Genomic DNA, 230,686 nt, shown 5'->3' with positions numbered 1-230,686 from the left:
CCTCTGGCAGCACGAGCTTCTAGGCGACGAACACGACCCCGCCAGCCGGGCCGCCCGCCAACTCGCCTACTGGCGAACCGAACTCGCCGGTCTGTCCGATGAGCTCGCGCTGCCCTACGACAGCCCGCGTCCACGCCACCCCAGTCACCGGGGCGGCAGCGTGGCGTGGGAGCTCCCCGCCGCCGTACGCCAAGAGCTGGAGGCGCTCGCACTGGAGACCGGGGCCAGCCTCTTCCTGCTCGTCCATGCCATGCTCGCCGGCCTCCTCACCCGGCTCGGGGCAGGCCACGACATCCCGCTCGGCGCACCCATCGCCGGACGCACCGACGAAGCCCTTCACCACCAGATCGGGTTCTTCGTCAACACCCTCGTCCTGCGCACCGACACCAGCGGCAATCCCACCTTCCGCACCCTCCTCCACCGCACCCGGGAAACGGGGCTTCACGCCTACAGCCACCAGGACATCCCCTTCGAGCGAATCGTCGAAGAGCTCAACCCGGTGCGCTCGGCTGGTCGGCACCCTCTGTTCCAGGTCATGCTGAACCTCGAGGACGACCTGGCGGCCTCCCCCTTCGAACTGCCCGGCATCGAGGTGAGCGCCGAGGCAGTCGCGGTGGACGCGGCCAAGTTCGACCTCATGTTCAACGTGGTCACCGCTGCCGACGGCTCCCTACGTGGCAGCGTCGACTTCGCGACCGACCTGTTCGATCACGCAACCGTGCAGGGCATGGCCGAGCGATTCGTCAGGCTCTGCGAGGCTGTCGCCGCCGACCCTGACCGTCCGCTGGCCGACTACGGACTCCTCACTCGCGATGAGCGGCGTCGGATGCTGGGGGAGTGGAACGACACGGCTGTCGAGGTCGACGGCCCCGGCACTCTGCACGAGCGCTTCGAGGAGCGGGTTGCTGCGACGCCGGACGCTTGTGCGCTGGTCTTTGGTGAGGAGCAGGTCAGCTATGGGGAGTTGAACGCGTTCGCCAACCGTGTTGCTCATGGGCTGCTGGGGCGGGGTGTGGGGCCGGAGTCGGTGGTGGCGGTGGCGTTGCCTCGGTCGGTCGGGATGGTTGCTGCGCTGCTTGGTGTGCTGAAGGCGGGGGCTGCGTATCTGCCGATTGATGTGGGTTATCCCGCTGAGCGGCGTCGGTACATGCTCGACAACGCCCGTGCGGCTTATGTCATCGACGAGATGACGCTTGCGGACCTGGTCGACCAGCAGCCGGACCGTGATCCTCGTATCGCGGTCGACTCGGCTTGTGCGGCGTATGTGATCTATACGTCTGGTTCCACCGGTCGTCCCAAGGGCGTGGTGGTTCCTCATGCGGGTGTGGTGAACCGGTTGGCGTGGATGCAGCACGAGTACCGGCTGGGGGACCGCGACCGCGTTCTGCACAAGACGCCGATCGGGTTCGACGTTTCGGTGTGGGAGTTGTTCTGGCCTCTTGTTCAGGGTGCCACGATGGTGATCGCGGAGCCTGAGGGGCATAAGGACCCGCTGTATCTGGCCCGGTTGATCGACCGGCAGCGGGTGACTACGGCCCACTTCGTGCCGTCGATGCTGCAGGTGTTCCTCGGTGAGGCTGAGGGGGGTGCGTGCGGTTCTCTGCGCCGGGTGATCTGTTCCGGTGAGGCGCTGCCTCCCGCGACCCGCGACGCCTTCTTCCAGGCTTTGCCGCACGCTGAGCTGCACAACCTCTACGGCCCCACCGAGGCTTCCATCGATGTCACGTATACGCCGTGCCGTCCCAGCGATGCGATGGTCACTATTGGCCGGCCTGTGTGGAACACCCGCGTCTACGTGCTCGATGACCGTCTCCGGCCTGTTCCCACGGGTACTCCCGGTGATCTTTACCTCGCTGGTGTGCAGCTGGCTCGCGGCTACGTTCAGCGTCCCGACCTGACGGCCGAGGCTTTCCTGCCCGACCCGCACGGTGATTCCGGTACGCGGATGTATCGCACCGGCGATATCGCCACTTGGACCGTCGACGGGCAGCTGCGGTATCTGGGTCGTGCCGATGACCAGGTCAAGATCCGTGGTCAGCGTGTTGAGCTCGGTGAGATCCAGACCCACCTCGCCGAGCTGCCCGGTGTCACTCATGCCGCGGTCGTGATCCGCGATGATCGCCTCATCGCCTACTACGTCGCCGAACCCGGCAGCACGCCGGACTTCCTCCTCCTCCGTACGCACCTGCCCGACCACATGGTCCCCTCCGCCTATGTCGAGCTGGAGGCGCTTCCGCTCACGCCGAACGGCAAACTCGACCGCAAAGCCCTCCCCACACCCGACCCAGCCCCGGGCTCCGGCACTTATCGCGCCCCACGCAATCCCCGCGAAGAACTCCTCTGCACGCTCTTCGGCCAGGTCCTCGGCATCGACACCCCCATCGGTATCGACGACAACTTCTTCGCACTCGGCGGGCACTCCCTGCTGGGCGTCACCCTGGTGGAGCGTCTCCGTGAACGCGGCGTGTCGATCGACGTACGGACCCTGTTCTCCGCCCCGACCGTGGCCAGTCTGGCTGCGGCGGCCGGGCGCGCCACGGTGGCGGTGCCCCCCAACCTCATCCCGACGAACGCGGTGGCGATCACTCCCGACATGCTGCCCTTGGTCGAGCTGAGCGCGCAGGAGGTGGAGTCGGTCCTCACCCAGATTCCGGGCGGCGCGTCCAACGTCGCGGACGTGTACCCGCTGGCTCCTCTGCAGGAAGGCATCCTTTTCCACCACCTCATGACCGCCGGCGGTGGCGACGACGTCTACGTATTGCCGGTGGTGCTTCGCTTCGACTCCCGGGAACGGTTCGACCGTTTCCGTTCGGCGTTGCAGAAAGTGGTCGACCGGCACGACATCCTGCGCACCGCCGTCCTCTGGGAAGGAATCGCAGAGCCCGTCCAGGTCGTGCTGCGTCACGCCGAGATCCCCGTCATCACCCTCCGGCCGGAGACTGGCGGAACCGTGGTGGAGCGGTTGCTGGCGGCCTGTCCCTCCGTGATGGACCTGCGTACGGCGCCTCTGGTGCGCCTGCACGTCACCGAACCGGACCAAGGACAGCAGCTGCATGCCGTTCTTCAGTTCCACCACATGATCCAGGACCACACCGCACTCTCCGTCGTACTGGAGGAAGTGCGCGCGATACTCGACGGCAGGGAGAACGAGCTTCCCCCACCGCTGCCGTTCCGCGAAGTGGTCGCCCAGGCGCATCTGGGCGTGCCGCAGGAGGAACACGAGGCCTACTTCGCCTCACTCTTGGGCGACGTGACCGAGCCCTCCGCTCCGTACGGCGTCCTCGAAGTCCATGGCGACGGCTCCGGCGTCGCCCAGGCGTCGCTGCCGCTGGACTCCGCACTCTCCGGCCGCCTGCGGGAACAGGCTCGGCGCCACGGCACCAGCCCGGCCACGCTGTTCCACGTCATATGGAGCCGTGTGACGGCTGCGACGTCCGGACGGGACGACGTCGTCTTCGGCACCGTCCTGTTCGGCCGTATGCACGCCGGAGCCGGAGCAGACCGCATACCCGGCCTGTTCATCAACACCTTGCCGGTACGGGTGCGCGGTGGTTCGGCCACCGTGGCCGAAGCCGTCTCCGGCGTGCGGGAGCAGTTGGCCGACCTCGTCGTCCACGAACACGCCCCGCTCTCCCTGGCCCAGCAGCTCAGTGGTGTGCCGGCTCGCACACCTCTGTTCACCTCACTGCTGAACTACCGGCACAGTCAGGACTTCGACGAGGCTTCCAGCACGGGTACGGTGCTGGAAGGCATCGAGCTGGTGCACGCCCATGAGCGCACCAACTACCCGGTCACCGTCTCGGTGGACGACACCGGCGGCGCGTTCACGATCACCGCCCAGACCGCGGCCTCGATCGATCCACAGGCGATGTGCGAACTCGTGAGCGTGACAGCCGAGCACATGGTCGCAGCCCTCGAATCAGCCCCCGGCACCCTGCTCCACCGGGTGGAGGTCCTGGACGAGACCGAGCGGCGTCGGTTGCTGGGGGAGTGGAACGACACGGCTGTCGGGGTCGACGGTCCTGGCACTGTGCATGAGCGCTTCGAGGAGCGGGTTGCTGCGACGCCGGATGCTTGTGCGCTGGTTTTTGGTGAGGAGCAGGTCAGCTATGGGGAGTTGAACGGGTTCGCCAATCGGGTTGCTCATGGGTTGCTGGGGCGGGGTGTGGGGCCGGAGTCGGTGGTGGCGGTGGCGTTGCCTCGGTCGGTCGGGATGGTTGCTGCGCTGCTTGGTGTGCTGAAGGCGGGGGCTGCGTATCTGCCTATTGATCTGGGTTATCCCGCTGAGCGGCGTCGGTACATGCTCGACAACGCCCGTGCGGCTTATGTCATCGACGAGAGCACTCTGGCCGAGTTCCGGGGTGGGCGGGAGGACGATCCGGGCGTCTTCGTCGATCCGGCTTGTGCGGCGTATGTGATCTATACGTCTGGTTCCACCGGCCGTCCTAAGGGCGTGGTGGTTCCCCATGCTGGTGTGGTGAACCGGTTGGCGTGGATGCAGCACGAGTACCGGCTGGGGAGCCACGACCGGGTCCTGCACAAGACGCCGATCGGGTTCGACGTTTCGGTGTGGGAGTTGTTCTGGCCTCTTCTTCAGGGTGCCACGATGGTGATCGCGGAGCCTGAGGGGCATAAGGACCCGCTGTATCTGGCCCGGTTGATCGACCGGCAGCGGGTGACTACGGCTCACTTCGTGCCGTCGATGCTGCAGGTGTTCCTCGCTGAGGCTGAGGCTGGTGCGTGCGGTTCTCTGCGCCGGGTGATCTGTTCCGGTGAGGCTCTGCCTGCCGCGACCCGCGACGCCTTCTTCCAGGCTTTGCCGCACGCTGAGCTGCACAACCTCTATGGCCCTACTGAGGCTTCCATCGATGTCACTCACGCGCCGTGCCGTCCCGGCGATGCGATGGTCACTATCGGCCGGCCGGTGTGGAACACCCGCGTCTACGTGCTAGATGACCGTCTCCGCCCTGTTCCCACGGGTACTCCCGGTGATCTTTACCTCGCCGGTGTGCAGCTGGCTCGCGGTTATGTTCAGCGTCCCGATCTGACGGCTGAGGCTTTCCTGCCTGACCCGTATGGTGTTTCGGGTGCGCGGATGTATCGCACCGGCGATATCGCTTCCTGGACTGCCGACGGGCAGCTGCGGTATCTGGGTCGTGCCGATGACCAGGTCAAGATCCGTGGTCAGCGTGTCGAGCTCGGTGAGATCCAGACCCACCTCGCCGAGCTGCCCGGTGTCACTCATGCCGCGGTCCTGATCCGCGACGACCGCCTCATCGCCTACTACGTCGCCGAACCCGGCAGCACGCCGGACTTCGCCACTTTGCGAGACCGCCTGCCCGACCACATGGTCCCCTCCGCCTATGTCGAGCTGGAGGCGCTTCCGCTCACCCCGAACGGCAAACTCGACCGCAAGGCCCTGCCTGCCCCGGACGTCACTCCCGCCACCACCCGCCCGCCACGCAACCCCCGCGAAGAACTCCTCTGCACGCTCTTCGGCCAGGTCCTCGGGATCGACACCCCCATCGGCATAGACGACAACTTCTTCGCCCTCGGCGGGCACTCCCTGCTTGCCACCCGCCTGGCCAGTCGCATCCGTACCGCCCTGGGCGCCGAACTGCCCCTGCGCACGATCTTCGAAGCCCCCACGGTGGCCCTGCTGGCCCAGCACATGGAGGACAGCGGCGACCGTCGTCCGCCCCTCATGGCCCGCGTCCCTCGGCCCGAGCGCACTCCGCTGTCACATGCCCAACAGCGTCTGTGGTTCCTCGACAAGATGGAGGGCGGCAGCCCCGCCTACCACATGCCCCTCGCCGTTCGTCTGCACGGCGACCTCGATGCCGATGCACTGCAGCAGGCCCTCACCGATGTCGTGCACCGGCACGAAAGTCTGCGTACCGTCTTCGAGGAGCACGACGGTGAACCCGTACAGAAGGTGTTGTCCTGTGCCGAGGCCAAGCCCGAACTCGACCGGGTGGTGGCATCCGAGGAGCAGTTGACGAACCTGCTGGCGTCCGCCGTCGCGCGGCCCTTCGACCTGGCTGCCGAACTCCCGGTACGCGCAGTGCTCTTCGCTGTGGGGACCGAGCACGTGCTGCTTCTCCTCGTGCACCACATCGCGGCCGACGGCTGGTCTTTCGCGCCCTTCGCCCGCGACCTGTCCACCGCCTACCGCAGCCGCGTCCACGGCTCGGCGCCGGACTGGCAGCCGCTGCCCGTTCAGTACGCCGACTACATGCTGTGGCAGCGGGAGTTGCTCGGGGACGAACACGACCCCGCCAGCCGTGCCGCCCGCCAGCTCGCCCACTGGCGTACCGAACTCGACGGGCTGCCCGCCGAGCTCAGCCTGCTCACTGACCGGCCGAGGCCCGCCGTGGCCGGCCATCGGGGCGGATTCGCGTACTGGAACATCGACGCCGAACTGCTCGGAAGGCTTCAGGCGCTCGCCCGGGAGTCCGGCGCGAGCCTGTTCATGCTGGTGCAGGCCGCCCTCGCCGGACTGCTCACCCGGCTCGGCGCGGGCGAGGACATCCCCATCGGTGCGCCCATCGCCGGACGTACCGACGAGGCACTCCACGACCTCGTCGGGTTCTTCGTCAACACTCTGGTCCTGCGCACCGACACCAGCGGCAATCCCACCTTCCGCACCCTCCTCCACCGCACCCGGGAGACGGACCTCCACGCCTACACCCACCAGGACACCCCCTTCGAGCGCCTCGTCGAGGTCCTGAACCCCGAACGCTCCCTCGCCCGCCACCCCCTCTTCCAGGTCGCCCTGAACTTCCAGAACAACAGCGAAGGCGTCCTGGACCTCGGGGACGACATCACGGTGAACGAGCTCGAAGTGCAGCGCGGGCAGGCCAAGTTCGATCTCTCCTTCACCGTGCGCGATGCGCCGGACGGCGGGCTGCACGGTGCGATCGAGTACGCGGCCGACCTGTTCGACCAGGAGACCGTCGACCTGCTCGGCCAGCGGCTCGTACGCTTCCTCCGAGCCGTCGTCGAACGCCCCGACGAACCGCTCTCGCACTACGAACTCCTCACCCCCGAGGAACACCATCGACTCCTGGAGGAGTGGAACTGCCCCCCGGACGGCACTCCCTCCGCGACGACCCCCGACACCCTGCACCACCTCTTCGAGGTGCAGGTCTCCGCCACCCCCGACCGGATCGCTCTGGTCCACGGCGCCGAACAGCTCACCTACGCCGAGCTCAACGCACGGGCCAACCGACTCGCCCACCGGCTCGTCGCGGACGGTGCGGGGCCCGGCAGGGTCGTAGCCGTATCGCTTCCGCGTTCCATGGAACTGATCGTCGCGCTGCTCGGTGTCCTGAAGTCGGGGGCCGCCTATCTGCCGGTCGATCCCACGTATCCGGCGGAGCGGATCGCGTTCATGCTGGAGGATGTCGAGTCGGTCGCTCTCCTGGACGACCCTGAGCAGGTGCGGGAGCCGGGCGAGTGGGCCACGACCGACCCGCTCGCCCCGGCGGACGCGGGCGCGGCCGCCCGGATGCCCGCGTACGTCATCTATACCTCCGGCTCGACCGGGCGTCCCAAGGGCGTGGTCATCCGCCATGACGCGGCGGTGCATTACCTCGCGTACCTGCACGATCTGACCGGACTCGGGGCCGACGACACGGTGCTGAACCTCGCCTCGGTGTCCTTCGACCCGTCCGTGCGGGACATCTTCGGGCCCTTGACGGCCGGCGCGCGGCTCGTCGTGACCGAGCCGGCGGAAGCGAAGAATCCGGCGGCGCTGTTGGGGCTGCTGCGGCGGCACCGGGTGACCGTGCTGCCGGCGCTGGTGCCGACCATGCTGGACGCGCTCGCGGACGCGGCGCGGGACGCGGCCGACGAGGACGACGTACCCTCGCCGTGGCTGCGGATGGGGCTGGTCAGCGGCGAGGAGCTGACGGCCGCGCAGGTACGGCGGGCCGCGGCGGTCGGGGCGGACTGGCAGTTGGTGAACCAGTACGGGCCCACCGAGTCGACGATGACGGCGACCTTCCATCCGGTGACGGAGGAGGAGGCCCGGGACGGTGCCAGGCTGCCGATCGGGCGGCCGATCAGGGGCGCCCGCTGCTATGTGCTCGACCGGTGGCTGCGGCCGGTGCCTGTGGGATCCACGGGTGAGCTGTATCTCGCCGGTGACGATCTGGCGGACGGGTACGTGAACCGTCCGGGGCTGACCGCGGAGCGGTTCGTGGCGGATCCGTACGGGTCGCGTCCGGGTGCCCGGATGTACCGGACCGGCGACATCGCGCGGTGGCGGGCCGACGGCACGCTGGAGTTCCACGGGCGCGTCGACGACCAGGTCAAACTGAGGGGCGTCCGCGTCGAACTGGGGGAGATCCAGGCGGTGCTGGCGGCCGTGGACGGAGTCGCGCGGGCCGGTGTCGCGGTGCGGGAGGACGTGCCGGGGCGGCAGCTGCTGACCGGATATGTCGTGCCCGAGGCCGGGGCCGAGCCGACAGCGGACGCCCTGCGGCGGGCATTGGAGAAGCGGCTGCCCGCGCAGCTGGTGCCGGGGGCGTTCGTGGTGTTGGACGCGCTGCCGCTCAGTCCGAACGGAAAGCTGGACCGCTCGTCGCTGCCCGCGCCGGAGCAGGACCGGGGCGAGGTCCGGGACGCTGCCACACCGGTCGAGAAGACGCTGGTGGAGCTGTTCTGCGATGTTCTCGGGCTGGACCGGGTCGGGGTGGACGACAACTTCTTCACCCTGGGCGGGCATTCACTGCTGGCTGCCCGGCTGGTGAGCCGGGTGCAAGCGGTGCTCGGGGTGGAGCTGCATCTCCGCAGCCTGTTCCAGGCGCCGACCGTGGCCTCGCTGGCCGCGCTCCTGGAGCAGGACGGCGGGCCCGACAACTCGCTCGACGTCCTGCTGCCGCTCCGGGCGCAGGGCACCGGCACCCCATTGTTCTGCATGCACCCGGTGGGCGGTCTGAGCTGGTGCTACGGACGGCTGGTGCCGTACCTCGGTGCGGAGTTCCCGGTGTACGGGCTCCAGGCCCGGGGCATCGCCGGCGACGGGCAGCGCTGGGCGCGGACGATCGAGGAGATGGCCGACGACTACGTCGAGCAGATCCGCCGGGTTCAGCCGCACGGGCCGTACCAGCTGCTGGGCTGGTCGGTGGGCGGCAACGTGGCGCACGCGGTCGCGGTGCGGCTGCGCCGGCTCGGCGAGCCGGTCACGCTTGTCGCGCTGCTCGACTCCTGCCCCAGTGACCTGATGGACAAGCCCACGCCCGCGATGGAGCGCGAGCGGCTCCACAAGGTGGTCGCCGACTTCGACGTGGACGCGGCGGACTTCGAGTGGCTCGAGCGGGACGACTCCGAGCTCGGACGCACCCTGCGCAAGGAACTCGGCGTGATGAAGGGGCTGTCCCGGGAGCAGATCGGCGCCATGTGGGACACCTCGGTGAACACCAGCCTGATCCTGCGGGACTACGTGCCCGAGCCGCTGGATGTGCCACTGGTGTACTTCACGGCGCTGTTGGAGCGGCCCCCGGGCAGCCCGGATGTCACCGCCTGGGAGCCGTACTCGGCGGGTCCGATCGAGGAGTACGGCATCGAGTCCAGCCACGCCGGCATGATGGACGCCGCTCCGGTGGCTGCCATCGGCCGGATTCTCGGTGATGTGCTGCGCCGGATCGGCGGTGCGCGATGAGCACCGTGACCGATGGGGACGCGGTCGACGAGACACCGCGGTTGAGCCGTAACCGGGACTTCTGGCTGTTGTGGAGCGGCAGCGGGCTGTCCGTGCTCGGGTCGCGGGCCGGCGCCGCGGGGTACGCGCTGCTGGCCCTCTGGCACACGGGGTCAGGGCAGGCCGCCGGTCTGGTGGCGTTCGCCGCGCTGCTGCCGAATCTGGTGGTGCAGTTGCCGGCCGGTGCGCTGGTGGACCGGTGGGACCGGAAGCGGCTGATGGTGGCCTGCGAGGTGGGCAGGGCGGTGGCGCTGCTGAGCGTGGCCGTCACGGCTGCCGCCGGATGGTTCTGGTTGCCGCATCTGATGGCGGTGGCCCTGGTGGAGACGAGCCTGGGCCTGGTCCACCAGCTGGCCGAGCAGGGTGCGGTGCGCCATGTGGTCGCCCCGCACCAGCTGGGGGCCGCCCTCTCCCGCAACGAGACGCGCTTCAGGGCCGCCGGGCTGATCGGCGGGCCGCTGGGGACCGCGCTGTTCGCCCTGACCCGCTGGCTGCCGTTCGCCTTCGCCGCCCTCGGTCAGCTGTTGTCGCTGCTCACCTTGCTGCTGATCCGACGGGACTTCCAGGACCGCAGGAAGCGCGACGCCGACCGGTCGCTGGTCCGGGAGATGCGCGAGGGGGTGAAGTGGCTTCTCGGGCAGCGGTTCCTGCGGGCCGCGGTGTCCCTGGTGGCCGCCACGAACGTGCTGTTCCAAGTGGTCATGCTGGCCGTTCCGTTCGCGCTGGTCGAGGAGGAGGGACGGTCCCCGGTGGCGGTCGGCGTCGTGCTGGCGGCCGGCGGGGTCGGCGGAATGCTGGGCGCGCTGAGCGCCCAGTGGTGGATCCCGCGCCTGTACCTGCGGACCGTGCTGATCGGCGGGCTCGGAGTGTGGGCGGTGCTCGTGCCGCTGGTGGCGGTCGTACGTCAGCCGCTGCTGATGGGGTTGGCGTGCGGGGCGATGAGCTATGTCAGCGGGCTGTTCAACGTGGTGGCCGCCGTCTACCAGCTGAGGATCACCCCGGACGAGATCCTGGGCCGTACGGCTGGGGCGGCGGGCATGGTCGCGTACGGCGCCAGCGCGCTCGGGGCGCTCGCGGGCGGTTTCATGCTGGACGGCTGGGGCAGCCGCCACACCGTCCTCGCGGTCGCCGTGCTGATGGCGGTGACCGCCCTGGCGGCGGCCGCGGTGCCCGCCGTCCGGGCCGCCGCCCACCCGGCCTCGGGCGGCCCCGACCCGGACCTGCCCGAGCGCGGGGAGGACCGCATACCGGCCGTATAGGTCCTTGATAGGAGCCCCCCGCAGGATCGATGCGCTGGGGGACCGTCGTACCCAGTGATCCATGTGCCGGTGCTCGTGGAACCCCGGCCCGGCTGCCGCCACCACCCGGGCCGCGCGGCGGTGATCGCGCACTCGACCTCGACACGATCCGTTCCGACGTGCCGGCGCCCGGTTGGGCCCGGGCCGCCGCGCGCACCTGTGGAAGGACTGAATCCCGTCATGCTCATCCTGCGGCACTCCGAGGTCGCGCAGATCCTCGACGGCCGTGAACTCGACAACATCCGGACCGTGGGCGACGCCTACCGCGTGCACGCGCAGGGCGACACCGCGGTACCGCACTCCGTGTTCCTCCGTTTCCCCGGGCAGCCGCGCAACCGCATCATCGGCCTGCCCGCCTACCGGGGCGGGCAGCGGCCGGTCGCGGGCATGAAATGGATCGCTTCCTTCCCGGCCAACATCGAGCGGGGCATCGAGCGGGCCAGCGCGTCGATCATCCTCAACTCGCTGGAGACCGGCCGGCCCGAGGCCCTGATCGAGGGCTCGCTGATCTCCGCCGCGCGCACCGCCGCCAGCGCCGCGCTCGCCGCGGAGCTGCTCACCCGCGACCGCCGCCCGGACGGCCTGGCGCTGATCGGCTGTGGCGTCATCAACCTGGAGATCCTGCGCCATGTGCGGTCAGTCGTCCCCGGGCTGAAGACGCTGTCCCTGTACGACAGTTCCCCGCAGCGGGCCGCCGAGTTCGCCGCCCGGGCCGCCGCGGTGCTCCCGGATGCCGAGGTCGTCACGCTCGACAGCGCGGAGCAGGCGCTCGCGGCGCACGGCCTGGTCTCCATCGCCACGTCCGCCATCGAGCCGCATCTGGACCTGAAGGCAGCCGTGCCGGGCACGGTCGTACTGCACATCTCGCTGCGTGACCTGCTGCCCGAGTCACTGATCGACGCGCACAACATCGTCGACGACGTCGATCACGCGGTGCGCGAGCGGACTTCACTCGACCTGGCCGTGCAGGCCGCGGGGCACCGGGACTTCATCGACCCGACGATCGGCCGGCTCCTCCTGGAGGAGGGCTCGAAGGACGGGTTCGCGCCGGAGCCGGACCGCACGGTCGTCTACGCGCCGTTCGGGCTGGGCGTGCTGGACATGGCCCTCGCCGACGACGTCCTCGCCTCCGCCCGGGCCAGAGGGCTCGGTGTGCTGGTGGAGGGCTTCCTGCCGTGAGGCGGCACGTCACGGCCGTACGCACCCCGACCAACCACGACATGGGAGCACACATGACCAAGAGCACCTCCCGCGGACGGCACACCGCCGCGGTCCTCGCCGCGGCCGCGGCCGCGACCGTCGGCGTCGGGCTCGTCGCGTCGCCCGCGAGCGCCGCGACCTCCTGGGAGTCGCTGACGGTGCCCACCACCTACGCGAACATCTCCGTCCTGCCGTTCGACAGCCAGAACGCCTACGCCAAGAGCGTGCCGTTCTGCTTCGACGAGTGCACGTCCTCGCCCAAGCTGTGGCAGAAGACGGGCACCGCCTGGAAGCAGGTGACCCCGCCCTCGGACGCCGAGGTCGGCGTCCTCGCCGGCACCGGCGTGAACGACCTGTGGGTCTTCGGAAGCAGGTACGCGACGACCGGCAGCTACCGGTTCAACCACTACGACGGCACCAAGTGGACGTCGAACCTCAACCCGGAGCCGAAGAACGCCGAGGTCCTCGACGCCCAGGCGATCAGCCGCAACGACGTGGTGGCGGTCGGCAACTACCGCGCCGACGACAACGGCTGGCACCCGATGGTGACCCGGTGGAACGGCACCAGCTGGAAGACGACCAAGCTCACCGGGATCGACGGCGAGTTCGAGGCCGTCGACGTCAACTCCCCCAACGACATCTGGGCCGTCGGCTACCGCAACAAGGGCGGTGGCACCGGCGGTTACCAGCCGCTCGCCATGCATTACGACGGCACCACGTGGAGTGAGGTGCCCGTGCCCGAGACGCCGGGCACGATGTACATCCTGCGCGAGGTGATCAGCAACGGACCGAACGACACATGGGTCGCCGCCGGGAACAAGGTGAGCCACTGGAACGGCAAGACCTGGACCCGCCATGACACTCCCGCCTCCTGGCCGAGCTTCGCCTACCACGGGGGGCAGCTCTACGCCGGTCTCGCCGGGTCCCCGAAGCTGGTCCGCTGGAGCGGCAGCGCGTGGGTGACGGACAGCTCCCTCACCCAGGGCGCCCAGGTCGACCAGCTGACCACGGCCCCCGACGGCTCGCTGTACGCCGTCCACAGCGAGGGCAACTCGGTGTTCTGGTACAACGCCTTCCTGTCCCGGCTCGCCCCGCCGGCCGCTCGCTGACCCGCACCGCCCCACAGGAAAGGAAACGCTTCATGAGCGACCGCAACGGCTGGGCTCCCGCGGAGGTCGGTCCGGGCGACATCGGCACCGACGCCACGCCCGAGGCGCTCGTCGCCCACCTGGACGCCATCGACCTGGACGCGCTGCTCCTCCGGGAGAAGGCCGTGGTCTTCCGCGGGTTCAAGGTGCCCGCCGACGGCCTCGACCCGGTGCTCGACCGCCTGCTGCCGCGCCGCCTCGCCTATGTGCACGGCAACTCGCCCCGCACCAAGGTGGGCTCGAACGTCTACACCTCCACGGAGTACCCGCAGGAGTACACCATCTCGATGCACAACGAGATGTCGTACGCCCACGCGTGGCCCACCCGCCTCACCTTCTACTGTGCGGTCGCACCCGCGACCGGCGGCGCCACCCCGGTCGTCGACGCGGCGCTGTGGCTGGAGTCCCTGGACGACGAGGTGCGCGAGGCCTTCCGGAACGGGGTGCGCTACACGCAGAACCTGCACGGCGGCAGGGGGCTCGGCAAGAGCTGGCAGGACACCTTCGAGACGGAGGACCGGGACGAGGTCGACGCCTTCCTCAAGGAGGCCGGTGCCGACTGGAGCTGGGGACCGGGCAATAGCCTGATGATCAGCCAGGTGCGTCACTCCACGGTCCGCCACCCGGACACCGGGACAGAGGTCTGGTTCAACCAGTCCGACCAGTGGCACCCGGCCTCGCTCGGCGACGAGACGGCCAAGGCCCTGGCCCAGATCATGCCGGCGAGCGAGTTGCCGCAGTACGTCACCTTCGCCGACGGCAGCCCGATCCCGGACGCGTATGTGCTCCAGGTGCGTGACCGGGGTCTGGAGAACGCGGTCGACGTCGACTGGCACGAGGGCGATCTGCTGGTCATCGACAACCTGCTCGTCGGCCATGGCCGCCGCCCGTTCACCGGCCCGCGGCGGGTTCTCGTCGCCATGTCGGACTGAGCACTCTCCGATTCCGGCCCGCAGCGGGGCCAGGGCCGGTTCGTCACCGGCCCTGGCCCCGTTCTCCTGTCCTGCCCCGGCCGCACCGTGATGTGCACGAGTGTGACCGCCTTCCTTTCCGACCTCCCGCCGGGCGGGCCCGTCCGGCCCTCGCAGAGAGGCGAGTCCCCGTGACCCGTCACCCCGTCGTTCTGATCGCCGAGGAGCTGTCCCCGGCCACAGTCGACGCCCTCGGCCCCGATGTGGACGTGCGCCACGTCGACGGTTCCGATCGCGCCGCCCTGCTGCCCGCCCTCGCCGACGCCGATGCCGTACTGGTGCGCAGCGCCACCCGGGTGGACCGGGAGGCGATCGCCGCCGGCCCTCGGCTGAAGGTCGTGGCCCGGGCCGGGGTGGGCCTGGACAACGTCGACATCCCGGCCGCCACCGAGGCCGGTGTCCTGGTGGCCAACGCCCCGGTCTCCAACGTCACCAGCGCCGCCGAGCTGACCGTCGGCCTGCTGCTGGCGGTCGCCCGCAACATCCCGCAGGCCGACGCCGCGCTGAAGAACGGTTCCTGGCAGCGCAGCCGCTGGTCCGGCGTGGAACTGAGCGGCAAGGTGCTCGGCGTCGTCGGCCTCGGCCGCATCGGCGGCCTCGTCGCCCGGCGCATGGCCGCCTTCGGGATGGACGTGGTGGCCTACGACCCCTATGTGACCGCCGCCCACGCGGCCGCCACAGGCGTGCGGCTGTTGCCCCTCGACGAACTCCTCGCCCGGTGCGACTTCCTCACCGTCCATCTGCCCCGGACTCCCGAGACGACGGGCCTGATCGGCTTCGACGCGCTGAGCAAGGTGAAGCAGACCGTGCGCATCGTCAACGCGGCGCGCGGCGGCATCGTGGACGAGAACGAGTTGTACGCGGCGCTGAAGGAGGGCCGCGTCGCGGGCGCCGCACTCGATGTGTACGCCGGCGAGCCGTGCACCGACTCGCCCCTGTTCGCGCTCGACAACGTGGTGGTCACCCCCCACCTGGGCGCCTCCACCGCCGAGGCCCAGGAGAAGGCCGGCGTCGCCGCGGCCCGCTCGGTGCGGCTCGCGCTCGCGGGGGAGCACGTGCCCGACGCCGTCAACGTACGGGGCGGCCCGGTCCCGGAGCCGGTACGTCCGTGGCTCCCGCTGACCGAGCGGCTCGGCCGGGTCTTCACCCGGGCCGCGGGCGGTGTCCCCGTGCAGCTCGAGGTCCTGCTGCGGGGCGAGATCGCGGAGGCGGCCCCGGAGGTGCTCGAACTCGCCGCGCTCAAAGGGGTGCTGGACGGGACCGCCGCGGGCGCGGTGAGTCATGTGAACGCCCCGCTGGTCGCCAGGGAGCGCGGTCTGACCTCGCGGCTGTCCACAAGCCGGGACGCCGTCGGCCACCGTTCCGCCCTCACCCTGCGCGGCGTCCTCTCCGACGGCCGCGTCATCACCGTCACCGGCACGCTCGCCGAAATCCGCCTCCAGGAGCGGCTGGTCGAGGCGCTCGGCCACGAGCTGGATCTGCCGCTCTGCGGCGACCTCTGCTTTCTGCGCTACCCGCACCGGCCCGGAGCGATCGGCCTGATCGGCGGGGAGTTCGCCGCGGAGGGCGTCGACATCACGGCGATGCAGGTCGCGACGGACGCCGGCCGGACCGCCCTGGCCGGTCTCTGTGTAGACACCCCTGTTCCCGCGAGCGCGCTCGGTCGGGCCGCCGCCGCCGTGGACGCCGACCTGACCTGGCATGTTCCCGCAGCAGGATGACGCTGAAAGCACATTGATCAGGAAATTTACGGAATTCTGAAGTTGTGAAATTCAACGCCACAGGATCGAACCAACTGTTTTACAATCCGTAGGAGATCTACGACCATCACCCGACATACAGCCCACACGTGAGGGAATGTGCTGGACGAAGTGCACCCCCTTCCAATTCCCTCCGGTGGGCGACCCGGCCCAGAACGCAGGGGAACTTTGGAGCCGCCGGTGTTGACCAGCAGTCTCGGCTTGCATCCGGACGAGGAGTCGGCATACCGGGCCATGCTGACGAACTCCCACATGAGCGTGACCGAACTCGCAACCCACCTCGGCTGGCCCACGGGCAGAGTCTCGGCCGCCATCAACCGCCTGGCCCGGCGCTCACTGGTCCAGCTGCCCCCGGACAGCACCGGCAGACCCGTACTCGTCCGGCCCGAACTGGCCCTGGCGGCGTTGCTCCTCGACGAGGAGGCGACTCTGCTCGACCACCGCAGGCGCGTGGCCGCCAGCAGCACCGCGGTCACCCAGGTGATAGCCGCGTACAACGCCCCGGAGGACCGGCCGGACGTCGTGCGACTGCCGGATCCGGAGGCGGTGCAGGAGAGAATCGACGAGTTCGCGGCGGCCTGCCAGGTGGAGATCGCGGCGCTGGAGGTCGGCAGCTCCCCCTCCGCGGAGCGTCTCGGGGCCGCCGAGCGGCTCGACTCGGCGATGCTGGACCGCGGCGTCGACCTCCGCCGCGTCTATCCCGACAGCGTGCTCACCGACACGGCCACCGTCCAGTACGCCGACCGGCTGACCGCCCGGGGCGGGCAGGTGCGGACGGCACGGCGTCTGCCGCCCCAAATGATCATCTTCGACCGCTACTCGGCCATCGTGCCCATCGACCCCGCGCAACCGAACGCCGAAGCCGTGGCGATCCAGGGCACGGGCGCCGTCAGGGCTCTGCTCACCCTCTTCGACCACGTGTGGGAGCAGGCCACGCCACTGGGCTCGATGGCGGACAGCGGAGCAGACGAGTTCACCGACCAGGAACGCACTCTGCTCGAACTGTTGTGCGCCGGCGACACCGACGAGGTGATCGCGCGCAGACTGGGTGTGTCCGTGCGCACCGGCCGGCGCCTCACCTCGGGGCTCATGAGCCGCCTCGGTGCCCGCAGCCGCTTCCAGGCGGGCGTGCTGGCGGCGACTCGTGGCTGGGTACTGCCACCCGAGCCCCAGGAGGACACAGCGCGCACGGCGACTGAGCCGAAGGCCGACAGGTGACGTTGATTCTGTCATTACGATGCCGGGGCGAAACAGCCAGCCGACGCGCGGTGGTGACGAGAAACGCGGGGGAACACCATGCCGGAAAACTTGGAAATAAATCGCGATGAAGAATCTGTTTACCAGGTGCTGCTGGAGCAACCGAATCTCAGCGTGGTCGACCTTTCCGAAGTTCTCGGTTGGTCTCCGGAAAGAGTGACCGCGGCCTTCAATAAATTGATCCACCTGTCCTCGCTGAGTCCCGGAAGCGAGGACGCGAAACGCAGAATCACCCGGATCAGGCGCAGCCTCATCTCTTTCCTGGACCGGCAGGAAGAGGAGCTGATCCGGCGCCAGAAGGAGATCGCCGCCAGCCGTCAGGTGGTCTTCCAACTGCTCGCCGAGCACGCTGAGGCCGCCACGGCCGATCAGCACAGGGGAGCCCGGCGGCTGGAGGGCAGGGAGGCGATCCAGTCCTTCATCCGGACCATGGCCGAGACCTGCACCTCCGAGGTCGCCGTCTTCGCCACCGGGGGTGGCCAGCCGGCGGAGAGTCTGGATGCGGCCAAGCCGCTCGACTCCGCCGTTCTGAAGCGGGGGGTGAGCCTGCGCTACATCTACCTCGACAGCGTCCGCAACGACGGAGCCACCACGGCGTACGCACAGTGGCTGACCCAGCAGGGCGGGCAGGTGCGGACGGTGCCGCACCTGCCGACACGACTGCTCATCTACGACCGCTCACTGGCGATCGTTCCTGTGAACCCGCAGGTCGCGGATGCCGCCGTACTCGCTCTGGAGGACGTGGGCGTGGTCAGTGCGCTGCAAGCCCTCTTCGAACGGACTTGGGACCACTCCTCCCCACTCGGCGAGGATCGCACCCGTGACTCACACGGGCTCACCGCCCAGGACCGTGCCGTACTGGAGCTTCTCGCCCGGGGGCTCACCGACGAGATGATCGCCCGCAAGCTGGCGGTTTCCGTGCGTACCGTGCGTCGTATGACAGCCGGCCTGATGAATCGCCTGAACGCGAGCAGTCGCTTCCAGGCCGGCGTGCTGGCTGTGGCGCGGGGCTGGGTACGCGGTTGACGTCCGGCTGTGGATCACGGTCCCCAGGTGTTGTCCAGGAGGACCGCTGCATCCTCCTGGCCGGACGCGGACACCTGCCCGACGGGGTCACCGGTCGCCGGGGACGCGCCGACAGCCGCCGTCGCGGTCAGAACGGCGACGATGGGCACCAGCAGTGCGAGCTTCAGTCGTCCCAAGCCCTTCACGACACACCTTTCTTGTTGGCTTTTCTACTTTTTCGACCGCACCGGTTCTTGCGCCTTCGGCTCGCGAACTTCATGGTGTGGCCCGTGTTTCGATTCTTTCAGCGCAATTCCACGGGTCGCCAGCACATTTCATGTCCGCTTCTGCCGGTGGCAGGAGCCTGCCACCGCAAAGGTCAGTATCCGCCCCACTCCACGAGGAGTTGGTGACGCTCCTCCTCCGTGAGGATGTCGATGCCGCTCACCGGGCGCTCCGGGTTCTCGGCCAGGGTCTCCAGCAGGTACAAAACCCGGTCGAGCAGCTGCTGGGCCTCGTCGCGCGTGTAGAGGTCCGGCAGGTATCCCAGCCGCAGACCGAGGCTGTCGCCGTCCGGCACGACGGCCATGCGGAGCGGGTAGTGAGTGGCGTCCTCGTTGTCGATGTCGAGCACTTCGAGGTCGCTGAGGACCGTGTCGAGAACCGACGGGTCCAGGGGGTAGTTCGTCAGCACCGTGGTGGTGTCGAAGAGGGTGCCGAAGCCGGTGTGGCGCTGGATGTCGGACAGGCCGTAGTGGTGGTGCGGGATCAGTTGTGCCTGCTCCTCCTGCAGCCGGGTGAGCAGGCCGATCACCGGCTCCTCGGGGCGCAGCCGCACGCGTACCGGCAGGGTGTTGATGAACAGGCCGAGCATCCGCTCGACTCCCTCGATCTCCGGCGGCCGTCCCGAGACCGTGGCGCCGAAGACCACGTCCTCCCGGCCCGTCTGCCGCGCCAGCAGCAGACCCCACACACCCTGGATGACGGTGTTCAGCGTCACCCCGTGCCGGCGCCCGGTCGCGGCCAGGGCCTCGGCGAGTTCCTTGGGCATCTCCGTACGGACCATGTCCTGCACGGGGCTCTTGTCGTGGGTGGTGTCGGGGGCGACGAGGGTCGGTTCGGGCAGTCCTTCCAGTGCTGTGGCCCACGCCTGTTCCGCGGCCGGGCGGTCCTGCCGTGCGAGCCACGCCAGATATTCGCGGTACGGCGTCACCGGCGGCAGTCCCGCGTCGTCACCTCCGGCCGCGTACAGCCGGAACAACTCTTCCACCAGCACCGGCACCGACCAGCCGTCCCACAGAATGTGGTGGCCTGTCAGCAGGATGCGGTAGCGGCGCTCGCCCAGCTTCAGCAGCGACAGCCGCACCAGCGGAGGACGGCCCAGGTCGAAGGGACGCAGCCGGTCCTCGGACGCCAGCTCCGCCGCTCGCGCTTCCGGGTCCGCCACGCCTGAGAGATCCACCTCGGCCCATGGCAGGCGCACTCGCCGGTACACCACCTGCACCGGTCGGCTCACGCCCTCGTGCCGGAAGCCCGCCCGCAGATTCGCATGCCGTGCCAGCAGCCGCTCACCCGCACGCCGCAACGCCGCAGCATCCACCTCACCGGCCAGATCGAACCGCACCTGCGAGGTGTACACATCCACCGAACCGTCCGCCACCAGCGAATGGAACAGAAGCCCCTCCTGCAAGGACTGCAGCGGAAGGATGTCCTCGACCCCAGCCGCGCTGTCCTCCAGCAGTTCGATCTCGTCCTGGCCGAGCTGGACGAGGTCCAGGTCGGAAGGGGTCAGACCGCCCGAGCCGGGTGCGTCGGCGTGCCGGGCCAGACCCTCCAGGGCCTCGAACCACAGCTGCGCCAGCTCCCGCACCTCCGCCTCGGACAGCACCCCGTCGGCCCATGCCCAGCTCGCGTGCAGACACGGCCCCTCGGCCAGGTCGTACGTGACCGCGTTCAGCTCCAGCGCGTGCGCCAACGGCAGCCCCGCATCGGCACCTCCACCGACCATGCCGGCGCGGGCACTCAACTCCCATGCGCCGTCACCGCCGTTGGTGAACCGGCCGAGGTAGTTGAAGCCCACCTCGGCCTGGCCGCACGTGGCGAGTTCGGCCCCGGCGGCCGGGTCGAGGTGGCGCAGGACGCCGTAGCCGATGCCGTCGTCGGGGACGGCCCGCATCTGCTCCTTGACCCGCTTCACGACCTGCCCGGCAGCCGCACCACCGGCACACACCTCGTCCCAGGACACCTCGCCCGCGTCGAGACGCACCGGATGGATGGACGTGAACCACCCCACCGTCCGCGACAGATCGATCCCCGCGCCTTCCACACGGCCATGGCCCTCAAGGTCCAGCAGTACACCCGCGTCCGACTTCCGGCCACGCCGCCGCTGCCACTCCTGTACCGCCGGCGCCAGACCCGCCAGCAGCACATCGTTCATCCCGCCACGGAACAACGCCGGAACCCGCGTCAGCAGCGCCTCCGTCAGCTCCACCGGGAGAGACAGGTCCAGCACCCGGCGGGTGACCACTGTGTCCTTCGCCGCGTCCAGGGCCCGCGAGCCCAGCGGTTGCGCAGGCTCGCCGGCGATGCGACGCCAGAGGTCCAACTGGGCGGCGTACGTACCCTGGTCGGCCTGCTCGTGCAACCGTCGTGCCCAGCTCCGGAACGACGACGGCACGGGCTCCGGCTCACGGCCCTCCCAGGCCGCCTTCAGATCCTCCAGCAGGATCCGCCACGACACACCGTCCACCACCAGGTGATGCGCCACCAGCAACAGCCGGCCCGGCTCGAACCACACGGCGCGCAGGACGACACCGGCGTCGGGATCGAGCCGTCGGCGTTCGGCCTCGGCCCGATCGTCGATGGCGGTCAGCGCGGCCGCTTCGTCGAGGTCGCCGACCGTGGCGTGCTCCAGCAGACCGTCCGCGTCCACAGCCCCCGGCGCTGCCACCTCCAACGACCACGCACTGCCCTCACGCACCAGACGCGAACGCAGCATGTCGTGCCGATCGACCACTGCCTGCAACGCCCTGACCAGGCCGGCACGGTTCACCGCATCCGGCAGGGACACCACCACGTGCTGGTGGAACCCCTCCACAGGCCCGCCCAGCCCGCGCAGCCAACCCATGACCGGAGTCAGCGGCACCGTACCGAGCCCGGCACCGGCAGGCTCCCTCACCGCACTGTCGGCGCCCACCGGTACTGCGGCCTGGGCCAGCCGTTCGACCGAAGGGTGCTGGAACACATCCCGCGCCGAGAGCACCCAGCCCGCCCGGCGCGCACGCGACACCAGCTGAATCGCCATGATGCTGTCGCCACCACAATCGAAGAAGGAGTCCTCAACGCCCACTTCGTCCAAGCCCAGCACCTCGGCGAACAAGGAGCACAACACCCGCTCCGCACCCGGGCGTGGCTCACGGCCGGCACCGGAGGTGAACTCCGGCGCCGGCAACGCCCGCCGATCCACCTTCCCGTTCACGGTCAACGGCAGCCGCTCCAACACCACGAACGCGGCAGGAACCATGTATTCAGGCAAGGTCTTACCCACGAACGCGCGCAGGTCGGCCGTCGAGGGCAGCTCGCCGTCCGGGACGAGGTAGGCGACCAGTCGTTCGTCGCGGACGATCACCACGGCGTCGCGGACCGCGGGGTGGGCACTGAGACGGGCGCTGATTTCGCCGGGTTCGATGCGGTAGCCGCGTACCTTGACCTGGTCGTCGGCGCGTCCGAGGAATTCCAGGCTGCCGTCGGGGCGTCGGCGGGCGAGGTCGCCGCTGCGGTAGAGGCGTGAGCCGGCGGGGCCGAAGGGGTCGGGAACGAACCGTTCGGCGGTGAGTTCGGGTCGGTTGAGGTAGCCGCGGGCCACGCCGGGGCCGCCGACGTAGATTTCACCGGGGACACCGACCGGCACCAGTTCGCCGCGTTGGTCGAGCAGGTGGAGGCTCAGGTCGTTCAGCGGACGGCCGATCGGGCTGGCCGATCCACCGGTGGCGATGTCTTTCTGGCCGATCGGGTAGTACGTGACGTGCACCGTCGTCTCGGTGATGCCGTACATGTTCACCAGCTGCGGCATTTCCAGACCATGACGCGCCACCCAGCCCTGAAGAGCCCCACAGTCGAGGGCCGCACCACCGAAGACGACTGTGCGCAGGGCGAGTCGGCCGCCTTCGCCGCGGGTGCGGTCCTCTTCGATGAGCTGGGTGAAGGCCGACGGTGTCTGGTTCAGCACGGTCACGCCCTCGCGTACGAGGAGCTCGTGGAAGCGGCTCGGTTCACGTGCCGTCATCTCCGGCACCACTACCAGCCGGCCACCGTGCAGCAGTGCCCCGAAGATCTCCCAGACGGAGAAGTCGAACGCGTAGGAGTGGAACAACGTCCACACGTCGGACGGGCCGAAGCCGAACTGCGCCTGTGCCGTCTCGAACAGCCGCACCACATTGGCGTGTCCGAGCACGACGCCCTTCGGGCGTCCCGTCGAGCCGGAGGTGTAGATCACGTATACGACGCTGTCGGGCTGCACCGACACCGCCGGCGCGGTCGTCGGGCGGGACGCGATCACTTCTGTGTCCCGGTCCAGGACGACGAGTTCGCCGTCGAAGGCCTCGTCCAGGACCGTGACCAGTCCGCCGGAGGTGACCACGACGCGGGCGCCGGCGTCCGCCAGTACGTAGCCCAGCCGGTCGGCGGGGGAGGCCGGGTCCAGGGGCAGGTAGCCCGCGCCCGCCTTCAGCACGCCCAGCAGCGACGGCACCAGATCCAGGCCACGCTCCAGGCAGACGCCCACCAGCGAACCCTCGGCCACACCCAGCGAACGCAGGTGATGGGCCAGTCGGTTCGCACGCGCGTCGACCTCGGCATACGTCAGCGACGCCTCACCGAAGACCACCGCCACCGCGTCCGGAGAGGCCGCGGCGCGCTCCTCGAAGATCTGGTGCACACACCGTTCCACCGGAGCCGACGGCACCACCGGACCCGCGGCGGCGAGGAGGAACTCACGTTCCTCAGGGGGGAGTACGTCTACCGCATCCGTCCGCTTCTCCGGGTCTTCCACGAGGGACTCGAGCAGATGGACAAGGCGGCCGCTGATCCGCTGGGCCTCGTCGTGGGCGTAGACGTCCGGACGGTAGCTCACCTTGAGGGTGAGACCGGCTCCGTGGAGGGGTATGGCGGCGAGGGACAGGGGGTAGTGGGTGGCGTCGTCGAAGCCGATGCCCACGAGTTCGAGGTCGCCGAGGACGGCGGTGAAGACGGACGGGTCCAGGGGGTAGTTCTCGACGACCATGCTGGTGTCGAAGAGGGTGCCGAAGCCGGTGTGGCGCTGGATGTCGGACAGGCCGTAGTGGTGGTGCGGGATCAGTTGTGCCTGCTCCTCCTGCAGCCGGGTGAGCAGGCCGATCACCGGCTCCTCGGGGCGCAGTCGCACGCGTACCGGCAGGGTGTTGATGAACAGGCCGAGCATCCGCTCGACTCCCTCGAGCTCCGGCGGCCGTCCCGAGACCGTGGCGCCGAAGACCACGTCCTCCCGGCCCGTCTGCCGCGCCAGCAGCAGTCCCCACACACCCTGGATGACGGTGTTGAGCGTCATCCCGTGCCGGCGGGCCAGTGCGGTGACCCGGTCGAGCAGGTCACGGGGGAGGTCGGTGGAGACGTACTCCTGGAGTGCGGTCTTGTCGTGGGTGGTGTCGGGGGCGACGAGGGTCGGTTCGGGCAGTCCTTCCAGTGCTGTGGCCCACGCCTGTTCCGCGGCCGGGCGGTCCTGTCGTGCGAGCCACGCCAGATACTCGCGGTACGGCGTCACCGGCGGCAGTCCCGCGTCGTCACCTCCGGCCGCGTACAGGCGGAACAGCTCTTCCACCAGCACCGGCACCGACCAGCCGTCCCACAGGATGTGGTGGCCTGTCAGCAGGATGCGGTAGCGGCGCTCGCCCAGTTTCAGCAGCGACAGCCGCAACAGCGGGGGACGGCCCAGGTCGAAGGGACGCAGCCGGTCCTCGGACGCCAGCTCGGCGGCCCGCGCTTCCGCGTCCGTCACGCCTGAGAGATCCAGCTCGGCCCATGGCAGGCGCACTCGCCGGTACACCACCTGCACCGGTCGGCTCACGCCCTCGTGCCGGAAGCCCGCCCGCAGATTCGCATGCCGGGCCAGCAGCCGCTCACCCGCACGCCGCAACGCCGCAGCATCCACCTCACCGGCGATGTCGAAGCGGAGCTGCGAGGTGTACACATCCACCGAACCGTCCGCCACCAGCGAATGGAACAGAAAGCCTTCCTGCAGCGGCTGCAGCGGAAGGATGTCTTCGATGCGCGACCTGGTCACTTTGAGAACTCCCAGTCGAGGTCGTAGTCGTCGTCGTTCTCGAAGCCCTCGATCGCTTCGATCTCGTCCTGGCTGAGCTGGACGAGGTCCAGGTCGGAAGGGGTCAGACCGCCCGAGCCGGGTGCGTCGGCGTGCCGGGCCAGACCCTCCAGGGCCTCGAACCACAGCTGCGCCAGCTCCCGCACCTCCGCCTCGGACAGCACCCCGTCGGCCCAAGCCCAGCTCGCGTGCAGACACGGCCCCTCGGCCAGGTCATAGGTCACCGCGTTGAGCTCCAGCGCGTGCGCCAACGGCAGCCCCGCATCGGCGCCGGCGCCCACCATGCCCGGACGAGAGCTCATCTCCCAGGCGCCGGCTTCGCCGGTGAACCGGCCCAGGTAGTTGAACGCCAGCTCGGCCCGTGCCCCGGCGGCCAGTTCCGCGCCCGCCGCGGGGTCGAGGTAGCGCAGGACGCCGTAGCCGATGCCGTCGTCGGGGACGGCCCGCATCTGCTCCTTGACCCGCTTCAGCACCCGCCCGGCAGCCGCACCACCGGCACACACCTCGTCCCAGGACTCCCCGCCCGCGTCCAGACGCACCGGATGGATCGACGTGAACCACCCCACCGTGCGCGACAGGTCGACCCCCGGTTCCTCGACGCGGCCATGCCCCTCCAGATCGAGCAGCACCCCCGCGTCCGACTCCCGGCCACGCCGCCGCTGCCACTCCTGCACCGCCGGTGTCAGACCCGCCAGCAGCACATCGTTCACACCACCGTGGAACAACGCCGGGACCCGCGTCAGCAGCGCCTCCGTCAGCTCCGCCGGGAGGGGCAGGGTGATCTCGCGCTGGGTGGCGGCAGTGTCCTCGGCGGGGGTCAGAGTCCTGGAGCCGAGCGGCGGGTTCGGCCGTCCGACCATGTCCCGCCAGAAGTCCAGGCGGCCGGCGTAGGTGCCCTGTGCGGCGTGCTCGTGCAGGCGTCGCGCCCAGCTGCGGAACGACAGCGGCACGGGCTCCAGCTCGCGGCCCTCCCAGGCCGCCTTCAGATCCTCCAGCAGGATCCGCCACGACACACCGTCCACCACCAGGTGATGCGCCACCAGCAGCAGCCGGCCCGGCTCCAGCCAGACGGCCCGCAGCATGCTCCCGGCGTCCGGGGCGAGCAGGCCGCCGGCGTGGCGTACGTGCTGCTTCACGGTCGCTTCGTCGAGGTCGGGGACGGTGACCTGCTCCAGCAGGCCGCCCGCGTCCACCTCACCCGGCGCCGCGACCTCCAGCGACCACCCACCGTCCTCACGGACCAGACGCGAACGCAACATGTCATGCCGGTCCACCACGGCCTGCAACGCGCCCACCAGCGCGCCACGACTCACCGAACCCGGCAACGACACCACCACGTGCTGGTGGAACCCCTCCACCGGCCCTGACAAGTCCCGCAACCACTCCATCACCGGAGTCGACGGCACCACACCCACTCCGGCACCCGCCGACTCCGCCACCGCACCACTGGCACCCACCGGCGCCGCGATCCGCGCCAGGCCCTCCACCGAAGGGTGCTGGAACACATCCCGCGCTGAGAGCACCCAGCCCGCCCGACGCGCACGCGACACCAGCTGAATCGCCATGATGCTGTCGCCACCACAATCGAAGAAGGAGTCCTCCACCCCCACTTCGTCCAGGCCCAGCACCTCGGCGAACAGGGAACACAACACCTCCTCCACACCCGAACCGGGCGCACGCCCCGCACCCGAGACGAACTCCGGCGCGGGCAGAACCCCCCGGTCCACCTTGCCGTTCACCGTCAACGGCAGCCGCTCCAACACCACGAACGCGGCAGGAACCATGTACTCCGGCAGTTCCCGGGCGACATGGGTGCGCAGGTCGGCAGGATCGGCGGGCTCGCCCTCCGGTACGACGTAGGCGACCAGGCGGCGGTCCCCGGGGCGGTCCTCCCGCGCGACGACGACGACCTGGGCGACCGACGGATGGGTGGCCAGAGCCGCCTCCACCTCGCCCAGTTCGATGCGGAAGCCGCGCACCTTCACCTGGAAGTCGGCCCGCCCCACGTACTCCAGCTGTCCGTCGGCGCGCCAGCGGACGAGATCGCCGGTGCGGTACATGCGCTCCCCGGGAGCACCGAACGGGCAGGCCACGAAGCGCTCGGCCGTCAGGCCCGGGCGGTTGTGGTAGCCGCGGGCCAGGCCGGAGCCCGCGACGAAGAGTTCGCCCACCACACCGACCGGCGCCGGCCGCAGACCCGCGTCCAGGACGTAGCAGCGCATGTTGTCCAGCGGCGTACCGATGGGTGGAACCGTGCCGATGTCGTCGGCCGTCCGCGCGAGGGAGGTCACGGCGAACGTCGTGGTCTCCGTGGGGCCGTAGCCGTTGCCGACGGTGATTCCCGGGCAGGCTTCGAGGACCCGGCGCATGGCTGCCGCGGAGCCGGCGTCGCCGCCGGTCCAGACGGTGCGCATCCCGGCGAAGGCCTTGGGGTGCTCGTCGGCGATCAGGTTGAACAGGGCCGTCGTCAGGAAGGCGGCGGTCACGCCGTGTTCGGCGACCATCCGCTCCACCACCGCGCCGTCGACCTGGCCCGGCGGTGCCACCACGACCCGGCCGCCGTTCAGCAGCGGCACCCAGAGCTCGTACGTGGAGGCGTCGAAGGACTGGGGGGCGTGCATGAGGACGCGGTCGTGGTCCCCGCCGACCCAGCGCCGGTCGAAGGCGAAGTCCACGACATCGCGGTGGCGCACCCCGACGCCCTTGGGCACCCCGGTCGAACCCGACGTGTACATCACGTACGCCAGCCGGTCGGGGTGCACGCTGATGTCGGGAGCCCCGGGGTTGTCCTGGTCGTCCCCGGCCTGCTCGCCCGACCACGGTGTGCGCTCGAGCGTCACCACGCGCGTCGGCAGTTCCGGCACCTCGCGGTCGGTGAGCAGCACCGTGGCGCCGACGTCACGCAGCACCCACGCCAGCCGCTCGGGCGGCAGGCCCGAGTGCAGCGGCACATACGTGCCGCCGGCCCGCACCACGGCCAGCGTCGCCACCACGGCGTCGACGGAGCGCTCCAGCAGCAGCGCCACCGGGGACTCCACCGTCACGCCCAGCGTCATCAGCCGTCGCGCCAGCCGGTTCGCCCTCGCGTCCAGTGCGGCATAGGTCAGCTCCACCCCGTCGGCCGCCACGGCGACCCGGTCAGGGGTCGCCGTGGCCTGCGCGGCGAACAGCTCGCCGAGCGCCCCGGCGGGCACGTCCCGGCCGGTCGCGTTCCACTCCGTCAGCAGCAGTCGCCGCTCCTCGGGGGACAGCACCTCCACCTCGGCCGTCGGGCGCTCCGGCTCGGCGATCAGACCCCTCAGGAACCGCAGGAAACGGTCCTGGTGGGCGGCGAGCCGGTCGGTGTCGTAGAAGGCCGGGTTCGCGTCGAAGGCGAGGGTCAGCCCCTCCCCGTCGGCGCGGTGGTAGGCCGCGATGGACAGCTCGTCCACCGGGCCGTTGGACAGGTTGTGGGCGGTGGTGCGCAGCCCCGCGAAGTCCAGGTCGTAGTCGAAGTCCATCATGTTGACGACGGGGCCGACCAGGCTCTGGCCGTCACCGAGGAGCTTGAGGTCGCGCCGCATGTCCTCGTAGCGGTAGCGCTGGTGCTTCAGTGCGGCGCGCGTGGCCCGGGTGACCTGGGCGACGAGCTGCGCGAGGGAGTCGCCCGGGGCCACCCGCACCCGCAGGGGCACCACGTTGGAACGCAGTACGGGAGTGCGGCGGTCGGCCGGTGTGGTCCGGGCGGTGACCGGAAGCCCGAGGACGACGTCCTGTCTGCCGGTCGTCCGCGCCAGATAGGCGGCCGTGGCGGTGATGGTCAGGACGGGCCACATCGAGCGCAGCCGCCGGGCCACGACCCGCAGCTGCTCGAAGTCGTCGGCGGGCAGCCGGACGTTGCGCCGCAGGAACAGGACCTGCCCGTCCGGGGGCGCGAGTTCCTGGGTGTCCACCAGCCGGGGCGGTTCCGGGGCGTCGGCGAGAAGCCCGGACCAGTACTCACGGTCCGCCGCGCGGGCCGGCGAGCGACGGTAGTCGGCGTCCTCCTCCAGCAGCTGGGACAGCGGGGCGAACCCGCTCGGGCCGAACTCCTCGCCGCGTGCCAGAGCGGAGTACACCTCCGCCATCCGGCCGCTGATCAACGGGCCGCCGGAGGCGTCGATGAGGATGTGGTGGATGCGCTCGTAGAAGTGGAAGCGCTCCTCCGCCACCTTCAGCAGGGCAAAGGTGGTCAGACCGCCCTCGGCGAGGTCGACGGGCCGGTGCCGGTCGCGGTGCATCCACTCCTGGGCGGCGGCCTCGGGGTCGTCCTCCCCGGTGAGATCGATCAACGGCAGCCCGGGGCTCAGCTCCGGGACGACCAGCTGGCGCAGCTCCTCGCCTTCCCTGACGATGGCGCGCACCCGGAGCGTCTCCGCGTCCCGGAGGAGCTGGTGCCAGGCGGCCTCCAGCAGACGGTGGTCGACGTCACCGTGGAAGGTGATGTACTCGGAGATGTTGTACTTCGCACCGGTCGGGTCGAGTTCATGCCCTGCCCAGACACCCGCTTGCGCTGCCGACAGAGGGAGACTCACGGTTTGTGCTGTTTCGGGTATGGGCATGGCTTTCCACCACCAGGGTCCGGGTATCGAAGAAGATCGGGTGACGGCGTGACGGCGCTAGGACGTCGGCCGGAAGCGGTACGGGCAGGGCGCGGCTACGGCGGCGTCACGCCACGTGCCGGCCGAGGCTCCCGGGCCGCATGTCCGTCCAGTGGGTGTTGACGTAGTCGACGCACGCCTCGCGTCCCGCCTGGCGCAGGACGACGGTCCAGCCGGCCGGGACCTCGGCGAAGGCGGGCCACAGCGAGTGCTGTCCCTCCTCGTTGACCAGGACGTGGTACGCGGCGTCCGGGTCCTCGAACGGGTGGGTGCTCATGGGGTGGTCAGCTCCTCTTCGCCACGTCGCTCAGTGTGTCGGCCACCAGGGCCACGAGCCGGTCGGTGGCCGTCTCGGTGTAGAAGTGACCTCCGGGCAGGGTGTGCAGGTCGAACGGCCGCACGGTGTGCCGGGACCACTGCCGGGCCTCGTCCTCGTTCACGGAACCGTCCTGGTCGCCGATGACGGCGGTCACCGGGCAGTCGAGCGGGGATCCGGGGACGTAGCGGTACGAGGCGACGAGCCCGAAGTCGTTGCGCAGCATGGGCAGCATCAGCTCCAGCAGGTCGTCGCCCTGCTCCAGCAGAGCCGCGCCGGATCCGCCCAGGTTCCGGATGTACGCCATGATCTGCTCCTCGGTGCCGAACCGGACGGTGTCCGGGCGGGGAACCGAGGGCGCCTTGCGCGCGGAGACGAACAGCCGGGTCAGCGCCGGTGCCCCGGAGGCCCGCAGGGCGCGGGCGACCTCGTAGGCCACGGTCGCGCCGAGGCTGTGGCCGAAGAACGCCACGGGCCGGTCGAAACAGTGCAGGACGGCCCGCGCGGCCTCGGACACCAGGACCGGGAAGTCCCCGATCAGCGGCTCGCCGTACCGGTCCTGCCGGCCGGGGTACTGGATGGCGATCAGCTCGATGTCGGGCGGCAGCAGCTCCGGCCAGTCCCGGAAGGCGCTCGCGCTGCCGCCGGCGTGCGGAAAGCAGACCAGCCGCAGCCGGGCGTCGGCGCGCGGCACATAGCGGCGCAGCCACGCGCTCCCGGGCGTGGAGTGGTGCACGGTCATGGCGTGGTCACTCCCCGCCGCGCTCGGACCGCGCGTTCGGCGCGTACGGCTCCGCCATGGCGACCGCGATCCGGCGGGCTCCGGTGAACGGTTCCCGGCCGTGCGCGGCCAGCATGTTGTCCACGACGAGCACGTCGTCCTGCTGATAGTCGAAGCGCACCGTCTGCGCCCGGTAGCAGGCCCGCAGATGGTCCGTGACCTCATCGGGAATGCGGCCGCCGTCGCCGTAGTAGGTGTTGGTCGGCAGGTCCTCCTCGCCGAACAGGCCGAGCAGCCCCTCACGCACCTCGGCCGGCAGCGTGGTGTGGTGGAAGAACACGATGTGGTTGAACCACACCGTCTCCCCCGTCTCGGGGTGGGTGTGGATCGCTTTGCGGCGCGCCCGGGTGCGCAGCGCGTCGCCGCCCAGCCACTCGAACTCGATGTCCTTGGAGCGGCAGTACGCCTCCACCTCGGCCCGCTCGTCGGTGTTGAACAGCTCCCGCCAGGCCACGCCGAAGTGGTCGTGGAAGTTGCGTACGACCATCCAGCCACGCCGGGCGAACTCCTCGCGGACCGCCGGGTCGATGGAGGCGTACACCTTCCGGATGTCGGTCAGCGGGGTGGCGCCCTGCGTCTCGGGCGGCCGGTCGCAGTAGAAGTAGAGCGTCCGGGGCCAACTCGCCTGGTAGGAGTTCTCGTTGTGGACGAAGATCTCCTCCTCCGGCGGATAGTCGGTGGAGGTGTAGACGTTCCCCTTGATGGTGCTGCGCGGGGAGGACCGCTCGGAGTAGGTGAGCGGGTCACCGGACAGCTCCCTGACCACCTGGTCGAACCCGTCGATCCCGCCGATGTCGAAGCCGCGCAGCAGCAGCGCACCGTGGGTCCTCAGTGACGCCCGCAGCCGTTCTCGGTCCGACTTGATCAGGCGGATGACGTCCCGGTCCGCGGACTCGGCCTCGACCAGGAGCGGCAGCGGCTGTCCCGCTGGTGCTGTGCGATGGGCGGACATCGTGGTGGCATGCCTTCCTGAAGGGGTGTTGGGTGCCGGAAGCGTGCGTGTGTCCGCGTTCGGCCCCGGTCGCGTGGGTACGGGCGCTCGTGCGCGAGCGGCCCGTCCGCCTCCCCACTGTGCGGGGGAGGCCTATATTTCTTCGGTCATTTCTCCGGTGTACGCCCCGCTGTACGCCCCGCGGTCCTGATGACCGGGCTCAGTACGGCGACCAGCGCCATGGCGGCCATCGCGGCCGCGACCGCCGTGACGGTGGGCGTGGTGCCGAAGGCCGCGAGCAGCAGGCCGCCGACGAGCGCCCCGGCGGAGTTCATGCCGGAGCCGATGAGAGCGAAGACGCTGGTCACCCGGCCCTGCATCTCGTCCGGGGTGATCTGCACCTGGTACACGCCTGCCGCCACGTTCAGCAGGGCGCCGGCGAAGGACATCCCTGCGAACAGCGCGCCGATGAGCACCGGTTGGTCGACCAGGGCGACGGGCGTCATCAGCAGCGCCCACACCGCCAGCGTGCCGGTGACGATGGCGCCGGGCGACAGCCGCTTCAGGAACCACGAGCCGGTCAGGGCTCCGAGGATGCCGCCCACACCCGACACGGTCCCGATGAGGCCGATGGTGGCCGGGGAGCCGCCGTTCTCCTTGACGATCAGCACGAGAGCCAGGGACAGCACCTGGAAGAGGATGTTGCTGCCCGCGATCAGCCCCACGGCGGCCCGCATGAACCGCTGCCGCCACACCCAGGTGAGCCCCTCGCCCACCTCCCGGCGCAGATCGCGGGGCGCCTGCGGGCGCTCCGACTGGAACTTCTTCCGGATCAGCAGCAGCGTGACCAGCGCGGTCAGATGGGACACCGCGGTGAGCAGGAACGGCAGCCATCGGGCCACCGCGTACAGGGAGCTGCCGCCGAGCTGCCCGAGCAGCCCGGCGCCCTGACCGCGTGCCTCGTTGCGGGTGAGCGCGACGGTCAGGTGGTCCGGGTGGACGAGGTTGCGCACCGCGGCCCGCTCGGCGAGCCGGTAGAAGATGGCCGCCGAGCCCTCCACGAACGCGGCGGCCATCAGGTGCGGCAGCCACAGGTGCCCGCCGATCAGCGCGGCCGCGACACTGCCCATGGCGGTCAGCCCGGCGAGGTCGCACAGGATCATCAGCCGGCGCCGGTCCAGGCGGTCCACCAGGGCACCGGCGGGCAGTTGCAGGAGCAGCTGGGGCAGCAGCGCGGCGAACCCGACGAGTCCGGCGCCGGTGGGGGAGCCGCCGTACCAGACCATCAGCAGGGGGTAGGCCACGGTGCTCGCCCGGGTGCCGAACAGCGAGAGCCCGGCGCCGGTCCACAGCAGCAGGAAGTCCCTGTTCTTCCGCAGCGGGGGTGGAGGCGCAGTGCCGGGCTGTGCGCCCCCTCCTTCGCGGTGCTCCTCCGTCACGCTCATTCGGACGTGCCGGGCGTACCGACGGTGCCGAGGCGGCACCATTCGAGGACTGCCATGGCGCTGTGCATCTTGTTCTCGGCCTGGTCGAAGGCGATGCTCGCCGGGCCGTCGAGCACCTCGGCGGTGACCTCCTCACCCCGGTGGGCGGGCAGGTCGTGCATGAAAAGGGCGTCGGCGTTGTGCGTCCACAGGTCCCGGGTTACCTGGAAGGGCGCGAACAGGGAGCGCCAGTCGGGGTCGGGCTTGCTGGTTCCGGTCGTCTGCCAGCGGGTCGTGTAGATGACGTGGACGTCCTTGGGCAGGTCGTCCATCGTGTGCCGCTCGGTCACGGTGGCACCGGAGCGCTCCGCGTGAGCGCGCGCCCGGACCAGGATGTCCTCGGGCAGCCCGTAGCCGGGCGGGGTGCGCAGCTCGAGCTCGGTGCCGGGGAAGCGGGTCAGGCCCAGCGCCAGGGCGGCAGCGGTGTTGTTGCCCTCCCCCACGTACAGCAGCCGCAGCCCCTCGACGCGGCCGAAGCGGCACATGAGCGTGCTCAGGTCGGTCAGGCCCTGGGTGGGGTGCTCGTCGGCGCTCATGGCGTTGATCACGGACATCCGGGGCTGGGCCGCCCAGCCCCGCATCTCCGCCGGGTCGTCGGCCGTCCGGGCGACCAGCACGTCGAGCATCCGGGAGAAGACCTGCCCCGTGTCCTCGCTGGTCTCCCCGGTGTTGGTCTGCAGGTCGCCGCCGTTGTACGCGATGATTTGCGCCCCGAGCCGCAGCGCCCCCGCCGAGAAGGCGGTACGGGTGCGGGTCGAGGTGCGCCGGAAGTAGATGCCGGCGATCGTGCCGTCGAGCACGCGGCCCGGAGCGGCCGTGCCGCTCGAGAAGGCGGCTCCCCGCTCCACGACGTGGCGCAGGTCGGCGTCGGCGAGGTCGTCGAGGGATATCAGGTGTCGTGCGGTCATGCGGAGCTCCTCGGCATGGGGCGTACGAGTGGTCGGACGGCGACGGAGGTCTCGGAGGACGCGTTCCGTCTGGTGGACGGCGTCGGCGGACCGGGGGGGATCGGTCCGCCGACGCCTGCGGGTCGGCCCTGCCCGGCGGGCCCGCTGGTGGTCAGCCCCGGCCGTGCAGGCCCAGCGAGGACCGCCGGGCACCATGGCCCAGCGCTTCGGCGATGTCGGCCACGACGTCCTTGCCGGCTGCGCCGTTGGTGAGGGCGACGAAGCCGTCACCGCTGCGCAGATGGCAGAGGGACACCGCCTGGTAGCCGACCGGAGAGCCGGCGTGGCCGAACTGCACCTCGTCGTTCGTGGCGTCCACGACCGTGCCCAGGCCGTAGAAGCTGTCGCTGCTCGGCGCGAGCATGAGCTGCGCCGTCTCCCTCGACAGCAGGCTGAGCGGGCGGCCCAGCGCGGAGCGGCGGATCTCCAGCGCGACCTTCGCCAGGTCGGCGGCGGTCGTCCACAGACCGGCCGCCGCCTGGTCCGGCCGGATCAGCCAACCGCCGTCGACGGGGCGTCCCTCCTCGTCGTGCCCCAGAGCCACCGGGCGGCCGGACCGCTCGGGGAAGGCCTGGTCGAAGCTGGTGGCCCGCATGCCCAGCGGTTCGAGGACGAGGTCCCGCATCAGCTCGTCGAACGGGCGCCCGGTGACGTCGGTCATGAGCTGCTGGAGCACCGAGTAGTGGACGTTCGCCTTGCGGAACTCCCTGCCGGGAACACCCTCACGCCCGACCGGAGGCGTCGTCGCCGGTGCCCTGCCGTGCAGCAGGTCCAGCAGCGACGGCACCGGGCCGGCGCCGCGCCGGAAGCCCTTGCCCGGGGTCGGGGTGAGCCCGGACAGGTGCCCCAGCAGGTGCCGGGCGGTCACCGGCACCGCGTCGGCGTCCTGCGGCACCCGCCAGCCGACGAGGTACTCGTTGACGTCCGCGTCCAGGTCCAGCCGCCCCTCGTCCACGAGCTTGAGCACGCCGAGCGCGGTGATGTGCTTGCTCAGCGAGCCGACGTGGAAGACGGTCTCCTGGGTGACCGGCTCGCCCCCGCCCGCGGTCAGGGAGCCGAAGCCCTCGACGGCGACGAGTTCACCGCCCTCGACCACGGCGACGAGGGCTCCGGGAACCTTGTGCCGGTCCAGCGCGGCGGGCAGAGCGGCGGACAACGCCGTTCCGGCCGGCGGCGCCGAAGGCTCCGCCTGCTGCGCGGTACCGGCCGCCTCCGTCTCGGGCACGGCGGCCGCGTCGACCAGTGCGGCGAGCTCCGCCAGGTCCTGAGCCTGGTAGTGCATGAACAGCGACAGCGGGAGTCCTTCCCGGCGGGCGGCCGCGATGACCTGGATGACCAGGATCGAGTGTCCGCCCAGCTCGAAGAAGCTGTCCGTCGCGCCGATCCGCTCCTTGCCGAGGACCTCGCGCCAGATCTCCGCGAGCTTGCGCTCGGTGGGCGTGCCGGGTGCCACGTGCTGTGTCTGGTCGGTGTGGTGGGTGGGGGTGGGCAGTGCCTTGCGGTCGACCTTGCCGTTGGCGTTCAACGGCATCGTGTCGAGTTCGACGAAGACGGTCGGCACCATGTATTCCGGCAGCAGTTCGGCCAGGTAGGTGCTGAGTTCGTCGCCGGGTGCGGTGCCGGGGCCGTCGGCCGGTACCACGTAGCCGACCAGGCGGGTTTCGCCGTCGTCGGTGCGGGCGGTCACGACGGCTTCGCTCACCAGCGGGCTTCCCGCCAGCACCGCGGCCACTTCGGCGGGTTCCACTCGGTAGCCGCGGATCTTGACCTGGTCGTCGGCGCGTCCGAGGAATTCCACCGCGCCGGTGGCGTTCCACCGCACCACGTCGCCGGTGCGGTAGAGGCGTGCGCCTGCCCCGCCGAAGGGGTCGGGGACGAAGCGTTGCGCGGTCAGTTCCGGGCGGCCCACGTAGCCGCGGGCCACACCGATACCGCCGACATACAGCTCTCCCAGTGCACCGACGGGTACGGGCTGCATCGCTTCGTCCAGGACGTGCACGCGCATGCCGGGCAGGGGGTGGCCGATGGGGACGACGCCTTCGGCGTCGGCCGGGACGGGGTGGATGGTGGTGCCGACGGAGGCTTCGGTCGGCCCGTACTCGTTGATCAGGCGGCCTTCGCCGAGCCAGCCCGCCCAGCGTGCGCCGAGTGTGCCGGCCAGTGCTTCACCGGCCACGACGACCACGCCGGCGAGCTGGGCGGCCTGTTCGGGTGTGACCTGGTGGGAGAGGACCTCCAGGTGTCCGGGGGTGAGCTTGAGGAAGCTGAAGGGGCCGTGCTTGAGCAGCCATCCGCCCAGCTCGTCCAGGTCCGAGGTGGAGGGCATCAGGGCGACGCGCTGGCCCGCGCACAGTGGTGCCCACAGGTTGGGCACGACCAGGTCGAAGGCCACGGAGGAGAACACCGCGCCGCCGCCCTGACCGCACGAGGCCAGCTCACGCACCGCCCAGCCGACGTGGTTGCCCAGGTTGCGGTGGGAGACCAGCACGCCCTTGGGGCGGCCCGTCGAGCCGGAGGTGAACACCACATAGGCCGCACCGTCGGCATCGACGTGGCCCTCGGGCCGCGAGGACGGGTACGCCGCGATCACTTCCGCGTCCGCGTCCACGTCCACGAGCGTGTCCTCGAAGCCGGTCACCGGCCCGCCCCGGGTGATCAGCACCCGGGCCCCGGCGTCGGTCAGCATGCCCGACACCCGCGCTCCGGGCAGTGCCGGGTCCAGCGGCACGTAGCCGGCTCCGGCCTTCCACACCGCCAGCAGCGCCACCATCAGGTCGATGTCCCGCTCCAGCAGCACACCGACCAGCGACTGGGCACCCACACCCGAAGCCCGCAGATGATGCGCCAGACGATTCGCCCGGCCATCCAGCTCCGCGTACGACAGCGACACCCCGTCACAGGCCACCGCCACCGCGTCCGGCACCCGCGCAGCCTGCTCCTCGAACACCTCCACCACCGGCCGCTCCACCACCGGCCCCGCACCCACCGACCAGTCGGCGAGCGTCTTCGCCTCCTCCTCCGGCAGGAGGACGAGCCGGGCGTCGCCGTTCGGGTCGGCGGCCATCGCCTCCAGGACGGCGCGGTACATGCCGGCCAGCCGGGCCGCGTGCGCACGGCTGAGGGTGCGCGAATCGGCCCGCAGGTTGATCCGGCCGGGGGACGTCGACACCGAGAAGCCGAACTCGTTGGTGCTGTTCCCGGTACTGGCGGAGGCGTCGATCATGCTGGTGTCGCTACCGCTGAAGTCCTGGTAGCTGAAGTACACGTCGACGAGCCTGCTGCCGTTGCCGAACTCCTGCTGGACGGCGGGCATCGGGAAGTTGCGGTGCTCCCACATGCCGAGTTCCTGCCGGAACACGTCCTGCACCATCTCCTGCCACGTTCCGGCCGTGCGAGCGACCGCGAACGGGAGGATGTTGAGGTACATCCCGTACACCCGCTCGGCGCCCACCGCCTCGGGCCGGACGTGCGCGACCAGGCCGGTGAAGAACTCCGCCTCACGGGTGAGCTGGCTCATCACCTTCAGGTGCGCGGTGTGCAGCACGCTCTTCAGTGACACCTTCGCCGCCGCCGCGAGACGCTGGAGCCCGTCCGTCAGGTCGTCGAAGGCCACCTCCAGCTTGTACTTCTCCGGATCGACATCGCCGGTGTCGCCCCAGCCCTCGGGCATGGTGAACTTCTCCCGGCCGACGACGACGTCACGCCAGTGGTCGCGGTGCCGGTCCGACGCCAGTGCGGAGAGTTCCGCGGCGACGGTGTCGGCGAACCGGATGGCCGGGGCGGGCAGCAGCTCCGGGTCACGGCCGTCGGCGTGGGCACGGTAGATGTCCAGCAGTTCGGTCAGCAGTCCGCTGAAGCTCCAGCCTTCGAGAATCACATGGGACTGCGCGATGGTGAACTGCCAGCTTCCGTCGGCGCACTGGTGGATCGCGATGCGCACGAGGGGTGCGGCCGTGTGGTCGAACGCCGTCGAGTTCTCCTCGGCGACGAACTCCCGCAGCGCGTGTTCCTGTTCCTCCTCGCTGCGGTCGCTCAGGTCGAAGAACCGCACGGGTGTGGGCACATCGGCGTGCACCAGCTGCATGGGCACCGAGTAGCGGTCCAGCTCCAGTGAGGTGCGCAACACGTCGTGCCTGCGCAGCAGTTCCGCCACCGCGGACCGCATGGACTCCTCCACCACCGGCCGTCCGTCCCGGACCCGCAGGGACGTCACGAGGTGGTAGTTGAGCCGGTCACCGGCGCCCAGCATCTCCACCAGCATGCCGATCTGGTTCTGCATCATCGGGTAGGCGTCGGTCAGGCCCTCGGGCAGCAGTGCCCGGTCGGCGTCCCCGACCAGCGCGAACGGCTTGACCGCCGCCGAGGTGAGGGGGCCGCCGTCGGCCGGTCGGCCCGAGAGCCGCTCGCACAGCGCTCCGAGCGTCTGCGCCTCCAGGGTCTCGCGGACGGTGACGTCGTATCCGGCCTCCCGCAGGGCACCCACCAGCATCACGGCGCGAATGGAGTCGCCGCCCAGCTCGTAGAAGCCGTCCTCGACACCGACCCGCTCCACGCCCAGGGTCGCCTGCCAGATCGCGGCGACTCGTTCCTCCAGCGGGGTGCGCGGGGCGACATGGCCGCGACCGGTGCTGATCGCGGAGGCATCGGGGGCGGGCAGGGCACGACGGTCGAGCTTGCCGTTGACCGTGAGCGGGATACGCTCGACGGTCACAAAGGCCGCCGGGACCATGTACTCGGGCAGTTCCAGGGCGACGAACGCCCGCAGCTCGGCGGTGGCGGGCAGCTCGCCGTCCGGGACGACGTAGGCGACCAGCCGCTCGTCACCGACGATCACCACCGCTTCGCGGATCGCCGGGTGCGCGGCCAGCCGGGCGCTGATCTCACCCGGCTCGATCCGGTACCCGTGCAGCTTGACCTGGTCGTCGGTCCGTCCGATGAACTCAAGGCTGCCGTCCTGCCGGCGGCGGGCGAGGTCACCGGTGCGGTAGAGGCGGGCGCCGGGCGGGCCGAACGGGTCCGGCACGAAGCGTTCCGCCGTCAGCTCCGGCCGGCCGAGGTAGCCACGGGCCACGCCCGGGCCGCCCACGTGGATCTCGCCCGGTGTGCCCATCGGTACCAGCTCGCCGAACCGGTCCAGCAGGTGCATCGTCATGTCGCTGAGCGGACGTCCGATCGGCGCGGCCGCACCCGGCACGACATCGCGCGGGGTGAGCCGGTGGTAGGTGCAGTAGACCGTCGTCTCCGTCGGCCCGTACATGTTCACCAGCGCGGTACGGCCGAGGCCGAGGCGTTCGGTCCACGGGCGCACGTCGGCCATCTCCAGCTTCTCGCCGGCCAGGACCACCGCGCGCAGCGACAGCTGCTTGAGCCGCTTCTCGCCCGGCGCGGTCGCCGTGGCGATCAGCGAGCGGAACGCGGTCGGGGTCTGAGCCAGCACCGTGACCTCGTGCTCGACGAGCAGCTCCAGGAACTCCTCCGGCGAACGCGTCACTTCCCGCTCGACCACGACCAGGGTCCCGCCGTGCAGCAGCGCCCCCCACATCTCGAACACCGACACGTCGAAGGCGTACGAGTGGAACAACGCCCACACGTCGTGCTCGTCGAAGCCGTAGTGCTCCTGCACCGTGTCGAGCAGCCGCACCACCTGCGCATGCGCCAGCGTGACGCCCTTGGGGCGGCCGGTGGAGCCGGAGGTGTAGATGACGTAGACGATGTTGTCCGGGGCCACCGGTGTCTCGGGTGCGGTCTGCGGGCGGGAGGCGATCGTCTCCGCGTCCCGGTCCAGCACGACGAGTTCACCGTCGTACACGTCCTCCAGCACCGGCCCGAGGCCCCCGGAGGTCACCACGACCCGCGCACTCGCGTCCGCGAGGACGAACCCGAGCCGTTCCGCCGGGTTCGCCGGGTCCAGCGGCAGATATCCGGCACCCGCCTTCAGCACGCCCAGCAGGGTCGGCATCAGGTCGGGGCCGCGCTCCAGACACACACCCACCAGGGACTCCGGGCCCACGCCCAGGTCCCGCAGGTGGTGCGCCAGCCGGTTGGCACGCGCGTCGAGCTCCGCGTACGTCAGGGACACCCCGCCTGCGATCACCGCGACCGCGTCGGGCGCCGCCGCGGCACGCTCCGCGAAGATCTCGTGGACACACTGCTCCACCGAGGCGCTCTGCACGGACGACACCGCACCGAGCAGCGCCTCCCGTTCACCGGCGGGCAGGTACACCGCGCGCGCGTCACCGTCGGCGTCCGCCGCCATCGACTCCAGAACCGCCCGGTACATCCCCGCCAGCCGGTCGCCGTTGGCACGGCTGACGGCGTGCGTGTGGGTGGCCAGGGTCAGGTGGTGCGTGCCGTGACTGTGCACGGACAGCTCGAACTCGTTGGGGGCGTCGCTGATGCCGGTGCCGGTGTCGACGACGTCCGTGTCCACCTGGTGGAAGTCGACGTAGTTGAAGTAGGCGTCGACCAGGCGGCGGCCACCGCCCCACTGGCGCTGTATCTCCGGCATCGGGTAACGCCGGTGACGCCAGCCCGCCAGCTCCGTGGCGAGCACCTCACGCACCGTCTCCCGCCAGGTCCGGGCGGACCGGCCGGCCGGGAACGGCAGGGTGTTGAGGTGCATGCCGAGCACCCGGTCGGCGCCCGGGGCCTCCGGACGGGTGTGGAAGACCACGCCCGTGTGGAAGGTGTCGTCCTCGGTGAGCTGGCTCATCACCTTCAGGTGTGCCGCCAGCAGCACGCTCTTCACCGGTACCTGTGCCTCGGCTGCCAGGGCCCTCAGCCGGTCGGCGAGGTCGTCGACCGGGACGCGGACGCTGTACACCTCCTGCGGGCGGCCCGAGGTGTCGGCCCAGTCGTCCGGCAGCGCGAACGGCCGGTGGTCGAGGGCCACCCGCTCCCAGTACGCGCGGTCCTCGGCCGAGGCCAGGGATTCCAGTTCACCGGCGACGCAGTCCGCGAAACGCACGGCGGGCGCCTGGTAGGGCTCCGGTTCGCCGCCGTCCCGGAGCAGCCGGTAGCAGTCCAGCAGCTCCGTCTGCAGGGAGTGGTGGCTCCACCCCTCCAGGATGACGTGTGACTGGGTGAGCGTCAGCCACCACGCGTCGTCGCTCTCCAGGTGGGCGAAGACCCGCAGCAACGGCGGCCGGGACAGGTCGAACAGCGTGGCGCGTTCGTGGGCCGCGTGGTCGACGAGCCGCTGCTCGCCGGCCTTGCGGTCCGTCGTCCCGCGCAGGTCCGCCCAGCCGACCGGCACCTCGGCCGTGCGGTGGACGATCTGCAGCGGCACCGAGTGGCCCGACAGGTGCACCGACGTCCGCAGCACCTCGTGCCTGTCCACCAGCAGCGCCACGGCGGAGCGCAGCGCCTCGGCGGAGAACGGGCCGTCGTCCCGGACCCGGACCATCGTGACGTTGTGATAGTTGTTCCGGCCGTCCCCGGAGAGCAGTTCGGCTGCCATGCCCAGCTGCGCCTGCGTCAGCGGGTAGGCGTCGACCGCGTCCTCGGGCAGCCGCGCCCGGTCCGTCTCCGGCAGCAGCGCGAACGGCTGTACGGCGTTCTCGTCCGCGACCGGTCCGCCGGCCGGGGCACGGCCCGCCAGCATCACGGCCAGCTGCGCGACCGTGCGGTGCTCGAAGACCTCCTGTACGCCGACCTCGAAGCCGGCACCGCGCAGTGCGCCCGCCAGGGCGACGGCCCGGATGGAGTCGCCGCCCAGCTCGAAGAAGCCGTCCTCGACACCCACCCGTTCGAGATCCAGCACCTCGCTCCAGACGGCGGCCACGCGGGCCTCCAGCCAGGAGCGCGGCGCCACGTACTCGCCGGCCGCGAAAGCGTCCGCGCCGGGAGCCGGAAGGGCACGCCGGTCGGCCTTGCCGTTCGCGCCCAGCGGCATGGCGTCCAGCCGTACGTAGGCCGACGGCAGCAGCGCCTCGGGCAGCTCGTTCGAGAGCTGGGCACGCAGCTCGGCCGGGTCGGCCGACCGTCCCGGGGCCGGGACGACATAGGCGACCAGCCGCGGCAGGCCCGCGCTGTCCTCGCGGACCACGACGACGGCGCTCGACACCTCGGGCAGAGCGCTCAGCGCCGCCTCGGTCTCGCCGGGTTCGACGCGGGCGCCGCGGATCTTGACCTGGTCGTCGGTGCGGCCCAGGAACTCGACGGTGCCGTCGGCCCGCCACCGCGCCCGGTCGCCGGTCCGGTAGAGCCGGGCGCCCGCCGGGCCGAACGGGTCCGGCACGAAGGAACGCGCGGTCAGGTCGGGCCGGTTCAGATAACCGAAGGCCAGGTTGACCCCGCCGATGTACAGCTCGCCGGGGGCGCCGACCGGGACCGGGTGCATACGGGCGTCCAGGACGTGGACCGTGACGTTCTGCATCGGTGAGCCGAGCGGCACACGGTGCAGCCCGTCCAGCCTGTCGGGCGCGCAGTGCCAGGCCGTCACGTCGACCGCGGCCTCGCACGGACCGTACTGGTTGTGCAGCTCCGCCCACGTCAGACGGGTGGTGAACTCCTTCGCCAGGGCGACGGGGAGGTCCTCGCCACCGGACACCACGATCCGCAGGGACCGCAGCTCGGACAGGTCGTCCACGGCGATGACGGCGGCCAGCATCGACGGCACGAAGTGCAGGTTCGTGACGCCGTACCGGGCGATCGCCGCCCGCAGATAGCCGGGGTCACGGTGACCGCCGGGCCGGGCCACCGCGATCCGGGCGCCGGCCATGAGCGGGCCGAAGATCTCCGCGAGGGACGGGTCGAAGCCGATCGGGATCTTCTGCAGCACCACATCGGCGGCGGTCAGCCGCAGGTAGGTGCGCTGCGTCCAGTCGAGCCGGTTGACCAGGCCGCGGTGGTCGCAGAGCACGCCCTTGGGACGGCCGGTCGAGCCCGATGTGTAGATGAGGTAGGCGGCGTCGTCCGGGCCGGTGACGGGCTCCGGGTTCCGTTCGCTGCGACCGCTCCAGCGGTCCTCGTCGTCCAGCAGCACCTCGGTGGCGCCGCTGCCCTCGACCAGCTCAAGCAGTTCGTTCCGGGTGACCAGGACGGCGACCTTGGCGTCGCGGACCATGTGGGAGATCCGCTCGGCGGGGTAGTCCGGGTCCAACGGTACGTACACACCGCCCGACTTGAACACCGCGAGCACGGTGACGAGCAGCTCGACCGACCGCTCCACGCAGACGCCGACGAGGGTGCCCGGAAGCACACCCGTGCCGCGCAGGTGGTGGGCGAGCCGGTTGGCCCGCGCGTTGAGCTCGGCGTAGGTGAGCTCGGCCTCCTCGAAGACCACGGCCACGGCGTCGGGCGTCGCCTCGACCTGCTGCTCGAAGAGCTCGTGCAGACAGGCGTCGACCTGCTCGGCACCTGTGTCGTTCCAGGTACCGAGGATCCGTTCCAGCTCCCCGGAGGGCAGCCTCGGCACGACCGCGTCGGCCTCGTCGTCCGCGGCCATCGACTCCAGCACCGCCCGGTACATCGCGGCGAGCCGCTCGCCGTCGGCCCGGCTGAAGTGCTGGGTGCCGGTCTTCAGGACCAGGCCCTCGGCCGCCGTGGTCACGGCGAGCGAGAACTCCATCGAGCCGGCGCCCAGACCCGCGTCGACGTCGACGACCTCGGTGTCGACGGCGCCCATGAAGTTCAGGTAGTTGAACATCACGTCCAGGAGCCGCCCGCCCCCGGCCTGCCGCTGGATCTCGGGCAACGGGTGGCGTCGGTGCGGCCAGAGCTCGACCTCGCGGGCGAAGACCTGCTGGACCAGCTCGCGCCAGGTGCGTGCGCTGCGGTCCACGGCGAACGGGAGGGTGTTGAGGTACATGCCCGGCACCCGGTCGGCGCCCAGCGCCTCGGGGCGTGCGTCGCAGACCAGTCCGGTGTGGAAGGCGTCCTCGTCGGTGAGCTGGCTCATCACCTTCAGGTGTGCGGCGAGCAGCACGCTCTTCAGCGACACCTTGGACCGGGTGGCGAACGCGCGCAGCTGCGCCTCCAGGTCCCGCAGCGGGACGACGACCGTGTAGTCCGTGTCCGGTTCGCCGGCCGGGGACAGGGTGCCCGGAAGCGACAGCGGCGTGTACTCCTCGCAGATGCCCCGCCAGTAGGCGCGGTCCTCGGTGGAGGCCAGGGACTCCAGCTCGCCGGCCACGAAGTCGGCGAAGCGCACGGCGGGGGCCTCGTACGGCTCCGGCTCCAGGCCGTCCCGCAGCCGCCGGTAGCAGGAGACCACCTCGGTCAGCAGCGAGTGCTGGCTCCATCCCTCGGTGATGGCGTGGGTCTGGGTGAAGGACAGCCGCCAGCCGGCGTCGTCCTCCACGTGTACGGCGGCCCGCAGCAGGGGCGCTGCGCTCAGGTCGAACACCGTGTCCCGCTCGGTCACCACGAAGTCCCGCAGCACCTGTCGGCGCGCGTCCTCGTCCAGCTGCCGTATGTCGTGCACGGCCAGCGGAACATCGGCCTCGGCGTACACGACCTGCATCGGAACGGCATAGGTGTGCATGTCGAACGCCGTACGCAGGATGTCGTGCCGTCCGGCGACCAGGTGCAGGGCCTTCCACAGCGCGTCAGCGTCGAAGGGCTGGTCGTCCCGGATCCGGAAGCCGCTGACGTTGTGGTAGTTGTTCCGGCTGTCGTCGACGAGCATTTCGACGACCATGCCGAGCTGGACCTGGGACAGCGGGTAGGCGTCGACGACGCCGTTGGGGAGCTTGGCCCGGTCCTCTTCACTGATCAGTGCGAACGGCTGGACCTGCCGGTCGGCGTCCGTGACCGCGGGACGTCCCGTGATCAGCTCGGTCAGGCCGGCGACCGTGCGGTGTTCGAAGACATCTCGTACGGCCACGTCGAACCTGGCTGCTCGCAGGGCGCCGACCAGGGCGACGGCGCGGATCGAGTCACCGCCGAGTTCGAAGAACCCGTCCTCGACACCGACGCGTTCGACGCCGAGTACCTCTTGCCAGACCTCGGCCACCCGCTCCTCCGTGGGAGTGCGAGGAGCGACGAAGGTGTGACCGGTTTCTACGGAGGCGTCAGGCTCGGGCAGGGCGCGGCGGTCGAGTTTGCCGTTCACGGTGAGCGGGATCCGCTCCAGTTCGACGAAGGCCGCCGGCACCATGTACTCCGGCAGCGCGCCCGCGACGAAAGCGCGCAGGTCGGCCGTGGAGGGAAGCTCGCCGTCGACGACGAGATAGGCCACGAGGCGTTCGTCGCGGACGATCACGACTGCTTCGCGCACGGCCGGGTGTTCCGACAGGCGGGTGCTGATTTCGCCGGGTTCGATGCGGTAGCCGCGGACCTTGACCTGGTCGTCGGCGCGTCCGAGGAATTCCAGGCTGCCGTCGGCGCGCCGGCGGGCGAGGTCGCCGCTGCGGTAGAGGCGTGAGCCGGCGGGGCCGAAGGGGTCGGGAACGAACCGTTCGGCGGTGAGTTCGGGCCGGTTGAGGTAGCCGCGGGCCACGCCGGGGCCGCCCACGTAGATCTCTCCGGGGACACCGACGGGCACCAGCTCGCCGAAGCGGTCGAGCAGGTAGACCCGCAGGTCGCTGAGGGGGTAGCCGACGCGGTTGGCGGCAGCCGGGTCGAAGTCCTCGTCGCTGATGCGGTAGTAGGTGGTGTGGACGGTGGTTTCGGTGATGCCGTACATGTTCACCAGGTGCGGGGTCTCAAGGCCCAGCCGGTCCGTCCATGGACGCAGCTCACCGACCTCGAGTTTCTCGCCCGCGAAGATGACCGCGCGCAGGGACAACTGCCCGATGCGGGGGTCGTCCTGGCCTGCGGCCGCCACCAGCGAGCGGAAGGCGGTCGGGGTCTGGGACAGGACCGTGACCTTGCGCTGCACTAGGAGGTCCAGGAAGTCCTCCGGTGAGCGGGTCACTTCCCGGGGCACGACGACGAGGGTCCCGCCGTGGAAGAGGGCCCCCCACATCTCGAACACCGACACGTCGAAGGCGTAGGAGTGGAACATCGTCCACACGTCGTGCTCGTCGAAGCCGTAGTGCTCCTGCGCGGTCTGCAGCAGTCGCACGACCTGGGTGTGCGCCAGCGTGACGCCCTTGGGGCGGCCGGTGGAGCCGGAGGTGTAGATGACGTAGACGATGTTGTCCGGGGCCACCGAGGTCTCGGGTGCGGTCTGCGGGCGGGAGGCGATCGTCTTCGCGTCCCGGTCCAGGACGACGAGTTCACCGTCGAAGACGTCCTCCAGGACTGTGACCAGTTCGCCGGAGGTGACCACGACCTGTGCACCGGCGTCGGCGAGGACGAACCCGAACCGGTCCGCCGGGTTCGCCGGGTCCAGCGGCAGATATCCGGCACCCGCTTTCAGCACGCCCAGCAGGGTCGGCATCAGGTCGGGGCCGCGCTCCAGGCACACGCCCACCAGCGACTCCGGGCCCACGCCCAGGTCCCGCAGGTGGTGTGCCAGCTGGTTGGCCCGCGCGTCGAGCTCCGCGTAGGTCAGTTCCACGTCGCCGGCGATCACCGCGACCGCATCCGGCGACAACACCGCACGCTCCGCGAAGATCTCATGCACACACCGCTCCACCGCAGCCGACGGAACCGACGGAACCGCGCCGAGCACCGTCTCCCGCTCACCGGCGGGCAGATACACGGCACGCGCGTCGCCCTCGGAATCCGCGGCCATCGACTCCAGGACGGCCCGGTACATCGCGACCAGGCGCTCGACGTTGGCGTGGCTGATGACGTGGGAGTCGCCGCGCACGCCGAGCACGCCGCTGATCGCCGTCACGGCCAGGGAGAACTCGTTCGGGTTCTCGCCCATCTCCGCTGATCCGTCGACCAGTTCACCGTCGACCTGGTGGAAGTCGAGGTAGTTGAAGAAGACGTCGACGAGTCGGCTGCCGCTGCCGGCCTCCCGCTGGATCGCCGGCATCGGGAAATGGCGGTGGGACCAGTTGGCCATCTCCCGTGCGAAGACCTGCTGGACCAGCTCGCGCCAGGTGCGGGCGGACCGGTCGGCCGGGAACGGCAGGGTGTTGAGGTGCATACCGAGCACTCGATCGGCGCCCGGGGCTTCGGGACGGGTGTGGTGGACGACACCGGTGTGGAAGGCGTCCTCGTCGGTGAGCTGGCTCATCACCTTCAGGTGCGCCGCCAGCAGCACACTCTTCATCGAGGCCTGGGCCGCCGAAGCCAGCGCGCGCAGACCCGGTTCGAGGTCGTTCAGGCGGAATGCCGTACCCACGGGTTCGGCCGGGGCGGACAGGTCGCCGTGCCAGCCCGCCGGGAGGACGAACTTGGTGTGCTCGGTGACCATGTCACGCCAGTACGCGCGGTCCTCCTTCGACTCCAGCGCCCGCAGTTCCGCGGCGATGGCGTCGGCGAACCGTACAGGGGGCGCCTGGTGGGGTTCCGGGCGGGCGCCGTCGCGCAGCGAGCCGTAGACCTCCAGCAGTTCGCTGTAGAGGGAGTTCACGCTCCAGCCCTCGAGGAGGACATGGGACTCCGTGAGGCCGAGCCACCAGGCCTCGTCGCTCTCCAGGTGCGCGGAGACGCGCAGCAGCGGGGCCGCCGTCAGGTCGAACACCTGCCGGCGCTCCGTGGCGACGAAGCTCCGCAGCGCGTGCTCGCGCGCGTCGGCGTCCTCCACCGTGCGCAGGTCGTGCACGGACACCGGGGCCTGCGCGGCCCGGTGGACGATCTGCAGCGGTACCGCGAACCCGTCGACGTGCACGGAGGTACGCAGCACCTCGTGCCGCTGCACGAGGATGCCGACAGCCTCACGCAATGCCTCGGCGTCGAAGGGGCGACCGTCGCGGACTCTGAAGAGGCTGACGTTGTGGTAGTTGTTCCGGCGGTCGTCGGCGAACTGCTCGGCGATCATGCCGAGCTGGACCTGGGACAGCGGGTAGGCGTCCACGACGTCCTGCGGGAGCTGCGTCCGGTCCTCCTCGCCGATGAGGGAGAAGGGCTCGACGGACAACTGCTCCGGTTGCGGAGCGGGCAGACCGGTGATCAGTTCACCGAGGCCGGCGACCGTGCGGTGTTCGAAGACGTCTCGTACGGCTACGTCGAACCCGGCTGCTCGCAGGGCGCCGACCAGGGCGACGGCGCGGATCGAGTCACCGCCGAGTTCGAAGAACCCGTCTTCGACACCGACGCGTTCGATGCCGAGTACCTCTTGCCAGACCTCGGCCACCCGCTCCTCGGTGGGGGTGCGAGGAGCGACGAAGGTGTGACCGGTTTCGACGGAGGCGTCGGGCTCGGGCAGGGCGCGGCGGTCGAGTTTGCCGTTCACGGTGAGCGGGATCCGCTCGAGTTCGACGAAGGCCGCCGGCACCATGTACTCCGGCAGCGCGCCCGCGACGAAAGCGCGCAGGTCGGCCGTGGAGGGAAGCTCGCCGTCGACGACGAGATAGGCCACGAGGCGTTCGTCGCGGACGATCACGACTGCTTCGCGCACGGCCGGGTGTTCCGACAGGCGGGTGCTGATTTCGCCGGGTTCGATGCGGTAGCCGCGGACCTTGACCTGGTCGTCGGCGCGTCCGAGGAATTCCAGGCTGCCGTCGGCGCGCCGGCGGGCGAGGTCGCCGCTGCGGTAGAGGCGTGAGCCGGCGGGGCCGAAGGGGTCGGGAACGAACCGCTCGGCGGTGAGCTCGGGCCGGTTGAGGTAGCCGCGGGCCACGCCGGGGCCGCCCACGTAGATCTCTCCGGGGACACCGACCGGCACCAGCTCGCCGCGTGCGTCGAGCAGGTGGAGGCTCAGGTCGTTCAGCGGACGGCCGATCGGGCTCGCCGAGCCGCCGGTGGCGACGTCGTCCTCGCCGACCGGGTAGTACGTGACATGCACCGTCGTCTCGGTGATGCCGTACATGTTCACCAGGCGGGGCGACTCCAGACCATGACGCGCCACCCAGTTCTGGAGGGGACGGTAGTCGAGAGCCTCGCCGCCGAAGACGACTGTGCGCAGGGCGAGTCGGCCGCCTTCGCCGCGGGTGCGGTCCTCTTCGATGAGCTGGGTGAAGGCCGACGGTGTCTGGTTCAGCACCGTCACGCCTTCACGCGCGAGGAGCTCGTGGAAGCGGCTCGGTTCACGTGCCGTCATTTCGGGCACCACCACCAGCCGGCCGCCGTGCAGCAGTGCCCCGAAGATCTCCCAGACGGAGAAGTCGAACGCGTAGGAGTGGAACAAGGTCCACACGTCGGACGGGCCGAAGCCGAACTGTGCCTGTGCCGTCTCGAACAACCGGACCACGTTGGCGTGTCCGAGCACGACGCCCTTCGGGCGTCCCGTGGAGCCGGAGGTGTAGATCACGTATACGACGCTGTCGGGATCCACCGGCACCCCCGGAGCGGTCGCCGGGCGGGACGCGATCATCTCCGCGTCCCGGTCCAGCACCACGAGTTCACCGTCGAAGACCTCGCCCAGCACTGGCATGAGCCCGCTGGAGGTGACCAGGACGCGGGCTTCCGCGTCGGCCAGCACGTAGCCCAGCCGGTCGGCGGGGGAGGCCGGGTCCAGGGGCAGGTAGCCCGCGCCCGCCTTCAGCACGCCCAGCAGCGACGGCACCAGATCCAGGCCTCGCTCCAGGCAGACGCCCACCAGCGAACCCTCGGTCACGCCCGAGGACCGCAGGTGGTGGGCCAGTCGGTTCGCACGCGCGTCGACCTCGGCGTACGTCAGCGACGCCTCATCGAAGACCACCGCCACCGCGTCCGGAGAGGCCGCGGCACGCTCCTCGAAGATCTGGTGCACACACCGTTCCACCGGAGCCGACGGCATCACCGGACCCGCGGCGGCGAGCAGCAGGTCCCGCTCGCCGGCGGGCAGGTACACGGCCTGGGCGTCACCGTCCGGGTCGGCGGCCATGGACTCCAGGACAGCGCGGTACATGCCGACCAGCCGCTCGCCGTTGACGCGGCTGAGCATGCGCGGGTCGGCGGTGATGATGACGTGTCCGGCACGGGAGGAGACCGTCAGCGGGAACTCGGTCGGGCTGTCGTCCAGTCCCGCCCGGTCGTCCACGACGGTGGCGTCCATCTGCCGGAAGTCCTGATAGTTGAACATGACGTCCAGCAGCCGGCGGCCGCCGGCCGCGTCGCGCTGAATCTCCGGCATGGGGAACCGTCGGTGCGGCCAGAGCTCGACCTCGCGGGCGAAGACCTGCTGGACCAGCTCGCGCCAGGTGCGTGCGCTGCGGTCCACCGCGAACGGCAGCGTGTTGAGGTACATGCCGAGCACCCGGTCGGCGCCGAGAACCTCGGGCCGTGCGTCGCAGACGACGCCCGTGTGGAAGGCCTCCTCACCGGTGAGCTGGCTCATCACCTTCAGGTGCGCCGCCAGCATCACGCTCTTCAGCGAGACCTTCGAGTCCGTCGCCAGCTTGCGCAGGTCGCGCTCCAGGTCCTCCCACTGCGTCCAGGCCTGGTACAGCTCGCGCGGCCCGTCCTGCTGCTCGCCCCACCCCGTGGGGAGAGAGAAGGGGGCGTGCCGGTCGACGACGCCCCGCCAGTAGGCGCGGTCCTCGGTGGAGGCCAGGGACTCCAGCTCGCCGGCCACGAAGTCGGCGAAGCGCACGGCGGGGGCCTCGTACGGCTCCGGCTCCAAGCCGTCCCGCAGCTGCCGGTAGAGGGCCAGGAGCTCCATCAGGAGGGAGTGATGGCTCCAGCCCTCCAGGACGGGGTGGCACTCGGTGACCGAGATCCACCAGCAGTCGCCGTCGGTGACATGCGCGAAGAAGCGCATGAGGGACGGGGTACCGAGATCGAACAGCGTGGCGCGCTCGCGCACCGTGAAGTCGCGGAGTTCCCGCTGCACCGTGTCGGCGTCCAGGCCACGCAGGTCCTGCTGGCCGAGCGGGAGTTCGGCGGTGGCGTGGACCAGCTGCAGGGGTACCGAGTAGGCGTTGAGCTCGATGGAGGTGCGCAGCGCCTCGTGCCGCTCGACGACCAGCCGGCCGGCGGCCTGAAGAGCGTCGAGGGAGAAGGGCTTGTCGTCCAGCACGCGGAACGTGCTGACGTTGTGGTAGTTGTTCCGGCTGTCGTCGACGAGCATTTCGACGACCATGCCGAGCTGGACCTGGGACAGCGGGTAGGCGTCGACGACGCCGTCGGGGAGTTTGGCCCGGTCCGTCTCGCTGATCAGTGCGAACGGCTGGACCTGCCGGTCGGCGTCCGTGACCGCGGGACGTCCGGTGATCAGTTCGGTCAGGCCGGCGACCGTGCGGTGTTCGAAGACATCTCGTACGGCCACGTCGAACCCGGCTGCTCGCAGGGCGCCGACCAGGGCGACGGCGCGGATCGAGTCCCCGCCGAGTTCGAAGAAGCCGTCTTCGACACCGACGCGTTGGACGCCGAGTACTTCTTGCCAGACCTCGGCCACCCGCTGCTCGGTCGGCGTACGGGGGGCCACGAAAGCCGACTCCGCGAACGCACTCCCGCCCGGCTCGGGCAGGGCGCGGCGGTCGAGTTTGCCGTTCACGGTGAGCGGGATCCGCTCCAGTTCGACGAAGGCCGCCGGCACCATGTACTCCGGCAGCGCACCCGCCACGAAGGCGCGCAGCTCGGCGGTGGAGGGCAGCTCGCCGTCGACGACGAGATAGGCCACGAGGCGCTCATCCCGGACGATCACCACGGCCTCGCGGATCGCGGGGTGTTCCGACAGGCGGGCGCTGATTTCGCCGGGTTCGATGCGGTAGCCGCGGACCTTGACCTGGTCGTCGGCACGCCCGAGGAATTCCAGGCTGCCGTCGGCGCGCCGGCGGGCGAGGTCGCCGCTGCGGTAGAGGCGTGAGCCGGCGGGGCCGAAGGGGTCGGGAACGAACCGTTCGGCGGTGAGTTCGGGCCGGTTGAGGTAGCCGCGGGCCACGCCGGGGCCGCCGACGTGGATCTCTCCGGGGACACCGACGGGCACCAGCTCGCCGAAGCGGTCGAGCAGGTAGACCCGCAGGTCGCTGAGGGGGTAGCCGACGCGGTTGGCGGCAGCCGGGTCGAAGTCCTCGTCGCTGATGCGGTAGTAGGTGGTGTGGACGGTGGTTTCGGTGATGCCGTACATGTTCACCAGGTGCGGGGTCTCAAGGCCGAGGCGGTCCGTCCATGGACGCAGCTCACCGACCTCGAGTTTCTCGCCCGCGAAGATGACCGCGCGCAGGGACAACTGGCCGATGCGGGGGTCGTCCTGGCCTGCGGCCGCCACCAGTGAACGGAAGGCGGTCGGGGTCTGGGACAGGACCGTGACCTTGCGCTGCACTAGGAGGTCCAGGAAGTCCTCCGGTGAGCGGGTCACTTCCCGGGGCACGACGACGAGGGTCCCGCCGTGGAAGAGGGCCCCCCACATCTCGAACACCGACACGTCGAAGGCGTAGGAGTGGAACATCGTCCACACGTCGTGCTCGTCGAAGCCGTAGTGCTCCTGCGCGGTCTGCAGCAGTCGCACGACCTGGGTGTGCGCCAGCGTGACGCCCTTGGGGCGGCCGGTGGAGCCGGAGGTGTAGATGACGTAGACGATGTTGTCCGGGGCCACCGAGGTCTCGGGTGCGGTCTGCGGGCGGGAGGCGATCGTCTTCGCGTCCCGGTCCAGGACGACGAGTTCACCGTCGTACACGTCCTCCAGGACTGTGACCAGTTCGCCGGAGGTGACCACGACCTGTGCACCGGCGTCGGCGAGGACGAACCCGAACCGGTCCGCCGGGTTCGCCGGGTCCAGCGGCAGGTATCCGGCACCCGCTTTCAGCACGCCCAGCAGGGTCGGCATCAGGTCGGGGCCGCGCTCCAGGCACACGCCCACCAGGGATTCCGGGCCCACGCCCAGGTCCCGCAGGTGGTGTGCCAGCTGGTTGGCACGCGCATCCAGCTCCGCGTAGGTCAGTTCCACGTCGCCGGCGATCACCGCGACCGCATCCGGCGACAACACCGCACGCTCCGCGAAGATCTCATGCACACACCGCTCCACCGCAGCCGACGGACGATTTCCGTCGAGGCTTCCGCTGACGATGGCATGTTCGGCCGGGTCGAGCATGCTCAGCCGAGACAGGGGAGTGGACGGAGCGGCGACGGCGCTCTGGAGGAGTTGCAGGAAGTGGCGGGCGGTGCGCTGTGCGGTCTCCCGGTCGAACAGGGCGCTCGCGTACTCGACACGCCCGTGGAACGAGCCATCGGTCGACTCCTCGACCTGCAGGGTCAGGTCGCACTTGGCCACCGGTGCGCCGCCGGAGTACGGCTCGACGCGCAGACCCGGCAGGTCGACGGCGTCCAGCCGCGACTCGTGCATCGTGAACGCGATCTGGTACAGCGGCGTACGCGACAGGTCACGCTCCGGCTGGAGTTCGTCCACGAGCTGGGCGAACGGCACGTCCTGGTGGTCGAAGGCGTCCAGGACCGTGTGGCGCGTGCGGTCGAGCAGGTCGGTGAAGGCGGGGTCGGTGTCCTCGTCCCAGTGCCCGCGCAGGACCAGGCTGTTGATGCCGTAGCCGATCAGCGACTGGAGCTCCGGCCGCGCGCGGCCGGAGACGACCGTGCCGACGGAAATGTCGCTCTGCCCGGTGCTGCGGGCGATGACCGCCTGGAAGGCGGCCATCATGACCGTGAACGGAGTCGTCTCCTGCGCGGCGGCGAGTTCGCGCACCGCCTGAGGCAGCTCGGCGGGGAAGTCGAAGAGCACCTCGGCGCCCGCGTAGCTCCGCGTTGCCGGACGGGGCCGGTCCGTGGGCAGTTCGGTCGGGGCCGCGCCGTCCAGTGCCGTGCGCCAGTGCGCGAGCTGCCGCTGGAGGCCATCGCCGGAGAGCTGCTCGCGCTGCCAGGCCGCGTAGTCCGCGTACTGCACCGGCAGCGGCTCCAGCGGGGACGGACGCCCGGCGGTGAAGGCGCCGTACAGGGCGCTGATCTCGGTCAGCAGAATGCGGGTGGACCAGGCGTCACAGGCGATGTGGTGGAAGACCAGGCACAGGACGTGGTCCTCCTCGGTGAGGCGGAACGTGCGGGCCCGCAAAGGCCAGTCGGTCTCCAGGTCGAACGGGGCTGCCGTGTGCGCCGCGACCAGCGCGGTCAGCCGACGCTCACGCTCGGCGGGAGAGTCGCCGGGTACCTGCTCCACCGTCAGGACAGCGGCCGACTCGGCGGGCTCGTCGACGATCTGGACCGGCTGTCCGTCCGGCGTCATCGCGTAACGGGTACGCAGGATCTCGTGCCGTGCGCTGATCTCGCCCAGGGCACGCTCCAGCGCGGAGACGTCCAGCGTGCCGCGCAGGCGCACCACGAGGGGAATAAGGTACTCGGTGCTGTCCGGGTCGAGGCGGCTGAGGAACCACATCTGCTGCTGCCCGGCGGCCAGCGGCAGCGGTGCGCTGCGGTCGGCCTTCGGGATCACCGAGCGGCGGCCGCCCGTCCGACGGCCGGCCAGTCGTCGGCGCAGCAGTTCCTCACGGTCGGTTCCCGAGCCGGAAGGAACGGCCTTGGATTCGTGGCCCCCGTTGCTCATCGGTTCTGCTCCTTCGGCAGCATCGAGTCCGCCACGTCTCGGTCGGACATCATGTCGATTTCGGTTCTGATGCAGGTCTCGACCGAGTCGGCGAGCGCGGCGATGGTCGGCCCTTCGAAGAGGGCACGGACCGGGAGGTCGATCTCGTACTCGCCGCGCAGTGCGGCGATCAGGCGGATGGCGAGGATGGAGTTGCCGCCGACCTTGAAGAAGCTGTCGTGAACGCCGAACCCGGATGTGCCGAGGACGTCCTCCCACAGCTCGGCGATCCGCTCCTCCACGCCGTTGCGCGGAGCGACCCGCCCGGCTTGTCCGGTGTGGTGGGTGGGGGTGGGCAGTGCCTTGCGGTCGACCTTGCCGTTGGCGTTCAACGGCATCGTGTCGAGTTCGACGAAGACCGTGGGCACCATGTATTCCGGCAGCAGTTCGGCCAGGTAGGTGCTGAGTTCGTCAGCGGGCGCGGTGCCGGGGCCGTCGGCCGGTACCACGTAGCCGACCAGGCGGGTTTCGCCGTCGTCGGTGCGGGCGGTCACGACGGCTTCGCTCACCAGCGGGCTTCCGGCCAGCACCGCGGCCACTTCGGCGGGTTCGACCCGGTAGCCGCGGATTTTGACCTGGTCGTCGGCGCGTCCGAGGAATTCCACCGCGCCGGTGGCGTTCCACCGCACCACGTCGCCGGTGCGGTAGAGGCGTGCGCCTGCCCCGCCGAAGGGGTCGGGGACGAAGCGTTGCGCGGTCAGTTCCGGGCGGCCCACGTAGCCGCGGGCCACACCGATACCGCCGACATACAGCTCTCCCAGGGCGCCGACGGGTACGGGCTGCATCGCTTCGTCCAGGACGTGCACGCGCATGCCGGGCAGGGGGTGGCCGATGGGGACGACGCCTTCGGCGTCGGCCGGGACGGGGTGGATGGTGGTGCCGACGGAGGCTTCGGTCGGCCCGTATTCGTTGATCAGGCGGCCCTCTCCGAGCCAGCCCGCCCAGCGTGCGCCCAGCGAACCGGCCAGCGCTTCACCGGCCACCACGACCACGCCCGCGAGCTGGGCGGCCTGTTCGGGTGTGACCTGGTGGGAGAGCACTTCCAGGTGTCCGGGGGTGAGCTTGAGGAAGCTGAAGGGTCCGTGCTGGAGCAGCCATCCGCCCAGTTCGTCCAGGTCCGAGGTGGAGGGCATCAGGGCGACGCGCTGGCCCGCGCACAGTGGTGCCCACAGGTTGGGCACGACCAGGTCGAAGGCCACGGAGGAGAACACCGCCCCGCCGCCCTGACCGCACGAGGCCAGCTCACGCACGGCCCAGCCGACGTGGTTGGCCAGGTTGCGGTGGGAGACCAGCACGCCCTTGGGGCGGCCTGTCGAGCCGGAGGTGAACACCACATAGGCCGCACCGTCGGCATCGATCCGGCCCTCGGGCCGCGAGGACGGGTACGCCGAGATCGCTTCGGCGTCCGTGTCCACGTCGACGAGCGTGTCCTCGAAGCCGGTCACCGGCCCGCCCCGCGTGATCAGCACCCGGGCCCCGGCGTCGGTCAGCATGCCCGACACCCGCGCTCCGGGCAGTGCCGGGTCCAGCGGCACGTAGCCGGCTCCGGCCTTCCACACCGCCAGCAGCGCCACCATCAGGTCGATGTCCCGCTCCAGCAGCACACCGACCAGCGACTGGGCACCCACACCCGAAGCCCGCAGATGATGCGCCAGGCGATTCGCCCGGCCATCCAGCTCCGCATACGACAGCGACACCTCACCACAGGCCACCGCCACCGCGTCCGGCACCCGCGCAGCCTGCTCCTCGAACACCTCCACCACCGGCCGCTCCACCACCGGCCCCGCACCCACCGACCACAGCGTCAGCAGTTCGGCCTCGCGCTCGGGCACGACGGGCAGGTCGGCGAGCCGAGTGTCCGGGGCATCCGCGGCCGCCCGCAGCAGGTGCTGGAACCGGTCGGCCAGGCGCTCCATCGTGGCGGGCTCGAAAAGCGCGGTGGCGTACTCGAAGGCGCCCTCCATGCCGCCGTCGGCGGTCCGGCGCATCAGCAGGGTGAGGTCGGTGTGGGCCAGGCGCCAGGAGTCCACGACGGTGCCGGTGTCCTCCAGGGTCGTGGCGCGGCCGGTGAACTCCTGGTCATGCAGGTCGAAGGCGACCTGGTACAGCGGCGTCCTTGACAGGTCCCGCTCGGGGGCCAGGGCCTCCACCAGGAGGTCGAACGGCAGATCCTGGTGGGCGAAGGCGTCCCGGCAGGCGTCACGGACGCGGTCCAGGGCCTCGACGAAGGTGAGGTCCGCGTCCAGCCCGCAGCGCAGCACCACGTTGTTGAGGAAGAAGCCGACGACGTCCTCGAGTTCGGGCCGGTCGCGCCCGGCGACGGGCGTGCCGACCGGCAGGTCCCATTGCGCGGTGTGGCGGGCCACCAGCGTGGCGTAGGCGGTCAGCAGCGTCATGAACGGCGTGGCGCCCCGGCTGCGTCCGAGGTCGGTGAGCGCCGTCACGACGGGGGCCGCGACGGTGAAGGCCGCCACCGAGCCACGGCCGTCGCGGGCGGCGGGCCGAGGCCGGTCGGTGGGGAGAGCCACCGGGGTGGAGCCGTCCAGAGCGGCGCGCCAGTGGGCGAGTTCCCGCTCGATCACCTCGTCGGTCAGCCGGGCGCGCTGCCAGTCGGCGTAGTCGGCGTACTGCACACCGAGGGGCGGCAGGAGCGGGTCGCGGCCGGCGACGGCGGCGGTGATCAGTTCGTGGAAGTCCCGCTGGAGGACCTGCGTCGACCAGCCGTCGCTGCAGATGTGGTGCACGGCCAGCACCAGGACCCGCTGCCCGTCGTCGAGGGTGCGCACCAGCGTGGCCCGCACCAGTGGTCCGCGTTCCAGGTCGAAGCCGTGCCCGAGCGCGGTGCCGAGCAGGTCGGCGAGCTCCTCCCGGGTGGCGTCCGTCTCGCGCAGCGCAACGGGGGCGGGGCTGTCGATGTGCTGACGGGGCTCGCCGTCCACGGTGACGTACCGGGTGCGCAGCGACTCATGGCGGGCGACCAGGGCGTCCAGTGCGGTGCGTACCGCCGCGGTGTCCGCTTCCGGCACGACCGGCAGGAAGACACCGGCCACCCACTCGGCGCTGCCCGGGTTCATCCGGTCCAGGGCCCACAGCCGGCGCTGTCCCGAGGAGACCGGCAGGGTCGTGCCGCGGGGGACGGGCGGGATGCCGTCGGGGTCCTTCGGCTGCGCGGTGGGGGCTGCCGTCCCGGCGGGCTCGGGGGCGATCAACAGGGCCTGGGCCTCGACGGTGGTGGCCGTCAGCAGGCCGCGCAGCGGGATGTCCCGCTTGGCCGCGGCGCGCAACTGGTTGGCGAGCCGGGTGAGCTGAAGTGAGGAGCCGCCGAGCTGGAAGAAGTCGTCGTGGACCCCGATGTCCTCGCGCTTCAGCAGCTGCTCCCACATCTCCGCGACGAGCTTCTCGGCGTCGGTGCGGGGCGCCGTGCGGGCCGCGGCGACGTTCAGGCCCCGGGCGGCGAGCGCTGTGCGGTCGACCTTGCCGTGTGCGGTGAGGGGGAACTCGCCCGCGTCCATGAAGGCGGCGGGGATGTGGCTCTCGGGCAGCCGGTCGCGCAGGAAGTCCCGCAGCTCACCGAGGACTTCGGGGGTGTGCGTCAGCACATGGGCGGCGAGCCGGGTGGCTCCGTCGTCGGTCTTGACGGGGACGACGACGGCGCCCTTGAGGCCGGGGTGGGCGACCAGCGCGGCCTCGATCTCGGCGGGTTCGAGACGGACGCCGTTCACCTTGGTCTGGTCGTCGAACCGGCCGAGGTACTCCAGGTAGCCGTTCCGGTTCCAGCGGACCTTGTCGCCGGTGCGGTAGAGGCGGGCGCCGCCGGTCTTCCCGTACGGGTCGGGCACGAAGCGGTCCGCGGTGAGGTCCGGCCGGCCGAGATAGCCACGGGCCACGCCGACGCCGCCGACGTGCAGTTCGCCGGGTGCGCCGACGGCGGCGGGGGCGCCGGCCGCGTCGAGGACCAGCACGCGCATGCCGGGGATGGGCCGGCCGATGGGCACCGGTCCGGTCTTGACGGCCGGGTCGAAGCGGTGCGCGGTGACGTCGATGGCGCACTCGGTGGGGCCGTAGGTGTTCCAGATGGTCAGGCCGGGCCGCCGGGCCAGGACGCGCTGGGCCAGTTCGGCGTGCAGGGGCTCACCGGCCGAGAACAGCAGCCGCAGCGCGGTGCACTGCTCCCAGCCGGACTCCTCGGCGAGGGCCTGGAGGACCGAGGGGACGATCTGGAGGACGGTCACGTCGTGCTCGGCCACCGCCCGCAGCAGGGCGGCGGGGTCGCGTTCGGCTCCGGCCGGGGCGAGTACCAGCGTGCCGCCGCTGACGAGCGGGGCGAAGATCTCCCAGCAGGAGGCGTCGAAGGTGACGGCCGTCTTCTGCAGAACCCGGTCCCGGGCCCCGAGCGCATGCGTGCCGACCGCCCAGCGGACCCGGTTGGCGATGCCTTCGTGAGTGATGACCACACCCTTGGGCAGACCGGTGGATCCGGAGGTGTAAATGGCGTACGCCGCCTGGGCCGGGTCCACCTCGACGGCCGGGCCGTCGGCCGGGCGCCGGTCGAGGTCCCGGCAGGCGTCGGCGGATGAGAGGTCCAGTGCGCGTACGCCCGCGCGCTCGACGGTGGGCGCCATCGCCCCGTCGGTCAGGACGAGACCGGCTCCCAGATCCTGCAGCAGCCATTCCAGCCGGGCGCTCGGCTGCGCCGGGTCCAGCGGCGCGTACGCCGCACCCGCCTTCCACACTCCCAGTACCGCGGTCACCAGGTCCAGACCGCGGCCCAGGCAGATGCCGACCCTGGAGTCCGCGACAACTCCGTGGTCGCGCAGGAGGTGAGCCAGCCGGCTCGACCGCTCAGCCAGTTCCGCGTAGGTGAGGCTCTGGGACCCGTCGGTGACGGCGATCGCGTCCGGCGTCCGAGCCGCCTGGTTCGCGACGAGTTCATGGACGGTGATGGCCTCGTCGAGCGAGCCGTTCCGTGCCGACTCGGACTTCATGGGTACTCCTGGGTGGTCAGCGGTGGATGGGGTGCGGCGCGGTGGCGCCCGACTCGCCGGCGGCAGGCCGACGGCGGTGAGGGTGAGGGTCAGGCGCTCGCCTGCTCCATGCGCCGGCGCAGGCTCAGCGGGCGCATGTCCGTCCAGACCTCGCCGATGCGGGCGAGGCACTCCTCGCGGCTTCCCGTGGTACCCGCCGCCCGCCAGCCGGCCGGGATGTCACGGTCCGCCGGCCAGATCGAGTACTGCTCCTCGTCGTTGAGGACTACGTGGTAGATGCGGTCGTCGGCACGCTCGTCGGCCATGACAGGTCTCCTCGTCGGATGATGAGTGGTGCTGACGGCCAGTCGGCCGCAGCGGGCTCCGCGGCCCGGGATCACGTCCGTCAGGCTGCGGGCATCGTGCTGTTCATCCTGTCGAGCGCTCCCATACTCCGGCTCTACCGGAGCTATCTGGCCATGGTGGCGACAGAGCACGGCCCGGCTGCCCCGTGGTGGGGGCGGCCGGGCCGTGTGATTTCCGGGGGCCGGGGCTCAGACCCGTTCGACGTCCTTCGTCCGGTCCTCCGTACCGCTGTCCGGCGCCGCCTCCTCGTGGTCGGCGGGCGGCTGCGGGGTCTTCTCGGCGGCCACGGCGGGAATCCAGGCGAGCGCCCGTGGCAGCGTCCAGCTGCGGTCCCCGAGCAGGGCCAGCGCCGCCGGCAGCAGCACTCCGCGCACCAGCGTGGCGTCCACCAGGATGGCCACCGCCATGCCGATGCCGAGCATCTTGTAGTCGAGCATGGACAGCGTGGCGAAGATCGAGAACACGGCGATCATGACCACGGCGGCGCTGGTGACGACGCCGGCGCTGCCGCCGATGCCCCGCGTCACCGCGGTACTCGTGTCGGCGCCGTCCATGCGCAGTTCCCTGATCCGGCTGAGGATGAAGACGTGGTAGTCCATCGACAGACCGAAGAGGATCACGAACATGAAGAGCGGGAGCCAGCTGATGATCCCGCCGTACGACTCGAAGCCCAGCAGGCCGCTGAGGTGGCCGTCCTGGAAGACCAGCGTGACGACTCCGTACGCGGCTCCGATGGACAGCACGTTCAGCGCGATGGACACCAGCGGGATCGCCAGTGACCGGAACGCGGAGACGAGCAGCAGGAACGCGAAGACCAGCACGAAGGCGAAGACGACCGGCGTACGGCTGTCCAGGGCGGCCGCCATGTCGGCCGGGCCGGCCGTCTGGCCGGTGACCGCGTAGCGCAGTCCGTCCACCTCGCCGAGGCTGCGCGGCAGTGCCTCCTCGCGCAGCAGCTCCAGCGCCTTCAGTGACTTGGCGTCGTTCCCGGTACCCGCCAGCGGGACGGTGACGACGACGGTCCCGCCGTCGCCGATCTCCGCGGTCCGGACCGGTTCGGCGAGCGCTCCGTCGCTCTTGGCGACCTGCTCGCGCAGGGCGGTGACCGCCTTGTCGAAGGCGCCGGTGCCCACGGCGTCGCCGGTGACCACGACCTGGGCAGGGGCCGGCTTGCCGGGGAACGCCTCCTGGATGGCGACCAGGTGGGAGATCTCCGGCACGCTGTCCGGGAACCGCTCCTGGAGCCCGGGGTCGGCCAGCCGCATCCCGGCGGCCGGCAGCGCGGCCAGTACGAGCGCGGCGACCGCCGCACCGCCCCACACCAGCGGCCGGCGCACGACCTGGGTCACGACGGCCGTCCAGACCCGGGATTCGCGGGCCTCGGCGCGGCGTCGGCCGATCCAGGGCAGGCGCAGGCCGTCCACCTTCGGACCGAGCATGGACAGCACGGCGGGCAGCGCGGTCAGCGAGCCCACGACGGCGAGCAGCACCACGGCGATGGTGCCGACGGCCATGCCGGTGAAGGTGTCGATGCCGGTGAGGAAGAGGCCCGCCATGGAGACGGCGACGGTGAGCCCGGAGATCACGACGGCCCGCCCGGAGGTGGCCGCGGTGACCCGCAGGGCCTGTTCCGTGTCGCGTCCGGCCAGCCGTTCCTCCCGCTCCCTGCGCAGATAGAACAGGGTGTAGTCGACGCCTACGGCCATGCCGACGAGGAGCACCACGGAGGAGGCCGTGTCGTTCACCGGGAGCCAGTTGGCCGCGAGGGTCAGCAGCCCCATGGAGGCGAGGACGGCCGTGACGGCGAGCAGCAGCGGGATGCCCGCCGCGATCAGCGCGCCGAACACCACGAGGAGGATGACCAGCGTAAGGGGGATGGAGGTCAGTTCGGCGGTGCCGAAGTCCTCGCTGGTGGCCTGCTCGACGGCGAAGTCGACGCTGGCGTCACCGGCCTGGACGATCTTCAGTCCCTTGTGGTCCTCGGCGACCTGCGCGATGCGCCGCTGGGTCTCTTCGACGACGCCCGCCGCGTTGTCCCAGCCGTGACCGGGTCCGGCGAGCGAGAACGTGACGAGCACGGAGCGGCCGTCGGAGGAGACCAGGCCGCCGGGTTCGGCGGGTGTCGGGACCACCACGTCCGACACCTTGCCGGTCATGCCGCGCAGCGCCGTACCGACGTCCTGGACGGCCTGCTGCAGCGCGGTGTCGCCGCGGAAGCCCGGGGAGCCGTCGCGAGCCTGGATGAGGACGTTCTCGCTGGGCGGCCGGGTGTCGTCGCCCGCCTCCTCGACCATGACCTGGGCCCGGCCCGACTCTCCCGGGTCGTGGTTCTGCGGGCCCTTGCCGCCCACGGCCGCGCCCACCACGAAGGTGAGCACGACGAAGAGCAGCCAGCCGAACAGTGCGGTCTTGCGGCGGCGTGCCGACCACGCGGCCACTCTCTCGACCAGGGGTTCCGGCTGACCTCTTCCCGGCTGGGATGGGGGCGTGGGGGCAGCCGGCGGACCGTTGGAGGGCACGAGCGGCTCTCCCTTCTCGTTCGATTCATTCAAGTACCGCGCGGGCGTGCGCGACACGCCTGAGGGCCCGCCGGGGCGCTGTGCGGGAGCCGGCTGACCGGGACGGGGCGGGTGGCAGGGGTCAGCCGTCGCTGTCCTTCTGCTGCTTCCACAGATGGGAGATCTCCCCGAAGGACGAACTGACCCACCGGTCCGAGTAGATGGTGTCCAGGTATCTGTCGCCCCCGTCCGGGAAGATCAGAACGCAGTTGGAGTCGGGAGTGATGCGGTCGGCGAACTTTTCCAGCGCCGCCACGGTCGCGCCGGAGGAGCCTCCGGCGAGGACCGCCTCGGAGAGCACCAGCCGACGGCAGGCCACGACACAGTCGATGTCGGACACATGCACCACGTGGTCGGCGGCGTCAGGATCCAGGAGTGCCGGCGGAACAGAGGCTCCGTGCCCGGGAATGAGCCGGGGTGCTCCCTGCTTTCCGAAGATCCTGCTGCCCACCGCGTCGACCGCCACGACGGTGGTGTCCATCCCCTGTTCGCGCAGGTACTCGGAGCATCCGCGCAGGGTGCCGAAGGTGCTGACGGCGGCGAACAGGTAGTCCACCTTCCCGTCCAGCGATTCGACGATCTCCCTCATCGTGTTGCGATGTGCCTGCGGGTTGTGCGGGTTGGAGTACTGGTTGGGCCAGTAGGCGCCCGGCACGGTGGCCACCAGTTCGCGCACCCGCGCCAGCCGCGCGGCCAGGTACTCGCCCGACTCGGGGTCCGGTGTCAGGACCACCTCGGGCCTGGCGCCGTAGGCGCGCAGCAGCGCCAGGTTCTGCTGTGTGGTCTTGGCATCGACGACACAGATGAAGTCGATTCCGTAGTAGCGGCAGATCTGCGCGATCCCGACGGCCAGGTTGCCGGAGCTCGACTCGACGACGACCGAGCGCCCCGGGACGAGTTCGCCGTCCTGGATTCTGCGCAGCAGCATCCCGAGGGCGGACCGGTCCTTGACGCTTCCTCCCGGGTTGAACCTCTCCATCTTGGCGAAGACCCTGGAACCAAGCCCAGGGAAGATCTTTCCCAGCTCCACCAAGGGTGTTTCCCCAATGGCCGCCAGAATTCCGTTGAGCACGGGACGGCCCATAGTGGCTGCCCTCCGCTGCTTGATCGTTTTGTTCCGGGGTCCGTGGGCAGATGCCGCGGGCCGCCGGCTGACGGCGATCAGCCTGGAGGGCTCCTCTATGGCGCACCTATCGCGCATCCATGGCAACGGCTTCCCGCCGGGCCGCACGGGTGCCTGACCACCACGAACGTCCATGTCCCAGGCCCCCCGTCGGTCCGCGCACACCTCGGCGGCCGAGGCCGGGGGTGTGGGTTCTCTCGCGTTCGGACGGCGAACGCGGCGGCCCCGGGCGGTCGGCCGGGGCACGCATCACCATGGCACACCGGAACCGGCCGGAGGGGGGTGACCGGTGTGCCCGCGGCGGCAACAACCTGCCACCGCAGGCTCCTGCCAACACAGTCGCCTGACAGCACTTCCACGGGTTGAGCAGACTTGTCGACTGGGGCCTTGGGGCCTCTGTGCGCCGTGTCACTCAAGGCAAAGGAAACACTCCGTGAAGACCAAGGCTTCCGCCGCAGCAGCACTGACGCTCATGGCGTTCGCAGCCGGCTGCACGTCGGGCGACGAGACGTCCGAGAGCAGCTCGTACACGGTGAAGGAAGCCGTCTCGGCGCTGAGCGTGAAGAGCAACGGCGGCCTCATCGAACTGGTTGCGAGCGACCGCACGACCGTACAGGTCACCGAGAAGTTCCTCTACTCGGGCTCCAAGCCGGAGACCCGGCACGCGGTGAGCGGCTCCACGCTCTCCCTCGAAACCCGCGGCTGTTCGGGGGACTCCTCGCCCTGTGAGGTCTCGTACCGGATCGAGGTGCCGCGGAAGCTGACCGTCAGCCTCAACTCCGAGGGCGGTGACGCCGAGGTCAAGGGCCTGGCCGGAAAGCTCACCGTCGCCACCGAGGGCGGCAGTGCGAGGGCGGAGCAACTTGCCTCCACCACCGTCAGGATCGCCAGCGGCGGCGGTGACGCCGACGCCGTGTTCACGTCCGCGCCGGACAGCGCCGATGTGAGCACCGACGGCGGTGACCTCAGCGTACGGCTGCCCGCCGGGTCGTACGCCGTCGACGCGGACGCCGAGGGCGGGGAGGAGAAGGTGACCGTCAAGACGGACCCCGCCTCGTCGCACAAGGTGATCGCCAGGTCCGGCGGCGGCTCGGTCTCCGTCGCCTCCTGAGGGGTCCGTGCGCACCCGCTGTCCCTTCTCCCCGGCGGGAGAAGGGACAGCGGGTTCAGGCCACTTCGCCGCGCTCGCTGACCAGTCGCCGATGTGGCCGGCCGGCCCGGTCGAGCGCCGTGTGTTGTTCCCGGCCCGGCTCGCCCCATGTCGCCCGCTCCAGACCGAAGGCCCGGACCAGCCGGTGCATGCGGTAGCCGCGGTTCTCGCCCTCGACGGGCTCCAGCAGGTGGTCGTCGACGAGGAGGTCCAGCACGTCCTGTGCCGCGTCCAGCGGCAGTTCGAGCAGCAGTGACGCCGTGCGGGCGCTGAAGGCGGGGACGTCGTGCCGTGCCAGCATGCGCAGCGCGCGCCGGGCGGGCTCGGACAGCCGGCTGTAACCGGCCTCCAGGGTGTCGCGCACCCGCAGATCGGCGAGGCACAGCTCGTCCAGGCTGCGCCGCGGATCGGTCAGCCGGTCGGCCAGGCTGCGCGGCGTCCAGTGCGGCCTGGCGGCCAGTCGTGATCCGGCTATCCGCACCGCCAACGGAAGCCCCCCGCACGCCTCCGCGAGTTCCTCGGCCGACTCCGGATCGGCGGCGAACCGCTCCTCGCCGACCGTGCTGCACAACAGAGCGGTCGCCTCGGCCCGGGTGAAGGTACCGAGGACGAGGGGACGTACGCCTTCCAGGGCGCTCAGCCGGGACCGGCCGGTGACCAGCACGCCGCAGCCGGGCGCGGCGGGCACCAGGGGCCGGACCTGCCAGGCGCCCGCGGCGTCGTCCAGCATGATCAGACAGCGCCGGTCGGCCAGCGTGCTGCGGTAGAGCCGGGTGCGCTCGGCCAGGCCGGGCGGGATGTCCCGGCTGTCGACGCCCAGCGCCCTCAGCAGGCCGGCGAGCGCGTCGGCGGGGTCCAGCGGGGACGACGAGCTGCCGCGCAGGTCCACCCAGAGCTGGCCGTCGGCGTAGTCGTCGACGAGCTGGTGCGCGACATGCAGCACGAGCGAGGTCTTGCCCACGCCGGGCATGCCGGTGACCACGCCGACGGCCGGTGTCCCGGCGCGGGGCCGGGTGGCCAGCTGGGTGCGCAGCCGGATGGCCTCCTGCTCACGGCCGGTGAAGTCCCACAGTGCGGGCGGCAGTTCGGCGGGCGCCTGTCTGTGCTCCTCGGCCCGGGGGGCCACCTCGCCCGGGGTGGCCAGTACGGGTGCGGCGACCAGGATGGACTGGTACAGCCCCTGGAGCGACGGGGTGGGGTCGATGCCCAGTTCGTCGGCCAGGGTCCTGCGGCAGTCCTGGTACACGGTGAGTGCGTCGGCCTGCCTGCCGCACCGGTACAGCGCGGTCATGAGCTGGCCGCACAGCTGCTCGCGGAGCGGGTGGGCGGCGGCCAGGCCGATCAGTTCGGAGACGAGTTCGGCGTGGCGCCCGAGGGCGAAGTCGGCGTCGATGCGTCGCTCCAGGACGGTCAGCCGCATCTCCTCCAGCCGGCCGCGCTCGGCCTCGGCCAGGAACTCGGTCACGCCGCCGAGCACCGGCCCGCGCCAGACGGCCAGCGCCCGGCGCAGCAGGTCCGCGGCGCGGTCCGCCTCGCCCGCGGCCAGCGCGTCACGGCCGAGCGCGGCGAAGTGCTCGAACTCGGCCACGTCGGTGTCCCACGTGCCCTCCTGCCCGGTACCTTCCGGCAGTCGCAGGAGGTAACCGGGGCGCTGGCGGACCACCTCGGCGTGGTCGCCGAGCAGTTGGCGCAGCCGCGACATGTAGGTCTGGATCTGGGCGGCCGACGTCGTGGGGGGTTCCTCGCCCCACAGAAGGGCGGAGAGCCGGGAGTCCGGTACTACTCTGCCTCGCGCGAGGACCAGCGCGGCGAAGGCGGTTCTCAGCTTGGACCCGCTGAGGGCGATCTTGTGGTGGGGCGTCGTCCACGCTTCGACCGAGCCCAGAACCAGGAATCTCATGTTCTCCCTCTCAGTGCATGCGCAAGAGGGGTGCGTCCCCACTGAGGACGCCCGCATGCTGTGGCTGTGGTGCGTACTGGCGAGTGAGCGGGAACCGTGCTTGTGGGGGAAGGCTGTCGTTCCGCACGCTCTCGGGCCGGCGCGGCAGGTGGTGGGGGCACCTGCGGCGCGACCGGGGTCACGGCTTGTGGCCGTGCGTCACCGGTGGGAAGAGTCGATCGGGTGGGCCGGATCAGCCGTGTCCGTATCGGTCCAGTTCGTGGAAGAAGTTGTCGACGACGGCCAGTTCGCCACGTCGCTGCATCTCCTCGTAGACGAAGCCGCCGACCGCGAGGTCGAGGACACCGAGGCCGAACGGGGAGAACACCAGGGGCCGGCCGGTGGGCAGGCCGGCCTTGCCGGCCAGCACCTCGGGGAGGGTGGCGTGCAGGAACTCCCGGTGCCCGACGCGCTGTTCGGCCAGGTGCGGTGAGGTGTCCGCCTTCAGACAGTGCTCGACGTCGTCGACGACGTTCGTGGCGGAGAGGATGATCTCCGGCGACAGGTCGCGCAGCGACACGTTCAGCACCAGCGGGTTGTGGGCGAACCACGACGGGTCCGTGATGTGCGGTGCCGCCGCGACGGTGGCGCACACCACCAGGTCGCAGGAACGGATCAGGTCCTCGGCGCTGTCGTGCACGGTGACCCGGCTGTCGTCGCCGGTGTTCTCGAGGTAGGAGCGGAACCCCGCGGCGGACTCCGCGGACAGGTCGTACAGCCCGGTCTCCTCGAAGGACCAGTCGGTGCCCGTGAGGTAGGTGTGGATGTACCGCGCGATCAGTCCGGTGCCGATGAAGCCGACCCGCGTGGGGCGCCGGCGGTCACGGGTGAGGACGTCGGCCGCCAGGGCCGCGGAGGCGGCGGTGCGGGTGGCGCTGACGATGGAGCTTTCCAGACAGGCGAAGGGGTAGCCGGTGTCGTGGTCGTTGAGGACGAGCACCGCGGAGGCCCGGGGAAGCCCGCCCGCGACGTTCTCGGGAAAGCTGGAGATCCACTTCAGGCCGTCCAGCCGCTGCCGGCCGCCGAGGGAGGCGGGCAGAGCGATGATCCGGGCCGTCGGGCGGTCCTGAAAGCGCAGGAAGTAGGACGGAGGATTGACGGTCTGTCCGGCTCCGTGCAGCCGGTAGGTCTCCTCGACCAGTTCGACGATCCTCTTCTCCTGGCCGTGCAGTGCGTCCCGCACCTGCGCGCCGGAGATGACGGCGAACGATGGTGTCGTCACGCCTTTGGACATCCAGGACTCCCCCCACCACCTCGCCGGAGGCGAGGTACAAACAGGTCATGTCGGGGGGACGATCCCGATACAAGTCAGGTTCGTTCAGTGTTCGTTCAGAAATGATCAGGCTCGCTCGCGAACCATCAGGATTCCCCCGGTCGGTCTGAATCCTGCCGTCCTGACGCGGAACTGTCAGCTCGTCAGGCTGTCAACCTCCTGCAATGACAGGACGATGCCAAAGTGATCTCTGGACAGTCTCAGAGCGTGTGAGGCGTTGCGGGCACCGGCCACAGGGCGCTGTGCAGCCGGTTCTGTGCGGTCGTGACGGTGACCCCGCGATAGTCCCCCACCGTCTCGGCGAGCCAGAAGTCGGGGCCCAGCCGCGTGGCCAGAATCGTGCGCGGGGCGCCCCCCTGCGTCTCGCCGACGAACTCCGCGCAGACGCTGAACTCCCCGGCGGGCAACCGGCCCCAGGCCAGTGACCACGGCCGCTCACCGCGCCGGCCGTGCAGCGCCCCGGCCAGCACTCGGCCGGAACCGGCCAGGGCCGGGGTCAGCGCCACCGGTTCGTCATCGGACAGCAGGGCGAGTGCGGGGCGGCCGTCGAACGCCGGGTTGGGCACCAGCCGGACCACGATGCCGCTGTTCGCCAGCACCAGGTCACCACCGGCGCCCGGCGGTCGGACTCCGCCCTGGCGCGGTGCCGGCCCGGCCGCCGGTTCGGGGGCCACCGCCAGGGAGGCCGTCGGCGTCTGGGTCATTACGGCGTTCCTGAACACGGAGTTGTCCTTCCAGCCGGGGGTGCGGGGGAGGGGCTCTGCGGATGAGCCCCTAGAGACGTATAACCGGGTGGCGTCGGGTCACTCGACGTCCTTGAGGACCCGCTCGACGCTCTTGACCCGGTCGCTCATGTCGTTGAGCTGGAGGCGCACCTCCACCAGTTCCCGCTCCATGTCCTGCTGGGCCATCACCGCCTTCTCCGCGATGCTCTTGTAGTCGCTCTCCCTGGACATCACGGTCTTGGCACGCCACACCGCGATCGTCGGCCAGATCACGAGAACCGCGCACACGAGGATGAATCCCATGGACCCGAAGGACCAGATCATGCCGTCGTCGTAAGCGGCCAGCTGCACAGAGCTCATTTACGGTCTCCTTGAGTTTGGTCAGCGGTGAGTGAGAGCGCGGCCGCTGCGAGGGCCTCGGGCGTGAGGTGCAGCGAGAACGGCTCGATGTCGTAGTACTTCATGGCCTTGCCGTCCTCGGACAGCACGAGTCTCGAGGAGACCAGCCCTGCCGCTTCCAGCTTGCGCAGGTGGACCTGGAGCAGCGCACGGCTGATCCCCATTTCGCGCGCCAGCCGGCTCACGTAGTCCTCGCCACCCGCCAGGGCGGCCAGGATGCGCATCCGGTGCGGGTTGGCGAGCGTGGCCAGGATCTGCACCAGCCGGTCACCCGTCACTTCGGAAAGCTCCATGCTCCTCCTCCATCTGCAAACAAATACTTGCAGGTGCTAGAGAGAGGTGTCAACTGCTTCGTGGAGTGAGCACATGCAAGGGCTGCGTCCATGGAACGGCGAAGGGCGCCCCGCCGACCGGCGGGACGCCCTTCTGGTGGTGGTGCGGATCAGCTGCAGCGCCACACGGCAGGGAACCGCGGGAAGGTGCTGCCTGCGCGGGCCTTCGCGCCCGCCAGCGTCCCGTCGTCGGCGAGCGCGTGGAGCGAGCCGTCGCTCGGGGCGGCCCCCACGCTGGTGGTCAGCTGCCACAGGCCGGCGGCCAGCCTCTGGTCGGTGCCGAGGATCAGGCCCTGGCTGTTGATGGCGGAGGTGCTCTGACCCTTCGGCAGGGCCGTCGCCTTGCCGTCCTTGTTCCACAGGACGGCGGACGGGTCGAAGTCGGAGGTCAGGGCCTTGCCGATCACGTAGCCGTTCGAGATCCCCGTGACCTGGGCGTGCGCCGCTCCGGCCGGGATCGGCAGCCGCTTGGCGACGCCGTCCTTCCACAGGTAGGGCAGCCAGGTGCCCTTGGGGTTGTCGACGACGGTGATCGCCACCGTGCCGTCGCTGTCGACGCCCTCGACCTGGCTGCCGCGGGGGAGGCCGGGCAGCTTGACCACGGTGCCCGGCTGGTCGGCCGGCCACTTGTAGACCTCGGTGTAGTTCGGGTCGGCGCCGTAGCCGTGGCCGTAGATGTCCCCGTTCTCCGCGATCGCGCTGGTGTGCACGTCGTGGGTGTTGGGGAGCACCGGAAGCTTCTCCAGCTTGCCGTCGCGCGAGACGACCGGGAACCAGGACCAGCTCGGGAAGCCCTCCGTCGAACCGGTGACCCGGGCGCCCTGCCCCACGACGGTGCCCTTGGTGTTCACGTCGCTGACCATGAGGTCGAAATCGGCGCCGGCTGCGGGCCCCAGGTCGGTGACCTTACCGCCCGACCAGAGGACGGCATGCTTCAGCGAGTCCTCCTCGGGGAACTCGACCTCCCCCGCGTACACCCCGGGTCCGGCCGTCGCCGTCACGGACCCGGCCTTGATGCCCGCCGGCACCGGCAGGTGGGTCGCCTTGTACGCGCAGGCCTGGGCGGCGGCCTGAGGTGCGGCCTGGGCGGACGGTGCGATGCCAGTCACTGCGGAGGCGACGAGGAACGTCGCGGCCAGTAACGTGACGTTGCGTCTTTTCGGGTTCATGTCATCCCATCAAAGCGGTGAATGCCAGCCCGCCCAGTATTCGGGCCGCCTCTATGTTCCTCCTATGTCACACACAGTGACGACTTGGGACCCGCGAGCGGGCGATGACTCATTCCTGCCAGTCCCGGTGGCCCTCGTTTTCCGGGTCCGTTCCGCGGGCGGCGGAGCCGGCCTGCGATGCGTTCAACGGCTCTGCCACCACACGAGGCCGCACCCGACAAGAGCAGAGCCCGCAGCCGTGGCGACGCCGCGTACGGCGGCGAACAGGGCGGCTCGCCCCAGACGACGAGCGGTTCGCTGCCGCTTTCGTTCCGTGAGCTTGCTCATCGGGATCTCCTCCGGTCATCTCGTCGCTGCTGCGAGCTGGCGGTCCGAGTTTCGTGCGGTGACGTGGATGAGACCCGGCCGGGCGGGAGGACCGGGCGTTTCTCGTTCTACGCTGCTGGCCGACGAGGTGCCCGCTGCACCCGCTGCGGGCGGTCCCGGGCGCAGCGGCCAGGAGGGGGAGCGCGGGTGACAACACGGTCTCGGGAGGCGCGACTGCTCTACGAGCAGCTGCGCGCACTGGAGCAACAGGCGCGGGAGGCCCGCCGCCGAGCCGGCTGCCGGTACTCACGGCGAGAGGTGATCCAGGCACTCGCCAAGCCCCCATACGGGAGGAGAGTCGGCGACCAGCGGATCAGCGACTGGGTGCCGACGAGGGACAAGGAGCCGAAGGTCCCGAGCGACAGGAGCAGCGACGACGTTCTGGCGTTGGTGCGGCTGTGGAGTTCCTGGGCGGGTGAAAGTGTCAACGAGCGTCATTGGCGCAACCTGCTGGAGCAGGCGCAGCCGGTGCGGGTCCCGCGCACGGTGCCTGCTGGCCCCGGGCGGTCGGTCCGTGAGTTCACCGATCCGTTCACGCTGGAAGTGCACGAGGCCATCGACGGCGGTGGCGCGTCGGGGTTGCCGTTGCTTCCCCTCTACGTCGTTCGGCAGCACGACCGGTGGCTGGCCGACGTGGTGAACGGCCTCGTCGCACGGTCCGCCGGGCAGCCGGCCGGCTCACTCGCCGTCCTCGTCGGTGAATCATCGACCGGCAAGACGAGGGCGTGCTGGGAGGCGCTCAATCTGCTCCCCCCGGACTGGCGGCTCGTGCTTCCTCTGGTACCGAGCCCCGCCGAAGCACTGATCGCCGCATTGCCCGGAATCACTCCCCGCACCGTCCTGTGGCTCGACGAGATCCACCGCTTCCTGAGCGGAGACCAGGGCGAGCAGGCAGCCGCCCACCTGCGAGAAATACTCAACGACTCGCGGCGGGGACCGCTGCTCGTCCTGGGCACGACCTGGCCCGCCCTGTGGACGGCTCTGGTGAAGCCGCGCAAAGACGGCGACCGCAGAGACCCGCACGCACAGGCCCGTGCCCTCCTCACCGGGAAGCACTACCGGGTACCGGACGCCTTCGAGGACACGGACGTGCCCGAGCTGCGGCGCCTCGCCGCTGCGGACCTCCGGCTCCAGGAAGCGCTCGAACAGGGTGAGCCGGGGCGGATCACGCAGTACCTCGCGGGCGGTCGCGCACTCATTGACCGCTACGAGACCGCCACGGCTCTTCAGAGGGCCCTGATCGAGTCGGCCATGGATGCCCGCCGTCTCGGGCACGACACGCACCTCCCGCGAATCCTCCTTGAAGCGTCGATCCGCCATTACCTCTCCGCCGACCAGTACGACTTGGTGGCGGACGGCGACATCGAGCACGCACTCGCGGAACTCAGCGAGCCGACGCGTGGAACTCGGGGCCCTCTCACGCCCGTCACCTTCCGTGAACCGGGCGGGCCTCGTGTCCTCACCGACGACATCGGACTCGCGGACTACCTGGACCAGCACGGCAGGAAGGAAAGGCGCACCAAGGCACCGCCGGCGGGGCTGTGGGACGCACTGGTGGACCACGCAGCGCGGGATTCCCTCATCGCGCTGGCCGAGGCCGCCAGGGACAGGGGGCACCTGAGGATCGCCCTGCAGCTGCTCGCGGCGGGGGTGGAAGCGGGGGTGCCGGGCGCTGCCATGGCAGCGGCTCAGTTCTTGGAGGAAGAGGAAAAACCAGACGAGGCACTGCTGTGGTGCCTGCCTCTCGCGGAAGCCGGGAACGTCGCGGCCATGGGCCGGGTGGCCGGGCTCATGGAGGCGATCCGGCCGGACGTCGCGGTGGCCTGGCACAGGAAAGCCGCCGAAGCGGGAGCAAGGTATGGCTGGCTGTACGCCGGCATACTCCTGCGCAGGGCTGGAGGGTTCGAGGAGGCAGAGTTCTGCTTCAGGCATGCGGCCGATGCCGGTGTGCACGGTGGACATGGAGAACTGGCTCACCTGCTGCAGCAGGAGGGGCGGACGGAGGAAGCGCTCATCCACCTCCAGCAAGAGGCCGAGGCAAGCGGTGGGTACGCAGTCGTGGAGACGGCCGCCCTGATGCGGCAGCGCGGTGACAGCGGCCTCACCGTCCTGGCGTGGCTGCTGTCCCGTGCAGCGGAAGAAGGCAGAACGGACAGTGGCGGTATCCCTTGGGCAGAGCACGCGTTGATCCGGCACCTGGCCATGGACGCCCTCCTTCGAAGCCGATTGCGCAGCCTTGCCGACGAGGAGGGGCAGGACGACGCGGTGCGGCGCGAGTTGACCGTACTGCTGGAGTGGGTGGAGGAGCTCGCCAAGGGCGACCGTCGGGAGAAGGACGCGGACACACCAGAGGCGCTCAGGCAGCAGGGCCACCTGGCGGAAGCACTCGTGCTGTACCGGAAGGAGGCCGACGCCGGTCGGCGGGACGCCGTGGCGCAGGTCGCCGCCCTGCACGAGCAACTGGGGAAACCGTCGGAGGCCCTCGCCTGGTACCGGCGTGCGGCGGAAGGAGGTGATCCGGAGGTCATCCCGCAGATCGCTCGCCTGATGACGGCAGCCGTGGGGCCGGACGAGACCTTCGACTGGCTGAAGTCGTGCGCGGATCACCGAGGCGAGGAGGGCGACCCGGACCAACGGTCCGCCGTGGCCGAGCTGCTCCGCATCGCGGGTCGCACGGGCGAGGCACTCGCCTGGCTCCGCCGCGTCTCGCAGACCGGTGACCCGTACGCCTGGCGTCAGTTCGCCGAACTGCTGGAAGCGGCCGGTCACCTGGAGGACGCGCAGGGCATGCGGCGGTACGGCTGGGAGCCCTGCGGCGAGATCTCGAAACCGTGGAGTGCGGCCCCGCCGACAGTCCATCGGCCGAGCCACGTCCGAACAGCTGGAGGCTGATCGGATGTGGCTACGTCCTGGTTCGCCGGACGATGCGGAAGCGCTCCGGCTCGGTCTCTTCACATGGCGGCTGATCCCTGCACACGACAGCAGGGCCCAGGTCTCCGACCTGGGCCCTCATCATGGAGCGGGTGACGAGAATCGAACTCGCGCTCTCAGCTCGGGAAGCTGCGATCATTTGAGGGCGGTCCGGGCGCTGACCTGGACGAACGAAGACATGGTGGTCTCGCCGTTCGAGCCCGCTTTCACCGTGATCCCCCGCTGGTCCCCGCCCTGTCTGGTGCGCTTGTGGCGCGGCGGAGGACTTCAGCGCGCGAGGTCGGGCGCTGCCTCGATGACGTCAGCCCAGTCGCGATCGCTCCACGGGTTGCCCGTAACCGAGGCGTGCGGCGACGGTGTCGTCGAGGAAGCACGCCTGAGCGATTCCTACCGTCTCGTCGGGCCACCGATTTGGGATACGGAACCTCTGGGCTGAACGCTCCCTCCGTCGGCCAGAGCCGGGATCGTCGGTCGCGGAGCACCTCGGGGCGGCTTAGGCTGAGATCAAGGGCCCTCGAGTGGAAGGGAACCTCGAGATGCATTTCGTCCTGATCGCGACCCACACCCCGGAAGTCTGTCCGACCTCTAACGCGACAACGCGCGACCTGATGCTGCAGACCGCCCCTGATATCCCGAACCTCGCCCAGAAGGCAGGCGTCGAGATCGTGGCCGGCCCCTTCGTCAACCGTGAACACACGATTGTCATGGTCGTACAGTCCGACAAGGTCGAGAACGTCGACCGCTTGCTGATGGAGTCTCGCCTCCCTCACTGGAACCGCGTCCGCGTGCTGCCGTCGCTGACCATGGAGGAAGGACTCACCGATATCGAAGCGCAGACGCCGATCTTCTGAACTCACCAGGCACGCGGCCGGTGCTTCGATTGCGGGCGCCGAGATGCGCAATGGCCCTGCCGCCATCAGCGCAGACGAACACAGTCGGCCCTGCCCTTGCCCTCTTCAGGGCCGCGTGCTTCACGCCGCGCCGGGCTGGAGATCGACCCGGCGTAGGTCGTGGAAGCGCCGTAGATCGATTGGCGAGGCGTGGGGCCAGAGCGTCGGGGCCCGGCGACAAGCAGCTGAAACACGGCTGAAAGAGGACTAGTCGCTACGGAGCCCCACCAACACGCTTTCCAACTGTGGTGGTGGGGTGTGTGCAGGGGCGTTCACCTGGGTTCATGGGCGGCTGGCCATCCGTGCAGGAGCGGCTCCGGGTCTCGTCTGAACGGCCGTGAACGGGGCTGAATGAGACGGAAAGTGTGCTTCCCACTGGAGATCTACCAGCTGTCCCGGTGACAGCGTGCGGACGCACCTTACGGGCGCGTCTGCGCCGACGGCGCCGACACGGCCCGGGGCAACGCGGGATGAGTGCGGGTCGGGCACTGTGGCGGCGGGTGCCGTCTTGGGTCGTCGACGCGGGCCTCGTCGTGCTCGCCGCGCTCGACGCCTGGATCAACCTCGACGACGAGGCGACACCCCTCATGTGGGCCTGCGCCGCCCTCGGCAGCGCCGGACTGCTCCTGCGCAGGCGCTTTCCGCTCGCCGTCTTCCTGCTGACACTGCCCATGCTGCTGTTCATGGACGTGGGAGTCGCGCCGATCGCCGCGCTGTACACACTGGCCGCGCGCACCCGTAACCGCTCGCTGCTGGCCGGCAGCGCCCTGCTGAACGCGGCGGCGACCACCCTCGCCTGGCCCCTGTCCGACGCGTTTTCCGGCGACCCGTTTTCCGGCGACCGGACCTGGACGCTCATCGAGTTCGTCTACACGCTGGCCATGGCCTTCGCTCCGATCCTGTGCGGCCAGCTCGTGCAGGCCAGACGCGACGTGGCCCGCCAACTCGTCGAGGTCCAAGTGGCCCGCGAACACGAACGCGCCCTGTACGCCCAGTCCGTCCTCGCCCGCGAACGCGCCCAACTGGCCCGCGAGATGCACGACGTCGTCTCCCACCAGGTCAGCCTCATCGCCGTACAGGCCGGAGCCCTGCAGGTCGCCGCCAAGGACCCCGATGCCCGCGACGCCGCCCGCACCATCCGCACCCTGAGTGTGAACACCCTCGACGAACTCCGCCACATGGTCACCCTGCTGCGCGCCTCCGGTGGCAAGGAAACCGAACTCACCCCCCAGCCCACCCTCGCCGACCTCCAGCAGCTGATCGCCAACAGCGGCATCGAGACCACCCTGACCGGGGAGCTCCCGCCCGGCATCAGCACAACCGCCCAACGCACCGTCTACCGCACGGTCCAGGAAGCCCTCACGAACGTCCGCAAGCACGCCCCGGGCTCCCGCGCAGAGGTGCGCCTGTGGCATGACGCGCAGCACTTCGGCGTCACCGTCACCAACACCGCCCCCACCCGCCCGACCGTCGCCCTGCCCAGCGCCCGGCACGGCCTGATCGGCCTGAGAGAGCGCGCCGAACTGCTCAACGGCACCCTCACCGCCGAACCCACCCCACAGGGCGGATACGAGATCGAACTACGGGCCTCCACCCGGCCCGCCTGAGCACAACCCGCCCGACGCGGATCGGCGTGCCCGGACACGACAAACCTCAGGCCGCTGACCTGGGGTTTCGTATGGAGCGGGTGACGAGAATCGAACTCGCGCTCAGCTTGGGAAGCTGCGTTCATTCGGGGCTAGTTCGGACGTTGACCTGGGCAAACGTCCTGGACGCGCGGCCGCGTCGGGTAGGGCGGCGTTCACCGTGGGGGCGCTGCCTGGCGGGCTCGTTCGCGCCGAAGTCATGGACAGGGTTTGGCGTTCTCCGTTGTCCACTTCTGAACGCCTGATGGGCCCCACCTTGATGATGGCCCCGACATGCTCGTTGTCAGGCTGTGGTGGCAGCGTCCTGAGCTGACCTGCGCACAGCGATGATCCGCGCAGTCACTCTGGTTTGACCGTGATCACCGCTGTCTCTTCCTGCGGCGCGACGCTTGCCGTGCCTTGGGCCGTGACGAAGGGCTCCTGACCGGGCTGCCGCGCGCCGACGCATGCGAGGGCGAGCGTGGCGGTCATGGCCAGGACGACAACGGCGGCTCCCGAGAGCAGGAAGGCGTTCTCGACTCCGGCGAGTTTGATCGCGGTCGAGGCCACGAAGGGGGAGATCGCCAGAGCGCCTGCCACCCCGGCCTCCCACAGGCCGAGCGCCTTCGCCAGATGATGGCTCGGTATGCGCTGCTGCACCAGTGCGATCAAGGGAATGTCCGTGAGGGCCGAGGCCAGCCCCGTGGCGGTCAGGAGAACGGCCGCCACAGCATGGGAGGTGACCGCTCCCAGCGGAGCCCGGAAGATCCCGAGCAGGGCCCACGCCAGCACAGCGGCCAGTGCGAGTCTGCGGATGCGCACGCCGGCCAGGAGCAGGGCGCCCACCACCTCGGCGACCCCTGCGACGCCGAGCAGCAGGCCGTACTGGCCGCCCTGTCCCACGACCGTGACCAGCCCGACGGTCAGGAAACCGTTGGTCAGGGCGAGGGCGAGCACGAAGGTGACGATGACGACGAGTACATCGGGAGCGGCCCGCACTGCCCTCAGCCCGGCGCCGAGATCGGACCACAGCCCGGTCTGCCCGCTGGTCGCGGCGGGGCGGGTCACGCGGATGGCTGCCACGGCGACCGCCGAGCCCAGGAAGGTCAGCCCGTTCACCACCAGCACCGACTGCAGCGAGCCGAAGGCCAGCAGCGGCGCCAGCATGAGCGGGCCGACGAAGAAGGCGGCCCGGAAGGCGACTTGCAGCAGTCCGTTGGCCTGCTGGAGGCGGTCGTCCGGCACGATCTGGGGAACGATGGCGTTGCGGGCCGGGGCGAACGGGGCGCCGATCAGCGCCAGCAACGCCGTGGTCGCCACGAGCAGGGGCAGGTTCAGCAGGTTGAGTGAGAGCAGGACCGAAGCCACGGCCACCACGGCGACCCGGGCCAGGTCGGTGGCGATCATCAGCTTCCGGCGGTCGCGGCGGTCGGCGTACGAGGCGACGACGAAGGTGGCCACGAACGCGGGCGCGAACGCGGAGACGCTGACCATGGCGACGGCCGTGGGGTCCTTCGTAAGTGACCAGGCCAGCCAGGCGGTCGCGGCGGTGTACAGGCCGTCGCCGAAGCGTGAGATGCCCTGACCGGCGAAGAGAAGCAGGAAGTTGCGGTCCTTCAGTAGTGACATGCGGCCACTGTCGGGTTCCGTCCGGGGCCTGATCCACTTATTAGGCAGATGGCTAATCAGTCGCTTCGCCGTCCCCGTGCAGGAAGCTCTCTAGGCTGGGAGTCAGGCCCGCCACCTGTCCGGGCACAAGCCGGTACAGGACGTAATAGCCCTCGCGGCGGCGCTCCAGCAGGCCCGCGTCCGCCAGCACCCGCAGGTGCTTGGACAGGGCGGCCTCGCTGACGCCGACGAGCGGGGCCAACTCCTGCGTGCTGCGCGGGCGTTCGGCGAGCAGCCGCAGGGCGCGCAGCCGGGTGTCGTCGGCGAGCGCGCGGAGTGTGCCGACGAGCCTGGCCGGCGGAATCCGCGGGCGGGCTTCCCGGACGATCGAGGAGACGGGGAAGACGAGCCCAAGGGGCCACGGACCGTCGCAGTTGACGCGTACGTGCGGCCACACATAGGCGCTGGGGGCGAGGACGAGTGTGTCGTCCGGGCCGATGGCGACCTCGTGGTCGTGCGGCCGCTCCAGCCAGAAACGCTCGGCCTGCGGATCGCTGCGCACCTCCGGCCACAGGCCGCGGAGCATCCCGTACAGGCCGCGCTGCTCGATCTGGTGTCCGGCCTCGCTGACGCCGGCGGCGAGTTCGGGTTCGAGCCGTGCCCATTCCTCCTCGAACGCCTCCCGCCAGTAGCGCTCCAGCATGCTCAGGAACCGTTCGAGCAACGCGCGGGGATCGTCGAGGAGCATCGCGGCCATCGCTTCGTCGCTCTCCCGTGCGACTCGCTCCCGCAACAGGCCGCGTACCTCCGGTTCGTCCAGCACGCGCGGATCCCTGCCCTCGCCACCGCCCGGCCAGGGCATGAGCAGGGGGACGGCGAACTCCAGGCGGACCAGCTCCGGATCCGCCCCGCGCAAGCCGGCCAGTTCGTCTTCGAAGTCCGTCAGTCCACCGATCGGCTGCGGAAAGAGGAACTCGGGGAAGTACGAGCGCACCGCGTAGGAGAACGCCTCGATCTCCCGTTTCAGCGCCGGGGACAGCTTGCGCATCGCACGCACCCAGCCGTGCTGGACGGGGTGGTGCTTGGGCTCCACCAGCACATGGAGACTCAGCACGGCTTCCATCGTCGGCGAATAGGCAAACCCCACCCGCTCCGCACCGCCGGCCGGAACCCGGAACACGATCGTCATGACCCGTCATCCTTGCCTCACGGCGCCCGCGAGGGGAGCCGCGCCGCGCCGCAAGCGGCAGGGGCCGACCTCACCGGTCTAGACAACAAAGAACCCCCGGGTCTCTGACCTGGGGGTTTCACATGGAGCGGGTGACGAGAATCGAACTCGCGCTCTCAGCTTGGGAAGCTAAGGGCATCTGGGGCCTGGTCCGGGGCTGACCTGTGGCGGAGCCGTGTCGGCGCGTGGCGGGCGGTCGACTGGTTCCCCGGTGTTCCCCGTGGTTCCCCGCAGGATCTGGCACGGGTCTGGCACGGGCCCCTTCACCATTCGGGACGGGCAACTCAAGTACACGCCCGCGGGCTTGGGCGCGCAGCTTCATGAGACGGCTGTGGAAGACGTTGTGGCGGTTCTGGTCGAGGTTCAGCGGCAGGTCGAGTTGAGAGATGAGCTCCGGCTCCATGGATCACGGTTGTGCGCTTGTGCTGACCGTGCCGACAGCAAGCGCTGCTGACGCACATCTTTGCTGGACTGCTGTCACAGAAGCCACCCAACCGGGTACCCTCCGTACCAAATGGATGTGAGCAAAGGGGGGCCCGTGAACGAGTTGGAGCTGGCTCAGTTCGCAGTACCGGCAGCACATGCGCTTCTGACGGCGATGGTTTCCGACGGTTGGCAGACCTTTAAGTCACGTCTTGCTCGCATTATGGCCGGGAGGTCAGGAAACGCCGACCTGGCAGCGGAGACTTTGGACGAACTACGGCAGAGGGCGATCGATAGTCAACAGAACGGGGACGTGCAGCAACGGCAAAATGAGATTTTTGCTCTGCTGTGCACCACGCTGGCAAGGGATCCGGAAGCGGTCACGCCCCTAAAAGAGCTACTCGCCGATATAGAGGCGCATAACTCTGAGGTGAACGCGAATAACATCTCCCAGAACGCGACCGTCCAGGATAATGCTGTGGCATTTCAGCAGGTTTCTGGATCGCAGACCTACCAGGCGCGATGAGACCGTCTGAGTTGTGGGGTGACCCCGGAGCTGAGGACGACATCGCGGGAGCGTCGACAGCTACCCAAAGTGCTGATATCCATGATCACGGTACAGCATTTCAGCAGCGTCACGGTATTCAGATTTACTATGGTGGCCAAGGGTCGAAAAGTCCTCAGGCGCTGGCAAACACGGCGCATCTCCTAACTCTTGATACCGTCCCGAGGCTGCAACAATGCGAAAATCCCGTCAACTTCGGGATCCATCCTGCGGCGAGCTGGGATGAGAATCAATACCCGGATTATGTCCGGCGTGACATCGATGAGGACCTGCATGCATTGTTGCGTCCAGGTTCATTCGTATTGCTAGTTGGCGACCCTACTTCAGGGAAGTCTAGAACTGCCTTCGAGGCAGTAAAAGAAAAGTTCCCGGATTACTATATACTGCGACCGGAGGACGGCGCGGAGTTCGACGAATGCGTGGCATTCGCAGCATCGGACAACAAAGTTATCTGGCTTGACGATCTCGACAGGTTCCTCAGCCACCCTGGCCTCTCTACCGGCTCACTGGATGAGGCTCTGCGGACGGGCGCCGTTTTGATAGGTACTATGCGGGCGGAGCAGATGGATATGCTGTCGCCGCGATATGAACGAGGCCATAGTCAGCAAAGCAGAGTTCTGGTGCGGTCCGCTAGGGCTGTAACTGCCCGAGCGCACATTATTTACATTGATAGGAGATGGGGCGACCAGGAGGTGAAGCGGGCTGGGCGGTCCGCAGATCCGCGTGTGCGAGATGCTTCTCGACATGCTGCCGAGTATGGCATCGCTGAATATCTGGCGGCTGGCCCGCAACTGTACTTAGAGTGGCAGAATGCTTGGGCCCCTGGTCTTCACCCTCGGGGTGCTGCACTGGTTTCGGCTGCCGTCGACCTCCAAAGGGTTGGCGTGCAGGAACCGGTTTCCAGAGAACTTCTGGAGCGCCTTCATGATAATTACCTAGGTCAACGTGGCGGTATCCGCCTGAGGCCGGAGCCGATCCTAGATGCTTTTCACTGGGCGCTTGAGCCTTTGCATGCAACTAGCAGCCTACTCATCCCTGTTGCAGATGACATGTTCAGGGCGTTTGAGTACCTGCCGGCGGCCGTGGCACGTGACAAGAGAAGTGATGGGCCACCTGACGACGTATGGGCCACCGCTATTGAGGATTTCTCGCTAGAGATTGCCCACACGGTCGGGCACCGTGCTGAAAAGGCTCGTAAGCCTGAATTTGCAGTTAAGGCTTACGAACGTCTTGCAAAGGCTGGCGTACACGATGGGTCCTTCCATCTGGGCTACCTCGCTGCGCAGGAAGATCGACTAGAAGAGGCGGAATACTGGTACCGTCAGGCAATTGCGCAAGGCAGCCGTGTATCGAAGAACAACCTTGGCACTGTTCTTATGCGGTCGGGGCGTGAAGATGAGGCGGCCTATTGGTTCGGTGAGGCTTCCCGTGAAGGCGATAGCCGTGCTATGCGAAACTTGGGTGGCTACCTCCTAAACTTGAAGCAATTTGACGAGGCCCGAGATCTTTTTACTTCATTCATGGAGAAGTCGCCATCTGTCGCCAAGCTTCTTATGGGGCAGCTTCACATTTCCCGCAGCGAATACGATACGGCGGAATACTGGCTCAGGCAGGCCGTCGATGACGGTAATGATGATGCTTGGTTCCCGTTGGGTATTGCGCAGGAAAAGCGGAATGACTTGGAAGGGGCCCTATGTTCTTACGGTCGTGCAGTAAAGGAAGGCAATAAACGGGCGGCAAACAACCTGGCGGGCATTCAACGAAAGCTCGGTAATCTCGACGAAGCGGAGGCAATCTATAGAAGCAGGCTTGAGCAAGGCGATGATGAATACGTGGTATTCAATCTCGCCAACCTGCTAGCCGAAATGAGGCGTTACGAAGAAGCTGAGGCGCTCTATCGACGGTCGATTGAGACGGGTTTCGAGTACGCAAAGAATGACCTAGCGTTGATGTTGGATGAGATCGGCCGTAGTGACGAGGCCGAAAACCTTCTCCGTGCTGCTGCGGCAGACGGCGATACTCAGGCGATGGCGAATCTTGCCGCCCGCTGCAGACGGCAAGGGGACCCGCGCGAGGCTCTATCTTGGATTAACCGTGCAATATCTTCAGGTAAGGCGGGCTATTGCACGGAAATGGGGTTGATTCAGGAAGCGCTAGGATTCCCAAACAGGGCCATGTTGTGGTACAGGCGAGCAATGGACGGCGGCTCCTCTAGTGCGGCGGTCGCCCTTGGGTACCTTCAAGAGAGAAAAGGAAAGTACAAAGCAGCTCGCAAGCTCTATCTCAAGGCTGTTGACATGGGGGATGGTCACGCTCTGTATCACCTAGGGCAGTATTATCTGTTCCGCAACGCCCTCGGTGAAGCGCGCAAGTATCTAGTCCAAGCGCGAGAGGCTGGCGAAAGCGTGTCGCACATGCTCGCTTACTTGTCCATGCGTGATGGCGATCTTGTACAGGCGCGGCAGCTACTGGATGAAGCGGCGGCCAATGAGGATCAAGACCCAATGGTAGAGACCCTTCGCCGAATGCTCGATCAGGTAGAGGCGCATATGGCTAACCACGAACATTGCTAACGTCTGGTTAGTGCGTACCGGCTTCAAGCTCAAATGTTAGGACGGCGGAGCGGCTTTGGGGTGGTGCTGCTTTGGCGTGAGTGATCATGGCCCCGTAAGCTTCCGGCGAGTCGGGCAGTCTGTGGACCTGCCCGGTAAAGCACGACGTTGGGGCCATGATCTTCGAGGCTCGCGCCAAAGTGGCTCCGTAAAGCCGTGGAGCCGACCGCCCCAGCCACGGCGTACCCCTTCTCTGACATCAGGTGGTTGATCGCTATGAGCGCGGCACGGGCGCCGGCCGGGCTGGAGCGGGACGGAGGCAGGAGCGCAGGCCCGGCCGGGGGCCGGGCCGCGCGCGGGGAGCGGAGCGAGCCGACTTGAACCTGTGAAGAAGGTTGTAACTCAGTCGGTTTACCGGGCCTGTTCAGTCGTGTGCTCGGAGTGCTGAGACCAGTTGGTGTCCTTCCTTGGCTCCATGGCGCAGGAGGACGGCCGCTGTGGTGTGCAGTTCGTTCCAGGAGTGGGGGCGGCCGACGGATGCCGCGTCGGGGACGGTTGCCAGGGCGACGGTGAGGGCCTGGGGTGCTTCCCCGGCGCAGGCGAAGGCGTGTGCGAGGCACGCCTTGTACCAGGTCCTGTCGCGTCGGAACTCCTCCGGCAGGGCGTCCAGTCCGGTCGTGAGGTGGTCGATGGCTGCCCGCCAGCGGCGTAGGTGGAGTGCGGACATGCCGCGTTGCAGGGTGAACCAGGTTTCGCCGTAGAAGTACATCCACGGTGGTTCGTCTTCCGGGTGTTCGGCGGCCTGGTTGATGAGGGTCTGTGCTTCGTCGAGGAGGCGTTCGGCGTCGTCGGCGTCGCCGTTGAGGGCGTGGCCGCGGGCGGCCATCTGGGCGGCCATGCCCTGGACGCCGAGGGAGGTGCCGGGTGCGGACCAGCGGGCGGCTTCGGCGAGTCGTACGCATCGGGTGCCGCGTCCGCCGGACCAGGCCATGTGGGCCTTCATGCTGAGAGTGGTGGCGGCCATGTTGGGGTCGCCGGCTTCCAATGCCCATTCGTGGCTGCGGTCGTACCAGGCCAGGGCGGTGGCCGACTGGGCTTGGTCCTGGGCCATCCAGGCCAGGAACTGGGCGTGTTCGGCGGCGAGGCGGACCACGCGGTCGGCGAGGGAGCCGCGGGCGCCCGCGTAGAGGTCGACGACTGTCTGGAGCTGTCGACGCATCACCTCGACGAGGGGGCGGGAGCCGATCTCGTCCTCGGCGCGACGGTGTTCGGCGAGCAGGCGGTCCAGCCAGTCCAGGGTGGGGGCGTCGACACGGTGTGCTGTGTCGACGACGCTCGTCACACGGGCCAGGAGGTCTTCGTCGGGGCCCGGGCCGGCCAGGAGGAGCGCTGGGACGGGGCCCGCCTTTGGTTGTTCCGCAGGCGTATGCAGCAAGCGTGGGATACCGAGCCCCGTGGCGATGCGCTGGCGTACTTCGAGCGAGGTCACTCGACGTCGGCCGCGTTCGATGTCGGAGACGTCGGGCTGGACCAGTCCGACGAGCTCGCCCAGCCTCGTCTGGCTCAGACCGGTGAGCTTCCGGTATGTGCGGAAGACCTGGCCCCAGTCCTCGCGGGTGACCGCTGAGACGAGCGTGGGATGAGACCAGAGGTCGGTGCGGAAATCCCCCATAACCCCAATATAGGGCGGGCCTATGTCGCTTGGGATGGGATCAACTGACCTCTGGCGCAACGGTCTTCCTGCAAGGACCCCGGCGACCGAGCGACCGGTCCGGGGCGTGGCCAATGTTGCTGAGGAACGTCGACATGACAGAGATTGGATTTCCCGGGGCCTGTCGCCTGTCCCCGACGGGCGGGCCGGGACGGGGGACCGCCGAGCGGTGGCTGGCATCCGCCCATCCGTCCCCCGACGCGGCGGTCGGAGAGTGGAACAGCGCCGCGAGGCTCGCCGTGATTCCGTTGGGGAGGGTCTTCGAGGCGGTCCGTCTGGCCGAGTCGATTGTGCACAGGGCGATCGCCGTCGCTGATCCGTACACGGTGAGCTGTCGATTGCGCCGCTGTCTCGGTGGTGGCCCGGTTATCCATGACCCGGGATTCCGTCGCTACTACGCCCTCGTCCCGCCCGGCACCGCACGCACATGGCGAGAACCGGCAGCCGAGTGCCTGGGTGACGGCACATACCTCGGCGTGCCGCGAAGTGATCGCGTCGAGTTCGACGAGCGGACGCGGGTGTCGTACTGGGCCGTGCGCGTGACCCGGCCGGAACGGCTGTGTGCTGCCGTTGACGTGCGGGCTCTCGTGATGGCGGGGCGCTGCCTCGAGAGCGAGGACGCGGGATGACCGGGCCTGCGACTCCCGCTGCGTCGCTGGACGTGGCGGTCATGCGGGCGTGTGCGGAACGCCTGCTCTCACAGGACGTCGAGAAGCTTCCTTCCGGGGAGGTGGAGAAGCTCACGCTCCGTCTGCGGGGCCATGTCGGGCTGATCGTTCGTGAGATCGAGCCGGCTGCGCTCGCGCTGCCCGAGGACAGCGTGCCTCGAATCTGTGCGCTGAACTGCGTCGGGGAGGCTCGCCTGCGATTGAGCGCGGAGCCCGGCCGCAGCCTGCCTGCGCTGATGGCTCAGGCCCGAGGCCTCGCCCGATTCGCACGCGCGCTGTGCGACCACTACGAGGACGACGAGTACCAGTGCCGAAGCGGCCCCGAACAGGCGGCGTACCTGCGCTTGCTCATGCACTGCCCCGGGTGCCGGGACTGCCGGGCCGTGGATGACGACGGCAAGGCGGTCGGTGCGTGCGCGACCGGTGATCGGCTCTATAAGGAGTACCGCCTCGCTCGGCGCGGGTCTGTCCTCTCCCGTGAGGAGGCCCCATGGGAGTCCGAGGTCTGACCCACGAGTGCTGACGCGGTGACGCCTGACGCCTGACGCCTGACGCGGGTCGGCGTCGTGTCTGTGTCCACAACCTGTGGACACAGACATGCGTCCCTGGTGGTGCGGATCTGGCGCACATCTGGCACGCGGCCAGTGATCACCCCGGACAGCAAAACGGCCCAGGTCGCTGACCTGGGCCTTCTTCGTGGAGCGGGTGACGAGAATCGAACTCGCGCTCTCAGCTTGGGAAGCTGATGTTCTACCATTAAACTACACCCGCGTAAGACGCCGACCGGAGTCGGTGTCCGAACGGTCGCCACTTTACCTCATGTCAGGCTCCCGGTGTTGATGCCGCGGAGCCTGAGGGCGTTTCAGGGGCGTGACACGGCTGCGGGTGACCGGAGTTGGGGCGTACGGTGGGGGCGTGGGCGAGGGTCCGGGCGGGACCGGAGTGCCGCCTGGAGGGCCCTCCCTTTGATCCCGTACCGTGGCTTTTGTCGTCAGGCAAGCAGCAGCCCGACGCGGCTCTTGGGGAAGGGACTCTTGGACTTGATGGAGCGCACCGTCGTCCGTTGTGCGGATGGGCACGTGTTCACCACCGCTTCGTTCCCGATGCAGCAGGCCGACCGGCTCGGCCCCGGCCGGCTGCTTCGGTGCCCGCGATGCGCGCGGCTGCGGAGCGTGGTGCCCGTGAGCTACGAGAAGCGGTAGCTGCACGGCCCGCCAGAAGCACGCAGGCAGGCGCGCGGAGTCGTCCGGTTGTGGTCGCTCCGCGCGCCTTGCGTATCCTCGGGGCGTGCTTCTCTCAGACAAGGACATCCGGGCCGAGATCGACGCCGGGCGCGTGCGGATCGACCCCTTTGACGACGCCATGGTGCAGCCGTCGAGCATCGACGTGCGGCTGGACCGCTACTTCCGGGTGTTCGAGAACCACCGGTACCCCCACATCGACCCCTCGATCGAGCAGGCCGATCTGACCCGGCTCGTCGAGCCGGAGGGGGACGAACCGTTCATCCTGCATCCCGGGGAGTTCGTCCTCGCCAGTACGTACGAGGTCATCTCGCTGCCCGACGATCTCGCCTCCCGGCTGGAGGGGAAGAGCTCGCTGGGGCGGCTCGGGCTGGTCACGCATTCGACGGCCGGCTTCATCGATCCCGGGTTCAGCGGGCACGTGACCCTTGAGCTGTCCAACCTCGCCACCCTGCCCATCAAGCTGTGGCCGGGGATGAAGATCGGGCAGCTGTGCATGTTCCGGCTCAGCTCGCCCGCCGACTTCCCCTACGGGAGCGAGCGGTACGGGTCGCGCTACCAGGGGCAGCGGGGGCCGACCGCCTCCCGGTCCTTCCTCAACTTCCACCGGACCCAGGTATGAGTGACGTCCGCGAGAACCTCTCCTACGAGCAGTTCGGCGTCGCCGTGCGCGAGCTCGCGCAGACCATCGCCGACGACGGGTACGAGCCCGACATAGTCCTCAGCATCGCGCGCGGCGGTGTCTTCGTGGCCGGCGGGCTCGCCTACGCCCTCGACTGCAAGAACATCCATCTCGTGAACGTGGAGTTCTATACGGGCGTGGGGACGACGCTCGAGATGCCCGTCATGCTCGCTCCCGTCCCCAACGTGATCGACTTCTCCGAGAAGAAGGTGCTGATCACCGACGACGTCGCCGACACCGGCAAGACGCTCAAGCTGGTCCGCGACTTCTGCCTGGACACCGTCGCCGAGGTGCGCAGCGCCGTCGTCTACGAGAAGTCCCAGTCGCTGGTGAAGTGCGAGTACGTGTGGAAGCGGACCGACGAGTGGATCAACTTCCCGTGGTCCGTGGAGCCGCCCGTGGTGCGGCGGGCCGACCAGGTGCTCGACGCCTGAGCTGCGAGCAGGAGGACAAGAAAAGGGGCTCCCTTTCCGGGGAGCCCCTTTTTCATGCCGCGCGGCAGACCTTAGTGCGGCAGACCTCAGACTGTGCCCAGCTTCACGATCGACAGCAGCGCGATCAGCTGGATCGCCGACGCGCCCAGCGCCTTCGGCCAGGGCAGGTCGTGGGAGCGGGCGACCATGAGGGTCAGCAGCGCGCCGCCCGCGATCCAGGTGGCCCAGCCCAGCAACTGCACGAACGTCGCGTCGCCGCCGGCGAACATCGCGAAGACCAGGCGGGGTGCGTCCGTGATGGACATGATCAGCATGGACAGGCCGACCGTGGGCTGCCAGGCACCGTCGCCGCCGAGCTGCCGGGCCAGGGTGTGGGTGACCACGCCCAGGATGAACGCGCTGAGCACCATCGCGACCGCCGTCGTCAGGACGATGGGGACGGCGTTCGACAGTGTGGCGTTTATCGCATCCTTGCGGGCGCCGTCGAAGCCGAAGACGGCGAGCAGGCCGTAGAGGAACGTGACGATGAGGGCCGGGCCCCACATCGTGTAGTCCCGCATCTGGAGGAACGTCTGGTTGGGGGCGAGGACGACGCCCCTCAGCAGGGCCTTCCAGTGCAGGCGCGGGCCGACCGGGCCGGGCGGCGGGGCGGCCGAGCCGGCGCGGTAGGTGTCGCCCTGGCTGTAGGGGTCCTCGCCGACCGAGAAGGCCTGGGTGTGGCCCGGGTTGTTCGCCGCGTAGGGGTCGTGCGGGCCCTGGGGGCCGGGCGGGTACGCGCCGTCGCCGAAGTACTCCGGCTCGCCCTGGTCGCCGTAGCCGCCACCAGGCCGCCCGGCGTTGGGCTGCGGCCAGGTGGGGCCGCCGCTGCTGCCGTACGGCGGCTGCTGCGGGTACGGCTGCGGCGCCGGCGGGTAGCCGTACGACGACGGTCCCTGCGGCGTCTGCTGCCCGTGCGGGGGGTTTTGCGGTCGCGTCTGAGGAGCGCCGTTGTTCCGGCCGCGTCCGATCCTGAATCCAGCCACGTCTTCGAACGTACCTGGTCCCGGGCGGTGGCGTGCCGGGCCCGGGCTTCCGGGCCCGGCTTTGCGGCCGAGCTGTGACATCCCTTAGGGGTAAGGGCCGTTGGGTGTCCGTGGGTTGTAGGGGTTCGGCCGTACGGGCTTCCCGGTGTGCCCCCGGGCCGCCCCGGGCCGCCCCGGGCCGCCCCAGGCCGGCCCGGGCCGGTCAGTCGGGAAGCGCCCCGCCCAGGTCCGGCAGGGCGATCGCGCCGGTCTTCGTCGGTGCCGTGCCCGTGCCCGGCATCAGCAGTGCGCCGCCCGCCGCGCCCACGGCCAGGTCCGCCTTGCCGTCGGCGGTCAGGTCGCGCAGGCGGAGGGTGTAGCCGAAGGCGGCGTGGGAGTCGGCCGGGCCCAGCACCGTCTGGGCGATCCACGAGGAGCGGGCGCCGCTGAGGCCGCCGGAGCCGCCGCGGAAGACGTGGACGCCGCCCTGGTCCTCCAGGCCCTCGATGTCCTCGTGCGGCACGCCGACCGCGAGGTCCGCGTAGCCGTCGCCGTTGGTGTCGGCGGCCGAGATCGCGTAGCCGAAGTCGTCGCCGGCCTCCGGGGTGCCGGAGACGCCCGAGGTGGCCTGGGTGAACGTGGTCGAAGTGCCCGGGCCCGTCGACGTGCCGCGCCAGATCGTGACCGCGCCCTTGCCGTTGTCCTTGTCGGGCACGCCGAGGGCGATGTCGCCGTAGCCGTTCTTGTCGAAGTCGCCGATGACCGGGCTCGGGTAGAGGCCCTCCTGCCGGTCGCTGAGGGTCCTGGACGCGCCCGAGGCGAGGCCGGAGGACGTGCCCTTGAGGAACCAGGCGCGCTCGCGGATGTCGCTGCCGGTGATCTCCGTGCCGATCACGACCAGGTCGGTCTTGCCGTCCCCGTCGACCTTGCCGGCCCCGAGGGCGGAGGAGTACCAGCCGCCGGTCCCCTTGTCGATCTTGCTGACCTTGCCGGTCGTGCCCGACTTGGTGAAGGGGCCGCGGTACAGCCACGCCTTCTCGCCGCCGATCACGGCCAGGTCGGGGGAGCCGTCGCCGGTGAAGTCGCCGGTCGCCAGGTCGCGGCCGAAGTGGCCGGCCGCGCCGCCGGCGGGCGTGAGGTTGGTGCCGCCGGACAGGCCGGACTTCGAGCCCCACAGGATGGTGACGGTGCCGCGGTAGTCGGCGCTGCCCACGTGCTCGGTGGGGTTGCCGACGACGAGGTCCGCGTAGCCGTCCTTGTTGAGGTCGGCGCTCGCGAGGGACGCGCCGAACTGGTCGTCCTCCTCCCCGGCCCCGGGGACGCCGGCGCTGTCCTGGTGGAGGTACTTCGGGTGGGCGGTGTCGAGGCCGGTGGCGGTGCCGTACACGACGGTCACGGTGCCGCCCTCGCGGTCGACGTCGTTGTAGCCGCCGTAGGCGAGGTCGCGGCGGCCGTCGCCGTTGAAGTCGTCGTAGTGCTTCGCCACCGCCGCGGAGGCGGGGCCGGTCAGGAACACGGGCGTGACGCCGGTCGCCAGCAGGGCGGCGACCAGGGCGGTCGTGGTGGATCTGCGCATGGTGTCTCCCTGGTCCGTCAGCCGATGAGGCCGGTGCCGAAGGCGCCGTAGGAGCGGGTCTGGCCGAGGCTTCCGGGGCCGAAGGAGCGGGCGCCGTCGGTGACGGGGCCGGTGGCCGAGCCGCGCAGCGCCGTGATCCCGCCGATGCCCTCGTCCTCGAAGCCGGCGGTGATCGTGAACTCGGCGCGGCCGTCCTTGGTGACGTCGGCCAGCAGGACGTCCGAGCCGAAGTAGTCCATGGCCTCGGCGGTGCCGGGGACACCGGCGGTGGCCTGGGTGAGGGTGCGGCCGCCGGTGCGCGAGACACCCGAGGCCGAGCCGTTCATCAGGACCGTGCTACCGGAGTCCTCCAGGGTGCCGACGTCCTCGAAGACGACGCCGATGGCGAGGTCGCCGTAGCCGTCGCCGTTGGTGTCGCCGATGGAGACCGAGCCGCCGAAGCCGTCGTTCGCCTCGTCGGCGCCGGGGACGCCGGTGGAGGCCTGGGTCAGCTCGGCCATGGGCGCGTCGCCGTTGACCGGGCCGCCCTCGGAGCCGCGGATGACGACGACCTGGCCGCCGAGGGAGCCGCTGTGGTCGTCGTCCTTCGTGAAGACGTTGCCGAGGGCGATCTCGTCGCAGCCGTCGCCGTCGATGTCGCCGAGGGCGAGGGAGGTGCCGCCGTTCAGGGGGCGGGGGACCGAGGTGTCGGGGCCGGTGGGGGAGCCGAGGTAGGCGACGCCCTTGGACCAGCTGCCCGACTCGGACGAGTCGAGGCGGACGCGGTAGGTGAGGACCAGGTCCGACCTGCCGTCGGCGTTGGTGTCGCCCGCCTTCATGGCGTCGACGCTGTACGCCGTCTCGGGGGTGTTGACGCGCTTCGCGGCGCCGGTGGTGCCGGTCGTGGTGAAGCCGCCGCGGATCACATAGGCGTGGGAGGAGCCGGTGCCGACGGCCAGGTCCTTCTTGCCGTCGCCGTCGAAGTCGCCCGAGGTCAGCAGCCGGCCCCAGTTGTCGTGCCCGGAGACCGCCGGGTCCTTGACCGAGGTGCCGTTCTTCAGGCCGCTCGCCGAGCCCCACAGCACGGTGACGGAGCCGCCGTCGGTGTCGGTGCCGACGTCCTCGCCGGATGAGCCGACCGCGAGGTCGGTGTAGCCGTCGCCGTTGAGGTCCGCCACGGCGAGCGCGTCGCCGAAGGTGTCCTCGGCCTCGGCGGCACCGGGCACACCGGCGGTGTTCTGGCTGACCACGGTCCGCTTGGCCGGGTCGAGGCCGGTGGCGCCGCCGTAGACCACGGCGACGTAGCCGGCCATGCCCTTGCCGTCGACCTTGGCGTACGGGGCGGCGAAGGCGACGTCGCCGTAGCCGTCGCCGTTGAAGTCGGCCTTGGGGCCGGTGGCGGGTGCGGCGGTGGCCGCCGTCGCGGGCAGGGCCGTGAGCAGGCCGGTGGTGAGGGCCGTGGCCAGCAGGAGGGTGCGCTTGCGCATCTGTGGATTCCCGGGTGTCGTTCGATCAGGGGTTGAGTGCGGTGCCGTAGCCCGGCGTGCCGGCCGTGGAGATGCCGGTCGTGCCCGGGCCGAGGCTGACGGAGCCGGTGGCCGTCGGGCCGGTGGCGGTGGCGCGCAGGGACCAGACCGCTCCGTCGCCGGCGTTCTCGCCCGGCGCGGAGACGGACAGGTCGGCGCGGCGGTCGCCGGTGTGGTCGGTGAGCGTGACGCGCTCGCCGAAGCGGTCGCCCTTCTCCGAGCCGCCGGGGACGCCCGCGGTGTTCTGGGTGTACGAGGTGGCGCCCTTGGTGGTGAGGCCGGACGCCGAGCCGTACAGCACGGTGACGGCACCGGCGGCGGAGTTCTCGCCCGCGGCGCCGATCGCCAGGTCGGCGTAGCCGTCGCCGTTGATGTCGCCGAGGGAGACGTCGCTGCCGAAGCGGTCGCCCTGCTCGGCGGCGCCGGGCACCCCGGCGGTGTCCTGGGTGAGGACGAGCGGGGCGCGGTTCGTGTCGAGGCCGCCGTCGGGTCCGCCGTGGACGACGGTGACCCGGCCGCCGAGGGCGCCCTCCGGGTCGGCGGACGGCTCCCGGTCGTTGCCCACGACGATGTCGTCGTGGCCGTCGCCGTCGATGTCCCCGACGGCGGAGACGAACCCGGCGGGCAGTCGCTCCAGCCAGTCGACGTAGTTGCCGATCTTCAGGTCGGCGAGGGCGGTGGTCGCGGCCCCGGTGCTCACGGCACGGCCGTGCAGGACCACCCGGGGCCGGCCGTCACCGGTGACGTCGCCGGAGGAGAGGTGCGTGACGCCGGCCGAGGAGGACCACCAGTCGTTGCGCGAGCCCGAACCGCCGTTGGACGCGCTCGTCCTGGTGATCGGACCGGACACGAGGGAGAGGGTGACCGGGCCGGTGGAGCCGACCGCGACGTCCAGGTCCCCGTCGCCGTCGAAGTCGCCCGCGGCCAGCGCCTGGCCGTACCGGTCGTAGTCGGTGCTGAAGAAACTGAACAGCGAACGGGCGCCCGACAGACCGGATTTCCCGCCCCAGACGATGGTGACCGTGCCGTCGTTGCTGTCGCTGCCGTCCTCGCCGGGCGTGCCGATCAGCAGGTCGGCGTAGCCGTCGGTGTTCAGGTCGGCGGAGGCGAGCGCGGAGCCGAAGGCGTCGTCGGCCTCGGCGGCACCGGGCATGCCGGCCGTGTTCTGGGTCAGCAGGGTGCGCATGGAGCTCTTCGGCCCGCTGGTGCTGCCGTAGACCACCGACACGGCACCCGCCTTAGCCTGCCCGGCGACGGTGGCGCCCGGCGCGCCGATCGCGAGGTCGGTGCGGCCGTCGCCGTTGAAGTCGTAGGGGGCGGCGGGCGTCGCGGCGTGCGCGGCGGGAGCGGACAGGGTGAGGGCGAGCGGGGTCAGGGCCGCCGCGAGGACGGCGGTGGTGATACGGGTGCGCATGACGGTACGTGCCTCACTGGAGGTCTGATCGGACGTCACTGGGCGACGGGGCGTCACTGGGCGACGACCGAACCGAGGCCGGCGCCCGACTTGAGGGAGACGGCGGTGGTGGTGATGCCCTGCGCCCCGCTCGTGGTCAGGCCGGAGGCGGAGCCGCGCAGGGTCCACAGGCCGCCCGTGGAGTTCTCCCCGTCGACGCCGATCACCAGGTCCGCCTTGCCGTCCCCGGTCACGTCGGTCAGGCCGACCGCGGAACCGAAACGGTCCCAGGACTCGGCGGAGCCGGGCACACCTGCGGTGTCCTGGGTGTACGACTTCACGCCGCTGCTCGTCCGCAGGCCGGAGGCGGAGCCGAACAGCACGGTCACCGAGCCGGCGTCCTTCGCCGAGCCGACGTCCTCACCCGAGGCGGAGACCACGACGTCGGCGAACCCGTCGCCGTTGATGTCGCCGGTGGTCACCGCCGAGCCGAAGCCGTCGTCTGCCTCGCCCGCGCCGGGCACGCCCGCGGTGTCCTGGTGGACGACCGTCGGCTGCTGCGCCGGGTCGGGGCCGTTCGGGCCGCCGTACCAGACGGTGATCTGGCCGCCCTTGTGGCCGCCGGGCTTGAGGTCGTACGGGTCCGTGTGGTCGCCGAGGACGAGGTCGCCGTAGCCGTCGCGGTTGATGTCGCCGATCGAACCCGGGTAGCCGTCGGCGTCCGGCAGATCGGCCATCTTGTACGTCGTGCCGGTCCAGCGGAAGTAGTCGATCTGGCCGCCGGTGTCGCCGTCCACGTTGAACGGGTACACGCGCTCGGCCGCGCCGTCGCCGGTGAGGTCGCCCGCGAACACCTCGAACGTGGTGCCGACCTCGCCGACGCGGAGGTGGTTCAGCGGGCCGCCGGTGCGGGTGAAGGGGCCGTTGTAGATGCGGGTGTGGCTCTGGCCGGTGAGCGTGACGTCCGTGTCGCCGTCACCGTCGAAGTCGCCGGTGGCGATGCCCCGGGAGAAGTTGCCGTACTCGGCGAGCGTCGACGGCTGCGGCAGGCCCTTGCCGCTGGTCAGGCCCGACTTGCCGCCCCACAGGATCGTGCCGGAGCCGATGCCGTCCCGGTCGCCGATGCTCTCGCCGGCGGCGCCGACGACGAGGTCGGAGTAGCCGTCCCGGTCCAGGTCGCCGGTGGCCAGGGCGGCGCCGAACACGTCGCCCGACTCGGCGGTGCCGGGCACGCCGGTGGAGTTCTGGGTGATGACGGCCTTACGGGCGGCCGAGACACCGGACGCCGACCCGTACAGCACGACGACCGCGCCGGCGCAGGACGCCGAGCCGACGTCGGTGCAGGGGGCGGCGGCCGCGACGTCCCGGTACCCGTCGCCGTTGAAGTCCCCGGCGAGGCCCGAGGGCGCGGCGGCTGCCGGGGTGACGGTGAGCAGGCCGGTGGTGAGCGTGGCGGCCAGGATGAGGGTGCGCTTGCGCAAGAGGGGGCTCCGGGTGGGAAGGGGCCGGACCTGGGAGGCCGGGCCCCGGGGGTGCGAGGTGGCTCAGTCGGCGAAGTTCGCGCCGAAGTTCGGGTAGCCCGTCGTCGAGACGCCCGAGGCGCTGGGGGAGACGGTGCGGGAATCGGTGCCGGAGGCGGAGAACGCCACGTCGCCGGTGCCGTCGCCGTTGAGGTCGGCCTTCGGGGCGTGCGTCGAGTCAGCGGCCGTCGCCGTACCGGCCGTGGCCGTGAGCAGCGTGCCCGTCAGCGCGGCCGCGGCGGCGGTCGCGAGCGCGAGACGCAGGCCGGGGCGCCGGAAGGGGCGAGCGCTTGCGGGCGGGCGCCCGGACGGGCGGTCGTGCTGCTGCATGCGGGGTCTCCTGCTGCATGCGGGGGATGCCTGGCGGACATCCACAGTCGATGGAGGGCCGGACGAGCCGTGTTCGCCGGGAGTTGCCGGGGCGTTCACGGTGGTCGGCGATCAGGAGACCTGTGTGGGGACGTAAGGGTTGTACGTGAGTTCGGTTAATTCTTGAGGTGGGTGATAACGGTGTCCGCACCGCTGTCGGCCCGGGCCCATCGCCCTTTTCTGCCGTGTATGTCCCGAATGGGGTGGGTACGCTAGGTCCATGCGAGAGCTCAGAGGCAGCTCGGTCGCTCTGGTAAGTGCCCTGGTGGCCCCGCTGCTCGTCTGCCTTGCGCTGGTGCCGTTCCGGGCCGACTTCCCCGACTTCGAATCGGCCCTCGTCCTGATGGCCGTCGTGGTGGCCGTGGCCGCGCAGGGATACCGCGTCGCCGGCCTGATCGCGGCGGTTTCCGCCACCGTCTGGCTCGACTACTTCCTGATCTCCCCGTGGGGATCGCTGTCGGTGGCGAGCAGCGACGACCGGTGGACGGTGCTCCTGATGCTGGTCACCAGTGTCGTCGTGTCGGAGCTGGCCGCTCGCGGCCGCAGGCAACGGCGGCGGACGCTGAGGGCTCAGGGCCGCCTGAAACTGCTGCATGACGCCGGTATGGCCATCGGCACCACCCTCGACGCCGAGCGGACCGCGCGGAAGCTGACCGAGGTGGCGGTGCCCCGGTTCGCGGATTTCGTCACGGTGGACCTCGCGCTGTCCGTCCTGACGGGCGAGGAGCCGGAGGAGGCACTGAAGCAGGACCGGACGAAAGTCCGGCGGGTGGCCGTAGCGGGTATCGACGAGCACCATCCGCTCCACCCCGTGGGGGAACTGGAGGGATACAGCTTCGTCGTTCCGCCGGCCGACGGCGCCTCCCACGCGCGTGCACACCTGGTGCCCGACCTGCAGGCCTCCACGGCATGGCGGCCGCTGATCCCCGATGACGCCGCGGCAGTGCTCGACCACGGCATGCGCTCACTGATCGCGGTGCCGCTGCGAGGGCGGGGCGTACTGCTGGGCACGGTGACCTTCTGGCGCGCCCGGCATGCCGAACCCTTCACCCGGGCCGATCTGTCCGACGCCGAGGAGCTGGCCGCCAAAACCGCCGTGGCCATCGACAACGCGCGCCGTTACACCCGTGAACGGAATGCCGCGGTGACCCTCCAGCGCAGTCTGCTGCCGCAGCGGCTGCCCGAGCAGACGGCCGTGGACGTGGCCTCCCGCTACCTGCCCGCCGGCCCCCAGACCGCCGGGGTGGGCGGCGACTGGTACGACGTGATTCCGCTCTCCGGCTGCCGGGTCGCGCTCGTCGTGGGGGATGTCGTCGGGCACGGCATCAACGCCTGCGCCACCATGGGCCGCCTACGCACCGCCGTACGTACCCTGGCCGACGTCGACCTGCCGCCCGACGAGCTCATCACGCACCTCGACGACCTGGTCATGCACCTCACCGACGACCAGCAGGAGGGCAGAGCCGAAGGCGACGCGGCGGCGGCCGGCGAACTGGGAGCGACCTGCCTCTACGCGGTGTACGACCCGGTCGCGCGGAGCTGCACGGTGGCCTCGGCCGGTCACCCGCTGCCCGTCGTCCTCACCCCCGACGGCAAGGTCGAGCAGGTGCACGGGTTCGTGGGCCCGCCGCTCGGACTGGGCGGCCTGCCCTTCGAGAGCCTGGAGTTCTCCCCGCCGACGGGCAGCGTGCTGGCCCTCTACTCCAACGGCCTGGTCCAGTCGCGTGAGCGCGACCTCGACGACGGCCTGGCCGGGTTGCGTCACGCCCTCGCGCTGCCGGCGCCGTCACTGGAAGCCGCCTGCGACACCGTCATGCGGACGCTGGTGACCCCCCACATGGCCGACGACATCACCTTGCTGCTGGCCCGCACCCACGCCCTCACCGCGGACCGGGTCGCCGTCTGGGACATCCCCGCCGACCCGGCCATGGTGGTACGTGCCCGGAAACTCGCCGTCGAACAGCTCGACACCTGGGGTCTGTGGGAGGCGGCCTTCGTCACCGAACTGCTGGTCAGCGAACTGGTCACCAATGCCATCCGGCACGGCCAGTCCCCGGTCGAGCTACGGCTGATCCGCGACACCGCACTGATCTGCGAGGTCTCCGACGCCAGCAGCACCGCCCCGCACCTGCGCCGCGCCCGGGAATTCGACGAGGGAGGCCGTGGCCTGCTTCTCGTCGCCCAGCTCAGCCAGAAGTGGGGGACCCGCCATGCCGCTGTCGGGAAGACCATCTGGTGCGAGCCGAAACTGCTCGCTGCCTGACGCACGGATCAGCTCGCCGGCCGGCCGGAGCACGCCGCTCCCCGGATTCCCGACGAGGCGGTCAGGCGTTCAGCAGGTCCTCGGCACCGGCACGGTGACGGCCACCCTTCGGCAGCGCCGTCTTCGCCGTCAGACCGCGCGACTGCCAGGCGTTGTCGCGGAGCTTGAACAGGGCCCAGTAGCGGGTGGGGCAGAGCAGCACGATGTTCATGAAGACGGCGGTCGGGGTGCCGACGAGCCAGGAGCGCCACCGCTGGCGAGCCGTCATGTCCGGCCGCATGAGCACGTAGAGCCCGGACTGGCCGAACCGGACCACCAGGTACACGGCCAGGTACACCAGGGCGATGCCCGGGTTGTGGTACCGCCCGCCCAGGGTCAGGAGCGTCATGACGACGATCCAGGCCAGCATCACCGGCGTGACGACGAGCTGGAGCAGCCCGAAGGTCGGCGATATGAGCTGCTTCAGCGACAGCCGCGCGTACACGAACGGCAGCATCCACCACCACGACCGGGCCCAGCGCAGCCGCTGCCGGTAGGTCTTCCTCAGCGTCGTCGGCATGTCGGTGATGACGCCGGCCTCGTTGACGGCCACGACCTCGCCGCGCATGAGTGCCCTCAGTGCCAGCCAGCGGTCGTCGCCCGTGCCGCACTCCACCTCGTAGGCGTCCAGGTGGTCGTAGAGCAGCTCGGCCCGGTAGAGCGCGAGCGCGCCCGAGGTCGTCTCCAGGGCTCCGAGCATGGAGCGCGAGGAGCGCATCATCACGCAGGAGGTGCCGATGTCGATGTCGGCGGCCCGCGAGACCCAGGTCTCCTCGAAGTTGCGGATGTAGATCATGCCGGTGGTGGCCTGGATCCGCGGGTTGCTCATGGCCCGCAGCTGGTGTTCGAGCGCGTCGGGGAAGGGCTCGCCGTCGGAGTCGATGGTGAGGACGTAGTCGAAGTGCTTGTGCTGCTCCTGGAGGTGCCGCAGCACGGTGACCTGCGCCCCGCGCTTGCCCTTGTTCTCCTGCCGGTGCCAGAAGACCCGGGGGTGGTCGAAGGGTTCCACGGGGTGCTGCCGGGAGCCGTCGTCGATGACATGGATCTCGTCGACCGGGTGTGTCTGCGCCAGCAGCGACCGCACCGTGCGGTGCAGGTTCTCCGAGGGCTCCTCGAAGGCCGGGATGATCGCCACGGTCCGGCCCGGAGCGACCGGGAGGTGGGTGAAGGACCGGCCCTTCAGGAACGAGACCAGGCAGAGCACGATCACCGACATGCCCAGCCACCAGTAGAACGTCAGGATCGGGCTCTTGGACTGGAGGTGCACCACCACGGTGGCAGCGGCCAGAGCCGCCACCACCACGGTCGTCACCACCGTGAACCTCATCCGTGAGGCGCGGCCCGGCAAGGCGCTCAAGCGGTCACTCGCTTGCCGCGGGTCGCCGTGCGGAACACCGCGACGCCGCCGATCACGAGGAGCATGGCTCCCAGCACGATCCACCCGAGCGCCGTTCCGCCGGTGGCGGCCAGGGCGGCTCCGCCGGTGGCGGTCCCGATCGCGGCGCCCACACCGTTCTGTCCGTACATGTTGTTCCTCTTTCTTCCAGGAATTCCGGAGTTCTTCCGGGGATTCCGGAGTTTCGCTTCCGGGGGTTCCGGAGTTTCCAGGGCTCTCTAGAGCCGTTCGATGTGGGGTGCGGCGGCCATGACGCCACGGGTGTCGAGCACGTAGGCGGCCTCGGCGGCGAGCCGGGCGAGGTCGAACTCGCCGTGCGGGGTGAGCAGGACGACGGCGTCGAAGTCACCGACGGTGTCCGTTCCCGCGCCGAAGGGGATCTCGCGGCAACCGCCGTCCGCCACCGGCAGATAGGGGTCCACGACGGTGACGTCCGCCCCCATGGCCCGCAGCCGGTCGGTGACTTCGACGGCCGGCGACTGACGGGCGTCCGAGGTGCCCGGCTTGTAGGCGGCCCCGAGTGCGAGGACACGCGCCCCGTGCACGCTCCGCCGGAAGCGTCGGCTGAGGGCGTCCTGCAGCCGGCGCACCACGTAGTCCGGCTGGCTCTCGTTGATGTCCTGGGCCAGCTCGATGAGCCGGAAGGTCTGCCCGTGCCGTGCCTTGACGTGATGGCTGAGGTAGACCGGGTCGATGGGCAGACAGTGCCCGCCGACCCCGGGCCCGGGCAGGAACCTGGTGAACCCGAACGGCTTGGTCGCGGCCAGCTCCAGCGTGTGCCACACGTCCACGCCCAGCGTGTGAGCCATCCGCGACAGCTCGTTGACCAGGGCGATGTTGACGTGCCGGTAGGTGTTCTCGAACACCTTGGCCAGCTCGGCCTCTTCGAGCCCCGAGGCGGGCACGGTGACGTCGGTGACGGTGTCGTAGAACTCCTTCACCCGCCCCAGACAGCCCTCGGTCAGCCCGGCGACGATCTTCGGCGTGTTCTCCAGCCGCCAGTCGGCGTTGCCCGGGTCGATGCGCTCGGGACTGAACCCGACGTGGAAGTCCCGCCCGGCGACGAGCCCGGAGCCCTCCTCCAGCAGCGGGACGAGCACGTCACGGGTGGTACCGGGGTGGGTGGTCGACTCCAGGACGACGGTGGCGCCCGGCTCGATCCACTCGGCGAGCACGCGACCGGCGTCCCGTACGCAACTCAGGTCCGGGGCGCGGTCGGTGAGCGGCGTGGGGACGGTGATGACCGCGACGTCGAACCCCTTGAGGTCCTGCGGGTCGGAGCTCGCGTAATACGCATCCGAACCGAGCACTGCCTGAAGCCGGTCGTCACCGATGTCCTCGACGTACGACGACCCGGCGGCCAGTGCCGCGCAACGCGCCCGGTCGGGCTCGTAGCCGGTGACGGTGTGCCCGACCTCGGCGGCCCTCACGGCCAGGGGCAGGCCGACATAGCCCTGCCCCAGCACACATACGTGCATGGTGGTTTCCTCAACCCTGAAGTACGGCCGCCCGTTCCTGAAGCAGGCGGCCGTGGCGTGGTACTGCGTGAGAAGCGGTGTGGGAACGGCACCACCACCGCGTCACCGGTCTGCCAGGGCCCCCTGCCCGAGCGTGCGCAAAGCGCAACCAGTGATCTTCACAAACCCCCCTCATTTGTGGACCTTCATGGTTCAACAAAAATTCGCTGAACGGAACCCTGTTTACTGTTTCGATATCCGCGAACGCTGCCGAGGGTGCGGTGCGTTGAGGAGTGACGCGGGGTCAAGTGCTGTTGGCGAGGCTGTCCGCGACCTGCTCCGGCGCGCCGCGATCGCATATTTGCGGAGGTCAAGCGCGGGGCGTGCGAAGTGTCGACGCGACAAGGTACCGAAAATTGATCTTCACATTTCCAGTGCGGTGCACTTCCTGGAAGCGAGGCACGGTCGGATGCACTCGCGAAGTCCCGCACGCCACCACGTGCGCCCCCTGTACCACCCCCGCGAAACTCACGGGCCCACTGTCACCGCAGTGCGATAGAAAAGGCTTTCGACTCAATCCCTGTGGGGGGGACCTTGTTCAGAACTCGGGCGGCCTGGGCCGCCATCGGGACCGTCGCACTCCTGTTGACCGGCACTCCGGCGGCGAACGCCGCGGAAGGTCAGGCTCCTGACGTCCGGTGGGCGGACAGCGTCTCGGACGACCTCGGCACGCTGGAAGTCGGTATCAGCTCCGACAGCGCCATCACGGCGATCAAGGCGCACATCGTCTCCGCCGCCACCCAGCAGGAAGTCGCCGTCGTGGAGAACGACGCGTTCGGCCTCGCCTCGGGCACACCGGACAACGGCGTGTGGCGCACGAAGCAGCCGCTGGACCTTCCGGCCCTGGGCAGTTACACCGTCCGCGTCGAAACCACGGACGCCGACGGTGACCACACCGTCGACAACTCCGCGGGCACGCTCGCCTATTACGTCGCGGCGGTGTTCGAGGACGTGCGCCCCGACCGTACGGAGATCGACACCGACCACCGCGAGGTGCGCGTCGACGGCACGCTGAAGGGACGCTGGCCGGGGACCCGCGAGCTGAAGCCCCTGGCGGACCACCGGGTGGATCTCGACGTGGACAACTGGACGGAGAACACCGTCCGCACCGACGCCGAGGGACGCTTCTCCGGCACGGTCACCGTGAACGACGCGGTACCGGTCCAGGCCGTCTACCGGCACGACACGGCTCACCCGTTCGTCCTGTACGGCGAGTCCGAGTCGACGCGGATCGGCATCCGGCAGGTGGCCACGCGCTGGACCATCCAGGCCCCGGCCCAGGCCCGGACGATCGACTACGGCCAGGACGTCACCGTCACGGCGACGCTGGAGCGCGAGACCCCGCAGGGCTGGGTCCCGTTCGAGGGCCAGAGCGGCGGCGTGCTCTACGAGGCCTCCTCCGGCACCCACTGGGCCAGCGTCGGCTACTTCACCACCGGTGCGGACGGCAAGGTCAGCTTCACCCACACACCGTGGGAGACCGGCACCTTCCGTGTGGCGTCGCACAGCGACGACCCGTTCATCGCCTCAGCCTCCTCGAACAGCGCCGAGATCACCGTCTTGCGCGCCTCGGTCTTCACCTCGTTCTCGGCGACCCGCACACAGGACCGCGGCGTGCACGTCGAGGGTCTGATGGACTTCCCCGACGGCTGGACGCCGGCCACCATCCCGGTGCACATCCAGTACTCGCGTGACGGCGCGAAGTGGACGGACCTGCTCACGACGGAGGCGACCTGGTCGGGTAGCGGCGGTCACGCCTTCTCGGCCGACATCGCCGATGCGCGGCGGGGCTACTTCCGCGCGGTGTTCGAGGCGACGGAGTCGTTCCGCGGGGCGACGTCGGAGGTCGTGAAGGTGCGCCGCTGACGTAAGCGACAGCAGGTGGAGGCCCTGACCGGTCACTGCATAGTAGGGATCATGACAGCACCGTTACCGCACCCCACGGGCCTCGCCTACCACCGCATGGACCACTCCACCGGCCGTCACCGCTGGTGGCGGCCCCTGCTCGGCACTCTGCTGTTCCTTGGTGCCTACCTTGTACTCAGCGTCGTGCTGTTCGCCCTCTCCTACGGAGTCGGGGCAGCGGCCGGGCTCCGTGAACTGCCCGACGGAGGGCATGACTTCGGGTCGCTCGCCAACACGGCCCTGGACCTGACGTCCATCGCGATCGCCCTGCCCCTGATTCTGCTGGCCGTGTGGTGGCCGGGGCGGCGACCGCCGGGCACCCTGTCGTCGGTCGAGGGACGGTTGCGGTGGCGCTGGCTGGCCCGGTGTCTCCTCGCCGCGGTGCTCCCCGTGGCCGTGCTGGCGGTGACCGCCGCCCTCCTGCCCGGCAGCGGGACCGACTCGGGGGAGTTCGGCGCATGGGTGGGCTGGCGGTCGTTCCTCACCTCCCTGGCCGTGCTGGTTGTCCTCGTCCCGGTGCAGGCCGCGGCCGAGGAGTACGTCTTCCGGGGCTGGCTGACGCAGACGGTCGGCGCTTTCGTCCGTTCTCCTTGGTTCGCGGTGCTCCCGCAGGCCCCGCTGTTCGCCGCCGCCCACGGCTGGGGCACCACGTGGGGCTTCATCGGCCTGCTGGTCTTCGGACTGGTCGCCGGGTGGCTGACCCTCCGTACCGGGGGCCTGGAGGCGGCCGTCGCCCTGCACGTCCTGAACAACCTGCTGGCCTTCGGCGTCGCCGCCGCGGTCGTCGACGGGCTGTCGTCCGACGAGACCGCCGCCGACTCACCCTGGCAACTCGCGCTCGCTGACGTGGCGACGACACTGATCTACGCCGGACTCGTACTGTGGCTCGCCCGACGTCACCGGCCCCAGCACCTCTCACCGCCGGTGCCCGCACCCGCCTCATGGCCCGCGCCGCACCTGCGACCGCAGGGCGCCCCGACGCTCGAGGTCCCGCCCGGCCACACCGGCAGTGACGTCCCGCCTTCACCATGGCCGTAGCAAGACCCGGACCTGCGGCAGCGGCAGCCGTGGAACGCCGACGCCCCCCGCCCGATGACTCGGACAGGGGGCGTCAGGAACAACCCGGAGCACCGTCTACTTGACCGGCTCCGGCTCCGGAGCATTCGCGGAGTCCGCGGTCCCCGCCGGCGGCTCGCCGCCGTCGTCGTCCTCGCCCTCCGCGGGGACCGGCGTCTTCACCGAGTCCAGGAGGAGCTGGGCGACGTCCACGACCGTGATGGACTCCTTCGCCTTGCCGTCGTTCTTCTTGCCGTTGACGGAGTCCGTGAGCATGACCAGGCAGAACGGGCAGGCCGTCGAGACGATGTCGGGGTTGACCGACAGGGCCTCGTCCACCCGCTCGTTGTTGATGCGCTTGCCGATGCGCTCTTCCATCCACATCCGCGCACCACCCGCGCCGCAGCAGAAGCCCCGCTCCTTGTGGCGGTGCATCTCCTCGTTGCGGATGCCGGGGACGCTGGCGATGATCTCGCGCGGGGGCGTGTAGATCTTGTTGTGGCGGCCCAGGTAGCACGGGTCGTGGTAGGTGATGATGCCCTCGACCGGGGTCACCGGGATGAGCTTGCCCTCGTCCACCAGGTGCTGGAGCAGCTGCGTGTGGTGGATGACCTCGTAGTCGCCGCCGAGCTGCGGGTACTCGTTGCCGAGCGTGTTGAGGCAGTGCGGGCAGGTGGCGACGATCTTCTTGGAGGACTTCGGCTTCTGCGACTCGGGCGTCACCTTGCCGTCGTCGTCCATCTCCTCGCCGAACGCCATGTTCAGAGCCATGACGTTCTCCATGCCGAGCTCCTGGAACAGGGGCTCGTTACCCAGGCGGCGGGCGGAGTCGCCCGTGCACTTCTCGTCGCCGCCCATGATGGCGAACTTGACGCCCGCGATGTGGAGGAGTTCCGCGAAGGCCTTCGTGGTCTTCTTCGCGCGGTCCTCCAGGGCACCGGCGCAGCCGACCCAGTAGAGGTACTCGACCTCGGACAGGTCCTCGATGTCCTTGCCGACGACCGGGACCTCGAAGTCGACCTCCTTGAGCCACTCCAGGCGCTGCTTCTTCGCCAGGCCCCAGGGGTTGCCCTTCTTCTCCAGGTTCTTGAGCATCGTGCCCGCCTCGGACGGGAACGCGGACTCGATCATCACCTGGTAGCGGCGCATGTCGACGATGTGGTCGACGTGCTCGATGTCCACCGGGCACTGCTCGACACAGGCACCGCAGGTGGTGCAGGACCACAGGACGTCCGGGTCGATGACGCCGTTGTCCTCGGCCGTGCCGATCAGCGGGCGCTCGGCCTCCGCCAGGGCGGCGGCGGGCACACCGGCCAGCTGCTCCTCGGACGCCTTCTCCTCGCCCTCCATCGTCTTGCCGCCGCCGGCCAGCAGGTAGGGCGCCTTGGCGTGCGCGTGGTCGCGCAGCGACATGATCAGCAGCTTCGGGGAGAGCGGCTTGCCCGTGTTCCAGGCCGGGCACTGCGACTGGCAGCGGCCGCACTCGGTGCACGTGGAGAAGTCCAGCAGACCCTTCCAGGAGAACTGCTCGACCTGGGAGACGCCGAAGACGTCGTCCTCACCCGGGTCGGTGAAGTCGATCGGCTCGCCGCCCGACGTCATGGGCTGGAGCGCACCCAGGGCCGTCCCGCCCGACGCCTCGCGCTTGAACCAGATGTTCGGGAACGCCAGGAAGCGGTGCCAGGCGACACCCATGTTGGTGTTCAGGCTGACCGTGATCATCCAGATCATGGTCGTGCCCAGCTTGATCATCGCGAAGAAGTAGACGAGGTTCTGCAGCGCCGCCACGCTCAGGCCCTTGAAGGCCAGGACCAGCGGATACGAGGCGAAGTACGCGGCCTCGTATCCCTCCACGTGGTGCAGTGCGCCCTCCAGGCCCCGCAGGACGTAGATCGCCAGGCCGATCGTGAGGATGACGTACTCGACGAAGTACGCCTGGCCCATCTTCGAGCCGGCGAAGCGGGACTTGCGGCCCGGGCGCGACGGCAGGTTCAGCAGGCGGATGACCATGAGGGTCGCGATGCCGAGGGTGGTCATCGCGGCGATGAACTCGATGTAGAGCTCGTACGGGAGGAAGCCGCCGAGCACCGGCAGCGTCCAGTCGGCCTGGAACAGCTGGCCGTACGCGGTGATGATCGTCGGCGGCAGCGTGAGGAAGCCGATCGCCACGAACCAGTGGGCGACACCGACGATGCCCCACCGGTTCATGCGCGTGTGGCCGAGGAACTCCTTCACCAGCGTCACGCTGCGCTGGTAGGGGTTGTCGGTCCGGGTACCGGCGGGCACGGGCTGGCCCAGCTTGAAGTACCGGACGAACTGGCCGATCGCGCGTGCGAGCAGCGCGACGCCGACCACGGTCAAGACCAGCGACACGATGATCGCGGCGAGTTGCATGGGGGCTCCTCGGGCCTGCGAGGGTTTGTCGGGGGAACGGGTCGTTCTTGGAAGGGTTCCCCGAGATTACTAAGCGGTAACTTATGCAGTCCGTCTGAGACTACCCCTATCTTCCGCCGCACTGTAGCCGGGTGGGCAGTGATCTGAATCGCTCAGGGTTGCCTCAGGAAATGCCCTCGATCCGGTCGTGATCCCGTCGTGTTATTCATACCGAATTGTCATAGTGACGCCTAACTTATATCCGTGCTCTACGGGATCGTCGCCGCCGCCACCGCCCTTCTCCTCACCGCCCTGCTCGCGGCCCTCCTCCGGGTCCCCGCCCTGCGCCTGCGCGTCCTCGACCGGCGACGGCAGCGGGAGGTGCCGCTGTCCGGGGGCGTGGCCGTGGTGGCCGTCACCGGGTCGGTCGTCGCCCTCAGGGACGGGGCGTCGGCCGGGAGCGGGATCGGCGGGCTGCTCGTCGCCGGTGGCGTCGTCGCCCTGCTCGGGCTGATCGACGACGTGTGGCGGCTGCGGCGGCGGGTGCTGGTCGCCGGTACGGCTGTGGCGGCCGCGTGTGTCGTGCCGTACGCGGAGGCGGGCGTGGGGACCGGGGTGCTGGGGGCCCTGTGGGTCGTCGGGGTGACCTTCGGGTTCCGGGGGCTCGACCATGCCGACGGGCTCGCTGGGACGGCCGGGGTCCTCGCGGCGTTCGCGGTGGCGGCCTGCGCCGCCGTCGACGTGATGGACGGGATCGCGGTGCTGATGAGCGTGCTGGCCGCCGCGCTGACCGGGTTCCTGCTGCACAACTGGCACCCCGCGCGCGTGGCGCTGGGGAGTTGCGGGTCCATGTCCGCGGGGTTCGTGATCGCCATGAGTGCCGTGCATGTCCGCGCGGGGTTCGGCGTCGGGGAGAGCGCCGGGGTGCTGTTCGCGCTGACCGCGGTGGTGGGTGCCGATGCCGTGCTCGTCCTGCTCTCGCGGCGGTTGGGCGGGCGGCCCGTCGTCCGCAGCGGGCCGGACCATCTCGCGCACCGGCTGCGGCGGATCGGGCTGACCGCGCCGGGGGCGGCTCTGCTGCTGGGGGCCGGCGCGTTCTCCGCGGCGCTCGTCGGGGTACTCGCGCACCTCGGCCGGGTCGGGGGTGACGCCCTGTGGTGGGTGGCGGGAGGGGCCCTCCTGGTGGTGTTCGCCCTTTTGTGTGTCCCCGTGTACGCCGATCGACGCGCTGTGTCGCCGCAGGTCAGAGCGCCGTTGCGTGTAAGGAACGGATAAGAGTTGAGCCAGGTCGACTCAGCTCTGTTGACCGGTTGGGAGCCGTCGTGCACACTTGAGTCCGTTCCACTCAAGTCAGCTGGAGGAATCAACCATGGCACGTGCGGTCGGCATCGACCTGGGCACGACTAACTCCGTCGTCAGCGTTCTGGAGGGCGGCGAGCCCACCGTCATCACCAACGCCGAGGGCGCCAGGACCACGCCGTCCGTCGTCGCCTTCGCCAAGAACGGTGAGGTGCTCGTCGGAGAGGTGGCCAAGCGTCAGGCGGTCACCAACGTGGACCGGACCATTCGCTCGGTCAAGCGGCACATGGGCACCGACTGGAAGATCGAGCTGGACGGGAAGCCCTTCAACCCGCAGCAGATCAGCGCCTTCGTGCTCCAGAAGCTGAAGCGGGACGCCGAGTCCTACCTGGGCGAGAAGGTGACCGACGCGGTCATCACCGTCCCGGCGTACTTCAACGACTCCGAGCGCCAGGCCACGAAGGAGGCCGGCGAGATCGCCGGTCTGAACGTGCTGCGCATCGTCAACGAGCCCACCGCGGCCGCGCTGGCGTACGGCCTCGACAAGGACGACCAGACCATCCTGGTCTTCGACCTCGGTGGCGGTACGTTCGACGTCTCGCTGCTGGAGATCGGCGACGGTGTCGTCGAGGTGAAGGCCACCAACGGCGACAACCACCTCGGTGGTGACGACTGGGACCAGCGCATCGTCGACTACCTGGTCCAGCAGTTCCAGTCCGGCCACGGCGTGGACCTGGGCAAGGACAAGATGGCCCTGCAGCGTCTGCGCGAGGCCGCCGAGAAGGCGAAGATCGAGCTGTCCTCGTCCACCGAGACCTCGATCAACCTGCCCTACATCACCGCCTCCGCCGAGGGCCCCCTGCACCTCGACGAGAAGCTCACCCGCGCCCAGTTCCAGCAGCTGACCGCGGACCTCCTGGAGCGCTGCAAGACGCCGTTCCACAACGTCATCAAGGACGCCGGCATCTCCATCAGCGAGATCGACCACGTCGTCCTGGTCGGCGGCTCGACCCGTATGCCCGCCGTCGCCGAGCTCGTCAAGGAGCTGACCGGCGGCAAGGACGCCAACAAGGGCGTCAACCCGGACGAGGTCGTCGCCATCGGCGCCGCCCTGCAGGCCGGTGTCCTCAAGGGCGAGGTCAAGGACGTCCTGCTCCTCGACGTCACCCCGCTGTCCCTCGGTATCGAGACCAAGGGCGGCATCATGACCAAGCTCATCGAGCGCAACACCACGATCCCGACCAAGCGGTCCGAGATCTTCACGACGGCCGAGGACAACCAGCCGTCCGTGCAGATCCAGGTCTACCAGGGCGAGCGCGAGATCGCGGCGTACAACAAGAAGCTCGGGATGTTCGAGCTGACCGGTCTGCCCCCGGCGCCCCGCGGCGTCCCGCAGATCGAGGTCTCCTTCGACATCGACGCCAACGGCATCATGCACGTGACCGCGAAGGACCTGGGCACGGGCAAGGAGCAGAAGATGACCGTCACCGGCGGCTCCTCGCTGCCGAAGGACGAGGTCGACCGCATGCGCCAGGAGGCCGAGCAGTACGCGGAGGAGGACCACAAGCGCCGCGAGGCCGCCGAGTCCCGCAACCAGGGCGAGCAGCTCGTCTACCAGACCGAGAAGTTCCTCAAGGACAACGAGGACAAGGTCCCCGGCGAGATCAAGACCGAGGTCGAGGAAGCCGTCGCCGAGCTGAAGGAGAAGCTCAAGGGCGAGGACACGGCCGAGATCCGCACCGCCACGGAGAAGGTCGCGGCCGTCTCGCAGAAGCTCGGCCAGGCCATGTACGCCGACGCGAACGCCGCGCAGGCCGCCGGCGGCGCCTCCGCCGGAGCCGACGCGGGCGCCGGTGCCGGTGACGCCAAGGCCGACGACGACGTCGTGGACGCCGAGATCGTGGACGACGAGCGGAAGGACGGTGCCGCGTGACGGAGGAGACCCCGGGCTTCGACGAGCAGCAGCCCGACGTCCCTTCCGGCGCCACCTCCGAAGACGCCGAGCCGAAGGCCGCCGACTCCCCCTCCACGGAGGAGGGGGCGGCCCCGGCCGGGGACACGGGCCAGGACGTGGCTCTGGTGGCCCAGCTGGACCAGGCCCGCACGGCGCTCAGCGAGCGCACGGCGGACCTCCAGCGCCTCCAGGCCGAGTTCCAGAACTACCGCCGCCGGGTCGAGCGCGACCGGATCGCGGTCAAGGAGATCGCCATCGCGAACCTCCTGACCGAGCTCCTGCCCGTGCTCGACGACATCGGCCGCGCGCGTGAACACGGCGAGCTGGTCGGCGGCTTCAAGTCCGTCGCCGAGTCGCTGGAGAGCACGGCGGCCAAGATGGGCCTCCAGCAGTTCGGCAAGGAGGGCGAGCCCTTCGACCCGACGATCCACGAAGCCCTGATGCACAGCTACGCACCGGACGTCACCGAGACGACGTGCGTCGCGATCCTGCAGCCCGGGTACCGGATCGGCGAGCGCACCATCCGCCCCGCGCGGGTGGCGGTGGCCGAGCCCCAGCCGGGAGCGCAGACGGTCAAGGCGGACGAGACCGCCGAAGCCGACGACAAGGAGAGCGGTGGCCCGGAAGAGGGCTGACGTCATAGCGGACGAAGGGAAGGAGGGGCGTCGAGGATGAGCACCAAGGACTTCATCGAGAAGGACTACTACAAGGTCCTCGGCGTCCCCAAGGACGCCACCGAGGCCGAGATCAAGAAGGCGTACCGGAAGCTCGCCCGCGAGTACCACCCGGACGCCAACAAGGGCAACGTCAAGGCGGAGGAGCGCTTCAAGGAGATCTCCGAGGCCAACGACATCCTCGGCGATCCCAAGAAGCGCAAGGAGTACGACGAGGCACGCGCCCTCTTCGGCAACGGCGGCTTCCGCCCGGGGCCCGGCGCGGGCGGCGGCTCCTTCAACTTCGACCTGGGCGACCTCTTCGGAGGCGCCCCGGGCGGCGGCCAGGGAGCCGGCGGTTTCGGCGGTGGACTCGGTGACGTCTTCGGGGGCCTGTTCAACCGTGGCGGCGCGGGCGCGGGGACGCGCACGCATCCGCGGCGCGGCCAGGACATCGAGTCCGAGGTCACGCTGAGCTTCACCGAGGCGATCGAGGGCGCGACCGTCCCGCTGCGGATGTCCTCGCAGTCGCCCTGCAAGGCCTGCTCGGGCACCGGTGACAAGAACGGCACACCGCGGGTGTGCCCGACCTGCGTCGGCACCGGGCAGGTCGCCCGGGGCAGCGGCGGTGGCTTCTCCCTCACCGACCCCTGCCCGGACTGCAAGGGCCGCGGCCTGATCGCAGAGAACGCCTGCGAGGTCTGCAAGGGCAGCGGCCGGGCCAAGTCCTCGCGGACCATGCAGGTGCGCATCCCCGCGGGCGTCAGCGACGGCCAGCGGATCCGGCTGCGCGGCAAGGGAGCGCCGGGCGAGCGCGGCGGCCCGGCGGGCGACCTGTACGTGGTCGTGCACGTCGACTCCCACCCGGTGTTCGGCCGCAAGGACGACAACCTCACCGTCACCGTCCCGGTGACCTTCGCCGAGGCGGCCCTCGGCGGCGAGGTCCGGGTGCCGACGCTGGGCGGCCCGCCCGTCACGCTGAAGCTGCCGCCCGGCACGCCCAACGGCCGCACCATGCGCGCCCGGGGCAAGGGCGCGGTCCGCAAGGACGGCACCCGCGGCGACCTCCTGGTCACCGTCGAGGTGAGTGTTCCGAAGGACCTGACGGGGAAGGCTCGTGACGCGCTCGAGGCGTATCGCGAGGCGACCGCGGGTGAGGATCCGCGGGCGGAGCTGTTCCAGGCCGCGAAGGGAGCATGAGTCAGATGGACGGTCGTCGACGCAACCCGTATGAACTGACCGAGGAGACCCCGGTCTACGTCATCTCGGTGGCGGCCCAGCTGTCCGGCCTGCACCCGCAGACCCTGCGCCAGTACGACCGTCTGGGCCTGGTGTCTCCGGACCGCACCGCCGGCCGGGGCCGCCGCTACTCGGCCCGCGACATCGAACTGCTGCGCACCGTCCAGCAGTTGTCGCAGGACGAGGGCATCAACCTGGCGGGCATCAAGCGCATCATCGAACTGGAGAACCAGGTCGCCGCGCTCCAGGCCCGGGTGGCCGAGCTGGAGGACGCGCTCGACGGCGCGGCGGCGGCCATGCGGCAGCGCGAGGCGGCGGTGCACGCGTCGTACCGCCGAGACCTGGTGCCGTACCAGGAGGTCCAGCAGACCAGCGCGCTGGTCGTGTGGCGGCCGAAACGGCAGCAGCAGTCGGACTGACGCGCGTACGCCTGCGGAAAGGGCCGGGAGAACACTCCCGGCCCTTTTCGTATGTCTTGGGGCGTTTCCGCCGGGCCTCCTGTGGATGACCGGATGGTGCACGTCACTTGGAGGTGATTCCGCACAGTCTTCACAAGTGCTGCGGAGCGTGGTGTTGTCATCTCGTTAAGTGGTTCCGCTTGACGCTGGGGGGCGCAGCAACGTTGGCTTTTCAGTCACATGGGCCACAAAGTGTGCCCACGTCCGAATCACACGCGAAGTGAGCTCCCGCATGCGCCGTCGTATCTCCATATCCGTGGCCGCGGCCACGATGTCCGTCACGCTCGCCGGCTGCGGCGTGCTCAACGCGACAGGGAGCAGCGACGAGGCGAGCCCGACCAAGGGCAACGACATCACGGTGGGCCTGCTGCTCCCGGAGAAGGCGAACACCCGGTACGAGAACTTCGACTACCCCATCATCAAGAGGAAGGTCGAGTCCCTCACCAACGACCGGGGACGCGTCGAGTACGCCAACGCCGAAGCGAGCGCCGACACGCAGGCGGCCCAGCTGCAGCAGATGATCGACGACCGGGTCGACGTGATCCTGCTGGACGCCGTCGACGCGCACGCCATCGCCGGCGGAGTGAAGAAGGCCAAGGACGCCGGCATCCCGGTCATCGCCTACGACCGGCTGGCCGAGGGCCCGATCGACGCGTACATCTCCTTCGACAACGAACTGGTCGGCGAGGTCCAGGGGCGCACCCTGCTGGAGGCGATCGGCGAGAAGGCGAGCCTCTCCGACAAGATCGTGATGATGAACGGCTCGCCGACGGACCCGAACGCCAAGCAGTTCAAGGCCGGTGCGATGTCCGAGCTGAACGGCAAGGTGACGATCGCGCAGTCCTTCGACACCAAGGACTGGAAGCCGGAGAACGCCGAGGCCAACATGGCCGAGGCGATCCAGAAGATCGGCAAGGACGACATCGCCGCGGTGTACTCCGCCAACGACGGCATGGCGGGCGGCATCGTCAAGGCGCTGGAGGCCGCGGGCGTGACCGACCTGCCGCCGATCACCGGACAGGACGCGGAGCTCCCGGCGGTGCAGCGGATCATCACCGGCGACCAGTACATGAGCGTGTACAAGTCGTACCCGCAGGAGGCCGAGAACGCCGCGGAGATGGCCGTGGCCAAGGTTCAGGGCCGGGACATCCAGTTCGCCGCCCTCGCCCGCGACAAGGTCGACAGCCCCACCCACAAGGGCATTCCCGCCCACCTCGTGCCGGTGGTCGCCCTGACGAAGTCCAACATCAAGGACACGGTCGTCGCCGACGACATCTACAAGCTGTCGGACATCTGCACGGCGAAGTACGAGTCGGCTTGCGAGGCGATCGGCCTCAAGTAGCCGATCCGCCTGCCGTCTGCCCTCTGCTGTCTGCCGCCTTTCAGGTCGCCCACCGGCCATTTGTTGCAACGTGACGAGCTGAGCCGCGGAAATACCGGTGCGTACCGGTGTTTTCCGGCGAGGGCGGTGCGGGGAGCCGTGTTGCGGAGCAGGTCCCGTCCGCGCATAGTTGCGCTGCGGAAGACGGCGAAACCGGGGGTGGGATCGGCGATGGCCGGGCACGGGGCGGAGGAGCATCCACACGGTGCCGACCGACTGTGCGAGGCCGGGGATCGCGTGTATTCCCGGGCCGTACGGCGGGGCCGCGTGCCGCGCCGGGACGCTGATCCGGTGCCCTGTCTGCTGGAACTCGCCCTGCTGCACCCCGACCCCGACGACATGGACTGGCTGGTGCCGACCCCGCCGCAGGAGGTCATGACCCGGCTGCTGCGCGGGATGTACGACGAGGTCAGCGCGAGCCAGCGGCGGGTGGGTTCGGCCGTGGCGGCGTTCGAGTGGTACGCCGGGCTGGGGCGCCAGGTGCAGCCGGCCCCGCCCGCGGCCGAGGGCTCGGCGATCCGGGTGCTGGACGGACTCGCCCGGATCCAGGCCGCGATGGACGAGGCGACCCAGGCGTGCACGACCGAGGTGCTCACGGTGCAGCCGGGCGGCATCCGGCGCGAGGCGGAACTCTCCGAGGGGCTGCACCGGGCGCTGGCGCTGCGCGGCCGGGGCGTGCGGATGCGGGACCTGTACACGCATGTCGCCCGGCACGGGCAGGGGCTGCTGAACTACCTGGAGCTGATGGGCGACGCGGTGGAGGCCCGCACGCTGGACGAGGTGATCGACCGGCTGATCCTCTTCGACCGGACGGTGGCCTTCATCCCCGCCAACACCGACCGCACGATGGCCCTGGAGCTACGGCACCCGGCGATCGTCGAGTACCTCGTCACGGTGTTCGAGCGGCTCTGGCGCCTCGCCATCCCGCTGACCGCGCCGCTGCCCGACACCGGCATCGAGGGCATCTCCCACCGGGAGCAGTCGATCGCGGCGCTGCTGGCGGAAGGGCACCAGGACGCCGTCATCGCGGAACGCCTGGGCATAAGCGTGCGGACGTGCCGGGCACACATCGCCCGGCTGTCGGAGACGCTGGGGGCGGCGAGCCGTACGCAGTTGGGGGTGCGGATCGCACAGGCGGGCCTGGACGGTCCGCCACGGCCGGCTGTCTCCCCGACCCTCGGTGCCACGAGGTCACCCCGGTGACTCCCCCCTGCGTGGTGACCGGCCTCATTGCTCCTGGTTCAGGATGCCGGACTGCGCGATGAGATAGCCCAACTGGGCCCGGCTGCCACTGCCCAGGGCAGACGCGAGCTTGGCTATGTGGGCCCGGCAGGTACGGACGTTCATGCCGAGGCGGCGTGCGATGGCCTCGTCGACGTGGCCCTCGACCAGGAGCTTGGCGATCGAGTACTGGATCTCCGTGATGCCGTCGCGTGCGGTCTCGTACGGGGTGCCCGTGCTCAGCGGCACGGAGCGGTCCCACAGATACTCGAAGAGCTTCATGAGGTAGCGGACCAGGCCGGGGTGGCGCAGCTCCAGGGCGACCTGCTGATCGTCACGGGCGGGAATGAAAGCGACGGACTCGTCGCAGATGATCAGGCGCTCGACGAGTTCGTCGATGGTGCGGTACTCCGCCTTGCCGTTGGAGAGCTGGGCGGCGTACGCCAGCTGCTCCGGGTTGTAGCGGGCGGTGTGCTGGTACAGGGTCCGGATTCGCACTCCACGTTCGATCAGCGGCCTGTCCCGCTCCAGCCCGCGCAACAGGCTGCGTTCGGACATCCGGTCGCTCGGCTGGACCGTGAGCATTTCCTGCTGGCACTGGGCCGTCGCCATGTTGAGCGCCGCGTTGATCCGCTCGCCGCCTTCCAGCACGGTGATGGCGTCACTGGTCGCGGCGAGCTGGGTGCCGAGGGCCATGAACGGCTCAAAGGTCTCGGCAAGGCCGGTCGCCAGGCGCCGGCGCTCGGCGATCTCCTGTTCCAGCGGATTGAGCTGCCGGGACAGAGCGACCGCCGGGGGCACCGGCCGCAGCCATTCCGGGTCGTCCGGATCCGGGTGGAGCAAGGCGAACTCCACCAGGCAGGGGGCGGGCTCCACATCCGCACGGGCGATGCGTCCGGCGCGCAATGCGGCGGCATACAGACGGCCGCTCTCATCGCACCACTCGGTCATCGCATGGGGATGTGTCGCCTTAGTCCGATTCGATGCCAAATCTCCACCCCCCAGGGTCCTGAACATGCAGGAACATGATGCATTGATTCTGTGGCCATGACGTGCCCGAATGAGCCATCGTCGTACCTGACGGGGGAAAAGGGGACCTTCAAGTGAGGACGAAGCCGACTATGCGTAACAGAATGCTTCGCTCGGTGCTTGTCGCCGCCTTCTCCGCCGTTGTAGCCCTCGGCGCGCTGAGTGGCTCCTCCGATGCGAAGGGTGATATTCGGGCGAACAGCAGCTGGCCGTCCGTTGCCGTGAACACCAGTGGCACGGAGAACAGCAGTTGGCCGAGCTCCGGGGCAGCGGAAGCCGGGAGCTGACCGTGACAACTCCACCCGACGACCGCTCCTTCCGCCGCGAAATGGCAACCGCCTATCGCTCCGGCTGGCACTTCATCGACCTGGTCACCGCCATCCCCCACAGCGGCGACTCGTTGATGGTGACCGTGTTCGGCGAGCCGGTGGTCGTCACGCGGGACGAGGACGAGGACGTACGGGCTTACCGGTGTCTGCGGCGGCCTCGGGGGGCGCCGCAGCCCGTGCGGTGTGCCGTACGGTACGGAATGATCTTTGTGAACCTGGACCAAAGGGACCACGAGCAGGTGGAAGCCGACTCTCCCGTCCCGAGGACCATCTCTGCCACCCCCCGCAGTGCCTGACGCGATTCCCCCGTCGTAACAGATCGCTCAGGTGCTTCCCCCCGCAGCGGCGTCACCGTGACCTGAACACGGTGACGCCGCTGCAGTTTCTGGGGACATTTCCGGGTATCACCCGAGTCGCGCGGTGGCCGGATCCAATCGATCATCGGTGTGGATTTTCACTTCGATCAACTTCCCGGTCGACCGTTCCCTCACGGTCACCCTCACCCTCGCCCCATCGCTCGCGTCAGCCGTATCTCGATCACCACGCGTGCGGGATTGGGTGAGGGCGTCCGTCCGTAGCGTTCCGCGTAACGGCGCTCCGCCTCCGCCACCCGCTCCGGTTCCGTGCGGACGAAGGCCCGGCCCTCCAGGGTCGCCCAGCGCCGGCCCTCCATCTGGCAGACGGCGACCGCCGCTCCCTGCTTCCCGGCGGCCAGCACGTGCCGCACCTTGGCGCTCGCCTTGTTCGTGATCACCCGAGCGAGCCGGGCCTCGGGATCGTATGTGACCCCGACGGGTACCACGTGCGGAGTGCCGTCCGGGCGGGGAGTCGTCAGGGTGCACACATGCCGCTCCCGCCAGAAGGCGAGATACGGCGGGTCCGGGGCACCCGGATCGACGGAGTACTTGGTCGCCATGCCCCGGAACTTAACCCCTGTCTGCTCCCCGAACCTGCCTTGAGTGGACTAGACTCAACTTTGTGCAAGTCGTTCGGGTCAGTGCAAGGAGGAGAACGCGAACGTGGACGCCGAGCTGACCAACCGGAGCCGGGACGCCATCAACGCGGCCAGCAACAGGGCCGTGACCGAGGGCCACCCCGACCTCACCCCAGCCCACCTGCTCCTCGCGCTGCTCCAGGGGCAGGACAACGAGAACATCACCGATCTGCTCGCCGCGGTCGACGTCGACCAGGCGGCCGTACGCGCCGGAGCCGAGCGCGTACTCGCCGGGCTGCCCAGCGTGACCGGTTCCACCGTGGCGCCGCCCCAGCCCAACCGCGAGATGCTCGCCGTCGTCGCCGACGCGCAGGCCCGCGCCAAGGACCTCGGGGACGAGTACCTCTCCACGGAGCACCTCCTCATCGGCATCGCCGCGAAGGGCGGCGCGGCCGGCGAGGTGCTGTCCCAGCAGGGCGCCGACGCCAGGAAGCTCCAGGACGCCTTCCAGAAGGCGCGGGGACAGCGGCGCGTGACCACGGCCGACCCCGAGGGGCAGTACAAGGCCCTGGAGAAGTTCGGGACCGACTTCACCGCCGCCGCGCGGGAAGGAAAGCTCGACCCCGTCATCGGGCGGGACCAGGAGATCCGGCGCGTGGTGCAGGTGCTGTCCCGGCGCACCAAGAACAACCCCGTGCTCATCGGCGAGCCCGGCGTCGGCAAGACCGCCGTCGTCGAGGGGCTCGCCCAGCGGATCGTCAAGGGGGACGTGCCCGAGTCCCTCAAGGACAAGCGGCTCGTCGCGCTCGATCTGGGCGCCATGGTCGCCGGGGCCAAGTACCGCGGCGAGTTCGAGGAGCGGCTGAAGACCGTCCTCGCCGAGATCAAGGACTCCGACGGGCAGATCATCACCTTCATCGACGAGCTGCACACCGTCGTGGGGGCCGGTGCCGGCGGCGACTCCGCCATGGACGCGGGCAACATGCTCAAGCCCATGCTCGCCCGCGGTGAGCTGCGCATGGTCGGTGCCACCACACTGGACGAGTACCGGGAGCGGATCGAGAAGGACGCCGCCCTGGAGCGGCGCTTCCAGCAGGTGCTGGTCGCCGAGCCGAGCGTCGAGGACTCCATCGCGATCCTGCGCGGCCTCAAGGGACGGTACGAGGCCCACCACAAGGTGCAGATCGCCGACAGCGCGCTGGTCGCGGCCGCCGCCCTCTCCGACCGGTACATCACCTCCCGCTTCCTGCCCGACAAGGCCATCGACCTCGTCGACGAGGCGGCCTCGCGGCTGCGGATGGAGATCGACTCGTCCCCCGTCGAGATCGACGAGCTCCAGCGCGCCGTCGACCGGCTGAAGATGGAGGAGCTCGCGATCGGCAAGGAGACCGACGCGGCCTCCCGCGAGCGCCTGGAGAAGCTGCGCCGCGACCTCGCCGACAAGGAGGAGGAGCTGCGCGGACTGACCGCCCGCTGGGAGAAGGAGAAGCAGTCCCTCAACCGCGTCGGCGAGCTGAAGGAACGCCTCGACGAACTGCGCGGCCAGGCCGAGCGAGCCCAGCGCGACGGCGACTTCGACACCGCCTCCAAGCTGCTCTACGGCGAGATCCCCGCCCTGGAGAAGGAACTGGAGGCCGCCTCCGAGGCCGAGGAGGAGGTTGCCAGGGACACCATGGTCAAGGAGGAGGTCGGCGCGGACGACATCGCCGACGTCGTCGCCTCCTGGACCGGCATCCCCGCCGGGCGTCTGCTGGAGGGCGAGACGCAGAAGCTGCTGCGCATGGAGGACGAGCTCGGCAAGCGGCTCATCGGCCAGACCGAGGCCGTGCGGGCGGTGTCCGACGCCGTGCGGCGGTCCCGCGCCGGGATCTCCGACCCCGACCGCCCCACCGGCTCCTTCCTCTTCCTCGGCCCGACCGGTGTCGGCAAGACCGAGCTGGCCAAGGCCCTCGCCGACTTCCTCTTCGACGACGAGCGGGCGATGGTCCGCATCGACATGTCGGAGTACAGCGAGAAGCACAGCGTGGCCCGGCTGGTCGGCGCCCCGCCCGGATACGTCGGCTACGAGGAGGGCGGCCAGCTCACGGAGGCGGTGCGCCGCCGTCCGTACTCCGTCGTCCTGCTGGACGAGGTCGAGAAGGCCCACCCCGAGGTCTTCGACATCCTGCTCCAGGTGCTCGACGACGGCCGTCTCACGGACGGCCAGGGCCGCACGGTCGACTTCCGCAACACGATCCTCGTCCTGACGTCGAACCTGGGCAGCCAGTTCCTGGTCGATCCGATCACCAGCGAGGAGGAGAAGAAGGAGCAGGTCCTCGAGGTGGTGCGGACCTCCTTCAAGCCGGAGTTCCTCAACCGCCTGGACGACCTGGTCGTCTTCGCCGCCCTGACCAAGCCCGAGCTGGAGCGCATCGCGAAGCTCCAGATCGAGCGCCTGGCCAAGCGGCTCGCCGAGCGGCGCCTCACCCTGGACATCACGCCCGAGGCCCTGGCCTGGCTCGCCGAGGAGGGCATGGACCCGGCGTACGGCGCCCGCCCGCTGCGCCGCCTCGTCCAGTCCGCCATCGGCGACCGGCTCGCCAAGGAGATCCTCTCCGGCGAGATCAAGGACGGCGACACGGTCCGGGTGGACCGCTTCGGCGACGAACTGCTGGTGGGTCCGGCGGCGGCCAAGACGCTGTAGGGCCGTCGATCACATCGTGAACGCCGAGAAGCGCACCCGCGCCGTCTCGGCGTTCTCGTACTCCACCCGCACCTGCACCACGTGCGCCCCGGCCGCGGCGGGCAGGCCGTCCTCGTGGCTCACGTCGAGGCAGAGCGCCCCGCAGGAGGCGTCCGAGCGGGCCTCGGGCGCGTTCGGGTACGTCTCGCGCAGCCAGTCGCGCACGTCCTCGCGCGGCATCCGCAGCACCGCCGCGTACGCGGTGTCGATGCCCTGCTGCACGGTGCAGTTCCCGACGTGGGCGTGCGCCGGGGCCGAGGCACCGCCGAAGGCCAGCGCCTCGGCGCAGGGCACCTTCTTCACGGCCCCGGCGCGCGGGGTCTCCTCGTCCGATAGGGCCCAGGCGAAGAGGCCGACGATCAGGAACCCGAGGACGAGCACCGGCACGGCCAGGACGGGCAGGATCAGCCGCCACCGCGTGTGACCCCTGCCCGCTTCCGCCACCGTGGCCCCCTCCGTCCGTCATTCAGGAGGACGGCGTGCGGCACCTGGAGGTTGCGGTTGACCGGATCGTGTCAGCCATGGGCTTAGCGGGGTAGTCGGGGCTTGCCACCCCCCTCCCCGCATGGGGGAGGATGGCGGGATCCGTACGAAGGGAAATTCACGGTGACCATCGACCCGTCCTCGATTCCGAACTTCGGGGGCCAGCCCGAGCCGCAGCCGCAAGGACCGGCGGGCCCCGTCGTCCCGGATCAGGACCTCGTGAAGCAGCTCCTCGACCAGATGGAGCTCAAGTACGTCGTCGACGACGAGGGAGACCTCGCGGCGCCGTGGGAGCAGTTCCGCACCTACTTCATGTTCCGGGGTGAGGGAGACCAGCAGGTCTTCTCCGTGCGGACGTTCTACGACCGGCCCCACGAGATCGAGGCCAAGCCGCAGATCCTGGAGTCCATCGACGACTGGAACCGCCGCACCCTGTGGCCCAAGGTCTACAGCCACACCCACGACGACGGCACGGTCCGCCTGATCGGCGAGGCCCAGATGCTGATCGGCATGGGCGTGAGCCTGGAGCACTTCGTCTCCTCGACGGTCAGCTGGGTGCGGGCCGCGATCGAGTTCGACAAGTGGCTCATCGAGCAGCTCGGTCTCGAGGAGGAGATCAACGAGGCGGAGAAGCCCGAGGACGAGGAGTAGGACCGGCAGGCCTCCGCCCCAGCGGCGCGTCGGCGCGTACGAGAAGGTACGTGCTGTACGCGCCGTATGCCTTTTTCGGACAGGAGCGCATCTGCCACGAGATCGCCGACCGGCGCGCTCGTCCCGGCCGGCTCACGAGGCAGTCCACGGAACCGGGAGTTCCCGGAGGTGGGAATTCCGGGGGTGCGTTGGTATCAACGGTGATGGAATCGTGCTGGGCCTCGCTGAGGAGAATCGTTGAGCGCGCGCATCCTGGTCGCCGAAGATGACGAAAAACAATCTCGTCTCATCCGGATTTATCTGGAACGGGAAGGCAACGCGGTGCAGGTCGTGGCCGACGGCAGGGCGGCGCTGGAACGGGCGCGTTCGACGGGGCTGGATCTCATCGTTCTCGACGTGATGCTGCCGCTCGTCGACGGCCTCGACGTATGCCGCATTCTGCGTGCCGAAGGCTCAGAGGTACCGATTCTGCTGCTGACCGCCCGCAGCACCGAGGAGGACATGCTCCTCGGCCTCGATCTGGGGGCCGACGACTACCTCACCAAGCCCTACAGTCCCCGCGAACTCACCGCGCGGGTACGGGCGCTGCTGCGGCGCTCCAGGAAAGGCGGCGCGGCCGGGAGCGAGGTGCTGCGGGTCGGCGCGGTCGAACTGGACACCGGCCGCTTCGAGGTCCGGGTGGCGGGCCGTCCGGTCGCGCTGACCTCCAAGGAGTTCTCCATCCTGGAGGCTCTGGCCCGCAAGCCGGGTCGGGTGTTCACCCGGGCCCAGATCATCGAGAGTGCCTTCGGCTTCGACAGCGAGGTACTCGAGCGCACGGTGGACGCCCATGTGCGCAACCTGCGCCGGAAGCTGGGGGACGACCCGGCCCGGCCACGCCATCTGGAGACCGTGTACGGCCGGGGGTACCGCCTGCTGGACAGCTCGGCCCCCACCCAAGCGCTCCCGGGAACCTGACCGGGTTGATCAGCCGGCGTCGGCCCGCGGCCGGGCCGTGGAGAGCGCGACGGTGAAGGTGGTGCCGACTCCGACGGCGCTCTCCACGTCGATCGTCCCCTGGTGATCGGTCACGATCTGGCGGGCGATGGACAGCCCCAGGCCACTCCCTCCGGTGGCGCGGCCCCGTGCCGCGTCCGCCCGCCAGAAGCGGTTGAAGAGATGCGGCAGGTCCTCGGCGGGTATGCCCTTGCCGGTGTCCCGCACCTGAATGATCGCAAGATCGCCGCTCCGGACCAGGGCGAGTGTCACCGTGCCGCCCGGTGCCGTGGCCCTCAGGGCGTTGCCGACCAGATTGCCGACGACCTGACGCAGACGGTCGGCGTCGGCGATGACGTACACAGGCTGCGGCGCCTCCAGCCTCAGCGCGACACCCGCCGCGTCGGCCTGGGCGCGGTGGGCCGTGCCGGCGGCTTCGAGGAGCTCGCGCAGGTCGACGCGCGCGCGGTGGTAGGTGAGTGCACCGGCCTCGGCCAGCGCGAGGTCCTGCAGGTCGTCCACGATCCGCTGCTGCAGCAGTGCCTCCTCGTGGAGGGAATCGAGCAGCTCGGGGGTCGGTTCGACGATCCCGTCCCGCAGGGCCTCCAGGTAGCCGCGCAGATTGGCCAGCGGGGTGCGCAGCTCGTGGGCGATGTCACCGGTGAGGCGGCGCTGGCGTTCCTCGCCGGCCTGTATGGAGTCCGCCATCCGGTTGAAGGCACGGCCGAGTTGGGCGATCTCGTCCCGGCCGGAGACGGGGACCCGCCGCCCCAGGTCGCCCTCGCCCAGCCCTCCGGCGGCCAGGGTCATGGCACGGACCGGGCGCAGCACGGCCCGGCTCAGGAGCAGGGCGCCGATCACGGCGGCGAGGGCGACGCCCCCGGCGACGGCCACCGTGGGCGCTGCGGCCAGGGTGGGCGGGGACTCGTCCCGGACGCCGAGGCGGACCTCCAGGCGTGGCGGGGCGGCGGAGCCCACGCGCTCGTTGAACACCCGCTGCAGGCAAGTGGTGAACTGCCGCTCGGACTCGCATGTCCTGATCGCCTGGAGGTCCTGCGAGGTCCGCGGGTCAGGTTCGCCTGTCGGCTCCTCGCACTGTTCCGGCCGGTGCTCTGTGCGGATCCGCGGCACGCCGGTGTCGTCCGGCCGGGCCGTCACCTTGGCCCCCGCCCGGGTCAGACAGGCCGCGTACGCCGCTTCGGCGCGGTACTGCGCGATCGCCGTCGCCGTCCGCTTCATCGAGGTCCGCGGTATCTGACCCGCGGGGATCCGCAGGAGGGGACGCGGGTCGACCAGCACCGGCGGCTGGCTGCTCACCGGGCGGGGGGCACGGCCCTGGAGCGCGTCGGAATCGGCGAGCAGGACGTCGTTCTCGGTGGCGACCCGGATGCGCTGGCCGGTGTCCTCGGCCAGGCGGCTCACCGTCGGTGAGAGGCCCTCCCAGGTGCCGTGCGCGACCCCGTACGCGCGGAGTTCGCCGGTGATCCGGGAGACCTCCTGCCGTCCCGCGGTGACACTCTCCTGGACCTGGCGGTTCGCCTGACGCAGGGTCAGCCAGGCGGTGGCGGCGGTTGCGGCCATCGCGACCAGCATCAGCAGGCCGAGTACCCGGAGCCGGAAGCTCATCGCGTGCCACCACCGGGAGTGGTGAGGTGCGGGCGTCGGATGCTCGTCAAGGGGGCGTCCTGGGCCAAAAAGACGTTGGAGCGGCGCATTTTCGCTCGTGGCATTTTCGGTCCCCCGTCGACAAAATCTGGACAGTTGTGGGCGGAATGATTTCTTCAGGATTTTTGTGACTGCGATTGTACTGACGCCACTTGCACACCGATTGATGCAGTGGTGGCTGTTTTGCTCAGGTGCCAATCGGTGCCCGGGGAAGCAGTCCCAACAGAAAAAGGATTCGTGGGGGTACAGAAATGAAGCGTCGACTCGCGGCTGTCGTACCTGCCCTTGCGGCGGTGGCCATGGCCGTCCCGCTCGCCCTCTCCACCCCGGCTTCCGCAGCCGCGTCCTGCGGCAGGACCGCCTCCGACATGGACAGCAGCTCCTGGGACAGGACGGCCAACGGCGCCAACCAGAGAAGCGGCTCCAGCACCGGCTGCGCCATCCTCGGCATCGCCTACAACACCCACAACCTCGACTACCACTGCTACACGCGCATCGGGAACACCAGTGAGACCTGGACGTACCTCCGGAACGACACCACCGGTACGACCGGCTGGGTCCGCGACGACCTGCTGAGCGACGGCGGCAGCCTCACTTACTGCGGCTTCTAGTACGCCCGCCGGCACTCCCGCGGGAGGGCTGAGCGACTCATAGTGCGTCAGGGGCGGTCTCACCGAGGCCGCCCCTGACCGTACGACGGGCGGGCCGCTCAGGAGCCGGACAGGGCCTCCGTGGGTGACAGCCGGCTCGCCCGTACCGCCGGATACAGTCCGGCGATCATGCCGATGACGAGGGTGCAGCCGATCCCCGCCGCACTCGCCCACACCGGGACGACCGTCGGCCAGTCGCGGCTGAGGGCGTAGGCCGCCGTGATCGCGGTCCCCAGCACCGTCCCCCCGAGGCCGCCGATGAGCGACAGCAGCAGCGACTCCGTGACGAACTGGGTCCTGATCTGGCCACGGGTCGCCCCCAGCGCCCGGCGCAGACCGATCTCCGGGCGCCGCTCCAGGACCGAGATGACCATCGTGTTGCCGACCCCCACGCCACCGACGAGCAGGGCCACACCACCGAGGCCGAGCAGCAGCCCGGTCAGCGCCGACTCGGTGGCCTCGCGAGCGGCGAGCGCGTCGGAGGGCCGGGAGATGCGGACCTGGCCCGGCTTCTCCGGGTACGCCGTGGCCGGCAGCACGGCCCGTACCTCCGCGACCTGGCTGTCCTCGGCACGGACGTAGACCGTGGACGGATGGCCGTCGAAGCGCAGATACGTCCGGGCCGCCGGCCAGCCGACCAACGCCGCGCTGTCGAGCTCCGGCGCGAGCGGTACGGGATCGAGGACGCCGACGAGGGAGAACCAGCGGCCGCCGAGCCAGACCCGGGTCCCCGGCGTGTACACGTCGAGCCGCCCCGCGGCCGTGGAGCCGAGCACGACCGCCGGGTACTTCTCGGTCGCGGAATCCAGCCAGCGGCCTCGGCGAACGTGGCCGCCGACCGCCGGCAGCAGGTCCCGGTCGGCCGCGAGGACCTCGAGGGAGCCGGTGCGGCCGATGGCGATGTGCTCATTGCGGTAGATGTGTGCGGCGGTCGCGCCGGTGGCGGCGACCTGCTGCACGGGCGGGACGCGGCCGATCATCGCGACGGCCTCGTGGGGCAGCTTGGCCTCGGTGCCGTCGAGCGCGTCGCCGGGGGCGACCCGCAGCAGGTTGGTGCCGAGCGCGTCGAGCCGGCGGTCCACCTCCGACCGGCCGGAGCCGGAGATGCCGACCACCGCGATCATGGCGGCGACGCCGATCGCGATCCCGAGCGCGGAGAGGAAGACCCGCAGGGGACGAGTCCGCAGCCCGGTCCCGCCGAGCCGCACGATGTCCTGGGGACCGAGGCGGGCGGCCCGCAGCCCGCCGTCCGCGCCGCCGGCGGCACCGCTCGCCCGTCCGCGGCCACGTCCGGTGTTCCTGCGGCGGCCGGACGGCAGGGTGGGTGGGGCGTCGTCCATGGGGAGGCCGTTCGTCGTACCGTCGGTCATCGGAGCGCCTCGCTCGCTGCGTCCGCGGCCGTGGTGTCCGCCACCACGCGGCCGTCGCGCATCTCGATACGGCGGGGCAGCCCGGCCGCGATCTCCCGGTCGTGGGTGATGATCACGACCGTGGTCCCGGCGGCGTGCAGCTCGCGCAGCAGACCGAGTACGGCCTCCCCGGAAGCGGAGTCCAGGTTGCCGGTCGGCTCGTCCGCCAGCAGGACCGCCGGTTCGCCGATCACCGCCCGGGCCACCGCCACCCGCTGGCGCTCGCCGCCGGACAGCTGGTGCGGGAGGTGGTGGACGCGGTGGCTGAGGCCGACCCGTTCCAGCGCCACCGCCGCCCTGGCCCGGCGGCGGCGCAGCGGTACCCCGGCGTACAGCAGCCCGTCGGCCACGGAGTCCAGGACCGGAACCCCTACCGCCAGATGGAACTGCTGGAAGACGAAGCCGATCCGGGTGGCCCGCAGCGCCGACACCTCACGGTCCGTCAGCTTCGCCACGTCATGGCCGTCGACCAGCACCCGCCCGGCGGAGGGCCGGTCGAGGCTGCCCATGAGGTTCAGCATGCTGGACTTGCCCGAGCCCGACGGGCCGACGACCGCGACGAGTTCGCCGCGCCCGATGCGTAAGGTCACGTCCCGTACCGCCGCCACACCACCGGGATACGTCTTGGAGACCGCGTCGAACTCCACGACCGCCGACGCTCCGCTCACTCGGGGATCCTCACCTTCATGCCCTCGCGAACCGCGCTGCCGCTCACTTCCACCCGGCCGTCCGCGAAGAGCCCGGTCTTCACCGCGACGAACCGGCCGTCCGCGGTCTCCAGGCCGTGGCCGCCCTCGGCAAGGGCGACCAGCGCGGCGACCGGGACGGTGAGGACGTCCGCCCGTTCCCGTCCCACGTACTCGACGGTGACCGGCGCGCTCTCCAGCCTTCCCACAGCTTTCTGGTCCTTGATGGTGATGGTCACCGGAACCGTCGCCGCCCCGGAGCCGCCCTCCCCGCCTCCCTCCTCGGGGGCGGTCGCCTTCTTCCCCACCGAGGCCACCTCGCCCTTCACCGACTTCCCGTCGGGCAGCCCGATCGTGACGGCGGCGCCGCGCACGGCCCAGGAGTCCTCCGCCGCCGAGGCGTTGACGACGACCTTCCGGGACGTACCGGTGTACGTGAGGACTTCCTCGGTGACCGCCGAGCCGAGCCGGACACCCGCGTGGCCGATCCGCACCTTGCCGGCGGAGTAGACGACGTCCCCGACGCCGACCGTGCCGGTCTGGGGAAGCCCGAGGGATTTCTGCCAGCGCTTGACCGCGCGGGCGGTGGCGTCGGTGAACTCCTCGTCGACCGTGAAGCCGGTGTAGCCGAGAGAGGCGAGATTGCTCTCGAACTGCAGGACGTCCATCCCGCGCAGAGTGCTCCCTGTCGCTCCTGTCCCCGCGCCACCCGGCGGCGTCGGCGATCCGGAGGGAGCCGGGGCCTTGGAGGTGTCTTCCGGGGCGCCCTGGTCACCCGTGCCCTGGGCGTCCCCCTGGGCGGCCCCCTCGTTCCCGGCGTCTTGCCGGGTGCCCTGTCCGGCGCCCGCGGTCAGGCCCAGATCCCGGTACATCGGCAGCGTCCCGTACAGCAGCACCACCGGCCGGTCGTCGACGCGCAGCAGAGTGCCGCCGCGCTCCACCGTCCTGCCCTCCACGGGCAGCCAGGTGACGGTGCCCGTCGACTTGACCGGCAGCGGTATCTCGGTGCCGTAGCCCAACTGGCCGTCCACCGTGGTGCGTTCGGTCAGCGTGGACCGGGTGACCGGGACGGTGGAGCCTGAGCGGGGCGGGGCGGAGGAGCCGTCCTCCGCCCCGCCTCCGCCGAGGCCCAGCGCACCGACCACGGCGACTGCCGTCACGACGACCAGAGCCGAGGCCACCAGGACCGTACGCCGGCCGCGCCGACCGCGCGGCGGCGGCGCGGGAGCCGCCCCGCGCTCATGATCGGTCTGCATGACCGTCTCCGTCATCGTCAGCCCTTGCCCTCGGGCCGGTCCACCGGGTCACCGATGATCGGAGCGCAGACACGGGCGGCACGCTTGGCCCCCGCCGACGTCTGGTCCCACTCGGAGCCCTGCGCCGTCCCGTCGGGGCCGGGGTCCGGGAAGTCGGGGGCGCCGTTCTTCTGCATGCAGTCGGCGTAGTCGCGCTTGACCTTGATCTGCTGGGGGGTGAGCTTGGGCTGGTTGGCGTTCTCGAGGCTTTCGGGGACGGCCGCCACGAGCGAGGCGCACTTCTCGGAGGCGTTCAGGAACTTCGTGTCCTTCTTCAGCGCCGCGTTGTCGCCGAAGTCGACCTGCCCCTTGGCGTCCGGGTCGGGGGCGTCGACCCCGTTCTCCCGCAGGCACTTCACCCACTCGCGCTGGGCGTTCACGTACGCGGTCACGTCGTCGCCACCGCCCGGGGCGGCCGTCTTGCCGGACGCCGCGGACGCGTTGTCGCCGCCGGCCGTGGGGACCTTCGGAGCGTCGCCCTCGCCGCCGCAGCCGGCCAGGGTGATCGCCATGACCGACGCCGTCACCACGGCCATCAGCACCCGGTTCGTCCTCATCGGTTCTCCCGCCTCCTGTCGGGCCCGACCGCGGGCGCGGCGGGCAGCCCGACCGTAGGCCGGAGGTGATGAAGAACCTTTGAAGAACCTGTTACCCGATCATGCGGGCGCGAGTTCGGGCGGGGCGCCACGTCACGGCCGCCGGCGACTCCCGCTCGGGTGATGTCACGAAGCCAGGCGCCGCAGCCGAGCGGCGGCCTCGTGGAGGACGTCGTCCCTCTTGCAGAAGGCGAAGCGGACCTGGCTGCGGCCGGCGGCCGGGTCGTCGTAGAAGACGGAGTTGGGGATGGCGACGACGCCGCAGCGTTCGGGCAGTGCGCGGCAGAAGCGGTGGGCGTCCTTCTCACCGAAAGGGGTGATGTCGGTGGTGATGAAGTAGGTGCCCTGGGGTTGGTAGACCTCGAACCCGGCCGTGCGCAGGCCGTCGCCGAGCAGGTCGCGCTTGCGGCGGAGGTCGGCGCGGAAGCCGTCGAAGTACGAGTCCGGCAGGCGCAGCGCCTCGGCGACCGCGTACTGGAACGGGCCCGCGCTGACATAGGTCAGGTACTGCTTGGCCGTCCGGACGGCGGTCACGAGTTCCTGGGTGCCGGTCACCCAGCCGACCTTCCAGCCGGTGAATGAGAACGTCTTGCCGGCCGACCCGATGGTGACCGTACGCTCGCGCATCCCCGGGAACGTCGCGAGCGGCACGTGCTCGGCGTCGTCGAAGACCAGGTGCTCGTACACCTCGTCCGTCACCACCAGCAGGTCCCGCTCCACCGCGAGCTCGGCGATCACGGCCAGCTCCGCGCGGGTGAGGACCGTGCCGGTCGGGTTGTGCGGGGTGTTGATCAGCAGCAGCCGGGTGCGGTCGGTGACGGCGTCCCGCAGCTCGTCGAGGTCCAGGCGGAAGCCGCCGCCGTGCGGTCGGAGCGTGACCGGCACCCGGCGCCCGCCCGCCATCGCGATGCACGCCGCGTACGAGTCGTAGTACGGCTCCAGCGCGATCACCTCGTCGCCCGGCTCCACCAGGGCCAGCAGCGAGGCGGCGATGGCCTCGGTGGCCCCGGCGGTGACCAGGACCTCCGTGTCCGGGTCGCAGGACAGGCCGTAGCGCCGCTGCTGGTGGGCGGCGATCGCGGTGCGCAGCTCGGGGACGCCGGGGCCCGGCGGGTACTGGTTGCCGAGGCCGTCCCGCAGCGCCCGTACGGCGGCCTCCCTGACCTCCTCGGGGCCGTCGGTGTCGGGGAAGCCCTGCCCGAGGTTGATGGCGCCGGTGCTCAGGGCCAGGGCGGACATCTCGGCGAAGATCGTCGTCCCGAACTCGGCGAGCCGGCGGTTGAGGAGGGGGCGCGCACTGGAGGTCATGCGGGTCATCCTCCGCCGAAGCTCTGGAGTTCCTCAACTCACCTTCGGGGGTGAGCACCTGCGCCGGCATCCACGGCGCCCTCTCTGAGCAGAGGGAGGGCTGTCGTCGACTGTCGTCATCTGTCGTCATTGGCCACCCTCGGACGGCCCACAGACGGCCCAGCCCGACGGGGGCTGGGCCGTCCGTGGCGTGTGGCGTACCTGCCCCACTGCCGTGCCGATCCATGACGCACACAAGCAGTCCACGGGCGGACCTAGGGCCCCAGCTCAGTCGGTATCCGAAAGGTCTACAGTAACCGGTGACCCAAACGAGACACCCTAGCGTCGAACCAAACGCGGAATTACCGAGGCCGGGAAACCTACTGGCACTGCCTCCTAGCGGCGATTTGCAGATTGCGGAGGGGGTGCCTGCCGTTCAGCCCGTTTAGGGTCGAGCCGCGCGCTCCTGTCAAGAACGACGCAAAGTTGTCGAAGAGAGACAGAGATGATGGCGGAGATCGCGAGAAAGAATAGAAATCCCAGGACGCCATATCCTTCATCTACGCCTCCGGGTGCCAGCCATGCAAAGAACGTCGAGATAGTCGCAATTACGACGATGTTCAGAAGGATGAACGAGGCCCAATATGCTACGCGGACAGTTTTCGCCCCGAGTCCAGCGAGAGGCCGCAGCAGGAGCAGTCGACGCAAAATCGGGGTACTTGGCTGCGGCGGGGGTACTGCGGAGCTGACCTTCTCAGCCGACTGGTAGCAACGGTCCAACCACCCCTCTACCTCGGGAGAAACGCCAGCCGCCGGTTCCAGCAGTTTTCTCGCCTGGATCCAATTGGTGATGAACTGAACTTCCAACTGGGCTTTCTCTACCTGCTCCCTATGGCGGTGCGTGAGGTCCCTACTTTTTCGACGGTCTTGGATCGTGAGCCCTGCTGCGCCGATCGCAGCGGTCACGATGGGGGCCGTCAGTGTGGTCAATAGCTCCCTAACTTCAGTGTCCATGCAGCAACTTTGCCGCGTCGAGTTTCCCTATATGTAAGGCTCCCGCCGCACACGTCACCCAAAAGATAATGGAGAAGCGATTCGGCAGCCTAATGTGCGTCAAACGGCGTCGTGAGATCCAAGAGGAACGCCCTGGAGGGTCAGTGCACAGGGCGGTGGAGCGGCTTTGGCGCGAGTGATCATGGCCGCGTAAGCTTCGGCGCGTCGGGCAGGCAGTGGACCTGCCCGGTTAAGCACGACGTTGGGGCCATGATTTTCGAGGCTCGCGCCAAAGTGGCTCCGTAAAGCCGCGGAGCCGACCGCCCCAGCCACGACGTACCCCTTCTCTGACGTCAGGCGGCTGAAGCAACGTCAGCTGGCATGAGTCGGCTAGTGAAGCCTTCGGCGCACAGCCGCTCAAAGGCTGCTACGACGTTGTCGGGTACATCCTGCTCGATGGTAAGACCCAACCTCGGGAAGCTGAGCACTCGTTGCAGGGCGCCCACGATCATGGCGATCACCATGCGAGCGTCGCCGATGGAGTCGGCATACTCGTCCAAGCCCATCGATGTGGATGCGCACACCACCTCGACCTCGGGCCAGAGTTTCCGCATCATGCCGTACGAGCGCCGCTCTTCGTACGGCTTGCTCACGAGCAGGACGGACGAGACCTTGACGTCGGCCTCTGCCAGCACCGCTTTCGTGAACTCGATGTTCTCGCCGGTGTTCGTGGCGCGCGGTTCCAGGAGTACCGCGGATTCGGGCACACCTAGCTGCAACGCTCGCTCGCGGTAGTGCACAGCTTCCCCGCGCGGCATGCGCGCCCGGGTCGTGGGGCTCGTGGCCCCCGTGAAGACGATGACAGGTGCCATGCCCTGGTGGTACAGCTCCGCTGTCACGTCAGCCACACCGAGGTCGTGACTACCCAGCGCCACCGCCGCTGAACACGGACGTGGGTCATGGTGCATGAAGTGGTAGTCCCACAGGAGTCGAGCATCCGCCCATGCCTGTGCCGAGATCATTCCTGCCCCTTCTTGTCCTGTGCCGAGTCGGGAACCTTGAAGTCGTACTCCCACGCGAAGCGAGAAGCCGCGTGAATGCCCACCGCGAACTCAACCACCGTGCCATCTGCGGTGTACGTGGTCCGGTGCAGCTCGACCACGGGCTCGTCGGCGGGGAGCTGTAGGAGCTGCACTTCATCCGTTGCCGGGACGCGGGCGAACAGGACCTCTCGCATGTGGTCGATCTCGTATCCGGCGTCGGAGAGGACCCGGTATCCGCCGCCACGGCCGGCAGGCCCCGGGGCAGGGTCGACGATGCGTGTCCCCTCGACGTGCTCCGGCTAAGGCCTTCAGCCTCCAAGGCCAGACGACGACGGCAAGTACGAGTCAGCGCGCGAGCACGGCATGCACGCCGTGGGGCACTTCTACGCCTCCGCACTGTTGGATGCGGGCGAGAACATCAAGGCTGTCAGCGAGTACATGGGGCGCACTGATCCAGGGCTGACGCTGCGGGTGTACGCCCACCTCAGGCCCGAGAGCCGCCAACGGGCCCGCCGTGCCATCGACACGGTGTTTCAGCGCGTCTCCTGGGGACATCACGGCCCAAGACGGTCCAGTGACCCGCGGGTGGCCCCTGACCTGCCCCTCAGTGCAGGTCAGGGGCCGTTACCCCGTGAGAAGGCTCTGAAGTTCCTCAACTCTGCTTTGGGGCGTGCGGGGGGCGGGCATCCCCTGTTCACGCAAGAGCGAGGCGCCCACGGGGGGCCGCTTCGGGGGAAACGGAAGGAGGGTGACGCCATGGTCGTCGGCATCATCCTGGCGGTGATCGGAGTCCTGTTGGTCGGGGCGCTGGTATCGAAGGCCCGCAGTGGCGGATCCGGACGGACCGCCCGTCGCGGGGGGTGGGCGTCCACCGGGTCGTCGCGCCACGACAGCGGCGGCAGCTGGTGGGCCGGGGGAGGAGACTCCGGCTCGTCCGGCGGACACCACGGGGGCCACTCCTGCGGCGGCGGCTCGTCCTGCGGCGGGGGCGGTGGAGGAGGAGGCTGCGGCGGCGGAGGCAGCTGACACACGTCAGTCGCGCTCCCGACGGGGAAGCCGCAACCACCGAACGCGGGGCCCGCACCTGGGGCGGGCCCCGCGTTGCGTTTTTGTGCCGGCAGGGGGCCGGGGGCCGGGGGCCGGGGACCGGGGGCCGGGGTGTGTGCGGCCAGAGGGCCGGGGGCGGGTGCGGGTCTGAGGCTCGGGGGTCCGTGCGGTCCGGAAGCCTGGGGTCGTGTGGGGGCTTGAGGTTTGGGGTCTCCGTGTCGGCAGGGGGGCCGGGGGCGGGCCTGAGGTCTGGGCCCCGGGTCGGAGGCCCAGGGCCCGTGCGGTCCGGAAGCCCGGGGTCGTGTGTCAGCTTGAGGTCCGGGGTCTCCGCGCCGGCGAGGGTCAGTACCTGGGGCGGGCCCGAGGGCCGGGGCGGGTGCGGGTCGGAGGCCCAGGGGCCTGTGCGGTGCGGAAGCTCCGGGGTCGTGTGGGGGCTTGAGGTCTGGGGTCTCCGTGTCGGCAGGAGGGCCGGGGGCGGGTGCGGGCGTGAGGCCCACGGGCCTGTGCGGCCCGGAGGCTCGGGGTCGTGTGCGGGCTGGAGGTCCGGGGTCTCCGTGTCGGCGGGAGGCCTGGGGGCGTGTGCGGGCGAGGCCCTGAGTCTCCGTGCCGGCGGGGAGGGACGGGGCCCTGTGCGAGCCCGAATGTCAAAGGTTTCCGTGCCGACGGGGCCGGGGCTTGCGCGCGCCGGATGGCCGGGGGCTCCGTGCGGGGCGGAGGTGGGTCGGCCCAGCGTCAGCCGACGTGCGTCCGTCGGGGGTCTCGCCGCCACCATCCCGCGCACAGGGCCCCCGCGGACGGAGGCCGAGGTTCCCGTCCGGTGGATGTGTCGGACCCCTGTCGGGTGACTCGGAGTGTGTTCTGGCAATTTCGCATGCCTGTAGGACAACTGTGGTCATGGAGCGCCGCGTCGAGGCGTGACTGCGGCAACTGCGCCCGTCAAGCGGGCACTTCAGGGGTCCGTCCGTGGCCCGGGCGCCCGTCCGTCCCGGCTCCAGGCGTGAGTCGCGGCGCACCGGCGCACGCCTCCACGGCACCGGCGCACGCCGTAGTTGAACAGTTGAGCTGTGGAGCCCTCTGAGGGATGGAAACCCTACGAACTTGGGTAAAAACGCTGTTGCGGCGCGACAGTTCATGATTCCCTCTCAATCACCAACGCAGCCTCGACGTCCTGCGGACACCTTCCTGAAACCGGCCGACCGGTTTGCCCGGGCCGAATCCCCCGTACGGCCGGGGCGCAGCGGACCCATCTCCCTCTCCTTGTGTGCTTGCGGAGCCGATCCATGCTCACGACCCTGAACACCTCCTACACCGACACGCGCGCGGCCGATCTCGCCTGGGCCCTGGGGCGCGAGCCGCTCCCCGCACTGGCCACGCTCGACCTCGAACTGGCGGGCACCAAACTGCAGTTGCGACTTCTCGGCGCGTCCCACCAGGTCCTGCTGGAGGAGGAGCGGGGCATCTGCTCGGAGACGGTGGCGTGCATCCCGGGCAGCAGCACTCCGCTCCCGCTCGGCGTGGCCAAGCGGGTGGGCGACTGGGAGTACGAGTTCGCGGCCCGGGTCGAGGCCCTATCGCCCGGCTCCTTCGCCGGCCGCGCCCAGGAGTTGCTGGCCCTCGTCTCCGACCACCCGCACGGTCTGGCCGGCGTCTTCCCCGGCAGCCCGCACGCCTTCACGGCACTGCTGGCCCAGCACCACGAGGGCCAGGTGCACTGGCGGACCTGGCACGCCTACCCGCAGGACGGCCAGTTGGTCGCGACCCGTACGAAGGTGGGCGTACGGATGCCGGCGGCGGCCACCGCCAACTGAATCTCCGCCCAGATGGCACGCACGCGGCAAACCCGGTCTCGTACCGTGATCGGCCCTCTGTAAACCAGCACCACACGTGTGGGTGACGAACCGCAGTCGAGGCGTGACGTAACGTCGCAGCGTGATCGAGCCGCACGCGCCCGCCCCGCCCGGTTCCCCGCCGCCCTGGAGCGCCCCGGGCGGCCCCGGCGGCCCGGCGCGGCTGCCCGTCCGGCCGGGCATCGGACGGTTCCTGGTCCTCGCGGGCGTGTTCGTCTGTGCGGCCTGCGGACTGGTGTACGAGCTGGAACTCGTCGCCCTCGCCTCGTACTTGATGGGCGACTCCGTCACCCAGGCGTCCGTCGTGCTGTCCGTCATGGTCTTCGCGATGGGCATCGGCTCCCTCGCCGCGAAACGGCTGCGCGGGCTCGCCGCGGCCGGCTTCGGCGCGGTCGAGGCGACCCTCGCCCTCGTCGGCGGGTGCAGCGCGATGGCCCTCCACGCGGTCTTCGCCTGGACCGGCGACTGGGGCGGGATGTGGGCCAGCGGGCCGCGCTGCCTCCTGGTCGCCTTCTCCCTCGCGACCGGGCTGCTCATCGGCGCCGAGGTCCCGCTGCTGATGGAGCTGATCCAGCGCATCCGCCGCCAGGACGCGGGCGGCGCGGTGGCCGACCTGTTCGCCGCGGACTACGTCGGTGCGCTCGTCGGCGGACTCGCCTTCCCCTTCCTGCTGCTGCCGTTCTTCGGCCAGCTGACCGGCGCGCTGCTCACCGGCGCCGTCAACGCGGTCATCGGGGGCGCGCTGGTGCTCGGCCTGTTCCGCCGGGACCTGACCCGGCGCGCCCGCTGGCTGCTGCTGGCCGCCAACGTGCTGGTGCTGGCGGTCCTCGCCTCGGCCGCCGTCCTCGTCGACGACTTCGAACGGGCCGCGCGGCAGGCGGTGTACGGCGGCGACGTACGCGTGGCGCTCCAGACCGGCGTGCAGGAGGTGGTCCTCGCCGGCGGTACGGACGGCCGGCCCCTCGACCTGTTCCTCGACGGCCGGCTGCGGGTCAGCGGGCGCGACGAACTGCGCTACCACGAGGCCCTCGTCCACCCGGCCATGACCGGACCGCACGCGCGCGTGCTGATCCTCGGCGGCGGTGACGGACTGGCGGCACGCGAGGTGCTGCGGCATCCCGGGGTGGCACGGGTCGACGTCGTCGAACTCGACGAGGAGGTGGTGCGGCTGGCCCGCACCGACCCGGCCCTGTCCGCGCTGAACAGGCACGCGTTCGGCGACCCGCGCGTGCGCGTGACCACGCAGGACGCCTTCGGCTGGCTGCGCGGAGCGCCCCCGGGGGCGTACGACGTGGTCCTCTCGGACCTGCCGGACCCGGGCATCACGGCGAGTACGAAGCTGTACTCGCAGGAGTTCTACGGCCTCGCGCGGCGGGTGCTCGCCCCCGGCGGCCGGCTCGTGGTGCACGCCGGGCCCGTCGCGTCCAGCCCGCGGGTGTTCTGGACGGTGGACGCGACCCTCCGCGCGGCCGGCTTGCGCACCGCCCCGTACGGCACGGGCGGCCGCCACGCCGGTTTCGCCGTCGGCCCCGACCGCACTCCCACCGACCGCTCCCGGGCGCCCCGGGACTGGGGTTTCGTCCTGGCCGCCCGTACCGAGCCGCGGCCGCGCCTCGACCCGGACGGCCCGCGCCCGTACGCCGTCGACGACGCGACCCTCGCGGCGGGGGAGCGGGCGGCACGGGCCACGCGGATCGCGGGGCTGCCCGCGTCGACGCTGGTGCATCCGCGCTACTGAGCGGGCCCGGGCGGCCTGGTGAGGGCGGGTGAGGATACGCCTGGTGGGGGCGGATCGGGGGCTAATCCCGAAGGCGGGGGTGCGTTTCGGCGCGTGCTGGGTAGAGTCCGTCCACATGGAGCACGAGGTGTTCGTTCCGGTTCCGGCCGAGCGGCTCAGGGAGGTGCTGGACGACCCCGCGCGGGTCGCCCGGGCTGTTCCGGGGCTCCAGCAGGACGCCGGCGCCGAGCCAGTCGCCGGGCGGCTGAAGATCCGGGTCGGCAGCCACTCGGTCACGTACCGGGGTGCCGTACGGGTGTCCCTGGGGGACGACGGGGCGTACGCCGTCGAGGGCGACGCCACGGAGGCCCGCGGCACCGGCTCGGTGAAACTCGCCCTGCGGATCGCCCTGCGGGACGCGCAGGACGGCACGACGGTCGTGTTCGCCGGTACGGCCGCCGTGGACGGACGGATCAAGGACCTCCCGTCCGATGCGGTCGAGGGCGCCGTCACCCGCCTGCTGAACCGTTTCGCGGAACACCTGGCCGCGGCAGCCCCGGACCCGACCATGCCCCTCGCCACCCAGGACTTCGAACCCCGCGCCACGACCGACTACGAGACGACCCCGGACGCGGACGACACGCCCCCACCGCCCCCGGCAGCGGCCGAGCGGGGTGCCACGCCCGAGTCCGACGAGGAGGCCGGGGCGTCGGGGCCCGCGGCCGGCGGTGCGGCCGGCGAGGGCCGGACCGCCGGGGCTGCCGAGAAGGCTTCGGCGACCGGGGGCGCCGGGGAGGCTTCCGCCCCCGGACCCGACGACAAGACGCCGGCCTCCGGCGACATCGCGGACGACGCTCGCGCATCCGGGGGCGGCGATGAGCCCCGGGCCCCGGGCGATGCCGACGAGCCCCCTGCTCCCGCAGCCGCCGACGAGCCCCCTGCTCCGGCAGCCGCCGACGACGCTCCCGCACCCGGGAGCGGCGACGCGCCCCCGGCCCCGGGCGGCACCGACGCGCTCCCGGCCCCGGACGGCACCGACGCGCCCCCGGCCCCGGACGGCACCGACGCGCCCCCTGCCCCCGCCGGCGGCGACGACGCTCGCGCCTCCGCTCCCGCCGACGAACCCCCCGCCCCTGCCCCGGAGCCCCCCACCACCTTCGGCGCCGACGTTCCGCCGTCTTCTCCCGGGCCCACGGACGGGGACGACGAGGACATCGCCGAGGCGGCGCACGCGCGGCGGACGATGATCGGGCGGAGTGCCGAGGAGGTCGATCACGCGCCGCCGCGCGGGCGGTACGCGCCGGTGCCCGCGCCGCAGACCGTGATGCCCTCGGCCCCGCTGCGCTGGGCGGCCCCCGCCGCAGCGCTCGCGCTGGCCTCGGCCGTCGTGGCGGTCCGGGCCCTGCGCCGCCGCCGCTGAAAACGCCCGCACCACGTGAGGCCCTCTTGATCACCCCAGTAGGGTCGTCCCGTGAGTGACGAAGACATCACGCTGACCGCGGGCGACGCGGAGGTGACCGTGCAGCCGGGCAACGGCGGCCGGGTCGGAGGGCTGCGGATCGGCGGCGTGGAGATGCTCCGGCAGGGGGAGCGGTTCGGCTGCTTCCCGATGGTGCCCTGGTGCGGACGGATCCGGGACGGGCGGTTCCTGGACGGCGCCGCCGTGCGGCAGATGCCCCTCAACGCCCCGCCCCACGCCATCCATGGCACCGCCCGCGACGGCGCCTGGCGCACCGCCCGCACGAGCACGGCCGAGGCCGTCATCACCTACGAACTCGTCGACCCCTGGCCCCACCCGGGCCGCGTCACCCAGGTCGTCGCCCTCACCGAGGACGCGCTGACGCTGACCATGTCCGTGGAGACGTACGAGTCGTCGTTCCCCGCGCAGATCGGCTGGCACCCGTGGTTCAACCGGAACCTCGGCGGCGAGGACGTGACGCTCGACTTCGACCCGGCGTGGCAGGAGGAGCGCGGCGACGACCACCTGCCCACCGGCAACCGCGTCGAGCCGAAGCCCGGCCCCTGGGACGACTGCTTCGGGATGCCCGGCGGCGTCGACGTGACCCTCACCTGGCCCGGGCAGCTGGAGCTGAAGGTGACCAGCCGGGAGGAGTGGGTCGTCGTCTACGACGAGCAGGAGGCCGCCGTGTGCGTGGAGCCGCAGACCGGCCCGCCCAACGGGCTCAACACCGCACCGCGCCTGGTCACGCCCCTGGAGCCGCTGGAGGCCACCACGACCTGGAGCTGGCGCCGCCTCTAAGCTGGGCGGCATGACGGACACACGCGGCGCGCTGCTGCAGCAGATCAAGGACAAGGCCGTGGTGCACGGCAAGGTGACCCTGTCGTCTGGCATCGAGGCCGACTACTACGTCGATCTCCGGCGCATCACGCTCGATGGCGAGGCCGCCCCGCTGGTCGGGCAGGTGCTGCTGGACCTGACCGCCGACTTCGACTTCGACGCGGTGGGCGGGCTCACCATGGGCGCCGACCCGGTCGCCGCCGCCATGCTGCACGCCGCCTCCGCGCGCGGGCAGCGCCTGGACGCCTTCGTCGTACGGAAGGCCGCCAAGGCGCACGGTCTGCAGCGGCGCGTAGAGGGCCCGGACATCGCCGGCCGCCGAGTGCTGGTCGTCGAGGACACCTCCACCACCGGCGGCTCCCCGCTCACCGCCGTCGAGGCCGTGCGCGAGGCCGGGGCCGAGGTCGTCGCCGTCGCGACCATCGTCGACCGGGCGACCGGCGCCGCGGAGAAGATCCAGGAGGGCGCCGGGGTGCCGTACCTCTTCGCCTTCTCGAAGGACGAGCTGGGCCTCGACTGACCAGGGCGTGGACGGTGGCCTGGACCTTCCGGCCAAGTCTGGAAAGATGGGGCCGACGATGACGTCGCACCCCAAGGTCTAGGTCAGGGCCGACAACGCAGTACGCCAACCCGCAGATACAAGGAGCGGACGCATGCCCATCGCAACTCCCGAGGTCTACAACGAGATGCTGGACCGGGCGAAGGCAGGAAAGTTCGCCTACCCGGCCATCAACGTGACCTCCACCCAGACCCTGCACGCGGCACTGCGCGGTTTCGCCGAGGCGGAGAGCGACGGCATCGTCCAGATCTCCACGGGTGGGGCCGAGTTCCTGGGCGGCCAGTACAGCAAGGACATGGTGACCGGCGCGGTCGCCCTGGCCGAGTTCGCGCACATCGTCGCCGAGAAGTACCCGGTGAACATCGCGCTGCACACGGACCACTGCCCGAAGGACAAGCTCGACGGGTACGTACGTCCGCTGCTGGCGCTCTCCAAGAAGCGCGTCGACGCCGGTCTGGCCCCCCTGTTCCAGTCGCACATGTGGGACGGCTCCGCCGAGACCCTCGCCGACAACCTCTCCATCGCGCAGGAGCTGCTGGAGCAGGCCCGCGCCGCGAAGATCATCCTCGAGGTGGAGATCACCCCGACCGGCGGCGAGGAGGACGGCGTCTCCCACGAGATCAACGACTCCCTCTACACCACGGTCGACGACGCGATCCGCACCGCCGAGGCCCTGGGCCTGGGCGAGAAGGGCCGCTACCTGCTCGCCGCGTCCTTCGGCAACGTGCACGGCGTGTACAAGCCGGGCAACGTCGTCCTGCGCCCCGACCTGCTGAAGGAGCTGAACGAGGGCGTCGCCGCGAAGTTCGGCAAGGCCTCTCCGTTCGACTTCGTCTTCCACGGCGGCTCCGGCTCCTCGGAGGAGGAGATCCGCACCGCGCTGGAGAACGGCGTGGTCAAGATGAACATCGACACGGACACGCAGTACGCCTTCACGCGTCCGGTCGCGGACCACATGTTCCGCAACTACGACGGTGTCCTGAAGGTCGACGGCGAGGTCGGTTCCAAGAAGACCTACGACCCGCGCACCTGGGGCAAGCTGGCCGAGGCCTCCATGTCGCAGCGCGTCGTCGAGGCCTGCGGCCACCTCCGCTCGACCGGCACGAAGATCAAGTAAGTCCCGGTTCGCTCGCGTGGAGCCCGGCACCTCCTGTGGTGCCGGGCTCTTCCGTATGCTCCCTGCATGGCCGACGTGCGGATCGCCTCGCCCCAGGGCCGGTGGATCCTGCTCACCACCGTCCTGGGCTCCAGCATGGCTCTGCTGGACTCCACCGTTGTCAATATCGCGCTGCCCCGCATCGGCCGTGACCTGGACGCGGACCTGGCGGCCCTCCAGTGGACCGTCAACGCGTACATGGTCACGCTGGCCGGGCTGATCCTGCTGGGCGGGGCGCTGGGCGACCGTTTCGGGCGCCGGAAGGTGTTCGTCATCGGCGTGGTGTGGTTCGCGGTGGCGTCCCTGCTGTGCGGGATCGCGCCGAACGCCGGGGTGCTGATCGCCGCGCGTGCCCTGCAAGGGGTGGGCGGCGCCCTGCTCACCCCGGGGTCGCTGGCGCTGATCCAGGCGTCCTTCCACCCCGACGACCGGGGCCGCGCGGTGGGCCTGTGGTCCGGCTTCGGCGGGATCGGGGCGGCGGTCGGGCCCTTCGTCGGCGGCTGGCTGGTGGACGGGCCGGGCTGGCGGTGGGTGTTCCTGCTGAACGTTCCGCTGGCGCTGCTGTGTGTGCCGGTCGCCTTGCGGCACGTGCCCGAGTCGGGGGACCAGCGGGCGCACGGGCGGTTCGACGTGCTCGGGGCCGTGCTGGGGGCGCTGGCGCTCGCGCTGGTGACGTACGCGCTGATCGAGGCCGGTGGGGGCGGTGCGGTGGTGGCGGTCTCGGCGGTGGCCGGGCTGGCCGCGGCCGTCGCGTTCGTGGTCGTCGAGCGGCGCCGGCCCGATCCGATGATGCCGACCGACATCTTCGCGTCCCGGCAGTTCACGGCCGTCAACCTGGTCACGCTGTGCGTGTACGCGGCCCTCGGCGGGTTCTTCTTCCTCGCCGCGCTCCAGCTCCAGGTGGTGGTGGGGTACTCGGCCCTCGCCGCCGGTACGGCGCTGCTGCCCACGACCGTGCTGATGCTGCTGCTGTCCGCGCGGTCCGGGGAACTGGCCGACCGGATCGGACCCCGGATCCCGCTGACGGTGGGACCGCTGCTGTGCGCCGCCGGGATGCTGCTGATGCTGCGGGTCGGGCCGGGGGCGTCGTACGTGGCCGATGTGCTGCCGGCGCTGCTGGTGCTCGGGCTGGGCATGGTCACGCTGGTGGCGCCGCTGACGGCGACCGTGCTGGGGTCGGTGGACGTGTCCCGGGCGGGGCTGGCCAGCGGGATCAACAACGCGGCGGCCCGGGCGGCGGGGCTGGTGGCGGTGGCGGCGTTGCCGTTGCTGGCGGGGATGGGGGAGGAGGCCTACCGGGAGCCGGGGGCGTTCGATGTCGCCTTCGGGAAGGCGATGGCGTGGTGTGCGGGGGCGCTGGTGGTGGGGGCGGTCGTCGCGGCGGCGGTGGTACGCAGGCCGCCGCCGGGGTGCAAGCGGCCGGAGTGTCTGAGGCACGGGGGTGTGACGGCACCGCCGCTGGAGGGCGAGCCGGTGCGCAAGCGGTTGTCGTAGGACCGGCCCGGCCGCGGGCAGTCGCCGCTCCGCCGGGTTGCGGACCCGCGTGGCCCCAGCGACAACGCCGGGCACCCGGAAGCGCCGGGTTGCCCACCCCGGGACGGCGCCGCAGCTGTCCTCATGGCGCAGACTTGACCCATGTCCATTCACGAGAACCTCCTCGGGGGCCCGCCCCCGACCCACCTCCCCGACGACCCCGGGCCACGGGAAATGCTCGCGTCGGGTACCGCGCCGGTCGACGTCGCCGCCGCGCACCCCACCTCCTCGCTCGCCTGGGCGCAGCTCGCCGACGAGGCGTTCGAGCGGGGCGCGACCGTCGAGTCGTACGCATACGCCCGTACGGGCTACCACCGCGGCCTGGACGCGCTGCGCCGCAACGGCTGGAAGGGCCACGGCCCCGTCCCGTGGGAGCACGAGCCGAACCGCGGCTTCCTGCGTGCCCTGCACGCCCTCGCCCGTGCCGCACAGGCGATCGGCGAGCAGGAGGAGTACGAGCGCTGCTCCCAGTTCCTCAAGGACTCCTCGCCGGAGGCGGCGCAGGTCCTGGGCTGACGGCGGTCCGTGTGCGTGAGGCCCGTCCGCCGAGCGGGCGGGCCTTGCGGTTTCGGGGGACGATTGCGGAGTATGCCCCTGGGGACCGGGGCCCCCGTGCCGGCATCGGCAGGGGCGGACCGCTACCCGGAGTTACAAAGCAGGAGACAGCGATGTCCCACGAGGCTCACGAGCCCGAGACCCCGCATCTCGATTTCCACGGCACGACGCCGTACGAGGACTACGTCAAGGCGGACGTGCTCACCCACCTCCAGCACACCCTCTCCGACGACCCCGGAGAGATGGTCTTCCTGGTCACGACCCAGGTGATGGAGCTGTGGTTCACGGTCATCGTCCACGAGTGGGAGACGGCGGCACACGCGCTGCGCCGCGACGACGTCCCCACCGCGACCGCCGCGCTGAAGAGGTCCGTGCGCGAGCTGGAGGCGCTCAACGCCTCCTGGAAGCCGCTCGGCCAGCTCACGCCGGCCCAGTTCAACTCGTACCGGTCCGCCCTCGGCGAGGGCTCCGGGTTCCAGTCGGCGATGTACCGGCGGATGGAGTTCCTGCTCGGCGACAAGTCCGCGTCCATGCTCGTCCCGCACCGGGGCGCGCCGCGTGTGCACGCCGAGCTGGAGAAGGCGCTGCACGAGCCGAGCCTGTACGACGAGGTGGTGCGGCTGCTCGCGCGGCGCGGGTACGACATCCCCCAGGCCGTGCTGGGGCGTGACGTGTCGCTGCGCTACGAGCCGTCGCCGGAGGTGGAGGCCGCCTGGACGGCCGTCTACTCGGGTGACGAGAGCGGCGACCTCGCCCGGCTCGGCGAGGCGCTGACGGATGTCGCCGAGCTGGTGTGGCGCTGGCGCAACGACCACCTCGTCGCCACCCGCCGAGCGATGGGCGCCAAGACCGGCACGGGCGGCTCCGCCGGAGTGGCCTGGCTGGAGAAGCGGGCGCAGAAGCACGTGTTCCCGGAGCTGTGGACGGCGCGGTCCTATGTCTGAACTCGCGATGCGCGCGGAGAAGCTGGACGCCGCCGACGAGCTGCGCGGCAAGCGGGACGGGTTCGTTCTCGACGATGTCGTGTACCTCGACGGCAACTCGCTCGGCGCGCTGCCGGCCGTCGTCCCCGGGCGGGTCGAGGACGTCGTACGCCGCCAGTGGGGCGAACTGCGCATCCGGTCCTGGGAGGAGAGCGGCTGGTGGACGGCGCCCGAGCGGATCGGTGACCGGATCGCCCCGCTGGTCGGCGCGGCGCCGGGGCAGATCGTGGTGGGCGACTCGACAAGTGTCAACGTCTTCAAGGCACTTGTGGGGGCGGTACGGATGGCCGGGGAGGGCCGCGACGAGATCCTCGTCGACGCCACGACCTTCCCGACCGACGGGTACATCGCCGAGTCCGCCGCCCGGATGACCGGCCGCACGCTGCGGCCGGTGGCACCGGCGGACGTGCCGGGCGCGCTGGGCGCCCGTACCGCCGCCGTGCTCCTCAACCACGTCGACTACCGCACCGGCCGGCTGCACGACCTGCCGGCGCTGACGGCCGCCGTGCACGGGGCGGGCGCCTACGCCGTCTGGGACCTGTGCCACAGCGCGGGCGCGCTGCCCGTGGGGCTGGACGAGCACGGCGTGGACCTCGCGGTCGGCTGCACCTACAAGTACCTGAACGGCGGGCCGGGTTCACCGGCGTACCTGTACGTGCGCCGGGAGCTTCAGGACCGCTTCGACTCCCCGCTGCCCGGCTGGAACTCCCACGCCGAGCCGTTCGGGATGCGCAGCGGGTACGAGCCGGCCCCCGGCGCCCTGCGCGGCCGGGTCGGCACCCCGGACATCCTCTCCATGCTCGCCCTGGAGGCGGCCCTGGAGGTGTGGGACGGGGTGACGGTCGAGGCGGTGCGGGCCAAGTCGCTCGCGCTGACGGACTTCTTCCTGGAATGCGTGGCGGAGTACGTGCCCGAGGGCCGGGTCGAGTGCCTGACGCCGGTGCCGCACACGGAGCGGGGCAGCCAGATCGCCCTGCGCTGTGACGACGCCGGTGACGTGATGAAACGGCTCATCGAGCGGGGGGTGGTCGGCGACTTCCGGGCGCCGGACGTGCTGCGCTTCGGCTTCACACCGCTGTACGTGGGCTTCGCCGACGTGGAGCGGGCGGCGCGGGTGCTGTCCCGGACGCTGGGGTGAGTCCCCCCTGACGAACGGCCCCCGCCGCCGCGGGGGCCGTTGCGGTCTTCACCCAGCGTGACATCCCCGTGTCCGCGCATGTCACGCGCCTGATACCGTCCCGGCCAACGGCCGGATCCCCGCCTGGTCCGCCATCTACGTTTGATCGCTGAGGGGTTGGAGCATGACGGACGACGTCGCAGCAGCACGGGCCGCCGCGGAAGAGAAGTCGGTGTTCTCGCACGCGCCCGTCGAGCCCGACGTGACCGCCGCCTACGGCGACCACCCCGACCAGGTGATCGACTTCTACGCCCCGCGCGCGCAGGGCGGCCCGGGCGGGCCCGCCCCGGTCGTCCTCGTGCTGCACGGCGGTGCCTGGCGGGCGCCCTACGACCGGCGTCACATCAGCCCGTTCGCGGACTTCCTCGCCCGCCGCGGGTTCGCCGTGGCCAGCGCCGAGTACCGGCGTGGTGGTGACGACGACTCCGTCGCGGGGCGCTGGCCCGACACCTTCGACGACGTCGCGGCGGCGCTGGACGCCCTTCCGGGGCTCGTCCGGGAGCTGCTGCCGCAGGCCGACCCGCGCCGTACGGTCCTCACCGGTCACTCGGCGGGCGGGCACCTCGCGCTGTGGGCCGCGTCCCGGCACGTCCTGCCGGCCGGCTCGCCCTGGCGCAGCGACAGCCCGACGGCCCTGCGCGGCGTGGTCGCCCTCGCCCCGATCGCGGACCTCGCGGTCGCCGACAAGCTGGACGTGTGCGGCGGGGCCGTACGGCAACTCCTGGGCGCCGACGAGCACTTCGCGGAGCGGCAGCCGTACGCGGACCCGGCGCTGCTGCTGCCCACCGGCATCGCCACCACTCTCGTCCAGGGCCGCACGGACCTCGTCGTGCCGCAGGTGGTCGCCGAGTCGTACGCGGACGCGGCGGCGAAGGCCGGGGAGATCGTGGGAGTGACGCTGCTGGAGGACGTGGGGCACTTCCCGCTCATCGACCCGGCGGCGGACGCGTGCGCGGTGGTCGTGGAGGAGATCGCCCAACTGGCCTGGTGATGGCTCAACCGGCCTGGTGATGGCTCAACCGGCCTGGTGATGGCTCAACCGGCCTGGTGGCGGCCTCTTCGGTCAGACCCTTAGGTCGTACCCGTAGTACCTGAGAGCCAGTCCGCAGGTGAGCTCCGCGGCGGGACGCGGACGACGAGTCCCGCTCCGTAACTTCCCTTCCGTGCAGACCCGATGGCCGGGTGCGCTGGAGGGGGACGACCATGGGGTCCGCGGCGGAGTACCGCTTTGGTGAAGGCGCTCGGCGCCGCGCCCACCGATGGCGTCGCGCCGCGCTCGCCGCCCTCATCACCGGCGCGGTGGTGTTCCCCCTCTCCGCGGCCGGGCGCCCGGACATCCCCGCGCCCGCACCCGCCTTGCTCGCACCTCTCAGCGCGTCGACGCTCGACGAGGCGTACGCGGCCAACCGTGCCAACGCCGCCGAAGCGGCCCGCATGGCCGCCGCCCACCACGACCGGGACCGGGCCGCGGCGGATCGTCAGCTGGCCGCCCCGGCCCGGCAGCTCCTCCGTTTCGACGGCCGTGGCTCCGGCCGGGTGACGGAGGTCCTGGGCGACCTCGCCCGCGCCGACCGCATCGCCGTCCTGGTCCCCGGCTCCGACACGAGCCTCGACACCTACGGCCGGTTCCACGCGGCCGCCGCCGCCCTGTACGGGCAGCTCGCACGGGAGGCCCCCGCGGGCACGCGCACGGCGGTCGTGGCCTGGCTGGGCTACGAGACGCCGGGCACGGTGAGCGCGACGGTCACCACGACGGGCAGGGCGGAGCAGGCGGCACCGCGGTTGCGCGCGCTCGTCGCCGGCCTGCGCGCCACAGCGGGCGGCGGACCGCGCGTCTCGCTGCTGTGCCACTCGTACGGCTCGGTCGTCTGCGGCCGGGCCGCCGCCGGGCTCGCCGTCGACGACATCGCGCTCGTCGGCAGCCCCGGCACCGGCGCGGACTCCGTGACCGCCCTGCACACCCGCGCCCGCGTCTGGGCGGCCCGCGGCGCCGACGACTGGGTGGAGAACGTCCCGCATGTCAGCGCCGACCTGTTCGGCACCACCGTCGGTTTTGGCACCGACCCCGTCTCCCCGGCCTTCGGCGCCCGGGTCTTCGCGGCCGGCGACGGCGGCCACAGCGACTACTTCAGACCCGGCTCGACCTCCCTGACCAACCTGATCCGGATCGTCCTGGGCGAGACCAAGGCGGTGACCCATGACTGACGTCGGAGTACGAGGTGCCCGAGGTGCGGAGCGAGGTGTCCGGCACGTGGTGCGCCGTGGCGCCGAGCGCGTCGCCGCGGCCACCCCGGCCGACCGTGACCGGGCCGTGGACGCCCTGCGCGCCGTCGCGGTCCTCGGCGTTGTCCTCGGGCACTGGCTGGTCACGGCCCTGGTCGCCGACAGCGGAACCCTGCGCACCGCGAGCCCTCTGCAGCACATGCCCTGGCTGACGCCCGTCTCCTGGCTGTTCCAGACGCTCGCCGTGTTCTTCCTGGTCGGCGGCCATGTCGCCACCCGCAGTCTGGCCTCGGCCCGGGCCCGTGGCGTCCCGTACCACCGCTGGCTGACAGCCCGGCTGACCCGGCTGTTCCGACCGGTCGCGGCCGTCCTCGGCCTGTGGACGGTCGCCGCACTGGCCCTGCTGCTGTCGGGCGCCGAGTTCGGGACGGTCCGGACGCTGGTGAAACTGGCCCTGTCCCCGCTGTGGTTCCTCGTGGTGTTCGCGGCCCTGACGGCGGCGACCCCGCTGCTCACCCGGCTCAACCCGCTGTGGCCGCTGGCCGTCGTACTGCATGTGGACCTGTTGCGCTTCGGCCTCGGCGGCCCGTCCTGGCTGGGCTGGGTGAACGTCGCCGCGGGCTGGCTGGTGCCCTTCACGCTGGGCGCGGCCTGGACCCGGGGCGAGCTGGAGCGCCGCCGCGCGGGCTGGATCCTGCTCGTCGGCGGTGCGGTGGCGACGGCGGGGCTCGTCGCGTGGGCGGGCTATCCGGCGTCGATGGTCGGTGTCCCGGGCGAGGGCATGTCCAACCTGGACCCGCCGACGCTGGCCGTCGTCACGTTCGGGCTGGCCCAGTGCGGTCTCGCCCTGCTGCTGCGGGAGCGGCTGCGGCAGGGGATGCGTCGGCCCGTGGCGTGGGCGGCGGTGGCCCTCGTCAACCTCTCCGCGATGACCGTCTTCCTGTGGCACCAGACGGCCCTGATGGCCACGACGGCCACCGGCCTCCTGGCGGGCCGGCTCCCCGGCCTGCACACGCCGCCCGACAGCCTCGGCTGGGTCGGGGCCCGGCTGCTCTGGCTGCCCGTGTTCGCAGTGGCCCTCGCCGCGTGCTGGGCCGCGTTCCGGTTCTTCGAGCAGGGCGCGGGCGGCCGGGGTCGCAGGTCGCGGGTGGTGCGGGCGCACCGTCCGTCCGACCGGGGGCCAGCGGTGGAGGCCCGCCATGTCTAGGCTGGGGCGCGTGACGGACACGGGGGTGGGCCGCGCGCTGCGGGCGCGCGTCGGGGGCTGGCTGCGGGTGCTGCGGGAGGACCTGTGGACCGCCCGGGCGGACCCGTTGCCGCCGTCCATGTGGCTGCGCTGGTTTCCGCACGGCGTGCTGTGTCTGGTCGCGTTCGGGGTCACGTTCGGCGGGGTGGCGCAGCTCGGCGACAACGGAGGGGTGGGCCCGCAGATCGCCTTCCTGCTCGGGCTGGCGTCGGGCGGTGCCGTAGTGCTCGCGCTGTGGCGGCCGATCCCGGCGTGGTGGCTCTCGATGGGGGCCATGGTGCTGGGCGCCCTCGAGGTGCGCCGCCAACTGCTGGCAGGTGGCGCCCGCGACTTCACCTGGCCCTGGACGTCGGCGGGGATCATCGGACACATGGCGGTGCTGCTGCTGCTCGCCCTGCGAGTGCGTACCAGGGTGTCCACCGAGGTGCTCGCGCTGACCGTGCTCCTCACCTACGTCGTCCAGGGACTGCTGGGCGCGGCCGGCTATGTGCCCACCGGGGTGCTCGCGGTCACCCTGTTCGCCGTCGTCGTGGTCGTCGGCACCGCCCTGCGCGGCCGCCGCGAGGCCCGCGCGCAACTGGTCGAGCAGACCACGCTCACCGCCGAGGAGCGCACCCGGCGCACCCTGCTGGAGGAGCGCAGCCGCATTGCTCGGGAGCTGCACGACGTGGTGGCCCACCACATGTCGGTCATCTCCATCCAGGCGCAGGTCGCCCCCCACCTGGTCGAGAACCCGCCCGACGAACTCAAGGAGAACCTCGCCGGCATCCGGCAGAACGCGCTGGAGGCGCTGACCGAGCTGCGCCGGGTGCTGGGCGTGCTGCGCTCGGAGCAGGCCGGGCCGGGGGAGACGCCCGCCGGCCTCGGCGGCGACGGCGCCGGCCACGCCCCGCAGCCGGATCTCGACCGGCTCGACGCGCTGGTGGAGAACACCCGGGCCGCCGGCCGCGAGGTCATCACCGAGATCAACGGCGAGCGGCGGCCGCTGCCGCCCGGCGTGGAGCTGTCCGCGTACCGGATCGTGCAGGAGGCGCTGAGCAACGTCCTGCGGCACGCGCCCGGCGCGAGAGCCACGGTCCGTCTCACGTACCAGCCGGACGGCCTGGAGGTGGAGGTCGTCAACGGCCGGCCGACCGGGCCCGCACCGCCCTCGACGGGAGCCGGGCACGGACTGCTCGGCATGCGGGAGCGGGTCGCGATGCTCGGCGGCACCATGACGGCACACCCGTGGCACTGGGACGGCTTCAAGGTCACCGCGTTCCTCCCGGACACGCCGCCCGCCGACGCCCCGGGCACCACCCGTTCCACCGACAAGACCACCGATCCCCGGGGAGGGACCCCATGACGAGCAGCGCCGGCCGACCCATCCGGGTTCTCATCGTCGACGACCAGGCGATGGTCCGGCAGGGCTTCACCGTGCTGCTCGGCACCCAGCCCGACATAGAGGTCGTCGGTGAGGCGAAGGACGGCGAGGGCGGCGTCGCGAAGGCGGCCGAGACCGCCCCGGACGTCGTCCTCATGGACATCCGCATGCCCGGGATCGGCGGCATCGAGGCCACCGAGCGCATCACGACCGCGAACCCGGACATCAAGGTGCTGGTGCTCACCACCTTCGACCTCGACGAGTACGTGTACGACGCGCTGCGCGCCGGAGCCTCCGGGTTCCTGCTGAAGGACGCGTCGTCGGAGCAGCTCGCCGAGGCGGTCCGGGTGATCGCGGCCGGTGACGCGCTGCTCGCCCCGGTCATCACCCGCAAGCTGATCGCCGAGTTCTCCCGGCTGGACGACCGTCCCCGCGCCCCGCTCAAGGAGCGGATCGGTGACCTGACCGAGCGGGAGACGGAGGTGCTCGCCCTGATCGCGCAGGGCCTGTCGAACGCGGAGATCTCCAGGCACCTGTTCGTCGCCGAGCAGACGGTGAAGACCCATGTGGGCCGGATCCTGGTGAAGCTGGGCCTGAGGGACCGGACGCAGGCGGCGGTGTTCGCGTACGAATCGGGGCTGGTCCGGCCGGCGGGGTACTGAGGCGGGGGCCTCGATGTACCGGACGGGGACCCGGCCGGCCCCCGTAGTACCTGAGAGGGACGCCCCGGAACCCCTCTCACTGAGGACGACCGCGACCCGGGGGCGCGCTTACCGTTCTGTACGTGACCGAGACGACTCACCTGCAGACCACGCCGCCGGGCGACGGGGCCAAGCCGCGCAGCCCGGAGTTCCGGCTGGCCGCGGACGCCCTGCGCGGGCTGCGGCAGGACCTGATGCACGACGCGTTCGCCTACCGCCTGCTGCCGCGCATGCGCGTCGACGGCCCCCTGACCCGGCGGCTGCCCGGGCGCCTGCGGGACTACGCGGCCTGGACGCCGCACGCCGTGGTCTGCGCGGCCGCCCTGTTCGCCCTGGCCATCGCCACGGTCGACGACGGCTTCGCGTTGCTGCTCGGCCTGCTCGCCGCGGTCCCGATCCTGCTGACCATGGTCCGGCCGGTCGGAGCGTTCTGGCTGTCCATGGTGGCCACCCCGCTCGCGCTCCCCTTCGGCGACCCGTGGGGGGACTGGCCCTGGCTGCCGGGCAGCTTCGCCTGCCACCTGACGGTGCTGACGATCGTGGCCATCCGCACCCGGCCGCGCACAGCGGCCTGGATGTGGGCGCTGACCGCGCTCTACGGCATCCTCGCGGAGACGATCTTCGGCTCGGCGGGCCGCTACAGCACCAACACCGGCCCCATGCTGGCCGTCTCCGCGTTCGTCCTCCTCGCCGTCACCGTCTGGCACATCCGCCGCCACGCGGAGCAGGAGGTCACCGCGCAGCAGACGGTCACCGCGCACGAGCGCTCCCGCCGCACGCTGCTGGAGGAGCGCACGACGATCGCCCGCGAACTGCACGACGTGGTCGCCCACCACATGTCGGTGGTGGCCATCCAGGCGGAGGCCGCGCCCTACCGGGTGGAGAACCCGCCGCCGGAGCTGGAGAAGGCCTTCGCCACCATCCGGGAGAACGCGGTGGCGGCCCTGACGGAGCTGCGCCGTGTCCTGGGCGTCGTCCGCGCCGAGGACTACGAGGCCCCGGACGCACCGCAGCCCACGCTCGCCGATCTGGAGGGGCTGCTGGCCAATGTGCGGGACGCCGGGCTGAGCGTGGAGAAGGTGGTGACCGGTGCGGTGCGCGAGCTGCCGCAGGGCGTGGAGCTGTCGGCGTACCGGATCGTGCAGGAGGCCCTGAGCAACACCCTGCGGCACGCGCCGGGTGCGAGTGCCCGCGTGGAGATCGGGTACGTGCTCGGCGGCCTGGGCCTGCGCATAGTCAACGGCCCGCCGCCGAACCCGAGCCTGATCAAGCCCTCGCCGGGCGCCGGGCACGGCATCACGGGCATGCGGGAGCGGGTGACGATGCTGAACGGCGAGATGACGGCGGGCGGCACGGACGACGGAGGTTACGAGGTGGCGGTGTTCCTGCCGGTCGCCCTGCCGGACGAGGACGACGCATGACCATTCGCGTGCTGATCGCGGACGACCAGATGATGGTGCGCGAGGGCTTCTCGGTCCTGCTGAACGCGATGCCGGACATCGAGGTCGTCGGCGAGGCGGTGAACGGCCGGGAGGCCGTCGCGAAGGTCCGCGAGCTGGCCCCGGACGTCGTGCTGATGGACATCCGCATGCCCGAGCTGAACGGCATCGAGGCGACCCGCGAGATCGTCGCCGCCGACGGCGCGGCGAAGGTGCTGGTGCTCACCACCTTCGACCTCGACGAGTACGTCTACCAGGCGCTGCGCGCGGGAGCCTCCGGGTTCCTCCTCAAGGACGCCTCGGCCCGCCAGCTCGCCGACGGGGTGCGGGTCGTGGCCGCCGGTGAGGCCCTCCTGGCACCCTCGGTGACCCGGCGTCTGATCACCGAGTTCTCCAAGCTGTCCGAGACCCCCCGCCTCATGCCCTCCGCGCAGGCGGCGTACGGCGACCTCACCGACCGGGAGACGGAGGTGCTGGTCCTGATCGCGCAGGGCCTGTCGAACGCGGAGATCGCCGAGCGGCTGGTGGTCGCCGAGTCGACGATCAAGACACACGTCAGCCGGATCCTGGTGAAGCTGGGGCTCAGGGACCGGACGCAGGCGGCGGTGTTCGCGTACGAGGCGCGGCTGGTGACGCCCGGCTAGCCGGGGGACGCCGCCCCGCGGGCCCGCGAGGCGACGGTCCGGATCAGTCCGGATCAGTCCAGCTGCATCGGCACGCAGTCGCTCACGTACGACTTGGAAACCCAGCCGGTGGTGCCCTTGGCCAGGCCGCTCTTGGACTTCTGGCCCAGCTTCAGCTTGATCCAGGAGCCCTTGGTGCCGACCTTCTTGCCCCAGTCGTTCTTGTGGAGGATGCCCTTGGACTTGTAGCCGGTGCCGGGGCCCGTGCGGAAGTTCACGCCGCTGCTCTTGTAGACGTAGTAGTAGACGCGCGGCTTGCACGGCATCTCGGCGGCGGTGGCGGCCGGGGCGGTGGTCGCGACCGCGCCGGCGGTCAGCGACAGGGCCAGCACGGCCGAGGCGGCCAGACGGGCGGGGACGCGGGTGCGGAGCTTGGCTCGCTGCTGTGTCATGAAGTTGTTCTTTCCTCACGAAGGCTTGTGCCGCTCAGGCGGCACGCCCAGCTTAACGATCTTGATCGAGGCCCGGTCCGCCGGTCTCGGCGGAACCCCCCTGGTCAGGGATGGGGCTGTGGAGCTAGCGTCCGTCCATGGCAGCTGCTTTCGACCTCGCGTTCGACCCGTGGGACCCGGCGTTCCTCGCCGACCCGTACCCCGCCTACGCCGAGCTGCGTGCGAGGGGCCGGGTGCACTACTACGAGCCCACGAACCAGTGGCTCGTCCCGCAGCACGCGGACGTCTCGGCGCTGCTGCGCGACCGGCGCCTGGGCCGGACGTACCAGCACCGGTTCACCCACGAGGAGTTCGGCCGCACCCCGCCCCCGCCGGAGCAGGAGCCGTTCCACACGCTCAACGACCACGGGATGCTCGACCTGGAGCCGCCGGACCACACCCGGATCCGGCGCCTGGTGTCGAAGGCGTTCACACCCCGCACGGTGGAGCGGCTGAAGCCGTACGTGCGGGGCCTGGCGGAGGAGCTCGCCTCGGCCCTGGTCGCAGCGGGCGGCGGCGACCTGCTGAAGGACGTCGCCGAGCCCCTCCCGGTGGCGGTGATCGCCGAGATGCTCGGCATCCCGGAGTCCGACCGGGCCCCGCTGCGCCCCTGGTCGGCGGACATCTGCGGGATGTACGAGCTGAACCCGTCCGAGGAGACGGCGGCGAAGGCGGTCCGGGCGTCCGTGGAGTTCTCCGACTACCTGCGCGAACTGATCGCGGCCCGCCGCAAGGAGCCCGGCGAGGACCTGATCTCGGGCCTGATCGCGGCCCACGACGAGGGCGACCGCCTCACCGAGCAGGAGATGATCTCGACGGCGGTCCTCCTCCTCAACGCCGGCCACGAGGCCACGGTGAACGCCACGGTCAACGGCTGGTACGCCCTGTTCCGCAACCCGGCCCAGCTGGAGCTGCTGCGCGCGGACCACACGCTGATCCGCTCCGCCGTCGAGGAACTGATGCGCTACGACACCCCGCTCCAGCTCTTCGAGCGCTGGGTCCTGGACGAAATCGAACTCGACGGCACGACGATCCCCCGCGGCGCGGAGGTCGCCCTGCTCTTCGGCTCCGCCAACCACGACCCGACGGTGTTCGAGAACCCGTCCGCCCTGGACCTGACCCGCCCGGACAACCCCCACATCTCCTTCAGCGCAGGCATCCACTACTGCATCGGCGCACCCCTGGCCCGTATCGAACTGGCGGCGTCGATGGCGGCGTTGCTGGAGAAGGCCCCGGCACTCCGCCTCGCCGAGGAGCCGCGGCGGAAGCCGAACTTCGTGATCCGGGGTCTCGAGGGCCTCAGCGTCGCGGCCTGAGACGCCGGAGCAACGCCCAGGCCACTAGGGCGGCGGCGACTCCGCCGAGGAGAGCCAGCGGCAGTTCGGCGTAGAGCACGCTCCAGTCCGGGGCCGCCTCGAACCGCCAGAGGCGCTCCCGGACGTCGACGGCCCACACCGCGAGTCCCGCGCCCGCGCCGACCGCCGCGGTCAGGCAACCGGCCGCGGCCTGCGTACGTTGTCCCATGCCCCGCATGGACGTACGCGGGCCGCTTCGCAGTTCCGGCACCGCTCAGGTCGTCATGTCCCGGCGCCGCAACCCCGCCAGGCCGGCGGCCACCAGCACCACGGCCAGCCCCAGCAGGACCAGCACCGGCCCCCACTCCATCTCCCCGCCCGGCAACTTGGGCAGATGGCCGAAGGGAGACACGTCCAGCACCGCCTGCGGGACGTCCAGCGCGGGGCCGACCCAGCCGATCAGCAGCACCGCCCCGGCGACGCCCCAGGCCGCCGCCGCTGCCCGGGGCAGTACGCCGATCAGCAGGACCGTGAGGCCGCCGATCACCCAGATCGCCGGCAGCTGCACCAGGCACGCCCCCAGGATCGGGCCGGTCTCCTTGCCGTAACCGGCCGCCAGGCCGAGGCCGGCCAGGAGCATGATGAGCGCAGAACCGCCGAAGGCGATCACCAGGTGGCCCGCGGCCCACCGCAGGCGCCCGACCGCGTTCGCCAGCACCGGTTCCGCCCGGCCGGAGGTCTCCTCGCCGTGCGGGCGGAGCACCGACGCCACGATGTAGAGCGCCGCGACCAGGCCGAGCATGCCGGTCATCGAGGCCAGGAACGTGTCCGTCAGGCCGGACCGGCCGCCCATCCGCTCGAAGATCCGCCGGGCGTTCTCGTTGTCGCCGACCAGGTCGGCGGCGCCCTCGGTCATGCCGCCGTAGACGACCCCGGCCAGGAGGAAGCCGATGCTCCAGCCCAGCACGCTGCCCCGCTGCAACCGCCAGGCCAGCGCGCCCGCGCTGCCCAGGCGGCCGGACGCCGGGCCCGGCCGGGTGGGCAGGAAGCTCATGCCGATGTCCCGGCGGCCGGCCAGCCCGTAGGCCACCGCGCCCTGGAGCAGGACCGCCCCGGCGAGCAGCGCCAGCACCCACCAGCGTTCGTCCGCGTACGGCCGCAGGTTCTCCAGCCAGCCCAGCGGCGACAGCCAGGTCAGCACCGACGAACCGTCGTCCGTCGCCGAGTCGCCCGCCGCGCGCAGCACGAACGCGGCGCCCAGCACCGCCGCCGTCAGACCCCGGGCCAGCCGCGCGCTCTCCGTGAGCTGGGCGACGATCGCCGCCATCGTGGCGAAGACCATCCCCACTCCGGCGATGCCGAGGCCCAGGGCCAGTGCACCGGTCGTACCCTGGCCGGCCAGGCCGGCGGTGAGCAGCAGGGCGAGCACCCCGTTCGCGACCGCCGCCGCCAGCAGCGCCGCCGTCAGGGAGGCCCGGCGGCCCACCGTCCCGGACGCCACCAGCTCCTGACGGCCGCTCTCCTCCTCGTCCCGGGTGTGCCGGACGACGACCAGCAGGCTCAGCACGGCGGCCAGGGCGCCCGCGTAGACGCCGACCCGCCACGCCGTCAGCGCGCCCAGCGAGTCGTCGAAGACCGGCCCGACCATCGCGCGCAGCGAGGAGTTGGTCCCCATCTGCCGGATCAGGTCGGCGCGTTCGGCCGGGGTGCCGTAGAGGCTCTCCAGGGTGTTCGGCATGGAGAGGGCCATCAGGGCGTTCACCGCGATCCACACCGGCATCATCAGCCGGTCGCGGCGCAGGGCGAAACGCAGCAGCGTGCCCGTCCCGGCCAGCTGGCGTGAGCTGCCGGGCCGCACCGCGAAGGCCGTCATCGGGCGGCCGCCTCGTCCTGATAGTGCCGCAGGAACAGTTCCTCCAGCGTCGGCGGCGTCGACGTCAGCGACCGCACGCCCGACTCACTCAGGGAGCGCAGAACGGCGTCCAGTTCGTCGGTGTCGACCTGGAGCCGGACCCGGCGCCCCTGCACGTCGAGGTCGTGGACGCCGGGCAGGTTCGCCAGCCCGTCGGGAGGGCCCGCGAGTTCGGCGACGACACTGGTGCGGGTCAGGTGGCGCAGGTCGGCGAGCGAACCGCTCTCGACCGTGCGGCCCTTGCGGATGATGCTCACCCGGTCGCACAGCTCCTCGACCTCGCTCAGGATGTGGGAGGAGAGCAGGATCGTGCGGCCCCGGTCGCGCTCCTCGGCCACACAGCGCTGGAAGACCTCCTCCATCAGCGGGTCCAGGCCCGAGGTCGGCTCGTCCAGGATCAGCAGGTCGACGTCCGAGGCGAACGCGGCGACCAGGGCGACCTTCTGCCGGTTGCCCTTGGAGTAGGTGCGGCCCTTCTTGGTCGGGTCGAGCTCGAACCGCTCGATCAGCTCCGCCCGGCGCCGGGGGTCCAGCCCTCCGCGCAGCCTGCCGTACAGGTCGATGACCTCACCGCCGGAGAGGTTGCGCCACAGCGTCACGTCCCCGGGGACGTAGGCGATACGGCGGTGCGCCTCCACCGCGTCCGTCCAGGGGTCGTGGCCCAGCACCTGTGCGGCGCCCGAGTCGGCGCGCAGCAGGCCGAGCAGGACCCGGATGGTGGTGGACTTGCCCGAGCCGTTGGGCCCGAGGAAGCCGTGGACCTCGCCGGAAGTGACCTCCAGGTCGAGTCCGTCGAGAGCGTGCGTCCGTCCGAAGGACTTGTGCAGTCCGGAGACGGTGATGGCCTTCGTCATGCTTCAGAACGTACGCTTCCTTCAGAAAATTGTGAAGTTAAGGAAGCCAGTGAATCGCGGATAGGATGCGTCCCATGACGGAATCAGCCAGGGGCGCGCGGGACGCGGAGACGGTGTCGAGGTTCGTCGAGTCCTTCGCGGCGCAGCTCGTCGAGGCCGGGATGCCGCGGATGCCCGCCCGGGTCTTCGCCGCGCTCCTCTCCTCGGACGAGGCCTCCATGACCTCGGCCGAGCTGGGCGAACAGCTCCGGATCAGTCCCGCGGCGGTGTCCGGCGCGGTGCGCTACCTGGCCCAGACGCACATGGTCTCGCGCGAACGGGAGCCCGGCTCGCGCCGCGAGCGCTACCGGGTGCGCGGCGACCAGTGGTACGAGGCCCTGACCAACCGCGACGCCGTCCTCAAACGCTGGGAGGAGGCCCTGCGCGAAGGCGTCACCAGCCTCGGCGCCGACACCCCGGCCGGCCGCCGCATGTCCGAGACGCTGGCCTTCTTCGAGTTCATGGAGAGCGAACTCGCGGCGCTGATGGAGCGCTGGCGCGTGCACCGGGAGAAGACGTTCGGGCCGGAATGACGCCCGGTGGGGCTCACGGCGCAGCCGGCACCGTCAACCCCCAGGCGCCCTCCCGGACCACCCATGTCCGGGTCCGTACCGGCCCCGACACCACCATGTCCGCCCGGTAGCGGAAGTGGGCTCCCGACACCGTCACCGTCCGGCCCTGAGCGAGCAGGGGCGATGCCTCGGCGCCCACCGACACCGGGCGGACCTCCACCGCCGCCACACCGCAGGCCGAGGGCAACACCGACACCGCCTCGACCGGCTGGTGCAGATCGACGAGGGTCTCGCCGTCCACCTCGACCCGCAGCCGGGAGGGACCGGGCTCGGGCGCGGAGGCGAGCCGGGACGGGCGGGCGGCCGGGACCAGGGTGCGGACCAGGGACTGGCAGGTCCGCAGCCAGGGGCGGCCCGGCGCGTCCTCGGCATCCGATGCCTGGGCGCCTGCCGTCACCGGCGGTATCCGCAGCGCGCCGAGCACCACCCCGTCGCTGTCGTCGACCAGCAGGTCCATCCGCCGCTCGACCCCGTCGAGCACCGCCCGCGCCGCCGCCACCGTCCCCGTCGGCACCCCCAGCGACCGGGCGAGGGACAGCACACCCCCGACCGGCACCACCGACAGCGCACATCCGGCCAGCTCCCGATGCCGGTGCAGCAGCGACACCGCGCGGATCAGGGCCCGGTCGTCACCGACCACGACCGGGCGCCGCGAGCCCCGCCGGGCCAGCGCCCGGGCGAACTCCTCCGGCCCCTCCGGCAGGCACAGCTTCACGGCCGCACCCGCTCCGAGCACGTCTTTCGCGATCCGTACGGACTCGCCGTCCGACCGACGGGCGACCGGGTCGACCACCACCAACAGCTGCTCGGACGTCGCGGAAGTCGCCACCTCGGCCATGCCTCGCTTCCTCGGGTAGCATCTTTGTGCAAGAGCCCCTTGCGCTATTGCGCCAGGGGCTTCGTCTATTCCGGGGCATCCGGTCCGACGGTTGGCGGCCAACGGCGGTCGCGGTGCACGCGGCTGCAGACGCTCCGCGTTCGCCCTCGACCATGGACATGCCCCGCCCGGAAGGGGTGTACGCGCGTGCCCGCACTTGTGCTGCTCGGTGCTCAGTGGGGTGACGAAGGCAAGGGAAAGGCCACCGACCTTCTCGGTGGCTCGGTGGACTATGTAGTGCGCTACCAGGGCGGCAACAACGCCGGCCACACGGTGGTCGTGGGTGACCAGAAGTACGCCCTCCACCTGCTCCCTTCCGGAATCCTGTCTCCCGGCTGCACGCCGGTCATCGGTAACGGTGTCGTCGTCGACCCGTCGGTCCTGCTCTCCGAGCTGAGCGGTCTGAACGAGCGTGGTGTCGACACCTCCAAGCTCCTCCTCAGCGGAAACGCGCACATCATCACGCCGTACAACGTCACGGTCGACAAGGTGACGGAGCGCTTCCTCGGCAAGCGGAAGATCGGCACGACCGGGCGCGGCATCGGCCCGACCTACGCCGACAAGATCAACCGCGTCGGTATCCGCGTGCAGGACCTGTACGACGAGTCGATCCTCACGCAGAAGGTCGAGGCGGCCCTCGACGTCAAGAACCAGATCCTCACCAAGCTCTACAACCGGCGCGCGATCGCCGTCGACCAGGTCGTCGAGGAGCTGCTGGGCTACGCCGACAAGCTCGCGCCGTACGTCGCCGACACCGTCCTGGTCCTCAACCAGGCGCTGGAGGAGGACAAGGTCGTCCTGTTCGAGGGCGGCCAGGGCACGCTCCTGGACATCGACCACGGCACGTACCCCTTCGTCACCTCCTCCAACCCGACCGCGGGCGGCGCCTGCACGGGCGCGGGCGTGGGCCCGACGAAGATCAGCCGCGTCATCGGCATCCTGAAGGCCTACACGACCCGCGTCGGCGCGGGCCCGTTCCCGACGGAGCTGTTCGACGAGGACGGCGAGGCGCTGCGCCGGATCGGCGGCGAGCGCGGTGTCACCACCGGCCGTGATCGGCGCTGCGGCTGGTTCGACGCGGTGATCGCCCGCTACGCGACCCGGGTGAACGGCCTGACCGACTTCTTCCTCACCAAGCTCGACGTCCTCACCGGCTGGGAGCAGATCCCGGTCTGTGTGGCGTACGAGATCGACGGCAAGCGGGTCGAGGAGCTGCCCTACTCCCAGACCGACTTCCACCACGCCAAGCCCGTCTACGAGATGCTCCCGGGCTGGAGCGAGGACATCTCCAAGGCGAAGTCCTTCGGCGACCTGCCGAAGAACGCCCAGAGCTACGTCAAGGCGCTGGAGGAGATGTCCGGCGCCCCGATCTCCGCGATCGGCGTGGGCCCGGGCCGGGACGAGACGATCGAGATCAACTCGTTCCTGTAGGCCGAAGGGCCGTCAGTGCCCGATCACCGGCGCCCCGCGCGGGCGCCGGTGATCGGGCATAGGCTGAAATACATACCCCGCGTGCTTCGACCAGAAGAAGGTGAGTGCCATGCGGGTGATGCTCAAGGCGACCCTGGACACGGAAAAGGGCAACGAGGTGATCCGGGCCGGCAAGATGCCGCAGGTCATCCAGGAAGCCATGGAGAAGCTCAGGCCGGAGGCGGCCTACTTCGCCCCCCTGGGCGGTCGCAGGACCTGCTTCCTGGTCTTCGACATGCAGGACAGCTCCCAGATGCCTCCCGCGCTGGAACCGTTCTTCACCGACCTCAACGCCGAGATCGAGGTCTGCCCGGTCATGAACGGCGACGACCTCCAGAAGGGGCTGTCCCAGCTGCGCTGACCCTCAGCTGAACACGATCATCGACCCCTGGGCCAGACTCCGCGTCACGGCCGCGTGCAGACCGAGCCAGACGTGGCGTTCCCGGGCGAAGGGGCTGGGATCGTACGGGGCCGGAACGGCGGGTTCCTCCAGCTCCGTGGGCACGAGCGGCGGTTGGGGAGCGGCCGGCGGGTTGGCCGGGTCGATGCCGATGGCCGGGGCGACCAGCTCAAGCTCCCGCAGCAGGGCGTGGGAGGAGCCCAGCGGACCGCCGCCCGCGAGGAGTTCGTCGTCGGCGAGCGGGCTGGGGAAGTCGACGGGGACGTACGCGCCCGCGTGGTCGTAGTGCCAGACGAGGTGCGACTGTTGGGCCGTCGACTCGAACATCTCCAGCAACTGCTCGTAGTCGCCGCCGAGTTCGTCCACGGGCGTCACCGGCAGGCCGCACACCTGGAGCAGGTAGGCGCGGCGCAGGAAGTGCAGCGCGTCGTAGTCGAAGCCGGCCACCGGGGCGACGTCGCCCGACAGCCCCGGCATGTACTGGTACACCGGCACCGGCGGCAGCCCGGCCTCGGCGAGCACCTTGTTGTATTGCGCGAGTTCCTCGGCGAACGGGTTGTCCGGCGTGTGGCACAACACGTCGACGAGCGGTACCAGCCACAGGTCACAGGCCAAAGAAGGCTCCTCGCTCAGCTCGGTGGGTCGGTGGCGCGGTGGTCAGAAGGGTATCGGTGCGGCACGTAAAGCGGCTCCTGCCGTGCATGTCCCATACCCATACCGACAGATGCGACGCAGGTCATCCTGAGGCGAGGCGCTCGATCAGGGCGATGGAGTGGGCGTTGTAGCCGTCGATGATCGCCCGGGCGGTGTCGGTGTCGCGGGCGCCCAGGGCGTCGACCAGCTCGGTGTGGCCGGCCCACAGCTCGCCCCGCAGGTCCCTGAGCCGGCGCAGGTGCTGCACCGCGCACACCCAGGTCTGCACGCGCAGCCGGTGCAGGAAGTCGGCGAGGTAGGGGTTGCCGAAGAGGGCGGCGAGCTCGCGCCAGAAGCGCAGGTCGTAGCCGATGAGGACGGTGAGGTCGCCGGCCGCGGCGGCCCGCTGCGCCTCCTCGCCGCGGCGCCGGACCCCGGCGAGCACGGCGGCGACCCGCGGGTCGCCGGGCTGCCCGGAGGCGTGCTGCCCGGTGGTGAGGGCGTGGAACATCCCCTCGATGACCAGGTCGCGGGCCTCGATCATGCCGCGGAAGTCCTCGGCCGAGTACTCGCGGACGCGGAAGCCGCGGTGCTGGTCGGCGTCGAGGAGCCCCTGCGCGGAGAGGTCGACCAGCGCCTCCCGGACCGGCGTGGCGGACACCCCGTACTGGTCGGCGATCTCCTTGACCGTGAACTCCTGCCCCGGCTGGAGCCGCCCCGCCAGTACCTCGTCACGAAGCGCGTCCGCGATCTGCTGCCGCAGGGTGCTGCGCGTGACGGCGCCGTTGCCGGAGCTGCGGGGCATGGTCAGGGCGTCTCCCTCGTCGCGTTCGGGTGGCGTGCACGTATATGTCTACGGCCACGCCACCCTACGCGTTCGAACGAGGTTCGAGGTGGTCGGCTACTGACGGGTTATGGTCGGCTGCCGGCGGGATGACAGCTGTTTACCGCGTGTATTCGTCCGCCACTGACAGCGCCGCGTCCAGGGCCGCGAAACCCTCCTTGAGCTCCGCCTCGGTGACGGTGCAGGGCGGCACCACATGCGTCCGGTTCATGTTCACGAACGGCCACAGTCCGCTGCGCTTCGCGGCGGCGGCGAAGGCGGCCATCGGCGCGTTCGCCTCCCCGGCCGCGTTGTACGGCACCAGCGGCTCGCGCGTCTCCCTGTTCCGCACCAGCTCCAGCGCCCAGAACATCCCGACGCCGCGCACCTCGCCCACGCTCGGGTGCCGCGCGGCCAGCTCGCGCAGCTGCGGACCGACGACGGACGCGCCCAGCCGGGCCGCGTTCTCGACGACGCCCTCCTCCGCCATGACGTTGATCGTCGCGACGGCGGCGGCGCACGCCAGCGGATGCCCGGAGTACGTCAGACCGCCGGGGTACGGCCGCTTCCCGAAGGTCTCCGCGATCGCGCCGGAGATCGCGACCCCGCCCAGCGGCACGTACCCGCTGTTCACGCCCTTGGCGAAGGTCAGCAGGTCGGGCGTCACGTCGAACAGGTCGGCCGCGAACCACTCACCGGTCCGCCCGAACCCGGCCATGACCTCGTCCAGGACGAAGACGATCCCGTACTTGTCGCACAGCTCCCGCACCCCGGCGAGATAGCCGGGCGGCGGGACCATGATCCCGGCCGTCCCCGGGATCGTCTCCAGGATGATCGCCGCGACGGTCGAGGGCCCCTCGAAGGCGATCGTCGTCTCCAGGTGCTCCAGCGCCCGCGCGCACTCCTGCTCCTCGGTCTCAGCGTAGAAGCGGGAGCGGTAGAGGTAGGGCGCCCAGAAGTGCACGACCCCGGCGGTGCCGCTGTCGGAGGCCCAGCGGCGCGGGTCACCGGTGATGTTCACGGCCTGCTGCGTACCGCCGTGGTACGAGCGGTACGCCGAGAGCACCTTCGGGCGGCCCGTGTGCAGCCGGGCCATCCGTATCGCGTGCTCGACGGCGTCGGCACCGCCGTTGGTGAAGAAGATCTTGTCCAGGTCGCCCGGGGTCCGCTCGGCGATCAGCCGGGCCGCCTCCGACCGGGCCTCGATCGCGAAGGCGGGCGCGAAGGTCGTCATCCTCGCCGCCTGCTCCTGGATCGCGGCCACGACCCTGGGGTGCTGGTAGCCGATGTTCGTGTAGACGAGCCCGCTGGAGAAGTCGAGGTAGCGCCGGCCGTCGTAGTCCCAGAAGTACGACCCCTCCGCCCCGGCGACGGCGAGCGGGTCGATGAGCTCCTGAGCGGACCAGGAGTGGAACACATGGTCACGGTCGGCGGCCTTGACGGCGGCACCGGCTTCGGGGTTCGGCTGAGGGGTCATGCGGGCGAGCGTAGGCGCGGGGGAGAGGGCGGTGAAATCGGCGGCCTGTCTGCCGTCGGCGGCATTCCGCGACAGGTTGTCCAGGCGAGGCGGAATCCATTGACAGGGTGCTGTCGAGATGTCAGCATGTTGTCATACGGCACAGGGTCCCGAGGAGGAACCATGAACGCCACCGCAGAACGCAAGCCCGTCCATCTCGCCGTCTACGACACCCTCGCCGACTGGGAGACGGGCCACGCCACGGCCCATCTCGCCCGCGCCGGGTACCGGATCCGGACGGTAGGCCCGTCCACGGACCAGGTCACCAGCATCGGCGGACTGCGCATCCAGCCCGACACGGCCCTGGACGACGTACGGCCCGAGGACAGCTCCCTGCTGATCCTCCCGGGCGCCGACCTCTGGGACACCTCCGGCGACCTCGCGCCCTTCGCCCGCAAGGCCCGGGCGTTCCTCGACGCGGGCGTGCCCGTCGCCGCGATCTGCGGCGCCACCGCCGGACTCGCCCGGGAGGGCGTGCTCGACGACCGCGACCACACCAGCGCGGTCTCCTTCTACCTGGCCGCGACCGGCTACGCGGGCGGCGGGCGCTACGTCGAGACCGACGCCGTCACCGACGGAAACCTGGTCACCGCCGGCCCGACCGAGCCCGTCGCCTTCGCCCGGGAGGTCTTCCGGCTGCTCGGGGTGTACGAGGGCGAGGTGCTCGACGCCTGGTACCGGCTGTTCCACGACTCCGACGCGGCGGCGTACGCCGTGCTGGAGAAGGCCGGGGCGGCATGAGCCGGGAGCGTCAGGACCTGCTCAGCCGCAGCGCCCTCGGGGTGTTCCGGCTGAACGGCCAGTTCCTCGCCGTGGCGGAGGAACTGGCCCGTCCCGCGGGACTCACCGCCGCCTGGTGGCAGGTGCTCGGCGCGGTCCTGGGGGAGCCGCTGCCCGTCTCCGGCATCGCCCGCGCCATGGGCATCACACGGCAGAGCGTGCAGCGCATCGCCGACCTGCTGGTGGAGCGCGGGCTCGCCGAGTACCGGCCGAACCCCGCGCACCGCCGCGCCAAGCTCCTCGCACCGACCGGCGAGGGGCGTGCGGCGATCGCCCGTATCGACCCCGGGCACGCGGCCTTCGCCGACCGGCTGACGGAGGCGTTCGGGGAGGCGGACCTGGCGGAGGCGGTGCAGGTACTGGAACGGCTGTCGAAGGTGCTCGACGAGGTGGGACGGCCTGTTACGGAACCGTAGACGTCGTTCGGGCCTGCCACGCCCGGGCCCCGCACTATTCTCGATCTATTGCTCGCGTGTGGGGGGAAGGCGGCTGAGCGATGGAGAAGCTGGGGCCTGGGGATCCGCAGCGCATTGGTGCCTACCGGCTGCTGGCGCGGCTCGGTGCGGGCGGCATGGGGCACGTGTATCTGGCCCGCTCGGAGCGGGGCCGTACGGTCGCTGTGAAACTCGTGCGCGAGGAACTGGCCGCGCAGGAGGAGTTCCGGGAGCGCTTCCGGCAGGAGGTGCAGGCCGCGCGGCGGGTCGGCGGGTACTGGACGGCGCCGGTGCTGGACGCGGACACCGAGGCGGCGGTGCCCTGGGTGGCCACCGGGTACGTCGCCGGGCCGAGCCTCCAGCAGGTCGTCGGGCACGACCACGGTGCCCTGCCCGAGCGGACGGTCCGCATCCTCGCGGCCGGCCTCGCGCACGCGCTCAAGGACATCCACGCGGCCGGCATCGTCCACCGCGACCTCAAACCGTCCAACGTCCTGGTCACCATCGACGGCCCGCGCGTCATCGACTTCGGTATCGCCCGGGCCCTGCAGACCGTGACGGACGGCGGGCTCACCCGCACCGGCGCGCTCGTCGGATCGCCCGGTTTCATGGCGCCCGAGCAGGTGCGCGGCGACCGCATCACCCCGGCGTGCGACGTCTTCTGCCTCGGCTCGGTCCTCGCCTACGCCGCCACCGGCGCCCTGCCCTTCGGCACCGCCAACAGCGGCGTGCACGCCCTGATGTTCCGCATCGCCCAGGAGGAACCGGACCTGGAGGGCGTCCCCGAGGGCATCGCCGACCTGGTCCGCGACTGCCTGCGCAAGGACCCCGCCGCACGCCCGTCCCTCGACCGCGTCCTGGAACGCACGGGTGTGGACGACACGGTCTCCGACGGCCGCGCCCTCGACCCCTGGCTCCCGAGTGCCCTGGTCGCCCAGCTCGGCCGGCACGCGGTGCGGCTGCTGGACGCGGAGGACCCGGAGGGGGCCGGCTCCGCCGAGGGAGCGGATTCTCCCGGGTCGCCTGCCGAGCAGCGGGGTTCCGGCCCTGACGAGAACCCCGGCCCCGGCCCCACCCCCGAACACGCCCCCGCCGCCGACGAGTCGTCGCCGCGCCCCGCGCTGCCCCCGGCCCCCGCGACGGCACCCGCCGCGGCCCCCGGCCCGCCCCCGCCGGGCCTGCCTGGCGAGGGTCCGCCGGTGAACCATCTGCCCACCATGGTCGCCGGTCAGAACGCGCCCCCGGCGCCCCGGCAACTCCCGGGCACGGGCACCCCGTCCCAGCCGCAACCGCAACCGCAACCGCAACCGCAGCCGCAGATGCAGCCGCCTCCGTACCCGGCGTACGGCTACCCCCAGCAGCACCCCCAGCCCGGCGCCCCCGGCACCCCGGGGGCCGCTCCGCCGTACCACCCCGCCTACGGCGGCCTCGGCTCCACCCCGCCCTACGGACCGCCGCCGTACGGCACGACCCCGCCGTACGGCCCGCCACAGCCGCAGCGGGGAAGAGACGGCCGTTCCACCGCGCTGCTCGTGGTGATCGCCCTGGTCGTCGCGCTCGCCGCGGGCGGGTCGGTGTACGCCCTGATGCAGGGCGGCGACCGGGCCGAAGGCGGCCCCGGCCCCACGCACAGCACGGACGCGGCCCCGACCACCCCGGGCCCGTCGCCGACGACCTCGCAGCCGGACATCTCCCCCTCCCCGGCGGACGGCACGATCCCGACCGGGTACCTCGGCACCTGGAGCACGACCATCGACAACGCCGACGGCGAGCACAGCCGTTCGCTCACCATCCAGCAGGGCGACCCGGGCGACACGGTCCTGTCCCTCGTGGCCGACGGCCCGACCAAGGGCGGCGGCACCTACCACTGCGTGTTCGAGGGCCGGTTGACCGCGGAACCCGGCGCCGACGGCGCGCTGAAGATCGGCCCGTCCACCGTCAAGGTCGGGCAGCCGCGCACCGCCTGCAGCCCGGGCGCGGCCACCGAGGTGACCCTCCTGCCGGACGGCACGCTGCAGCGCGTGAACACCAGCAGCGGGGAGCGGCTGACGTACACGAGGCAGTGACCAACTCCTCGTGGACGCGAGGCGGTTGAACGTTGGGCGAATTCCGGCCGACGAAAACCGGAGAGGCGCTCGCACGGCCGTACGGTGACCAGACGATCGAATCGTCCGGGCGGCGGCGGGGGCACCGACGGTGGAGTGGCTGAGCGCGGAGAACCTCGTGGCCGTGGCGACGGCCGTCCTCGGCATCATCGCCTCGGGCGTCATGGTCTGGTACGAACGCCGGGTGCCGCGCCGCAAGAGGATCGGCTACCGCGTGCAGATGGACAACCCCATCGGCGACGACGTGCGCTCGGGCCGCGCCAACCGCAGACTCGGGCTGTTCGACGAGGCGCCCGACATGACGGACGCGACCCTGGTCCTGCTGCGCATCGAGAACGACGGCTCACTGGCCATCGACCGCGACGACTACACGGGCCCCGAAGTCCACGGCCTCACCGCGGTGTTCACCGACCGCACCATCCGCGGGGTCTCGGTCACCCAGCCCTCCGACACCGAGCACCTCATGGACCACTTCACCGCGGCCCGGGGCTTCGGCTACGAGGACAACACGCTGCGCATCCCGCGCGTCCCGCTCAACCGCGGCGACTACTTCAAACTTCTCGTGCTGCTGTCCGGCGGCGACGTGGGCCGGGAGGTGCGGCTGACCGGGGGCCTGCGGGAGGGCGAGGTGCGCCCCAACCGCGCCGCCGCCCCGGACGACACGCCACCGCTGTTCAGCCGGGCCGCCCGGCTGATCACCATCATGCTCACGCTGTGCGTGGTCACCCTGGCGGCGATCGTCGTCGCCCAGGACGACACTCCGCCCCCGATCGGCTGCGCGGGCGGCAGGCTCACCCTCACCGGCTCGACCGCGTTCGCGCCCGTGCTGCGCGAGGTGGCCGGGAGGTACGAGCGGGACTGCGGCGGCGACCCGGTCATCGACGTGGACACGCACGGCTCGACGGCCGGGATACGGGAGCTCGCGGCGGCCGGCGCGCAGGCGGGGCGGGACGGGCAGGGCTCACCGCCGGTGGTCGCCCTGTCGGACGGTCCCAAGCCGGCCGGCCTGCCCGAACTGCGCGAGAACAGGGTGGCGGTGTCGGTCTTCGCGCTCGTGGTCAACGACGACGTACGCCTGACGAACCTGTCCACGAACGACGTACGGCGCCTCTACCGGGGCGAGATCCGCAACTGGCGGCAGCTCGGCGGCCCCGACCTGCCCGTCCACCTGGTCAGCCGGGACGCCAACTCCGGCACGAGACAGGTGTTCCAGCGCCGGGTGCTGGGACGCGGCGAGATCGCCAACTCCTCCGTCGACTGCGTCCACAAGGACGACCCGACGGCGGCCGTCATCCGCTGCGAACTCGACTCGACGGACCAGGTGCTGACCACGGTCGCCGACCTGCCGGGCGCCATCGGCTACAGCGAACTCAACCTGGCCGCGCGCGCCAAGGGCCTGCACTCCCTGCGCCTGGACGGCGACCCCGCCTCCGCCGACGCCATCGAAGACGGCACGAGCGACTACCCCTACCGCGAGATCGAGTACGCCTACACCTACGGCCGCCCCCCGGCCGACTCCCTGGCGTCGAGCTTCCTCACCTACCTCGCCCGCGGCAACGGCCAGGACGTCATCCGCACGCACGGCCACCTGCCGTGCTGGACACCCGAGGGCCTGACCCTGTGCGCGCAGGACTGAACCTCGGTCCACCGGTCATCTGGGCTCCGGCGGCCGCTGCCGGGGCATGTTCGGCCGCGCGCCCCCCGACGGGGGCACGGAGAACCGCCCGTTGAAACCCCCCGCCTCGGCGCCGCGCCCACCCCCGGGGAACGCCACCGCCTGCGACCCCACGGGCGCACCCCCGCTCCGGAATTCCCCCACCCACTCCGCCGTCTCCCCGCGCACCAGCTCACTCACGTCCTCGGAGAATCTCCGCAGCACCCCGAGACACCGCTCCGCCGCCTCACTCGCCGTGCCCTCCGCCGGCCCCAGGACCTCCCGCACGCACTCCGCCGCCCAGTCGAACTGAAGCGCCTGCAACCGCCGCTGCACGGCCTGCGCGGTGGCCACGTCCCGCATCCACCCCGACGTCACCCCGAAGTACCGGTCGACGGCGACACACGCCACCCCCAGCAGCAGCGCCAGGCACCCCCAGGGCGCGATCCCGCCCGCGGCCCCGGTCAGATCCAGCAGGGGCAGCGCGACCCCGGTGACCGCCCCGGCCGCGGCCCCACCGCGCAGCACCCGCGCGCCCCGCCGCTTCCACACCCGGTCCTCGAGATACCAGGCCGCCGTCTGCAGCGCCCCGCGCTCCACCCACCGGTACAACTCGTCCAGCCGGACCGCCGGCTCCCCCCAGTCCCCGAGCGGAAAGGCCCGCCCGGTCAGATCGCCCGGCCCCAGCCGGGCCGCCCTCTCGCCCCGTCCGTCCTGTGGCGGCCCCTCGGGCTGCATCTCCGGCTGACCCACCCGGCACTCCCAACTGACCACGCTGCGTGACAAGCGACACACACGACGCACACGCGCCGGACCCTTCCTACCCCCCAACGGGTGGCGAGATGTAGCTTTCGCCGCTTTTCCGCCCGGAAGTATTCCTTGATCAGTTATAGGGCGCGAGGTGAACTCACTCGAAAGAGTGCTGGGGCGACGGCAGGCCCGACCACGTAGGCTCGTGCCGAACGGGAAAACCCGTACCGAGCAAGGAGCTGATCGTGATCCCCGGTGGTGGCCAGCCCAATATGCAGCAGCTGCTCCAGCAGGCCCAGAAGATGCAACAGGACCTGGCACAGGCGCAGGAGGAACTGGCGCAGACGGAGGTCGACGGCCAGGCGGGCGGCGGCCTCGTGACCGCGACCGTCACCGGCGCCGGCGAGCTGCGCAACCTGAAGATCGACCCGAAGGCGGTGGATCCGGAAGACGCCGAGACCCTCGCCGACCTGGTCGTGGCAGCGGTGCAGGCGGCCAACGAGAACGCGCAGGCGCTCCAGCAGCAGAAGCTGGGCCCGCTCGCGCAGGGTCTGGGCGGCGGCGGTATCCCCGGTCTGCCGTTCTGAGACGCCCGCCGCCTTCCTCGGACGGGCGGCTGACAACTACGGTACGTACGGGAAGGCCGTACGGCGCGAACGACCTCGATGACCCAGGAAAGGCAGTCCGTTGTACGAAGGCGTGGTCCAGGACCTGATCGACGAGCTGGGGCGGCTGCCCGGCGTCGGTCCGAAGAGCGCCCAGCGGATCGCCTTCCACATCCTGCAGGCGGAGCCCACGGACGTACGGCGCCTCGCCCAGGCCCTCATGGAGGTCAAGGCGAAGGTCCGCTTCTGCGCGACCTGCGGCAACGTCGCGCAGGAGGAGCTGTGCAACATCTGCCGCGACGCCCGCCGCGATCCCGCCGTCATCTGCGTCGTCGAGGAACCGAAGGACGTCGTGGCGATCGAGCGCACGCGCGAGTTCCGGGGCCGGTACCACGTCCTGGGCGGCGCGATCAGCCCGATCGACGGGGTCGGGCCGGACGACCTGCGGATCAGGGAACTCCTGGCCCGCCTGGCCGACGGCACGGTCACGGAGCTCATCCTCGCCACGGACCCCAATCTCGAAGGCGAGGCGACCGCCACGTACCTCGCCCGCATGATCAAGCCCATGGGCCTGAAGGTCACCCGCCTGGCCAGCGGCCTCCCGGTGGGTGGCGACCTGGAATACGCGGACGAGGTGACCCTCGGTCGCGCCTTCGAGGGGAGACGACTCCTAGATGTCTGACGCCACGCTGCACGCGACCGACCAGAACCCGGACGACTTCGCCGTCCAGATCGCGGACCAGGTCGAGAGCTTCCTGGTCGCCGTCACGGAGATCGCGAAGGCCGACGAGCCGGAATCGGCCGTCCCCTTCCTGCTCCTGGAGGTCTCCCAGCTCCTCCTGGCCGGCGGCCGTCTCGGCGCGCACGAGGACATCGTGCCCGACGAGCGCTACGAGCCCGACCCGGGTCCCGAGCCGGACGTCGACGAACTCCGCGAGAACCTGGCCCGCCTCCTCGACCCCATCGACGTCTACTCCGAGGTCTTCGACCCCTACGAGCCCCGCAAGGCTCCGGTCCCGGCCCGGATCTCCGACGACCTCACCGATGTCATCACCGACCTGCGCCACGGCATGGTCCACTACCGGGCGGGCCGCACCACGGAGGCGCTTTGGTGGTGGCAGTTCTCCTACTTCTCCAACTGGGGCTCCACCGCCTCCGCGACCCTCCGGGCCCTGCAGTCGGTCCTCGCCCACGTCCGCCTGAACCAGCCCCTGGCCGAACTCGACGGCCTCGACACGGACCAGGACATGGGCGACGACACCCTGGAGATCGAGGCGGGCAGGGTGATGGCGGAGGAGATCGCGGGCCCGCTGGGCCTGCGCCCGGCCAAGTAACCGCCCCCGCCCCGACGGCTTTTCACACCACAGCCCGTCCCCGGGCGCGATGATGGCCGTATGACCGGTCAGTCGAAGGCATTGATGTGGACGGGCATCGGGCTCTGCGCCGCCGGGGCCCTGGGGCTCGTCGTCGGCGCCGTCCTGGACGTCGAGGCGGCGGATCCCTGGGCGAGCGTGGCCGGCGGCGTCGCCGCGCTGATCGGCCTGGCGCTCGCGGTGTACGCCGGGTTCCAGAGCTCGGCGGGTACGTCCGGTACTTCCGGTGGTGCTTCTGGTGCTTCTGGTGCCACCGGTACTTCTGGTACGACGGTGAACGCGAGCGGTACGAGGTCCGTAGCCGCCGGCGGGAACATCGGTACGGTGTCGACCGGCGACGGCCCGGGAACCCCCGCCCCCGCCCCGCCGGCGAACCCTTCGGCCCAGCCCCCGCCCTCTTCCACGCCGCCGCAGCCCCGGAACGTCACCGCCTCCGGCGAGCGTTCCATCGCCGCGGGCGGTGACATCGGCTCCGCCTCTACGGGAGACACATGAGCACGTCGGCGGAGGCCTCCGGCGACCGCTCCATCGCCGCCGGGCACGGCATCCGCCAGGCGCTCTCCGGGGACGGCTCGGTCGCGATGTACGCGGAGAAGTCGTTCACCCTGCCGCCGGAGGCCTTCGCCCTGCCCGACGCCGCGCCGCCGGGGCTGGCCAACCTGCCCGACGCGGCAGCCCTGTTCGTCGGGCGAGCCCGGGAACTCGCCCTGCTCGACCAGGCGTTGCGATCGACCGGCGGCGTGGTCGTCCAAGCCGTTCACGGGCTGGGCGGCATCGGCAAGTCGACGCTCGCCGCGCGCTGGGCGGCAGGGCGTACGGACGTCTTCAACCCGGTGTGGTGGATCAACGCCGAGACCCCCGCCGACCTCGACGCCGGGCTCGCCGACCTCGCCGTCGCCCTCCGGCCCGCCCTGCGGGACGTACAGTCCCGGGACGCGCTGCGGGAGCGGGCCGTGCAGTGGCTCGCGGCGCACGAGGGCTGGCTGGTCGTGCTCGACAACGTCACGTCCCCGAACGACGTCAGGCCCCTCCTGGCCAGAGCGGCAGGCGGCCGTTTCCTCATCACCACGCGGCGGGCGACCGGGTGGCACGGCATCGCGGAGCCGCTGTCGCTGGACGTCCTCCAACTGGACGAGGCCGTCGAGCTGTTCGGCCGCATCAGCGGTCACGGCGAGGACGCTGACGTCACCGAACTGTGCCGGGAACTGGGCTGCCTGCCCCTGGCCGTGGAACAGGCGGCGGCCTACTGCGCCGAGGCCGGAATCGCACCCGGGCGGTACCGGGAGCTGCTGGGGGAGTACCCCGGGGAGGTCTTCGCGCAGTCGGCGGAGGGGGCCGAAGGGGAGCGCACGGTCGCCCGGATCTGGCGTATGACACTCGACCGGCTCTCGGACACGCCGCTCGCGGGAGCGATCCTGCGGGCCATCGCATGGTGGGCGCCGGAAGGGATTCCGCGGACGTATCTGGAGCCGTTGGGCAGCCCGGTCGAGGTCACGGACGCCGTCCGGCGGCTGGCTGCGTACAGCATGATCTCGCTGCACGACGACGGCACGATCTCCGTGCACCGGCTGGTGCAGGCGGTGACACGGGCGGAGGAAGCGGAATCCGCCCACGGCGCTGCCAAGCTGCTGCTCGGTTCGAAGACGCGCGACATGGCCGCTGAGCTCCGGTGGCTCACCCATGTCGACGCGCTGGCCTCGCACGTGGCACCGGAGGACGACGAAGAGAACGAGGTCTGGCTGTTCGAGTCGAGCGGGCTCAGCTATACCCATCTCGACGTCACCCGCGCCATCGCGCTCCACAAGAGAGCCCTGGCGGCGGCGCAGCGCGTGTACGGCCCTCATGGCGAGGTCACACTCCGTGTGCGCAGGGATCTGGCCCAGTCGTACGGGGTCGCCGGTGACAAGGAACGCGAGGTCGGGTTGCTCGAGCGGAACGTGACCGACCACAGGCGGGTGTTCGGGCGCCGCGACGAACGGACCTTCGAGGCGAGGACGGAACTGGCCCGGGCGCTGTCGGGGGCGGGACGTCTGAGGGACGGACTGGCGCTCGCGGAGAGGAACGCCAAGAAGGCCGAGCGCGTGCTGGGTCGTGACGCCTACGCGGCTCTGCGCGCCTGGTCGGCCCGGGCCTCGGCGCTGGCGGACGCGGCCTCGAAGGATCCCGACCGGCACGCGGCGCAGGCCTGCGAGGCGCTGGAGAGGCTGCTCCCCAGGGCAGTGGCCGCCACGGGCCGGGACAGCGCCGTCTGCCTCCATCTCCGGCTCCACCTGGCATGGACAAGGCGGCTGGTGGGCGACATCGCGGGGGCCACGGCCATGTACGCCGAGCTCGTGGAGAGCAACATCCGCAGCCGTGGGGCGACGGACAGGTACGCCCTGACCACCCGCACCTGGTTCGTCCGGTTCCTCTGGCAGGCGGCGGGCGACCCCGCACACGCCCGCCAGGTGCTCATCCCCCTGCTCGCCGACTGGGAAAGCGTGCTCGGCGACGTGCCCCATGTACGGCGGCTCCGCCAGGAGTTCGCACCCTTGCTCGACGTGACGGACACCTCACGTTGAGCGAGTTGGCCGCATCCTGGACGTCCCCTGTACGACACCTGCACGGCCCCTAACCGGTGAAACGCGAGTCTGGAGTCACTTCAGCAACTCCCCTCGAACTCACCGGAGATGAAGATGACCCGTCGCCTCGCAGCCCCGTCCATACGCAAGCGCGTCGCCGTCACCACCGCCGTCGCCGTCCTCGCCGCCGGCACCTTCGCCGTCGGTGCCGGAGTCGCCGGAGCCGACTCGCGCGGCGCCTCCGGGAAGAAGTCCGCCAAGACGGCCACCAAGGCCCAGGTGCTCGGACTCTTCGACCAGTGGAACGCGGCGCTGCAGACCGGTGACCCGCGGAAGGTCGCCGACCTGTACGCGAAGGACGCCGTCCTGCTGCCGACCGTCTCGAACAACGTCCGTACGGACAGAGCCGAGATCGTCGACTACTTCGAGCACTTCCTCCAGAACAAGCCGGCCGGCACGAAGGTCGAGTCGGTCGTCAACGTTCTCGACCGGGACACCGCCATCGACACCGGTGTGTACGAGTTCGCGCTCACCGACCACGAGACGGGCGCGAAGAACACCGTCAAGGCCCGCTACACGTACGTCTACGAGAAGCAGGCCGACGGCAAGTGGCTGATCGTCAACCACCACTCCTCGAAGATGCCCGAGAGCTGACCGCCCGGAGGGTGATGGTCACGCACAGACCGCCCCCGGGCGCGTCCGTCAGGGCCACGGTCCCGCCGTCGTCCGTCGCGAGTTGCTTGACGACGGCGAGACCGAGACCGGAGCCGCCCTTCCCGGTCAGTCCCTGGCCGCGCCAGAAGCGGTCGAAGGCGCGGGACTTCTCGGCGTCCGACATGCCGGGTCCCTCGTCCAGGACCGACACCCCCACCGCATCGCCCCGGGGATCCACCCGCACGGTGATCGTCCCGCCGTCCGGTGAGACCTCCAGGGCGTTGGAGAGCACGTTGTCCAGCATCTGGTCCAGATGACCGGGGCTGGACAGCACAGACGGCCGGCCGTCGGTACTCCCCCTGAGCGCGACGGTGACTCCGCGCTCGCCGGCGGCCGGCCTCCACACGGCGAGCCGCTCCCGCACGATGTCCAGCAGCGGGAGCGGCTCGGCGGCCGTCACCTTCGCCTCGGCCCGGGCCAGCACCAGCAGGCCGTTGACCAGGCGGTTCATCCGGACGACCTCGGCGGTGGCCTGCTCCACGTCCTCCCGTACGAACTCGTCGTCCACACCGTCCGCGATGTTGTCCAGGGACAGCCGCAGGGCCGTGAGCGGCGTGCGCAGCTGGTGCGAGGCGTCCGCCACGAAGATGCGCTGGGCCGCGACCAGCGTGTCCAGGCGTTCCGCGCCCTGGTTGAGGGTGCGCGCCAGCGTCTGGGTCTCCGGCGGGCCCGTCACGGGGGAGCGGGCGGTCAGGTCGCCGTCGCTGAACTTGCTCGCCATGTCGTTGAGCTGGCGCAGCGGGCGGGTGAGGCGCCGCGCCACCCCCACGCCGAGCAGGGCGGCCACCACGAGGACCAGCACCGCGAGGACCGCCCGGAAACCCCAGATCGTCCACAGGCGGTCGGTCATCTCGTCCGTCGAGTAGACGATGCGCACGGCACCGGCGGCCCGTTCCTCGCCGGCCGCCCTGGCCGGGACCGTGATCACCAGCTCGGGACCCCAGATGAAGGAGGAGCCCCAGTCGGTCGTGGGATCGTTCCGGTCCAGGGCCGCGGTCAGGGCCGCGTCCCGCTCCGGGCGGAGCAGGTCCGGCGCGCAGCCCGGAGCTCCGGTCACCTGAACGTCGCCGGGCGTCTCGGCGGCGTACGCGGTGGCCATCTTCTGGAGTGCCTCGCACGAGGTGGAGTCGCCGTTGGCCAGCAGCAGCGCCATGGTCTTGGCCTCGCGCACCACGGATCCCTCGGTGTCGCCCCGCAGCTGGGAGGTGAGGGAGAAGGCCACCGGCACCGTGAACAGGGCGATGGCGATCGCGACGAGGAAGATGTAGCTGCGGACGAGCTGGCGGATCATGAGGCGGCGCTGTCCGTGCTCGCGTCGCCGCCGCCGTTCCTGTCGCCGCCGCCGTCCTCGACGATCTCCAGCCGGAAGCCGACCCCGCGCACCGCCTCGATCGTGATCGCGCCCGCGAGCTTCCGCCGCAGCGCCGCCACGTGCACGTCCAGCGTCTTCGTGGGCCCGAACCAGTTCGCGTCCCAGACCGCTTCCATGATCTGCTCGCGCGACATCAGCGCCCCGGGCTCCTCAGTGAGGAAGGCCAGCAGGTCGTACTCCTTGGGAGCAAGGGCCACCTCCTCGCCGTCGAGCCGCACCCGGGCCGCCTTGCGGTCGACGGTCAGACGGGGGCCGTAGCGGTCGGGGCCGTTCCCGGGCGCCCCGGCGGCGGGAGTGCGGGGCTGCGCGCGGCGCATGACCGCCCGGATGCGGGCGATGACCTCGCGGACGCCGAACGGCTTGGAGACGTAGTCGTCCGCGCCGATCTCCAGGCCCACCACCCGGTCCGTCTCGTCGCTGCGGGCGCTGATCACGATGATCGGGACGTCGCCGCGTGCGCGCAGCGCCTTGCAGACGTCCAGGCCGTCGGTGTCGGGCAGGCCGAGGTCCAGCAGGACGACGTCGTAGGGGCCGGTGTGGTCCAGCGCCGCCCGGCCCGTGGTGACCCACTCCACCTCGAAGCCGTAGCGCTTCAGGCCGCGTCTGAGGGACTCGGCGACCGGTTCATCGTCTTCCACCAGGAGTACGCGCACAGGCGAACCCTAGTGCTTGAAAGTTGAGCCACCGGGAGCGGGCGCGTGCAATTGTGACGCCGGGCACTTTCTCGCGTGGCCTGTGCCCGGATGGGCATGAGCAGATCTGAACGAGTACCCCGGGAAGTCTCACCATGCGATATCGCGGAAGGGATTTTCGGACGCTCGTTAGACTGAGCCGACCGCAGTACGAATGCGTATGAGCGGATAGAGACGGATTGAGCGAGGAGCGCACGTGGGCCTTGTCGTGCAGAAGTACGGAGGCTCCTCCGTAGCCGATGCCGAGGGCATCAAGCGCGTCGCCAAGCGGATCGTGGAAGCGAAGCAGAACGGCAACCAGGTGGTTGCCGTCGTTTCCGCGATGGGCGACACGACGGACGAGCTGATCGATCTCGCCGAGCAGGTTTCCCCGATGCCTGCCGGGCGCGAGCTCGACATGCTGCTGACCGCCGGAGAGCGGATCTCCATGGCCCTGCTGGCCATGGCGATCAAAAAGCTGGGCCACGAGGCCCAGTCGTTCACCGGCAGCCAGGCAGGTGTCATCACCGACTCGGTCCACAACAAAGCCCGGATCATCGACGTCACGCCGGGCCGGATCAAGACCTCGGTGGACGAGGGCAACATCGCGATCGTGGCGGGTTTCCAGGGCGTCAGCCAGGACACCAAGGACATCACCACCCTCGGCCGCGGCGGCTCCGACACCACCGCGGTGGCCCTCGCCGCCGCCCTCGACGCCGACGTGTGCGAGATCTACACCGACGTCGACGGCGTGTTCACCGCCGACCCGCGCGTGGTGAAGAAGGCCCGGAAGATCGACTGGATCTCCCTCGAGGACATGCTCGAGCTGGCGGCATCCGGGTCGAAGGTGCTGCTCCACCGCTGCGTGGAGTACGCCCGCCGGTACGACATCCCGATCCACGTCCGGTCCAGCTTCAGCGGACTTCAGGGCACGTGGGTCAGCAGTGAGCCGATTACGCAAGGGGACAAGCAGGTGGAGCAGGCCATCATCTCCGGTGTCGCGCACGACACCTCCGAGGCCAAGGTCACGGTCGTCGGCGTGCCGGACAAGCCGGGCGAGGCGGCCGCGATCTTCCGGACGATCTCGGACGCCGAGATCAACATCGACATGATCGTGCAGAACGTGTCCGCCGCCTCCACGGGTCTGACGGACATCTCCTTCACGCTCCCCAAGGCCGAGGGCCGCAAGGCCATCGACGCCCTGGAGAAGAACAAGGCCACCATCGGCTTCGACTCCCTGCGCTACGACGACCAGATCGGCAAGATCTCCCTCGTCGGCGCCGGGATGAAGACCAACCCGGGTGTCACGGCCGACTTCTTCAAGGCGCTGTCCGACGCCGGTGTGAACATCGAGCTGATCTCGACCTCCGAGATCCGTATCTCGGTCGTCACGCGCGCCGACGACGTCCCCGAGGCCGTCCGTGCCGTGCACACCGCGTTCGGGCTCGACTCCGACAGCGACGAGGCCGTCGTCTACGGAGGCACCGGCCGCTGATGGCCGACCTCCGACGGGCCGACGGGCCCGGCCGGTCCGGACGGCCGACGCTCGCCGTCGTGGGAGCGACCGGGGCCGTCGGCACGGTCATGCTCCAGATTCTGTCCCAGCGGGCGGACATCTGGGGCGAGATCCGACTGATCGCCTCTCCGCGCTCGGCCGGCCGCAAGCTGGCCGTGCGCGGCGAGGAGACCGAGGTCGTGGCGCTCACCGAGGAGGCCTTCGACGGGGTCGACGTCGCCATGTTCGACGTCCCCGACGAGGTCGCCGAGCGGTGGGCGCCCCTGGCCGCCGCCAAGGGCGCGGTGGTGGTCGACGACTCCGGCACGTTCCGGATGGACCCGGAGGTGCCCCTCGTGGTGCCCGAGGTCAACCCGCACGCCGTGCGGATGCGCCCGCGCGGGATCATCGCCAACCCCAGCTGCACGACGCTCTCCATGATCGTGGCCCTGGGCGCGCTGCACGCCGAGTTCGGGCTGCGCGAACTGGTGGTCTCCTCGTACCAGGCGGTCAGCGGCGCCGGCCGCGCGGGCGTGGCGACGCTGCGGCAGCAGTTGTCCCTGGTCGCCGGCACGGAGCTGGGGACCAGCCCCGGTGACGTGCGGCGGGCCGTGGGGGACGGCACCGGGCCGTTCCCGGAGCCGGTCGCGCTGAACGTGGTGCCGTGGGCCGGATCGCCGCGCGAGGACGGCTGGTCGTCGGAGGAGCTGAAGGTCCGGGACGAGTCCCGCAAGATCCTCGGGCTGCCCGCCCTGCCCGTGGCCGTCACCTGCGTGCGCGTGCCGGTGATCACCACGCACTCGCTGACCGTGCACGCCCGCTTCGAGGGCGAGGTCACCGTCGACAAGGCCCGCGAGATCCTCGCGACGGCGCCCGGGGTCGTGCTGTTCGACAACCCGGCCGCGGGGGAGTTCCCGACCCCCGCCGACGTGGTCGGCACCGACCCGACGTGGGTCGGCCGGGTGCGGCGGGCGCTGGACGACCCGACGGCGCTCGAACTGTTCGTCTGCGGGGACAACCTGCGCAAGGGCTCCGCGCTCAACACCGCACAGATCGCCGAACTGGTGGCCGCCGAACTTTCCTGACGTGCCGGACGGGTGGTCGTCGGCTTTCGCGACGGGCCGGTGTGGTGGCCGCCGTGTTTCGGGAAGTTTCGCCACGCCGGATTCCCCGCCGCCTGTCATAGGCGGTTTGTAGGATCTGTGTACGACATGTGAGCTGATCGATGGTCCGGACCACTTGTCCCGGACCCCATCGGCATCCGAGGATTTACCTCCCCGCCCTCCGCAACCACGCGGAGGGCGGGGAGCGTCTTTGCGGTCGCCCTTCCGGGCCGCGGGACGTGCATTCAGGCGTGGGGACGCCTGGGCCGGGCGTGGGGACGCCCGTTCACATATGGACATAGGGGAAGAGCGGGACGCATGAGGGCATTTGATGCACCACCGGTTGCGCTGCCTGACGCGGGTAGACCGTCGACGGTCAAGGTCGGCGTGAAAGTGATGCCCGGCACGTACAACCCTCACGGGGGGGAGCGTGTCCAACAGACGTGGCAGAGGTACTCGACTTCAGCGCGGCACGCGGCACGGTCCTCCGACCGCCCCGTCCGGCGGCTCTACGACCCCGCATGCCCGGTACCGCCGGTGGCATGCCGGTGATCGCGCCCGTGCCCGCAGCGCGGCCGGCCCGCATCCCGAACCAGCGTGACGGCGCCGAGGACGGTGTCGCGGCCGGGACCACCGTCGACCACCTCACCGAGACCTACCGGGCGCACTACCGCTCGCTGCTCGGTCTCGCCGCCCTCCTCCTCGACGACACGGCCTCCTGCGAGGACGTCGTCCAGGAGGCCTTCATCCGTGTCCACTCGGCCCGCAAGCGCGTCCGGGACCCCGAGAAGACCCTGGCGTACCTGCGGCAGACGGTCGTCAACCTGTCGCGCTCCGCGCTGCGCCGCCGCATCCTGGGCCTCAAGCTGCTGTCGAAGCCCATGCCCGACATGGCGAGCGCCGAGGAAGGCGCCTACGACCAGTTGGAGCGCGACTCCCTCATCAAGGCGATGAAGGGCCTCCAGCGCCGCCAGCGCGAGGTGCTGGTGCTGCGCTACTTCGCGGACATGACGGAGGCCCAGGTCGCCGAGACCCTCGGCATATCCCTGGGCTCGGTCAAGGCCTACGGCTCGCGCGGCATCGCGGCGCTCCGGCTGGCCATGGAGGCGCCGGCATGAGCGACGGCAACGGCGTGCCCCGCGACGGGCGCGACCGGCACGAACCCTTCGAGTGGCACGAGCCGACAAGGCTGCACGGGCAAGATCCGAAGCAATCGCACGCTGGGAACGGAACTGTGAACCACGGCCTGGACGACCAGAGCCCCGAGGGGTTCGACTCGGACGAGCTGGACCTGCGCACGATGCTGCACCAGGTGGTGCAGGAGGTGGAGCCGCGCGACGGCACCCTGGACTATCTGCGGAAGGCGGTGCCCCAGCGCCGGGCCCGCAAGCGGCAGGCCGTCGTCGGCATGGCCGCCGCCGCGCTGTTCATCGGCACGGCCGTCCCAGCCCTGGTGCACGTCTCCAACTCCACCGGCTCCGACGCCAACCCATCGGCCATCGGCCATGCCTCCGAGACGCAGGGCGGCTCGAGCCAGGGCAAGGGCCCGGACGGCGGCGAGAGCACCGTGGGCAGCTCCCCCGGCAAGACCGAGGGCAAGGGCAAGGGCGACAAGAAGGAGAAGGAAAAGGAAGGCAAGGCCACCGGCGGCGCCTCGACCGGCGCGTCCCAGGGGGCCGGCCCGTCCGCCACCACCGCCGCCGGCATCCCGGCGTGCACCGCCGCCCAGCTCGGCCCCGCCTCCGGCAGCAGCGTCGCCCCCGACTCCACCGGCGCGGTCTACGGCTCCTTCCGTGTCACCAACGTCTCCGCGGCGAGCTGTACGGTCACCGGCCCCGGCGACGTGAGCGCGCTTGCGCAGGGTTCGGCCGACGCCACCAAGATCGGTGCGGCCCGGCACACGGCCGGGGACGCGGCGGCCGGGCTGCCCGACCCGTCCCTGGAGGCCGCCCAGCTGGTGCTCGCGCCGGGCGCCGCCTACGATGTGAAGTTCGCATGGGTCCCCACGGAGACCTGCCCCACCCCCGGCGGTGACCCGGACCCCGACCCCACTCCCGACCCCACGCCGACGCCGGACAGCGGCACCACGGGCGGCACCTCCACCGGCGGCGACACGGGCACGGCCCCGCAGCTGGCCACGGAGGACGGCACGGTAGACGGCAGCGTGGCGGTGACGTACACCCCGGCGACCGGCTCGGGCGCGACCTCGGTGACGGTGTCCAACGCGTGCGCCGGCACGGTCTACTGGACGGGCGTACTGGCGGCGTCGTAACCGCCGCCGCCCGCCCGCCTGCTGAGCTGCGGGCGGCGGACCCACCCGCCCTCAGCGGCGACGCCGCCTCACTTGGCGCCGACGTCCGCGGCGACGGGCTCCTCCTCCGCCACCAACCCCAGCTCCGCATCCCGCGCGAACTCCACCTCACGCCGCAGCAACCGGAACCACATGAAGATCACGAACCCCACGAAGGCGAACCACTCGGCGGTGTAACCGAGGTTCTGGAACGCCTTCAGATCCAGCCCCGTGTCCGGCGGCGCACTCGCCGGCACCGCCTTCATCCCCGAGTCACCCTTCGCCAGCGTGACCCACGCGTCGTACACGTCGTACGGCACCAGGTTCACCAAAGACGCCGCGCTGATCGCCCCGGTCTGCCCGGACGGCAGACCGCCCTGCGCGCTGACGCCGTTGTCACCCGGCGTCTCGGACGCCTGGAGCGCCCCGGTGACCGTGATCTCACCCGTGGGCACGGCGGGCGCCTTCGCCGCGTCGGCGGCCCCGGGCAGCCAGCCACGCACCACCGGCAGCGCCTCGCCCGAGTCGGTGCGCAGCAGCGTCAGGACGTAGAAGCCCTGCTTGCCGTCGAGCTCCCGGCCGGGCACCAGCAGCTGCTTGCCGTAGCGGCCGGTCGCGGTGACCTGCTTGCCGGACGTCGCCTTGGTCACCGGCAGCATCTCGCCGAGCGGGCGGGGTGCCTCGTGCCGCGCCTCGGCGACCTGCTCGGTCGCCGTGCGGTGGTCCTGCACGCGGTCCTCGAACCGGCCCAGCTGCCAGGACCCCATGAAGATGCAGAAGGGGATGGACAACAGCACGAAGACGTTGATCCCCCACCATCGGGGCGTCAGCAGAAACCGGTACACACCCTTACGGTACGGGGCAGCCGGGCGGACCCGGCCCGCGGGGTCGGCCGTCAGTCCTTGCGGGCCCGGACCGAGTACATCAGCGGGACCCGAGGCCGGTCCGCCGGATAGCGGAAGTAGCCGTCCCGCCGCTCGAAGCACCCGAACCGCCGGAACAGCGAGACGTCGTGCTCGTGCAGGAACTCGATGCGCAGCCCGGCCGCCGCCAGCGCCGAGACGACCTCGCCGACCGGGTGCTGCCACTCCACGCGCCGGTTGTGGACGAACTCGGTGTCCTCCGCCGCGTACGACCCCGGACTCTCCTCGATCCAGGCGTCACGGGCGAAGTAGTCGTACGTGATCCGGGAGCCGGTCTCGTCGTCGAGGACGTCGGTGAGCGGGTGGAACTCGGACAGGTAGAGGAACCCGCCGGGCGCCACCAGCGAGGCCGCCGTCTCGGCCCAGCGCCCGATGTCGGGCAGCCAGCACAGTGCGCCGACGCCGGTGTAGACGATGTCGTACGACGCGTCCGGAACCGCGGTGGCCGCGTCGTACACGTCCGCCGCGACGAAGGCGGCCCGGTCCTGGCCGAGGCCGAGATCGCGCGCGAGGTCGCGGGCGATGCCGACCGCCGGTTCGGAGAAGTCGAGGCCGACGACGCGGTCGGCGCCGTGCCGGGCCCAGGACAGGGTGTCGAGGCCGATATGGCACTGGAGGTGCAGCAGCGAGCGGCCGGAGACGTCGCCGACCTCGGCGAGTTCGAAGTCGCGCAAGGGGTCCTGGCCGGCGCGGAAGGATTCGAGGTCGTAGAAATCGCCCGCGGCGTGCAGCGGGACACGCTCGTCCCAGTGGGCGCGGTTGGCCTCTTGCCAGTCGGCCGGGGTGGGGGAGTACATGGGAGGTGTCTCCTGACCTGCTCGGAAGGGGGACCGGTGGAGGTTATCCACAGGCTGAGGACCTCGCCAGCGAATTGTCGGTGCGGGCGGGCAGTATGGGGCCATGACTGAGAGCAACGGATCCGACGCGCGGGATCAGCGGGACCAGCAGGAGCAAGAGGTACGGGCGGCACGGCAGGAGCGGATGCCGGACTGGGAGAAGCGCTTCCGGGCGCCCCGGGTGTCCCTGCCCGACTGGGCGGAGGACGCGCCGGACCGCTCCCTGTTCGTGTCGAACGCGACGGGGACGTACGAGCTGTACGCCTGGGACCGCGAGACGGGCGAGCAGCGCCAGGTGACGGACCGGCCGAACGGCACGACGGACGGTGTGCTGTCACCGGACGGCGCCTGGATCTGGTGGTTCGACGACAAGGACGGCGACGAGTTCGGCGTCTGGCGCCGCCAGCCCTTCACGGGCGGCGCGGACGAGCTCGCCGCCGTGGGCCTGGACGCCTCCTACCCGGCGGGCCTCGCCCTCGGCCGTGACGGGCGTACGGCGGTCATCGGCCGCTCGACCGACGAGGACGGCACGACGATCCACCTCGTCCGCACCGGCGAGGACCCGGTGGAGATCTACCGCCATCGCGAGTCCGCAGGCGTCGGCGATCTCTCCCACGACGGCTCGCTCATCGCCATCGAGCACACCGAGCACGGCGACGCCATGCACTCCGCCCTGCGCGTCCTGCGTACCGACGGCACTCCGGTCGCCGACCTCGACGACACCGAGGGCGGTACGCGCGAGCTCGGCCTGGAGGTCCTCGGCTTCGCTCCCGTCGACGGCGACACCCGCCTCCTCATCGGCCACCAGCGCCGGGGCCGCTGGGAGCCCCTGGTCTGGGACGTCGCCTCCGGCGAGGAGACCGACCTGGCGCTGGAGCTGCCGGGCGACGTCAGCGCCGAGTGGTACCCGGACGGCACCGGCCTGCTCATCGCGCACAGCTTCGAGGCCCGCAGCGAGCTGTTCCGCTACGACCTGGCGAGCCGCGCCCTGACCGAGATCCCGACCCCGCCCGGCACGGTGTCCGGCGCCACGGCCCGGCCCGACGGCAGCGTGGAGTACCTGTGGTCCTCGGCCGCCGAGCCGTCGGCCCTCCGCTCCACGTCCGGCGGTGTCGTGCTCGACCCGCCCGGCATGAAGTCGCCCGGCTCGGTGCCGGTGGAGGACGTGTGGGTGGAGGGCCCCGGCGGCCGCATCCACGCACTCGTCCAGAAGCCCAAGGGCAGCACCGGCCCGCTCCCCACGGTCTTCGACATCCACGGCGGCCCGACCTGGCACGACAGCGACTCCTTCGCGGCGGGCCCGGCGGCGTGGGTCGACCACGGCTATGCGGTGATCCGTGTCAACTACCGCGGCTCCACGGGCTACGGCCGTGCCTGGACGGACGCCCTGAAGCACCGCGTGGGCCTCATCGAACTGGAGGACATCGCCGCGGTCCGCGAATGGGCCGTCACCTCAGGCCTCGCGGACCCCGACCGCCTCATCCTGACCGGCGGTTCCTGGGGCGGCTACCTCACCCTCCTCGGCCTCGGCGTCCAGCCCGACGCGTGGGCCCTGGGCATCGCGGCGGTACCCGTCGCCGACTACGTCACGGCGTACCACGACGAGATGGAAGCGCTGAAGGCGATGGACCGCACACTCCTCGGCGGCACCCCCGAAGAGGTCCCCGACCGCTTCGAGGCCTCCTCCCCCCTCACCTACGTCGACCGGGTCAAGGCCCCGGTCTACATCTCGGCCGGCGTCAACGACCCGCGCTGCCCGATCCGCCAGATCGAGAACTACGTCAAGCGCCTGGAGGCCAGGGGCGCGGTCCACGAGGTGTACCGCTACGACGCCGGGCACGGCTCACTGGTGGTGGACGAACGGATCAAGCAGGTGAGGCTGGAACTGGAGTTCGCGGAGAGGCACCTGAAGCACTAGCCCGCTGACCCGCTGGCCCGCGGGCAGTCGTGCCGCCTGGGGCGGCACGGGTGGGCGCGGGCGGCACCCCGCTGCGCCGGGTTGCGCAACGCCCCGGCCTTAGCTCCGACGCCGAGCACCTCGTACACCGCCGTGGTACGCACCCCGGCGCATCGACCCCGACGCCGCGGACCTCGTGACGCCGAGCAGTGAACCCCATCGCTCGGCGTTACGCCCCCGCCCGCTCCCGCCGCCTCCGCCCCAGCAACTCCGCCAACCCCCGCCGCGTAGCCGCCAGCACCACCCGATCATCCGCCCCCAGCACATACGTAGGAGGCAGATCCCACACCAGCCCCGAAGCCGGCGCCCCTTCCTCCTCCGGACCCTCACCCTCGCCCCGCCGCCCCCCAGGAGGTGCCGTGTTGAGCGCCAGCACCCGCCAGGCCCCCGCCCGGAACGCCTGCCCCACCGTCCGCCCCTCCAACTGCGGATGCCCGGCCACATCCACCTCCGCGAACAGCAACACCCGCCGCTCGACCGGAATCGCCCCCAGGATCTGCCGCCCCATCATCGCCCCGGCGAACGCGGGCGCGGCCAGATGGGACACACTCCGGCTCCGCGTGAGGGCCAAGGGATGCGCGGCCCGCAACGTCCGGTACACCGCGGTGGCGAAGTCGTCGTCGTACAGCCGCAGCACGACCCGCAGATCGGGCCGCACGGACCGCGCGTACAGCGCGGCCTCCAGATTCGTCGTATCCGCACTCGTCAACGCGAGCAACGCATGCGCCCGATGGATCTTCGCGGCCTCCAGCACCCCCTCCTGCGTGACGTCCCCGAGCACCACCGGCACCCGCAGCCGCCGCGCCGTGGCCATCCCCCTGGCCTCCGGATCGGACTCGACGCACACCACGGGGATGTGCAGCTCCCGCAGCCGCGTCAGCACCCGCGTGCCGATCTTGCCGAGCCCGAGCAGCACCACATGTCCGCCGAGCCCCCGCGGCGGCTTCCGCAGCGCCGACGCGCTGCGGAACGTGCCCAGTGCCTCCAGCACCGCGGCCAGCAGCACCGGCAGCAGCAGCAACCCGACCAGCCCGGACAGCAGTTGCAGGACCTGCCGTCCGGTCGACTTGTGGTACGCGGGATCGTTGATGCCGAACAGGTCCAGGAGCGTGACGTACGTGGCGTACAGCGGATGCTCCCCGGTCACGAACATCAGCGCGACGGCGAGCGCGAGCACACACCCCACCAGCCCGGCCAGCGACCACCGCAGCCGGCGTGAGAACAGCGAGGCGAACGGCGGCACACCGCCCCGCCCGGTCGGCAGGGACGGCCCGGAGTACGACACCTGCTCCAGGACGACGGTCCCGCGCCCGGTCGCCGACGCCACCGCCGTCTCGTCCGGCAGCAGTTGCGGCCCCTGTTCCCCACTGCCCTCGGAACCGTCCGCCCCGGCCGGGTCGTTGCTGGTCGCGGACAGCAGCGCCAGCGTGCACAGGCCGGGGTCGGCCACCTCGCCCGGCCGCGGCGGCTGCCGCTCCACGGCACGCAGGACGAGCCCTTCGGTCTGGACGACCTTGCTGGTGCCGACGAGGGCGGTGGCGGCCAGCGCGGGAGCGGCCGTGTCGGCGTCGGACAGCACGGTCGTCGACGCGTCCAGTCCTCCTGCCGTGCCGGGCCCCGTGCCGGAGGCCACCGCCGCCGTCTGGTCGAGCAGTTCCTCGATGTGCTGGCCCAACCGCCTGTTGTACAGCCGCAGTACGAGCCTGATGCGGGGGTTGAGCCGGCGGGCGGTGAGCGCGGCGCGGATGTTGGTCTCGTCGTCGTCGTACACGAGCGCCAGGGCGGCCGCCCGGTCGGCGCCGACGTCGGTGAGTACGGCCTCGGTGACCTCGGGGGCCTCCACGATCTGCTCGTTCGCGGCCGGTTCGGCGCCACCCGTGCCCGTCCGGTTGACGGCCGCACTGACCCGGTCGAGCAGGGCCGCCGAGGCGGCCCGGGCCCGTCCGACCACCGGCTGCCGCACCCGGCGCCCGGAGGGCGGCACCACGAGCGTGACCTGTTCGCCGTACACCCCGCGCAGTTCGGCGGCCAGCCGGTGCGCGAGCCCGTCGTCCCCGCACACGATCATGTGCGTGGCCGGATCACCTGGCAGACCTTGGTTCGGAACGCTCCCCACAAGGGAGAAGACTGCCTCACCGGGACGGCCGGTTCCAGAAGGGAACAGCGGTGGCTGAACGCCCGGCGTGGCCCGGCCGTACAGAAGGGGAGGCAATGCCCGTGCGCACGACCGGAGGTACCGGGCCCGTGGCCACCACGAATCCCGCCCCGCAGGAGACCGACGAGAAGGTCGGACACGAGACCACCGAACCGGTCGCCGACAAGGGCCCGGGCCCGGACGAGGCCCGCCACCCCAGCCCCGACGAGGCCCACCACCCCAGCCCGGACGAGGCCCGCCACCTCAACTCCCCCCTCCTGCTCACTCTCCTCCTGCTTACGGCGGTGATGCTCCAGGGCCCGATCCGCGGGGCCCTGTCCGCACCGGTGATGCAGAGCTGGATGACGGTGTTCGTCGCGGTCATGGTCCAGGCGCTGCCGTTCCTGGTACTCGGCGTGCTGCTGTCGGCGGCGATCGCGGTGTTCGTGCCGCCGTCCTTCTTCGCCCGGGCCATGCCGAAGCGCCCGGCCCTGGCCGTCCCGGTCGCGGGCGTGGCGGGCGCGGTGCTGCCGGGATGCGAGTGCGCGTCGGTGCCGGTGGCCGGGGCGCTGGTCCGCCGCGGGGTCACACCGGCGGCGGCGCTGGCGTTCCTCCTCTCGGCGCCCGCCATCAACCCGATCGTGCTGACGGCGACGGCCGTGGCCTTCCCCGGCAACCCGGAGATGGTCCTGGCCCGATTCGTCGCGAGCCTGCTGGTGGCCTGCGCGATGGGCTGGCTCTGGCACCGCGTGGGCCGCGCGGACTGGCTGCGTCCGCCGGACAGACCCACGTACGAAGGCCAGGGCAAGGGAGCGGCCTTCTGGGGTTCGGTGCGCCACGACGTGACGCACGCGGGCGGTTTCCTGGTGGTCGGTGCGATGGCCGCGGCGACACTGAAGGCGGTGGTGCCGGAGGAGTGGCTGCGCGCGGCGGCCGGGAATCCGGTGTTCTCGGTGCTGGCCCTCGCGGTGCTCGCCGTCCTGCTGTCCATCTGCTCGGAGGCGGACGCGTTCGTGGCGGCGTCCCTGACCCAGTTCTCGCTGACGGCCCGTCTGACGTTCCTGGTCGTGGGGCCGATGATCGACCTGAAGCTCTTCGCGATGCAGGCGGGCACCTTCGGCCGGGCCTTCGCCCTGCGCTTCGCCCCCGCGACGTTCGCCCTGGCCGTCGTCGTGTCGGCCCTGACCGGAACGGTCCTGCTGTGAACCGCCTGGCCCAGACGGCCCTCCTCTTCCTGCTCGGCGCGACACTCCTGCACGCCGGACTGACCGACCTCTACCTGCGATACGTCAAGGCGGGCCTGCGCCCGCTGGTGCTGCTGGCGGGCGTGGTGCTGATCGCGACGGCGATGGCGACGCTCTGGTACGAACGCCGCCGCGCACGCGGGCAACAGCACCACCACCACGAGCCCCGTATCGCCTGGCTCCTCACCCTCCCTGTCCTCGCCCTGATCCTGGTCTCCCCGCCGGCCCTCGGCTCCTACAGCGCGGCCCACACGGGCACGGCCCTGACGAAGCCCTTCGGCTTCCCGGACCTCCCCGCCGGCGAACCCCTCCGCCTCGGCGTGGCCGACTACGCGGGCCGAGCGGTCTACGACAACGGCCGCTCCCTCCGCGACCGCGACCTCAAGATCACCGGCTTCGTCACCCTGGACCGGTCGGGCACCCCCTACCTGGTCCGCATGGGCCTCAACTGCTGCGCGGCGGACGCCCAGCCGGTCAAGATCGCCCTGACCGGCGACATCCCGCCGGTCCTGAGCCCGGACACCTGGCTGGAGATCACCGGCCGGTACACACCCCGCCGGACCAAGGACCCCGTCAACGACGGCCCGATCCCGTACCTCCAAGTCACCAGCGCCAGACCCGTACCGGCACCGGCCGACCCGTACGACGAGACGTGGAACACCTGAGCCCCGCGTACCGGCTGTCACCACGCCGCGTACTAGAAGAGCCACTTCCGGGTACTCGGGAATCTCGCTGATCAGCGAGGGGGAGGCATGACCACATCGACTCGCGCAACCGGGACCGGGACGCGCCCCGACCGAGCGGCGGAACCCACCCGGGACCTCCTGACCGAGGCCCGCGAGCAACTCGCGAAGGCCGACAGCAAGGCCCAACTGACGCTGGCGACACTGGGCGCGTCCCTGACCGCCCTGCTCGGCGCGATCGCCGGCGGCCTCATCGTGCCGGGCCAGTACGCCGTGATCCCACAACTCCTGATCTGGTCCGGCTGCGCCGCCTGCGCCCCGTCCCTGGTCCTCCTGGGCCTTGCCGTATCCCCCCGACGCACTGCCCGGGCCTCCTCTTCCCCGGACGAGAGGCAGCTGGAGCTCCTGTCCCGCACCGCCCGGCTCAAGTACCGCTGCACACACCGGGCGATGGCCTGGGGCGCGGCCTTCCTCACGCTCACGGTGGCGGGGACGCTGGCCGGGGTCCTGTCCTAGCGGCAGGGCAGGCGGATGTGCGCAGCTGTCACACAGGCACGTACGGGTTTCGTAGGTCGTCTTCATCGACGGGTTCGGGTCCGCGGGAAGGACGTGACTTTGGAACGGCTCCACACGTGCCGCAACTGGCGGCCGAGGAATGTCTCGCGTACGACGCATGCCCAGATGGCCTGTTGGCGGGTGCCGAAGCTGGCGGGCTCCAGTCGAAAGCGGGTGTTCTCGGCGAGCCGCAAGACGCCGAGGGCGTTCCTCGCCTCTCCTGATCCCACTTAATAACGCTGAGCGACGACGCGACGAGCGGCTCCATATACCGATACCGCTTCTCCAGCCGCCGTCGGGCGGCACCTCACCCACGATCTCCAGAAACCCGTCAGGGGCCTGATCCACTCACTGGATCAGGCCCCTGACCTGGTACTTCTCTGTCGGGGTGGCGGGATTTGAACCCACGACCTCTTCGTCCCGAAGCAACTTGGGTGAACGTCTGACCTTGGGGCGGTGTGTCTCTCACCTGCTGCGATGGTCCGCAGGTGTGCCCAGTTGTCCGCTGCTGTCTGTCGGCGTTGTCACGCAGTTAGACCCTCAGTCGGGACCTACTCGGGTACCTTTTGGAGGCCATCGGCACCCACGGCTTCGGAAGCCTGATAGAGGAAGTCCAGGTACTTCTCGTACGACCCCGTTCGAGCCGCCTCCATGGCCTCCACGGTCCCGTTCGAATCGGGGTCCATCAAGTCGAGCACCTCATGCCGAAAATCCGTCAAGCTGCCACTGAGGTCCACTGCTGCTGAAATCACTGACCGCGGGCCCTCTATGTAGACCTGGGCTTCGAGGTGCTTGAGCGCAGGCCGGGCCTCGGTCGAGGCGTCGTACAAGTCGGTTGCCTTTCGGCGGCGCTCGGCGCGCGCCTCAACGATCGGTGAAGTGCGATACAAAGTTAGGTACGAACCGGCTTCGGTCAATCGATCGTGCTCCTTCTGGCACGCCTCGATGAAGGCAACGTATGCGGCCTTCCGCGGCTCCCTAGTGAGCCTCACATGCTCGGCGCGCATCTGCGAGCGAGCTTGCGACCGTGCGAGGAATGCGGCAATTACGCCAGCTCCTCCAGTACCGGCAGCGCCCACAGTGGCGCCAAGTACAGCTGCGAGTCCTGCATCCATTGTTCGAAGTCTGCCGGATCTTGCTTGTTGCCACCCTCGGTTCCGCAACGTTGAACCGAAGGTCGGCGGAGCGGCTTTACTGGAGCTGCTTTGGGGCGAGTGATCATGGCCCCGTAAGCTTCCGGCGAGTCGGGCAGTCTGTGGACCTGCCCGCTAAAGCACGACGTTGGGGCCATGATCTTAGAGGCTCGCCCCAAAGTGGCTGTCTAAAGCCGTGGAGCCGACCGCCGCAGCCACAGAGGGTGTCTCCCACGCCATGCCCGCAGCTCGCAGCGCGCCGCAGAGGCGGCGCCGCCCGCGCCGTGCGCGGGCCTTGATGACGTAGAGAAATTCTTACCGCGATGCGGTCGACTGTGCGGTTACAGGGCGAACGGCTCGTAGGACAGGGCTCGGTCAACGACCTTCTCTGCCGTCAGTTGAGGATCATGGTCCCAAAAGACGTAGTCGCTGATGTGCGGGCAGCCAAGTCCATGCACGAGTGCCGCGATGATCTCGTCGGCTTCGGCCTCATCGGCGTATTCGGCGTTCATAAGCCGCTGGATGAGGTGGATGCCTTCCGCTCGACTCATGCTGCGGGGCGTGCTCACGCCGCCTCGGTGCCGGGTGTCTGCCCGTGCTCCAGATAGACCGGCGCAGCTGCGTCTCGGGCCTCTGTTGCTGCGATGACGCGTCGGGCCAACCGCGGGATGGTGTGCTCCGAGATCTGCTCGGGAGTGAAGAAGGCGAAGCTCTTCAGCTCCTCGGGCTGCAAGCTGATCCGGGCCAGCTCGTCCTGGCCGAGCTGGCCGCCGTCGAACAGGTACAGCACCTTGTCGCCCTCGACCTCGTTCGGGGCCCAGTCGACCGCGAGCAGGCGCCCAATGGATGGGGTGATGCCCAGCTCCTCCTGGACCTCGCGGACGGCCGCGTGCAGTGGGGACTCGCCGGTCTCGACGTACCCGCCGGGGATCTCCCAGTAGTCCTTGTACGTGGGTTCCACCATGAGGACCCGCCCTGCGGCATCAAAGAAGAGCGCACCCGCTGCCATGCGCGGATGCGCCATCTTCGCTTCCTGTGCGTTCAGTGCCATGCAGCCGAGAGTATCCAGCTCAGATGACATGCAGCCGGGTGGCCAGGTCCGCCAGGTCGCGGCTCGGCCGGCCCTTCTGGGTCCGGACCCAGGTGAGAACGAGTTCACGCGCGAGGTAGTGGTTCCGTACCTGCTCAGGGGCCCAGCTCTCCGCTTTGAGGATCTTCGCCAATGCGTCGTCCATACGGTTGTGGGCGCTGAGGGCTCGGGCTACTTCGAGGTTGTGACGTGTGCGGCACTCGGTGGGCAGTGCGCTGGTGTCAATCTGCGGGCCGAGATCCACCGCGACCTGCATGTCTCCCAGCTCTGCGGCGGTGGCTACTCGGTGGATGGCCACATTTGTCTCAGCTGGCGGTAGTTCATCAGGGCCGAGCGAAGCGCCGGGCGTGGCGGCGACACCAAGACCAGGAAGTCCCGGCGAACGCTCGCTCTGCCGGCGCGTTGCGTCGAGGCTCTTTGGCAGCAGTTCGAGGACCAGGGTTGGGAGCGGCTCGCCGCTGGCGACAGCTGGGAGGAACACGGGCTGGTCTTCTGCCCGGCTGCCGGAAAGCCGCTCGACGCGACCAACGTCCGGCGCGCCTTCCGCCAGGCGCTCAAGGACGCCGAAGGGATCAACGCCGACGAGTGGACGCCCCGGGAGCTCCGGCACAGCTTCGTGTCGCTGCTGTCCGACCGTGGCGTCCCGCTGGAGGAGATCTCCCGTCTCGTCGGCCGCTCTGGCACAGCCGTGACCGAGGAGGTGTACCGGAAGCAGATCCGCCCCGTGATCCAGACTGGAGCCGTGGTCATGGACGGCATCTTCAAGCGGGATCTGAAGCCTTAGTCACGCAGATAGACACGCAGACCAAACAGATCAGCCACCTAGGAACGTTCCTAGGTGGCTGATCTGCTGTTTCTCTGTCGGGGTGGCGGGATTTGAACCCACGACCTCTTCGTCCCGAACGAAGCGCGCTGCCAAGCTGCGCTACACCCCGATGTCGCTGCTGTCGCGGCGACGACGTTTACTTTAGCCCACTGGTGGCTAGAGACGAAATCCGGTTTTCCAGGGGTAGCGGAGCGGGTTCGGGCGGGCGTGGTCGAGGGCCACGAGGAGGATCGCCAGGGCGTAGAAGGAGAGGCCCAGGAGGAGGGCGTTGCCGAGGACCTTCTTGTAGCCGTCCTGGTCGACGTCCAGGAAGGGGTAGAGGTAGCGGTCGGAGGTGCCCGGGAGGAGCAGCTCGCCTCGGATGAGGGAGAAGGCCAGGTAGGCCAGGGGGTAGAGCAGCCACGTGCTGGCCTGGCGCAGGTGCAGGCGGCCGGCGCCCGTGAGCAGGAGCCAGTCGAGTACGGCCGCGACCGGGGTCACCGTGTGGAGCGTGTGGTGGGCGAGGGCCTGCCAGCCCGTCGGGGCGGCCGCCTCGCCCGTGAGGGAGAAGGGGCTCGCCTCGTTCACCAGGAGCAGGTGGTGCACCAGGGCCGCGATGACGACGTAGAGCAGGGTCGCGCCCAGTACGGAGCCTGGCAGCGGGCGGCTGGCCGTCCACGCGCGGCGGGCCGAGAGGGCCATGACCAGCGTGAGGAGGATATTGCTCTGGATCGCGAAGTAGCCGAGGGTCCGGGACGGGTCGCCCAGGAGTATTTCGAGCGTCACGCCCGCGGTCGCCGTGAGGGCGACCAGCAGGCGGAAGGCCGCGGCCGCCGGGCGGCGGACCGGGGTGACGACGGCCGTGGCGGGGACGGGGGAGGGCTTCAGTGCGGGCTTGCCCGGAATCGCAGGGAGGTCCGGTATGTCCCGGGGTATCGGGGCGGTCATGCCCCCACGCTGGCAGAAACGGACATAGGGGGCGATGTGGGGCGGGCTGTGTGGGTTAACGGACCCGCAGAGCCTCCCTGCTACTCCCGCCCCACCAACGTCAGCAACGTCGCCTCCGGCGGGCACGCGAACCGTACCGGTGTGTAGCGGTTCGTGCCGCAGCCCGCCGAGACGTGCAGGTACGACGTACGGCCCTCCGCCGTGTGCGTGGACAGGCCCTTCACGCGGTCCGTGTCCAGGTCGCAGTTGGTGACCAGGGCGCCGTAGAAGGGGATGCACAGCTGGCCGCCGTGGGTGTGGCCGGCCAGGATCAAGGGGTAGTCGTCGGCCGCGAAGGCGTCCAGCGTGCGCAGGTACGGCGCGTGGACCACGCCCATGGAGAAGTCGGCCGAGTCCGACGGGCCGCCGGCCACCTGCTCGTAGCGGTCCCGCTTGATGTGCGGGTCGTCCAGGCCCGTCAGCTCCAGCGAGACGCCCTCGATCTTGAGCGTGCCGCGCGTGTTCGTGAGGTTCAGCCAGCCCGCCGCGTCGAAGGCGTCCCGCATGTCCTCCCACGGGATGTGCGCCACGCCGACGGCCGGCGGGTTGCCGTTCAGGCCGTGGCGGCCCTGCGCCTTTTCGCGCAGGTAGCGGGCGGGGTTGCGGAACCTCGGGCCGTAGTAGTCGTTGGATCCGAAGACGTACGCGCCCGGGAACTCCATCAGGGGGCCGAGCGCGTCCAGGACCTCCGGGATGGCCTCCGCGTCGGAGAGGTTGTCACCCGTGTTGATCACGAAGTCGGGGCGCAGGCCCGCCAGGGAGCGCAGCCAGCGCTGCTTCTTGCGCTGACCGCTGACCATGTGGATGTCGGAGACCTGCAACACGCGCAGGGGGCGCATCCCTGAGGGCAGGACCGGGACCGTGACCCGGCGGAGGCGGAAGGAGCGGGCCTCGAAGCCCGCCGCGTACAACAGACCGGCGGCACCAGCCGCCGCGATTCCCAGGGGGACTCCGTATCGCGCGTGCATACGACCATCGTGTCAGACCGCGCCGGTTGCCTCCGCCCAGCGGTGTCCGAGATTCCGTGACGTCACCGGCCCGGAATCGCCGACGGCGCCGGCCTGAAATCCCCTGACGTCACCGGCCCTTCGACCACCCCTTGAACCGGCGCCCCGCAAATCAAGGGGCGCCTGTCCGCCCGCACCTGCGACAATCAACCCCATGACCACGCTCAAGTCGAAGCTGCAGGACGACCTCAACGCCGCGATCAAGGAGCGCGACGAGCTCCGCTCCTCGACGCTCCGGCTGACCCTCGCCGCGATCACCAAGGAGGAGGTCGCGGGCAAGGAGAAGCGCGAGCTCTCGGACGACGAGGTGCAGAAGGTGATCACCCGGGAGGCGAAGAAGCGCCGTGAGGCGGCCGAGGCCTTCGCGCAGGGTGGTCGCGCCGAGAGCGCGGAGCGGGAGAAGGCGGAGGGCGAGGTGCTCGCCGCTTACCTGCCGAAGCAACTCAGCGACGACGAGCTGAACCGGATCGTCGTCCAGGCCGTCGAGGAGGCGAAGGCGGCCGGGGCGGAGGGGCCGCGGGCCATGGGTGCGGTCATGAAGATCGTGAACCCGAAGGTCGCGGGCCAGGCCGAGGGCGGCCGCGTCGCCGCGGCCGTGAAGAAGGTCCTCGCGGGCTGACCGTCCGTCACGCCCAGCCACCCGGTCACGCCCAACCACCCGGTCACGCCCAACCGTCCGGTCACGCCCAACCGTCCGGTCACGCCTAGCCACCTGCTCACGCCCAGCCACCCGCTCACGCGGGCGCGATTGTGTGATTTCTGAGACACCGCGCCCGGGGCGGGTGCTACCGTCAGCCGACTCTGAACGTTCGTTCGAATCGAGGGTGGGATGACTGGGTCGAGACGTGTTCTCAAGGCGTCCGTGACCGCGGCGGCCGTGGTCGCCGCGACGCTGGGCTTCGCGGGGACGGCCGAGGCGGCGGGCAGCTGCTCGGGAAGCCTCATCGACACCTACAACGTCACGGGGGACTACAGCCCTTACACCGGGCAGTACGTCGGCCAGGTCCGGCTCTACTGGGACGGTGCGAACAACTGCGCGATCTTCACCAAGTCCGGAGGGCCGCTCTACGGCGTGACCACGTCGATGAGCATCAAGCTCATGGCCAGTACGTCTCCGGAGCGGAGCGACACCGACTCCGGGAACTTCTCGCAGTACGCGGGCCCGGTGACGGTCGCGGCCGCCGGGAAGTGCGTGAGGTGGGAAGGGTCGATCGTGTACAACGGCCGGACCGTCGCGTACGACTCGATCGGCTGGCAGCACTGCGGCTGAGGCTGGACGCCCATGCGCTGACAGAAACACGCGGCCCCTTCCCTGCGTACGAGACTCTTCGTACGCAGGGAAGGGGCCGTCCGCGTTAAGGATGCCGCGTCAGCCACGCCCCCCGTTCCCGTTGCCCCCGTTGCCCTGCCCCCGGAAGAACCCCTCCGGGATGGAGAACGAAGGCGTCGGGAAGGGCTGGTCGTCCCCGCCGCCGCCGTTGTTGCCGCCGACCAGGCCGCCGATGAAGCCGCCGTTGTCGTTGCCGCCGTCATCCCCGCCGTCGCGGCCCTCGTCGTCGCCGTTTCCGTCGCCGCGGTCCCGGTCGATGCCGTCGGGGATGTGGACGGTGTTGAAGTTCTCGACGGGCTTGCCCTCCAGCGCGCCGGTCATCATGTCGCCCCAGATCGGTCCGGGGACCTCGCCGCCGAAGACCTTGTCGTGCGGGACGCCGCCGATGGTGATGCCGACCATCTTCCGCTTGTGTGCGGGGTCGCCGACCCACACGGCACCGGCCAGGTTCGGCGTGTAGCCCACGAACCAGGCCGCGTAGCGCTCGTCCGTCGTACCGGTCTTGCCGGCGCTGGGGCGGCTGCCGAGGCCGGCCTTCTTGCCCGTACCGTCCTCGACGACGCCCCGCAGCAGCGTGTTGATGGTGTCGGCGGTCTTCTCCGACATCGCGCGCGAGCAGGTCGACTTCGGGACCGCGAGCGACTTCGTGCTGTCGCCGACGCGCTGGCTGATCGACTCGATGGCGACCGGCGTGCAGTACATGCCGCGCGAGGCGAACGTGGCGTACGCGTTCGCCATGGTCAGCGGGGACATCTCCTGGGTGCCGAGGGCGATGGAGGGCACCTGGGGCATCTTGTCGCCGTCGGCCCGCTCGACGCCCATCTTCTTCGCCATCTTCGTCACCGGGCAGATGCCGATGTCGCTGATCATCTGTACGTAGTAGGTGTTGACCGACTTGGCGGTCGCCTCCTTCATGTCGTACGGACCGACCTCGGACCTGTTCTCGTTGGCGACCTCGGCGGGCGAGGCCGGATCGTTCTTCCAGGTCCTGCCGTTGCAGGCGGCGACCGGGCTCGGGTACGGCATCTCGTACGGCGAGGGGTACACCTTGTTCGCCGGCATGCCGTCCTCGAGAGCCGCTGCGGCCACGATCGGCTTGAACGTCGAACCGGGCTGGTAGCCGACACCGCCACCCATGTCGTCGTTGACGGACAGGTTGAGGGTCGTCTGGCCCTTCTTGGTGTCGACGCCGTACGGACGCGACTGGCCCATCGCGACGATCTTCCCGGTGCCGGGTTCGACGAGGGTGGCAGCGGTCGCCACGTCGTCGCTCGTGTAGACGTGGTCCTTGATCGACCGCTGCGCCGACTCCTGGGCCTGCGGGTCGAGGGTGGTGCGGATCGTCAGGCCGCCCTGGTTCCAGACCTTCGCCCGCGCCTCCTTGGTCTTGCCGAAGACCGGGTCGTTCAGGAAGACCTCGCGCACGTAGTCGCAGAAGAAGCCCGCGCCCTTGACCGCCGTGATGCAGCCGTTCTTGGGCTTGCTGACCTTCAGGCCCAGCGGCGCCTTCATCGCCTCGGCGGCCTGCGCCCGGGAGATGTCGCCGACGTCGGCCATACGCCGGAGCACGGTGTTGCGGCGCTTGGTGGCCTCCGCCTCGTCGTTGACCGGGTCGTACCGGCTGGGCGACTGGACGATGCCGGCGAGGAGGGCCGCCTCCTGGACGTTCAGGTCCTTGGCGGACTTGGAGAAGTAGCGCTGGGCCGCGGCCTCGATGCCGTAGGCCTGCTGGCCGAAGAACGTGATGTTCAGGTAGTTCTCGAGGATCTTCTTCTTCCCGAGCTCCTCCTCGACCTGGATCGCGTACTTCAGTTCGCGGATCTTGCGGCCGATGGTCTGCTGGGTGGCCTGCGCGACCTTCGTCGGGTCGTCGCCGGCCTCCTCGACGAAGACGTTCTTCACGTACTGCTGCGTCAGGGTCGAGGCGCCCTGGGCGACCTCACCGCTGCGCGCGTTCTTGTTGAGGGCGCGCAGGACGCCCTTCAGGTCGACCGCGCCGTGCTGGTAGAAGCGCGAGTCCTCGATGGCGACGATCGCCTTCTGCATGTACGGCGAGACGTCCTTGAGGGGGACCACCGTGCGGTCGCGCGAGTAGACCGTGGCGATCTGGCCGCCGTCGGCGTCGAGGATCGTGGTGCGCTGGCTCAGGGGCGGGGTCTTCATGTTGGCGGGGAGCTCGTCGAAGCTCTCGACCGATCCCTTCGCCGCCAGCCCCAGCGCGCCCACCGCGGGCAGCGCGATACCGGCCAGCACGGCTCCCGCGAGAACACTGACACCGAGGAACTTGGCGGCCTGCTGCGTGGGTGACAGACCACCGCCCGAGCGCTTCTTTGGCATGAGGGCAGCCTACGTTCTCATTCGCCGGACAGGCGTATAGGCCTTGGCCTAAGCTGCTCTCAACTGTCACAGCAGTGAGGCCACGTATCAATACGTCCGGCGACCCCGAATCGTTCCGGGTGTTCCCCAACTTTTTTGTTGGGGTCGTGTCCGAATCCGCCTTGTGTGTCATACGGCGTCCGTTGTGACGCAAGCGAACTGTCCTGGTTTGCCGGGAAGGTTACGTATGTCGCCAGCTCACTCCCCCGGGTGATCTGCCGCTTACCCATAGTCCGTTCGGACCATTCAAGATTGGGCCCGCTGGGGGTGTTGCGCTGTGCCCACCTTCCGTAACGTCCTCAACTGGCGGCGGTGAATATGCCGCTGCCGCCGTGGGGGAGCCTCGATTCGGGAGAGGACGGCGCCGGTATGGGCTGGGTAGTCGACTGGAGTGCGCAGGCGGCCTGCCGCACTACCGATCCGGATGAACTGTTCGTTCAAGGAGCGGCGCAGAACAGGGCCAAGGCGGTGTGCACCGGATGCCCGGTGCGCACGGAGTGCCTGGCCGACGCGCTGGACAACCGCGTCGAGTTCGGCGTGTGGGGAGGCATGACGGAGCGGGAGCGCCGCGCACTGCTGCGCAGGCGGCCCACCGTGACCTCCTGGCGCCGGCTGCTGGAGACGGCGCGTACGGAGTACGAGCGCGGCACGGGCATCGTGCCCCTCGACGACGACGAGGTCTACGAGAACTACGCGGCGGTGAGCTGAGGGGTTCCCTCCGGGAGCTTCGAAGGTCCGAGGGCCCTGTACGGGCCCTTCGCCATCACTTGGTTGCCCGCAGGCACTTGCTCAGGCACTCGCCTCTGGTCGGGTGCCCGCGTCCGGCAGCTCGGAGTCGCCGGCGGGGTCGGGAAGCTCGCGCTCGTTCGCCGCGAGCCGGTCGCCGATGTCGCGCAGTCCCGCGAGGTCGTGCACATCGCCGGGCAGCGCGCCCACTTCCGTCACGGCCACCTCGGGGTGGAGCGCGGTGAAGCGGTCACGCGTGCGCTGCTCACGGGAGAGCAGCTGCATACGTTCGGCGTGCAGCCTCAGCAGGCCTGCCGTGAGCTGGTCGACGGACCGCTCGGTGTTCTCTGTGTTCTCGGCGTCCTCGGCGGGGGAGCCACCGTCAGAAGCCTCAGCAGCAGCCGGAGCTGGTGTTTCGGATGCGGGAGAGTCTGAACTGTCGTACGTTTCGAGGGAGTTACGAAGTACTGCTTTCCCGCCCTCCTGATCCACAATGCGGGGCTCTTCAAGATTTTCCGCGGCGGCGAGCGCCCGCTCGGCCGACAGCCGGCCGGCGCCGCTGCCGTGGACCCGGTTGAGCACCAGCCCGGCGAGCGGCATGTCCTCCGCGGCCAGCCGCTCCACGAAGTACGCGGCCTCGCGCAGCGCGTCCCGCTCCGGGGCCGCGACCACCAGGAACGCCGTGCCGGGCGCCTGGAGCAGCTTGTACGTGGCGTCCGCACGCGTGCGGAACCCGCCGAAGGTCGTGTCCATCGCGGACACGAACGTCTGGACGTCCTTGAGGAGCTGGCCGCCGAGCAGCTTGCCGAGGGTGCCGGTCATCATCGACATCCCGACGTTCAGGAACTTCATCCCGGCGCGGCCGCCCAGCTTCGCCGGTGCCGTCAGCAGCCGGATCAGCCGCCCGTCCAGGAACGAGCCCAGCCGCTTGGGCGCGTCCAGGAAGTCCAGCGCCGAGCGGGAGGGCGGGGTGTCGACGACGATCAGGTCCCACTCGTCCCGGGCGCGCAGCTGCCCGAGCTTCTCCATCGCCATGTACTCCTGCGTGCCCGCGAAGCCCGCCGAGAGCGACTGGTAGAAGGGGTTGCCCAGGATGGCGGCCGCCCGCTCGGGGTCCGCGTGCGCCTCGACGATCTCGTCGAAGGTGCGCTTCATGTCGAGCATCATCGCGTGCAGCTCGCCGCCCGCGGAGTCGTCGATGCCCTTCACCCGGCGCGGGGTGTTGTCGAGGGAGTCGATGCCCATGGACTGGGCGAGCCGGCGGGCCGGGTCGATGGTGAGGACGACGACCTTGCGGCCCCGCTCGGCCGCGCGCAGTCCCAGGGCCGCCGCGGTCGTGGTCTTGCCGACCCCGCCCGAGCCGCAGCAGACCACGATCCGGGTCTTCGGGTCCGCCAGCAGCGGATCGACGTCGAGGACGCGCGCGGGGGCCAGATGGCGGGCCGGGTCGTGGGTGTGGGCCGGGTCCGGACGACTCATGACATCCCCTGCTTCCGACTCATGACGGGCCTTGCCTGTGTGCTGTTCCCGGGGCCGCGGGCTGCCCGGCTCACGACACGCCCTGCTCGCGCAGCTCGCGGGCCAGCTCGTACAGCCCCGCCAGGTCCATGCCCTCGGCGAACAGCGGCAGTTCGTGCAGCGGCAGGCCCAGCTCGGTGAGCACCGCGCGCTGATCGTGTTCCAGCGCGTACCGCTCGGCGTACTCCTCGGCCTGCGTGAGCAGCGGATCCACCAGCTGCTCCGCGCGTCCGCCGCGCCGCGCCCCGCCGAGCCCGGCGGACGACAGCGACCGCGCAACCGTGGAACGCGGGACCGTCCGGACGAGTTCCAGATCGGCCGCGTCCAACACCTCAGGCCGCACCATGTTCACGATGATCCGCCCCACCGGCAGCCGCGCCGACCGCAGCTCGGCGATGCCGTCCACCGTTTCCTGGACGGGCATCTCCTCCAGCAGCGTCACCAGGTGCACGGCCGTCTCCGGCGACTTCAGCACCCGCATCACGGCCTGGGCCTGATTGTGTATCGGGCCGATCTTGGCGAGGCCTGCGACCTCGTCGTTGACGTTGAGGAAGCGCGTGATGCGGCCGGTGGGCGGGGCGTCCATGACGACGTAGTCGTAGGCGAACCGCCCGCTCTTGTCCTTGCGCCGCACCGCCTCGCACGCCTTGCCGGTGAGGAGTACGTCCCTCAGGCCGGGCGCGATGGTGGTGGCGAAGTCGATCGCGCCGAGCTTCTTCAGGGCCCGGCCGGCGCCCCCCAGCTTGTAGAACATCTGGAGGTAGTCCAGAAGGGCCAGTTCGGGGTCGATGGCAAGCGCGTACACCTCCCCGCCCCCGGGCGCGACTGCGATCTTCCGTTCCTCATAAGGCAGCGCCTCCGTTTCGAAGAGCTGCGCGATTCCCTGGCGGCCCTCGACCTCGACGAGAAGCGTCCGCTTCCCCTCCGTGGCCAGGGCCAGCGCTAGGGCCGCGGCCACCGTGGTCTTGCCGGTACCGCCCTTGCCGCTGACGACCTGGAGCCTGCTCACGTATTCGAGCCTAACCAGTCCGTGCCCGGGCTACGCGGGAGGCTGTGGACAACCGTCGCCGAGGAGGGCGGACGTCCGGGGGCGTGGTCGGCCGCGTGACCCCTCTCCGGCAGCGGCTAGAGTCGGCCGCATGACCAAGTGGGAATACGCAACCGTGCCGCTGCTCGTCCACGCCACGAAGCAGATTCTGGACACCTGGGGCGAGGACGGCTGGGAGCTCGTCCAGGTCGTGCCCGGGCCGAACAACCCCGAGCAGCTCGTGGCCTACCTGAAGCGGGAGAAGCAGTGATGGGTGCCGTCGAGGCGAAGCTGGCCGAGCTCGGCCTGACCCTGCCCGACGTCGTCCCGCCGCTCGCCGCGTACCAGCCGGCCGTGCAGTCCGGGCCGTACGTCTACACCGCCGGGCAGCTCCCGATGGTGGAGGGCAAGCTTCCGGTCACCGGCAAGGTCGGTGCGGAGGTCACCCCGGAGGAGGCCAAGGAGCTGGCACGCACGTGTGCGCTGAACGCCCTGGCCGCCGTCAAGTCCGTCGCCGGTGACCTGGACCGCATCGCGCGCGTGGTGAAGGTCGTGGGCTTCGTGGCCTCGGCCTCGGATTTCACGGGCCAGCCTGCGGTGCTGAACGGCGCCAGCGAGCTGCTCGGCGAGGTCCTCGGCGACAAGGGCGTGCACGCGCGCAGCGCGGTGGGCGTGGCGGTGCTGCCGCTGGACGCGCCGGTGGAGGTCGAGATCCAGGTGGAGCTCGCGTAGCACCCCTTCGGTGGCCTCGAGCTGCGGTGTCGTCCCCGGGGGGCGCGCTGCGGCATCGCCCCTGGGGCCACTCGAACATCCGCCCGTCACGGGATAGCCTCGCGCCCATGGCGAACGGTCAGTGGTACCCCCCGGAGTGGCCGGACCGCATCCGCGCACTCGCGGCCGGCACCCTCACCCCGGTGACCCCCAAGCGTGCGGCCACCGTCATGCTCCTGAAGGACACCGGCACCGGCCCCGCCGTCCACATGCTGCGCAGACGCGCCTCCATGGCCTTCGCCGGAGGCGCGTACGCGTATCCGGGCGGCGGCGTCGACCCCCGGGACGACGACCACCAGGTCCGCTGGGCGGGCCCCACGCGCGCGTGGTGGGCGGACCGGCTCGGCGTCGACGAGACGACGGCCCAGGCGATCGTCTGCGCGGCCGTCCGGGAGACGTACGAGGAGGCGGGCGTACTGCTCGCCGGCGAGACGCCCGAATCGGTCGTCGGCGACACCACCGGGGCCGACTGGGAGGCCGACCGCGCCGCGCTGGTCGCCCGGGACCTGTCCTTCGCCGAGTTCCTGGACCGCCGCGGCCTGGTCCTGCGCTCCGACCTGCTCGGTGCCTGGACCCGCTGGATCACCCCGGAGTTCGAGGCCCGCCGCTACGACACCTGGTTCTTCGTGGCCGCCCTCCCCGAGGGGCAGCGCACCCGCAACGCCTCCACGGAGGCCGACCGCACGGTGTGGATCGCGCCGGGCGAGGCGGCGGCCGGATACGACAGGGGCGAGTTGCTGATGATGCCGCCGACCATCGCGACCCTGCGTCAGCTGACGGCGTACGAGAGCGCCGCCCAGGCGCTCGCGGCAGCCCCGGGGCGGGACCTCACGCCCGTCCTGGCCACCGCCCGCCTGGTGGACGGCGAGATCGTGCTCTCCTGGCCGGGCCACGACGAGTTCACCAAGCACATCCCGACCGCCCCGACCGGTGGAGCCAGCGCATGACGGACGCAGCAGCCCTTCCCGGCCAGCCCCGCGGCGGGGTCCTCTCGGGGCCCGCCACCGCGCGGGCCGTCAACGTCCTGGCCCCCAACCCCTCGGCGATGACCCTGGACGGCACGAACACCTGGATCCTCTCCGAGCCCGACTCGGACCTGGCGGTGGTGGTCGACCCGGGCCCCCTCGACGACGGACACCTGCGTCGGGTCGTCGCCACGGCCGAGCAGGCCGGCAAGCGCGTCGCCCTGACCCTGCTGACCCACGGTCATCCCGACCACGCGGCGGGCGCCGCCCGGTTCGCCGAACTGACCGGCACGCGCGTGCGTGCGCTCGATCCGGCCCTGCGGCTGGGCGACGAGGGTCTGGCCGCCGGAGACGTGATCACCACCGGCGGGCTCGAACTGAGGATCGTCCCGACCCCCGGCCACACCGGCGACTCCCTCTCCTTCCATCTCCCGGCCGACCAGGCCGTCCTGACCGGCGACACGATCCTGGGCCGCGGTACGACGGTCGTGGCCCACCCCGACGGCCGTCTCGGCGACTACCTGGACTCCCTGCGGCGCCTCAGGTCCCTCACGGTCGACGACGGCGTCCACACGGTGCTGCCGGGCCACGGACCGGTCCTGGAGGACGCCCAGGGCGTCGTCGAGTACTACCTCGCCCACCGCGCCCATCGCCTCGCCCAGGTGGAGACGGCCGTCGAGGACGGCTACCGCACCCCCGGGGAAGTGGTCGCCCACGTATACGCCGACGTCGACCGCTCCCTGTGGCCGGCCGCGGAACTGTCGGTGCGGGCACAGCTGGACTACCTCGAGGGGCACGGGCTCATCTGACCGTGCCCCGTACGTCGTCGGGCCCCGTCTCCTCGTGAGACGGGGCCCGACGACGTACGGCCAGGGTGCGTGCGTGTCAGCGCGAGCGCTTGGCGAGGCGTTCCACATCCAGGAGGATCACCGCGCGGGCCTCCAGGCGCAGCCAGCCGCGCTGGGCGAAGTCCGCCAGTGCCTTGTTGACCGTCTCGCGGGACGCGCCGACCAGCTGGGCCAGCTCCTCCTGCGTGAGGTCGTGGACGACGTGGATGCCCTCCTCGGACTGCACGCCGAACCTGCGGGAGAGGTCCAGCAGGGCGCGGGCGACACGGCCCGGGACGTCCGAGAAGACGAGGTCGGACATCGCGTCGTTGGTCTTGCGCAGCCGGCGCGCGACGGCGCGCAGGAGCGCCGTGGCCACCTCGGGGCGGGCGTTCAGCCAGGGCTGGAGGTCGCCGTGGCCGAGGCCGAGCAGCTTGACCTCGGTCAGCGCCGTGGCGGTCGCGGTGCGCGGGCCCGGGTCGAACAGCGACAGCTCGCCGATGAGCTCGCCGGGGCCGACCACGGCCAGCATGTTCTCGCGGCCGTCGGGGGACGTGCGGTGGAGCTTGACCTTGCCCTCCGTGACCACGTACAGGCGGTCGCCGGGGTCACCCTCGTGGAACAGCGAGTCGCCGCGCGCGAGGGTCACCTCACTCATGGAGGCGCGGAGCTCCGCGGCCTGCTCGTCGTCGAGCGCCGCGAAGAGCGGATTGCGCCGCAGAACGTCGTCCACGAGTTCTCTCCTTGTCGACCTGCTCAGGGGCTGTTGCCCCCGCGTACCAAGGCACCGTGGTGCCCATTTTGCCTGACGGTCCAAACAGTGTGATCTGTCACAAGGATGCCGCACACGTGTCCCGGGGTACGCGGCAGGGGTCCAATTGGGCGCCGATCTTCGGGGTCCGGGGCGGATGTCGGTGCCGGGCCTTAGGCTGGCCGGGTGTCCAAATCGCCGGTGAGAGCACAGGCCGAGGGGGCTTAGCGGGTGGTTGTACGTCGCGATTCCGCTGTGGGCGAACAGGGCCCCGATGGCGGTAGGAAAACGGCGAAAGCGACAGGGGAGGCGGCGCCTTCCGGGAAGTCGAAGCCGGTGAAGAAGGGGCTTGCCGGGAAGGCCGGGGCCGCGAGTAAGCAGGCATCTGCGATGCAGGCTGCGTCTGCGAAGAAAGCCGCGTCTGCGAAGAAGGCTGCGTCTGTGAAGAAGGCTGCCTCTGCGAAGAAAGCCGCCTCCGCGGAGAAGGCAGCGCCTGCGAAGGCCAAGAAGGCCGCGTCAGCGAAGAAGGCGGCGCCTGCGAGGAAGGCCCCCGCCGCCAAGAAGGTCATCGTCGCGCCCAAGAAGGCCACGGCCCGTCTCAAGGGCACCGCCCCGGCCCGGACCGTCGTCCACCCGCCCAGCGGCGAGTCGCGTACCGCCCTGGTCCGCCGGGCCCGCCGCATCAACCGCGAGCTCGCCGAGGTCTACCCGTACGCCCACCCCGAGCTGGACTTCGCCAACCCCTTCCAGCTCGTGGTCGCCACGGTCCTGTCCGCCCAGACCACCGACCTGCGCGTCAACCAGACGACCCCCGCCCTCTTCGCCAAGTACCCCACCCCCGAGGACCTGGCCGCCGCCAACCCGGAGAAGGTGGAGGAGATCCTCCGCCCGTGCGGCTTCTTCCGCGCCAAGACGAAGTCCGTCATAGGGCTGTCCAAGGCGCTGGTGGAGGACTTCGGCGGCGAGGTCCCCGGCCGGCTGGAGGACCTGGTCAAGCTGCCCGGCGTCGGCCGCAAGACCGCGTTCGTCGTGCTCGGGAACGCGTTCGGCCGGCCCGGAATCACCGTGGACACGCACTTCCAGCGCCTGGTGCGCCGCTGGCAGTGGACCGGCGAGACCGACCCGGACAAGATCGAGGCGGCGATCGGCGCGCTCTTCCCGAAGAGCGACTGGACGGACCTGTCGCACCACGTGATCTGGCACGGCCGCCGCATCTGTCACGCCCGCAAGCCCGCCTGCGGCGCCTGCCCGATCGCCCCGCTCTGCCCGGCGTACGGCGAGGGCGAGACCGACCCGGAGAAGGCGAAGAAGCTGCTCAAGTACGAGAAGGGCGGCTTCCCCGGCCAGCGTCTGAACCCCCCGCAGGCCTACCTGGACGCGGGCGGCAAACCGGCGCCGCCGCTGGGGGCCGGATGAGCCGCCCCACGAGCCCCTCGATCAGGGGGTCGCGGCCGTTCGCGGAACGATCTCAGGGGCGCCGCGCGTTGGAAGCGGCAGGACGACGGGGGTGGCGATGACGCGGGCGAGCAACACACAGGGCGGCCGAGTGACAGTCAGCAAGGAAGGGCTGCCCGCCTGGCTGGACCCGGTGGTGCACGCCGTGGAGACGGTCCGGCCGCGGCAGCTGAGCCGTTTCCTGCCGCCGGAGGACGGCGCCGGGCGCCAGTCCGCCGTGCTGATCCTGTTCGGCGAGGGCGAGCGCGGGCCGGAGCTGCTGCTCATGGAGCGTGCGAGCTCCCTGCGTTCGCACGCCGGCCAGCCCTCCTTCCCCGGCGGCGCCCTCGACCCGGAGGACGGCGACCCGCGGGGGGACGGCCCGCTGCGGGCCGCCCTGCGCGAGGCGGAGGAGGAGACCGGCCTCGATCCCTCGGGCGTCCAGCTCTTCGGCGTGCTGCCCAGGCTGTACATCCCGGTCAGCGGCTTCGTCGTCACCCCGGTGCTGGGCTGGTGGCGTGAGCCCAGCCCGGTCGGGGTCGTCGATCCGAACGAAACCGCCAGGGTCTTCACCGTCCCCGTGGTGGATCTCACGGATCCCGCGAACCGCGCCACCACCGTCCACCCCAGTGGCCACCGAGGCCCGGCATTTCTGGTCGAATCGGCACTTGTCTGGGGTTTCACGGCCGGAATCATCGACCGGCTGCTGCATTACGCGGGCTGGGAGCGGCCCTGGGACCGCGAGAAGCAGGTCCCGCTCGACTGGCGCGCATGACAGGGTGGCCTCCGTGAACGTGCTGGACATCTTGTTGCTGGTCGCCGCCGTGTGGTTCGCGGTCGTGGGGTACCGCCAGGGGTTCGTCGTCGGCATCCTGTCGGTGACCGGCTTCCTGGGCGGCGGTCTCGTCGCGGTCTACGCGCTGCCCGTCATCTGGGACGCGATCACGGACAACGCGGAGGTGAGCACGACCGCGGCCGTCGTCGCGGTCGTCGTCGTCATCGTCTGCGCCTCCGTCGGCCAGGCCCTCACCACCCACCTCGGCAACAAGCTGCGCCGGCACATCACCTGGTCCCCGGCCAGGGCCCTGGACGCCACCGGCGGCGCCCTGGTCAACGTCGTGGCGATGCTCCTGGTCGCCTGGCTGATCGGCTCGGCCCTCGCGGGCACCACACTGCCGACCCTCGGCAAGGAGGTCCGCAACTCCAAGGTGCTGCTCGGTGTCTCCCAGGCGCTGCCGGACCAGGCAGCCACCTGGTTCGCGGACTTCTCCTCGGTCCTCGCGCAGAACGGCTTCCCGCAGGTCTTCAGCCCGTTCTCGAACGAGCCGATCACCGACGTCCAGCCGCCCGACCCGGCCCTGGCGGGCAGCCCGGTGGCGACCCGCGCCCAGCGTTCCATCGTCAAGGTCATGGGCACGGCCCCGAGCTGCGGCAAGGTCCTCGAAGGCACCGGCTTCGTCTTCGACGACCGCCGCGTCATGACCAACGCGCACGTGGTGGGCGGCGTCGACGAGCCGACCGTCCAGATAGGCGGCGAGGGCAGGAAGTACGACGCCACGGTCGTGCTCTACGACTGGCGGCGCGACATCGCCGTACTCGACGTGCCGGACCTCAAGGCGCCCGTGCTGCGGTTCACCACCAAGGACGCGGGCAGCGGCGACGGCGCGATCGTCGCGGGCTTCCCGGAGAACGGGGCGTACGACGTGCGGGCCGCACGCGTGCGGGGACGCATCACGGCCAACGGCCCGGACATCTACCACCGCGGCACGGTCCGCCGCGACGTCTACTCCCTCTACGCGAACGTCCGCCAGGGCAACTCCGGCGGTCCGCTGCTCACACCCGACGGCAGGGTCTACGGCGTCGTCTTCGCCAAGTCCCTCGACGACGCCGAGACGGGTTACGCGCTGACCGTGGACGAGATCCAGGAGGACATCACCAAGGGGCGCACCGCCAACCAGCAGGTGGGCAGCGACAGCTGCGCGCTCTAGGAGTGCTGGAGCGGGGCAGCCGGCGGCTCACTCGCGCGAGTGACGCCTCAGTCGCGTGTGTGGCGCAGACGTACGGAGACCCAGCGGGCCCGGCGGCGGAGGATGCGCGGGATCCCGACCCTGGGGTCCGCGGTCGCCATCTGCGGTGCACCGCTCCGCTGGTGGGGATTCGCACCGCCCGCCGAGCGGCGATTGCGGCTTGCGTCACTGTAGTCGTGCGTCCAGCCCATACCCCGACGTGTGCCCCTGCCCCATGGTCGATAACCGCCTCCGGAGGGCCCAATTGGCCTATGCGCCAGGCAATTGGCCGTTCGTCGGACAAGCGTTCACGCGCGGACACCGGCCGCGGTCACCCGGTCACCGATCGGGTTCGGGATCCTTCAGCCAGTTGATGAGTTCCGAGGAGAACGCGACCGGATCCTCCTCGTGCGGGAAGTGGCCGAGGCCGTCGAACAGGCGCCAGCGGTAGGGGGCTTCGACGTACTCGCCGGAGCCGGCCGCGCTGCGGGTGCGCAGCACGGGGTCGAGCGAGCCGTGCAGATGGAGCGTCGGCACGCGCACGGGCCGCTTCATCCGGCGATTGAACTGGATGCCGTCCGGGCGGGCCAGGGAGCGCACCATCCAGCGGTACGGCTCGACCGCGCAGTGCGCCGCGGAGGGGATGCACATGGCCCGGCGGTAGTTCTGCAGTGCCTCGTCCTCCGGCGGGCGCGGCCCGGACCAGTCCTGGATCAGTTCGGCCACGAGCGCCCCGTCGTCGGCGGTGAGCTGCCGCTCCGGGATCCAGGGCCGCTGGAACCCCCAGATGTGTGAACCGGCGCGGGTCTGCTTCACGTCCCGCAGCATCGCCGCGCGCCAGCGCCGCGGATGTGGCATGGACGCGACCGCCAGCCGCCGCACGAGCTTGGGGCGCATCGCGGCCGCCGTCCACGCCAGGTATCCGCCCAGGTCGTGGCCGACCAGCGCGGCGTCCGGCTCACCGAGCGAGCGGATGACGCCGGTGACGTCGAGCGCGAGATTGGCGGGGTCGTAACCGCGCGGCGTACGGTCGCTGCCCCCGACGCCCCGCAGGTCCATCGCCACGGCCCGGAAGCCCGCGTCGGCGAGCGCCACCAGCTGGTGCCGCCAGGTCCACCAGAACTGCGGGAAGCCGTGCAGCAGCAGGACCAGCGGCCCGTCGCCCAGCTCGGCGATGTGGAAGCGGGCGCCGTTGGCGGCGACGTCGCGGTGGCTCCAGGGGCCGTCCAGCCGCACGGCCGAAGCCGGTTGTGCCGAAGGTGTGGCGGGATCGGTCATGACGACGAGCGTGCCACAGCCTCGATGGCCTCGGGGACCCGGTCCTGCGCGAGCTCCGGACGCGGGTGCGGCTTGGCCTTCTGCAGGACGCCCGCGGTCTCCTTCATCGAGGCGGCGACCTTTTGCGGGCCCTTGCTCTTCTTGGCCTTCTTCGCGAAGACCACGCCGATCAGCGCGAGCACGACCGCGACGAGCACGTTCGCCGCGAAGGACAGCAGGAAGCAGATCGCGAGGTTCCAGTCGCTCCAGGTGCGGATGCCGTACGCCAGCGCGAAGTTCAGCATCGGCAGGGAGAACAGCAGTACCGCCCCCGCCATCGAGAAGGCGCCACCACTGGTCGCGCCGCGCTTCACGTCCTGCTTGAGCTGCGCCTTCGCCAGCGCGATCTCGTCGTGCACCAGCGCCGACATTTCCGCCGTCGCCGAGGCGAACAGCTGGCCGATGGTGCGTTCGGCGCCGACCGGGCTGCCGTCGGGTGCGCTCATCGCGGTCTCCCTCTTCTGCGTACGGTCCGATTTCCGCGTCTTGTGCCTGACTCGCCGCAGTCGTCCCACTGCGTACGGCCTGACTGCGTACGGTCCCGTCTTTTGTACCGTCTCGTCAGATCATGCCGGACGGTGGTGGTCATCGCCTGCCCCGCCCGGTACTTCGGCAAGCCCGTGGCGCGCGGCTGCCTTCTCCTGGGCGATCCGGCGGTGCTCGGCGGCCTTGCGTTCATAGCGGTCCGCCAGGCGCAGGTGGTACGCCGGGTCGTCCTCCTCGTAGATGTCCGGGATGCCGTCGGCGTCCTCGTCGCGCTCCTCGTTCTCCCACAGGCGACGGTACTTGGCGTTGCGCATCTTCAGCAGGACGGTCGCGAGTGTCGCGGCGATGAGCGAGCCCGCCAGCACCGCGGCCTTGATCTCGTCGGTCATCGCCTGGTCGCCCTCGAAGGCGAGTTCGCCGATGAGCAGCGACACGGTGAAGCCGATGCCGGCGAGACTGGCCACCGCGAACACGTCCGCCCAGGCGAGGTCGTCGCTGAGCGACGCCCGGGTGAAACGGGCCGTCAGCCACGTCCCGCAGAAGATGCCGAGCGCCTTGCCGACGACCAGGCCGAGGACGACGCCGAGGGTCTCGGGCTGGGTGAACACATCGGCGAGCGCGCCGCCGGAGATGGCGACGCCGGCGCTGAAGAGCGCGAACAGCGGCACTGCCAGCCCTGCCGACAGGGGCCGTACGAGGTGCTCGATGTGCTCGCCGGGGGAGTGGGCCTCGCCCTCGTGCCGGTGGCAGCGCAGCATCAGGCCCATGGCGACGCCGGCGATGGTGGCGTGGACGCCGCTGTTGTACATCAGCGCCCAGATGACGAGCGCGAGCGGCACGTATACGTACCAGCCGCGTACGCCGACCCGCAGCAGCAGCCAGAAGACGGCCAGGCCCGCGACGGCGCCGCCGAGCGCGGCGAAGTTCAGGCTGTCGGTGAAGAACACCGCGATGATCAGGATCGCGAAGAGGTCGTCGACGACGGCGAGCGTGAGCAGGAAGGCCCGCAGCGCGCTCGGCAGGGACGTGCCGATGACCGCCAGCACGGCGAGCGCGAAGGCGATGTCCGTGGCGGTCGGCACGGCCCAGCCGGCCAGTGAGCCGCCGCCGGTGACGTTGGTGAGGACGTAGACGAGCGCCGGGACGGCCATCCCGCACAGCGCGGCGACGACCGGCAGCGCGGCGGCCCTGGGGTCGCGCAGATCACCGGCGACGAGCTCGCGCTTGAGCTCGATCCCGGCGACGAAGAAGAAGATCGCGAGCAGGCCGTCGGCCGCCCAGTGGGCGACCGACAGGTCGAGGCCGAGGGCGGCGGGGCCGAAGTGGAAGTGGGAGACGCTCTCGTAGCTGTCGTGCAGTCCGGGGAGGTTCGCCCAGAGCAGGGCGGCAACCGCGGCGACGAGCAGCAGCACTCCGCCGACGGTTTCGGTGCGCAGCGCGTCCGCGACATAGGTCCGCTCGGGGAGGGAAAGCCTGCCGAAGACCTTGCGGGGGGTGTCGGGGCGGGGCGCGGTCACGAGGGAGACCTCCGGTCGGTGGGCAGGGCTGAGCGCATGCCGACCAGACTTCCCGGCGCACCATGGAGCAGTTGTTTTTCTTAGTCTAGGTAAACATATGGCCGGGCGCATCCGGTGATCACCACCGGAGGTGTCGAGCCTCGGTGATCGCCACCGGGGAGTGCACAGGGGCACCCGGCGTGCCGACGGCCGGGTGCCCCTTCGTGCGCTGCGCTATGCCTGAGCCGTGATCAGTCCTCGCTGGGCGCGGCCGGCAGCTTGGCCTGGATCAGGTCCATGACCGTGGAGTCGGTCAGCGTGGTGACGTCACCGAGCTGGCGGTTCTCTGCGACGTCCCGCAGCAGACGGCGCATGATCTTGCCGGAGCGGGTCTTGGGCAGCTCGGCCACCGGCAGGATCCGCTTGGGCTTGGCGATCGGGCCGAGGGTGTTGCCGACGTGGGCGCGCAGCTCGGCGACCAGGGTCTCGGTCTCGGAGGCCGTGCCGCGCAGGATCACGAAGGCGACGATCGCCTGCCCGGTCGTCTCGTCCGCCGCGCCGACCACGGCCGCCTCGGCGACCGAGGGGTGGGAGACGAGCGCGGACTCGACCTCGGTGGTGGAGATGTTGTGCCCGGAGACGAGCATGACGTCGTCGACCCGGCCGAGCAGCCAGATGTCGCCGTCGTCGTCCTTCTTGGCGCCGTCACCGGCGAAGTACTTGCCCTCGAATCGCGACCAGTAGGTGTCGATGAAGCGCTGGTCGTCGCCCCAGATGGTGCGCAGCATCGACGGCCACGGCTCGGTCAGCACCAGGTAGCCGCCACCGCCGTTGGGCACCTCGCTGGCCTCGTCGTCGACGACCGTCGCGGAGATGCCGGGCAGCGGCGTCTGAGCGGACCCGGGCTTGGTCGCGGTCACGCCCGGCAGCGGGGTGATCATCATCGAGCCGGTCTCGGTCTGCCACCAGGTGTCCACGATGGGGGTGCGGTCGCCGCCGATGTTCTTGCGGTACCAGATCCACGCCTCCGGGTTGATCGGCTCGCCCACCGAGCCCAGCACGCGCAGGCTGGACAGGTCGAACTTGGCGGGGATGTCGTCGCCCCACTTCATGAACGTACGGATCGCGGTCGGCGCGGTGTAGAGGATCGTCACGCCGTACTTCTGCACGATCTCCCAGAAGCGGCCCTGGTGCGGGGTGTCGGGCGTGCCCTCGTACATGACCTGCGTCGCGCCGTTGGCGAGCGGGCCGTAGACGATGTACGAGTGGCCGGTGACCCAGCCGACGTCGGCGGTGCACCAGTAGACGTCCGTCTCCGGCTTGAGGTCGAAGACGGCGTGGTGGGTGTAGGCGGTCTGCGTGAGGTAGCCGCCGGAGGTGTGCAGGATGCCCTTCGGCTTACCCGTGGTGCCCGAGGTGTAGAGGATGAACAGCGGGTGCTCGGCGTTGAACGCCGGCGGGGTGTGCTCGGCGCTCTGCCGCCCGACGAGGTCGTGCCACCACACGTCGCGGCCCTCGGTGAAGGCGACTTCTTGTCCCGTGCGGCGCACGACCAGGACGTGCTCCACGTTGCCCGCCTTCTCGACGGCCTCGTCCACGGCCGGCTTCAGTGCGGACGGCTTGCCGCGCCGGTATCCCCCGTCGGAGGTGATGACCACGCGCGCGTCGGCGTCCTGGATGCGGGTGGCGAGCGCGTCCGAGGAGAAACCGCCGAAGACGACGGAGTGCGCGGCGCCGACGCGGGCGCAGGCCAGCATCGCGATCGCCGTCTCGGGGATCATCGGCATGTAGACGGCGACCCGGTCGCCGGCCTGAACTCCCAGTTCCAGCAGGGCGTTGGCGGCCTTGGAGACCTCGTCCTTGAGCTCGGCATAGGTGATGGCGCGGCTGTCGCCGGGCTCACCCTCGAAGTGGATCGCGACACGGTCGCCGTGCCCGGCCTCCACATGGCGGTCGACGCAGTTGTAGGCGACGTTGAGCTCGCCGTCCTTGAACCACTTGGCGAACGGCGGGTTCGACCAGTCGAGGGTCTCGGTGGGCTCCTTGGCCCAGGTCAGCCGGCGGGCCTGCTCGGCCCAGAAGCCGAGCCTGTCAGCCTTGGCCTGTTCATACGCCTCCGCGGTGACGTTGGCGTTGGCGGCCAGGTCGGCGGGGGGTGCGAACCTGCGCTCTTCCTTGAGCAGGTTGGCCAGGCTTTCGTTGCTCACGGCATCTGCCTTTCCCAGGGTGTCCGTTGTGTCCCAGGCCACAGCTCATCAGACCCGGGGGTGCGATGACAAGGGCCGACCGCCGATTGGTTTAGACCTGTCGAGTGGCGGTGTCGGCGGGCGGCGTCATCCGTACCCACGGACGCCGACCAGGGAAAGTTCAGCCTGTGTAACGCGCGTCACGCATGGGGCGGGGGCGTGGCGAGCGGGTGGCGGGGGTGTGCGGGCGGCGGGGTGTGCCGGTTGTGCGGTGTGCTGCGGCGGGGTGTGCGGCCCGGAGGCCGTCGGGCCGTCGGAGCCGTCCGGGCCACCGGGGCTTTCGGGGCCACCGGGGCTGTCCGGGCCGCACACCCGTGCGCGAACCGGGCTCACGCCGTCAGGTCCGCCTCGCGTACGCGGTCGAAGACGCTGCCGTCGTCCGTCTCGGTGAGCAGATAGGCCTCGGCCTCACCCACGTGGAAGTACATCCCGTGCAGCTCCAGGGAGCCCTTGGCGAGGGCCCGGGCCACCGAGTCGTGGGCGCGCAGGTGCTCCAGCTGCTGGACCACGTTGGTCAGGCAGAGCTGCTCGACCGCGTCCTCGGGAGCCCGCCCGGCCAGCCTGCCCCACGGCCCGCTGTCGTCGGCCATGCGCTCCAGGCTCGGCAGCCCGTGCCGCAGCCACCGCTTCAGCGGTGTCCGGGCGCCGCCGGGCTCTGAGTTGAGCAGCGCCTGCATGGCGCCGCAGCCCGAGTGCCCGCACACCGTGATGGACCGCACCTGAAGCACGTCCACGGCGTACTCGATCGCGGCCGCCACCGAGTCGTCGCCGCTCTCCTCGCCCGGGCGTGGGACGAGGTTGCCCACGTTGCGCACGACGAACAGGTCGCCCGGGCCACTGGAGGTGATCATCGATGTGACCAGCCGCGAGTCGGCGCAGGTCAGGAAGAGCTGCGACGGCCGCTGCCCCTCACGCGCCAGCCGGGCCAGCTCGCTGCGCACCAGAGGCGCGGTGTTGCGCTGGAACGCGCTGATGCCACGCGCCAGTTCGTGCCCACTGGCTCCGCCGGCGCCCTTCGGGGCAGGGGCGGTGCGGTCCGTCCCGCCCGGGTCGTTCCGGGAAGGGGGAGCGTATTGAGGGCGGTCGCACTGGTGGTTGCGCCAGGGCGTCCAGGGCCGGCAACGGCAGCCGGTGAAGGCCTGGGGCTCGGAGATGCGGGTGCCGGGGTGCCGGCCGGTGATCTCGACGGTGCCGCCCTGCGCGGTGTGCGTCTTCTGCCAGTCCTGCAACGTCTCGTAGGCCGCGTGGTCCATGAACGACCCGTCCAGCTCGACGACGGTGTCGGCACCGTGGGGTACGAGATGCAGGGCCCGGCTGAGCCGTGGCACCGCGAGGAACGTCAACTGTCCTCGGACGTGTACGTGATGGACTCCTTCCCTCTCTTGGTGCGTGATGCGGGTGCGGGTGAGGCGGTGCAGGGCGACGCCGACGGCCATGGCGATGCCCAGCGCGACGCCCTCCAGGACGCCGAGGGACACGACGCCGAGGGTCGTGACGGCGTAGACCCACACTTCTCGGTGGCGCGTCACCGTGCGGATGTGGTGCAGGGACACCATCTGGATGCCGACGGCCATCACCAGGGCGGCGAGCGAGGCGAGCGGGATGAGCTCCAGGATCGGGACCATCAGCAGCGCGGCGATCACTACGAGAACGCCGTGCAGCATCGTGGAGTTCCGGCTCACCGCGCCCGCGTGCACGTTCGCCGAAGTCCGCACGGCCACGCCCGCGATGGGCAGTCCGCCGAGGGAGCCGGAGACGATGTTGGCGGCGCCCTGCCCGAGCAGTTCGCGGTCGAGGTCGGAGCGCCGGACGCGGGCGGACAGGCCCGGGCGGCCGGCCACCAGCTTGTCCACGGCGACCGCGCCGAGCAGTGACTGCACGCTGCACACCAGCGTGGTGGTGAGCACCGCGGCGACGATGCCGAGCACGGGGCCCTCGGGCAGTCCGGCCAGGGCGTGGTTGCTCCAGGACGGCAGGTCGACCTTGGGCAGGCGGAGGCCGGCGAGGGCGGCGGCGACGCTGGCTCCGGCGACGGCGACGAGCGCGGCCGGGACCTTGCGCAGCAGGCGTCCGGCCCGGCCGGGCAGTCTCGGCCAGAGCAGGAGCAGTGCCAGGGTCAGCGCGCTCACCGACACGGACGCCAGACGCATGTCCGCCAACTGGGCGGGCAGGGCGCGGAGGTTGTCCGGGACGGAACTCTGCGGTGTGCCGCCGAGCACGATGTGCAGCTGGGCGACGGCGATGGTGACGCCGATCCCGGCGAGCATGCCGTGCACGATGGCGGGGCTGACGGCGAGGGCGCCACGGGCCACGCGCAGGCAGCCGAGGCCCAGTTGGGCGAGACCGGCCAGGACGGTGATGGCGCAGGTCGTCCGCCAGCCGTAGCGCTGGATGAGATCGGCGGTGACGACGGTGAGTCCGGCGGCCGGTCCGCTCACCTGGAGCGGGGAGCCGCCGAGCCGTCCGGCGACGAGCCCGCCCACGGCGGCGGCGACGAGGCCGGCCTGGAGCGGTGCGCCGGTGGCGAGGGCGATGCCCAGGGAAAGGGGCAGTGCGATCAGGAAGACCGCGATCGAGGCCGACACGTCGGCACCCGCGATCCGGAAACGGCGGGGCCCTTGGGACGGCGGGCTGTGGGGCGGATGGGTGCGCTCGGTCCGGCTCGGATCGTCGGCGCGGGTGGGGACGCAGGCTGACATGTGTTTCCCGTCTCCTCCGGGGCTGCGCGGTCGAGCGACGGGCTCCCCGCTCGGGGCGGGTGCCGGTCGCGGCCGTGGTCACGGTGTAAATCGGCGGGATGAATCAACGCTCGGTAAACGGATCGTAATGCAGAGTAAAGGACGAGCATAGACTTTACGGGCAAATGGGCGAATAAATCACTCTGAAGGGTGAAGTGGCTATCTGATCGGCTTGTCGTACTAATTCCTCCTCGGTCTCGTGCGAATTTGGCGGCGCTGTCCGCACCCGAGAGAAGGAAGAAGGTGGCGGAATGGCCGCCAGCCACAGGATCGCCGCCAGCCACAGGATCGCCGCGGGCTCCGTGATCGCCGCGGTCTGCGCCGTATCGCTCGCCGGTTGCGGGATCGGCACATCGCGGCACGAGGCCCCTGCTCCGCGGAAAGCGAAGCCGGCTCCGGCTCCGAAGAGCGCGATCCGGCTGATCGGGGACGGTTCCACCGCCTACACCGGCGCCCAGCCCCACGTGCCCAGGCCCGAGCGGCTGCGGCCCGGCCAGAAGCCCCCGCAGTTCGTCGTCTTCTCCTGGGACGGCGCGGGCGAGGACAGCCAGAAGCTGTTCTCGCACTTCCGCAAGGTCGCCAAGGCGAACAACGCGACCATGACCTACTTCCTCAGCGGCGTGTACCTGCTGCCGGACGACAAACGCGACCGGTACCGGCCGCCGCAGCACTCCCCGGGGCGCTCCGACATCGGCTTCAACGACCGCCGCGGCATCGCCGCCACCGTGCAGCAGCTGCGGCTGGCGTGGCTGGAGGGCAACGAGATCGGCACCCACTTCAACGGCCACTTCTGCGGCAGCGGCGGCGGGGTCGGCGAGTGGTCCGTGCGGGACTGGAAGGACGAGATCGCCCAGGCCAAGCAGTTCGTGAAGACGTGGAAGACCAACACCGGCATGAAGGACGCGTCCCCGCTGCCGTTCGACTACGACAAGGAGCTCATCGGCGCCCGCACACCCTGCCTGGAGGGCCAGCGGAACTTCGTGAAGGCGGCCCGCGACCTGGGCTTCCGCTACGACACAAGCGGCGTCAGCGACCAGGTCTGGCCGAAGAAGAAGCACGGCCTGTGGGACGTGTCCATGCAGCTCGTGCCGTTCCCCGGGCACTCCTACGAGCAGCTGAGCATGGACTACAACTTCATGGTCAACCAGTCGGGCACCACCACCCAGGGCAAGCGCGCCATGCACGATTTCTGGGGCGACCAGATGCGCGACGGCCTGCTCAAGGGCTTCTACCGGGCCTACAACGGCAACCGCGCGCCCCTGATCATCGGCAACCACTTCGAGTCCTGGAACGGCGGTACCTACATGCGGGCCGTCGAGGAGGTCATCGAGGCGGTGTGCACCAAGGAGGAGGTGCGCTGCGTCTCGTTCCGGCAGCTCGTGGACTGGCTGGACGCCCAGGACCCGACGACGCTGGAGAGGCTGCGCGCACTGAAGGTCGGGGAGGCGCCGAAGCAGGGCTGGGGGTCGTTCCTCGCGGGCCGGCCCGCCCCGGCCCCGAAGGGTGTGCCCGGGGCTCCGGCAGCGAGGTAGCGGCCCCGAGTGAAGATGGCCACTCCGCCGTGGGGCGGGCCCTCGGGGTGCGTAGGGTCGTACTCATGAGTACAGCAGGCGCGACCGCCGACCCTCTCGCGGCCCTGGGGGCGCTGCCCGGGGTCGCCGATTCCGTGGAGTCCGTGCGCAAGTCCGTGGACCGGGTCTACGGGCACCGCATCATGCGGCGGCGCAGCAACGCGATCACCTCCGAGGCGGCCCTGCGCGGCGCCCGTGGCTCGGCGGCGCTGGCCGGCGCGGACTGGGCCCTGGAGGAGGTCCGCCGGCGCACGGACTTCAGCGGCGACGACGAGGCGCGCACCGTGGGTGCCGCTCTGCGGCTCACCGCCGAGGCGGGCCAGCTGCTGTCCATCTGGCGGCAGTCGCCCCTGCGCGTGCTGGCCCGGCTGCACCTGGTGGCGGCGGCCGACAAGGCCGACGAGGTGGGCCGGCCCCGGCAGGAGGGTGAGCCGGTCGACGAGCCGCTGGTCGGGCTGCCGCTGCCGAGCGCGGCCGAGGCGCACGGCCGGCTGGAGGGGCTGGCCGAGCTGATCATCGCGGGCGGCTCCGCGCCGGCGCTGGTGACGGCCGCCGTCGTGCACGGCGAGCTCCTCGCGCTGCGCCCTTTCACGTCCCACAACGGCCTGGTCGCGCGCACGGCGGAACGCATCGTCCTGATCGGCAGCGGCCTGGATCCGAAGTCGGTCTGCGCGGCCGAGGTGGGCCATGCCGAGCTGGGCCGTGAGGCCTACCTGGAAGCCCTCGGCGGGTACGTCTCCGGCACCCCGGAGGGCATGGCCGCCTGGATCGCCCACTGCGGCAGGGCGGTCGAGCTGGGGGCTCGCGAGTCGACGGCGGTGTGCGAGGCGTTGCAGCGCGGAGCGGCGTGAAACCGCGCCGGCAAAGAGATGCGGCGGTACGAGAACTCGTACCGCCGCTGGCATGAGCACCGGGGTACCAAGCGTCCTCGATATATGCCCATCAGGTCGGGAACTTTGCCCGTCCCTGGTGCGGCTGGCCCGTAATCGACGGGTCGACGTCGCGTGGGTGCCCGGTGTTCATGCTCGGTCCGTGGGGCCAAATGCGTAATTAAGGTGATCCTCTCGGATGTCCTTGGTCTCGCGGGCCGTTGACTCCTTTGTACTCCTGCCCCGGGATAAGCGGAAGTCCAGGCTGCACTTCTTTACTTTTGGGTTCAAATAGGACTTCGGGTCGTCCCGGGTCAAGCGACGGTCGCGCGGCGCCGGTTCGCGTACCAGACGAGACCGGCGGTGGCCGCCGCGGCGCCTATCGCGGCGACCGCGACGAGCGCCGGACGCGGCGGTACGGAGAACCCGGGGATGCGCTGCTTGAGCCGGACCGGACGGTGGAAGTCCAGGATCGGCCACCCGCGCGCGAGGGCCTCGCGGCGCAGCGCGCGGTCCGGGTTCACGGCATGGGGGTGCCCGACGGACTCCAGCATCGGCACGTCGGTCGCCGAGTCGCTGTAGGCGTAGCAGCGGCTGAGGTCGTACCCCTCGGAAGCGGCCAGCTCCCTGATGGCCTCGGCCTTGGTCGGGCCGTAGGCGTAGTACTCCACCTCGCCGGTGAAGCAGCCGTCGTCGCCCACGACCATGCGGGTCGCCACCACCCGGTCCGCGCCGAGCAGCTCGCCGATCGGCTCGACCACCTCCGCGCCCGACGTGGACACGATCACGACGTCGCGGCCGGCCGTGTGGTGCTCCTCGATGAGGGAGGCGGCCTCGTCGTAGATGATCGGGTCGATCAGATCGTGCAGCGTCTCGGCGACGATCTCCTTGACCTGCTGCACGTTCCAGCCGCGGCAGAGCGCCGACAGGTACGCGCGCATGCGCTCCATCTGGTCGTGGTCGGCGCCGCCGGCCAGGAAGACGAACTGGGCATATGCAGTTCGCAAGACGGCCCTGCGGTTGATCAGACCGCCTTGGTAGAACGACTTGCTGAACGTGAGCGTGCTCGACTTCGCAATGACCGTCTTGTCCAGGTCAAAGAAGGCTGCTGTGCGGGGCGACGAGTGGTTTTCCACGCCCTTGAGCATAGGGGCAGCCCATTCGGCGTAAGGTGGGGCGTGTGGGTTTGCCTGAGAGGGCTCTCGGGTACACCATGGAAGTCACGGATCGTTCGCGACCGTGCTAACCCGGCCCGACTCCTCCCCCCCCGAGTCGGCCGTGGGGACGACCCCCGCTCTCCCCCCCGGCGGGGGTCGTCGCATGTCCGGGTGGGTTTTCTCCTCCTTCGCGCGGCCGGATGGCCGCTTCGCTGCCGCCTCGGCGCGGCTGTTGGCATGCCCCTGATCTGTCACGGTGCGTAGCCGTCGGACTCCTCTGTGGAAGTCGCACGGAGGGCCTGCGGGCGTCACCGGTTTGGGTGACGGCGATATTCACAACTGCCGAGGCGTCCACAGTTATCCACCAAGATCCACACGATTTCCGGGATCGCTGCACCGTGATTCCAGCGCACCCCACTCGCGGCGGGTTCATGGCCCGGCTCCGATTGCCGGGGGCGTATGGCCGGTTTGTGTCGGCCGTTCAAAGGGAGGCCGCCTTGCCGGTTCTTCCCACGATTGGGAATCGCGGGGCCGCAGGGGCCGTGCGAGTCATGCAGCGAAGGGGGATGGAGACCGTGGCCGGAGCCGTCACACACGATCCGCCGCCGGCCGCCGGAGGGCGGCAGGGCGGACCGCTGATCCTCACCGAGGACACCGAACTCCTCGACGACCTGCTGCGCCTGTGCGCGGCGGCGGGCGCCACGCCCGAGGTGCACCACGGGGTGCCCGACCGCAGAGGCGGCTGGGAGACCGCGCCGCTCGTCCTCGTGGGCGACGACGCCGCGCGGCGGGTGCGCGGGGCCGCGCGCAGAAGGGGAGTCGTCCTCGTCGGCCGGGACCAGGACGATTCCGGGGTGTGGCGCCGGGCCGTCGAGATCGGCGCCGAACACGTCCTGATGCTGCCCGACGGCGAGCAGTGGCTCGTCGACCGCATCGCCGACGTGGCCGAGGGCGTCGGCCGGCCCGCCCTCACCGTGGGCGTGATCGGCGGCCGGGGCGGGGCCGGAGCGTCCACGCTCGCGTGCGCCCTCGCCGTCACCTCCGCGCGCGAGGGGCTGCGCACACTCCTCGTGGACGCCGATCCGCTGGGCGGCGGACTCGACGTACTCCTCGGCGGCGAGACGGCCGACGGCCTGCGCTGGCCCGCGTTCGCCTCTTCACGCGGGCGGGTCGGCGGGGGCGCTCTGGAGGAGTCGCTGCCCGAACTGCACTCGCTGCGGGTGCTCAGCTGGGACCGCGGCGACCGGATCGCCGTCCCGCCCCAGGCGGTGCGTGCGGTGCTCGCCGCGGCCCGGCGCCGGGGTGGCACGGTCGTGGTCGACCTGCCGCGCCGCATCGACGACGGTGTCGCCGAGGTCCTCACGCAGCTCGACGTCGGCGTGCTGGTGGTGCCCGCCGAGCTGCGCGCCGTCGCGGCCGCCGGGCGGGTGGCGTCCGCGGTCGGCATGGTCCTGCGCGATCTGCGGGTGGCGGTCCGCGGGCCGTACTCGCCGGGGCTCGACGACCGGGAAGTGGCCCGGCTGCTCGGACTGCCCCTGGTCGGCGAGGTGCCGGTCGAGCCGCACCTGCTGCGCCCGGACGAGGGCACGGCACCCCCGGGCGCCGCCCCGCGCGGACCGCTCGCCCGGTTCTGCAGGGAGTTCTGGGAGCGGGCGCTCGTCGAGGCGGGTGCGGCGTGAACACCCTGGCCGGGCTGGAGGGCGTGGAACTGCTCGACGGGGTGCGGCGGTGGCTGGCCGAGAGCGGAACCGAGCCCACGCCCGCGCGCGTGGCACAGGCCCTGCGGGAGCAGGGACGGGTGCTCGGGGACGCGGAAGTCCTGGGGGCCGCCGCGCGGTTGCGGTCCGAACTGGTCGGCAGCGGGCCGCTGGAGACCCTGCTCGCCGACCCGTCGGTGACCGACGTGCTGGTGTCGGCCCCGGATCGGGTCTGGGTGGACCGCGGCGGCGGACTGGAGCTCACGCAGGTGCGCTTCGCGGACGCGGCGGCCGTACGGCGGCTCGCCCAGCGCCTCGCCGCCGTGGCCGGGCGCCGGCTGGATGACGCCCGGCCCTGGGCCGACGCCCGCCTGCCCGACGGGACCCGGCTGCACGCGGTGCTGCCGCCGGTCGCCGTGGGCTGCGCCTGCCTGTCCCTGCGGGTCGTACGGCCGCGTGCCTTCACACTCGGCGAGCTGGTCGCGGCGGGCACGGTGCCGCCGGGCGGGGACCGCGTGCTGCGCGCCCTCCTCGACGCACGGCTGTCCTTCCTCGTCAGCGGCGGCACGGGCAGCGGCAAGACGACCCTGCTGAGCGCCCTTCTGGGGCTGGTGGGGCCGGACGAGCGGATCGTCCTCGCCGAGGACTCGGCGGAACTGCGGCCGGACCATCCGCACGTGGTGCGGCTGGAGACCAGACCCGCCAACCAGGAGGGCGCCGGCCTCGTCACGCTCGAGGACCTGGTGCGCCAGGCGCTGCGGATGCGGCCCGACCGGCTGGTCGTGGGCGAGGTCCGCGGACCCGAAGTGGTGCATCTGCTGGCCGCGTTGAACACCGGCCACGAGGGCGGCTGCGGAACCGTGCACGCCAATGCCGCCGCCGATGTACCGGCCCGCTTGGAGGCGCTCGGCACGGCCGCCGGGCTCGACCGAGCCGCGCTGCACAGCCAGGTGGCGGCCGCCCTCTCCGTGGTGCTGCACCTCGTACGCGACCGGACCGGGCGGCGGCGGATCGCCGAGGTGCATGTGCTGGAGCGGGAGTTGTCGGGGCTGGTGCGGACGGTGCCGGCGCTGCGGTGGGGACCGGAGGCCTTCGTGCGCGAGCGGGGGTGGGAGCGGCTGCGGGGGCTGCTTCGGACTGCGGGAACCGAGGGCGGGCCGGGTGCGGCCGGCATGAAGGGGGCGAGTGATGACGGGAGCGGCTGAGATGTCCATGGGTGCGGCCGTGGCGTGCATGGGCGCGGCGGTCTGGCTGCTGGGTGAGCGTCACTCGGCGGCACGGCGGGCGCGGTTGCTGCTCGCGGGCGGCGGGACCGTCGGGAGCGGACCGCCCGGTTGGCGCGGGGCGGTTGAGGGGCTGCGGCGGGTCCGCGGGCGGCTGCGGGCCGAGTGGTGGGCGCCGGTGGCCGGGCTGGTGCTGGCGGTGCTCGGGGCGTCGGTGCTGCCCGTCGTCCTGGGAGCGGCCGGCGTGCCGCTGTTGCGTCGGGTCCGGCTGGCCGGCCGGGTGCGGCGGGACCGGGAGCGCCGGGCCGACGCGGTCATCGCCCTGTGCGGAGCGCTCGCCGGGGAGGTGCGGGCCGGGCGCCAGCCGGCAGAGGCGTTGCTGCGGGCCGCGCGGGACTGCGGCGGACTCGCGGACGCACAGGGGACGGTGCTTGCGGCGGCACGGTTCGGCGGTGACGTGCCGGACGCGCTCGCGACCGCCGCCGGGCAGCCGGGCGCCGAGGGGCTGCGGGGACTCGCGGCGTGCTGGCGGGTCGCCGTGGACCAGGGCGCGGGGCTCGCGGCGGGACTCGACCGACTCGCCGCCGCCCTGCGCGCCGAACGGGACCAACGATCCGACCTGCGCGCCCAGTTGGCCGGAGCCCGGGCCACGGCGGTGCTGCTCGCCGGGCTGCCGGCCCTGGGGCTCCTCATCGGTACCGCTCTCGGCGCCGACCCCCTCCATGTCCTGCTGCACACCACGGCGGGCCTGGGCTGTCTGGTGGCCGGCGGTGTGCTGGAGGGCCTCGGGCTGTGGTGGGTGCAGCGGATCGTGCGGGGTGCGGAGGCGGCGGCATGAGCGGGGAAGTTGTCCACAGGCTGGGGGTAACGGTGGGGGTTCTGCTGGCTCTCCGGTGGTCGGTGTGCCGGCTCGTGGAGGCGGGGCGCCGCCGGAGGATGCGGCGTCGGCTGGCCGAGCTGTCGCCCCGGGAGGCGACCGCTCCGGCCCCGCGCCCGGCCTGGAGCCGGGCCGCGCGCAGATGGTCGGTTCCCGTCGGCGTGGCGTGCGCCGGGTGGGCGCTGATCGGCGGCCCGGTCGGCGTCGCCGTCGGACTGGCCGGCGCGGTGGGGATGTGGCGGTGGCGGCTGCGGCAGGACGCGGCCGGTGCGGACACGCCGGCATCCGACCTCGCCGAGGCGGCGCGGCAACTGCCCCTGGCCGCCGATCTGCTGGCGGCCTGCATCGCGGCGGGGGCGGGCCCGGTGGTCGCCGCGCAGGCGGTGGGCGAGGCCCTGGGCGGTCCGGTGGGCGAGGCCCTCGCCCAAGGTGCGGCCGAGGTACGGCTGGGCGGCGAACCGGGCCCGGCCTGGCGGAGGCTGGCCGCTCTCCCGGGCGCCGGAGGTCTGGCCCGGTTGCTCGAACGGGCCGATGTGTCCGGGCTGCCCGCCGCCACGCCGGTCGCACGCCTCGCCGCCGAGGCCCGTGCCGACTGGGGGCGCGCCGCGACGGCCAGGGCACGCCGAGCGGGCGTCATGGTCAGCGCTCCGGTCGGGCTGTGTTTCCTGCCCGCCTTCATCGCGGTCGGCGTGCTGCCCGTGGTGATCGGGCTCGCGGGCGGGGTGCTCGGAGGGGGTGGTGCCTGAGGCGGCGAAGACCCGGATCAGCGGCGGAACAAGTCAGCGGTTGGCAACAGAAGTTCGGAACTTTCCCACGGGGGTTGAGATGTATCAGGCGGTACGGGCACGGGTGAGTGCCCTGGTGTGCGGGGCGCGTGCGGCGCGGAGGGACGCGGGGATGGTCACGTCCGAGTACGCGATGGGAATCGTCGCGGCGGTGGCCTTCGCGGTGGTGCTCTACAAGGTCATCACGAGCGGCGCGGTCAGTACGGAGCTCCAGAACATCGTGAAGGAAGCCCTCGATGCGCGGATGTGAGCGGGGCGCCGACCGGGGGTTCGTCACGGCGGAGTCGGCCGTGGTGCTGCCCGTGCTGGTGATGTTCGCGATGGCGCTGGTGTGGGGGCTGCTGGTCGTGGCCGCGCAGATCCAGTGCGTGGACGCGGCACGGACGGGCGCCCGCGCGGCGGCCCGCCAGGACCCGCCCGACGCGGTTGTGCGACTGACCCGTGAGGCGGCACCGCCCGGCGCGAAAGTGACCGTCGACCGGGGCACGGAACACGTCCGCGTGGTCGTCGTGGCCGAGCCGCCGGTGCTGCGCGGCCTGTCCTTCGCCGTGCGGGAGGAGGCGGTGGCGTCGGTGGAGGAGACGGTGGGGGTGGGCACGTGAGACGGCGGCCGCAGATGCGGGGGCGGCGCCCGAGGTGCCGGGAGGCGGGGCGGCGGGCGCTGCGAGGTCTCGCACCGGACCAGGGGTCCGCCACCGTCTGGAGTGTCGGGGCGATCGCCGTCCTGTGCGTGGTGTTCGGCGTCGTCCTCGCGCTGGGGCAGGCCGTCGTGATCCGGCACCGTGCGGCGGGCGGTGCGGATCTCGCGGCCCTCGCGGCGGCGGACCACTGGGCCGAGGGCGGTACGGCGGCCTGCGCCCGGGCCGGCCGGGTGGCCCGGGCACAGGGTGTCCGGCTCGTGCGGTGCGAGGTCGCCGGAGAGATCTCGGACGTGACGGCGGCGTCGGGCCGGGGGCCGTTCACAGCGGAGGTCAGGGCGCGGGCGGGGCCTCCGTCGGCTCCCCTGGGTCTTCCCTCGGCGGCTGCTGCGCCTCCGCCTCCTTCTCCTCGGGAGCGCCCTCCAGCAGCACCGTGAGCAGTCGCACCGCGCCCCTCTTGTGCAGCGGGTCGTTGCCGTTGCCGCACTTGGGGGACTGGATGCAGGACGGGCAGCCGGCGTCGCACTCGCAGGAGGCGATGGCCTGGCGGGTGGCGGTCAGCCAGGTGCGGGCGGTGTGGAAGGCGCGCTCAGCGAAGCCCGCGCCGCCGGGATGGCCGTCGTAGACGAAGACCGTGGGCAGGAGCGTGTCGGGATGTAGCGGGATGGACACGCCGCCGATGTCCCAGCGGTCGCAGGTCGCGAAGAGGGGCAGCAGGCCGATCGACGCGTGCTCGGCGGCGTGCAGCGAGCCGCCGAGGATCTCCGGGTTGATTCGCGCGCGGTCGAGCTGGTCCTCGGTGACGGTCCACCACACGGCCCGGGTGCGCAGCGTACGAGGAGGGAGGTCGAGTTTCGTCTCGCCCAGCACCTCGCCGGTCATGAGCCGTCTGCGGAGGAAGGAGACGACCTGGTTGGTGACCTCGACGGAGCCGTAGCAGAGGCGGCCGTCGCCCCAGGGGATCTCGACGTCCGTCTCCAGCACGGAGATCGACGTCGTGTCACGGGCGACCGTGGAGTAGGGCGGGGCGGCCTCCTCGACGAGGGCGACGGAGTCCTCCAGGTCCAGCGACCGCACCAGGTACGTGCGGCCCTGGTGGAGGTGGACCGCCCCCTCGTGGACGGTCGAGTGCGCGGCGCCCGCGTCGACCGTGCCGAGCAGCCGGCCCGTGCCGGCCTCGACGACCTGGATGGGGCGCCCGCCCTCACCGCGGATGTCGGTGAGGTCGGCGGCCCGCTCGCGGCGGGTCCAGTGCCAGGCCTTGGTGCGGCGGCGCAGCAGCTTGGCTGCTTCGAGCTGGGGGAGGAGGTCCTCGCAGGCCGGGCCGAACAGGTCGAGGTCCTCGTCCGTCAGGGGCAGTTCCTCGGCGGCCGCACACAGGTGCGGGGCCAGCACGTAGGGGTTGTCCGGGTCGAGGACCGTCGACTCGACGGGCTGGTCGAACAGGGCCTCGGGGTGGTGGACGAGGAAGGTGTCCAGCGGGTCGTCACGGGCGACCAGGACGGCCAGCGCCCCCTGCCCGGACCGTCCGGCCCGGCCCGCCTGCTGCCACAGGGAGGCGCGTGTGCCCGGGTAGCCGGCGATGACGACCGCGTCCAGGCCGGAGATGTCGATGCCGAGTTCGAGGGCGTTCGTCGCGGCGAGGCCCAGCAGTTCACCCGAATGGAGGGCTTGTTCGAGTGCGCGGCGCTCTTCCGGCAGATAACCGCCCCGGTACGCCGCGACACGCCGGGCCAGCGACCGGTCGACCTCGGCCAGCCGCTCCTGGGAGATGACGGAGATCAGCTCGGCCGCGCGCCGGGACCGTACGAAGGCGACCGAGCGCACGCCCTGCACGGTGAGGTCGGTGAGCAGGTCGGCGGCCTCGGCGGTGGCCGTGCGGCGGACGGGGGCGCCCTTCTCGCCGTGCAGCTCGGTCAGCGGCGGTTCCCAGAGGGCGAACACCAGTTCACCGCGGGGGGAGGCGTCGTCGGCGACCTCCAGGACCGGCAGACCGGTGAGGCGGCGGGCGGCCACCGCGGGCTCGGCGGCAGTGGCGGAGGCCAGCAGGAACACGGGTGAGGCGCCGTAGCGGGCGCACAGGCGGCGCAGTCGGCGCAGCACCTGGGCGACGTGCGAGCCGAAGACACCGCGGTAGGTGTGGCACTCGTCGACGACGACGTACTTCAGCGACTTCAGGAAGGAGGACCAGCGGGCGTGGGACGGCAGGATGCCGCGGTGCAGCATGTCCGGGTTGGTCAGGACGTAGTTGGCGTACTGGCGGATCCACTCGCGCTCCTCGAACGGAGTGTCGCCGTCGTACACGGCCGTGCGTACCGAATGGCCCAACGGATGTGAAAGTTCCTTCACGGAGCGGCACTGATCCGCCGCAAGGGCCTTGGTGGGGGCCAGGTAGAGGGCGGTGGCGCCGCGGCCGTTCGGGGCCTCGGCGCCGTCCAGGAGGGTGGACAGGACCGGCACGAGGTAGGCCAGGGACTTGCCGGAGGCCGTGCCGGTGGCGACGACGACCGATTCGCCGTCCAGCGCGTGCTCCGCCGCGCGCGCCTGATGGGCCCATGGGTGCTCGATGCCCGCGCTCTGCACGGCCGCCACGACCTCCGCGCGGATCCGGTCCGGCCAGACGGCATGCCGACCCTCGCGCGGGGGCAAGTGCTCCGTATGAGTAATGCGCGAAGCCCTGCTCGGACCGGACGCGAGCCGGTCCAGGACCGCGCCCGGCGCGGGTCGGGAGGCGGGGTCCGTCGGGGGTCCATCGGATCGGTGATTCTTGGCCATCGGCACCGAGTGTGTCACTGGCGTGACGGACAATGGAGCCAAGGCGTCGTGCACGCCTGCCCGTAAGTGATTGAATGCCATCGCGGCTGGCGAATCGTCCAGGGGACGAAGCCGAGGTGCCCCTAGGGCGACCGCTCGATAGCAAGGTGCTGGAGGATCCGTGGACCTGTCCCTGTCGACCGAGACCATGGGCGATCGCACGATCGTCAGGGTCGGTGGCGAAATCGACGTATATACCGCGCCCAAGCTGCGCGAGCAGTTGGTCGAGCTGGTGAACGACGGCAGTTTCCACCTTGTCGTCGACATGGAGGGCGTGGACTTCCTCGACTCCACCGGGCTCGGCGTGCTGGTCGGCGGCCTGAAGCGTGTGCGGGCCCATGAGGGCTCCCTGCGCCTGGTCTGCAACCAGGAGCGCATTCTGAAGATCTTCCGCATCACCGGCCTCACCAAGGTGTTCCCGATTCACACCTCGGTCGAGGAAGCGGTGGCGGCGACCGACTGACCACCGGACCCGGGCCTCGTGCCCGGGCCGGCCGAAGTTGCGGCAAGAGTTCGGCAGAAGTGAAGACCGAGGGGGCCCGGGCTTTCGGCGGCCCGGAGCCTCTCGAAAGCACGCCCGTAGTTGCGAGGGGGATGCATGGCCACCGTTGAGCTCCGCTTCAGCGCGCTGCCCGAGCACGTCAGGACCGCCCGACTGGTGGCGGCCGCGGTGGCGCGCAGGGCCGGAGTGGACGAGGCCGTCCTCGACGAGGTCAGGCTCGCTGTCGGCGAGGCCTGCACGCGGGCCGTCGGGCTGCACCAGACCGGCGGGATCTCGGCACCGGTGAAGGTGCTGCTGATCGAGGAGGAGAAACAGTTCTCCATCGAGGTCGGCGACGAGGCACCGCACGCGGTCCCCGGCGAGCGCGGACCCGGCGCCGGACCAGGCGACCCCGACGGTGAGGCCGAGGAGGACGAGATGGGCCTCGCGGTCATCAGCGGGCTCGTCGACGATGTCGAGGTCAGCGCGGGGGAGCACGGCGGGTCGATCAAGATGACATGGCCGACCACCCCGCCGCCCACCATCCTGGCCTGACAAGCCACCGCGCACACCGTTCTTGACGAAGGGCCCCACCCGTGGGGCCCTTCGTCATGTGCGGGTGTCAGTGCTCGCCTTTACAGTAGTTCCTGTGCCGTTCATCGCGTGAATTCGTTCACGATCATTCGTATGCTCCACGGCAGTCCGAGAATGCTTTCAGGGCATTACCTCAGAAGGCCAATTCCGCTTATCGCGCTCTGTTTTGATCAGGTTCCGGTACCTACAATCCCGTCCACATCTTGAGCTCAGCCCAAGCGTCAAGGAGGACGAATGGCGGGGCTTTCTCTCTCACCACAGTCGGGCCATCCCACAGACCTCGCAGCCGCCGTGCTGACCGATGGCAACCGCGTTCTCGTCGTGGTCATCGCGGTCGTCGCGCTGGCGGCACTCGTGGTCGCGGGCGTCCTGGTACGCCAGGTACTCGCGGCCGGCGAGGGCACCGACAGCATGAAGAAGATCGCGGCGGCGGTCCAGGAAGGCGCGAACGCCTATCTGGCGCGTCAGCTGCGCACGCTCGCGGTATTCGCCGTGGTCGTGTTCTTCCTGCTCATGCTGCTGCCCGCGGACGACTGGAATCAGCGTGCCGGTCGGTCGGTGTTCTTCCTGATCGGAGCGGCGTTCTCGGCGGCCACGGGCTATATCGGCATGTGGCTCGCCGTGCGCAGCAATGTGCGTGTCGCCGCGGCGGCGCGTGAAGCCACTCCGGCGGCAGGCGAGCCGGAAAAAGATCTCACCACCGTTTCGCACAAAGCGATGAAGATCGCATTTCGCACGGGCGGCGTCGTCGGCATGTTCACGGTGGGCCTCGGCCTGCTGGGCGCCTCCTGCGTGGTGCTGGTGTACGCGGCCGACGCGCCGAAGGTGCTCGAGGGCTTCGGCCTGGGGGCCGCGCTGATCGCGATGTTCATGCGTGTCGGCGGCGGTATCTTCACCAAGGCCGCCGACGTCGGCGCCGACCTGGTCGGCAAGGTCGAACAGGGCATTCCGGAGGACGACCCGCGCAATGCCGCGACCATCGCCGACAATGTGGGCGACAACGTCGGCGACTGCGCGGGCATGGCGGCCGACCTCTTCGAGTCGTACGCCGTGACCCTCGTCGCCGCGCTGATCCTGGGCTCGGCGGCCTTCGGCGACGCCGGGCTCGGCTTCCCGCTGCTCGTGCCGGCGATCGGTGTGATCACCGCCATGATCGGCATCTTCGCGGTGGCGCCGAGGCGCGCCGACCGCAGCGGCATGAGCGCCATCAACCGCGGGTTCTTCATCTCCGCGGTGATCTCGCTCGTGCTGGTGGCCGTGGCCGTCTTCGTCTACCTGCCCGGGAAGTACTCGGAGCTCGACGGTGTGACGGACGCGGCGATCACGGGCAAGGAGGGAGACCCGCGGGTCCTCGCGCTCGTCGCGGTGGCCATCGGCATCGTGCTCGCCGCCCTGATCCAGCAACTGACCGGCTACTTCACCGAGACCACCCGGCGTCCCGTCCGGGACATCGGCAAGACCTCGCTCACCGGCCCGGCCACCGTCGTCCTCGCCGGTATCTCCGTGGGTCTCGAATCGGCCGTCTACACCGCCCTGTTGATCGGCCTCGGCGTGTACGGGGCGTTCCTGCTCGGCGGTACGTCGATCATGCTGGCACTGTTCGCGGTGGCACTGGCGGGCACCGGCCTGCTCACCACGGTCGGCGTGATCGTCGCGATGGACACCTTCGGGCCGGTCTCCGACAACGCGCAGGGCATCGCGGAGATGTCCGGCGACGTCGAGGGCGCGGGCGCGCAGGTGCTCACGAATCTGGACGCGGTCGGCAACACCACCAAGGCGATCACCAAGGGCATCGCGATCGCCACGGCCGTGCTCGCCGCGGCGGCGCTCTTCGGGTCGTACCGCGACGCGATCTTCACCGGCGCGCGGGACGTGGGCGAGAAGCTCAGCGGGGACGGTGCCCCGATGAGTCTCATGATGGACATCTCTCAGCCCAACAACCTCGTGGGTCTCGTCGCGGGCGCGGCGGTCGTCTTCCTCTTCTCGGGGCTGGCGATCAACGCCGTGTCGCGGTCGGCGGGTTCCGTGGTCTACGAGGTCCGGCGGCAGTTCCGCGAGAAGCCCGGGATCATGGATTACAGCGAGACCCCGGAGTACGGCAAGGTCGTCGACATCTGCACCAAGGACGCGTTGCGCGAGCTGGCCACGCCAGGTCTGCTCGCCGTGATGGCGCCCATCTTCATCGGGTTCACGCTCGGTGTCGGGCCGCTCGGCGCGTTCCTGGCGGGAGCGATCGGTGCGGGCACGCTGATGGCGGTGTTCCTGGCCAACTCCGGTGGCGCCTGGGACAACGCCAAGAAGCTCGTCGAGGACGGCCACCACGGAGGCAAGGGCAGTGAGGCGCACGCGGCGACCGTGATCGGCGACACCGTCGGCGACCCCTTCAAGGACACCGCCGGTCCCGCGATCAACCCGCTGCTGAAGGTCATGAACCTGGTGTCGCTGCTCATCGCGCCCGCGGTGATCAAGTTCTCCTACGGCGCCGACAAGAGCATCGGGGTGCGGATCCTGGTCGCGGCCCTGGCGTTCCTCGTGATCGTCGGCGCGGTGTACGTGTCAAAGCGGCGTGGAATCGCCATGGGTGACGAAGACAACGCCGAAGCGAAGCCCAAGTCGGCGGACCCGGCGGTGGTTTCGTAGGGAGGTCGTCCAAGCCCCAGCTCAAGGTGCGGGCGGGCGGCGCGCGTTGACGCGTCGCCCGCCCGCTCTGTGTGTGCACCATCGCGTCGTGAGGCTTCTCTCGCTTGATGCAAAAGGTTACAAAAGGGTCTTAATAGACGTTCGGCGTGCGGTTGCCGTGCATCTGGCGTGTATGTTCCGGGGCCGAGAGCCATGGAAGGGACCAAACCGGTGAACAAGAAGCTCGCGGCCGCACTGTCCGGCGGTGCGGTACTGGTACTGGCGCTGTCGGGGTGCGGCGGCGACGACAACGAGAAGCTGGACTCCTGGGCCAAGGAGGTCTGCGACGCCGTACAGCCGCAGGCCAAGAAGATCGAGTCGGCCAATGCCTCGATCCAGAAGGAAACCTCGGACAACAGCAAGCCGGAGGACGTCCAGAAGACCGACGCGAAGGCCTTCCAGGACATGTCCGACGCCTACAAGGCCATCGGGGCCGCGGTGACCAAGGCCGGGGCGCCGGACGTCGAGAACGGCGAGAAGAAGCAGCAGGACGCCGTCAAGGAGCTCAACGCGATCTCCTCCTCGTACGCCTCCCTGAAGAAGCAGGTCGACGGGCTCGACACCAAGGACCAGGGCAAGTTCGCGGACGGCCTCAAGGACATCGCCACGGAGCTCGACAAGCTGGGCAAGAGCGGGAACGACGCGCTCCGGACCCT

The 230,686-nt window shown here is 70.8% G+C and carries 167 protein-coding genes, 3 tRNA genes and 3 pseudogenes (2 of these 173 cut by a window edge); 96 read left to right on the top strand and 77 right to left on the bottom strand.

Features of this window, described 5'->3' with window-relative positions:
- The 8 genes from ACH4G3_RS11945 to ACH4G3_RS11910 all read left to right on the top strand — a co-directional run.
- Positions 1–9,667, top strand: partial view of an amino acid adenylation domain-containing protein gene (locus ACH4G3_RS11945; RefSeq protein WP_397624326.1) — the 3' portion only. 3,650 nt of this gene lie to the left of the window's left edge; the window shows 9,667 of its 13,317 coding nt (coding positions 3,651–13,317); the start codon falls outside the window, past its left edge; it ends in the stop codon at positions 9,665–9,667.
- Positions 9,664–10,965, top strand: a complete 1,302-nt coding sequence (locus tag ACH4G3_RS11940) for an MFS transporter (protein WP_397624325.1) — start codon at positions 9,664–9,666, stop codon at positions 10,963–10,965. The genes ACH4G3_RS11945 and ACH4G3_RS11940 overlap by 4 nt, the downstream gene beginning before the upstream one ends.
- A gap of 219 nt (positions 10,966–11,184) precedes the next feature.
- The gene (gene sbnB, locus ACH4G3_RS11935) at positions 11,185–12,183 is read left to right on the top strand and encodes a 2,3-diaminopropionate biosynthesis protein SbnB (protein ID WP_397624324.1); all 999 of its coding nucleotides are present in this window, start codon (positions 11,185–11,187) and stop codon (positions 12,181–12,183) included.
- Between the two features lie 53 nt (positions 12,184–12,236).
- Complete coding sequence (locus ACH4G3_RS11930; RefSeq protein ID WP_397624323.1) at positions 12,237–13,313, top strand: hypothetical protein; 1,077 nt, start codon at positions 12,237–12,239, stop codon at positions 13,311–13,313.
- A gap of 32 nt (positions 13,314–13,345) precedes the next feature.
- Positions 13,346–14,284: a TauD/TfdA family dioxygenase gene (locus ACH4G3_RS11925; RefSeq protein ID WP_397624322.1), complete on the top strand. Its 939-nt coding sequence runs from the start codon at positions 13,346–13,348 to the stop codon at positions 14,282–14,284.
- Positions 14,285–14,454: 170 nt separating this feature from the next.
- Entirely contained in the window at positions 14,455–16,044 is a 1,590-nt protein-coding gene (gene serA / locus ACH4G3_RS11920) for a phosphoglycerate dehydrogenase (RefSeq protein WP_397624321.1), read from the top strand.
- Positions 16,045–16,263: 219 nt separating this feature from the next.
- On the top strand, positions 16,264–17,301 hold the full coding sequence (locus ACH4G3_RS11915) for a helix-turn-helix domain-containing protein (RefSeq protein ID WP_397624320.1): 1,038 nt from the start codon (positions 16,264–16,266) through the stop codon (positions 17,299–17,301).
- 78 nt (positions 17,302–17,379) lie between these two features.
- Complete coding sequence (locus tag ACH4G3_RS11910) at positions 17,380–18,366, top strand: helix-turn-helix transcriptional regulator (protein WP_397624319.1); 987 nt, start codon at positions 17,380–17,382, stop codon at positions 18,364–18,366.
- A 14-nt stretch (positions 18,367–18,380) separates the two neighbouring features.
- Here the strand turns inward: ACH4G3_RS11910 and ACH4G3_RS11905 are convergent, their stop codons facing one another.
- The 13 genes from ACH4G3_RS11905 to sbnA form a co-directional block, all read right to left on the bottom strand.
- Positions 18,381–18,542: a hypothetical protein gene (locus ACH4G3_RS11905; protein WP_397624318.1), complete on the bottom strand. Its 162-nt coding sequence runs from the start codon at positions 18,540–18,542 to the stop codon at positions 18,381–18,383.
- Positions 18,543–18,724: 182 nt separating this feature from the next.
- A complete protein-coding gene (locus tag ACH4G3_RS11900) occupies positions 18,725–24,661 on the bottom strand; it encodes an amino acid adenylation domain-containing protein (RefSeq protein ID WP_397624317.1) in 5,937 nt (1,978 codons plus the stop codon).
- Positions 24,658–29,253 (bottom strand): amino acid adenylation domain-containing protein, encoded by a 4,596-nt coding sequence (locus tag ACH4G3_RS11895; protein WP_397624316.1) that lies wholly within the window; start codon positions 29,251–29,253, stop codon positions 24,658–24,660. The genes ACH4G3_RS11900 and ACH4G3_RS11895 overlap by 4 nt, the downstream gene beginning before the upstream one ends.
- A gap of 133 nt (positions 29,254–29,386) precedes the next feature.
- Positions 29,387–29,596 (bottom strand): MbtH family protein, encoded by a 210-nt coding sequence (locus tag ACH4G3_RS11890; protein ID WP_397624315.1) that lies wholly within the window; start codon positions 29,594–29,596, stop codon positions 29,387–29,389.
- A gap of 7 nt (positions 29,597–29,603) precedes the next feature.
- Complete coding sequence (locus ACH4G3_RS11885; RefSeq protein ID WP_397624314.1) at positions 29,604–30,377, bottom strand: thioesterase II family protein; 774 nt, start codon at positions 30,375–30,377, stop codon at positions 29,604–29,606.
- Positions 30,378–30,384: 7 nt separating this feature from the next.
- The gene (locus ACH4G3_RS11880; protein ID WP_397624313.1) at positions 30,385–31,368 is read right to left on the bottom strand and encodes a TauD/TfdA family dioxygenase; all 984 of its coding nucleotides are present in this window, start codon (positions 31,366–31,368) and stop codon (positions 30,385–30,387) included.
- A gap of 146 nt (positions 31,369–31,514) precedes the next feature.
- Positions 31,515–32,792, bottom strand: coding sequence for an MFS transporter (locus tag ACH4G3_RS11875; protein WP_397624312.1), 1,278 nt, complete (start codon positions 32,790–32,792; stop codon positions 31,515–31,517).
- The gene (locus ACH4G3_RS11870; RefSeq protein WP_397624311.1) at positions 32,789–33,739 is read right to left on the bottom strand and encodes an ornithine carbamoyltransferase; all 951 of its coding nucleotides are present in this window, start codon (positions 33,737–33,739) and stop codon (positions 32,789–32,791) included. Before ACH4G3_RS11870 ends, ACH4G3_RS11875 begins: the two co-directional genes overlap by 4 nt.
- Before the next feature lie 151 nt (positions 33,740–33,890).
- Complete coding sequence (locus ACH4G3_RS11865; RefSeq protein ID WP_397624310.1) at positions 33,891–54,194, bottom strand: non-ribosomal peptide synthetase; 20,304 nt, start codon at positions 54,192–54,194, stop codon at positions 33,891–33,893.
- On the bottom strand, positions 54,191–59,218 hold the full coding sequence (locus ACH4G3_RS11860) for an amino acid adenylation domain-containing protein (RefSeq protein WP_397624309.1): 5,028 nt from the start codon (positions 59,216–59,218) through the stop codon (positions 54,191–54,193). The genes ACH4G3_RS11865 and ACH4G3_RS11860 overlap by 4 nt, the downstream gene beginning before the upstream one ends.
- An 89-nt stretch (positions 59,219–59,307) precedes the next feature.
- Complete coding sequence (locus ACH4G3_RS11855) at positions 59,308–59,523, bottom strand: MbtH family protein (protein WP_020277676.1); 216 nt, start codon at positions 59,521–59,523, stop codon at positions 59,308–59,310.
- A 228-nt stretch (positions 59,524–59,751) separates the two neighbouring features.
- The gene (locus tag ACH4G3_RS11850) at positions 59,752–62,001 is read right to left on the bottom strand and encodes an MMPL family transporter (protein ID WP_397624308.1); all 2,250 of its coding nucleotides are present in this window, start codon (positions 61,999–62,001) and stop codon (positions 59,752–59,754) included.
- A gap of 202 nt (positions 62,002–62,203) precedes the next feature.
- Complete coding sequence (gene sbnA / locus ACH4G3_RS11845) at positions 62,204–63,205, bottom strand: 2,3-diaminopropionate biosynthesis protein SbnA (RefSeq protein WP_397624307.1); 1,002 nt, start codon at positions 63,203–63,205, stop codon at positions 62,204–62,206.
- 472 nt (positions 63,206–63,677) lie between these two features.
- Between sbnA and ACH4G3_RS11840 the strand changes: the two genes are divergently transcribed.
- Positions 63,678–64,355, top strand: coding sequence for a DUF4097 family beta strand repeat-containing protein (locus ACH4G3_RS11840; protein ID WP_397624306.1), 678 nt, complete (start codon positions 63,678–63,680; stop codon positions 64,353–64,355).
- 55 nt (positions 64,356–64,410) lie between these two features.
- Here the strand turns inward: ACH4G3_RS11840 and ACH4G3_RS11835 are convergent, their stop codons facing one another.
- The 6 genes from ACH4G3_RS11835 to ACH4G3_RS11810 form a co-directional block, all read right to left on the bottom strand.
- A complete protein-coding gene (locus tag ACH4G3_RS11835; protein ID WP_397624305.1) occupies positions 64,411–66,294 on the bottom strand; it encodes an AfsR/SARP family transcriptional regulator in 1,884 nt (627 codons plus the stop codon).
- Positions 66,295–66,526: 232 nt separating this feature from the next.
- Positions 66,527–67,567 (bottom strand): 2,3-diaminopropionate biosynthesis protein SbnB, encoded by a 1,041-nt coding sequence (gene sbnB / locus ACH4G3_RS11830; RefSeq protein ID WP_397624304.1) that lies wholly within the window; start codon positions 67,565–67,567, stop codon positions 66,527–66,529.
- 239 nt (positions 67,568–67,806) lie between these two features.
- Positions 67,807–68,310, bottom strand: a complete 504-nt coding sequence (locus ACH4G3_RS11825; protein WP_397624303.1) for a hypothetical protein — start codon at positions 68,308–68,310, stop codon at positions 67,807–67,809.
- 99 nt (positions 68,311–68,409) lie between these two features.
- Positions 68,410–68,691, bottom strand: coding sequence for a hypothetical protein (locus ACH4G3_RS11820; protein ID WP_397624302.1), 282 nt, complete (start codon positions 68,689–68,691; stop codon positions 68,410–68,412).
- Positions 68,688–69,023: an ArsR/SmtB family transcription factor gene (locus ACH4G3_RS11815; protein ID WP_397624301.1), complete on the bottom strand. Its 336-nt coding sequence runs from the start codon at positions 69,021–69,023 to the stop codon at positions 68,688–68,690. The genes ACH4G3_RS11820 and ACH4G3_RS11815 overlap by 4 nt, the downstream gene beginning before the upstream one ends.
- Positions 69,024–69,172: 149 nt before the next feature.
- The gene (locus ACH4G3_RS11810) at positions 69,173–70,231 is read right to left on the bottom strand and encodes a hypothetical protein (RefSeq protein ID WP_397624300.1); all 1,059 of its coding nucleotides are present in this window, start codon (positions 70,229–70,231) and stop codon (positions 69,173–69,175) included.
- A gap of 513 nt (positions 70,232–70,744) precedes the next feature.
- Here ACH4G3_RS11810 and ACH4G3_RS11805 point away from each other — a divergent pair.
- Complete coding sequence (locus ACH4G3_RS11805) at positions 70,745–73,489, top strand: tetratricopeptide repeat protein (RefSeq protein ID WP_397624299.1); 2,745 nt, start codon at positions 70,745–70,747, stop codon at positions 73,487–73,489.
- Between the two features lie 123 nt (positions 73,490–73,612).
- Here the strand turns inward: ACH4G3_RS11805 and ACH4G3_RS11800 are convergent.
- Positions 73,613–73,751: transfer RNA gene (locus ACH4G3_RS11800), tRNA-Gly, on the bottom strand.
- 313 nt (positions 73,752–74,064) lie between these two features.
- On the opposite strand from ACH4G3_RS11800, the gene ACH4G3_RS11795 reads away from it, so the two are divergent.
- Both ACH4G3_RS11795 and ACH4G3_RS11790 read left to right on the top strand, forming a co-directional pair.
- Positions 74,065–74,379 (top strand): hypothetical protein, encoded by a 315-nt coding sequence (locus ACH4G3_RS11795; protein WP_356092190.1) that lies wholly within the window; start codon positions 74,065–74,067, stop codon positions 74,377–74,379.
- A 509-nt stretch (positions 74,380–74,888) separates the two neighbouring features.
- Positions 74,889–76,025: a sensor histidine kinase gene (locus ACH4G3_RS11790; protein WP_397624298.1), complete on the top strand. Its 1,137-nt coding sequence runs from the start codon at positions 74,889–74,891 to the stop codon at positions 76,023–76,025.
- Positions 76,026–76,403: 378 nt separating this feature from the next.
- Here ACH4G3_RS11790 and ACH4G3_RS11785 read toward each other — a convergent pair whose 3' ends face one another.
- Both ACH4G3_RS11785 and ACH4G3_RS11780 read right to left on the bottom strand, forming a co-directional pair.
- Positions 76,404–77,672, bottom strand: a complete 1,269-nt coding sequence (locus ACH4G3_RS11785; RefSeq protein ID WP_397624297.1) for an MFS transporter — start codon at positions 77,670–77,672, stop codon at positions 76,404–76,406.
- Between the two features lie 52 nt (positions 77,673–77,724).
- Positions 77,725–78,840 (bottom strand): ArsR/SmtB family transcription factor, encoded by a 1,116-nt coding sequence (locus ACH4G3_RS11780; RefSeq protein ID WP_397624296.1) that lies wholly within the window; start codon positions 78,838–78,840, stop codon positions 77,725–77,727.
- 577 nt (positions 78,841–79,417) lie between these two features.
- Between ACH4G3_RS11780 and ACH4G3_RS11775 the strand changes: the two genes are divergently transcribed.
- Together ACH4G3_RS11775 and ACH4G3_RS11770 are read left to right on the top strand one after the other, a co-directional pair.
- Positions 79,418–79,828 carry a hypothetical protein gene (locus tag ACH4G3_RS11775; protein WP_397624295.1) on the top strand — a complete coding sequence of 137 codons (411 nt, stop codon included), beginning with the start codon at positions 79,418–79,420 and terminating at the stop codon, positions 79,826–79,828.
- Complete coding sequence (locus ACH4G3_RS11770; RefSeq protein ID WP_397624294.1) at positions 79,825–82,440, top strand: tetratricopeptide repeat protein; 2,616 nt, start codon at positions 79,825–79,827, stop codon at positions 82,438–82,440. Before ACH4G3_RS11775 ends, ACH4G3_RS11770 begins: the two co-directional genes overlap by 4 nt.
- 403 nt (positions 82,441–82,843) lie before the next feature.
- On the opposite strand, the gene ACH4G3_RS11765 is transcribed toward ACH4G3_RS11770, so the two are convergent.
- The gene (locus tag ACH4G3_RS11765) at positions 82,844–84,091 is read right to left on the bottom strand and encodes an NsdA family TPR-like regulatory protein (protein WP_397624293.1); all 1,248 of its coding nucleotides are present in this window, start codon (positions 84,089–84,091) and stop codon (positions 82,844–82,846) included.
- A gap of 664 nt (positions 84,092–84,755) precedes the next feature.
- Here ACH4G3_RS11765 and ACH4G3_RS11760 point away from each other — a divergent pair.
- On the top strand, positions 84,756–85,307 hold the full coding sequence (locus ACH4G3_RS11760) for a DUF6415 family natural product biosynthesis protein (RefSeq protein ID WP_397624292.1): 552 nt from the start codon (positions 84,756–84,758) through the stop codon (positions 85,305–85,307).
- Between the two features lie 188 nt (positions 85,308–85,495).
- Here the strand turns inward: ACH4G3_RS11760 and ACH4G3_RS11755 are convergent.
- Positions 85,496–85,569, bottom strand: a tRNA-Gly gene (locus ACH4G3_RS11755).
- Positions 85,570–86,085: 516 nt separating this feature from the next.
- Between ACH4G3_RS11755 and dcd the strand changes: the two genes are divergently transcribed.
- Entirely contained in the window at positions 86,086–86,661 is a 576-nt protein-coding gene (dcd, locus tag ACH4G3_RS11750; RefSeq protein ID WP_354737170.1) for a dCTP deaminase, read from the top strand.
- Entirely contained in the window at positions 86,658–87,155 is a 498-nt protein-coding gene (locus ACH4G3_RS11745; RefSeq protein ID WP_354737167.1) for a phosphoribosyltransferase, read from the top strand. Before dcd ends, ACH4G3_RS11745 begins: the two co-directional genes overlap by 4 nt.
- Positions 87,156–87,241: 86 nt before the next feature.
- Here ACH4G3_RS11745 and ACH4G3_RS11740 read toward each other — a convergent pair whose 3' ends face one another.
- The 6 genes from ACH4G3_RS11740 to ACH4G3_RS11715 all read right to left on the bottom strand — a co-directional run bounded on the left by ACH4G3_RS11740 (position 87,242) and on the right by ACH4G3_RS11715 (position 94,480).
- Positions 87,242–88,258, bottom strand: coding sequence for a Yip1 family protein (locus tag ACH4G3_RS11740; RefSeq protein WP_397624291.1), 1,017 nt, complete (start codon positions 88,256–88,258; stop codon positions 87,242–87,244).
- A 121-nt stretch (positions 88,259–88,379) separates the two neighbouring features.
- On the bottom strand, positions 88,380–89,732 hold the full coding sequence (locus ACH4G3_RS11735; protein WP_397624290.1) for an FG-GAP and VCBS repeat-containing protein: 1,353 nt from the start codon (positions 89,730–89,732) through the stop codon (positions 88,380–88,382).
- Between the two features lie 17 nt (positions 89,733–89,749).
- Positions 89,750–91,198 carry an FG-GAP-like repeat-containing protein gene (locus ACH4G3_RS11730; RefSeq protein ID WP_397624289.1) on the bottom strand — a complete coding sequence of 483 codons (1,449 nt, stop codon included), beginning with the start codon at positions 91,196–91,198 and terminating at the stop codon, positions 89,750–89,752.
- Positions 91,199–91,223: 25 nt separating this feature from the next.
- Positions 91,224–92,651, bottom strand: coding sequence for an FG-GAP-like repeat-containing protein (locus ACH4G3_RS11725; RefSeq protein ID WP_397624288.1), 1,428 nt, complete (start codon positions 92,649–92,651; stop codon positions 91,224–91,226).
- Between the two features lie 53 nt (positions 92,652–92,704).
- Positions 92,705–94,111, bottom strand: a complete 1,407-nt coding sequence (locus ACH4G3_RS11720; RefSeq protein WP_397624287.1) for an FG-GAP repeat protein — start codon at positions 94,109–94,111, stop codon at positions 92,705–92,707.
- 63 nt (positions 94,112–94,174) lie between these two features.
- Entirely contained in the window at positions 94,175–94,480 is a 306-nt protein-coding gene (locus tag ACH4G3_RS11715) for a hypothetical protein (RefSeq protein WP_397624286.1), read from the bottom strand.
- A 259-nt stretch (positions 94,481–94,739) separates the two neighbouring features.
- Here ACH4G3_RS11715 and ACH4G3_RS11710 point away from each other — a divergent pair, with 259 nt between their 5' ends.
- Positions 94,740–96,782, top strand: coding sequence for a SpoIIE family protein phosphatase (locus ACH4G3_RS11710; protein ID WP_397624285.1), 2,043 nt, complete (start codon positions 94,740–94,742; stop codon positions 96,780–96,782).
- Between the two features lie 61 nt (positions 96,783–96,843).
- Here ACH4G3_RS11710 and ACH4G3_RS11705 read toward each other — a convergent pair whose 3' ends face one another.
- From ACH4G3_RS11705 to ACH4G3_RS11695, 3 genes are all read right to left on the bottom strand, one after another.
- Complete coding sequence (locus ACH4G3_RS11705; RefSeq protein ID WP_397624284.1) at positions 96,844–98,133, bottom strand: glycosyltransferase family 2 protein; 1,290 nt, start codon at positions 98,131–98,133, stop codon at positions 96,844–96,846.
- Between the two features lie 41 nt (positions 98,134–98,174).
- Positions 98,175–98,348, bottom strand: a complete 174-nt coding sequence (locus tag ACH4G3_RS11700) for a hypothetical protein (RefSeq protein ID WP_020269611.1) — start codon at positions 98,346–98,348, stop codon at positions 98,175–98,177.
- Positions 98,349–98,435: 87 nt separating this feature from the next.
- Positions 98,436–99,695: a nucleotide sugar dehydrogenase gene (locus ACH4G3_RS11695; RefSeq protein ID WP_397624283.1), complete on the bottom strand. Its 1,260-nt coding sequence runs from the start codon at positions 99,693–99,695 to the stop codon at positions 98,436–98,438.
- 573 nt (positions 99,696–100,268) lie between these two features.
- Here ACH4G3_RS11695 and ACH4G3_RS11690 point away from each other — a divergent pair.
- Both ACH4G3_RS11690 and ACH4G3_RS11685 read left to right on the top strand, forming a co-directional pair.
- Positions 100,269–101,600, top strand: coding sequence for a hypothetical protein (locus ACH4G3_RS11690; protein WP_397624282.1), 1,332 nt, complete (start codon positions 100,269–100,271; stop codon positions 101,598–101,600).
- Positions 101,601–101,651: 51 nt separating this feature from the next.
- The gene (locus ACH4G3_RS11685) at positions 101,652–102,677 is read left to right on the top strand and encodes a CPBP family intramembrane glutamic endopeptidase (protein WP_397624281.1); all 1,026 of its coding nucleotides are present in this window, start codon (positions 101,652–101,654) and stop codon (positions 102,675–102,677) included.
- A gap of 96 nt (positions 102,678–102,773) precedes the next feature.
- Here ACH4G3_RS11685 and ACH4G3_RS11680 read toward each other — a convergent pair whose 3' ends face one another.
- Positions 102,774–105,089 (bottom strand): (Fe-S)-binding protein, encoded by a 2,316-nt coding sequence (locus ACH4G3_RS11680; RefSeq protein WP_397624280.1) that lies wholly within the window; start codon positions 105,087–105,089, stop codon positions 102,774–102,776.
- A 243-nt stretch (positions 105,090–105,332) separates the two neighbouring features.
- Between ACH4G3_RS11680 and ACH4G3_RS11675 the strand changes: the two genes are divergently transcribed.
- The 7 genes from ACH4G3_RS11675 to ACH4G3_RS11645 all read left to right on the top strand — a co-directional run bounded on the left by ACH4G3_RS11675 (position 105,333) and on the right by ACH4G3_RS11645 (position 113,255).
- A complete protein-coding gene (locus ACH4G3_RS11675; RefSeq protein WP_397624279.1) occupies positions 105,333–106,343 on the top strand; it encodes an MraY family glycosyltransferase in 1,011 nt (336 codons plus the stop codon).
- Between the two features lie 94 nt (positions 106,344–106,437).
- Complete coding sequence (gene dnaK, locus ACH4G3_RS11670; protein WP_354737138.1) at positions 106,438–108,300, top strand: molecular chaperone DnaK; 1,863 nt, start codon at positions 106,438–106,440, stop codon at positions 108,298–108,300.
- Positions 108,297–108,956 carry a nucleotide exchange factor GrpE gene (gene grpE / locus ACH4G3_RS11665; protein ID WP_397624278.1) on the top strand — a complete coding sequence of 220 codons (660 nt, stop codon included), beginning with the start codon at positions 108,297–108,299 and terminating at the stop codon, positions 108,954–108,956. The genes dnaK and grpE overlap by 4 nt, the downstream gene beginning before the upstream one ends.
- A gap of 36 nt (positions 108,957–108,992) precedes the next feature.
- Positions 108,993–110,174 carry a molecular chaperone DnaJ gene (gene dnaJ / locus ACH4G3_RS11660; RefSeq protein ID WP_397618365.1) on the top strand — a complete coding sequence of 394 codons (1,182 nt, stop codon included), beginning with the start codon at positions 108,993–108,995 and terminating at the stop codon, positions 110,172–110,174.
- Between the two features lie 5 nt (positions 110,175–110,179).
- Positions 110,180–110,632 (top strand): heat shock protein transcriptional repressor HspR, encoded by a 453-nt coding sequence (locus ACH4G3_RS11655; RefSeq protein ID WP_031142455.1) that lies wholly within the window; start codon positions 110,180–110,182, stop codon positions 110,630–110,632.
- Between the two features lie 271 nt (positions 110,633–110,903).
- Positions 110,904–112,013 (top strand): sugar ABC transporter substrate-binding protein, encoded by a 1,110-nt coding sequence (locus ACH4G3_RS11650; RefSeq protein WP_397624277.1) that lies wholly within the window; start codon positions 110,904–110,906, stop codon positions 112,011–112,013.
- 210 nt (positions 112,014–112,223) lie between these two features.
- Positions 112,224–113,255 (top strand): helix-turn-helix transcriptional regulator, encoded by a 1,032-nt coding sequence (locus ACH4G3_RS11645; RefSeq protein ID WP_397624276.1) that lies wholly within the window; start codon positions 112,224–112,226, stop codon positions 113,253–113,255.
- A 24-nt stretch (positions 113,256–113,279) separates the two neighbouring features.
- Here the strand turns inward: ACH4G3_RS11645 and ACH4G3_RS11640 are convergent, their stop codons facing one another.
- Positions 113,280–114,290: a helix-turn-helix transcriptional regulator gene (locus ACH4G3_RS11640; protein WP_397624275.1), complete on the bottom strand. Its 1,011-nt coding sequence runs from the start codon at positions 114,288–114,290 to the stop codon at positions 113,280–113,282.
- Between the two features lie 301 nt (positions 114,291–114,591).
- Between ACH4G3_RS11640 and ACH4G3_RS11635 the strand changes: the two genes are divergently transcribed.
- Positions 114,592–114,927 carry a Rieske (2Fe-2S) protein gene (locus tag ACH4G3_RS11635; protein ID WP_020269590.1) on the top strand — a complete coding sequence of 112 codons (336 nt, stop codon included), beginning with the start codon at positions 114,592–114,594 and terminating at the stop codon, positions 114,925–114,927.
- Positions 114,928–115,130: 203 nt separating this feature from the next.
- Here ACH4G3_RS11635 and ACH4G3_RS11630 read toward each other — a convergent pair whose 3' ends face one another.
- Positions 115,131–115,547 (bottom strand): pyridoxamine 5'-phosphate oxidase family protein, encoded by a 417-nt coding sequence (locus ACH4G3_RS11630; RefSeq protein WP_397624274.1) that lies wholly within the window; start codon positions 115,545–115,547, stop codon positions 115,131–115,133.
- 103 nt (positions 115,548–115,650) lie between these two features.
- Here ACH4G3_RS11630 and clpB point away from each other — a divergent pair, with 103 nt between their 5' ends.
- Positions 115,651–118,248 carry an ATP-dependent chaperone ClpB gene (gene clpB, locus ACH4G3_RS11625; protein ID WP_397624273.1) on the top strand — a complete coding sequence of 866 codons (2,598 nt, stop codon included), beginning with the start codon at positions 115,651–115,653 and terminating at the stop codon, positions 118,246–118,248.
- A 9-nt stretch (positions 118,249–118,257) separates the two neighbouring features.
- On the opposite strand, the gene ACH4G3_RS11620 is transcribed toward clpB, so the two are convergent.
- Complete coding sequence (locus tag ACH4G3_RS11620) at positions 118,258–118,731, bottom strand: hypothetical protein (protein WP_397624272.1); 474 nt, start codon at positions 118,729–118,731, stop codon at positions 118,258–118,260.
- A 162-nt stretch (positions 118,732–118,893) separates the two neighbouring features.
- On the opposite strand from ACH4G3_RS11620, the gene ACH4G3_RS11615 reads away from it, so the two are divergent.
- Both ACH4G3_RS11615 and ACH4G3_RS11610 read left to right on the top strand, forming a co-directional pair.
- The gene (locus ACH4G3_RS11615) at positions 118,894–119,421 is read left to right on the top strand and encodes a YbjN domain-containing protein (protein ID WP_010032094.1); all 528 of its coding nucleotides are present in this window, start codon (positions 118,894–118,896) and stop codon (positions 119,419–119,421) included.
- A gap of 237 nt (positions 119,422–119,658) precedes the next feature.
- A complete protein-coding gene (locus tag ACH4G3_RS11610) occupies positions 119,659–120,378 on the top strand; it encodes a response regulator transcription factor (RefSeq protein WP_397624271.1) in 720 nt (239 codons plus the stop codon).
- A gap of 9 nt (positions 120,379–120,387) precedes the next feature.
- On the opposite strand, the gene ACH4G3_RS11605 is transcribed toward ACH4G3_RS11610, so the two are convergent.
- Positions 120,388–122,022, bottom strand: a complete 1,635-nt coding sequence (locus tag ACH4G3_RS11605; protein ID WP_397624270.1) for a sensor histidine kinase — start codon at positions 122,020–122,022, stop codon at positions 120,388–120,390.
- Positions 122,023–122,312: 290 nt separating this feature from the next.
- On the opposite strand from ACH4G3_RS11605, the gene ACH4G3_RS11600 reads away from it, so the two are divergent.
- The gene (locus ACH4G3_RS11600; RefSeq protein WP_029180621.1) at positions 122,313–122,672 is read left to right on the top strand and encodes an SH3 domain-containing protein; all 360 of its coding nucleotides are present in this window, start codon (positions 122,313–122,315) and stop codon (positions 122,670–122,672) included.
- A gap of 98 nt (positions 122,673–122,770) precedes the next feature.
- Here ACH4G3_RS11600 and ACH4G3_RS11595 read toward each other — a convergent pair whose 3' ends face one another.
- The 7 genes and pseudogenes from ACH4G3_RS11595 to ACH4G3_RS11565 form a co-directional block, all read right to left on the bottom strand.
- Positions 122,771–124,081, bottom strand: a complete 1,311-nt coding sequence (locus tag ACH4G3_RS11595; protein WP_397624269.1) for an ABC transporter permease — start codon at positions 124,079–124,081, stop codon at positions 122,771–122,773.
- Positions 124,078–124,788, bottom strand: coding sequence for an ABC transporter ATP-binding protein (locus tag ACH4G3_RS11590; RefSeq protein ID WP_397624268.1), 711 nt, complete (start codon positions 124,786–124,788; stop codon positions 124,078–124,080). The genes ACH4G3_RS11595 and ACH4G3_RS11590 overlap by 4 nt, the downstream gene beginning before the upstream one ends.
- Positions 124,785–126,062: a peptidoglycan-binding protein gene (locus tag ACH4G3_RS11585; protein WP_397624267.1), complete on the bottom strand. Its 1,278-nt coding sequence runs from the start codon at positions 126,060–126,062 to the stop codon at positions 124,785–124,787. The genes ACH4G3_RS11590 and ACH4G3_RS11585 overlap by 4 nt, the downstream gene beginning before the upstream one ends.
- Before the next feature lie 17 nt (positions 126,063–126,079).
- A complete protein-coding gene (locus ACH4G3_RS11580; RefSeq protein WP_397624266.1) occupies positions 126,080–126,658 on the bottom strand; it encodes a hypothetical protein in 579 nt (192 codons plus the stop codon).
- Positions 126,659–126,823: 165 nt separating this feature from the next.
- Positions 126,824–128,014 (bottom strand): pyridoxal phosphate-dependent aminotransferase, encoded by a 1,191-nt coding sequence (locus tag ACH4G3_RS11575; RefSeq protein WP_397624265.1) that lies wholly within the window; start codon positions 128,012–128,014, stop codon positions 126,824–126,826.
- 1,316 nt (positions 128,015–129,330) lie between these two features.
- Positions 129,331–129,999 carry a YdcF family protein gene (locus tag ACH4G3_RS11570; protein WP_397624264.1) on the bottom strand — a complete coding sequence of 223 codons (669 nt, stop codon included), beginning with the start codon at positions 129,997–129,999 and terminating at the stop codon, positions 129,331–129,333.
- Positions 129,996–130,319, bottom strand: a pseudogene (locus ACH4G3_RS11565) (UTRA domain-containing protein); the annotation flags it as partial. The pseudogene ACH4G3_RS11565 and the gene ACH4G3_RS11570, both read right to left, overlap by 4 nt.
- A 43-nt stretch (positions 130,320–130,362) precedes the next feature.
- On the opposite strand from ACH4G3_RS11565, the pseudogene ACH4G3_RS11560 reads away from it, so the two are divergent.
- The 18 genes and pseudogenes from ACH4G3_RS11560 to ACH4G3_RS11475 all read left to right on the top strand — a co-directional run.
- Positions 130,363–130,554 (top strand): annotated as a pseudogene (locus ACH4G3_RS11560) (site-specific integrase); the annotation flags it as partial.
- A 1,793-nt stretch (positions 130,555–132,347) separates the two neighbouring features.
- Positions 132,348–132,875 carry a DUF2617 family protein gene (locus tag ACH4G3_RS11555; RefSeq protein ID WP_397624263.1) on the top strand — a complete coding sequence of 176 codons (528 nt, stop codon included), beginning with the start codon at positions 132,348–132,350 and terminating at the stop codon, positions 132,873–132,875.
- Positions 132,876–132,996: 121 nt separating this feature from the next.
- Positions 132,997–134,652: a polyamine aminopropyltransferase gene (locus ACH4G3_RS11550; protein ID WP_397624262.1), complete on the top strand. Its 1,656-nt coding sequence runs from the start codon at positions 132,997–132,999 to the stop codon at positions 134,650–134,652.
- Between the two features lie 115 nt (positions 134,653–134,767).
- Entirely contained in the window at positions 134,768–136,051 is a 1,284-nt protein-coding gene (locus ACH4G3_RS11545; protein ID WP_397624261.1) for an SRPBCC domain-containing protein, read from the top strand.
- 51 nt (positions 136,052–136,102) lie between these two features.
- On the top strand, positions 136,103–136,891 hold the full coding sequence (locus tag ACH4G3_RS11540; RefSeq protein ID WP_397624260.1) for an aldose epimerase family protein: 789 nt from the start codon (positions 136,103–136,105) through the stop codon (positions 136,889–136,891).
- Between the two features lie 10 nt (positions 136,892–136,901).
- Complete coding sequence (gene pyrE / locus ACH4G3_RS11535; protein ID WP_397624259.1) at positions 136,902–137,450, top strand: orotate phosphoribosyltransferase; 549 nt, start codon at positions 136,902–136,904, stop codon at positions 137,448–137,450.
- A gap of 133 nt (positions 137,451–137,583) precedes the next feature.
- On the top strand, positions 137,584–138,606 hold the full coding sequence (gene fbaA / locus ACH4G3_RS11530) for a class II fructose-bisphosphate aldolase (protein ID WP_243379769.1): 1,023 nt from the start codon (positions 137,584–137,586) through the stop codon (positions 138,604–138,606).
- Between the two features lie 66 nt (positions 138,607–138,672).
- The gene (locus ACH4G3_RS11525) at positions 138,673–140,139 is read left to right on the top strand and encodes an MFS transporter (protein WP_397624258.1); all 1,467 of its coding nucleotides are present in this window, start codon (positions 138,673–138,675) and stop codon (positions 140,137–140,139) included.
- A 141-nt stretch (positions 140,140–140,280) separates the two neighbouring features.
- On the top strand, positions 140,281–140,694 hold the full coding sequence (locus tag ACH4G3_RS11520; protein ID WP_010032064.1) for a DUF3151 domain-containing protein: 414 nt from the start codon (positions 140,281–140,283) through the stop codon (positions 140,692–140,694).
- Between the two features lie 152 nt (positions 140,695–140,846).
- The gene (locus tag ACH4G3_RS11515) at positions 140,847–141,677 is read left to right on the top strand and encodes a tryptophan 2,3-dioxygenase family protein (protein ID WP_354737079.1); all 831 of its coding nucleotides are present in this window, start codon (positions 140,847–140,849) and stop codon (positions 141,675–141,677) included.
- Positions 141,670–142,854 carry a kynureninase gene (kynU, locus tag ACH4G3_RS11510; protein WP_397624257.1) on the top strand — a complete coding sequence of 395 codons (1,185 nt, stop codon included), beginning with the start codon at positions 141,670–141,672 and terminating at the stop codon, positions 142,852–142,854. The genes ACH4G3_RS11515 and kynU overlap by 8 nt, the downstream gene beginning before the upstream one ends.
- A 163-nt stretch (positions 142,855–143,017) precedes the next feature.
- Positions 143,018–143,884 (top strand): alpha/beta hydrolase, encoded by an 867-nt coding sequence (locus tag ACH4G3_RS11505; RefSeq protein ID WP_397624256.1) that lies wholly within the window; start codon positions 143,018–143,020, stop codon positions 143,882–143,884.
- 212 nt (positions 143,885–144,096) lie between these two features.
- Positions 144,097–145,098 (top strand): alpha/beta hydrolase, encoded by a 1,002-nt coding sequence (locus tag ACH4G3_RS11500; RefSeq protein ID WP_397624255.1) that lies wholly within the window; start codon positions 144,097–144,099, stop codon positions 145,096–145,098.
- Positions 145,091–146,323 carry an acyltransferase family protein gene (locus ACH4G3_RS11495; protein WP_397624254.1) on the top strand — a complete coding sequence of 411 codons (1,233 nt, stop codon included), beginning with the start codon at positions 145,091–145,093 and terminating at the stop codon, positions 146,321–146,323. The genes ACH4G3_RS11500 and ACH4G3_RS11495 overlap by 8 nt, the downstream gene beginning before the upstream one ends.
- Positions 146,316–147,707: a sensor histidine kinase gene (locus ACH4G3_RS11490; RefSeq protein WP_397624253.1), complete on the top strand. Its 1,392-nt coding sequence runs from the start codon at positions 146,316–146,318 to the stop codon at positions 147,705–147,707. The genes ACH4G3_RS11495 and ACH4G3_RS11490 overlap by 8 nt, the downstream gene beginning before the upstream one ends.
- On the top strand, positions 147,704–148,387 hold the full coding sequence (locus ACH4G3_RS11485; RefSeq protein ID WP_397624252.1) for a response regulator: 684 nt from the start codon (positions 147,704–147,706) through the stop codon (positions 148,385–148,387). The genes ACH4G3_RS11490 and ACH4G3_RS11485 overlap by 4 nt, the downstream gene beginning before the upstream one ends.
- Before the next feature lie 122 nt (positions 148,388–148,509).
- On the top strand, positions 148,510–149,847 hold the full coding sequence (locus tag ACH4G3_RS11480; RefSeq protein ID WP_397624251.1) for a sensor histidine kinase: 1,338 nt from the start codon (positions 148,510–148,512) through the stop codon (positions 149,845–149,847).
- Positions 149,844–150,509, top strand: a complete 666-nt coding sequence (locus tag ACH4G3_RS11475; protein WP_020270365.1) for a response regulator — start codon at positions 149,844–149,846, stop codon at positions 150,507–150,509. The genes ACH4G3_RS11480 and ACH4G3_RS11475 overlap by 4 nt, the downstream gene beginning before the upstream one ends.
- Before the next feature lie 53 nt (positions 150,510–150,562).
- Here ACH4G3_RS11475 and ACH4G3_RS11470 read toward each other — a convergent pair whose 3' ends face one another.
- Positions 150,563–150,940, bottom strand: coding sequence for an SH3 domain-containing protein (locus ACH4G3_RS11470; RefSeq protein ID WP_397618335.1), 378 nt, complete (start codon positions 150,938–150,940; stop codon positions 150,563–150,565).
- Between the two features lie 137 nt (positions 150,941–151,077).
- On the opposite strand from ACH4G3_RS11470, the gene ACH4G3_RS11465 reads away from it, so the two are divergent.
- Positions 151,078–152,295 (top strand): cytochrome P450, encoded by a 1,218-nt coding sequence (locus tag ACH4G3_RS11465; RefSeq protein WP_397624250.1) that lies wholly within the window; start codon positions 151,078–151,080, stop codon positions 152,293–152,295.
- On the opposite strand, the gene ACH4G3_RS11460 is transcribed toward ACH4G3_RS11465, so the two are convergent.
- The 3 genes from ACH4G3_RS11460 to ACH4G3_RS11450 are packed head-to-tail and all read right to left on the bottom strand — an operon-like array spanning position 152,279 to position 155,040.
- Positions 152,279–152,503: a hypothetical protein gene (locus ACH4G3_RS11460; protein ID WP_397624249.1), complete on the bottom strand. Its 225-nt coding sequence runs from the start codon at positions 152,501–152,503 to the stop codon at positions 152,279–152,281. The genes ACH4G3_RS11465 and ACH4G3_RS11460 overlap by 17 nt on opposite strands.
- Positions 152,504–152,548: 45 nt before the next feature.
- A complete protein-coding gene (locus ACH4G3_RS11455) occupies positions 152,549–154,147 on the bottom strand; it encodes an ABC transporter permease (protein ID WP_397624248.1) in 1,599 nt (532 codons plus the stop codon).
- Entirely contained in the window at positions 154,144–155,040 is an 897-nt protein-coding gene (locus ACH4G3_RS11450; protein WP_397624247.1) for an ABC transporter ATP-binding protein, read from the bottom strand. Before ACH4G3_RS11450 ends, ACH4G3_RS11455 begins: the two co-directional genes overlap by 4 nt.
- Positions 155,041–155,114: 74 nt before the next feature.
- On the opposite strand from ACH4G3_RS11450, the gene ACH4G3_RS11445 reads away from it, so the two are divergent.
- Entirely contained in the window at positions 155,115–155,612 is a 498-nt protein-coding gene (locus tag ACH4G3_RS11445; protein ID WP_397624246.1) for a GbsR/MarR family transcriptional regulator, read from the top strand.
- Between the two features lie 13 nt (positions 155,613–155,625).
- On the opposite strand, the gene ACH4G3_RS11440 is transcribed toward ACH4G3_RS11445, so the two are convergent.
- Positions 155,626–156,489 (bottom strand): diacylglycerol kinase family protein, encoded by an 864-nt coding sequence (locus tag ACH4G3_RS11440; RefSeq protein WP_397624245.1) that lies wholly within the window; start codon positions 156,487–156,489, stop codon positions 155,626–155,628.
- 186 nt (positions 156,490–156,675) lie between these two features.
- On the opposite strand from ACH4G3_RS11440, the gene ACH4G3_RS11435 reads away from it, so the two are divergent.
- Positions 156,676–157,959 carry an adenylosuccinate synthase gene (locus ACH4G3_RS11435; RefSeq protein ID WP_397624244.1) on the top strand — a complete coding sequence of 428 codons (1,284 nt, stop codon included), beginning with the start codon at positions 156,676–156,678 and terminating at the stop codon, positions 157,957–157,959.
- A 109-nt stretch (positions 157,960–158,068) separates the two neighbouring features.
- Entirely contained in the window at positions 158,069–158,359 is a 291-nt protein-coding gene (locus ACH4G3_RS11430) for a DUF3303 family protein (RefSeq protein ID WP_397624243.1), read from the top strand.
- Between the two features lie 3 nt (positions 158,360–158,362).
- On the opposite strand, the gene ACH4G3_RS11425 is transcribed toward ACH4G3_RS11430, so the two are convergent.
- From ACH4G3_RS11425 to ACH4G3_RS11415, 3 genes are all read right to left on the bottom strand, one after another.
- Positions 158,363–159,013 carry a phospholipase D-like domain-containing protein gene (locus ACH4G3_RS11425; RefSeq protein ID WP_031116037.1) on the bottom strand — a complete coding sequence of 217 codons (651 nt, stop codon included), beginning with the start codon at positions 159,011–159,013 and terminating at the stop codon, positions 158,363–158,365.
- A 121-nt stretch (positions 159,014–159,134) separates the two neighbouring features.
- Positions 159,135–159,836: a GntR family transcriptional regulator gene (locus tag ACH4G3_RS11420; RefSeq protein ID WP_397624242.1), complete on the bottom strand. Its 702-nt coding sequence runs from the start codon at positions 159,834–159,836 to the stop codon at positions 159,135–159,137.
- A 139-nt stretch (positions 159,837–159,975) separates the two neighbouring features.
- Positions 159,976–161,331: an aspartate aminotransferase family protein gene (locus tag ACH4G3_RS11415; RefSeq protein WP_397624241.1), complete on the bottom strand. Its 1,356-nt coding sequence runs from the start codon at positions 161,329–161,331 to the stop codon at positions 159,976–159,978.
- Positions 161,332–161,493: 162 nt separating this feature from the next.
- On the opposite strand from ACH4G3_RS11415, the gene ACH4G3_RS11410 reads away from it, so the two are divergent.
- From ACH4G3_RS11410 to ACH4G3_RS11395, 4 genes are all read left to right on the top strand, one after another.
- Positions 161,494–162,111 carry a type 1 glutamine amidotransferase family protein gene (locus ACH4G3_RS11410; RefSeq protein ID WP_397624240.1) on the top strand — a complete coding sequence of 206 codons (618 nt, stop codon included), beginning with the start codon at positions 161,494–161,496 and terminating at the stop codon, positions 162,109–162,111.
- Entirely contained in the window at positions 162,108–162,566 is a 459-nt protein-coding gene (locus tag ACH4G3_RS11405) for a MarR family winged helix-turn-helix transcriptional regulator (protein ID WP_397624239.1), read from the top strand. The genes ACH4G3_RS11410 and ACH4G3_RS11405 overlap by 4 nt, the downstream gene beginning before the upstream one ends.
- 80 nt (positions 162,567–162,646) lie before the next feature.
- Positions 162,647–164,650 (top strand): serine/threonine-protein kinase, encoded by a 2,004-nt coding sequence (locus ACH4G3_RS11400; RefSeq protein WP_397624238.1) that lies wholly within the window; start codon positions 162,647–162,649, stop codon positions 164,648–164,650.
- A 130-nt stretch (positions 164,651–164,780) separates the two neighbouring features.
- Entirely contained in the window at positions 164,781–166,325 is a 1,545-nt protein-coding gene (locus ACH4G3_RS11395; protein ID WP_397624237.1) for a substrate-binding domain-containing protein, read from the top strand.
- A gap of 15 nt (positions 166,326–166,340) precedes the next feature.
- On the opposite strand, the gene ACH4G3_RS11390 is transcribed toward ACH4G3_RS11395, so the two are convergent.
- Positions 166,341–167,096: an SLATT domain-containing protein gene (locus ACH4G3_RS11390; RefSeq protein WP_397624236.1), complete on the bottom strand. Its 756-nt coding sequence runs from the start codon at positions 167,094–167,096 to the stop codon at positions 166,341–166,343.
- Between the two features lie 242 nt (positions 167,097–167,338).
- Here ACH4G3_RS11390 and ACH4G3_RS11385 point away from each other — a divergent pair, with 242 nt between their 5' ends.
- The 6 genes from ACH4G3_RS11385 to ACH4G3_RS11360 all read left to right on the top strand — a co-directional run bounded on the left by ACH4G3_RS11385 (position 167,339) and on the right by ACH4G3_RS11360 (position 172,286).
- Complete coding sequence (locus ACH4G3_RS11385; RefSeq protein ID WP_397624235.1) at positions 167,339–167,680, top strand: YbaB/EbfC family nucleoid-associated protein; 342 nt, start codon at positions 167,339–167,341, stop codon at positions 167,678–167,680.
- A 100-nt stretch (positions 167,681–167,780) separates the two neighbouring features.
- Positions 167,781–168,380, top strand: a complete 600-nt coding sequence (recR, locus tag ACH4G3_RS11380) for a recombination mediator RecR (RefSeq protein WP_030897911.1) — start codon at positions 167,781–167,783, stop codon at positions 168,378–168,380.
- Complete coding sequence (locus ACH4G3_RS11375; RefSeq protein WP_397624234.1) at positions 168,373–169,032, top strand: DUF5063 domain-containing protein; 660 nt, start codon at positions 168,373–168,375, stop codon at positions 169,030–169,032. The genes recR and ACH4G3_RS11375 overlap by 8 nt, the downstream gene beginning before the upstream one ends.
- A 60-nt stretch (positions 169,033–169,092) precedes the next feature.
- Entirely contained in the window at positions 169,093–169,566 is a 474-nt protein-coding gene (locus ACH4G3_RS11370; RefSeq protein ID WP_397624233.1) for a hypothetical protein, read from the top strand.
- The gene (locus ACH4G3_RS11365; RefSeq protein WP_397624232.1) at positions 169,563–171,632 is read left to right on the top strand and encodes an NB-ARC domain-containing protein; all 2,070 of its coding nucleotides are present in this window, start codon (positions 169,563–169,565) and stop codon (positions 171,630–171,632) included. Before ACH4G3_RS11370 ends, ACH4G3_RS11365 begins: the two co-directional genes overlap by 4 nt.
- A 114-nt stretch (positions 171,633–171,746) precedes the next feature.
- Entirely contained in the window at positions 171,747–172,286 is a 540-nt protein-coding gene (locus ACH4G3_RS11360; protein ID WP_397624231.1) for an SgcJ/EcaC family oxidoreductase, read from the top strand.
- Here ACH4G3_RS11360 and ACH4G3_RS11355 read toward each other — a convergent pair.
- On the bottom strand, positions 172,252–173,637 hold the full coding sequence (locus ACH4G3_RS11355) for a sensor histidine kinase (RefSeq protein ID WP_397624230.1): 1,386 nt from the start codon (positions 173,635–173,637) through the stop codon (positions 172,252–172,254). The genes ACH4G3_RS11360 and ACH4G3_RS11355 overlap by 35 nt on opposite strands.
- Positions 173,634–174,371: a response regulator transcription factor gene (locus ACH4G3_RS11350; RefSeq protein ID WP_397624229.1), complete on the bottom strand. Its 738-nt coding sequence runs from the start codon at positions 174,369–174,371 to the stop codon at positions 173,634–173,636. The genes ACH4G3_RS11355 and ACH4G3_RS11350 overlap by 4 nt, the downstream gene beginning before the upstream one ends.
- Before the next feature lie 235 nt (positions 174,372–174,606).
- On the opposite strand from ACH4G3_RS11350, the gene ACH4G3_RS11345 reads away from it, so the two are divergent.
- The 4 genes from ACH4G3_RS11345 to ACH4G3_RS11330 all read left to right on the top strand — a co-directional run bounded on the left by ACH4G3_RS11345 (position 174,607) and on the right by ACH4G3_RS11330 (position 179,259).
- Complete coding sequence (locus tag ACH4G3_RS11345) at positions 174,607–175,884, top strand: aspartate kinase (RefSeq protein ID WP_397624228.1); 1,278 nt, start codon at positions 174,607–174,609, stop codon at positions 175,882–175,884.
- Positions 175,884–176,969 (top strand): aspartate-semialdehyde dehydrogenase, encoded by a 1,086-nt coding sequence (locus tag ACH4G3_RS11340; protein ID WP_397624227.1) that lies wholly within the window; start codon positions 175,884–175,886, stop codon positions 176,967–176,969. The genes ACH4G3_RS11345 and ACH4G3_RS11340 overlap by 1 nt, the downstream gene beginning before the upstream one ends.
- A gap of 560 nt (positions 176,970–177,529) precedes the next feature.
- A complete protein-coding gene (locus tag ACH4G3_RS11335) occupies positions 177,530–178,105 on the top strand; it encodes a SigE family RNA polymerase sigma factor (RefSeq protein WP_010032008.1) in 576 nt (191 codons plus the stop codon).
- A gap of 116 nt (positions 178,106–178,221) precedes the next feature.
- The gene (locus tag ACH4G3_RS11330; RefSeq protein ID WP_397624753.1) at positions 178,222–179,259 is read left to right on the top strand and encodes a hypothetical protein; all 1,038 of its coding nucleotides are present in this window, start codon (positions 178,222–178,224) and stop codon (positions 179,257–179,259) included.
- 68 nt (positions 179,260–179,327) lie between these two features.
- Here the strand turns inward: ACH4G3_RS11330 and ACH4G3_RS11325 are convergent, their stop codons facing one another.
- Positions 179,328–180,122, bottom strand: a complete 795-nt coding sequence (locus ACH4G3_RS11325; protein ID WP_397624226.1) for an SURF1 family protein — start codon at positions 180,120–180,122, stop codon at positions 179,328–179,330.
- Between the two features lie 50 nt (positions 180,123–180,172).
- On the bottom strand, positions 180,173–180,997 hold the full coding sequence (locus ACH4G3_RS11320) for a class I SAM-dependent methyltransferase (RefSeq protein ID WP_397624225.1): 825 nt from the start codon (positions 180,995–180,997) through the stop codon (positions 180,173–180,175).
- 103 nt (positions 180,998–181,100) lie between these two features.
- Here ACH4G3_RS11320 and ACH4G3_RS11315 point away from each other — a divergent pair, with 103 nt between their 5' ends.
- The gene (locus ACH4G3_RS11315) at positions 181,101–182,954 is read left to right on the top strand and encodes a S9 family peptidase (RefSeq protein WP_397624224.1); all 1,854 of its coding nucleotides are present in this window, start codon (positions 181,101–181,103) and stop codon (positions 182,952–182,954) included.
- Between the two features lie 208 nt (positions 182,955–183,162).
- On the opposite strand, the gene ACH4G3_RS11310 is transcribed toward ACH4G3_RS11315, so the two are convergent.
- Complete coding sequence (locus ACH4G3_RS11310) at positions 183,163–185,061, bottom strand: NAD-binding protein (protein ID WP_397624222.1); 1,899 nt, start codon at positions 185,059–185,061, stop codon at positions 183,163–183,165.
- A gap of 143 nt (positions 185,062–185,204) precedes the next feature.
- Between ACH4G3_RS11310 and ACH4G3_RS11305 the strand changes: the two genes are divergently transcribed.
- The 3 genes from ACH4G3_RS11305 to ACH4G3_RS11295 all read left to right on the top strand — a co-directional run bounded on the left by ACH4G3_RS11305 (position 185,205) and on the right by ACH4G3_RS11295 (position 187,570).
- Positions 185,205–186,332 carry a permease gene (locus ACH4G3_RS11305; RefSeq protein WP_397624221.1) on the top strand — a complete coding sequence of 376 codons (1,128 nt, stop codon included), beginning with the start codon at positions 185,205–185,207 and terminating at the stop codon, positions 186,330–186,332.
- Positions 186,329–187,036, top strand: coding sequence for a TIGR03943 family putative permease subunit (locus ACH4G3_RS11300; RefSeq protein WP_397624220.1), 708 nt, complete (start codon positions 186,329–186,331; stop codon positions 187,034–187,036). The genes ACH4G3_RS11305 and ACH4G3_RS11300 overlap by 4 nt, the downstream gene beginning before the upstream one ends.
- A gap of 87 nt (positions 187,037–187,123) precedes the next feature.
- Positions 187,124–187,570, top strand: a complete 447-nt coding sequence (locus ACH4G3_RS11295; RefSeq protein WP_397624219.1) for a Pycsar system effector family protein — start codon at positions 187,124–187,126, stop codon at positions 187,568–187,570.
- A gap of 590 nt (positions 187,571–188,160) precedes the next feature.
- Here the strand turns inward: ACH4G3_RS11295 and ACH4G3_RS11290 are convergent.
- The 3 genes from ACH4G3_RS11290 to ACH4G3_RS11280 form a co-directional block, all read right to left on the bottom strand.
- Entirely contained in the window at positions 188,161–188,724 is a 564-nt protein-coding gene (locus tag ACH4G3_RS11290; protein ID WP_397624218.1) for a hypothetical protein, read from the bottom strand.
- A 359-nt stretch (positions 188,725–189,083) separates the two neighbouring features.
- A complete protein-coding gene (locus ACH4G3_RS11285) occupies positions 189,084–189,311 on the bottom strand; it encodes an e9imm peptide (protein WP_397624217.1) in 228 nt (75 codons plus the stop codon).
- Positions 189,308–189,793, bottom strand: a complete 486-nt coding sequence (locus ACH4G3_RS11280) for an NUDIX domain-containing protein (RefSeq protein WP_397624216.1) — start codon at positions 189,791–189,793, stop codon at positions 189,308–189,310. Before ACH4G3_RS11280 ends, ACH4G3_RS11285 begins: the two co-directional genes overlap by 4 nt.
- Positions 189,794–190,166: 373 nt before the next feature.
- Here ACH4G3_RS11280 and ACH4G3_RS11275 point away from each other — a divergent pair.
- Positions 190,167–190,616, top strand: a pseudogene (locus ACH4G3_RS11275) (tyrosine-type recombinase/integrase); the annotation flags it as partial.
- Between the two features lie 77 nt (positions 190,617–190,693).
- On the opposite strand, the gene ACH4G3_RS11270 reads toward ACH4G3_RS11275, so the two are convergent.
- From ACH4G3_RS11270 to ACH4G3_RS11260, 3 genes are all read right to left on the bottom strand, one after another.
- Positions 190,694–190,767, bottom strand: a tRNA-Pro gene (locus tag ACH4G3_RS11270).
- A gap of 47 nt (positions 190,768–190,814) precedes the next feature.
- A complete protein-coding gene (locus ACH4G3_RS11265; protein ID WP_397624214.1) occupies positions 190,815–191,585 on the bottom strand; it encodes a Pr6Pr family membrane protein in 771 nt (256 codons plus the stop codon).
- Between the two features lie 80 nt (positions 191,586–191,665).
- Positions 191,666–192,592 carry a metallophosphoesterase gene (locus ACH4G3_RS11260; RefSeq protein WP_397624213.1) on the bottom strand — a complete coding sequence of 309 codons (927 nt, stop codon included), beginning with the start codon at positions 192,590–192,592 and terminating at the stop codon, positions 191,666–191,668.
- 193 nt (positions 192,593–192,785) lie between these two features.
- On the opposite strand from ACH4G3_RS11260, the gene ACH4G3_RS11255 reads away from it, so the two are divergent.
- A complete protein-coding gene (locus ACH4G3_RS11255; protein WP_397624212.1) occupies positions 192,786–193,250 on the top strand; it encodes a GatB/YqeY domain-containing protein in 465 nt (154 codons plus the stop codon).
- A 210-nt stretch (positions 193,251–193,460) separates the two neighbouring features.
- A complete protein-coding gene (locus ACH4G3_RS11250; RefSeq protein ID WP_397624211.1) occupies positions 193,461–193,901 on the top strand; it encodes a hypothetical protein in 441 nt (146 codons plus the stop codon).
- A 99-nt stretch (positions 193,902–194,000) separates the two neighbouring features.
- Here the strand turns inward: ACH4G3_RS11250 and ACH4G3_RS11245 are convergent, their stop codons facing one another.
- Positions 194,001–196,298 (bottom strand): transglycosylase domain-containing protein, encoded by a 2,298-nt coding sequence (locus ACH4G3_RS11245; RefSeq protein WP_397624210.1) that lies wholly within the window; start codon positions 196,296–196,298, stop codon positions 194,001–194,003.
- A gap of 408 nt (positions 196,299–196,706) precedes the next feature.
- Here ACH4G3_RS11245 and wblA point away from each other — a divergent pair, with 408 nt between their 5' ends.
- The gene (wblA, locus tag ACH4G3_RS11240; RefSeq protein ID WP_010031964.1) at positions 196,707–197,045 is read left to right on the top strand and encodes a transcriptional regulator WblA; all 339 of its coding nucleotides are present in this window, start codon (positions 196,707–196,709) and stop codon (positions 197,043–197,045) included.
- An 81-nt stretch (positions 197,046–197,126) separates the two neighbouring features.
- Here wblA and ACH4G3_RS11235 read toward each other — a convergent pair whose 3' ends face one another.
- Positions 197,127–198,542 (bottom strand): ATPase BagB, encoded by a 1,416-nt coding sequence (locus ACH4G3_RS11235; protein ID WP_397624209.1) that lies wholly within the window; start codon positions 198,540–198,542, stop codon positions 197,127–197,129.
- 70 nt (positions 198,543–198,612) lie between these two features.
- Positions 198,613–199,590: an ATPase BagA gene (locus ACH4G3_RS11230; protein WP_397624208.1), complete on the bottom strand. Its 978-nt coding sequence runs from the start codon at positions 199,588–199,590 to the stop codon at positions 198,613–198,615.
- A gap of 130 nt (positions 199,591–199,720) precedes the next feature.
- Between ACH4G3_RS11230 and ACH4G3_RS11225 the strand changes: the two genes are divergently transcribed.
- The 4 genes from ACH4G3_RS11225 to ACH4G3_RS11210 all read left to right on the top strand — a co-directional run bounded on the left by ACH4G3_RS11225 (position 199,721) and on the right by ACH4G3_RS11210 (position 202,153).
- On the top strand, positions 199,721–199,879 hold the full coding sequence (locus ACH4G3_RS11225) for a Sp36 family protein (protein WP_003991873.1): 159 nt from the start codon (positions 199,721–199,723) through the stop codon (positions 199,877–199,879).
- Complete coding sequence (locus ACH4G3_RS11220) at positions 199,879–200,340, top strand: RidA family protein (RefSeq protein WP_010031952.1); 462 nt, start codon at positions 199,879–199,881, stop codon at positions 200,338–200,340. The genes ACH4G3_RS11225 and ACH4G3_RS11220 overlap by 1 nt, the downstream gene beginning before the upstream one ends.
- A 107-nt stretch (positions 200,341–200,447) precedes the next feature.
- On the top strand, positions 200,448–201,326 hold the full coding sequence (locus ACH4G3_RS11215; protein WP_397624207.1) for an NUDIX hydrolase: 879 nt from the start codon (positions 200,448–200,450) through the stop codon (positions 201,324–201,326).
- Positions 201,323–202,153, top strand: a complete 831-nt coding sequence (locus tag ACH4G3_RS11210; RefSeq protein ID WP_397624206.1) for an MBL fold metallo-hydrolase — start codon at positions 201,323–201,325, stop codon at positions 202,151–202,153. Before ACH4G3_RS11215 ends, ACH4G3_RS11210 begins: the two co-directional genes overlap by 4 nt.
- Before the next feature lie 76 nt (positions 202,154–202,229).
- Here ACH4G3_RS11210 and ACH4G3_RS11205 read toward each other — a convergent pair whose 3' ends face one another.
- Positions 202,230–202,904: a Crp/Fnr family transcriptional regulator gene (locus ACH4G3_RS11205; protein ID WP_010031945.1), complete on the bottom strand. Its 675-nt coding sequence runs from the start codon at positions 202,902–202,904 to the stop codon at positions 202,230–202,232.
- Between the two features lie 354 nt (positions 202,905–203,258).
- Here ACH4G3_RS11205 and nth point away from each other — a divergent pair, with 354 nt between their 5' ends.
- The 3 genes from nth to ACH4G3_RS11190 all read left to right on the top strand — a co-directional run bounded on the left by nth (position 203,259) and on the right by ACH4G3_RS11190 (position 206,344).
- Positions 203,259–204,338 carry an endonuclease III gene (gene nth, locus ACH4G3_RS11200; RefSeq protein WP_397624205.1) on the top strand — a complete coding sequence of 360 codons (1,080 nt, stop codon included), beginning with the start codon at positions 203,259–203,261 and terminating at the stop codon, positions 204,336–204,338.
- Positions 204,339–204,435: 97 nt separating this feature from the next.
- The gene (locus ACH4G3_RS11195) at positions 204,436–205,131 is read left to right on the top strand and encodes an NUDIX hydrolase (RefSeq protein WP_037668406.1); all 696 of its coding nucleotides are present in this window, start codon (positions 204,436–204,438) and stop codon (positions 205,129–205,131) included.
- Positions 205,132–205,144: 13 nt separating this feature from the next.
- A complete protein-coding gene (locus ACH4G3_RS11190) occupies positions 205,145–206,344 on the top strand; it encodes a MarP family serine protease (RefSeq protein WP_397624204.1) in 1,200 nt (399 codons plus the stop codon).
- Positions 206,345–206,391: 47 nt separating this feature from the next.
- Here the strand turns inward: ACH4G3_RS11190 and ACH4G3_RS11185 are convergent, their stop codons facing one another.
- The 6 genes from ACH4G3_RS11185 to ACH4G3_RS11160 form a co-directional block, all read right to left on the bottom strand.
- Positions 206,392–206,574, bottom strand: coding sequence for a hypothetical protein (locus ACH4G3_RS11185; RefSeq protein ID WP_078602692.1), 183 nt, complete (start codon positions 206,572–206,574; stop codon positions 206,392–206,394).
- A gap of 127 nt (positions 206,575–206,701) precedes the next feature.
- Positions 206,702–207,640, bottom strand: a complete 939-nt coding sequence (locus tag ACH4G3_RS11180) for an alpha/beta fold hydrolase (protein WP_397624203.1) — start codon at positions 207,638–207,640, stop codon at positions 206,702–206,704.
- Positions 207,637–208,125 carry a phage holin family protein gene (locus tag ACH4G3_RS11175; protein WP_020271817.1) on the bottom strand — a complete coding sequence of 163 codons (489 nt, stop codon included), beginning with the start codon at positions 208,123–208,125 and terminating at the stop codon, positions 207,637–207,639. Before ACH4G3_RS11175 ends, ACH4G3_RS11180 begins: the two co-directional genes overlap by 4 nt.
- Before the next feature lie 120 nt (positions 208,126–208,245).
- Positions 208,246–209,682, bottom strand: coding sequence for a Na+/H+ antiporter NhaA (nhaA, locus tag ACH4G3_RS11170; protein WP_397624202.1), 1,437 nt, complete (start codon positions 209,680–209,682; stop codon positions 208,246–208,248).
- 230 nt (positions 209,683–209,912) lie between these two features.
- On the bottom strand, positions 209,913–211,868 hold the full coding sequence (acs, locus tag ACH4G3_RS11165; RefSeq protein ID WP_397624201.1) for an acetate--CoA ligase: 1,956 nt from the start codon (positions 211,866–211,868) through the stop codon (positions 209,913–209,915).
- A gap of 368 nt (positions 211,869–212,236) precedes the next feature.
- Positions 212,237–214,606, bottom strand: coding sequence for a bifunctional SulP family inorganic anion transporter/carbonic anhydrase (locus ACH4G3_RS11160; protein ID WP_397624200.1), 2,370 nt, complete (start codon positions 214,604–214,606; stop codon positions 212,237–212,239).
- A gap of 308 nt (positions 214,607–214,914) precedes the next feature.
- On the opposite strand from ACH4G3_RS11160, the gene ACH4G3_RS11155 reads away from it, so the two are divergent.
- Both ACH4G3_RS11155 and ACH4G3_RS11150 read left to right on the top strand, forming a co-directional pair.
- Entirely contained in the window at positions 214,915–216,177 is a 1,263-nt protein-coding gene (locus ACH4G3_RS11155; protein ID WP_397624752.1) for a polysaccharide deacetylase family protein, read from the top strand.
- 65 nt (positions 216,178–216,242) lie between these two features.
- The gene (locus ACH4G3_RS11150) at positions 216,243–217,067 is read left to right on the top strand and encodes a Fic family protein (protein WP_397624199.1); all 825 of its coding nucleotides are present in this window, start codon (positions 216,243–216,245) and stop codon (positions 217,065–217,067) included.
- A gap of 332 nt (positions 217,068–217,399) precedes the next feature.
- Here the strand turns inward: ACH4G3_RS11150 and ACH4G3_RS11145 are convergent, their stop codons facing one another.
- Positions 217,400–218,233, bottom strand: coding sequence for an HAD family hydrolase (locus tag ACH4G3_RS11145; RefSeq protein WP_397618274.1), 834 nt, complete (start codon positions 218,231–218,233; stop codon positions 217,400–217,402).
- Positions 218,234–218,808: 575 nt separating this feature from the next.
- On the opposite strand from ACH4G3_RS11145, the gene ssd reads away from it, so the two are divergent.
- The 7 genes from ssd (at position 218,809) to ACH4G3_RS11110 (ending at position 223,899) form a co-directional block, all read left to right on the top strand.
- A complete protein-coding gene (gene ssd / locus ACH4G3_RS11140; protein ID WP_397624751.1) occupies positions 218,809–219,921 on the top strand; it encodes a septum site-determining protein Ssd in 1,113 nt (370 codons plus the stop codon).
- On the top strand, positions 219,918–221,144 hold the full coding sequence (locus ACH4G3_RS11135; RefSeq protein ID WP_397624198.1) for a TadA family conjugal transfer-associated ATPase: 1,227 nt from the start codon (positions 219,918–219,920) through the stop codon (positions 221,142–221,144). The genes ssd and ACH4G3_RS11135 overlap by 4 nt, the downstream gene beginning before the upstream one ends.
- Complete coding sequence (locus ACH4G3_RS11130) at positions 221,128–222,000, top strand: type II secretion system F family protein (protein WP_397624197.1); 873 nt, start codon at positions 221,128–221,130, stop codon at positions 221,998–222,000. Before ACH4G3_RS11135 ends, ACH4G3_RS11130 begins: the two co-directional genes overlap by 17 nt.
- A complete protein-coding gene (locus tag ACH4G3_RS11125; protein ID WP_397624196.1) occupies positions 221,997–222,785 on the top strand; it encodes a type II secretion system F family protein in 789 nt (262 codons plus the stop codon). Before ACH4G3_RS11130 ends, ACH4G3_RS11125 begins: the two co-directional genes overlap by 4 nt.
- 79 nt (positions 222,786–222,864) lie before the next feature.
- Complete coding sequence (locus ACH4G3_RS11120; protein ID WP_397624195.1) at positions 222,865–223,074, top strand: DUF4244 domain-containing protein; 210 nt, start codon at positions 222,865–222,867, stop codon at positions 223,072–223,074.
- On the top strand, positions 223,061–223,426 hold the full coding sequence (locus ACH4G3_RS11115) for a TadE family type IV pilus minor pilin (protein WP_397624194.1): 366 nt from the start codon (positions 223,061–223,063) through the stop codon (positions 223,424–223,426). Before ACH4G3_RS11120 ends, ACH4G3_RS11115 begins: the two co-directional genes overlap by 14 nt.
- A gap of 14 nt (positions 223,427–223,440) precedes the next feature.
- Positions 223,441–223,899, top strand: coding sequence for an Rv3654c family TadE-like protein (locus ACH4G3_RS11110; RefSeq protein WP_397624750.1), 459 nt, complete (start codon positions 223,441–223,443; stop codon positions 223,897–223,899).
- Here ACH4G3_RS11110 and ACH4G3_RS11105 read toward each other — a convergent pair.
- The gene (locus ACH4G3_RS11105) at positions 223,796–226,318 is read right to left on the bottom strand and encodes a DEAD/DEAH box helicase (protein WP_397624193.1); all 2,523 of its coding nucleotides are present in this window, start codon (positions 226,316–226,318) and stop codon (positions 223,796–223,798) included. The genes ACH4G3_RS11110 and ACH4G3_RS11105 overlap by 104 nt on opposite strands.
- Positions 226,319–226,397: 79 nt before the next feature.
- Between ACH4G3_RS11105 and bldG the strand changes: the two genes are divergently transcribed.
- From bldG to ACH4G3_RS11085, 4 genes are all read left to right on the top strand, one after another.
- Positions 226,398–226,739, top strand: coding sequence for an anti-sigma factor antagonist BldG (gene bldG / locus ACH4G3_RS11100; RefSeq protein ID WP_003991900.1), 342 nt, complete (start codon positions 226,398–226,400; stop codon positions 226,737–226,739).
- A gap of 135 nt (positions 226,740–226,874) precedes the next feature.
- On the top strand, positions 226,875–227,312 hold the full coding sequence (locus ACH4G3_RS11095) for an ATP-binding protein (RefSeq protein ID WP_020272727.1): 438 nt from the start codon (positions 226,875–226,877) through the stop codon (positions 227,310–227,312).
- A 273-nt stretch (positions 227,313–227,585) separates the two neighbouring features.
- A complete protein-coding gene (locus ACH4G3_RS11090; protein WP_397624192.1) occupies positions 227,586–229,991 on the top strand; it encodes a sodium-translocating pyrophosphatase in 2,406 nt (801 codons plus the stop codon).
- A gap of 192 nt (positions 229,992–230,183) precedes the next feature.
- Positions 230,184–230,686: the 5' portion of a small secreted protein gene (locus ACH4G3_RS11085; RefSeq protein ID WP_397624191.1), read on the top strand. It continues 79 nt past the right edge of the window; the window shows 503 of its 582 coding nt (coding positions 1–503); its start codon is at positions 230,184–230,186; its stop codon lies beyond the right edge, outside the window.

Origin of the sequence: Streptomyces afghaniensis, assembly GCF_044327915.1 — a bacterium.
Taxonomy (GTDB): domain Bacteria; phylum Actinomycetota; class Actinomycetes; order Streptomycetales; family Streptomycetaceae; genus Streptomyces; species Streptomyces afghaniensis.
The sequence above is the reverse complement of the archived record's forward strand: the minus strand, read 5'-3'. Positions and strand labels throughout refer to the sequence as shown.

Excerpts from the sequence above, each read along its gene's own strand:
- ACH4G3_RS11730 (WP_397624289.1), bottom strand. The coding sequence starts at position 91,198 with ATGCGCAAGCGCACCCTCCTGCTGGCCACGGCCCTCACCACCGGCCTG.
- ACH4G3_RS11400 (WP_397624238.1), top strand. The coding sequence starts at position 162,647 with ATGGAGAAGCTGGGGCCTGGGGATCCGCAGCGCATTGGTGCCTACCGG.
- ACH4G3_RS11525 (WP_397624258.1), top strand. The coding sequence starts at position 138,673 with ATGGCCGACGTGCGGATCGCCTCGCCCCAGGGCCGGTGGATCCTGCTC.
- ACH4G3_RS11785 (WP_397624297.1), bottom strand. The coding sequence starts at position 77,672 with ATGTCACTACTGAAGGACCGCAACTTCCTGCTTCTCTTCGCCGGTCAG.
- ACH4G3_RS11630 (WP_397624274.1), bottom strand. The coding sequence starts at position 115,547 with ATGGCGACCAAGTACTCCGTCGATCCGGGTGCCCCGGACCCGCCGTAT.
- ACH4G3_RS11340 (WP_397624227.1), top strand. The coding sequence starts at position 175,884 with ATGGCCGACCTCCGACGGGCCGACGGGCCCGGCCGGTCCGGACGGCCG.
- ACH4G3_RS11760 (WP_397624292.1), top strand. The coding sequence starts at position 84,756 with ATGACCGGGCCTGCGACTCCCGCTGCGTCGCTGGACGTGGCGGTCATG.
- ACH4G3_RS11820 (WP_397624302.1), bottom strand. The coding sequence starts at position 68,691 with ATGAGCTCTGTGCAGCTGGCCGCTTACGACGACGGCATGATCTGGTCC.
- ACH4G3_RS11685 (WP_397624281.1), top strand. The coding sequence starts at position 101,652 with ATGACAGCACCGTTACCGCACCCCACGGGCCTCGCCTACCACCGCATG.
- ACH4G3_RS11320 (WP_397624225.1), bottom strand. The coding sequence starts at position 180,997 with ATGTACTCCCCCACCCCGGCCGACTGGCAAGAGGCCAACCGCGCCCAC.
- ACH4G3_RS11545 (WP_397624261.1), top strand. The coding sequence starts at position 134,768 with ATGGAGCACGAGGTGTTCGTTCCGGTTCCGGCCGAGCGGCTCAGGGAG.
- ACH4G3_RS11790 (WP_397624298.1), top strand. The coding sequence starts at position 74,889 with ATGAGTGCGGGTCGGGCACTGTGGCGGCGGGTGCCGTCTTGGGTCGTC.
- ACH4G3_RS11650 (WP_397624277.1), top strand. The coding sequence starts at position 110,904 with ATGCGCCGTCGTATCTCCATATCCGTGGCCGCGGCCACGATGTCCGTC.
- ACH4G3_RS11260 (WP_397624213.1), bottom strand. The coding sequence starts at position 192,592 with ATGCACGCGCGATACGGAGTCCCCCTGGGAATCGCGGCGGCTGGTGCC.
- ACH4G3_RS11450 (WP_397624247.1), bottom strand. The coding sequence starts at position 155,040 with ATGACGAAGGCCATCACCGTCTCCGGACTGCACAAGTCCTTCGGACGG.
- ACH4G3_RS11855 (WP_020277676.1), bottom strand. The coding sequence starts at position 59,523 with ATGGCCGACGAGCGTGCCGACGACCGCATCTACCACGTAGTCCTCAAC.
- ACH4G3_RS11825 (WP_397624303.1), bottom strand. The coding sequence starts at position 68,310 with ATGACCCAGACGCCGACGGCCTCCCTGGCGGTGGCCCCCGAACCGGCG.
- ACH4G3_RS11255 (WP_397624212.1), top strand. The coding sequence starts at position 192,786 with ATGACCACGCTCAAGTCGAAGCTGCAGGACGACCTCAACGCCGCGATC.
- ACH4G3_RS11315 (WP_397624224.1), top strand. The coding sequence starts at position 181,101 with ATGACTGAGAGCAACGGATCCGACGCGCGGGATCAGCGGGACCAGCAG.
- ACH4G3_RS11925 (WP_397624322.1), top strand. The coding sequence starts at position 13,346 with ATGAGCGACCGCAACGGCTGGGCTCCCGCGGAGGTCGGTCCGGGCGAC.
- ACH4G3_RS11505 (WP_397624256.1), top strand. The coding sequence starts at position 143,018 with ATGACGGACGACGTCGCAGCAGCACGGGCCGCCGCGGAAGAGAAGTCG.
- ACH4G3_RS11220 (WP_010031952.1), top strand. The coding sequence starts at position 199,879 with ATGGGTGCCGTCGAGGCGAAGCTGGCCGAGCTCGGCCTGACCCTGCCC.
- ACH4G3_RS11890 (WP_397624315.1), bottom strand. The coding sequence starts at position 29,596 with ATGAGCACCCACCCGTTCGAGGACCCGGACGCCGCGTACCACGTCCTG.
- ACH4G3_RS11520 (WP_010032064.1), top strand. The coding sequence starts at position 140,281 with ATGTCCATTCACGAGAACCTCCTCGGGGGCCCGCCCCCGACCCACCTC.
- ACH4G3_RS11645 (WP_397624276.1), top strand. The coding sequence starts at position 112,224 with ATGGCCGGGCACGGGGCGGAGGAGCATCCACACGGTGCCGACCGACTG.
- ACH4G3_RS11185 (WP_078602692.1), bottom strand. The coding sequence starts at position 206,574 with ATGGGCTGGACGCACGACTACAGTGACGCAAGCCGCAATCGCCGCTCG.
- ACH4G3_RS11290 (WP_397624218.1), bottom strand. The coding sequence starts at position 188,724 with ATGGATGCAGGACTCGCAGCTGTACTTGGCGCCACTGTGGGCGCTGCC.
- ACH4G3_RS11745 (WP_354737167.1), top strand. The coding sequence starts at position 86,658 with ATGAGTGACGTCCGCGAGAACCTCTCCTACGAGCAGTTCGGCGTCGCC.
- ACH4G3_RS11715 (WP_397624286.1), bottom strand. The coding sequence starts at position 94,480 with ATGCAGCAGCACGACCGCCCGTCCGGGCGCCCGCCCGCAAGCGCTCGC.
- ACH4G3_RS11235 (WP_397624209.1), bottom strand. The coding sequence starts at position 198,542 with ATGAGTCGTCCGGACCCGGCCCACACCCACGACCCGGCCCGCCATCTG.
- ACH4G3_RS11600 (WP_029180621.1), top strand. The coding sequence starts at position 122,313 with ATGAAGCGTCGACTCGCGGCTGTCGTACCTGCCCTTGCGGCGGTGGCC.
- ACH4G3_RS11180 (WP_397624203.1), bottom strand. The coding sequence starts at position 207,640 with ATGACCGATCCCGCCACACCTTCGGCACAACCGGCTTCGGCCGTGCGG.
- ACH4G3_RS11770 (WP_397624294.1), top strand. The coding sequence starts at position 79,825 with ATGAGACCGTCTGAGTTGTGGGGTGACCCCGGAGCTGAGGACGACATC.
- kynU (WP_397624257.1), top strand. The coding sequence starts at position 141,670 with ATGTCTGAACTCGCGATGCGCGCGGAGAAGCTGGACGCCGCCGACGAG.
- ACH4G3_RS11405 (WP_397624239.1), top strand. The coding sequence starts at position 162,108 with ATGAGCCGGGAGCGTCAGGACCTGCTCAGCCGCAGCGCCCTCGGGGTG.
- ACH4G3_RS11860 (WP_397624309.1), bottom strand. The coding sequence starts at position 59,218 with ATGAAGTCCGAGTCGGCACGGAACGGCTCGCTCGACGAGGCCATCACC.
- ACH4G3_RS11485 (WP_397624252.1), top strand. The coding sequence starts at position 147,704 with ATGACGAGCAGCGCCGGCCGACCCATCCGGGTTCTCATCGTCGACGAC.
- ACH4G3_RS11835 (WP_397624305.1), bottom strand. The coding sequence starts at position 66,294 with ATGAGATTCCTGGTTCTGGGCTCGGTCGAAGCGTGGACGACGCCCCAC.
- ACH4G3_RS11865 (WP_397624310.1), bottom strand. The coding sequence starts at position 54,194 with ATGAGCAACGGGGGCCACGAATCCAAGGCCGTTCCTTCCGGCTCGGGA.
- ACH4G3_RS11370 (WP_397624233.1), top strand. The coding sequence starts at position 169,093 with ATGACCGGTCAGTCGAAGGCATTGATGTGGACGGGCATCGGGCTCTGC.
- ACH4G3_RS11150 (WP_397624199.1), top strand. The coding sequence starts at position 216,243 with ATGAGTACAGCAGGCGCGACCGCCGACCCTCTCGCGGCCCTGGGGGCG.
- ACH4G3_RS11225 (WP_003991873.1), top strand. The coding sequence starts at position 199,721 with ATGACCAAGTGGGAATACGCAACCGTGCCGCTGCTCGTCCACGCCACG.
- ACH4G3_RS11655 (WP_031142455.1), top strand. The coding sequence starts at position 110,180 with ATGGACGGTCGTCGACGCAACCCGTATGAACTGACCGAGGAGACCCCG.
- ACH4G3_RS11335 (WP_010032008.1), top strand. The coding sequence starts at position 177,530 with ATGCCGGTGATCGCGCCCGTGCCCGCAGCGCGGCCGGCCCGCATCCCG.
- ACH4G3_RS11175 (WP_020271817.1), bottom strand. The coding sequence starts at position 208,125 with ATGAGCGCACCCGACGGCAGCCCGGTCGGCGCCGAACGCACCATCGGC.
- ACH4G3_RS11115 (WP_397624194.1), top strand. The coding sequence starts at position 223,061 with ATGCGCGGATGTGAGCGGGGCGCCGACCGGGGGTTCGTCACGGCGGAG.
- ACH4G3_RS11695 (WP_397624283.1), bottom strand. The coding sequence starts at position 99,695 with ATGCACGTATGTGTGCTGGGGCAGGGCTATGTCGGCCTGCCCCTGGCC.
- pyrE (WP_397624259.1), top strand. The coding sequence starts at position 136,902 with ATGACGGACACACGCGGCGCGCTGCTGCAGCAGATCAAGGACAAGGCC.
- dnaK (WP_354737138.1), top strand. The coding sequence starts at position 106,438 with ATGGCACGTGCGGTCGGCATCGACCTGGGCACGACTAACTCCGTCGTC.
- ACH4G3_RS11700 (WP_020269611.1), bottom strand. The coding sequence starts at position 98,348 with ATGTACGGACAGAACGGTGTGGGCGCCGCGATCGGGACCGCCACCGGC.
- ACH4G3_RS11910 (WP_397624319.1), top strand. The coding sequence starts at position 17,380 with ATGCCGGAAAACTTGGAAATAAATCGCGATGAAGAATCTGTTTACCAG.
- ACH4G3_RS11250 (WP_397624211.1), top strand. The coding sequence starts at position 193,461 with ATGACTGGGTCGAGACGTGTTCTCAAGGCGTCCGTGACCGCGGCGGCC.
- ACH4G3_RS11765 (WP_397624293.1), bottom strand. The coding sequence starts at position 84,091 with ATGGGGGATTTCCGCACCGACCTCTGGTCTCATCCCACGCTCGTCTCA.
- ACH4G3_RS11875 (WP_397624312.1), bottom strand. The coding sequence starts at position 32,792 with ATGAGCGTGACGGAGGAGCACCGCGAAGGAGGGGGCGCACAGCCCGGC.
- ACH4G3_RS11210 (WP_397624206.1), top strand. The coding sequence starts at position 201,323 with ATGACGGACGCAGCAGCCCTTCCCGGCCAGCCCCGCGGCGGGGTCCTC.
- ACH4G3_RS11195 (WP_037668406.1), top strand. The coding sequence starts at position 204,436 with ATGACGCGGGCGAGCAACACACAGGGCGGCCGAGTGACAGTCAGCAAG.
- ACH4G3_RS11880 (WP_397624313.1), bottom strand. The coding sequence starts at position 31,368 with ATGTCCGCCCATCGCACAGCACCAGCGGGACAGCCGCTGCCGCTCCTG.
- ACH4G3_RS11110 (WP_397624750.1), top strand. The coding sequence starts at position 223,441 with ATGCGGGGGCGGCGCCCGAGGTGCCGGGAGGCGGGGCGGCGGGCGCTG.
- sbnB (WP_397624304.1), bottom strand. The coding sequence starts at position 67,567 with ATGTCCAAAGGCGTGACGACACCATCGTTCGCCGTCATCTCCGGCGCG.
- ACH4G3_RS11415 (WP_397624241.1), bottom strand. The coding sequence starts at position 161,331 with ATGACCCCTCAGCCGAACCCCGAAGCCGGTGCCGCCGTCAAGGCCGCC.
- ACH4G3_RS11245 (WP_397624210.1), bottom strand. The coding sequence starts at position 196,298 with ATGCCAAAGAAGCGCTCGGGCGGTGGTCTGTCACCCACGCAGCAGGCC.
- ACH4G3_RS11930 (WP_397624323.1), top strand. The coding sequence starts at position 12,237 with ATGACCAAGAGCACCTCCCGCGGACGGCACACCGCCGCGGTCCTCGCC.
- ACH4G3_RS11460 (WP_397624249.1), bottom strand. The coding sequence starts at position 152,503 with ATGGGACAACGTACGCAGGCCGCGGCCGGTTGCCTGACCGCGGCGGTC.
- ACH4G3_RS11725 (WP_397624288.1), bottom strand. The coding sequence starts at position 92,651 with ATGCGCACCCGTATCACCACCGCCGTCCTCGCGGCGGCCCTGACCCCG.
- ACH4G3_RS11580 (WP_397624266.1), bottom strand. The coding sequence starts at position 126,658 with ATGAGGACGAACCGGGTGCTGATGGCCGTGGTGACGGCGTCGGTCATG.
- ACH4G3_RS11365 (WP_397624232.1), top strand. The coding sequence starts at position 169,563 with ATGAGCACGTCGGCGGAGGCCTCCGGCGACCGCTCCATCGCCGCCGGG.
- ACH4G3_RS11810 (WP_397624300.1), bottom strand. The coding sequence starts at position 70,231 with ATGAACCCGAAAAGACGCAACGTCACGTTACTGGCCGCGACGTTCCTC.
- ACH4G3_RS11885 (WP_397624314.1), bottom strand. The coding sequence starts at position 30,377 with ATGACCGTGCACCACTCCACGCCCGGGAGCGCGTGGCTGCGCCGCTAT.
- ACH4G3_RS11575 (WP_397624265.1), bottom strand. The coding sequence starts at position 128,014 with ATGACCCGCATGACCTCCAGTGCGCGCCCCCTCCTCAACCGCCGGCTC.
- ssd (WP_397624751.1), top strand. The coding sequence starts at position 218,809 with ATGGAGACCGTGGCCGGAGCCGTCACACACGATCCGCCGCCGGCCGCC.
- sbnB (WP_397624324.1), top strand. The coding sequence starts at position 11,185 with ATGCTCATCCTGCGGCACTCCGAGGTCGCGCAGATCCTCGACGGCCGT.
- ACH4G3_RS11640 (WP_397624275.1), bottom strand. The coding sequence starts at position 114,290 with ATGTTCAGGACCCTGGGGGGTGGAGATTTGGCATCGAATCGGACTAAG.
- ACH4G3_RS11130 (WP_397624197.1), top strand. The coding sequence starts at position 221,128 with ATGACGGGAGCGGCTGAGATGTCCATGGGTGCGGCCGTGGCGTGCATG.
- ACH4G3_RS11420 (WP_397624242.1), bottom strand. The coding sequence starts at position 159,836 with ATGCCCCGCAGCTCCGGCAACGGCGCCGTCACGCGCAGCACCCTGCGG.
- ACH4G3_RS11470 (WP_397618335.1), bottom strand. The coding sequence starts at position 150,940 with ATGACACAGCAGCGAGCCAAGCTCCGCACCCGCGTCCCCGCCCGTCTG.
- ACH4G3_RS11740 (WP_397624291.1), bottom strand. The coding sequence starts at position 88,258 with ATGTCACAGCTCGGCCGCAAAGCCGGGCCCGGAAGCCCGGGCCCGGCA.
- ACH4G3_RS11570 (WP_397624264.1), bottom strand. The coding sequence starts at position 129,999 with ATGATCTCGGCACAGGCATGGGCGGATGCTCGACTCCTGTGGGACTAC.
- ACH4G3_RS11440 (WP_397624245.1), bottom strand. The coding sequence starts at position 156,489 with ATGGCCGAGGTGGCGACTTCCGCGACGTCCGAGCAGCTGTTGGTGGTG.
- ACH4G3_RS11310 (WP_397624222.1), bottom strand. The coding sequence starts at position 185,061 with ATGATCGTGTGCGGGGACGACGGGCTCGCGCACCGGCTGGCCGCCGAA.
- ACH4G3_RS11410 (WP_397624240.1), top strand. The coding sequence starts at position 161,494 with ATGAACGCCACCGCAGAACGCAAGCCCGTCCATCTCGCCGTCTACGAC.
- ACH4G3_RS11105 (WP_397624193.1), bottom strand. The coding sequence starts at position 226,318 with ATGGCATTCAATCACTTACGGGCAGGCGTGCACGACGCCTTGGCTCCA.
- ACH4G3_RS11475 (WP_020270365.1), top strand. The coding sequence starts at position 149,844 with ATGACCATTCGCGTGCTGATCGCGGACGACCAGATGATGGTGCGCGAG.
- ACH4G3_RS11500 (WP_397624255.1), top strand. The coding sequence starts at position 144,097 with ATGGGGTCCGCGGCGGAGTACCGCTTTGGTGAAGGCGCTCGGCGCCGC.
- ACH4G3_RS11125 (WP_397624196.1), top strand. The coding sequence starts at position 221,997 with ATGAGCGGGGAAGTTGTCCACAGGCTGGGGGTAACGGTGGGGGTTCTG.
- fbaA (WP_243379769.1), top strand. The coding sequence starts at position 137,584 with ATGCCCATCGCAACTCCCGAGGTCTACAACGAGATGCTGGACCGGGCG.
- ACH4G3_RS11305 (WP_397624221.1), top strand. The coding sequence starts at position 185,205 with ATGCCCGTGCGCACGACCGGAGGTACCGGGCCCGTGGCCACCACGAAT.
- wblA (WP_010031964.1), top strand. The coding sequence starts at position 196,707 with ATGGGCTGGGTAGTCGACTGGAGTGCGCAGGCGGCCTGCCGCACTACC.
- ACH4G3_RS11735 (WP_397624290.1), bottom strand. The coding sequence starts at position 89,732 with ATGCGCAGATCCACCACGACCGCCCTGGTCGCCGCCCTGCTGGCGACC.
- ACH4G3_RS11445 (WP_397624246.1), top strand. The coding sequence starts at position 155,115 with ATGACGGAATCAGCCAGGGGCGCGCGGGACGCGGAGACGGTGTCGAGG.
- ACH4G3_RS11265 (WP_397624214.1), bottom strand. The coding sequence starts at position 191,585 with ATGACCGCCCCGATACCCCGGGACATACCGGACCTCCCTGCGATTCCG.
- ACH4G3_RS11870 (WP_397624311.1), bottom strand. The coding sequence starts at position 33,739 with ATGACCGCACGACACCTGATATCCCTCGACGACCTCGCCGACGCCGAC.
- ACH4G3_RS11375 (WP_397624234.1), top strand. The coding sequence starts at position 168,373 with ATGTCTGACGCCACGCTGCACGCGACCGACCAGAACCCGGACGACTTC.
- ACH4G3_RS11145 (WP_397618274.1), bottom strand. The coding sequence starts at position 218,233 with ATGCTCAAGGGCGTGGAAAACCACTCGTCGCCCCGCACAGCAGCCTTC.
- ACH4G3_RS11430 (WP_397624243.1), top strand. The coding sequence starts at position 158,069 with ATGCGGGTGATGCTCAAGGCGACCCTGGACACGGAAAAGGGCAACGAG.
- ACH4G3_RS11595 (WP_397624269.1), bottom strand. The coding sequence starts at position 124,081 with ATGACCGACGGTACGACGAACGGCCTCCCCATGGACGACGCCCCACCC.
- ACH4G3_RS11680 (WP_397624280.1), bottom strand. The coding sequence starts at position 105,089 with ATGCAACTCGCCGCGATCATCGTGTCGCTGGTCTTGACCGTGGTCGGC.
- ACH4G3_RS11455 (WP_397624248.1), bottom strand. The coding sequence starts at position 154,147 with ATGACGGCCTTCGCGGTGCGGCCCGGCAGCTCACGCCAGCTGGCCGGG.
- ACH4G3_RS11465 (WP_397624250.1), top strand. The coding sequence starts at position 151,078 with ATGGCAGCTGCTTTCGACCTCGCGTTCGACCCGTGGGACCCGGCGTTC.
- ACH4G3_RS11120 (WP_397624195.1), top strand. The coding sequence starts at position 222,865 with ATGTATCAGGCGGTACGGGCACGGGTGAGTGCCCTGGTGTGCGGGGCG.
- ACH4G3_RS11495 (WP_397624254.1), top strand. The coding sequence starts at position 145,091 with ATGACTGACGTCGGAGTACGAGGTGCCCGAGGTGCGGAGCGAGGTGTC.
- ACH4G3_RS11515 (WP_354737079.1), top strand. The coding sequence starts at position 140,847 with ATGTCCCACGAGGCTCACGAGCCCGAGACCCCGCATCTCGATTTCCAC.
- ACH4G3_RS11490 (WP_397624253.1), top strand. The coding sequence starts at position 146,316 with ATGTCTAGGCTGGGGCGCGTGACGGACACGGGGGTGGGCCGCGCGCTG.
- ACH4G3_RS11780 (WP_397624296.1), bottom strand. The coding sequence starts at position 78,840 with ATGACGATCGTGTTCCGGGTTCCGGCCGGCGGTGCGGAGCGGGTGGGG.
- ACH4G3_RS11090 (WP_397624192.1), top strand. The coding sequence starts at position 227,586 with ATGGCGGGGCTTTCTCTCTCACCACAGTCGGGCCATCCCACAGACCTC.
- ACH4G3_RS11095 (WP_020272727.1), top strand. The coding sequence starts at position 226,875 with ATGGCCACCGTTGAGCTCCGCTTCAGCGCGCTGCCCGAGCACGTCAGG.
- sbnA (WP_397624307.1), bottom strand. The coding sequence starts at position 63,205 with ATGGGCCGTCCCGTGCTCAACGGAATTCTGGCGGCCATTGGGGAAACA.
- ACH4G3_RS11355 (WP_397624230.1), bottom strand. The coding sequence starts at position 173,637 with ATGATCCGCCAGCTCGTCCGCAGCTACATCTTCCTCGTCGCGATCGCC.
- ACH4G3_RS11795 (WP_356092190.1), top strand. The coding sequence starts at position 74,065 with ATGCATTTCGTCCTGATCGCGACCCACACCCCGGAAGTCTGTCCGACC.
- ACH4G3_RS11710 (WP_397624285.1), top strand. The coding sequence starts at position 94,740 with ATGCGAGAGCTCAGAGGCAGCTCGGTCGCTCTGGTAAGTGCCCTGGTG.
- ACH4G3_RS11215 (WP_397624207.1), top strand. The coding sequence starts at position 200,448 with ATGGCGAACGGTCAGTGGTACCCCCCGGAGTGGCCGGACCGCATCCGC.
- ACH4G3_RS11815 (WP_397624301.1), bottom strand. The coding sequence starts at position 69,023 with ATGGAGCTTTCCGAAGTGACGGGTGACCGGCTGGTGCAGATCCTGGCC.
- ACH4G3_RS11280 (WP_397624216.1), bottom strand. The coding sequence starts at position 189,793 with ATGGCACTGAACGCACAGGAAGCGAAGATGGCGCATCCGCGCATGGCA.
- ACH4G3_RS11295 (WP_397624219.1), top strand. The coding sequence starts at position 187,124 with ATGACCACATCGACTCGCGCAACCGGGACCGGGACGCGCCCCGACCGA.
- ACH4G3_RS11160 (WP_397624200.1), bottom strand. The coding sequence starts at position 214,606 with ATGTCAGCCTGCGTCCCCACCCGCGCCGACGATCCGAGCCGGACCGAG.
- ACH4G3_RS11585 (WP_397624267.1), bottom strand. The coding sequence starts at position 126,062 with ATGCAGACCGATCATGAGCGCGGGGCGGCTCCCGCGCCGCCGCCGCGC.
- ACH4G3_RS11360 (WP_397624231.1), top strand. The coding sequence starts at position 171,747 with ATGACCCGTCGCCTCGCAGCCCCGTCCATACGCAAGCGCGTCGCCGTC.
- ACH4G3_RS11940 (WP_397624325.1), top strand. The coding sequence starts at position 9,664 with ATGAGCACCGTGACCGATGGGGACGCGGTCGACGAGACACCGCGGTTG.
- ACH4G3_RS11605 (WP_397624270.1), bottom strand. The coding sequence starts at position 122,022 with ATGAGCTTCCGGCTCCGGGTACTCGGCCTGCTGATGCTGGTCGCGATG.
- ACH4G3_RS11555 (WP_397624263.1), top strand. The coding sequence starts at position 132,348 with ATGCTCACGACCCTGAACACCTCCTACACCGACACGCGCGCGGCCGAT.
- dnaJ (WP_397618365.1), top strand. The coding sequence starts at position 108,993 with ATGAGCACCAAGGACTTCATCGAGAAGGACTACTACAAGGTCCTCGGC.